Annotated in this window: 215 protein-coding genes and 1 pseudogene (2 of these 216 only partly in view); 75 read left to right on the forward strand and 141 right to left on the reverse strand. The window is 65.1% G+C overall.

Annotated elements, in window-relative coordinates; translation table 11 throughout:
• Window positions 1–36, reverse strand: partial view of a hypothetical protein gene (locus TQ98_RS21015; protein ID WP_044873801.1) — the start only. Its footprint begins 147 nt before the window's first position; only the first 36 of its 183 coding nucleotides appear in the window; it begins with the start codon at window positions 34–36; its stop codon lies beyond the left edge, outside the window.
• Window positions 37–263: 227 nt separating this feature from the next.
• Between TQ98_RS21015 and TQ98_RS21020 the strand changes: the two genes are divergently transcribed.
• A complete protein-coding gene (locus TQ98_RS21020) occupies window positions 264–1,343 on the forward strand; it encodes an LOG family protein (protein ID WP_044873800.1) in 1,080 nt (359 codons plus the stop codon).
• A gap of 74 nt (window positions 1,344–1,417) precedes the next feature.
• Here the strand turns inward: TQ98_RS21020 and recX are convergent, their stop codons facing one another.
• The 3 genes from recX to TQ98_RS21035 all read right to left on the reverse strand — a co-directional run bounded on the left by recX (window position 1,418) and on the right by TQ98_RS21035 (window position 3,533).
• Complete coding sequence (gene recX / locus TQ98_RS21025) at window positions 1,418–1,882, reverse strand: recombination regulator RecX (protein ID WP_044873799.1); 465 nt, start codon at window positions 1,880–1,882, stop codon at window positions 1,418–1,420.
• 7 nt (window positions 1,883–1,889) lie between these two features.
• A complete protein-coding gene (recA, locus tag TQ98_RS21030) occupies window positions 1,890–2,933 on the reverse strand; it encodes a recombinase RecA (protein WP_044873798.1) in 1,044 nt (347 codons plus the stop codon).
• 87 nt (window positions 2,934–3,020) lie between these two features.
• Window positions 3,021–3,533 carry a CinA family protein gene (locus tag TQ98_RS21035; protein ID WP_044873797.1) on the reverse strand — a complete coding sequence of 171 codons (513 nt, stop codon included), beginning with the start codon at window positions 3,531–3,533 and terminating at the stop codon, window positions 3,021–3,023.
• A 70-nt stretch (window positions 3,534–3,603) separates the two neighbouring features.
• On the opposite strand from TQ98_RS21035, the gene mutS reads away from it, so the two are divergent.
• Together mutS and fdxA are read left to right on the forward strand one after the other, a co-directional pair.
• Complete coding sequence (gene mutS, locus TQ98_RS21040; RefSeq protein ID WP_103103035.1) at window positions 3,604–6,171, forward strand: DNA mismatch repair protein MutS; 2,568 nt, start codon at window positions 3,604–3,606, stop codon at window positions 6,169–6,171.
• Window positions 6,172–6,311: 140 nt separating this feature from the next.
• Complete coding sequence (fdxA, locus tag TQ98_RS21045; protein ID WP_044873795.1) at window positions 6,312–6,635, forward strand: ferredoxin FdxA; 324 nt, start codon at window positions 6,312–6,314, stop codon at window positions 6,633–6,635.
• Between the two features lie 439 nt (window positions 6,636–7,074).
• On the opposite strand, the gene rpoS is transcribed toward fdxA, so the two are convergent.
• From rpoS to TQ98_RS21085, 8 genes are all read right to left on the reverse strand, one after another.
• The gene (rpoS, locus tag TQ98_RS21050; protein ID WP_044873794.1) at window positions 7,075–8,079 is read right to left on the reverse strand and encodes an RNA polymerase sigma factor RpoS; all 1,005 of its coding nucleotides are present in this window, start codon (window positions 8,077–8,079) and stop codon (window positions 7,075–7,077) included.
• 109 nt (window positions 8,080–8,188) lie between these two features.
• On the reverse strand, window positions 8,189–9,037 hold the full coding sequence (locus tag TQ98_RS21055; RefSeq protein ID WP_044874133.1) for a peptidoglycan DD-metalloendopeptidase family protein: 849 nt from the start codon (window positions 9,035–9,037) through the stop codon (window positions 8,189–8,191).
• Window positions 9,038–9,222: 185 nt separating this feature from the next.
• Window positions 9,223–9,858: a protein-L-isoaspartate(D-aspartate) O-methyltransferase gene (locus TQ98_RS21060; protein WP_177410189.1), complete on the reverse strand. Its 636-nt coding sequence runs from the start codon at window positions 9,856–9,858 to the stop codon at window positions 9,223–9,225.
• 41 nt (window positions 9,859–9,899) lie between these two features.
• Window positions 9,900–10,649 (reverse strand): 5'/3'-nucleotidase SurE, encoded by a 750-nt coding sequence (surE, locus tag TQ98_RS21065; protein WP_044873792.1) that lies wholly within the window; start codon window positions 10,647–10,649, stop codon window positions 9,900–9,902.
• The gene (gene truD / locus TQ98_RS21070) at window positions 10,637–11,695 is read right to left on the reverse strand and encodes a tRNA pseudouridine(13) synthase TruD (protein ID WP_044873791.1); all 1,059 of its coding nucleotides are present in this window, start codon (window positions 11,693–11,695) and stop codon (window positions 10,637–10,639) included. The genes surE and truD overlap by 13 nt, the downstream gene beginning before the upstream one ends.
• Window positions 11,692–12,165, reverse strand: coding sequence for a 2-C-methyl-D-erythritol 2,4-cyclodiphosphate synthase (ispF, locus tag TQ98_RS21075; protein WP_044873790.1), 474 nt, complete (start codon window positions 12,163–12,165; stop codon window positions 11,692–11,694). Before ispF ends, truD begins: the two co-directional genes overlap by 4 nt.
• A gap of 55 nt (window positions 12,166–12,220) precedes the next feature.
• Complete coding sequence (fghA, locus tag TQ98_RS21080; RefSeq protein ID WP_044873789.1) at window positions 12,221–13,066, reverse strand: S-formylglutathione hydrolase; 846 nt, start codon at window positions 13,064–13,066, stop codon at window positions 12,221–12,223.
• An 85-nt stretch (window positions 13,067–13,151) separates the two neighbouring features.
• Entirely contained in the window at window positions 13,152–14,264 is a 1,113-nt protein-coding gene (locus TQ98_RS21085; protein WP_044873788.1) for an S-(hydroxymethyl)glutathione dehydrogenase/class III alcohol dehydrogenase, read from the reverse strand.
• 103 nt (window positions 14,265–14,367) lie between these two features.
• Here TQ98_RS21085 and TQ98_RS21090 point away from each other — a divergent pair, with 103 nt between their 5' ends.
• On the forward strand, window positions 14,368–15,282 hold the full coding sequence (locus TQ98_RS21090; protein WP_044873787.1) for a LysR substrate-binding domain-containing protein: 915 nt from the start codon (window positions 14,368–14,370) through the stop codon (window positions 15,280–15,282).
• Here TQ98_RS21090 and ispD read toward each other — a convergent pair.
• The 24 genes from ispD to rpsB form a co-directional block, all read right to left on the reverse strand.
• The gene (gene ispD, locus TQ98_RS21095) at window positions 15,258–15,968 is read right to left on the reverse strand and encodes a 2-C-methyl-D-erythritol 4-phosphate cytidylyltransferase (RefSeq protein ID WP_044873786.1); all 711 of its coding nucleotides are present in this window, start codon (window positions 15,966–15,968) and stop codon (window positions 15,258–15,260) included. The two genes, TQ98_RS21090 and ispD, sit on opposite strands and share 25 nt — an antisense overlap.
• Entirely contained in the window at window positions 15,965–16,249 is a 285-nt protein-coding gene (gene ftsB / locus TQ98_RS21100; RefSeq protein WP_044873785.1) for a cell division protein FtsB, read from the reverse strand. The genes ispD and ftsB overlap by 4 nt, the downstream gene beginning before the upstream one ends.
• 218 nt (window positions 16,250–16,467) lie before the next feature.
• Entirely contained in the window at window positions 16,468–17,757 is a 1,290-nt protein-coding gene (eno, locus tag TQ98_RS21105; protein ID WP_044873784.1) for a phosphopyruvate hydratase, read from the reverse strand.
• A 144-nt stretch (window positions 17,758–17,901) separates the two neighbouring features.
• A complete protein-coding gene (kdsA, locus tag TQ98_RS21110; protein ID WP_044873783.1) occupies window positions 17,902–18,747 on the reverse strand; it encodes a 3-deoxy-8-phosphooctulonate synthase in 846 nt (281 codons plus the stop codon).
• Between the two features lie 3 nt (window positions 18,748–18,750).
• On the reverse strand, window positions 18,751–20,379 hold the full coding sequence (locus TQ98_RS21115; RefSeq protein ID WP_044873782.1) for a CTP synthase: 1,629 nt from the start codon (window positions 20,377–20,379) through the stop codon (window positions 18,751–18,753).
• 172 nt (window positions 20,380–20,551) lie between these two features.
• Entirely contained in the window at window positions 20,552–21,868 is a 1,317-nt protein-coding gene (tilS, locus tag TQ98_RS21120) for a tRNA lysidine(34) synthetase TilS (RefSeq protein WP_044873781.1), read from the reverse strand.
• A gap of 70 nt (window positions 21,869–21,938) precedes the next feature.
• Window positions 21,939–22,889, reverse strand: coding sequence for an acetyl-CoA carboxylase carboxyl transferase subunit alpha (gene accA, locus TQ98_RS21125; protein WP_044873780.1), 951 nt, complete (start codon window positions 22,887–22,889; stop codon window positions 21,939–21,941).
• A gap of 127 nt (window positions 22,890–23,016) precedes the next feature.
• A complete protein-coding gene (gene dnaE, locus TQ98_RS21130; protein ID WP_044873779.1) occupies window positions 23,017–26,541 on the reverse strand; it encodes a DNA polymerase III subunit alpha in 3,525 nt (1,174 codons plus the stop codon).
• Window positions 26,542–26,611: 70 nt separating this feature from the next.
• Window positions 26,612–28,072 (reverse strand): alanine/glycine:cation symporter family protein, encoded by a 1,461-nt coding sequence (locus TQ98_RS21135; RefSeq protein ID WP_044873778.1) that lies wholly within the window; start codon window positions 28,070–28,072, stop codon window positions 26,612–26,614.
• 216 nt (window positions 28,073–28,288) lie between these two features.
• On the reverse strand, window positions 28,289–28,891 hold the full coding sequence (rnhB, locus tag TQ98_RS21140; RefSeq protein ID WP_044873777.1) for a ribonuclease HII: 603 nt from the start codon (window positions 28,889–28,891) through the stop codon (window positions 28,289–28,291).
• Window positions 28,891–30,024, reverse strand: a complete 1,134-nt coding sequence (lpxB, locus tag TQ98_RS21145; RefSeq protein ID WP_044873776.1) for a lipid-A-disaccharide synthase — start codon at window positions 30,022–30,024, stop codon at window positions 28,891–28,893. The genes rnhB and lpxB overlap by 1 nt, the downstream gene beginning before the upstream one ends.
• 4 nt (window positions 30,025–30,028) lie before the next feature.
• Window positions 30,029–30,805 (reverse strand): acyl-ACP--UDP-N-acetylglucosamine O-acyltransferase, encoded by a 777-nt coding sequence (gene lpxA / locus TQ98_RS21150; protein ID WP_044874132.1) that lies wholly within the window; start codon window positions 30,803–30,805, stop codon window positions 30,029–30,031.
• A complete protein-coding gene (gene fabZ / locus TQ98_RS21155) occupies window positions 30,802–31,242 on the reverse strand; it encodes a 3-hydroxyacyl-ACP dehydratase FabZ (RefSeq protein ID WP_103103036.1) in 441 nt (146 codons plus the stop codon). The genes lpxA and fabZ overlap by 4 nt, the downstream gene beginning before the upstream one ends.
• A gap of 48 nt (window positions 31,243–31,290) precedes the next feature.
• Window positions 31,291–32,352 carry a UDP-3-O-(3-hydroxymyristoyl)glucosamine N-acyltransferase gene (lpxD, locus tag TQ98_RS21160; protein WP_103103037.1) on the reverse strand — a complete coding sequence of 354 codons (1,062 nt, stop codon included), beginning with the start codon at window positions 32,350–32,352 and terminating at the stop codon, window positions 31,291–31,293.
• Window positions 32,352–32,855 (reverse strand): OmpH family outer membrane protein, encoded by a 504-nt coding sequence (locus TQ98_RS21165; protein WP_044873775.1) that lies wholly within the window; start codon window positions 32,853–32,855, stop codon window positions 32,352–32,354. The genes lpxD and TQ98_RS21165 overlap by 1 nt, the downstream gene beginning before the upstream one ends.
• Window positions 32,856–32,897: 42 nt before the next feature.
• Window positions 32,898–35,249, reverse strand: coding sequence for an outer membrane protein assembly factor BamA (gene bamA / locus TQ98_RS21170; RefSeq protein WP_044873774.1), 2,352 nt, complete (start codon window positions 35,247–35,249; stop codon window positions 32,898–32,900).
• A 74-nt stretch (window positions 35,250–35,323) separates the two neighbouring features.
• Entirely contained in the window at window positions 35,324–36,676 is a 1,353-nt protein-coding gene (gene rseP / locus TQ98_RS21175) for a sigma E protease regulator RseP (protein WP_044873773.1), read from the reverse strand.
• A gap of 40 nt (window positions 36,677–36,716) precedes the next feature.
• Window positions 36,717–37,907, reverse strand: coding sequence for a 1-deoxy-D-xylulose-5-phosphate reductoisomerase (ispC, locus tag TQ98_RS21180; RefSeq protein ID WP_044873772.1), 1,191 nt, complete (start codon window positions 37,905–37,907; stop codon window positions 36,717–36,719).
• Entirely contained in the window at window positions 37,904–38,719 is an 816-nt protein-coding gene (locus TQ98_RS21185) for a phosphatidate cytidylyltransferase (RefSeq protein ID WP_044873771.1), read from the reverse strand. Before TQ98_RS21185 ends, ispC begins: the two co-directional genes overlap by 4 nt.
• Window positions 38,713–39,474: a polyprenyl diphosphate synthase gene (uppS, locus tag TQ98_RS21190; RefSeq protein ID WP_044873770.1), complete on the reverse strand. Its 762-nt coding sequence runs from the start codon at window positions 39,472–39,474 to the stop codon at window positions 38,713–38,715. Before uppS ends, TQ98_RS21185 begins: the two co-directional genes overlap by 7 nt.
• A gap of 14 nt (window positions 39,475–39,488) precedes the next feature.
• Window positions 39,489–40,046: a ribosome recycling factor gene (gene frr, locus TQ98_RS21195; RefSeq protein ID WP_044873769.1), complete on the reverse strand. Its 558-nt coding sequence runs from the start codon at window positions 40,044–40,046 to the stop codon at window positions 39,489–39,491.
• Entirely contained in the window at window positions 40,043–40,786 is a 744-nt protein-coding gene (pyrH, locus tag TQ98_RS21200; RefSeq protein WP_044873768.1) for a UMP kinase, read from the reverse strand. The genes frr and pyrH overlap by 4 nt, the downstream gene beginning before the upstream one ends.
• A gap of 201 nt (window positions 40,787–40,987) precedes the next feature.
• The gene (gene tsf / locus TQ98_RS21205) at window positions 40,988–41,857 is read right to left on the reverse strand and encodes a translation elongation factor Ts (RefSeq protein WP_044873767.1); all 870 of its coding nucleotides are present in this window, start codon (window positions 41,855–41,857) and stop codon (window positions 40,988–40,990) included.
• Between the two features lie 127 nt (window positions 41,858–41,984).
• Window positions 41,985–42,725 carry a 30S ribosomal protein S2 gene (gene rpsB, locus TQ98_RS21210; RefSeq protein WP_044873766.1) on the reverse strand — a complete coding sequence of 247 codons (741 nt, stop codon included), beginning with the start codon at window positions 42,723–42,725 and terminating at the stop codon, window positions 41,985–41,987.
• Window positions 42,726–42,990: 265 nt separating this feature from the next.
• Between rpsB and map the strand changes: the two genes are divergently transcribed.
• From map to TQ98_RS21245, 7 genes are all read left to right on the forward strand, one after another.
• Window positions 42,991–43,773 (forward strand): type I methionyl aminopeptidase, encoded by a 783-nt coding sequence (gene map / locus TQ98_RS21215; RefSeq protein ID WP_044873765.1) that lies wholly within the window; start codon window positions 42,991–42,993, stop codon window positions 43,771–43,773.
• A gap of 28 nt (window positions 43,774–43,801) precedes the next feature.
• Window positions 43,802–46,504 (forward strand): [protein-PII] uridylyltransferase, encoded by a 2,703-nt coding sequence (locus tag TQ98_RS21220; protein ID WP_044873764.1) that lies wholly within the window; start codon window positions 43,802–43,804, stop codon window positions 46,502–46,504.
• A 76-nt stretch (window positions 46,505–46,580) separates the two neighbouring features.
• On the forward strand, window positions 46,581–47,777 hold the full coding sequence (gene dapC, locus TQ98_RS21225) for a succinyldiaminopimelate transaminase (protein WP_103103038.1): 1,197 nt from the start codon (window positions 46,581–46,583) through the stop codon (window positions 47,775–47,777).
• A 20-nt stretch (window positions 47,778–47,797) separates the two neighbouring features.
• A complete protein-coding gene (locus TQ98_RS21230) occupies window positions 47,798–48,145 on the forward strand; it encodes an ArsC family reductase (RefSeq protein ID WP_044873761.1) in 348 nt (115 codons plus the stop codon).
• 71 nt (window positions 48,146–48,216) lie between these two features.
• The gene (gene dapD, locus TQ98_RS21235) at window positions 48,217–49,251 is read left to right on the forward strand and encodes a 2,3,4,5-tetrahydropyridine-2,6-dicarboxylate N-succinyltransferase (protein WP_044873760.1); all 1,035 of its coding nucleotides are present in this window, start codon (window positions 48,217–48,219) and stop codon (window positions 49,249–49,251) included.
• A gap of 76 nt (window positions 49,252–49,327) precedes the next feature.
• Complete coding sequence (locus tag TQ98_RS21240; RefSeq protein WP_044873759.1) at window positions 49,328–50,533, forward strand: cysteine desulfurase; 1,206 nt, start codon at window positions 49,328–49,330, stop codon at window positions 50,531–50,533.
• Window positions 50,530–50,934 (forward strand): SufE family protein, encoded by a 405-nt coding sequence (locus TQ98_RS21245; RefSeq protein ID WP_044873758.1) that lies wholly within the window; start codon window positions 50,530–50,532, stop codon window positions 50,932–50,934. Before TQ98_RS21240 ends, TQ98_RS21245 begins: the two co-directional genes overlap by 4 nt.
• Before the next feature lie 57 nt (window positions 50,935–50,991).
• On the opposite strand, the gene tcdA is transcribed toward TQ98_RS21245, so the two are convergent.
• Window positions 50,992–51,792, reverse strand: a complete 801-nt coding sequence (tcdA, locus tag TQ98_RS21250) for a tRNA cyclic N6-threonylcarbamoyladenosine(37) synthase TcdA (protein ID WP_044873757.1) — start codon at window positions 51,790–51,792, stop codon at window positions 50,992–50,994.
• A gap of 152 nt (window positions 51,793–51,944) precedes the next feature.
• Here tcdA and TQ98_RS21255 point away from each other — a divergent pair, with 152 nt between their 5' ends.
• From TQ98_RS21255 to TQ98_RS21275, 5 genes are all read left to right on the forward strand, one after another.
• Entirely contained in the window at window positions 51,945–53,096 is a 1,152-nt protein-coding gene (locus TQ98_RS21255) for an iron-containing alcohol dehydrogenase (RefSeq protein ID WP_044873756.1), read from the forward strand.
• 260 nt (window positions 53,097–53,356) lie between these two features.
• Window positions 53,357–55,951: a glycosyltransferase gene (locus TQ98_RS21260; protein ID WP_044873755.1), complete on the forward strand. Its 2,595-nt coding sequence runs from the start codon at window positions 53,357–53,359 to the stop codon at window positions 55,949–55,951.
• 110 nt (window positions 55,952–56,061) lie between these two features.
• A complete protein-coding gene (dapE, locus tag TQ98_RS21265) occupies window positions 56,062–57,204 on the forward strand; it encodes a succinyl-diaminopimelate desuccinylase (protein ID WP_044873754.1) in 1,143 nt (380 codons plus the stop codon).
• Window positions 57,201–58,007, forward strand: a complete 807-nt coding sequence (locus TQ98_RS21270; RefSeq protein ID WP_044873753.1) for a putative RNA methyltransferase — start codon at window positions 57,201–57,203, stop codon at window positions 58,005–58,007. Before dapE ends, TQ98_RS21270 begins: the two co-directional genes overlap by 4 nt.
• Window positions 58,008–58,019: 12 nt before the next feature.
• A complete protein-coding gene (locus TQ98_RS21275) occupies window positions 58,020–58,391 on the forward strand; it encodes a hypothetical protein (RefSeq protein WP_044873752.1) in 372 nt (123 codons plus the stop codon).
• Window positions 58,392–58,482: 91 nt separating this feature from the next.
• On the opposite strand, the gene TQ98_RS21280 is transcribed toward TQ98_RS21275, so the two are convergent.
• The 5 genes from TQ98_RS21280 to TQ98_RS21300 all read right to left on the reverse strand — a co-directional run bounded on the left by TQ98_RS21280 (window position 58,483) and on the right by TQ98_RS21300 (window position 63,521).
• Entirely contained in the window at window positions 58,483–58,692 is a 210-nt protein-coding gene (locus TQ98_RS21280; protein WP_016494409.1) for a cold-shock protein, read from the reverse strand.
• 330 nt (window positions 58,693–59,022) lie between these two features.
• The gene (locus tag TQ98_RS21285; protein WP_044873751.1) at window positions 59,023–60,018 is read right to left on the reverse strand and encodes a DUF4340 domain-containing protein; all 996 of its coding nucleotides are present in this window, start codon (window positions 60,016–60,018) and stop codon (window positions 59,023–59,025) included.
• A gap of 10 nt (window positions 60,019–60,028) precedes the next feature.
• Window positions 60,029–61,864: a Gldg family protein gene (locus TQ98_RS21290; protein WP_044873750.1), complete on the reverse strand. Its 1,836-nt coding sequence runs from the start codon at window positions 61,862–61,864 to the stop codon at window positions 60,029–60,031.
• A 2-nt stretch (window positions 61,865–61,866) separates the two neighbouring features.
• Window positions 61,867–62,601, reverse strand: coding sequence for an ABC transporter permease subunit (locus tag TQ98_RS21295; RefSeq protein ID WP_044873749.1), 735 nt, complete (start codon window positions 62,599–62,601; stop codon window positions 61,867–61,869).
• Entirely contained in the window at window positions 62,598–63,521 is a 924-nt protein-coding gene (locus TQ98_RS21300; RefSeq protein WP_044873748.1) for an ATP-binding cassette domain-containing protein, read from the reverse strand. Before TQ98_RS21300 ends, TQ98_RS21295 begins: the two co-directional genes overlap by 4 nt.
• A gap of 231 nt (window positions 63,522–63,752) precedes the next feature.
• Here TQ98_RS21300 and plsB point away from each other — a divergent pair, with 231 nt between their 5' ends.
• The 5 genes from plsB (at window position 63,753) to TQ98_RS21325 (ending at window position 69,277) form a co-directional block, all read left to right on the forward strand.
• The gene (gene plsB / locus TQ98_RS21305; RefSeq protein ID WP_103103039.1) at window positions 63,753–66,251 is read left to right on the forward strand and encodes a glycerol-3-phosphate 1-O-acyltransferase PlsB; all 2,499 of its coding nucleotides are present in this window, start codon (window positions 63,753–63,755) and stop codon (window positions 66,249–66,251) included.
• Between the two features lie 166 nt (window positions 66,252–66,417).
• Window positions 66,418–66,684, forward strand: coding sequence for a hypothetical protein (locus TQ98_RS21310; protein ID WP_044873745.1), 267 nt, complete (start codon window positions 66,418–66,420; stop codon window positions 66,682–66,684).
• The gene (locus TQ98_RS21315; protein ID WP_044873744.1) at window positions 66,681–67,991 is read left to right on the forward strand and encodes a hypothetical protein; all 1,311 of its coding nucleotides are present in this window, start codon (window positions 66,681–66,683) and stop codon (window positions 67,989–67,991) included. The genes TQ98_RS21310 and TQ98_RS21315 overlap by 4 nt, the downstream gene beginning before the upstream one ends.
• A gap of 134 nt (window positions 67,992–68,125) precedes the next feature.
• Window positions 68,126–68,524, forward strand: coding sequence for a YbaY family lipoprotein (locus TQ98_RS21320; RefSeq protein ID WP_044873743.1), 399 nt, complete (start codon window positions 68,126–68,128; stop codon window positions 68,522–68,524).
• A gap of 75 nt (window positions 68,525–68,599) precedes the next feature.
• A complete protein-coding gene (locus TQ98_RS21325) occupies window positions 68,600–69,277 on the forward strand; it encodes a DUF4197 domain-containing protein (protein WP_044873742.1) in 678 nt (225 codons plus the stop codon).
• 153 nt (window positions 69,278–69,430) lie between these two features.
• Here TQ98_RS21325 and TQ98_RS21330 read toward each other — a convergent pair whose 3' ends face one another.
• From TQ98_RS21330 to TQ98_RS21340, 3 genes are all read right to left on the reverse strand, one after another.
• Window positions 69,431–70,609, reverse strand: a complete 1,179-nt coding sequence (locus tag TQ98_RS21330) for an aromatic ring-hydroxylating dioxygenase subunit alpha (RefSeq protein WP_044873741.1) — start codon at window positions 70,607–70,609, stop codon at window positions 69,431–69,433.
• Window positions 70,610–70,760: 151 nt separating this feature from the next.
• A complete protein-coding gene (locus TQ98_RS21335) occupies window positions 70,761–73,877 on the reverse strand; it encodes an efflux RND transporter permease subunit (protein ID WP_044873740.1) in 3,117 nt (1,038 codons plus the stop codon).
• Window positions 73,878–73,883: 6 nt separating this feature from the next.
• Complete coding sequence (locus tag TQ98_RS21340; RefSeq protein WP_044873739.1) at window positions 73,884–74,987, reverse strand: efflux RND transporter periplasmic adaptor subunit; 1,104 nt, start codon at window positions 74,985–74,987, stop codon at window positions 73,884–73,886.
• A gap of 92 nt (window positions 74,988–75,079) precedes the next feature.
• Between TQ98_RS21340 and TQ98_RS21345 the strand changes: the two genes are divergently transcribed.
• A complete protein-coding gene (locus TQ98_RS21345) occupies window positions 75,080–75,715 on the forward strand; it encodes a TetR/AcrR family transcriptional regulator (protein ID WP_044873738.1) in 636 nt (211 codons plus the stop codon).
• 84 nt (window positions 75,716–75,799) lie between these two features.
• On the opposite strand, the gene TQ98_RS21350 is transcribed toward TQ98_RS21345, so the two are convergent.
• The 7 genes from TQ98_RS21350 to ppc form a co-directional block, all read right to left on the reverse strand.
• Complete coding sequence (locus TQ98_RS21350; RefSeq protein WP_044873737.1) at window positions 75,800–76,573, reverse strand: class I SAM-dependent methyltransferase; 774 nt, start codon at window positions 76,571–76,573, stop codon at window positions 75,800–75,802.
• Window positions 76,574–76,652: 79 nt separating this feature from the next.
• Window positions 76,653–77,480: an isocitrate lyase/phosphoenolpyruvate mutase family protein gene (locus tag TQ98_RS21355; protein ID WP_044873736.1), complete on the reverse strand. Its 828-nt coding sequence runs from the start codon at window positions 77,478–77,480 to the stop codon at window positions 76,653–76,655.
• Window positions 77,481–77,527: 47 nt separating this feature from the next.
• Window positions 77,528–78,382, reverse strand: coding sequence for a DUF72 domain-containing protein (locus TQ98_RS21360; protein ID WP_044873735.1), 855 nt, complete (start codon window positions 78,380–78,382; stop codon window positions 77,528–77,530).
• A complete protein-coding gene (locus TQ98_RS21365) occupies window positions 78,382–78,723 on the reverse strand; it encodes a hypothetical protein (RefSeq protein ID WP_044873734.1) in 342 nt (113 codons plus the stop codon). The genes TQ98_RS21360 and TQ98_RS21365 overlap by 1 nt, the downstream gene beginning before the upstream one ends.
• Before the next feature lie 104 nt (window positions 78,724–78,827).
• Window positions 78,828–79,508, reverse strand: coding sequence for a tRNA (adenosine(37)-N6)-threonylcarbamoyltransferase complex dimerization subunit type 1 TsaB (gene tsaB / locus TQ98_RS21370; protein WP_044873733.1), 681 nt, complete (start codon window positions 79,506–79,508; stop codon window positions 78,828–78,830).
• A gap of 85 nt (window positions 79,509–79,593) precedes the next feature.
• A complete protein-coding gene (gene adk, locus TQ98_RS21375; RefSeq protein WP_044873732.1) occupies window positions 79,594–80,241 on the reverse strand; it encodes an adenylate kinase in 648 nt (215 codons plus the stop codon).
• A 162-nt stretch (window positions 80,242–80,403) separates the two neighbouring features.
• On the reverse strand, window positions 80,404–83,040 hold the full coding sequence (gene ppc, locus TQ98_RS21380) for a phosphoenolpyruvate carboxylase (RefSeq protein ID WP_044873731.1): 2,637 nt from the start codon (window positions 83,038–83,040) through the stop codon (window positions 80,404–80,406).
• A gap of 202 nt (window positions 83,041–83,242) precedes the next feature.
• Between ppc and TQ98_RS21385 the strand changes: the two genes are divergently transcribed.
• Entirely contained in the window at window positions 83,243–83,587 is a 345-nt protein-coding gene (locus tag TQ98_RS21385; protein WP_044873730.1) for a hypothetical protein, read from the forward strand.
• A gap of 16 nt (window positions 83,588–83,603) precedes the next feature.
• Here TQ98_RS21385 and cadR read toward each other — a convergent pair whose 3' ends face one another.
• Window positions 83,604–84,071 (reverse strand): Cd(II)/Pb(II)-responsive transcriptional regulator, encoded by a 468-nt coding sequence (gene cadR, locus TQ98_RS21390; RefSeq protein WP_044873729.1) that lies wholly within the window; start codon window positions 84,069–84,071, stop codon window positions 83,604–83,606.
• A 75-nt stretch (window positions 84,072–84,146) separates the two neighbouring features.
• Here cadR and TQ98_RS21395 point away from each other — a divergent pair, with 75 nt between their 5' ends.
• The gene (locus tag TQ98_RS21395) at window positions 84,147–86,333 is read left to right on the forward strand and encodes a heavy metal translocating P-type ATPase (protein WP_044873728.1); all 2,187 of its coding nucleotides are present in this window, start codon (window positions 84,147–84,149) and stop codon (window positions 86,331–86,333) included.
• Between the two features lie 85 nt (window positions 86,334–86,418).
• On the opposite strand, the gene TQ98_RS21400 is transcribed toward TQ98_RS21395, so the two are convergent.
• From TQ98_RS21400 to TQ98_RS21480, 17 genes are all read right to left on the reverse strand, one after another.
• Window positions 86,419–86,919, reverse strand: coding sequence for an O-acetyl-ADP-ribose deacetylase (locus TQ98_RS21400; RefSeq protein WP_044873727.1), 501 nt, complete (start codon window positions 86,917–86,919; stop codon window positions 86,419–86,421).
• Between the two features lie 31 nt (window positions 86,920–86,950).
• Complete coding sequence (locus TQ98_RS21405) at window positions 86,951–87,274, reverse strand: hypothetical protein (protein WP_044873726.1); 324 nt, start codon at window positions 87,272–87,274, stop codon at window positions 86,951–86,953.
• A complete protein-coding gene (locus TQ98_RS21410) occupies window positions 87,271–88,164 on the reverse strand; it encodes an alpha/beta hydrolase (RefSeq protein WP_082073265.1) in 894 nt (297 codons plus the stop codon). Before TQ98_RS21410 ends, TQ98_RS21405 begins: the two co-directional genes overlap by 4 nt.
• Window positions 88,165–88,294: 130 nt before the next feature.
• Complete coding sequence (locus TQ98_RS21415; protein ID WP_044873724.1) at window positions 88,295–89,584, reverse strand: flavohemoglobin expression-modulating QEGLA motif protein; 1,290 nt, start codon at window positions 89,582–89,584, stop codon at window positions 88,295–88,297.
• 7 nt (window positions 89,585–89,591) lie between these two features.
• Window positions 89,592–90,146 carry a hypothetical protein gene (locus tag TQ98_RS21420; RefSeq protein WP_044873723.1) on the reverse strand — a complete coding sequence of 185 codons (555 nt, stop codon included), beginning with the start codon at window positions 90,144–90,146 and terminating at the stop codon, window positions 89,592–89,594.
• Window positions 90,147–90,202: 56 nt separating this feature from the next.
• On the reverse strand, window positions 90,203–90,916 hold the full coding sequence (locus TQ98_RS21425) for a TetR family transcriptional regulator (protein WP_044873722.1): 714 nt from the start codon (window positions 90,914–90,916) through the stop codon (window positions 90,203–90,205).
• Between the two features lie 197 nt (window positions 90,917–91,113).
• Window positions 91,114–92,616: a lysine--tRNA ligase gene (lysS, locus tag TQ98_RS21430; protein WP_044873721.1), complete on the reverse strand. Its 1,503-nt coding sequence runs from the start codon at window positions 92,614–92,616 to the stop codon at window positions 91,114–91,116.
• Between the two features lie 136 nt (window positions 92,617–92,752).
• Window positions 92,753–93,848 (reverse strand): peptide chain release factor 2 gene (gene prfB, locus TQ98_RS21435; protein ID WP_103103040.1). Its coding sequence is split into 2 segments (ribosomal slippage): window positions 92,753–93,775 and window positions 93,777–93,848, totalling 1,095 coding nucleotides; the frame shifts between segments, so codons are not numbered across the junction.
• 174 nt (window positions 93,849–94,022) lie between these two features.
• Entirely contained in the window at window positions 94,023–95,048 is a 1,026-nt protein-coding gene (locus tag TQ98_RS21440; RefSeq protein ID WP_044873719.1) for a PleD family two-component system response regulator, read from the reverse strand.
• 34 nt (window positions 95,049–95,082) lie between these two features.
• Window positions 95,083–96,087, reverse strand: a complete 1,005-nt coding sequence (locus tag TQ98_RS21445) for a chemotaxis response regulator protein-glutamate methylesterase (protein ID WP_044873718.1) — start codon at window positions 96,085–96,087, stop codon at window positions 95,083–95,085.
• The gene (locus TQ98_RS21450; RefSeq protein ID WP_044873717.1) at window positions 96,084–98,360 is read right to left on the reverse strand and encodes a hybrid sensor histidine kinase/response regulator; all 2,277 of its coding nucleotides are present in this window, start codon (window positions 98,358–98,360) and stop codon (window positions 96,084–96,086) included. The genes TQ98_RS21445 and TQ98_RS21450 overlap by 4 nt, the downstream gene beginning before the upstream one ends.
• Window positions 98,357–99,046: a chemotaxis protein CheW gene (locus tag TQ98_RS21455; RefSeq protein WP_044873716.1), complete on the reverse strand. Its 690-nt coding sequence runs from the start codon at window positions 99,044–99,046 to the stop codon at window positions 98,357–98,359. Before TQ98_RS21455 ends, TQ98_RS21450 begins: the two co-directional genes overlap by 4 nt.
• Entirely contained in the window at window positions 99,036–100,280 is a 1,245-nt protein-coding gene (locus tag TQ98_RS21460) for a CheR family methyltransferase (RefSeq protein ID WP_044873715.1), read from the reverse strand. The genes TQ98_RS21455 and TQ98_RS21460 overlap by 11 nt, the downstream gene beginning before the upstream one ends.
• Window positions 100,277–100,762 (reverse strand): chemotaxis protein CheW, encoded by a 486-nt coding sequence (locus tag TQ98_RS21465; protein WP_242443169.1) that lies wholly within the window; start codon window positions 100,760–100,762, stop codon window positions 100,277–100,279. The genes TQ98_RS21460 and TQ98_RS21465 overlap by 4 nt, the downstream gene beginning before the upstream one ends.
• Before the next feature lie 30 nt (window positions 100,763–100,792).
• Window positions 100,793–102,424, reverse strand: a complete 1,632-nt coding sequence (locus TQ98_RS21470; RefSeq protein ID WP_044873713.1) for a methyl-accepting chemotaxis protein — start codon at window positions 102,422–102,424, stop codon at window positions 100,793–100,795.
• 378 nt (window positions 102,425–102,802) lie between these two features.
• A complete protein-coding gene (locus tag TQ98_RS21475) occupies window positions 102,803–104,419 on the reverse strand; it encodes an MFS transporter (protein ID WP_044873712.1) in 1,617 nt (538 codons plus the stop codon).
• Between the two features lie 124 nt (window positions 104,420–104,543).
• Window positions 104,544–106,214 (reverse strand): GMC family oxidoreductase, encoded by a 1,671-nt coding sequence (locus TQ98_RS21480; protein WP_044873711.1) that lies wholly within the window; start codon window positions 106,212–106,214, stop codon window positions 104,544–104,546.
• 176 nt (window positions 106,215–106,390) lie between these two features.
• Here TQ98_RS21480 and TQ98_RS21485 point away from each other — a divergent pair, with 176 nt between their 5' ends.
• The 9 genes from TQ98_RS21485 (at window position 106,391) to TQ98_RS21525 (ending at window position 116,273) form a co-directional block, all read left to right on the forward strand.
• Window positions 106,391–107,302, forward strand: coding sequence for a LysR family transcriptional regulator (locus TQ98_RS21485; protein WP_044873710.1), 912 nt, complete (start codon window positions 106,391–106,393; stop codon window positions 107,300–107,302).
• 145 nt (window positions 107,303–107,447) lie between these two features.
• On the forward strand, window positions 107,448–108,359 hold the full coding sequence (locus TQ98_RS21490; protein WP_044873709.1) for a LysR family transcriptional regulator: 912 nt from the start codon (window positions 107,448–107,450) through the stop codon (window positions 108,357–108,359).
• Window positions 108,360–108,464: 105 nt separating this feature from the next.
• The gene (locus TQ98_RS21495; protein ID WP_044873708.1) at window positions 108,465–109,967 is read left to right on the forward strand and encodes a gamma-aminobutyraldehyde dehydrogenase; all 1,503 of its coding nucleotides are present in this window, start codon (window positions 108,465–108,467) and stop codon (window positions 109,965–109,967) included.
• 75 nt (window positions 109,968–110,042) lie between these two features.
• Entirely contained in the window at window positions 110,043–111,194 is a 1,152-nt protein-coding gene (gene ydcS / locus TQ98_RS21500) for a putative ABC transporter substrate-binding protein YdcS (protein ID WP_044873707.1), read from the forward strand.
• A 143-nt stretch (window positions 111,195–111,337) separates the two neighbouring features.
• Window positions 111,338–112,363, forward strand: a complete 1,026-nt coding sequence (locus TQ98_RS21505; RefSeq protein WP_044873706.1) for an ABC transporter ATP-binding protein — start codon at window positions 111,338–111,340, stop codon at window positions 112,361–112,363.
• A 1-nt stretch (window position 112,364) separates the two neighbouring features.
• Window positions 112,365–113,315, forward strand: coding sequence for an ABC transporter permease (locus TQ98_RS21510; RefSeq protein ID WP_044873705.1), 951 nt, complete (start codon window positions 112,365–112,367; stop codon window positions 113,313–113,315).
• On the forward strand, window positions 113,305–114,111 hold the full coding sequence (locus TQ98_RS21515) for an ABC transporter permease (protein ID WP_044873704.1): 807 nt from the start codon (window positions 113,305–113,307) through the stop codon (window positions 114,109–114,111). The genes TQ98_RS21510 and TQ98_RS21515 overlap by 11 nt, the downstream gene beginning before the upstream one ends.
• Window positions 114,112–114,196: 85 nt before the next feature.
• Window positions 114,197–115,621: a gamma-aminobutyraldehyde dehydrogenase gene (locus TQ98_RS21520; RefSeq protein WP_044873703.1), complete on the forward strand. Its 1,425-nt coding sequence runs from the start codon at window positions 114,197–114,199 to the stop codon at window positions 115,619–115,621.
• 175 nt (window positions 115,622–115,796) lie between these two features.
• A complete protein-coding gene (locus tag TQ98_RS21525; protein WP_044873702.1) occupies window positions 115,797–116,273 on the forward strand; it encodes an SgcJ/EcaC family oxidoreductase in 477 nt (158 codons plus the stop codon).
• Window positions 116,274–116,358: 85 nt separating this feature from the next.
• Here the strand turns inward: TQ98_RS21525 and TQ98_RS21530 are convergent, their stop codons facing one another.
• From TQ98_RS21530 to TQ98_RS21590, 13 genes are all read right to left on the reverse strand, one after another.
• Window positions 116,359–117,342 carry a cysteine synthase A gene (locus tag TQ98_RS21530; RefSeq protein WP_044873701.1) on the reverse strand — a complete coding sequence of 328 codons (984 nt, stop codon included), beginning with the start codon at window positions 117,340–117,342 and terminating at the stop codon, window positions 116,359–116,361.
• 55 nt (window positions 117,343–117,397) lie between these two features.
• Entirely contained in the window at window positions 117,398–117,838 is a 441-nt protein-coding gene (locus tag TQ98_RS21535) for an ion channel (protein ID WP_044873700.1), read from the reverse strand.
• A 10-nt stretch (window positions 117,839–117,848) separates the two neighbouring features.
• Window positions 117,849–118,874, reverse strand: a complete 1,026-nt coding sequence (locus tag TQ98_RS21540) for a DUF2955 domain-containing protein (RefSeq protein WP_044873699.1) — start codon at window positions 118,872–118,874, stop codon at window positions 117,849–117,851.
• Window positions 118,864–119,994, reverse strand: a complete 1,131-nt coding sequence (locus TQ98_RS21545; RefSeq protein WP_103103041.1) for an HlyD family secretion protein — start codon at window positions 119,992–119,994, stop codon at window positions 118,864–118,866. The genes TQ98_RS21540 and TQ98_RS21545 overlap by 11 nt, the downstream gene beginning before the upstream one ends.
• Window positions 119,991–121,532 (reverse strand): TolC family protein, encoded by a 1,542-nt coding sequence (locus tag TQ98_RS21550; RefSeq protein WP_103103042.1) that lies wholly within the window; start codon window positions 121,530–121,532, stop codon window positions 119,991–119,993. The genes TQ98_RS21545 and TQ98_RS21550 overlap by 4 nt, the downstream gene beginning before the upstream one ends.
• A 17-nt stretch (window positions 121,533–121,549) precedes the next feature.
• Window positions 121,550–122,656 (reverse strand): AI-2E family transporter, encoded by a 1,107-nt coding sequence (locus TQ98_RS21555; protein ID WP_044873694.1) that lies wholly within the window; start codon window positions 122,654–122,656, stop codon window positions 121,550–121,552.
• A 132-nt stretch (window positions 122,657–122,788) separates the two neighbouring features.
• Complete coding sequence (locus tag TQ98_RS21560) at window positions 122,789–123,226, reverse strand: nucleoside deaminase (RefSeq protein WP_044873693.1); 438 nt, start codon at window positions 123,224–123,226, stop codon at window positions 122,789–122,791.
• Window positions 123,227–123,273: 47 nt separating this feature from the next.
• Complete coding sequence (locus TQ98_RS21565) at window positions 123,274–124,989, reverse strand: SulP family inorganic anion transporter (protein ID WP_044873692.1); 1,716 nt, start codon at window positions 124,987–124,989, stop codon at window positions 123,274–123,276.
• Window positions 124,990–125,072: 83 nt separating this feature from the next.
• On the reverse strand, window positions 125,073–125,486 hold the full coding sequence (locus tag TQ98_RS21570) for a VOC family protein (RefSeq protein WP_044873691.1): 414 nt from the start codon (window positions 125,484–125,486) through the stop codon (window positions 125,073–125,075).
• Window positions 125,487–125,515: 29 nt separating this feature from the next.
• On the reverse strand, window positions 125,516–125,938 hold the full coding sequence (locus TQ98_RS21575) for a YciI family protein (RefSeq protein WP_044873690.1): 423 nt from the start codon (window positions 125,936–125,938) through the stop codon (window positions 125,516–125,518).
• Between the two features lie 279 nt (window positions 125,939–126,217).
• A complete protein-coding gene (gene recJ, locus TQ98_RS21580; protein WP_044873689.1) occupies window positions 126,218–127,933 on the reverse strand; it encodes a single-stranded-DNA-specific exonuclease RecJ in 1,716 nt (571 codons plus the stop codon).
• 99 nt (window positions 127,934–128,032) lie between these two features.
• Entirely contained in the window at window positions 128,033–128,572 is a 540-nt protein-coding gene (locus TQ98_RS21585; protein WP_044873688.1) for a YaeQ family protein, read from the reverse strand.
• Between the two features lie 72 nt (window positions 128,573–128,644).
• Entirely contained in the window at window positions 128,645–129,799 is a 1,155-nt protein-coding gene (locus TQ98_RS21590; protein WP_044873687.1) for a GGDEF domain-containing protein, read from the reverse strand.
• Between the two features lie 201 nt (window positions 129,800–130,000).
• Here TQ98_RS21590 and TQ98_RS21595 point away from each other — a divergent pair, with 201 nt between their 5' ends.
• Window positions 130,001–131,200 carry a CaiB/BaiF CoA-transferase family protein gene (locus tag TQ98_RS21595; RefSeq protein WP_103103043.1) on the forward strand — a complete coding sequence of 400 codons (1,200 nt, stop codon included), beginning with the start codon at window positions 130,001–130,003 and terminating at the stop codon, window positions 131,198–131,200.
• Between the two features lie 126 nt (window positions 131,201–131,326).
• Here TQ98_RS21595 and thrC read toward each other — a convergent pair whose 3' ends face one another.
• The 4 genes from thrC to xerD form a co-directional block, all read right to left on the reverse strand.
• Window positions 131,327–132,736: a threonine synthase gene (gene thrC / locus TQ98_RS21600; protein ID WP_044873684.1), complete on the reverse strand. Its 1,410-nt coding sequence runs from the start codon at window positions 132,734–132,736 to the stop codon at window positions 131,327–131,329.
• 88 nt (window positions 132,737–132,824) lie between these two features.
• Window positions 132,825–134,129 (reverse strand): homoserine dehydrogenase, encoded by a 1,305-nt coding sequence (locus tag TQ98_RS21605; RefSeq protein WP_044873683.1) that lies wholly within the window; start codon window positions 134,127–134,129, stop codon window positions 132,825–132,827.
• Between the two features lie 110 nt (window positions 134,130–134,239).
• On the reverse strand, window positions 134,240–134,968 hold the full coding sequence (locus TQ98_RS21610) for a thioredoxin fold domain-containing protein (RefSeq protein WP_044873682.1): 729 nt from the start codon (window positions 134,966–134,968) through the stop codon (window positions 134,240–134,242).
• Window positions 134,969–135,110: 142 nt separating this feature from the next.
• Window positions 135,111–136,007 carry a site-specific tyrosine recombinase XerD gene (gene xerD / locus TQ98_RS21615; protein ID WP_044873681.1) on the reverse strand — a complete coding sequence of 299 codons (897 nt, stop codon included), beginning with the start codon at window positions 136,005–136,007 and terminating at the stop codon, window positions 135,111–135,113.
• A gap of 343 nt (window positions 136,008–136,350) precedes the next feature.
• On the opposite strand from xerD, the gene TQ98_RS21620 reads away from it, so the two are divergent.
• Window positions 136,351–137,031, forward strand: coding sequence for a hypothetical protein (locus tag TQ98_RS21620; protein WP_044873680.1), 681 nt, complete (start codon window positions 136,351–136,353; stop codon window positions 137,029–137,031).
• Window positions 137,032–137,076: 45 nt separating this feature from the next.
• On the opposite strand, the gene TQ98_RS21625 is transcribed toward TQ98_RS21620, so the two are convergent.
• The 6 genes from TQ98_RS21625 to ffh all read right to left on the reverse strand — a co-directional run bounded on the left by TQ98_RS21625 (window position 137,077) and on the right by ffh (window position 141,127).
• Entirely contained in the window at window positions 137,077–137,505 is a 429-nt protein-coding gene (locus TQ98_RS21625) for an acyl-CoA thioesterase (RefSeq protein ID WP_044873679.1), read from the reverse strand.
• Between the two features lie 169 nt (window positions 137,506–137,674).
• Window positions 137,675–138,025, reverse strand: coding sequence for a 50S ribosomal protein L19 (gene rplS / locus TQ98_RS21630; protein WP_044873678.1), 351 nt, complete (start codon window positions 138,023–138,025; stop codon window positions 137,675–137,677).
• A gap of 44 nt (window positions 138,026–138,069) precedes the next feature.
• Window positions 138,070–138,822 (reverse strand): tRNA (guanosine(37)-N1)-methyltransferase TrmD, encoded by a 753-nt coding sequence (trmD, locus tag TQ98_RS21635; protein WP_044873677.1) that lies wholly within the window; start codon window positions 138,820–138,822, stop codon window positions 138,070–138,072.
• Between the two features lie 9 nt (window positions 138,823–138,831).
• On the reverse strand, window positions 138,832–139,368 hold the full coding sequence (gene rimM / locus TQ98_RS21640; RefSeq protein WP_044873676.1) for a ribosome maturation factor RimM: 537 nt from the start codon (window positions 139,366–139,368) through the stop codon (window positions 138,832–138,834).
• A 9-nt stretch (window positions 139,369–139,377) separates the two neighbouring features.
• Window positions 139,378–139,629, reverse strand: coding sequence for a 30S ribosomal protein S16 (gene rpsP, locus TQ98_RS21645; RefSeq protein ID WP_044873675.1), 252 nt, complete (start codon window positions 139,627–139,629; stop codon window positions 139,378–139,380).
• Between the two features lie 124 nt (window positions 139,630–139,753).
• The gene (ffh, locus tag TQ98_RS21650) at window positions 139,754–141,127 is read right to left on the reverse strand and encodes a signal recognition particle protein (protein WP_044873674.1); all 1,374 of its coding nucleotides are present in this window, start codon (window positions 141,125–141,127) and stop codon (window positions 139,754–139,756) included.
• A gap of 156 nt (window positions 141,128–141,283) precedes the next feature.
• Between ffh and ccsA the strand changes: the two genes are divergently transcribed.
• Together ccsA and TQ98_RS21660 are read left to right on the forward strand one after the other, a co-directional pair.
• Window positions 141,284–142,084: a cytochrome c biogenesis protein CcsA gene (gene ccsA / locus TQ98_RS21655; RefSeq protein WP_044873673.1), complete on the forward strand. Its 801-nt coding sequence runs from the start codon at window positions 141,284–141,286 to the stop codon at window positions 142,082–142,084.
• Window positions 142,085–142,235: 151 nt separating this feature from the next.
• Window positions 142,236–142,916, forward strand: a pseudogene (locus TQ98_RS21660) (transporter associated domain-containing protein); the annotation flags it as partial.
• Window positions 142,917–142,940: 24 nt separating this feature from the next.
• On the opposite strand, the gene TQ98_RS21665 reads toward TQ98_RS21660, so the two are convergent.
• The 5 genes from TQ98_RS21665 to TQ98_RS21685 are packed head-to-tail and all read right to left on the reverse strand — an operon-like array spanning window position 142,941 to window position 146,265.
• On the reverse strand, window positions 142,941–143,714 hold the full coding sequence (locus tag TQ98_RS21665; RefSeq protein WP_044873671.1) for an SGNH/GDSL hydrolase family protein: 774 nt from the start codon (window positions 143,712–143,714) through the stop codon (window positions 142,941–142,943).
• Window positions 143,711–144,892 carry a formate-dependent phosphoribosylglycinamide formyltransferase gene (gene purT, locus TQ98_RS21670; protein ID WP_044873670.1) on the reverse strand — a complete coding sequence of 394 codons (1,182 nt, stop codon included), beginning with the start codon at window positions 144,890–144,892 and terminating at the stop codon, window positions 143,711–143,713. The genes TQ98_RS21665 and purT overlap by 4 nt, the downstream gene beginning before the upstream one ends.
• 17 nt (window positions 144,893–144,909) lie before the next feature.
• Window positions 144,910–145,119, reverse strand: coding sequence for a DUF1289 domain-containing protein (locus TQ98_RS21675; protein ID WP_082073264.1), 210 nt, complete (start codon window positions 145,117–145,119; stop codon window positions 144,910–144,912).
• Window positions 145,119–145,643, reverse strand: a complete 525-nt coding sequence (locus TQ98_RS21680) for a gamma carbonic anhydrase family protein (RefSeq protein ID WP_044873668.1) — start codon at window positions 145,641–145,643, stop codon at window positions 145,119–145,121. The genes TQ98_RS21675 and TQ98_RS21680 overlap by 1 nt, the downstream gene beginning before the upstream one ends.
• Window positions 145,644–145,662: 19 nt before the next feature.
• On the reverse strand, window positions 145,663–146,265 hold the full coding sequence (locus TQ98_RS21685; protein WP_044873667.1) for a CoA pyrophosphatase: 603 nt from the start codon (window positions 146,263–146,265) through the stop codon (window positions 145,663–145,665).
• A gap of 170 nt (window positions 146,266–146,435) precedes the next feature.
• Between TQ98_RS21685 and TQ98_RS21690 the strand changes: the two genes are divergently transcribed.
• Entirely contained in the window at window positions 146,436–146,990 is a 555-nt protein-coding gene (locus tag TQ98_RS21690) for an NUDIX hydrolase (protein ID WP_044873666.1), read from the forward strand.
• 42 nt (window positions 146,991–147,032) lie between these two features.
• Window positions 147,033–147,536, forward strand: coding sequence for a L,D-transpeptidase family protein (locus tag TQ98_RS21695; RefSeq protein WP_044873665.1), 504 nt, complete (start codon window positions 147,033–147,035; stop codon window positions 147,534–147,536).
• Between the two features lie 93 nt (window positions 147,537–147,629).
• Here TQ98_RS21695 and TQ98_RS21700 read toward each other — a convergent pair whose 3' ends face one another.
• The 3 genes from TQ98_RS21700 to TQ98_RS21710 form a co-directional block, all read right to left on the reverse strand.
• Window positions 147,630–147,989, reverse strand: a complete 360-nt coding sequence (locus TQ98_RS21700; protein WP_044873664.1) for a PilZ domain-containing protein — start codon at window positions 147,987–147,989, stop codon at window positions 147,630–147,632.
• 60 nt (window positions 147,990–148,049) lie between these two features.
• Window positions 148,050–148,472: a DUF4124 domain-containing protein gene (locus tag TQ98_RS21705; protein ID WP_044873663.1), complete on the reverse strand. Its 423-nt coding sequence runs from the start codon at window positions 148,470–148,472 to the stop codon at window positions 148,050–148,052.
• An 83-nt stretch (window positions 148,473–148,555) separates the two neighbouring features.
• Window positions 148,556–148,930, reverse strand: a complete 375-nt coding sequence (locus TQ98_RS21710; protein WP_044873662.1) for a hypothetical protein — start codon at window positions 148,928–148,930, stop codon at window positions 148,556–148,558.
• Window positions 148,931–149,099: 169 nt separating this feature from the next.
• On the opposite strand from TQ98_RS21710, the gene TQ98_RS21715 reads away from it, so the two are divergent.
• Together TQ98_RS21715 and pyk are read left to right on the forward strand one after the other, a co-directional pair.
• Window positions 149,100–149,903, forward strand: coding sequence for a tetratricopeptide repeat protein (locus TQ98_RS21715; protein WP_044873661.1), 804 nt, complete (start codon window positions 149,100–149,102; stop codon window positions 149,901–149,903).
• A gap of 110 nt (window positions 149,904–150,013) precedes the next feature.
• The gene (pyk, locus tag TQ98_RS21720; protein ID WP_044873660.1) at window positions 150,014–151,465 is read left to right on the forward strand and encodes a pyruvate kinase; all 1,452 of its coding nucleotides are present in this window, start codon (window positions 150,014–150,016) and stop codon (window positions 151,463–151,465) included.
• Between the two features lie 76 nt (window positions 151,466–151,541).
• Here the strand turns inward: pyk and TQ98_RS21725 are convergent, their stop codons facing one another.
• The 3 genes from TQ98_RS21725 to TQ98_RS21735 are packed head-to-tail and all read right to left on the reverse strand — an operon-like array spanning window position 151,542 to window position 154,405.
• Window positions 151,542–152,315, reverse strand: coding sequence for an enoyl-CoA hydratase (locus TQ98_RS21725; protein ID WP_044873659.1), 774 nt, complete (start codon window positions 152,313–152,315; stop codon window positions 151,542–151,544).
• A gap of 28 nt (window positions 152,316–152,343) precedes the next feature.
• Window positions 152,344–153,285, reverse strand: coding sequence for an iron-sulfur-binding ferredoxin reductase (locus TQ98_RS21730; protein ID WP_044873658.1), 942 nt, complete (start codon window positions 153,283–153,285; stop codon window positions 152,344–152,346).
• Window positions 153,278–154,405, reverse strand: a complete 1,128-nt coding sequence (locus TQ98_RS21735) for a GGDEF domain-containing protein (RefSeq protein WP_044873657.1) — start codon at window positions 154,403–154,405, stop codon at window positions 153,278–153,280. Before TQ98_RS21735 ends, TQ98_RS21730 begins: the two co-directional genes overlap by 8 nt.
• 358 nt (window positions 154,406–154,763) lie before the next feature.
• Between TQ98_RS21735 and TQ98_RS21740 the strand changes: the two genes are divergently transcribed.
• Window positions 154,764–156,287 (forward strand): fumarate hydratase, encoded by a 1,524-nt coding sequence (locus TQ98_RS21740; protein WP_044873656.1) that lies wholly within the window; start codon window positions 154,764–154,766, stop codon window positions 156,285–156,287.
• A 171-nt stretch (window positions 156,288–156,458) separates the two neighbouring features.
• On the opposite strand, the gene TQ98_RS21745 is transcribed toward TQ98_RS21740, so the two are convergent.
• A complete protein-coding gene (locus TQ98_RS21745; protein WP_044873655.1) occupies window positions 156,459–157,337 on the reverse strand; it encodes a carbon-nitrogen hydrolase family protein in 879 nt (292 codons plus the stop codon).
• Window positions 157,334–157,924, reverse strand: coding sequence for a hypothetical protein (locus tag TQ98_RS21750; protein ID WP_044873654.1), 591 nt, complete (start codon window positions 157,922–157,924; stop codon window positions 157,334–157,336). Before TQ98_RS21750 ends, TQ98_RS21745 begins: the two co-directional genes overlap by 4 nt.
• A gap of 113 nt (window positions 157,925–158,037) precedes the next feature.
• Between TQ98_RS21750 and TQ98_RS21755 the strand changes: the two genes are divergently transcribed.
• Window positions 158,038–158,436: a nuclear transport factor 2 family protein gene (locus TQ98_RS21755; RefSeq protein WP_044873653.1), complete on the forward strand. Its 399-nt coding sequence runs from the start codon at window positions 158,038–158,040 to the stop codon at window positions 158,434–158,436.
• Window positions 158,437–158,549: 113 nt separating this feature from the next.
• On the opposite strand, the gene TQ98_RS21760 is transcribed toward TQ98_RS21755, so the two are convergent.
• The 7 genes from TQ98_RS21760 to TQ98_RS21790 form a co-directional block, all read right to left on the reverse strand.
• Window positions 158,550–159,131, reverse strand: a complete 582-nt coding sequence (locus TQ98_RS21760) for a DJ-1/PfpI family protein (protein ID WP_044873652.1) — start codon at window positions 159,129–159,131, stop codon at window positions 158,550–158,552.
• Window positions 159,132–159,242: 111 nt separating this feature from the next.
• Window positions 159,243–159,854, reverse strand: coding sequence for a DUF2846 domain-containing protein (locus TQ98_RS21765; RefSeq protein ID WP_044873651.1), 612 nt, complete (start codon window positions 159,852–159,854; stop codon window positions 159,243–159,245).
• Between the two features lie 102 nt (window positions 159,855–159,956).
• Entirely contained in the window at window positions 159,957–161,114 is a 1,158-nt protein-coding gene (locus TQ98_RS21770) for a phosphatidylserine/phosphatidylglycerophosphate/cardiolipin synthase family protein (protein ID WP_044873650.1), read from the reverse strand.
• Window positions 161,111–161,692 (reverse strand): YceI family protein, encoded by a 582-nt coding sequence (locus tag TQ98_RS21775; RefSeq protein ID WP_044873649.1) that lies wholly within the window; start codon window positions 161,690–161,692, stop codon window positions 161,111–161,113. Before TQ98_RS21775 ends, TQ98_RS21770 begins: the two co-directional genes overlap by 4 nt.
• Window positions 161,693–162,034: 342 nt before the next feature.
• Window positions 162,035–163,084 (reverse strand): alkene reductase, encoded by a 1,050-nt coding sequence (locus TQ98_RS21780; protein ID WP_044873648.1) that lies wholly within the window; start codon window positions 163,082–163,084, stop codon window positions 162,035–162,037.
• 15 nt (window positions 163,085–163,099) lie between these two features.
• Window positions 163,100–164,263, reverse strand: coding sequence for an MFS transporter (locus TQ98_RS21785; protein WP_044873647.1), 1,164 nt, complete (start codon window positions 164,261–164,263; stop codon window positions 163,100–163,102).
• Between the two features lie 43 nt (window positions 164,264–164,306).
• Complete coding sequence (locus TQ98_RS21790) at window positions 164,307–164,615, reverse strand: helix-turn-helix transcriptional regulator (protein WP_044873646.1); 309 nt, start codon at window positions 164,613–164,615, stop codon at window positions 164,307–164,309.
• Window positions 164,616–164,736: 121 nt separating this feature from the next.
• Here TQ98_RS21790 and TQ98_RS21795 point away from each other — a divergent pair, with 121 nt between their 5' ends.
• Both TQ98_RS21795 and TQ98_RS21800 read left to right on the forward strand, forming a co-directional pair.
• Complete coding sequence (locus TQ98_RS21795) at window positions 164,737–165,318, forward strand: ACP phosphodiesterase (RefSeq protein WP_044873645.1); 582 nt, start codon at window positions 164,737–164,739, stop codon at window positions 165,316–165,318.
• 70 nt (window positions 165,319–165,388) lie between these two features.
• Window positions 165,389–166,270, forward strand: a complete 882-nt coding sequence (locus tag TQ98_RS21800) for a universal stress protein (protein WP_044873644.1) — start codon at window positions 165,389–165,391, stop codon at window positions 166,268–166,270.
• Window positions 166,271–166,290: 20 nt separating this feature from the next.
• Here TQ98_RS21800 and TQ98_RS21805 read toward each other — a convergent pair whose 3' ends face one another.
• Both TQ98_RS21805 and olsB read right to left on the reverse strand, forming a co-directional pair.
• The gene (locus TQ98_RS21805) at window positions 166,291–167,061 is read right to left on the reverse strand and encodes a lysophospholipid acyltransferase family protein (protein ID WP_044873643.1); all 771 of its coding nucleotides are present in this window, start codon (window positions 167,059–167,061) and stop codon (window positions 166,291–166,293) included.
• Window positions 167,062–167,069: 8 nt separating this feature from the next.
• Window positions 167,070–167,840, reverse strand: a complete 771-nt coding sequence (gene olsB / locus TQ98_RS21810) for an L-ornithine N(alpha)-acyltransferase (protein WP_044873642.1) — start codon at window positions 167,838–167,840, stop codon at window positions 167,070–167,072.
• 134 nt (window positions 167,841–167,974) lie between these two features.
• Here olsB and TQ98_RS21815 point away from each other — a divergent pair, with 134 nt between their 5' ends.
• The 8 genes from TQ98_RS21815 to TQ98_RS21850 all read left to right on the forward strand — a co-directional run bounded on the left by TQ98_RS21815 (window position 167,975) and on the right by TQ98_RS21850 (window position 176,703).
• Complete coding sequence (locus tag TQ98_RS21815; protein WP_044873641.1) at window positions 167,975–168,859, forward strand: acyl-CoA dehydrogenase family protein; 885 nt, start codon at window positions 167,975–167,977, stop codon at window positions 168,857–168,859.
• A gap of 158 nt (window positions 168,860–169,017) precedes the next feature.
• The gene (locus TQ98_RS21820; protein ID WP_044873640.1) at window positions 169,018–169,803 is read left to right on the forward strand and encodes an MBL fold metallo-hydrolase; all 786 of its coding nucleotides are present in this window, start codon (window positions 169,018–169,020) and stop codon (window positions 169,801–169,803) included.
• A 108-nt stretch (window positions 169,804–169,911) separates the two neighbouring features.
• Window positions 169,912–171,024, forward strand: a complete 1,113-nt coding sequence (locus TQ98_RS21825) for a serine hydrolase (protein WP_044873639.1) — start codon at window positions 169,912–169,914, stop codon at window positions 171,022–171,024.
• A complete protein-coding gene (locus TQ98_RS21830; protein ID WP_044873638.1) occupies window positions 171,021–171,353 on the forward strand; it encodes a hypothetical protein in 333 nt (110 codons plus the stop codon). The genes TQ98_RS21825 and TQ98_RS21830 overlap by 4 nt, the downstream gene beginning before the upstream one ends.
• Window positions 171,354–171,628: 275 nt before the next feature.
• Window positions 171,629–172,840: a M20 aminoacylase family protein gene (locus TQ98_RS21835; protein ID WP_044873637.1), complete on the forward strand. Its 1,212-nt coding sequence runs from the start codon at window positions 171,629–171,631 to the stop codon at window positions 172,838–172,840.
• A 25-nt stretch (window positions 172,841–172,865) separates the two neighbouring features.
• On the forward strand, window positions 172,866–174,185 hold the full coding sequence (locus TQ98_RS21840; RefSeq protein WP_044873636.1) for a citrate-proton symporter: 1,320 nt from the start codon (window positions 172,866–172,868) through the stop codon (window positions 174,183–174,185).
• Between the two features lie 242 nt (window positions 174,186–174,427).
• Window positions 174,428–175,198, forward strand: coding sequence for a helix-turn-helix domain-containing protein (locus tag TQ98_RS21845; protein ID WP_044873635.1), 771 nt, complete (start codon window positions 174,428–174,430; stop codon window positions 175,196–175,198).
• 245 nt (window positions 175,199–175,443) lie between these two features.
• Window positions 175,444–176,703, forward strand: a complete 1,260-nt coding sequence (locus tag TQ98_RS21850) for an OprD family outer membrane porin (RefSeq protein ID WP_242443170.1) — start codon at window positions 175,444–175,446, stop codon at window positions 176,701–176,703.
• Window positions 176,704–176,787: 84 nt separating this feature from the next.
• On the opposite strand, the gene TQ98_RS21855 is transcribed toward TQ98_RS21850, so the two are convergent.
• Window positions 176,788–177,633, reverse strand: a complete 846-nt coding sequence (locus TQ98_RS21855; RefSeq protein ID WP_044873633.1) for an ATPase — start codon at window positions 177,631–177,633, stop codon at window positions 176,788–176,790.
• A gap of 266 nt (window positions 177,634–177,899) precedes the next feature.
• Here TQ98_RS21855 and TQ98_RS21860 point away from each other — a divergent pair, with 266 nt between their 5' ends.
• Window positions 177,900–178,160 (forward strand): hypothetical protein, encoded by a 261-nt coding sequence (locus tag TQ98_RS21860; RefSeq protein ID WP_044873632.1) that lies wholly within the window; start codon window positions 177,900–177,902, stop codon window positions 178,158–178,160.
• Window positions 178,161–178,179: 19 nt separating this feature from the next.
• Here the strand turns inward: TQ98_RS21860 and TQ98_RS21865 are convergent, their stop codons facing one another.
• Window positions 178,180–179,169, reverse strand: coding sequence for an NAD-dependent epimerase/dehydratase family protein (locus TQ98_RS21865; protein ID WP_044873631.1), 990 nt, complete (start codon window positions 179,167–179,169; stop codon window positions 178,180–178,182).
• Window positions 179,170–179,357: 188 nt separating this feature from the next.
• Between TQ98_RS21865 and TQ98_RS21870 the strand changes: the two genes are divergently transcribed.
• Window positions 179,358–180,398 carry a saccharopine dehydrogenase NADP-binding domain-containing protein gene (locus tag TQ98_RS21870; protein WP_044874130.1) on the forward strand — a complete coding sequence of 347 codons (1,041 nt, stop codon included), beginning with the start codon at window positions 179,358–179,360 and terminating at the stop codon, window positions 180,396–180,398.
• Between the two features lie 120 nt (window positions 180,399–180,518).
• Here TQ98_RS21870 and TQ98_RS21875 read toward each other — a convergent pair whose 3' ends face one another.
• A complete protein-coding gene (locus tag TQ98_RS21875; RefSeq protein WP_044873630.1) occupies window positions 180,519–181,418 on the reverse strand; it encodes a LysR family transcriptional regulator ArgP in 900 nt (299 codons plus the stop codon).
• A gap of 99 nt (window positions 181,419–181,517) precedes the next feature.
• Between TQ98_RS21875 and TQ98_RS21880 the strand changes: the two genes are divergently transcribed.
• From TQ98_RS21880 to TQ98_RS21895, 4 genes are all read left to right on the forward strand, one after another.
• Window positions 181,518–181,925: an ACT domain-containing protein gene (locus TQ98_RS21880; protein ID WP_044873629.1), complete on the forward strand. Its 408-nt coding sequence runs from the start codon at window positions 181,518–181,520 to the stop codon at window positions 181,923–181,925.
• Window positions 181,926–181,930: 5 nt separating this feature from the next.
• Window positions 181,931–182,533 carry a LysE/ArgO family amino acid transporter gene (locus TQ98_RS21885; protein ID WP_044873628.1) on the forward strand — a complete coding sequence of 201 codons (603 nt, stop codon included), beginning with the start codon at window positions 181,931–181,933 and terminating at the stop codon, window positions 182,531–182,533.
• Window positions 182,534–182,736: 203 nt separating this feature from the next.
• Window positions 182,737–183,318 (forward strand): Fe-Mn family superoxide dismutase, encoded by a 582-nt coding sequence (locus tag TQ98_RS21890; protein WP_103103044.1) that lies wholly within the window; start codon window positions 182,737–182,739, stop codon window positions 183,316–183,318.
• 286 nt (window positions 183,319–183,604) lie between these two features.
• Window positions 183,605–185,671, forward strand: a complete 2,067-nt coding sequence (locus TQ98_RS21895; RefSeq protein WP_044873625.1) for a GGDEF domain-containing phosphodiesterase — start codon at window positions 183,605–183,607, stop codon at window positions 185,669–185,671.
• 207 nt (window positions 185,672–185,878) lie between these two features.
• Here the strand turns inward: TQ98_RS21895 and TQ98_RS21900 are convergent, their stop codons facing one another.
• Complete coding sequence (locus TQ98_RS21900; protein ID WP_044873624.1) at window positions 185,879–186,784, reverse strand: GIDE domain-containing protein; 906 nt, start codon at window positions 186,782–186,784, stop codon at window positions 185,879–185,881.
• A gap of 1 nt (window position 186,785) precedes the next feature.
• Complete coding sequence (locus TQ98_RS21905) at window positions 186,786–187,358, reverse strand: LemA family protein (protein ID WP_044873623.1); 573 nt, start codon at window positions 187,356–187,358, stop codon at window positions 186,786–186,788.
• 201 nt (window positions 187,359–187,559) lie between these two features.
• Between TQ98_RS21905 and TQ98_RS21910 the strand changes: the two genes are divergently transcribed.
• The 7 genes from TQ98_RS21910 (at window position 187,560) to TQ98_RS21940 (ending at window position 199,133) form a co-directional block, all read left to right on the forward strand.
• Window positions 187,560–188,897, forward strand: coding sequence for an imelysin family protein (locus TQ98_RS21910; RefSeq protein WP_044873622.1), 1,338 nt, complete (start codon window positions 187,560–187,562; stop codon window positions 188,895–188,897).
• A 289-nt stretch (window positions 188,898–189,186) separates the two neighbouring features.
• Window positions 189,187–190,614: a di-heme oxidoredictase family protein gene (locus TQ98_RS21915; protein WP_044873621.1), complete on the forward strand. Its 1,428-nt coding sequence runs from the start codon at window positions 189,187–189,189 to the stop codon at window positions 190,612–190,614.
• A 10-nt stretch (window positions 190,615–190,624) separates the two neighbouring features.
• A complete protein-coding gene (locus tag TQ98_RS21920) occupies window positions 190,625–191,689 on the forward strand; it encodes an imelysin family protein (RefSeq protein ID WP_044873620.1) in 1,065 nt (354 codons plus the stop codon).
• A 1-nt stretch (window position 191,690) separates the two neighbouring features.
• Window positions 191,691–192,785, forward strand: a complete 1,095-nt coding sequence (locus tag TQ98_RS21925) for a DUF1513 domain-containing protein (protein WP_044873619.1) — start codon at window positions 191,691–191,693, stop codon at window positions 192,783–192,785.
• Window positions 192,786–193,041: 256 nt separating this feature from the next.
• Window positions 193,042–194,673 (forward strand): methyl-accepting chemotaxis protein, encoded by a 1,632-nt coding sequence (locus TQ98_RS21930; RefSeq protein ID WP_103103045.1) that lies wholly within the window; start codon window positions 193,042–193,044, stop codon window positions 194,671–194,673.
• Between the two features lie 243 nt (window positions 194,674–194,916).
• Window positions 194,917–196,053, forward strand: a complete 1,137-nt coding sequence (locus TQ98_RS21935; RefSeq protein WP_044873616.1) for an efflux RND transporter periplasmic adaptor subunit — start codon at window positions 194,917–194,919, stop codon at window positions 196,051–196,053.
• Window positions 196,054–196,079: 26 nt separating this feature from the next.
• Window positions 196,080–199,133: a multidrug efflux RND transporter permease subunit gene (locus TQ98_RS21940; protein WP_044873615.1), complete on the forward strand. Its 3,054-nt coding sequence runs from the start codon at window positions 196,080–196,082 to the stop codon at window positions 199,131–199,133.
• Between the two features lie 186 nt (window positions 199,134–199,319).
• Here TQ98_RS21940 and TQ98_RS21945 read toward each other — a convergent pair whose 3' ends face one another.
• The 9 genes from TQ98_RS21945 to TQ98_RS21985 form a co-directional block, all read right to left on the reverse strand.
• Entirely contained in the window at window positions 199,320–199,544 is a 225-nt protein-coding gene (locus TQ98_RS21945; protein ID WP_044873614.1) for a hypothetical protein, read from the reverse strand.
• The gene (locus tag TQ98_RS21950; protein ID WP_082073263.1) at window positions 199,541–199,918 is read right to left on the reverse strand and encodes a lipopolysaccharide kinase InaA family protein; all 378 of its coding nucleotides are present in this window, start codon (window positions 199,916–199,918) and stop codon (window positions 199,541–199,543) included. The genes TQ98_RS21945 and TQ98_RS21950 overlap by 4 nt, the downstream gene beginning before the upstream one ends.
• Window positions 199,908–200,603, reverse strand: coding sequence for a class I SAM-dependent methyltransferase (locus TQ98_RS21955; RefSeq protein ID WP_044873613.1), 696 nt, complete (start codon window positions 200,601–200,603; stop codon window positions 199,908–199,910). The genes TQ98_RS21950 and TQ98_RS21955 overlap by 11 nt, the downstream gene beginning before the upstream one ends.
• A gap of 80 nt (window positions 200,604–200,683) precedes the next feature.
• Window positions 200,684–201,973, reverse strand: coding sequence for a HAMP domain-containing sensor histidine kinase (locus TQ98_RS21960; RefSeq protein ID WP_044873612.1), 1,290 nt, complete (start codon window positions 201,971–201,973; stop codon window positions 200,684–200,686).
• Window positions 201,963–202,646, reverse strand: coding sequence for a response regulator transcription factor (locus TQ98_RS21965; RefSeq protein ID WP_044873611.1), 684 nt, complete (start codon window positions 202,644–202,646; stop codon window positions 201,963–201,965). The genes TQ98_RS21960 and TQ98_RS21965 overlap by 11 nt, the downstream gene beginning before the upstream one ends.
• A gap of 194 nt (window positions 202,647–202,840) precedes the next feature.
• The gene (gene groL, locus TQ98_RS21970; RefSeq protein ID WP_044873610.1) at window positions 202,841–204,481 is read right to left on the reverse strand and encodes a chaperonin GroEL; all 1,641 of its coding nucleotides are present in this window, start codon (window positions 204,479–204,481) and stop codon (window positions 202,841–202,843) included.
• Window positions 204,482–204,528: 47 nt separating this feature from the next.
• Entirely contained in the window at window positions 204,529–204,822 is a 294-nt protein-coding gene (locus TQ98_RS21975) for a co-chaperone GroES (protein WP_028628402.1), read from the reverse strand.
• A gap of 194 nt (window positions 204,823–205,016) precedes the next feature.
• Window positions 205,017–205,469 carry an FxsA family protein gene (locus TQ98_RS21980; RefSeq protein WP_044873609.1) on the reverse strand — a complete coding sequence of 151 codons (453 nt, stop codon included), beginning with the start codon at window positions 205,467–205,469 and terminating at the stop codon, window positions 205,017–205,019.
• A 66-nt stretch (window positions 205,470–205,535) separates the two neighbouring features.
• On the reverse strand, window positions 205,536–206,267 hold the full coding sequence (locus tag TQ98_RS21985) for a HugZ family protein (protein ID WP_044874128.1): 732 nt from the start codon (window positions 206,265–206,267) through the stop codon (window positions 205,536–205,538).
• A gap of 104 nt (window positions 206,268–206,371) precedes the next feature.
• On the opposite strand from TQ98_RS21985, the gene TQ98_RS21990 reads away from it, so the two are divergent.
• On the forward strand, window positions 206,372–207,130 hold the full coding sequence (locus TQ98_RS21990) for an SDR family oxidoreductase (RefSeq protein WP_044873608.1): 759 nt from the start codon (window positions 206,372–206,374) through the stop codon (window positions 207,128–207,130).
• Between the two features lie 119 nt (window positions 207,131–207,249).
• On the opposite strand, the gene TQ98_RS21995 is transcribed toward TQ98_RS21990, so the two are convergent.
• The 3 genes from TQ98_RS21995 to TQ98_RS22005 form a co-directional block, all read right to left on the reverse strand.
• The gene (locus TQ98_RS21995) at window positions 207,250–208,215 is read right to left on the reverse strand and encodes a PA2778 family cysteine peptidase (protein WP_177410190.1); all 966 of its coding nucleotides are present in this window, start codon (window positions 208,213–208,215) and stop codon (window positions 207,250–207,252) included.
• Complete coding sequence (locus TQ98_RS22000) at window positions 208,215–208,622, reverse strand: PA2779 family protein (protein ID WP_044873606.1); 408 nt, start codon at window positions 208,620–208,622, stop codon at window positions 208,215–208,217. The genes TQ98_RS21995 and TQ98_RS22000 overlap by 1 nt, the downstream gene beginning before the upstream one ends.
• Before the next feature lie 288 nt (window positions 208,623–208,910).
• Window positions 208,911–209,420 carry a DUF3016 domain-containing protein gene (locus TQ98_RS22005; RefSeq protein WP_044873605.1) on the reverse strand — a complete coding sequence of 170 codons (510 nt, stop codon included), beginning with the start codon at window positions 209,418–209,420 and terminating at the stop codon, window positions 208,911–208,913.
• Between the two features lie 201 nt (window positions 209,421–209,621).
• Here TQ98_RS22005 and TQ98_RS22010 point away from each other — a divergent pair, with 201 nt between their 5' ends.
• Window positions 209,622–209,933 (forward strand): DUF3509 domain-containing protein, encoded by a 312-nt coding sequence (locus tag TQ98_RS22010; protein ID WP_044873604.1) that lies wholly within the window; start codon window positions 209,622–209,624, stop codon window positions 209,931–209,933.
• Window positions 209,934–209,955: 22 nt separating this feature from the next.
• Here TQ98_RS22010 and TQ98_RS22015 read toward each other — a convergent pair whose 3' ends face one another.
• Both TQ98_RS22015 and TQ98_RS27695 read right to left on the reverse strand, forming a co-directional pair.
• Entirely contained in the window at window positions 209,956–210,447 is a 492-nt protein-coding gene (locus TQ98_RS22015; protein ID WP_044873603.1) for a phosphate-starvation-inducible PsiE family protein, read from the reverse strand.
• A complete protein-coding gene (locus TQ98_RS27695) occupies window positions 210,428–210,658 on the reverse strand; it encodes a hypothetical protein (RefSeq protein WP_146036033.1) in 231 nt (76 codons plus the stop codon). The genes TQ98_RS22015 and TQ98_RS27695 overlap by 20 nt, the downstream gene beginning before the upstream one ends.
• On the opposite strand from TQ98_RS27695, the gene TQ98_RS22020 reads away from it, so the two are divergent.
• The 3 genes from TQ98_RS22020 to TQ98_RS22030 all read left to right on the forward strand — a co-directional run bounded on the left by TQ98_RS22020 (window position 210,657) and on the right by TQ98_RS22030 (window position 213,050).
• The gene (locus TQ98_RS22020; RefSeq protein ID WP_044873602.1) at window positions 210,657–211,652 is read left to right on the forward strand and encodes an MBL fold metallo-hydrolase; all 996 of its coding nucleotides are present in this window, start codon (window positions 210,657–210,659) and stop codon (window positions 211,650–211,652) included. The genes TQ98_RS27695 and TQ98_RS22020 overlap by 2 nt on opposite strands.
• Window positions 211,653–211,759: 107 nt before the next feature.
• Window positions 211,760–212,017, forward strand: a complete 258-nt coding sequence (locus tag TQ98_RS22025) for a YebG family protein (RefSeq protein WP_103103046.1) — start codon at window positions 211,760–211,762, stop codon at window positions 212,015–212,017.
• Between the two features lie 151 nt (window positions 212,018–212,168).
• A complete protein-coding gene (locus TQ98_RS22030; RefSeq protein WP_044873599.1) occupies window positions 212,169–213,050 on the forward strand; it encodes a sterol desaturase family protein in 882 nt (293 codons plus the stop codon).
• Here TQ98_RS22030 and TQ98_RS22035 read toward each other — a convergent pair.
• From TQ98_RS22035 to TQ98_RS22055, 5 genes are all read right to left on the reverse strand, one after another.
• Window positions 213,047–213,724: an AraC family transcriptional regulator gene (locus tag TQ98_RS22035; RefSeq protein WP_044873598.1), complete on the reverse strand. Its 678-nt coding sequence runs from the start codon at window positions 213,722–213,724 to the stop codon at window positions 213,047–213,049. The genes TQ98_RS22030 and TQ98_RS22035 overlap by 4 nt on opposite strands.
• A gap of 126 nt (window positions 213,725–213,850) precedes the next feature.
• The gene (locus TQ98_RS22040) at window positions 213,851–214,957 is read right to left on the reverse strand and encodes a dihydrolipoamide acetyltransferase family protein (protein ID WP_044873597.1); all 1,107 of its coding nucleotides are present in this window, start codon (window positions 214,955–214,957) and stop codon (window positions 213,851–213,853) included.
• A gap of 10 nt (window positions 214,958–214,967) precedes the next feature.
• Window positions 214,968–215,969: an alpha-ketoacid dehydrogenase subunit beta gene (locus TQ98_RS22045; RefSeq protein ID WP_044873596.1), complete on the reverse strand. Its 1,002-nt coding sequence runs from the start codon at window positions 215,967–215,969 to the stop codon at window positions 214,968–214,970.
• Window positions 215,962–217,053: a pyruvate dehydrogenase (acetyl-transferring) E1 component subunit alpha gene (gene pdhA, locus TQ98_RS22050; protein ID WP_044873595.1), complete on the reverse strand. Its 1,092-nt coding sequence runs from the start codon at window positions 217,051–217,053 to the stop codon at window positions 215,962–215,964. Before pdhA ends, TQ98_RS22045 begins: the two co-directional genes overlap by 8 nt.
• A 92-nt stretch (window positions 217,054–217,145) precedes the next feature.
• Window positions 217,146–218,165 (reverse strand): Glu/Leu/Phe/Val dehydrogenase dimerization domain-containing protein, encoded by a 1,020-nt coding sequence (locus tag TQ98_RS22055; protein WP_044873594.1) that lies wholly within the window; start codon window positions 218,163–218,165, stop codon window positions 217,146–217,148.
• Window positions 218,166–218,328: 163 nt separating this feature from the next.
• Here TQ98_RS22055 and TQ98_RS22060 point away from each other — a divergent pair, with 163 nt between their 5' ends.
• The 4 genes from TQ98_RS22060 (at window position 218,329) to TQ98_RS22075 (ending at window position 221,970) form a co-directional block, all read left to right on the forward strand.
• A complete protein-coding gene (locus TQ98_RS22060; RefSeq protein WP_044874127.1) occupies window positions 218,329–219,132 on the forward strand; it encodes a transglutaminase family protein in 804 nt (267 codons plus the stop codon).
• 53 nt (window positions 219,133–219,185) lie between these two features.
• A complete protein-coding gene (locus TQ98_RS22065) occupies window positions 219,186–219,977 on the forward strand; it encodes a nuclear transport factor 2 family protein (RefSeq protein ID WP_044873593.1) in 792 nt (263 codons plus the stop codon).
• Between the two features lie 203 nt (window positions 219,978–220,180).
• Window positions 220,181–221,587 (forward strand): FAD-dependent oxidoreductase, encoded by a 1,407-nt coding sequence (locus TQ98_RS22070; RefSeq protein WP_044873592.1) that lies wholly within the window; start codon window positions 220,181–220,183, stop codon window positions 221,585–221,587.
• Window positions 221,588–221,625: 38 nt separating this feature from the next.
• Complete coding sequence (locus TQ98_RS22075) at window positions 221,626–221,970, forward strand: cupin domain-containing protein (RefSeq protein ID WP_044873591.1); 345 nt, start codon at window positions 221,626–221,628, stop codon at window positions 221,968–221,970.
• A gap of 169 nt (window positions 221,971–222,139) precedes the next feature.
• Here TQ98_RS22075 and TQ98_RS22080 read toward each other — a convergent pair whose 3' ends face one another.
• Together TQ98_RS22080 and TQ98_RS22085 are read right to left on the reverse strand one after the other, a co-directional pair.
• Entirely contained in the window at window positions 222,140–222,910 is a 771-nt protein-coding gene (locus TQ98_RS22080) for a crotonase/enoyl-CoA hydratase family protein (RefSeq protein WP_044873590.1), read from the reverse strand.
• 169 nt (window positions 222,911–223,079) lie between these two features.
• Window positions 223,080–223,973 carry the 3' portion of an SDR family oxidoreductase gene (locus tag TQ98_RS22085; protein ID WP_044873589.1) on the reverse strand. The gene runs 18 nt beyond the window's last position, so only the last 894 of its 912 coding nucleotides appear in the window; the start codon falls outside the window, past its right edge; it ends in the stop codon at window positions 223,080–223,082.

Raw genomic sequence — 223,973 nt, forward strand, 5'->3', positions numbered from 1 at the left:
TTGCTCCGTCTCAAGCTCCAGTTCAACCCGCGGCATGGCTGCACCTCCATCCTGGTTCGTTCCAGCCTCCGGCAGCATAGGCCAGCGCCCACGGGCCGGCAGCAATATTCCGGACACGTCGACACGCTTCATTTACCTGGAGGCGAACTGGAAAAGATCGGGTCGCTGCCGCAAGCTGTAGTTGAGCGGCTCGACTGGGTCGCCCGGATTACGGACCCGGCCAGCAGAGCTGCTCTGAGTAGTTGATGAGCAAGGAGAAAGCTATGCCCTATGATCCGGACGACTACCTTTCCCGGCACTTCCAGACCAGTGGGATCGACCTCACCCAGAAGGTCGACGAACTGATCAACCTGACCGTCCCCAGTGGCAGTCCGAACCTGGCGCTCTACCGCGAAATGCTGATCACCGTGGTGCGCATGGCCCAGGCCGACCGCAATCGCTGGGACGCCAAGATCATGTTGCAGACCCTGCGTGAGATGGAGCACGCCTTCAGCGTCCTGGAACAGTTCAAGCGGCGCCGCAAGGTCACGGTATTCGGCTCGGCCCGTACCCCGGAAGGCCACCCGATCTACACGCTGGCCCGCCAATTGGGCGCGGAACTGGCCAAGCGCGACCTGATGGTGATCACCGGCGCCGGCGGCGGCATCATGGCCGCGGCCCACGAAGGCGCGGGCCTCGAGAACAGCCTGGGCCTGAACATCACCCTGCCCTTCGAGCAACACGCCAACACCACAGTGGACGGCACCGAGCATCTCCTGTCGTTCCACTTTTTCTTCGTGCGCAAGCTGTTCTTCGTCAAGGAAGCCGACGCGCTGGTGCTCTGCCCCGGTGGTTTCGGCACCCTGGACGAAGCGCTGGAAGTGTTGACCCTGATCCAGACCGGCAAGAGCCCGGTGGTGCCTGTCGTGCTGCTGGACGAGCCGGACGGCAGCTACTGGGAAGACGCCATCGGCTTCCTTCACGAGCAACTGGAGCGCAATCGCTACATCCTGCCCAGCGACATGAACCTGATGCGTCTGGTCCGCAACGCCGATGAAGCGGCTGCCGAGATTGCCCAGTTCTATCGCAACTACCACTCCAGCCGCTGGCTGAAGAACAGCTTTGTGATTCGCATGAATCACTCACTCAGCGAACGGGCATTGGGCCAGATTCGGGAACAGTTTGCCGACCTCTGCCTGGAGGGCGACTTCAGCCAACAGGCCTATCACGAATCGGAAAAGGACGAACCGGAGTTCAGCGAACTGATCCGCCTGGCGTTCCGCTTCAACGGCCGTGACCATGGCCGTCTGCGCGAACTCATCGACTTCATCAACTTGCCGCAACACTGGGCCGACAAAGCCTGATCCGGAATTCCGGACATCCGCCAGCAATCAGCCATGCGCAGCCGCGCATGGCTCAAGGCTGCCTACCAGGATCGTCAGTCGTCGGGATTGCCGCGCAGGAGACGGCTGATCATCTCCATGGGATAGCCACGGTAGGCAAGGAATCGGCCCTGCTGGGCACGCTCACGGGCGTCCTGGGGTTGCCGGCCGCTGAACTTGCGGCGCCACACTTCGCGCAGCTGTTCGCTCCAGTCGATATCAGCCTCGCGCAGGGCCTGATCGATATCGCCACGTGGCAGCCCGCGCTGGGCCAACTCCTCACGGATACGCTGGGGACCGTAGCCACCACGGGCACGACTGGCGATGAAGCTTTCCAGATAACGGGATTCGGAGAGCAGGCCCTCTTCCGCCAAGCGGTCAAGGGCGCTGTCGATCAACTCGGGAGGAGCGCCGCGCTGACGCAGCTTGCGCGTCAGCTCGACTCGCCCGTGTTCGCGCTGCGCCAGCAGATCCATGGCGGCCCGCCGCACCGCAGCGGGGCTGTCGAGCACGACGGGCATGGGAGGATCAGAGGTCTACGTCGGCCAGGTCATCGACCGAGGCAGTCGACTTGCTGGCGGCGGAGTCGACCAGCAGCTTCTCGCGGATGATCTTCTCGATGGCGCTGCCGACTTCCGGATTGTCTTCCAGGTACTTGGCGGCATTCGCCTTGCCCTGGCCGATCTTGTTGCCCTGGTAGCTGTACCAGGCACCGGACTTCTCTACCAGGCCCAGCTGAACACCCAGGTCGATGATCTCGCCGGTACGGTAGATACCCTTGCCGTACATGATCTGGAACTCGGCCTGGCGGAAGGGCGGAGCCACCTTGTTCTTCACGACCTTGACGCGGGTTTCGCTGCCCACGACTTCCTCACCCTCTTTCACCGCGCCGGTACGGCGGATGTCGAGACGCACGGAGGCGTAGAACTTCAGAGCGTTACCACCAGTAGTGGTTTCGGGGTTGCCGAACATCACGCCAATCTTCATACGGATCTGGTTGATGAAGATGACCAGGCAGTTGGCGTTCTTGATGTTGCCGGTGATCTTGCGCAGAGCCTGGGACATCAGACGCGCTTGCAGGCCAACGTGGGAGTCGCCCATCTCACCTTCGATTTCAGCCTTGGGTACCAGAGCCGCCACGGAGTCGACGATGATCACGTCGACCGCATTGGAACGCACCAGCATGTCGGTGATTTCCAGGGCCTGTTCACCGGTGTCCGGCTGGGAGACCAGGAGGTCGTCCACATTGACACCGAGCTTGCCGGCGTAGTCCGGGTCCAGCGCGTGTTCAGCGTCGACGAAGGCGCAGGTGGCGCCCTGCTTCTGGGCTTCGGCGATGACAGAGAGGGTCAGTGTGGTCTTACCGGAGGATTCGGGACCGTAGATCTCGACGATACGGCCTTTCGGCAGACCGCCGATGCCGAGGGCGATGTCCAAACCCAGGGATCCGGTGGAGATAGCCGGAATGGCCTGGCGGTCGTGGTCGCCCATGCGCATGACCGCGCCCTTGCCGAACTGCTTCTCGATCTGGCCCAGGGCAGCAGCCAAGGCGCGCTTCTTGTTCTCGTCCATTGAAGTCCTCACTAAAATCAAGAGGGCCTGGCGGCCACCAACAACTGTATAAGTAGCCAGTATTATTCCATAGGGCAAGTCGCTCGCCTACCCCTGGCCGACTTTTTCTCCTGCAGCTAGTCGGATCAACCCTTCGAGCGCCTCCACCACCGTTTGCCGGCGCACGGCGAGCCGATCACCCGGAAACTGGCGGCGTACAGCTTCCACCAACTCTCCATCGCCCCAGGCCAGCCAGACAGTGCCGACCGGCTTCTCCGGCGAGCCGCCGTCAGGCCCTGCGACGCCACTCACGGCTACGGCGAAACGCGCCCCGCTGCGCTGCTGGGCACCACGCACCATGGCCTCCACCACCTCGCGACTCACCGCCCCCACCTGCGGGAACAGTTCGGCGGGCACAGCCAGCTGCGCGGTTTTCTGTTGGTTCGAATAGGTGACGTAGCCCGCCTCGAACCAAGCCGAGCTGCCGGGAATACGGGTGATGGCCTCCGCGATACCGCCCCCTGTGCAGGACTCCGCGGTACTCACCAACTCGCCGCGTACTTTCAATTCCTTACCCAGCCGGGCAGCCAGCAAAGTCAGCTCATCTTCGTTAACGGACATGTGCACTCCGGGGTTAAAGCGGGCCAGCGGGATACCGTACACTAGCGCCTTTTGCACGCAAGGCCAGGCAATGAGCGATCTCAGCGAACACACACCCATGATGGCGCAGTACTGGAGGCTGAAAAACCAGCATCCGGACCAACTGATGTTCTACCGCATGGGCGACTTCTACGAGATCTTCTACGAGGACGCCAAGAAGGCCGCCAAGCTTCTCGATATCACCCTCACCTCTCGCGGCCAGTCCGCAGGCAAGGCCATTCCCATGGCCGGCATCCCCTTCCACTCCGTGGAGGGTTACCTGGCCAAGTTGGTGAAGCTGGGTGAGTCGGTGGTGATCTGCGAACAGATCGGTGACCCGGCCACCAGCAAGGGCCCGGTGGAGCGCCAGGTGGTGCGAATCATCACCCCCGGCACCATTAGCGACGAAGCGCTGCTGGATGAACGCCGCGACAACCTGCTGGCCGCCGTGCTCGGCGATGAGCGACTGTTCGGCCTGGCGGTGCTGGATATCACCAGCGGCCGCTTCAGCGTGCAGGAGATCAAGGGCTGGGAGAACCTGCTGGCCGAACTGGAACGCCTGAACCCCGCCGAGCTGCTGATCCCTGATGACTGGCCCCAGGGCCTGCCCGCCGAGAAGCGTCGTGGCGCGCGCCGCCGTGCGCCCTGGGACTTCGACCGGGACTCGGCGAAGAAGAGTCTGTGCCAACAGTTCGGCGTGCAGGACCTCAAGGGCTTCGGCTGCGAAACTCTCACCCTGGCGATCGGCTCCGCCGGCTGCCTGCTGGCCTATGCCAAGGAAACTCAGCGCACCGCCCTGCCCCACTTGCGCAGCCTGCGCCATGAGCGCATCGACGACACCGTGATCCTTGATGCCGCCAGCCGCCGCAACCTGGAGCTGGACGTTAACCTCTCCGGCGGCCGCGACAATACCCTGCAGTCAGTGATCGACCGTTGCCAGACTGCAATGGGCAGCCGCCTGTTGAGCCGCTGGCTGAATCGCCCATTGCGGGACCGTGCGGTGCTGGAAGCCCGCCAGGACGCCATTGATTGCCTGCTGGATCGCTATCGCTTTGAAGGTCTGCAGCCACAGCTGAAAGAAATCGGCGATGTGGAGCGAATCCTCGCCCGTATCGGCCTGCGCAATGCGCGCCCGCGCGATCTGGCCCGCCTGCGCGACGCCCTCGCCGCACTGCCCCAGTTGCAAGGCGCTATGACGGAACTGGAAGCACCGCACCTGCAGACCCTTGCCGAGAACATCCGCACCTACCCGGAATTGGCGGACCTGCTGGCCCGCGCCATCATCGACAACCCGCCGGCGGTGATCCGCGACGGCGGTGTGATCAAGACCGGCTACGACGCCGAACTCGATGAGCTGCAGGCCCTGAGCGAAAACGCCGGCCAGTACCTGATGGACCTGGAGACCCGGGAAAAAGCCCGCACTGGCCTGCCCAACCTCAAAGTGGGCTACAACCGCATCCACGGCTATTACATCGAACTGCCCCGCGTACAGGCCGAGCAAGCCCCTGCGGACTACATCCGCCGCCAAACCCTGAAAGGTGCGGAGCGTTTCATCACGCCAGAGCTGAAGGCCTTCGAGGACAAGGCGCTGTCGGCCAAGAGCCGTGCGCTGGCGCGGGAGAAGATGCTCTACGACGAGTTGCTGGAGCTGCTGATCGAGCAGTTGGCGCCGCTGCAGGACACTGCCGCCGCCCTGGCCGAACTGGACGTGCTGAGCAACTTCTCCGAGCGCGCACTGAACCTGGACCTGAACCGTCCCCGCTTCGTCGACGAGCCCTGCATGCGTATCAACCAGGGCCGTCACCCGGTTGTCGAGCAGGTACTGGACACGCCTTTCGTGGCCAACGACCTGGACCTGGACGACGCCACGCGAATGCTGATCATCACCGGCCCGAACATGGGCGGTAAGTCCACCTACATGCGCCAGACCGCACTGATCGTGCTGCTCGCCCATATCGGCTGCTTCGTTCCGGCAGCCAGCTGCGAGCTGTCGCTGGTGGATCGGATCTTCACCCGCATCGGCTCCAGCGACGACCTGGCCGGCGGCCGCTCCACCTTCATGGTGGAAATGAGCGAAACCGCCAACATCCTGCACAACGCCAGCGCCAGCAGTCTGGTGCTGATGGATGAAGTGGGCCGTGGCACCAGCACCTTCGACGGCCTGTCGCTGGCCTGGGCTGCAGCCGAGCATCTGGCCCGCCTACGTGCTTTCACCCTGTTCGCCACCCACTATTTCGAGCTGACCGTTCTGCCGGAAAGCGAGCCGGTGGTCGCCAACGTTCACCTGAACGCCACCGAGCACAATGAGCGCATTGTCTTCCTGCACCACGTGCTGCCGGGCCCGGCCAGCCAGAGCTATGGCCTGGCGGTAGCCCAGCTTGCGGGCGTCCCGGGTGGCGTCATCCAGCGTGCCCGCGAGCACCTGGCACGACTGGAAACCACCAGCCTGCCCCATGAGGCTCCGCGCCAGGCCTCCGGCCAGCCGAGCGCCCCCATGCAGAGCGATCTTTTCGCCAGCCTGCCGCACCCGGTGCTGGATGAATTGGCGAAGATCAAACCGGATGATCTGACACCCCGGCAAGCGCTGGAGCTGTTATATACACTGAAGTCACGCATCTAACCCCTGAACCGCACAAGCTGCTAGAATCCCGCGCGCTCTGGAAAGCACCCGGGAATCAGCCTGCCCGGCGCCGTGAGTTTCCGAGCCGAGAAGCCAGACATAGAAGGCTTCCGAGCCGCCGCTTGAGGAGAAGAATAGAAATGACCTTCGTCGTCACCGACAACTGCATCAAATGCAAATACACCGACTGTGTGGAAGTCTGTCCGGTGGACTGCTTCTACGAAGGCCCGAACTTCCTGGTCATTCACCCAGACGAGTGCATCGACTGCGCGCTCTGCGAGCCTGAATGCCCGGCGCAAGCCATTTTCTCCGAGGATGAAGTGCCTGAGGACATGCAGGAGTTCATCGAGCTGAACCGTGATCTGGCCGAAGTCTGGCCGAACATCACCGAGAAGAAGGAAGCGCTGTCCGACGCCGAGGAATGGGATGGCGTCAAAGGCAAGCTGGAGCACCTGGAGCGCTGAGACCAGTTGCCCACACGCAAAAAGGCCCGCATCTGCGGGCCTTTTGCTTTCCTGTGGACGAAAAAAAGGGGCGGGGGATACCCGCCCACTCTTTTGTCCTTACTCCCTGTATTCCCTGCTCATCATCCTGATGGATCGCATCCGGCGATGTCCTGACCGAAGTCCTTTTCAGTCCGCGTACATCCTGTACGCAAGGGTGATATTAGCGATCCCGCGGAACTGGGCAAGCTGGCCAAACGACAGAACACAGAGAAGAATGCGGCGAGACCATAAAATAAAACCATTAACTATCAATAACTTACAAATAAACCTCAGCTGAATCTCGTCTTTCTCCAGCAGCATCTTCCAGCAATCACGTACACTCAATGTAAGCAATGACTTACACGGACTTGCATAAAAAAGCCCGGCCTAAGCCGGGCTCTTTCAGTTCGCCGATGAGCTACTGGAACAGCGCATCGCTGGACAGGCCGTTCTTCTCCAGGATCTCGCGAAGGCGCTTCAGCGCTTCGACCTGGATCTGGCGAACCCGCTCACGGGTCAGGCCGATTTCCTGGCCCACTTCCTCCAGCGTGCAGCTCTCGTGGCCCCGGAGACCAAAACGACGCACCACGACTTCGCGCTGCTTGTCGGTCAGTTCGGAAAGCCACTGGTCGATGCTCTGGGAAAGGTCGTCGTCCTGCAGCAGTTCGCAAGGGTCGGTGGGACGCTCGTCGGTCAGGGTATCCAGCAGGGTCTTGTCTGAGTCCGGCCCGAGGGAAACATCGACGGACGTCACCCGCTCGTTGAGCCCGAGCATGCGCTTGACCTCGTCAACCGGCTTTTCCAGCAGGTTGGCGATTTCTTCCGGCGAAGGCTCGTGATCCAGCTTGTGGGTCAACTCGCGCGCCGCCCGCAGGTAGACGTTGAGTTCCTTGACCACATGGATCGGCAGGCGGATTGTCCGGGTCTGGTTCATGATGGCCCGTTCGATGGTCTGACGGATCCACCAGGTCGCATAAGTGGAGAAACGGAAGCCCCGCTCCGGATCGAACTTCTCCACCGCCCGGATCAGGCCGAGGTTACCCTCTTCGATCAGGTCGAGCAGCGACAGGCCGCGATTGACGTAACGTCGCGCGATCTTCACCACGAGGCGGAGGTTGCTTTCGATCATGCGTTTGCGCCCGGCAGGATCTCCGCGCTGTGCGAGGCGCGCGAAGTGCACTTCTTCTTCCGGGGTCAGGAGGGGGGAAAAACCGATCTCGTTGAGATACAACTGGGTCGCATCTAGCGCGCGACTATAATCGATGTACTTGTGCTGCTTGGCTGAGGTTGAGTGACGGGATTTGGCGGTAGGCAGAGGCGCGTCGTTCTCCTCGCTCAACGCATCATCCAAAATGACGCCCGGCTCCAGAAGGAGCAGTTCATCATCGACGTCAAACTCCGGCGCTTCTTTATTGAGTGCCATTGTTGTTGTCCCTTGCTGAGTTCGACAACAAGCCCCGGCGATGCCTTGATTCCCTGGCGCCGCCTGAGCCCGTCCTTGTGCCTAGTGGCGGAACGGGCCGAATAACAGATCAACGACGTGGCAGGTATTGCAATGGATCTACAGGCTTACCTTGGCGGCGAATCTCAAAATGAAGCTTCACCCGGTCAGTTCCCGTTGAGCCCATCTCGGCAATTGTCTGTCCGACTTTGACCTGCTGTCCCTCCCGCACCAGCAGCCTGCGGTTATGACCATAGGCGCTCACGTAGGTATCGCTGTGTTTGATGATGACCAGTTCGCCGTAGCCCCGTAATCCACTTCCGGCATAAACAACTGAACCATCTGACGCAGCCAAGACAGGCTGGCCTAATTCCCCAGCGATATCAATCCCTTTATTCAAACTGCCGTTTGAGGAAAAACGCCCAATCAACGAGCCATTCGCCGGCCATACCCAACCGGCTGCAGAGCGCGTGCTAGACGCGCTCGCGGTAGATACGGGTGCCGCCGCCACAGGTTGTTGCGCCTGGGGCTGCGGACGGACAGCCGGTTGCTGGGACTGCGCAGGCGGGCGCATGGTGGCACTGTTTCCAGTCGTTGGTTTGGTAGTTGCAGGAGCGGCAGCAACGGTTGTTGGACGCGTCTGGCCAGGCTGGCCATCGAAACGGATGATCTGGCCAGGGCGGATCACATAAGGCGCGGGAATGTCATTGCGGGCGGCCAGGGCTTTCCAATCCCAGCCAAAGCGGAACGCAATGGAATAGAGGGTATCGCCACGCTGCACCCGGTACTGGCCGCTGGTAACGGGTTGCCGTTGGGTTGTGGCAGCCGCCCCCGCATGGTTGCGATCGACCACACTGACACCGTCCTTCGAGGTGCTGGAGCAGCCGGCCAGCAGGATACTGGCGGCGATTACGGGCAACCAGGTGAGCCCATTCCCCATGCTGATCCTATGCCGAATGGCCATCAGGCTCACTCTTGTCCCCTTTTTCCCAACAGTCCTAGGTAGTGGTTATTGTGCCGGAAATATTCGAACGGGCCAGCCGCCTGCCGCACAAAGTGCAGCGCAGCAGTAACCCGGCGATGCGTCAGAGATTTGCCCGCGACGCAGATTCCCTCGGTACGGGCTCAGGCCAGAGGGCCGCTGAGCAGCGGTACGAAGCGCACCGCATCGAGCACGTGGCGGGTGAATCCCTGCTCTTCGCGAATGATCAGCATCAGTTGCTGGACGTCACCGGCCCCCACCGGAATCACCAGGCGTCCGCCCGGAGCCAACTGGTCCAGCAGTGCCTGCGGAACGTCCGCAGCGGCCGCGGTGACGATGATGCCGTTATAGGGTGCCAATGCGGACCAACCTTCCCAGCCGTCGCCCCAGCGGAACACCACATTGCGGAGGTTGAGCTCCGCCAGGCGCTCCTTGGCTTTGTCCTGCAGCACCTGAATGCGCTCCACGGAGAACACCCGCTCCACTAGTTGAGCGAGGATCGCCGTCTGGTACCCGGAACCGGTGCCAATCTCCAGGACCTTGTCCAGCGGCCCGGCGGCCAGCAGCAGTTCGGTCATCCGCGCAACCATGTAGGGCTGGGAGATGGTCTGGTTGTGGCCGATTGGCAGAGCGGTGTCTTCGTAGGCTCGATGTGCCAGGGCCTCGTCGACGAACAAATGACGCGGTGTCCGGCGAATGGTCTCGAGCACACGGGCGTTGGACAGCCCTTCCTCGTATAACCGCTGGATCAGACGTTCACGGGTACGTTGGGACGTCATGCCAATCCCGCGGCGCGTCAGGTCGTCCTGTTCCCGAGCCATCAGAGCAGGCCCTCCAACCAGCTGTCGAGACCGCCGAAAGCCTCATTGAAAGTCCGGTCGAGCTGCAGGGGCGTGATGGAAACATAGCCCTGCAGCACCGCATGGAAATCCGTTCCCGGTCCGCCGTCCTCGGCATCGCCGGCGGCAGAAATCCAGTATCCCTCCTTGCCCCGTGGATTGACTACCTTCACCGGCGCCGCAGCGCGGGCTCGATGACCAAGCCGGGTCAGCTGGATGCCACGGATACGCTCCAGCGGCAGGTTGGGGATGTTCACGTTGAGGACGGTGCGCGGCGGCAGGTCGAGCCTGTCGTGGGCGGCCACCAGCCGACGGGCGATATGGGCGGCCGTGGGCAGGTTGTCCGGCTGGCGCGAAAGCAGCGAGAAGGCGAACGCCGGCACGGCGAGGAAACGCCCCTCAAGTGCAGCAGCCACGGTGCCGGAATAAAGCACATCGTCGCCGAGGTTGGCGCCCAGATTGATGCCCGACACCACCATGTCCGGTAGCTGTTCAAGCATGCCGTTGAGCCCCAGGTGTACGCAGTCGGTCGGCGTGCCATTGAGGCTGATGAAGCCGTTGTCCAGCGTGCTGGGGTGAAGCGGGCGGTCCAGGGTCAGGGAACTGCTGGCGCCGCTCTTGTCCTGATCAGGTGCGATGACCACGCAATCGGCGTAGTCCTTGAGCGCACCATGCAGAGCGGCGAGACCTGGGGCATTCACCCCATCGTCGTTGGAAATCAGAATGCGCATGGGTTTTCCGTCTGCCCTGCCGGCAGCAGATCGACAAGCTCACGCACCACTGCGGTGGCGAAGCATCCAGCCGGCAGGACGAATTCCAGTTGCAGAACGTCAGGCCCGGGATAATGCCACGTCAGGCCGCCGATGGGGAGGCGGAGGATGCGCCGTTCGTGCGCCATTCCCGCTTCTGCGAGCCAGTGGCAAAGTGCCGGCTCGGCCGCAGCCACCGTCGCTTCCAGCATTTGCGGCTCACCCAGCGCAGGCGACGGCCCCTCTCCCCAGAGCGCCCCGGTCGGATGCAGGTCGAGCTGGGCCAGGCGCGGATCATTGCATTCCGCCTCACCGGCGGCGAAGAAGCTACGGCTGTCGGTGAACGCCAGCAAGTCGCCGACCTGGGCCTGGTTCCAGGTTCCGGCGGCAACCCGCTCGGCCAGCACCTGGTTGAACAGGAAGCTGCGGCCCGCTGACAGCAGCCGTGAGCGCAGGTTGCGCTGGACCGGCAGTTCCTTGCGTTCGGCGAAGGCGCGGGCATCCACCACATTGCCCCCACCATGGCCGAAGCGCTGCAGGCCAAAATAGTTGGGTACACCGGCTTCGGCGAGGCTCTTCAGACGCTGGTCGAGAGCATCGTGATCCGCGTTCAGATGGGTCAGACGCAGGGTGAAGCCGTTGGCCGAGTGGGCGCCACGTTGCAGCTTGCGCTTGTGACGGGCGCTCTTGAGGATGCGCAGGTTGGCGTTTTCGGCGGCGGACAGGTCCGGATCCGCCTTGCCCGGCAGATGCAGGCTGAACCACTGGCGGGTCAGCGCCTGACGATCCTTGAGACCGGCATAGCTGATCATCTTCACCGGCACGCCCGCAGCCCGGGCGATGCGCCGCGCGGCCTCCTCGGTGTTCAGCTCCCGCTTCTCCACCCAGAGCCAGAGATGCTCACCCTCGCCGGCCAGCGGGATATCCAGCACTTCATCGACCTGGAAATCTTCGGCCACCGCCTTCAGCTGCGCCTGCCCCAGAGCCTCGCCATGGGCACGCGGGCCCAGCAGTTCGAACTCGGTCATGCCGGCAGCAACAGGGCAACCGCATGCACGGCGATGCCCTCCTCGCGGCCGGTGAAGCCCAGCTTTTCGGTGGTGGTAGCCTTGACGTTGACCTGGTCCAGTTCGACCTCCAGGTCAGCAGCGATGTTGGCGCGCATGGCTTCGATATGCGGCGCCATCTTGGGCGCCTGGGCGACGATGGTCCCGTCGACGTTGCCGACCTTCCAGCCCTTGGCCTTCACCTGCGCCAGCACATGGCGCAGCAGCACGCGGCTGTCGGCACCCTTGAACTGCGGATCGGTATCCGGGAAGTGCTTGCCGATGTCCCCCAGGGCAGCTGCGCCCAGCAGCGCATCGGAAAGCGCGTGGAGCAGCACGTCGCCATCGGAATGGGCGATCAGCCCGAACTTGTGGGGAATACGTACGCCGCCGAGGGTGATGAAATCGCCTTCGCCGAAGCGGTGTACGTCGTAGCCGTGGCCAATTCGCATAGTCAGTAAAACGCCCTGAAAAGTCAGGGCGTGATTCTACTCGCTTTGATGCTGCTTAGGCTTTCAGGGCCTCGGCATGGTGCTTCAGATGATCGCCAATGAAGCTGGAGATGAAGTAGTAGCTGTGGTCGTAGCCTGGCTGCAGGCGCAGGGTCAGCGGATGTCCCGCTGCCTTGGCCGCCGCTTGCAGGGCTTCGGGCTTGAGCTGGTTGGCGAGGAAGTCGTCGCGGTCACCCTGATCCACCAGGATCGGCAAGCGCTCGGACGCCTCTGCCAACAGCACGCTGGCATCCCACTCGCGCCAGCGCGAGCGGTCTTCGCCCAGGTAGCGGCTGAAAGCCTTCTCGCCCCAGGGACAGGCCATAGGGTTGCTGATGGGCGCGAAGGCCGACAACGACTGGTAGCGCCCCGGGTTACGCAGCGCGCAGACCAGCGCCCCATGGCCGCCCATGGAATGGCCGCTGATGCCGCGCTTCCCGGACACCGGGAAGTTGGCCTCGATCAGCGCCGGCAGCTCGTGCACCACATAGTCGTGCATGCGGTAATGCCGGGCGTAGGGTTCCTGGGTGGCGTTCAGGTAGAAGCCGGCGCCCAGGCCGAAGTCCCAAGCATTGTCCGGGTCACCCGGCACATCGGCACCGCGCGGGCTGGTGTCGGGCGCGACGATGATCAACCCCAGTTCAGCGGCCAGGCGTTGGGCGCCTGCCTTCTGCATGAAATTCTCGTCGGTGCAGGTCAACCCTGACAGCCAGTAAAGCACCGGCAGCTTCTCGCCCTGCTCCGCCTGGGGCGGCAGGTAGACGGCGAACACCATGTCGCAATTGAGGCTGGTGGAGCGGTGGCGGTAGCGCTTGTGCCAACCGCCAAAGCTCTTGTTGCTGGAGACGATTTCAAGGGTCATGGAACGCTCTCCGCTGGGTGCGCCACGCGCACCGATGGATTCATGGGGATGCCGGATGGTCGCCACGCAGCCATCCGGCTTCGCCTCAGAAGTGGACGACGGAGCGGATGCTCTTGCCTTCGTGCATCAGGTCGAAGGCTTCGTTGATCTTGTCCAGGCCCATGGTGTGGGTGATGAAGGTGTCCAGCGGGATCTCCCCCTTCTGCGCCTTCTCCACATAGCTCGGCAGTTCAGTGCGGCCTTTCACGCCGCCGAAGGCCGATCCGCGCCAGACGCGGCCGGTCACCAGCTGGAACGGACGGGTCTTGATCTCGGCGCCGGCCGGGGCCACGCCGATGATTACGGACTCGCCCCAACCCTTGTGGCAGCACTCCAGCGCCGCGCGCATCAGGTCGACGTTGCCGACGCATTCGAAGCTGTAGTCCACGCCGCCGTCGGTCATCTCGACGATCACGTCCTGAATCGGCTTGGCGTGATCCTTCGGGTTGACGAAATCGGTAGCGCCCAGCTCACGGGCGACATCGAACTTATCCGGATTGATGTCGATGGCGATGATGCGCGAGGCCTTGGCCATCTTCGCGCCGATGATCGCCGCCAGGCCGATACCGCCGAGACCGAAGATGGCGACGGTAGCGCGCTCTTCCACTTTGGCGGTGTTGAGTACGGCACCGATGCCGGTGGTCACGCCGCAACCCAGCAGGCAGACCTTCTCCAGGGGCGCTTCCTTCGGGATCTTCGCCAGGGAAATTTCCGGCAGCACGGTGTACTCGGAGAAGGTCGAGCAGCCCATGTAGTGGAAGATCGGCTGGCCGTTGTAGCTGAAGCGGGAGGTGCCATCCGGCATCAGGCCCTTGCCCTGGGTGGCGCGCACCTTCTGGCACAGGTTGGTCTTGCCGGATTTGCAGAACTTGCACTCGCGGCATTCGGCCGTGTACAGCGGGATCACATGGTCGCCCACAGCCAGGGAAGTAACGCCCTCGCCCACGGCTTCAACGATGCCGCCGCCTTCATGGCCGAGGATGCAGGGGAACACGCCTTCCGAATCCGCACCCGACAGGGTGTAGGCGTCGGTGTGGCAGACACCGGTGGCCACGATGCGCACCAGCACTTCGCCGGCCTTCGGCGGCGCCACATCCACTTCGACGATCTGCAGCGGCTGGTTGGGCGCGAAGGCCACGGCGGCGCGGGACTTGATCATGGTGACTCTCCAGCTGATTGAAATGGCCAAGGAGTGTAGTTGAGCCACCAATGGTAAATAATCCATCTCAAAGCAAAACATTATTGCCAACGAGGGATAATCAATGAGCCGCTGGGAAGGCCTGGACGAGTTCGTTGCCGTTGCCGAAACGGGACAGTTCACCGCCGCCGCCGATCGTCTGGGCGTCTCGTCCTCCCATGTCAGCCGACAGATCGCCCGACTGGAGGAGCGCCTGCAGTCGCGCCTGTTCTACCGCAGCACCCGCAAAGTAGCCCTCACCGAAGCCGGGCAGACCTTCCTCCAGCACTGCCAGCGCCTGCTGGACGCCCGCGAGGAAGCGCTGCGCGCGGTGAGCGACCTGACCAGTGAACCCAAAGGCCTGCTGCGCATGACCTGTGCGGTGGCCTACGGCGAGCGATTTATCGTGCCCCTGGTCAACGAATTCATGGCGCGCCATCCGCAGCTGCGGGTGGACATAGAACTGAGCAACCGCACGCTGGACCTGGTGCATGAAGGGCTGGACCTGGCGATCCGCCTGGGTCGCCTGCAGGATTCACGGCTGGTGGCGACCCGCCTGGCACCACGGGTCATGTACCTGTGCGCGGCACCCGCCTACCTGGAACGTTACGGCCGCCCTCACAGCCTTTCGGAACTGGCCCGGCACAACTGCCTGATCGGCAGCTCGGACCATTGGGACTTCCTCCAGCAGGGGCGCGAGCATTCCGTCCGGGTCCAGGGCAACTGGCGCTGCAACAGCGGCCAGGCCGTGCTGGACGCGGCACTTCGCGGCTTCGGCCTGTGCCAGTTGCCCGACTACTACGTACTGGAGCATTTGCGCAGCGGCGCCCTGGTGTCCCTGCTGGAACAGCACAGGCCGCCAAACACGGCGGTCTGGGCCCTTTATCCACAGCAACGGCACCTGTCGCCCAAGGTGCGGCAACTGGTGGATCTGCTGAAGGAAGGATTGGCCCGGCGGCCGGAATACGTCGAGGTTCAGCCGCGAGTGGACCAGCGCTGACGCAGCCAGTCGAGGTCTTCAGGGCGAGTGATCTTGAGGTTGTCGGCGCGGCCTTCCACCAGCTTGGGCGCATTGCCGGCCCACTCCATGGCAGAGGCCTCGTCGGTAATGGCGACGCCGGCCACCAAGGCATCGGCCAAGGCGCGGTGCAAGGCGCCGAAGCGGAACATCTGCGGGGTGTAGGCCTGCCAGATCAGGCTGCGGTCGACGGTTTCCGCCACCCGGCCGTCGGCGTCAGCGCGCTTCAGGGTATCCCGAGCCGGCACGGCGAGCAGGCCGCCCACCTCGTCATTGGCCAATTCAGCCAGCAGCAGATCAAGGTCGTAGCGCGACAGGTTCGGTCGCGCCGCATCGTGCACCAGCACCCAGTCGTTGGCACGGGCGCCATGTTCGGCCAGGCGCAACAGGGCACTGAGCACTGAGTCGGCGCGCTCCTTGCCCCCATCGGCGCGGATGATGCGCTCGTCACTGGCACAAGGCAGTGCGGGCCAGTAGGGATCGTCGACCGAAAGACTGACCACCAGTCCCTTCAGTTGGGGGTGATCGAGAAAACAGTCAAGGCTGTGCTCGAGGATGGTTCGTCCGGCAAGCTCAAGGTACTGCTTGGGACGGTCGGCGCGCATGCGGGCACCGACGCCGGCGGCAGGAATCACCGCCCAGAAGAAAGGAATGTCGGCCTGGTTCATTCGGCAATCTGATAGAGAGTTTCGCCTTCCTTGACCATGCCCAGTTCGTGACGGGCACGCTCTTCGACGGTTTCCATACCCTTCTTCAACTCAAGCACTTCCGCCTCAAGGATGCGATTGCGCTCCAGCAGACGCTCGTTCTCGCCTTTCTGATCGGCGATCTGCTGCTGCAGCTCCTTGACCTGCGCCAGGCTTCCGTCGCCCACCCAAAGACGATACTGCAGACCAGCCAGCAGCAGGGTCAGGACGACGAATAACCAATAAGTGTTAGGGCGAGTCATTTTGCCTGGGAGTATCCATGCGAAAAGGGCAGCTTGCGCTGCCCTTTTACCATTCCTGAACCGATTACGTCGCTGCCGTGCGGCGGGAGACGACCGGCCAGGTGAAATCAGGTGAAGCTGCGAAGTTTACATGAAGTAAAGATGCATTCAGCGCCTGATTTCAACATGGCTCCACGCAGACGTGCTCACGATCGAGCGAGCCGATCGTGGCCAGTCTCTTAGCCACGGAATTCCGCACGACCGCGATAGGGAGCCTTTTCGCCCAGTTGCTCTTCGATGCGCAGCAGCTGGTTGTACTTGGACACGCGGTCGGAACGGCACAGGGAGCCGGTCTTGATCTGGCCGGCAGCGGTGCCTACGGCCAGGTCGGCGATGGTGCTGTCCTCGGTTTCACCGGAACGGTGGGAGATCACCGCGGTGTAGCCGGCAGCCTTGGCCATCTGGATGGCTTCCAGGGTCTCGGTCAGGGAACCGATCTGGTTGAACTTGATCAGGATCGAGTTGGCGATGTTCTTCTCGATGCCTTCCTTGAGGATCTTGGTGTTGGTCACAAACAGGTCGTCACCTACCAGCTGTACCTTGGCGCCGATCTTGTCGGTCAGGTCTTTCCAGCCGGCCCAGTCGGATTCGTCCATGCCGTCTTCGATGGAGATGATCGGGTAGCGCTGGGTCAGGCCCGCCAGGTAGTCGGCGAAACCAGCAGCGTCGAACACCTTGCCTTCGCCGGACAGGTCGTACTTGCCGTCCTTGAAGAATTCGCTGGAAGCGCAGTCCAGGGCCAGGGTCACGTCGGTGCCCAGCTTGTAGCCGGCGTTGGCAACGGCTTCGGCGATAGCGGCCAGGGCGTCTTCGTTGGAGGCCAGGTTCGGGGCGAAGCCGCCTTCGTCACCCACGGCGGTGTTCAAGCCACGGGCCTTCAGCACGGCTTTCAGGTGATGGAAGATCTCGGCGCCCATGCGCAGGGCATCGGCGAAGTTCTTGGCGCCAACCGGCTGAACCATGAACTCCTGGATGTCGACGTTGTTATCGGCGTGCTCGCCGCCGTTGATGATGTTCATCATCGGAACCGGCATGGAGTACTGACCCGGGGTGCCGTTCAGATCGGCGATGTGGGCGTACAGCGGAATGCCCTTGGCCTGGGCAGCGGCCTTGGCGGCAGCCAGGGACACGGCGAGGATGGCATTGGCGCCCAGCTTGGCCTTGTTCTCGGTACCGTCCAGTTCGATCATGGCGCGGTCCAGGGCTTTCTGGTCGGCAGCATCTTTGCCCAGCAGCAGGTCGCGGATCGGGCCGTTGATGTTGGCGACGGCTTTCAGTACGCCCTTGCCCAGGTAACGGCTCTTGTCGCCATCACGCAGTTCCAGTGCCTCGCGGGAACCGGTGGAAGCACCGGACGGCGCGCAAGCGCTGCCGACGATGCCGTTCTCGAGGATCACATCGGCTTCCACGGTGGGGTTGCCACGGGAGTCCAGAACCTCGCGGCCCTTGATGTCGACGATCTTTGCCATTGTTGTTAGCACTCCAAAAGTTGACGAAAACGCTCAGCAGAAAGTGAGGCTGCTCGCCGGGCCTCAGGGTCGGCAGACCCGGCGAAAGTTCTGACCAATCGGTCAGATTGTGCCCACGCGGCACTTTACCGGAGAACGGCCCGTTCAGGCAGTCTCGATTGGCGGAAAACTCTTGACCAGGTCATCCAACTGCTTGAGCTGGGACAGGAAGGGCTCGAGTTTGTTCAGGCGCAGGGCGCAGGGACCGTCGCACTTGGCGTTGTCCGGATCCGGATGGGCTTCCAGGAACAGCCCGGCCAGGCCCTGGCTCATGCCGGCCTTGGCCAGGTCGGTAACCTGGGCGCGGCGACCGCCAGCGGAGTCGGCACGGCCGCCCGGCATCTGCAGGGCGTGGGTGACGTCGAAGAAAACCGGGTACTCGAACTGCTTCATGATGCCGAAGCCGAGCATGTCCACGACCAGGTTGTTGTAGCCGAAGGAGGAACCGCGCTCGCAGAGGATCAGGCGATCGTTACCGGCTTCCTCGCACTTGGTGAGGATGTGCTTCATCTCCTGGGGCGCGAGGAACTGGGCCTTCTTGATGTTGATCACGGCGCCGGTCTTCGCCATCGCCACCACCAGATCGGTCTGGCGGGAGAGGAAGGCCGGCAGCTGGATGATGTCGCAGACCTCGGCCACGGGAGCCGCCTGATACGGCTCGTGGACGTCGGTAATGACCGGCACGCCGAAGGTCTTCTTCACTTCCTCGAAGATCTTCATGCCCTCTTCCAGGCCCGGGCCGCGGAAGGAGTTGATCGAGGAGCGGTTGGCCTTGTCGAAGCTGGCCTTGAACACGTAGGGGATGCCTAGCTTCTCGGTCACCCGTACGTATTCTTCGCAGACCTTCAGGGCGAGGTCGCGGGACTCCAGCACGTTCATGCCGCCGAACAGCACGAACGGCTTGTCGTTGGCGATCTCGATGTTGCCGACGCGGACGATCTTCTGCGCCATGGATCAGGCCTTCCCGGCGAATTTCAGGGCGGCAGTGACGAAACCGCTGAACAGCGGGTGACCATCACGCGGCGTGGAGGTGAACTCCGGGTGGAACTGGCAGGCAACGAACCAGGGATGATCCGGTGCTTCCACCACTTCGACCAGGGCGCCATCGCCGGAGCGACCGGTGACCTTCAGGCCAGCTTCCTGCAGTTGCGGCAGCAGGTTGTTGTTCACTTCGTAGCGGTGACGGTGACGCTCGACGATCTCGTCCTTGCCGTAGCAGGCGCGGACCTGGGAGCCGGCTTCCAGCTGGCAGCCCTGAGCGCCGAGGCGCATGGTGCCGCCCAGGTCGGAGGCTTCGGTACGGATCTCGGTGGCGCCGGTGGCGTCCTGCCACTCGGTGATCAGGCCCACGACCGGGTGGCCGCTGGACTTGTCGAATTCGGTGGAGTTGGCGTCAGTCCAGCCCAGCACGTTGCGGGCGTACTCGATCACCGCCACCTGCATGCCGAGGCAGATGCCGAGATAGGGGATCTTGTTCTCGCGGGCGTAGCGCACGGTAGTGATCTTGCCTTCCACGCCGCGCAGACCGAAGCCGCCCGGTACCAGGATGGCATCGACACCTTCCAGCAGGCCGGTGCCCTGGGTCTCGATGTCTTCGGAGTCGATGTAACGCAGGTTGACCTTGGTGCGGTTCTGGATGCCAGCGTGGCTCATCGCTTCGATCAGCGACTTGTAGGCATCCAGCAGCTCCATGTACTTGCCGACCATGGCGATGGTGACTTCGCTCGTCGGGTTCAGCTTGGCGTCCACCACGCGGTCCCACTCGGAGAGGTCGGCGCCGTTGCATTGCAGGCCGAAGCGCTCGACGACGAAGTCATCCAGACCCTGGGCATGCAGCACGGACGGGATCTTGTAGATGGTGTCGACGTCCTGCAGGGAGATCACCGCACGCTCTTCCACGTTGGTGAAGAGGGCGATCTTGCGGCGGGAGGATAGGTCGACTTCATGGTCGGATCGGCAGACCAGCACATCGGGCTGCAGGCCGATGGAGCGCAGCTCCTTCACGGAATGCTGGGTCGGTTTGGTCTTGGTCTCGCCGGCGGTGGCGATGTAGGGCACCAGGGTCAGGTGCATCAGCATGGCGCGCTTGGCGCCCACTTCCACGCGCAGCTGGCGGATGGCTTCGAGGAAGGGCTGGGATTCGATGTCGCCGACGGTGCCGCCGATCTCAACCAGGGCCACGTCCGCGCCGGCGGCACCCTTGATGATGCGGTGCTTGATCTCGTCGGTGATGTGCGGGATCACCTGGATGGTGGCGCCCAGGTAGTCACCACGGCGCTCCTTGCGCAGCACGTCCGCGTAGACGCGGCCGGTGGTGAAGTTGTTGTTCTGGGTCATGGTGGTGCGCACGAAGCGCTCGTAGTGACCCAGGTCCAGGTCGGTCTCGGCGCCGTCCTCGGTGACGAAGACTTCACCGTGCTGGAAGGGGCTCATGGTACCCGGGTCCACGTTGATGTACGGGTCGAGCTTGAGCATGGTGACCTTCAGGCCCCGCGCTTCCAGAATGGCGGCCAAGGATGCCGAGGCGATGCCTTTCCCCAAAGAAGAAACAACACCACCCGTGACGAAGATGTAGCGCGTCATGAAAAACCCTAGAAGTCTGCGTTTAGGCGGAAGGCCGCCGGGGAAAGCGACGAAGGACCAAGACCTTCATCCATGGAGCGCCAATGGGCGCTGCTTCAAAAGCAACAACCGCCGACTCCGAAGGAATCAGCGGAAGCTATATAAGACGGGAGCGTAGTCTACCGGAAAGACCCTACCAGCTCAAACCTTGATCATTCGTCGGAGGCGTCCAGTGCAGGCGCCAACCGCCCTGCCGCGTGCCGTCGAGATCCGGGAGATTCGCCACAGCCAGCAGCTCGCCATCCACCACCAGCAGCGGCAATCGGCCGCGCACAAACGCGGGTAGGTGCGACTCGTTGAGCAAGCGCTTGAGGTCGCGCCGCCCCCGCCCGGAAACCTCCAGCACTTCCCCGCCCTGCCGGTAGCGGACCTCAAGCCTGCCAGCGGGCGGCGTGCCCAATATTTCAAGCCGGCCATTGCCGGGCAGGTCCAGGGGTTCGCCGGCATCTGCCCAGACGAGATTGGCGGCCGGCGTTTCGAGCCAGGCTCCGGATAACCACCACAACCGTCCGTCGGCGCGATGCACCTCTCCCCTGGCGAGGCGCCAGATCGGGATTGCGTCGGCAGCGGCGTCGCGAAGGTTCTCCCAGCCGGCCCAGTGATCACTGTCCGGCAGCGAAGTGAGGGCCGCCAGCCAGCATCGCAGTGCATTGCGTTGCCGGGCGGGTGTCAGGCATGCCAACAGCGCCAGTTCCAGCGATGGCAGAGACAGCCAGGGAAAGTCACAGTGGCCCCTCGCAGCGTCGAGATCGGCCCGAGCCAGCTCATTCAGGAGGGCGTCAGCCTCGGCCATATGCGCGGCACTGCGCGCCAGGCTTTCCGCCACTCGCGGCCAGCGCGCCTGCAGCGCCGGCAGGATGACGTGACGGAGAAAGTTGCGGGCCAGGTCCGTGTCGGCGTTGCTCGGATCCTCCACCCAGGCCAGCCCTTCGGCACGGGCAAAGGCTTCCAGCTCGGCGCGGGAGACCGTTAGCAGCGGCCGCACCAGACTGCCCTGCCCCAGCGGCCGGCTGGCCGGCATGCCCGCCAGCCCTCGCACGCCAGCACCCCGCAACAGGCGGAAGAGCAACGTCTCAGCCTGGTCATCACGATGCTGAGCGCTGAGCAGCACCTCTCCTCTCCCTAGCTCCCCCATGAACGCGGTGTAACGCGCTTCTCGGGCGGCCCTTTCCAGGCTGGGTCCGGCGTCGACGGTCACCCGCAGCACCTTGAGCGGAATCCCCAGCTCATCGCAGACCTTCTGGCAATGGGCAGGCCAGGCGTCAGCCGCGGGCTGGAGGCCGTGGTGCACGTGCAGGGCGCACAGCGGCGGCAAGGCCTCGCGACGGGCGAGGCGCGCCAGGAGATAAAGGAGGACGGTGGAATCGAGCCCGCCGGAGAATGCGACCTGCCAGGCCGGCGCATGACGCCAGGGAGCCAGGGCAGTCAGAAGGCGGGTCTCGAGGGACATGGATTGCTCAGAAACGAAATCGGGTCCCAAGCATAAAGCCGGGACCCGATCTTTACAGCCTGTAGAGGGATCAGGCTACGCCGTAGCTCATCAGGCGCTCGTAGCGACGCGCCAGCAGATCCTCGGTGCTGAGCTTCTGCAGGGTCTTCAGCTGCTCGGCCAGCTCCTTGCGGATGGACTCGGCAGCGACGGCCGGGTCGCGGTGAGCGCCACCCAGAGGCTCGGCGATGACCTTGTCGACAATGCCCAGACCTTTCAGGCGCTCGGCGGTAATGCCCATGGCCTCGGCAGCGTCCGGCGCTTTCTCGGCGGTCTTCCAGAGAATCGAGGCGCAGCCTTCCGGCGAGATCACCGAGTAGGTGGAGTACTGCAGCATGTTCAGGCGGTCGCAAACGCCGATAGCCAGCGCACCACCGGAACCACCCTCACCGATCACGGTGGCGATGATGGGGGTCTTCAGGCGTGCCATCACGCGCAGGTTCCAGGCGATGGCCTCACTCTGGCCACGCTCCTCGGCATCGATGCCCGGGTAGGCGCCGGGGGTGTCGATGAAAGTAAGGATCGGCATCTTGAAGCGCTCGGCCATTTCCATCAGGCGGCAGGCCTTGCGGTAGCCCTCGGGACGGGGCATGCCGAAATTGCGGCGGACCTTCTCGCGCACGTCACGGCCTTTCTGGTGGCCGATGACCATGACCGGCTGATCGTTCAGACGGGCAACACCGCCAACGATGGCGGCGTCATCGGAGAAGTGGCGGTCGCCGTGCAGCTCGTCGAACTCGGTGAAGAGGTGTTCGATGTAGTCGAGGGTATAGGGGCGGCGCGGATGGCGCGCCAACTGGGCGATCTGCCAGCTGGTCAGGTTGCCGAAGATGCTCTCGGTGAGCGCGCTGCTCTTTTCCTGCAGGCGAGAGATTTCGTCGGTGATGTTCAGGGCGTTGTCGTTACCGACCAGACGCAGCTCCTCGATCTTGGCTTGCAGATCGGCGATGGGCTGTTCGAAATCCAGAAAGTTCGGGTTCATAGGCTTCCGTCGTGCGCTTGGGGCCAGGCGGCTGGTTCCATTTGGCGCCCTACCTTAAGGGATCGGGCGCGTTCGGGTCGAGATCAAATCAAAATCGGGCCGGTGCGGGCGTGCTGTCACGCTCGCATCAGCGGTAGTGCAGGAAGACGTTGTCGCGCCCAAACTGGTCACGCAATGCCTGAATCAACGTGTCGGCCGGGGCGATTCGCCAGTCATCGCCGAACTGCAGCACGGCTTTCGCATCGTTGCCACTGTAGTCCAGGGTCAGCGGGCAAGAGCCGCGATGGCGACCGCAGAGATCCGCCAGCCAGCGCAGGCGATCGCCCTGCAGGGCGCTGAAGTCCACCTTCATGCGCAGGCTTTCCGCGAGGCCGGTACGGGCCTCCTCCAGGCTCAGCACGCGCTTGGCGCGCAGGCGCAGGCCGCCGGAAAAATCGTCGTGGCTCACCTCACCTTCCACCACCACCAGGGCGTCGGTCTGCAGCAGGCCGCTGGCGGCATTGAAGGCATCGGCGAACAGCGAGGCCTCGATACGCCCTGAACGGTCGTCCAGGGTGATGAAGCCCATTTTGTCGCCCTTCTTGTTCTTCATCACCCGCAGGTTGACGATCAGGCCGGCGATGATCTGGGTATCCCGCGCCGGCTTGAGCTCGACGATGCGCTGACGGGCGAAGCGGCGGACCTCCCCTTCGTACTCGTCGATGGGGTGGCCGGTCAGGTACAGGCCCAGGGTGTCCTTCTCGCCCTTGAGGCGCTCCTTGAGGGACAGTTCCTTGGCCTTGCGGTGGTTGGCGTACATGTCCGCCTCGGGTTCAGCGAACAGGCCGCCGAACAGGTCCATGTGGCCACTGTCATGACTGCGGGCAGTCTGCTCGGCCGCCTGGATGGCTTCTTCCATCGCCGCCAGCAGCACCGCACGGTTACGGTCGACGCCCGCCTGGTAGGCCTTGGGCTCGTTGCTGAAGAAGGGACCCAGACGATCCAGGGCACCGCCGCGGATCAGGGCTTCCAGGGTGCGCTTATTGATGCGCTTGAGGTCGACGCGGTTGCAGAAGTCGAACAGGTCCTTGAAGGGGCCGCCCTCGGCGCGACATTCGGTGATGGCTTCCACCGGGCCCTCGCCCACGCCCTTGATGGCGCCCAGACCGTAGACGATCTGACCGTCCTCGTCGACGGTGAAGCGGAACTCGGAATTGTTCACATCGGGGGCGACGATGCGCAGCTTCATGTGCCGGCATTCTTCGATCAGCGTCACCACCTTGTCGGTGTTGTGCATATCCGCGGTGAGCACCGCAGCCATGAACGGCGCCGGGAAGTGCGCCTTGAGCCAGGCGGTCTGGTAGGACACCCAACCGTAGGCGGCGGAGTGGGATTTGTTGAAGCCGTAACCGGCGAACTTCTCCACCAGGTCGAAGATGTTACCCGAGAGTTCCGGATCGATGCCGTTGCTGGAGCAGCCTTCGATGAAGCCGCCGCGCTGCTTGGCCATTTCCTCAGGTTTCTTCTTGCCCATGGCGCGACGCAGCATGTCCGCGCCGCCGAGGGTATAGCCCGCCATCACCTGGGCGATCTGCATCACCTGCTCCTGGTACAGGATGATGCCGTAGGTGGGCTTGAGCACCGGCTCCAGGCCGGCGTACTGGTAGTCGGGGTGCGGGTAGGAAAGCTCGGCGCGACCGTGCTTGCGGTTGATGAAGTCGTCCACCATGCCCGATTGCAGGGGGCCTGGTCGGAACAGGGCCACCAGGGCGATCATGTCTTCCAGGCAGTCGGGCTTGAGCTTCTTGATCAGTTCCTTCATGCCGCGGGATTCAAGCTGGAAGACCGCAGTGGTCTCCGCCTTCTGCAGCATGTCGTAGGTCTTCTTGTCGTCCAGCGGAATGCGGTCGATATCCACCAGAGGCTTGCCCTGCTTCTCCTGCTCCCGGTTGATCATCTCCATGGCCCACTTGATGATCGTCAGGGTCCGCAGGCCAAGGAAATCGAACTTCACCAGGCCGGCGGCTTCCACATCGTCCTTGTCGAACTGGGTCACCAGGCCGTTGCCCTCTTCGTCACAGGCGATGGGAGAAAAGTCGGTGAGTTTGGTTGGGGCGATTACCACACCACCCGCATGCTTGCCGGTGCCCCGCGTGATGCCCTCCAGCTTCAGCGCCATGTCCCAGATTTCCTGGGCTTCTTCATCCGCCTTGAGGAAGTCTCGCAGCACTTCCTCCTGGTTGTAGGCGGCCTCCAGGGTCATCCCCACTTCGAAGGGGATCATCTTCGACAGGCGATCGGCCAGGCCGTAGGACTTGCCCTGTACCCTCGCCACGTCGCGCACCACCGCCTTGGCCGCCATGGAACCGAAAGTGATGATCTGGCTCACCGCGTTGCGGCCGTACTTGTCAGCCACGTAGTCGATCACGCGGTCGCGGCCATCCATGCAGAAGTCGACGTCGAAGTCGGGCATGGAGACCCGCTCGGGGTTGAGGAAACGTTCGAACAGCAGGTCGTAGGCCAAGGGGTCCAGGTCGGTGATCTTCAGCACATAGGCCACCAGGGAGCCGGCGCCCGAGCCCCGGCCGGGGCCCACGGGCACACCGTTGTTCTTCGCCCACTGGATGAAGTCGGCAACGATGAGGAAGTAGCCGGGAAAGCCCATCTGGATAATGGTGCCCAGCTCGAACTCCAGACGGTCGATGTAGAGCTGGCGCTTCTCTTCGTAGTCCGGCGTGGTCTCCTTCGGCCAGAGCACAGCCAGGCGCTCCTCCAAGCCCTCGAAGGAGGCGTGGCGCAGGTAGTCGTCGATGCTCATGCCGTTGGGCGTGGGGAAGTCGGGCAGGAAGTGCTTGCCCAGCTGCACCTCGATATTGCAGCGCTTGGCGATTTCGACGGTGTTTTCCAGGGCCTCGGGGATGTCGCTGAACAGCTCCGCCATCTCCTCGGGGGACTTCAGGTATTGCTGGTCGGAGAAATTGCGTGGCCGGCGCGGATCGTCGAGGACGCGGCCCTCACCGATGCATACACGGGTCTCGTGGGCCTCGAAGTCACCCGGCTTGATGAAGCGCACGTCGTTGGTGGCCACCAGCGGCGCCCCGCAACGTTCGGCCAGGGCAACGGCAGCATGGACATGCTCTTCGTCATTGACCCGCGCAGTGCGCTGCAGCTCCAGGTAGAAACGATCGGGGAACACCGTCTGCCACTCGGCCAACAGGGCCTCGGCACCGGCCGGGTCGCCATTGAGCAGGGCCATGCCGATCTCGCCTTCCTTGGCGCCGGACAGGGCGATCAGACCCTCGGCGGCTTCCTTCACCCACTCGCGCTGGATGATCACCAGGCCATTGCTCTGGCCCTCGGACCAGCCACGAGAAACCAGTTCGGTGAGGTTGCGGTAGCCCTTGGCATTCATCACCAGGAGGGTCATGCGGCTCAGAGGGCCATCCTCGTCCAGGCTGGCCAGCCAGATATCGGCGCCACAGATGGGCTTGATGCCCGCGCCCATCGCCGTCTTGTAGAACTTCACCAGGGAGCACATGTTGCTCTGGTCGGTGATCGCCACCGCCGGCATACCCGCGCCTGCCGCAGCCTTGACCAGCGGCTTGACCCGCACCAGGCCGTCTACCAGGGAATATTCGGAGTGCAGACGCAGATGGACGAAGGAAGCGGTCATGGAAGTCCTATGCAAAACGCGAAAACGACAGGGCCCGGATTGTACCGGGCCCTCGGGCAAAGCTACAGGTTTAGGCCAGCGAGTTGGGCGACTGCTCCCCACTCACCTGCGCGGCGGGTCGGTCGGACTTGTCCCAGATGCCCGGCTCCAGCTTGCTCTGGATTTCGGGGTACTGGCTGGCGTCGAAGGTCGGCAGCTTGCCGGCCTTGCGCTGGGCGTTGTAATCGCGGGCCAGCTTGATCGCCAGGTTGGACAGCAGCAGGATGGCGATCAGATTGGTAATCGCCATCAGCCCCATGGAAACGTCCGCAAGGTTCCAGACGAAAGGCATCGAAGCCACCGCGCCGAACATCACCATGCCAAGCACCACGAAGCGGAATACCACCAGGCCAGCCGGATGATTGTGTTCGAGGAAAACCAGACAGTTCTCGGCGTAGAAGTAGTTGGCGACGATGGAGGTGAAGGCGAAGAACAGGATGATGATTCCCAGGAAGTACTTGCCCCAACCGCCCACCTGACTGGTCAAGGCGTTTTGCACCAACATGATTCCCTCACCTTCCTGCGGGCCGGCAAGCAGGATGATGGCCGCCGAAGCGGTGCAGATCAGCAGGGTGTCGATGAACACTCCGGCCATCTGGACGTAGCCCTGGGACGCGGGGTGCGGTGGATAGGGAGAGGCGGAGGCCGCGGCATTAGGCGCTGACCCCATGCCCGCTTCGTTGGAGAACAGGCCACGCTTGAAGCCGTTCATCACCGCGGCTGCGATGCCGCCAGCGGCCGCTTCGTGCAGACCGAAAGCGCTCTTCACGATAAGCGCCAGGACGCCGGGAATCTCATTGATCTGCGTGATGATCAGCACGACCGCAACCAGCAGATAAGCCACTGCCATGAATGGCACGGCCAGCTCGGAGAAACGTGCAATCGAGCGCAGGCCACCGAAGATGATCAGTGCGGTGACGATCACCAGCGCCACGCCACTTAGCCACAGCGGTACATCGAAGGCCCCCTGCAGGGCGCCGCTGATGGTATTGGCCTGCACCGAATTGAACACGAAGCCAAAGGCAATGATCAGGAAGACCGAGAAGAGGATGCCCATCCAGCGCGCGCCCAGCCCCTTCTCCATGTAATAAGCCGGACCGCCACGGAACTGGCCGTTGTCGTCGCGCACCTTGAACAACTGCGCCAGCGTGGCTTCAACGAAGCCGGTGGCCATGCCGACCATGGCAATCACCCACATCCAGAACACCGCGCCAGGACCACCCAAGGTGATGGCCACGGCCACGCCCGCAACGTTGCCGGTGCCGACGCGTGCGGCCAGCGAGGTGCACAGTGCCTGGAAGGAGGAAATCCCGGACTCGTCAGCCTGGCGGCTGCCCTTGAGTACGCTGAAGGTATGACCGAAATGAAGGAACTGGATCAGCCCAAGACGCACGGTGAAATACAGACCGCTGATGACCAGTAGCCAGATCAGCACTTTGCCCCAGATGAGGCCATTGAGAAAGTCGACCACCAGATTGGCAATCTCTTGCATGGGACGCTCCCTTGACCGCTTGCAGCGGCTTGTTGGTGGAGATCCGGTACGAACCGAATCTACGGGACCACCGCGAAGCGATTGCTCGTCAAGCGGCGGCCTAGAGCCCTCTGCCCAAAAAAGGCGGCAAAAAAGGGGGGCGAAACTGTCCGATAATCGGACAGTTCTTTCTTAGGGGGACGCGACCTAACAAGTCAGTGAGGCGACAGAATTGTTTCAGTTCGATTCGTCGATCAGGGCCCTGACCGGCCCGAAGGAGCGACGATGGATGGGGGTGGGGCCCAGGCGGCGCAGGGCCTCCAGGTGCACGGGGGTGGGATAGCCCTTGTGCCCGGCGATACCGTAGCCGGGATAGCTCGCATCCAGCTCGGCCATTTCCCGGTCACGGCTGACCTTGGCCAGGATGGACGCGGCAGCGATAGCCGGAACCTGGCTGTCGCCCTTGACCACGGGGGCACAGGGCACCTTGAGCTTGGGGCAGCGGTTGCCGTCGATCAGGGCCAGTTTCGGGGTGACGCTGAGTCCTTCCACCGCGCGCTGCATGGCCAGCATGGTGGCGTGGAGGATGTTCAGCTGGTCGATCTCTTCCACTTCGGCGCGGGCTATGCACCAAGCCAGCGCCTTTTCGCGAATCTCATCGAATAGCGCTTCCCGGCGCGCTTCAGTGAGCTTCTTGGAATCGTTGAGCCCGAGGATCGGCCGCGCCGGATCGAGGATCACCGCCGCAGTGACCACCGGGCCGCAGAGGGGACCGCGACCGACTTCGTCGACGCCGGCCACCAGTTCTTCCACCAGGCTGAAATCCAGGCCGAGCTGCATCAGGGTGCTCCAATCAGTTGCAGGATGGCATCGGCCGCCTGGCGCGAGGCATCCTGGCGCAAGGCGCGGTGAATGGTGTCGAACCCGTCGGTCTGCACCTCGCCGTCATCAATCAGCGGCGCCACAGCGTGGGCCAGGGCGTCGGACGTAGCGGCATCCTGCAGCAACTCGGGCACCAGCAGCCGCTGGGCCAACAGGTTTGGCAGGGACACGTAGGGGCTCTTCACCAAACGCTTGAGAATTCGGTAGGTGAGCGGCGCCACCTTGTAGGCCACCACCATGGGGCGCTTGTAGAGCAGCGCTTCAAGGGTGGCGGTACCGGAGGCGATCAGCACCGCATCGCAGGCGGCCAACGCCTCGTGGGACCGGCCATCAAGCAGTTTCAGGGGCAGTTCCCGGCCGGCCAGCATGGCCTCCAACTGCTCGCGCCGCTCGGGGCTGGCGCAGGGCAGGACGAAGCGGACACCGGGACGAATCGACCGCAGGCGCTCGGCAGCGTCGAGGAACAGTGCCCCCAGCTTGCCCACCTCGCCGCCTCGGCTGCCGGGCATCAGCGCTACCAGGGGCGCGTCGACCGGCAGATCGAGCCCCGTGCGCGCAGCCGCACGGTCGGCCTCGAGAGGAATGGCATCAGCCAGCGGGTGGCCAATGAAACGAACCGGCACGCCATGCTCTTCGTAGAAACGCGCTTCGAAGGGGAAGAGCGTGAGCATCAGGTCACAGCCTTCGCGAATCTTCAGCACCCGCTTCTGCCGCCAGGCCCAGACCGAAGGACTGACGTAGTGCACGGTCTTGATCCCGGCGCGGCGCAGCTTGAGCTCGACGCCCAGGTTGAAGTCCGGTGCATCGATGCCGATGAAGACGTCAGGACGCGCGTCGATCAGGGTCTGGATCAGCAACTTGCGACGGCGCAGCAGCTCGGGAAGGCGCCCCAGCACCTCCACCAGGCCCATGACCGCCAGGCGTTCCATCGGGAAATAGGATTCCAACCCTTCCGCCTGCATACGGGGGCCGCCAACACCGATGAACTCGGCTTCGGGATGGCGGGCCTTGAGCGCCTGCATCAGGGTGGAGCCGAGGATGTCGCCGGACGCCTCGCCGGCAACCAGCGCGATGCGCAAAGGACGATTCATGGGCTCAGCGGGTGATGCCGCGGGTCGAGGACTGGATGGAATCGCGGAATACGGCCACTTCCGGGAACTGGGCGGAGGGCTCGGCCAGCTCGGCCAGAGCCTGCTCCACAGTCAGCCCCTGGCGGTAGACCACCTTGTAGGCGCGACGAAGCGCAGAAATGGCCTCGGCACTGAAGCCACGACGGCGCATGCCTTCGAAGTTCATGCTGCGGGCTTCGGCCGGATTACCGAAAACGGTGACGTAGGCCGGTACGTCCTTGCCGATGGCCGTGCCCATGCCGGAGAAGCTGTGGGCGCCAATGCGGCAGAACTGATGCACCAGGGTGTAGCCAGACAGGATCGCCCAGTCGTCCACGTGTACGTGGCCCGCCAGGGCGGTGTTGTTCACCAGGATGCAATGATTGCCGATCACACTGTCATGACCGATATGCACATAAGCCATCAGCAAGTTGTGGTCGCCGATAGTGGTTTCCGAACGGTCCTGCACCGTGCCGCGGTGGATGGTGACACCCTCGCGGATCACGTTGTGGTCGCCGATCACCAGTCGGGTGGGCTCACCCTTGTACTTCAGATCGGGCGTATCCTCACCGACCGAAGAGAACTGATAGATGCGATTGTGCTTACCGATACGGGTCGGGCCCTTGATAACCACATGAGGTCCGACCACGGTCCCCTCGCCGATTTCCACATCGGGTCCAACGATCGACCAGGGGCCGACCTGAACGCCCTCGGCCAGCTTGGCCGAAGGATCGATAATGGCGCGAGGGTCAACCAAACTCATAGTTTGCGTTCCGCACAGATGATCTCGGCCGAGCAGACTTCCTTGCCATCGACGGTGGCCTGGCAGTCGAACTTCCAGATGCCGCGTTTGACGCTGACAAACTTCGCCTCAAGGATCAGCTGGTCGCCCGGCAGGACCGGCTGGCGGAAGCGCAGCTTATCCGAACCCACGAAGTAGTACAGGGTGCCATCGGCCGGCTTCACATCGAGCATCTTGAAACCGAGGATGCCGGCCGCCTGGGCCATGGCCTCGATGATCAGCACGCCCGGCATGATCGGATGCTGCGGGAAGTGGCCGTTGAAGAAGGGCTCGTTGATGCTGACATTCTTGTAGGCGCGAATGCGCTTGCCTTCAATATCCAGGTCCACCACCCGATCCACCAGGAGGAAGGGGTAGCGGTGCGGCAGATATTCGCGAATCTCGTTGATGTCCATCATGTTCCTGGAGCCTTTAGAGAGAATTTGGGATGCACGGCGCTGCGTGGATCACGCTTCTGATGAAGCATCCCCACCCGGGGTCACTGCCGCCAGGCGCTTTTCCAGTTGCTGCAGACGACGCGCCATGTCGTCCAACTGGCGAATTCGGGCAGCGCTCTTCTTCCATTCCGCTGCGGTCTGCATCGCGGTACCGGAAGAATAGGCGCCCGGTTCGGTGATATTGCGGGTCACCATGGTCATGCCGGTGACGAACACGTTGTCGCACACTTCGATATGGCCAACCATGCCCACGCCGCCAGCGATCATGCAGTTGCGGCCGATCTTGGTGCTGCCGGAAATCCCGACGCAGCCAGCCATGGCGGTGTTGTCACCCACCTGAACGTTGTGGGCGATCATGATCTGGTTATCCAGCTTCACACCGTTGCCGATCAGGGTGTCGGACAGGGCGCCACGGTCGATGGTGGTATTGGCACCGACTTCCACGTCGTCACCCAGGGTCACGCCGCCGATTTGGGCGATCTTCTGCCACACACCCTTCTCGTTGGCGAAGCCGAAGCCCTCGCCGCCGATCACGGCGCCGGACTGGATCACCACCCGCTTGCCGATCTTCACGTCGTGATAGAGGGTCACGCGAGGCGCGAGCCAACCACCGTCACCGATGACGGTGCGAGCACCGACCACGCAATGCGCCCCGATGGTCACGCCGGCACCGATCTGCGCGCCGGATTCGATCACCGCATAGGCACCAACGCTGGCGCTCGGATCGACCTTGGCGTCATCCGCGACCACGGCGGTCGGGTGGATACCCGGCTGCGCCTTGGGCTTGGGATCGAACAGATGGGAAAGCTCGGCGTAAGCCAGATAGGGGTTGGCCACCACCAGCGCGTCACCGGGGTAGCCCTCGGCATCGGCCGCAGTCAGCAGCACGGCAGCGGCATGGGTGTCGCCAAGGTATTTGCGGTACTGCGGGTTGGCCAGGAAGGTGAGCTGGCCCGGGCCGGCCTCCTGCAGGGTAGCCAGGCCGCTGACCGCCTTGTCGGCGGAGCCACGCAGAGTGGCTCCAAGACGCTCGGCCAGCTGGCCGAGGGTGAAAACCGGGGTCGCCATCATCAGCGCTGCTGGTTCATGCGCTCGATGACCTGGCGGGTGATGTCGTACTGCGGCTTGACGTCCACCACGGCACCACGCTCCAGCACCAGGTCGTAGCTGCCCTTCTTCAGGACTTCTTCGACCGCCTTGTCCAGCTTCGGCTTGAGCTGCTTGAGCATGTCGCGATCAGCAACGGCCTTGGCTTCGTTCAGTTCCTTGGACTGGAACTGGAAGTCACGGGCCTTCTGCTTGAACTCAAGCTCCAGGCGCTCACGCTCGGCCTGTTGCATCTTCTCGCCTTCTTTCACCAGACGATCCTGGATGCGCTTGGCGTCGCTTTCGAGGGTCTTCAGCTTGCTCAGTTGGGGACCGAACTTCTTCTCGGCATCGACGGCGTACTTCTTGGCGGCGTCGGATTCCAGCAGGGCCATTTGATAGTTCAGTACCGCGATTTTCATTTCCGCGAACGCCGGAGTAGCCATCATGGCAGCGGCAACCAGAACGAATTGAGTCAACTTACGCACGATGCAACTCCTGCAACAAATTCTGTTGTCTTGTTGAAACAGTTAGAAAGTCTGGCCCAGGGAGAACTGGAACACCTGGGTGTCGGCATTGTCCGGCTTCTTGACTGGCATGCCCAGGCTGAAACTCAGCGGGCCCAGTGCAGTGATCCAGGTCAGGCCCACACCCACCGAACTGGCCAGGTCGCCCGCGTTGATGCTGCTGCAGTTGGAAGCAGTGGACGAGCAGCTGGTGTCGAACACGTTACCCACGTCCCAGAACAGCACGGTACGCAATTGGCGCTGGTCCTTCACGAAGGGCATCGGGAACAGGTACTCGACACCGCCCTGGATCAACACGTTACCACCGAAGGGCAGCGGATCCTGGTCCGGGTCGACGGCAGTACCCGGATTCTTGCCGGTACTCGGGGTACTGCGCGGGCCGAGGCTGCTGTCCTCGAAGCCACGCACCGAGTTGAAACCACCTGCGAAGTAGTGCTCGTAGAACGGCAGCTCGGAGGTGGAGCCATAGCTGTCGCCATAACCCAGCTCGGTATGCCAGCGCAGCGCGGTGTTCTGGGTCACCGGGGTGAACAACTGGCCACGGTAATCAAGCTTGAAGAACGACAGGTCGCTGCCCGGAATGGTGCTTTCCAGAACCAGGCTCTGGGAATGGCCTCGGGTCGCCAGCACGCCCTTGTTCAGGGTCGACTCGGACCAGCCGACGGAACCCTTGAAGTTCAGGTAGCTGTCGCCTTCTTCCTGGAGGAAGTCGAAGATCTCATCGACGGTAAAGACGCCGGTGTTGATCTTGTCCTGTTGCACGGTCAGGCCGTAGGTCAGGCGAGAAGTCTCGCTGATCGGGTAGCCGATGCTGACGCCGGCACCATAGCTGTCGACCGCGTAGCTGGACACGTCAGTGTCGAGTTCGTCGTAGTCGGTGGAGCGGTAGAAGGCGTTGTAGCCCAGGCTCACGCCGTCGACCGTCCAGTAGGGATCAACGAAACCGAAGTTGTAGCGGGTCTGGTACTCGGAACGGGTCAGGCCGATGCTGACCTTGTTACCCGTACCCAGGAAGTTGTTCTGGCTGATGGAGCCGCCGAGGATCAGGCCTGCGCTCTGGGCAAAGCCCACGCTGGCGGTGATGGAGCCGGACGGCTGCTCTTCCACGGTGTAGTTCACGTCCACCTGGTCATCGGTGCCGGGCACCTGCGGGGTTTCGACGTTGACTTCCTTGAAGAAACCGAGGCGTTCCAGACGGGTCTTGGACTGGTCGATCAGATAGGTCGAAGCCCAGCCACCTTCCATCTGGCGCATCTCGCGGCGCAGTACTTCGTCTTCGGTCTTGGTGTTGCCGCGGAAGTTGATGCGGTTGACGTAGGCGCGTTTGCCCGGGTCCACCACGAAGGTGATGGAAACGGTGTTGTCCTCGTCATGGGCTTCCGGCACGCCGTTGACGTTGGCGAAGGTATAACCCTCGTTACCCAGACGGCGGGTGATCAGCTCGGAGGTGGTGGTCATCACCTTGCGGGAGAAGACCTGGCCCTTCTGCACCAGCAGCAGGGACTTCACTTCTTCCTCGGGCACCTTGAGGTCACCGGAGAGTTTCACTTCGCGGACAGTGTATTTCTGACCTTCGTCCACGTTCACGGTGATGTAGACGTGCTTCTTGTCCGGCGTGATGGATACCTGGGTAGAGGAGATATCCATGTTGATGTAGCCGCGGTCCAAGTAGTAGGAACGCAGACGTTCCAGGTCACCGGACAGCTTTTCGCGAGCGTACTTGTCGTCGTTCTTGAAGAAGGACAGCCAGTTGGTGGTCTTCAGCTCGAACAGATCCATCAGGTCTTCGTCGGGGAAGACAGTATTGCCGACGATGTTGATGTGCTGGATGGCGGCGACCGAGCCTTCGTTGATCTTGATCTTCAGCGCTACGCGGTTGCGCGGCTGGGGGTTGACCTCGGCTTCGATCTCGGCGGAGTAGCGGCCCTGGGCAACGTACTGACGCTGCAGCTCGTTACGTACGCCTTCGAGGGTGGCACGCTGGAAGATCTCGCCTTCGGCGAGGCCGGACTGTTTCAGGCCCTTGAGCAGGTCTTCGGTGCTGATGGCCTTGTTGCCCTCGATCTCGATGCTGGAGATCGACGGACGTTCAACTACTGTGATCACCAGGACGTCGCCGTCGCGACCAAGCTGGATGTCCTGGAAGAAACCGGTTTTGAACAGTGCGCGAGTGGCCTCGACCAGGCGGCGGTCATCCGCTGCATCACCAACGTTAAGCGGCAGTGCACCGAATACGCTGCCGGCGGAAACCCGCTGCAGGCCGTTGACGCGGATGTCGGAGATTGTGAAGGACTCGGCGTGAACCTCGGCGATCATGATTGCGGCAAGCACCGCAGTTAGCAGCAGGCGTTTCATGAAGTCCTTTTTTATTCCAACCGGTAATAAAGAATCTGCCGCACAAGGCGGCAGACTCGGCATTCAGTGACTTGTTACAGACGGCTCAGGTCATTTACCAGGGCGAGCAACATCACGCCCACTACCAGACTGATACCGATCTGCACCCCCCAAGCCTGCACCCGCTCTGACAATGGGCGTCCCCGCGCCATTTCGATCAGATAGAACAGCAGGTGCCCCCCATCAAGGACAGGGATAGGCAACAGATTGAGAACCCCCAGGCTTATGCTCAGATAGGCGAGGAAATTAAGGAAGTCCCCCACCCCGGACTGGACCGAAGCGCCCGCCACTTTAGCAATGGTTATCGGCCCGCTCAAGTTTTTTACCGAGAGCTCCCCGAGCAACATTTTCTTTAGGGAATCCAGAGTTAGCAGGCTCATGGACCAGGTCCGAGCCGCTGCCTCGGCCACTGCATCGAGGGGGCCGAAGCTCACTTCTCGAAGCATTTCCGCCGGCCATTCAACAGCTTTCACGCCTGCGCCGAGATAGCCAGTGCGCGCCTTGCCCTCGCCCCGCACGGCCAGGGTCAGCTGGACGTCGCGCGCTTGCCCCTGGCTTTCCACGCGGAGGGTGACCTGCTCGGCCGGACGCTTGCGCACCCGGTCCACCACCTGCTGCCAGTCATCCAGGGCCTGGCCATCAAGTGCCAGCAGGCGGTCGCCCAGCTTGAGGCCAGCGGCCTGGGCCGGGCCGTCCGGATCCAGCTCGCCAAGCACCGGCGGAATGGACGGACGCCAGGGCGTGATGCCCAGGGCATTGATCGGATCAGGTTCCTCGACGCCCTTCAGCCAGGCATTCAGGTGCAACTGGCGGGATTGCTCGGTGCTGGCGCCCTCATCACGCACGCCCACCTGCAAGGTTCCGCTCTCGCCGAGACGCCGCACCAACTGCAGGTTGACCTGGGACCAGCCGCTGACGGCCTCCCCGTCCACCGAAACAATCTCCTGGCCAGCAGCGAGACCCGCCTGGGCGGCAATGCTGTCCGGCGCGACGCTACCGATGACCGGACGCACCTGCTGGCTGCCAAGCATCGCCAGGACCCAGAAAAACAGGAGGGCCAATAGGAAGTTGGCGATGGGACCTGCCGCCACGATGGCGATGCGCTGGCCCACCGGCTTGCGATTAAAGGATTGCCCAAGCAGCGCTGCCGGCACCTCGGCCTCACGCTCGTCGAGCATTTTGACGTAGCCGCCCAGTGGAATGGCGGCAACGACGAATTCGGTACCATGGCGGTCATGCCAGCGGAACAGCGGTGTGCCGAAGCCCACCGAGAAGCGCAGGACCTTGACCCCGCAGCGTCTGGCCACCCAGAAGTGACCGAATTCATGGAAGGTCACCAGCACCCCGAGTGCAATCAGGGTGCCGAGAATCATGTAGAGCGCACTCATTGGTTTCCTCCGGAACAGGCAGGCCGCTGAAAGCGACCTGCTACCGCCCTTGTCGGACCAGCCATTGCTGTGCAGCCGCCCTGGCACGGGCATCGGCGCCCAGTACGACGTCCAGCGTTTCGACTGCTGTGGCGGCTTCGCGGTTCAGCACTTCATCGATGATACTCGCGATCTCGGTGAAGCGGATGCGGCGATCGAGGAAGGCCGCCACAGCCACTTCGTTCGCCGCATTGAGCATGGCCGGGGCGCTGCCGCCCTCCTCCGCCGCCTGGCGCGCGAGACGCAGACAGGGGAATCGCCCTTCGTCCGGGGCCTGAAAATCCAGGCGCGCGACGGTAAACAGGTCCAGGGGCGAGACGCCGGAATCGATGCGCTCCGGCCACGCCAGCGCATGGGCGATGGGGGTGCGCATGTCCGGATTGCCAAGTTGAGCCAGCACCGAGCCGTCCACGTAGTCCACCAGCGAATGGATTACGCTTTGCGGGTGAATCACCACCTCCACCTGCGCCGGACGTGCATCGAACAGCCAGCAGGCCTCGATCAGTTCCAGCCCCTTGTTCATCATGCTGGCCGAGTCCACGGAGATCTTGCGGCCCATGGACCAGTTGGGATGGGCGCAGGCCTGCTCGGGTGAAACGTCCGGCAGCTGATGCAGCGGCATTTCGCGGAATGGCCCGCCGGAAGCGGTCAGCAGGATGCGTCGCACGCCCACCGCTCCGAGGCCCCGGGCGTAATCCTGGGGCAGGCACTGGAAAATGGCATTGTGCTCGCTGTCGATGGGCAACAGCACGGCGCCACTTCTGCGTACAGCCTGCATGAACAGGGCGCCGGACATCACCAGCGCTTCCTTGTTTGCCAGCAGGACACGCTTGCCCGCTTCCACAGCCGCCAGAGTCGGCTTGAGGCCGGCGGCGCCTACGATGGCAGCCATCACGGCATCGACGTCCGGGTGGGCCGCCACCTCGCAGAGTCCTTCCTCACCCACCAGCACACGCGTCCGCAGGCCAGCGGCCTGCAGTCCGCCCTGCAGGTGGCGTGCAGCTTCGGCGTCCGGCACCACCGCGTACTCCGGGCGATGAAGAAGACACAGGGCCTCCAGCTCGCCCAGACGCGTGAAACCGCTCAGGGCGAATGCCCTGTAGCGATCCGGATGACGGGCGATGACATCCAGGGTACTGAGGCCAATGGATCCGGTGGCCCCCAGTACGGTAATGCGTTGCAACTGACTCACAGGGCACCCCAGCCGGCAGCCCAGAGCAACGCTGCGAAGAGCGGGATTGCCGCCGTCAGGCTGTCGATGCGATCCAGCACGCCGCCGTGGCCCGGCAGCAGATTACTGCTGTCCTTGATGCCCGATTGACGCTTGAACATGCTTTCGGTCAGGTCGCCAACAACGGAAACCAGCACCACAAGCGCAGCACCGGCCAGGGCCAGGACCAACTCGGAACCGATCCAGCCGCGATAGAAGCCGACACCCGCTGTAATCAGGAGACTGGCCAACAGCCCGCCCACCAGGCCTTCCCAGCTCTTGCCGGGGCTCACCTGTGGCGCCAGCTTGCGCTTGCCAAAGGCCTTGCCGGAGAAATAGGCGCCGATATCAGCAGCCCAGACCAGCACCATGACCGACAGGATCAGCCAGTTGGCGAGCGGCCACTGCTTGAACAGCACGAGCCCTTGCCAGGCCGGCAGGAGGATCAGCAGGCCAATTACCAATTTTCCCGGCGTGCCGCCCCAGTAACGGCTGGTCTCGGGATAACCCAGCACCAGGACGGTAGCCGCCCCCCACCAGAGCACCCCCAATACCAGCACCAGAGGCGCCAGCGCCGGCACGAGATACAGTCCGTAGAGCAGCGCCGCCACGAGCAGGCCGTAGGCGATGCGCAGCGACTGGGAGGAAAAACCCGCCAGGCGCGCCCACTCCCAACCACCGAGGCTCACCACGGCACCGATGAACAGGGCGAAAGCGCCCCCATCCAGCAGGAAGAAGCCCGCAAGGGCAATGGGCAACAACACCAGAGCGGTGATGACGCGTTGTTTCAGCATTTGGCTCGTGCCTCGGCTTCTAGCTGCTCGCTGGTCTTGCCAAAGCGACGCTGTCGCTTGGCGAAGTCCGCCAGCGCCTTGCGCATGGCTTCGTGCTTGAAGTCAGGCCAGAAGAGATCAGAGAAATACAGCTCGGCATAGGCGAGCTGCCAGAGCAGGAAGTTGCTGATGCGATGCTCGCCACCGGTGCGGATGCACAGATCGGGCAACGGCAGGTCGCCCGTGACAAGGCAGCTCTGCAGCAACTGAGGGGAAATATCGTCAGGTTGCAGGTGACCGGCCTGCACTTCGCGCGCCAGGCGCTGCGCAGCCTGGGTGATATCCCACTGGCCGCCGTAGTTGGCAGCGACCTGGAGGATGAACTTCTTGTGGCCGGAGGTCAGCTGTTCGGCCTCGCGCATGGCGGCCTGCAGCTCCGGATGGAAGCGCGAACGGTCACCGATGATGCGCAGGCGGATATCGTTGTCGTCCAGGCGCCGGGCCTCACGGCGAAGCGCCCCCAGGAACAGTTCCATCAGCGCGCTGACCTCGTCGGCCGGGCGCTGCCAGTTTTCACTGGAGAAGGCGAACAGGGTGAGTACCTCGACACCGGCCTCGGCACACACCTCGATCACCGCGCGGACTGCGTCGACGCCGGCCTTGTGGCCGGCGACGCCAGGCAGCAGGCGCTTCTTCGCCCAACGGTTGTTACCGTCCATGATGATTGCCACATGCCGTGGCACCGCCGGGTTCACGCCTTGCTGGGATTTGTCCATGACGATTCCGGACGTCAGACGGCCATCAGGTCTTTTTCTTTGGCTTCCAGAGCCTTGTCGACTTCGCCGACGAACTTGTCGGTCAGCTTCTGCACGTCGTCAGCCGCACGACGCTCGTCGTCTTCGCTGATTTCCTTTTCCTTGACCAGGTCTTTCAGCTGGGCCAGGGCATCACGACGGATGTTGCGCACAGCGACACGAGCGTTCTCTGCCTCGGCGCGCGCCTGCTTGGTGAAGCCCTTGCGGGTTTCCTCGGTCAGGGCGGGCATCGGCACACGAATGGTGGTGCCGGCAGTGGCCGGGTTCAGACCCAGGTCGGAGGTCATGATGGCCTTCTCCACAGCCTGGATCATGCTCTTGTCGAACACGGTCAGAGCCAGGGTGCGGGAGTCTTCGGCAATCACGTTGGCCACCTGGCGCAGGGGGGTATCAGCGCCGTAGTAGGACACCATCACGCTGTCCAGGATGCTCGGGTGCGCACGCCCGGTGCGGATCTTGGCGAAAGCATGATCCAGCGATTCCAGGGTTTTCTTCATGCGCTCCTGCGCTTCTTGCTTGATCTCGTTGATCACTGTTCGCCCTCCTCGATCAGGGTTCCTTCGGCGCCGCCGACCACGATGTTCAGCAGGGCACCCGGTTTATTCATATTGAAGACCCGCAGCGGCATCTTCTGGTCACGGCACAGACAGATGGCCGTGAGGTCCATGACCCCCAGCTTGCGATCCAGCACCTCGTCGTAGGTCAGGCGCTCGAACTTCTCGGCATTGGGATCCTTGAACGGGTCGGCAGTGTACACGCCATCGACCTTGGTGGCTTTCAGGACTACATCCGCATCCACTTCGATGGCACGCAGGCAGGCGGCCGAGTCAGTGGTGAAGAAGGGGTTGCCGGTACCGGCGGAGAAGATCACCACTTCGCCGGAACTCAGGTGGCGCATGGCCTTGCGACGGTCGTAGTGATCGGTCACGCCGACCATGGAGATGGCGGACATGACAATGGCAGGAATGTTCGAGCGCTCAAGCGCGTCGCGCATGGCCAGGGCGTTCATCACAGTGGCCAGCATACCCATGTGGTCGCCGGTCACCCGATCCATGCCGGCGGCGCTCAGGGCCGCACCACGGAAGAGGTTGCCGCCGCCGATCACCAGACCGACCTGAACGCCGATACCGACCAATTGGCCGATTTCCAGCGCCATCCGATCGAGGACTTTCGGATCAATGCCGAACTCCTCGGAGCCCATCAGGGCCTCACCGCTGAGTTTGAGCAGAATGCGTTTGTAGCGAGGTTGGCGGCCACTCACCTGCTGAGCCATTGCGTATCTCTCCTGCGGCGCTATGTGAATTCGTGGGCCTCTCGGCCCGATGTACTGGCGACTCTTGAGACGTCGCAAACGGCATTTGGTGCCCGGCGACCGGTCCTGCCGCGGAAACCGCCCCGAATCGGTTCCCCAGTTTGACAAAGAGGCCGCACGCGTGAGCGGGCAGCCTCTTGCGGGGCGACAGCCGAGGCCGTCTTATTGCTTGGTAGCAGCGACCTGGGCAGCTACTTCGGCAGCGAAGTCGACTTCGACCTTTTCGATGCCTTCGCCTACTTCGTAGCGAACGAAGGAAACGATCTCGGCGCCGGCTTTCTTGGCCAGATCACCGACCTTGACTTCCGGATCCTTGACGAAAGGCTGCTCTACCAGGCTGGCCTCAGCCAGGAACTTGGCGATACGGCCCTTGACCATGTTCTCGACGATGTTTTCCGGCTTGCCGGCGATCTTGTCGGCGTTCAGGGCCAGGAAGATTTCCTTTTCCTTGGCGATGGCTTCTTCGGAAACCTGGGTCGGGCTCAGGAACTGCGGGTTGCTGGCAGCCACGTGCATGGCGATGTCCTTGGCCAGTTCCGGGTTGCCGCCTTTCAGGTTCACGACTACGCCGATGCGGTGGCCGTGCAGGTAGGCACCAACCACGTCACCCTCAACACGGGTCAGACGACGGATGTTGACGTTCTCACCGGTCTTGGAAACCAGAGCCAGACGAGCTTCTTCGCGGGCTTCAACCAGCGGAGCGGCGTCGGTCAGCTTCTCGTTGAAAGCCTGATCCAGGGAAGCGGCAACGAAGCCCTTGAAGTCGTCCTGCAGAGCCAGGAAGTCGGTCTGGGAGTTGACTTCGATGATGACGGCAACCTTGTTGTCATCAGCAACCTTGACGGCGATGGCACCTTCGGCGGCGATGTTGCCAGCCTTTTTGGCAGCCTTGATGGCGCCAGCGGCGCGCATATCGTCGATGGCCTTCTCGATGTCGCCCTCAGCGGCGGTCAGGGCCTTCTTGCAATCCATCATGCCCAGGCCGGTACGCTCGCGCAGTTCTTTAACCAGGGCTGCAGTAATCTCTGCCATGTCGCAATCCTCTTGAATAGGTTTTCAACCATTCAGCCCGGAGATCCGGGCATTCACAATTCGGAGGTGGCAAAAAGGGGGCCTAGCCCCCTTCTTGCGCACCGGGTAACGCTAGACGGCTGTCAACTCAGCCTTCTGCGGCCTCGGAGGCGGCTTCTTCGACGAACTCGTCAGGACCGCCAACGGCATTCTGACGGCCGCGGATTACAGCATCAGCAACGCTGGCGAGATACAGCTGAACGGCGCGGATGGCGTCGTCGTTACCCGGGATGACGTAGTCAACGCCTTCCGGGCTGCTGTTGGTATCGACAACGCCGATAACCGGGATGCCCAGCTTGTTGGCTTCGCTGATGGCGATGCGCTCGTGGTCAACGTCGATCACGAACAGAGCGTCCGGCAGGCCGCCCATGTCCTTGATGCCGCCCAGGCTGCGCTCGAGCTTCTCGAGGTCGCGGGTACGCATCAGGGCTTCTTTCTTGGTCAGCTTGGCGAAGGTGCCGTCCTGGGACTGGGTTTCCAGCTCGCGCAGACGCTTGATGGACTGACGGATGGTCTTGTAGTTGGTCAGCATGCCGCCCAGCCAGCGGTGGTCGACGTACGGGGAGCCGCAACGAGCAGCTTCTTCACGAACGATCTTGCCAGCGGAACGCTTGGTGCCGACGAACAGAACCTTGTTCTTGCCTGCAGCCAGTTTCTCAACGAAGGACAGAGCCTCGTTGAACATCGGCAGGGTTTTTTCCAGGTTGATGATGTGGATCTTGTTACGCGCGCCGAAAATGTACTTGCCCATTTTCGGGTTCCAGTAACGGGTCTGGTGGCCGAAGTGCACACCGGCCTTCAGCATATCGCGCATGTTGACTTGGGACATTTCTATTCCTCGATAAGTCGGGTTAGGCCTCCACGCACCCCAATATCCAACCCTTTCGGGCACCCAGGATATCGTGTCGATACGTGTGTGGGTTTGGGCTTGACGGACACCATGCCCGTAAAGCGGCGCGTTTTATAGCACAAAAAGCAGGCTCAAGCTACTGCAACGATACGCCACAAACCAGCTCGCCTTCGCCTTGTGGCTTATGGCTTGCGGCTTGAAGCTGTTAATATCAATCCCTTTCCGCTTGCGCCAGAGACCTTTTATGACCGTCACCATCAAGACGCCCGCAGAAATCGAGAAAATGCGCGTTGCTGGCCGCCTGGCCGCCGAAGTGCTGGAGATGATCGGCGAGCATGTCAAACCCGGCGTGACCACCGAAGAACTGGACCGCATCTGCCATGACTACATCGTCAATGTGCAGCAGGCCATTCCCGCTCCGCTCAACTACAAGGGCTTCCCGAAGTCGATCTGCACCTCGGTCAACCACGTGGTGTGCCACGGCATTCCCAACGAGAAGCCGCTGAAGGATGGCGACATCCTCAATATCGACATCACCGTCATCAAGGACGGCTACCACGGCGACACCAGCAAGATGTTCCTGGTGGGCAAGGTGCCGGAATGGGCCGACAAGCTCTGCCGCGTAACCCAGGAGTGCATGTACAAGGGCATCCAGCTGGTCAAGCCGGGCGCTCGTCTGGGCGATATCGGCGAAGTGATCCAGAAGCATGCCGAGAAACTGGGCTACTCGGTGGTCCGCGAGTACTGCGGCCACGGCATCGGTGCCGTGTTCCACGAAGAACCGCAGGTCCTGCACTACGGCCGCGCCGGCACCGGCATGGAGCTCAAGGAAGGCATGACCTTCACCATCGAGCCGATGATCAACCAGGGCCGCCCGGAAACTCGCCTGCTGGGCGACGGTTGGACCGCCATTACCAAGGACCGCAAGCTTTCCGCCCAGTGGGAGCACACTGTCCTGGTGACGGCCGATGGCTACGAGATTCTCACCCTGCGCGGCGACGACACCCTGCCGCGCACCTCGTCCTGATCTGACACTCATATAAGGAAGGCCGCCCATGCCGCAGGTGGATCCCGAGTTGTTCGACCGCGGGCAGTTCCAGGCGGAACTGGCCTTGAAGTCCAGCCCTATCGCTGCCTTCAAGAAAGCCATTCGCCAGGCCCGCGAGGTGCTCGACAACCGGTTCGCCAGCGGCCGCGACATCCGTCGCCTGGTGGAAGACCGCGCCTGGTTCGTCGACCAGCTCCTGCGGGCGGCCTGGGAACGCTTCGACTGGAGCGAGGACGCCGATATCGCCCTGCTGGCGGTGGGCGGCTACGGGCGTGGCGAACTGCACCCGTACTCCGACATCGACCTGCTGATCCTGCTGGGCAGCGCCGATCACGAAGTTTTCCGTGAGCCCATCGAAGGCTTCCTCACCCTGCTCTGGGATATCGGCCTGGAAGTGGGCCAGAGCGTGCGCTCGGTAGCCGAGTGCGCCGAAGAGGCGCAGGCCGACCTGACTGTGGTCACCAACCTGATGGAAAGCCGCACCGTCTGCGGCCCCGAGCACCTGCGCCAGCACATGCTGCAAGTCACCAGCCCCGAGCAGATGTGGCCCAGCAAGCACTTCTTCCTCGCCAAGCGCGAGGAACAGCGCGGCCGTCACGCCAAGTACAACGACACCGAATACAACCTGGAGCCCAATGTGAAGGGCTCCCCCGGCGGCCTGCGGGATATCCAGACCATCCTTTGGGTCGCTCGCCGCCAGTTTGGCAGCCTCAACCTCCATGGCCTGGTACAGCAAGGCTTCCTGGTGGAAAGCGAGTGCAGCATGCTGGCCTCCAGCCAGGAATTCCTCTGGAAGGTGCGCTACGCCCTGCACATGCTGGCCGGCCGTGCCGAAGACCGCCTGCTGTTCGACCACCAACGCAAGATTGCCGCCCTCCTCGGCTTCGAGGATGGCGACGGCAAGCTCGGTATCGAGCGTTTCATGCAGAAGTACTACCGGGTGGTGATGGGGGTTTCCGAGCTCAGCGACCTGATCAACCAGCATTTCGAGGAAGTCATCCTGCGCGCCGGTGAAACCGGCCAGGCGAAGCCGCTGAACAGCCGCTTCCAGCTGCGCGACGGCTACATCGAGGTGACGCACCCCAACGTCTTCAAGCGCACCCCGTTCGCCATGCTGGAAATCTTCGTCCTGATGGCCCAGCACCCGGAGATCAAGGGCGTGCGCGCAGACACCATCCGCCTGCTGCGGGACAGCCGCCACCTGATCGACGACGACTTCCGCAAGGACATCCGCAACACCAGCCTGTTCATCGAGCTGTTCAAATCCAGCCAGGGCATCCACCGCAACCTGCGGCGGATGAACCGCTACGGCATCCTCGGCCTCTACCTGCCGGAGTTCGGCCAGATCATCGGCCAGATGCAGCACGACCTGTTCCACATCTATACGGTGGACGCCCACACCCTCAACCTGATCAAGCACCTGCGCAAGCTGAAGTGGCCGGAACTGTCGGAGAAATTCCCGCTGGCCAGCAAGCTCATCGACAAGCTGCCCAAGCCGGAGCTGATCTACCTCGCCGGCCTCTACCACGACATCGGCAAGGGCCGCGGCGGCGACCACTCCGAGCTCGGCGCAGTGGATGCCGAAGCGTTCTGCGCCCGTCACCAGTTGCCCGTGTGGGATTCGCGCCTGGTGGCCTGGCTGGTCCAGCACCACCTGGTGATGTCCACCACCGCCCAGCGCAAGGACCTCTCCGACCCGCAGGTGATCTACGACTTCGCGCGCCTGGTGGGTGACCAGACCCGCCTGGACTACCTCTATGTGCTCACCGTGGCCGACATCAACGCCACCAACCCGAGCCTGTGGAACTCCTGGCGCGCCAGCCTGCTGCGCCAGCTCTACACCGAGACCAAGCGCGCCCTGCGCCGGGGCCTGGAAAACCCGCTGGACCGCGAAGAACAGATTCGCCAGACCCAGTCCGCCGCCATCGACATCCTGGTGCGCAATGGCATTGACCAGGACGAGGCCGAGCAGCTCTGGTCGCAGCTGGGCGACGACTACTTCCTGCGCCACACCGCCAGCGACGTGGCCTGGCACGCCGAAGCCATCCTCCAGCATCCGGCCGGCAACGATCCGCTGGTGCTGATCAAGGAAACCGCCCAGCGCGAGTTCGAGGGCGCCACCCAGATCTTCATCTACGCCCCGGACCAGCACGACTTCTTCGCCGTGACCGTGGCCGCCATGTCGCAGCTGAACCTGAACATCCACGACGCACGGATCATCACCTCCACCAGCCAGTTCACCCTCGACACCTACATCGTGCTCGATGCGGACGGCGGCCGGATCGGTGAAAACCCCGCACGCATCCGCGAGATCCGCGAAGGCCTGATCGACGCCCTGAAGAATCCGGACGAGTACCCCGCCATCATCCAGCGCCGGGTACCGCGCCAGCTCAAGCACTTCGCCTTCCCGCCCCAGGTGACCATCTCCAACGACGCCCAGCGCCCGGTAACCATCCTGGAGCTGATCGCCCCCGACCGCCCCGGCCTGCTGGCGCGCATCGGCCGCATCTTCCTGGAGTTCGACCTGTCGTTGCAGAACGCCAAGATCGCCACCCTGGGCGAGCGCGTGGAAGACGTCTTCTTCGTCACCGACGCCAACAACCAGCCCCTCTCCGACCCCGAGCTCTGCCAGCGCCTGCAGGAGGCCATCGTCTCCCAGCTGTCCGAGGCCAACGGTCAGAGCCGGGACCCGGCACGGATAAGTATCTGAACCCGTAGGGTGCAATAAGGCCGCAGGCCGGATTGCACCGCACCACCCACGACCTCCCTGTTGACGCCCTACAGCCATGAATGAAGCTCTGAACCACCTGCAGCCCTACCCCTTCGAGAAGCTCCGCGCCCTGCTGGCCGGCGCCCAGCCGCCGGCGGAGAAGAAGGCGATCGCCCTGTCCATCGGCGAGCCCAAGCACCGCTCCCCGGCCTTCGTCGCCGAAGCCCTGGCGGCCAGCCTCGAACAACTGGCGGTCTATCCCACCACCTTGGGTATTCCCGCGCTGCGCGAAGCCATCGCCCAGTGGTGCGAGCGTCGCTTCAAGGTGCCCGCCGGCTGGCTCGACGCCGCCCGCCACGTGCTGCCGGTGAACGGCACCCGCGAGGCCCTGTTCGCCTTCACCCAGGCCGTGGTCAACCGTGCCGACAACGGCCTGGTGGTCAGCCCGAACCCCTTTTATCAAATCTACGAAGGCGCAGCCCTGCTGGCCGGCGCCGAGCCGCACTACCTGCCCTGCCTGGCGGAGAACGGTTTCAACCCGGACTTCGACGCCGTACCGGCCGACGTCTGGCAGCGTTGCCAGCTCCTCTTCCTCTGCTCCCCGGGCAACCCCACCGGCGCGCTGATTCCGGTGGAGCCCCTGAAGAAGCTGATCGCCCTGGCCGACGAGCACGACTTCGTGATCGCCGCCGACGAGTGCTACAGCGAGCTCTACTTTGACGAGCAGAATCCGCCGGCCGGCCTGCTCACCGCCTGCGCCGAGCTGGGTCGCTCGGATTTCAAGCGCTGCGTGGTCTTCCACAGCCTGTCCAAGCGCTCCAACCTGCCGGGCCTGCGCTCCGGCTTCGTCGCCGGCGACGCCAGCATCCTCAAATCCTTCCTGCTGTACCGCACCTACCACGGCTGTGCCATGCCGGTGCAGACCCAGTTGGCCAGCGTCGCCGCCTGGAACGACGAAGTGCACGTGCGCGCCAACCGCGCCCTGTACCGCGAGAAATTCGACGCCATGCTGGATATCCTTGGCCCGGTACTGGACGTGCAGCGCCCTGACGGCGGCTTCTACCTCTGGCCGAAGACCCCGGTGGACGACGAGACCTTCACCCGCGAGCTGTTCGCCCGCGAACACGTCACCGTGGTGCCCGGCTCCTACCTGTCCCGCTCCGTCGACGGTTTCAACCCCGGTGCCGGCCGCGTGCGCATGGCCCTGGTGGCCCCGCTGGCCGAATGCGTCGAAGCCGCTGAGCGCATCCGCGATTTCGTCAAAGGACTGTGAGTTTCAAAGGACAAGCGAACATGAGCATCACCCTTTACGGCATCAAGGCCTGCGACACCATGAAGAAGGCTCGCACCTGGCTCGAAGAGCAGGGCGTGGCGTACAGCTTCCATGACTACAAGGCCTCGGCCATCGACCGCGCCAGCCTTGAGAAATGGTGCGCCGAGCACGGTTGGGAAACCGTCCTGAACCGCGCCGGCACCACCTTCCGCAAGCTGGAAGATGCGCAGAAAGCCGACCTGGACCAGGACAAGGCCATCGCGCTGATGCTGGCCCAGCCCTCGATGATCAAGCGTCCGGTGCTGGACCTGGGTAGCCGCACCCTGGTCGGTTTCAAGCCGGATGCCTACGCCGCAGCGTTCAAATAACCGTGATCGACGACCAGGCGCCCGCATCGGCCGCGGCGCCTGACCAACACCCTTCAGCAAGAGGAATCCCCATGTCTAACGCTCTCTTCAGCATCGCCTTCGGCGTCGGTACCCAGAACCGCCAGGGCAACTGGCTGGAAGTCTTCTACGCCCTGCCGCTGCTCAAGCCCGCCGAGCAACTGGTGGCCGCCGTCGCCCCGGTGGTCGGCTACACCGCTGGCAACCAGGCCATCGCCATCAGCACTGCCCAGGCCGCCCAACTGGCCGTCGCCCTGAAAGACATCGACTCCGCCCAGGCCGCCCTGCTGACCCGCCTGGCCGAGAGCCACAAGCCGCTGGTCGTCACCCTGCTGGCCGAAGACGCCGCCCTGACCTCCACCCCCGAGGCCTACCTCAAGCTGCACCTGCTGTCCCACCGCCTGGCCAAGCCCCACGGCCTGAACCTGACCGGCATCTTCCCGCTGCTGCCGAACGTGGCCTGGACCAGCCAGGGCGCCATCGACCTGGCCGAGCTGCCCGAGCGCCAGCTGGAAGCCCGCCTGAAGGGCGAACTGCTGGAAGTCATCTCCGTGGACAAATTCCCGAAGATGACCGACTACGTGGTACCGGCCGGCGTGCGTATCGCCGATACCGCCCGCGTGCGCCTGGGCGCCTATGTGGGTGAAGGCACCACCGTGATGCACGAAGGCTTCATCAACTTCAACGGCGGCACCGAAGGCCCGGGCATGATCGAAGGCCGCGTTTCCGCTGGCGTCTTCGTCCGCAAGGGCTCCGACCTGGGCGGTGGCTGCTCCACCATGGGCACCCTGTCCGGTGGCGGCAACATCGTCATCTCCGTGGGCGAAGGCTGCCTGATCGGTGCCAACGCCGGCATCGGCATCCCGCTGGGCGACCGCAACATCGTTGAAGCCGGCCTGTACATCACCGCCGGCACCAAGGTGGCCCTGCTGGACGACCAGAACCAGCTGGTGAAAGTGGTCAAGGCCCGCGACCTGGCCGGTCAGCCGGACCTGCTGTTCCGCCGCAACTCGCAGAACGGCGCGGTCGAGTGCAAGACCAACAAGACCGCGATCGAGCTGAACGAAGCGCTCCACGCTCACAACTGAAACTAAGCTTGAAGCTGGAGGCCCGAAGCAGGTTGGCTTCCAGCTTCCCGTCCTGTCTCCAGCTTCCAAGCTTGCCATGTCCCTGAATTCTCCCTGGCGCTCCGACTTCCCTGCCCTCTCGGCCCTCTCCGCCGAGGGACAGACCTACCTGGACAGCGCCGCCACTTCACAGAAACCCCAGGTAGTTCTGGACGCTCTGATGGGCTACTACGCCAGCGGGGCGGCCAATGTGCACCGGGCCCAACACCTGCCCGGCGAGCGCGCCACCCGCGCTTTCGAAGGCACCCGCATCCGGGCGACCCACTGGCTGAATGCTGCCAGCCCGGCGGAAATCCTCTTCACCCGTGGCACCACCGAAGCGATCAACCTGCTGGCCTACGGCCTGGAGCACCTGTTCCAACCCGGTGACGAGATCGTCATCAGCGCCCTGGAACACCACGCCAACCTGCTGCCCTGGCAACAACTGGCCATCCGCAGGCAGCTCAAGCTGGTGGTACTGCCGCTGGACCGCAGCGGCCTGATCGACCTGGAACAGGCGCGGCAGCTCATTGGCGCCCGCACCCGCCTGCTGGCTGTCAGCCAATTGTCCAACGTGCTCGGCCGCTGGCAGCCACTGACCGAGTTGCTACCCCTTGCCCGGGCCCAGGGTGCGCTGACCGTGGTCGACGGTGCCCAGGGCGTGGTCCATGGCCGCCATGACGTGCAGGCCTTGGGCTGCGATTTCTATGCCTTCTCCAGCCACAAGCTCTACGGCCCGGACGGCATCGGCGTGCTGTACGGCCGCGGTGACGCCCTCGCACGCCTGAAGCACTGGCAATTCGGCGGAGAGATGGTCCATTCCGCCACCTACCAGAGCGCCGATTTCCACGGCGCCCCCCTGGGCTTCGAAGCCGGCACCCCGGCCATCGCCTCGGTGATCGGCCTGGGCGCCGCGCTGGACTACCTGGGCAGCCTGGACGCCGCTGCCATCGCCGGCCACGAGGCCGTCCTCCACACCAAGCTGTTGGCCGGGCTCGCCGCACGGGACGGCGTGCGCCTGCTGGGGGAACCCGAGCTGGCCCTTGCGAGCTTCAGTATCGAAGGTGTGCACAACGCCGATCTGGCCCACCTGCTCACCGAGCAGGGCATCGCCGTGCGCGCCGGCCATCACTGCGCCATGCCGTTGATGCAGACCCTGGGTGTGCAGGGTGCCATTCGTGTCTCCCTGGCCCTCTACAACAACGGCGACGATCTGGAGCGCTTCTTCAGCGCCCTGGACAAAACCCTGGAGCTGCTGCGATGAGCCTGCCCGACAAGGCCCGGGAAGCCTTGGATGCCTTCACCGCAGCAAGCAGCTGGGAGCAACGCGCGCGCCTGCTGATGCAGTGGGGGGAACGGCTGGAAGCCCTGAGCGACGCCGAACGCAACGACGCCAACCGGGTACACGGATGCGAAAGCCAGGTCTGGCTGGTGAGCGAATGCCAGGGCGAGCACTGGCACTTCCGCGCCGCCAGCGATGCCCGGTTGATCCGGGGCCTGCTGGCCGTGTTGCTGGCACGAGTCGACGGCCTGAATGGCGGGGAACTGGCCGCAATCGACCTGGCGGACTGGTTCAATCAGTTGGGTCTGGGCCGACAACTGTCGCCGTCACGCAGCAACGGCCTGAATGCCGTCCTCAAGAAAATGCGCGAGATGGCCGCGTAGGTTGGCGCCGAGGAACGAGGCCCAACGACACGATGTTGGGCTCCGCTCTGCCACAATCTACGGCTTGCGCTCCGATGGCCGACGCGCCCCCGCCACCAACTTGTCCACAGCCTTGGCTGCTGCTGCCATACCGAAGGTGGCGGTCACCATCATCACCGCACCAAAACCACCGGCGCAGTCCAGCTTCACGCCCTCGCCGACGAAGCTCTTCTGTTGGCACACGGAGCCGTCCGGTTTGGGATAACGCAGCTGCTCGGTGGAGAACACACAGGGCACGCTGTAGGTGCGCCCCGGGGTGCGGGAGAAGTTGTAGTCGCGGCGCAGCGTGGAGCGCACCTTGGCCGCCAGGGGGTCATTGAAGGTCTTGTTCAGGTCGGTGACCTGGATCTGCGTCGGGTCCACCTGGCCACCCGCACCACCGGTGGTGACGATCTGGATCTTGCGCCGCTTGCACCAGGCGATCAGCGCCGCCTTGGCCGCCACTCTGTCGATGCAGTCGATCACCGCATCCAGTTCAGGGGTGATGTAGTCGGCCATGGTTTCGCGAGTGACGAAGTCGGCCACGGCATGGACCACGCAAGCCGGATTGATGGCGCGAATGCGCTCGGCCATGACATCGACCTTGGCCTTGCCCACGGCACCCTCCAGGGCGTGCACCTGGCGGTTGGTATTGGTGATGCAGACATCGTCCAGGTCGAACAGCGAGATTTCCCCCACCCCGGAACGCGCCAGGGCCTCGGCCGCCCAGGAGCCCACGCCGCCAATGCCGACTACCGCCACATGGGCCGCCTGCAACCGGGCCAGGCCGTCCAGGCCGTAAAGCCGGGCGATGCCGCCGAAACGCTCGTCTGTACTCATGCCAATCACTCCCATCGCCAACCTTCGGGCGGGCGCGCATTATAGGAAGCGCCATCCCGTGGCCCAAGTCCATCACCGCTGAATGGCAGCCCATAGATTCGGGAACGGTCCGCCAGGGCTATAGTCGGCCGATAACAACAACGGAGCCGGTCATGCGCAATTTCACCTTCTACAACCCCACCCGCATCCATTTCGGCGAAGGCCAGATCGCCAAGCTGGCACGGGACGTACCTGAAGGCAGCCGGGTACTGGTGACCCATGGTGGCGGCAGCATCTTCCAGAATGGTGTCTGGCAGCAGGTGGAACAGGCCCTGGCCGGCCATCAGCTGACCCGCTTCGGCGGCATCGAGGCCAACCCGCAGTTCGACACCCTGGTCAAGGCCGCCCAGCTGGCCAAGGCCGAGCAGTGCGACTTCATCGTCGCAGTGGGTGGCGGCTCGGTGATCGACGGCAGCAAGTTCATCGCCGCGGCCGCCCGCTACGAAGGCGATCCACTGGACCTGCTCAGCGGCAAGCGCATCACCGCCGCCCTGCCGATGGGCTGCGTGCTGACCCTGGCCGCCACCGGCTCCGAGAGCAATCCCCATGGCGTGGTCACCCATGTCGCCCGCCAGGAAAAGCTGCCCTTCTCCAGCGCCCTGCTCTATCCGCGCTTTGCCATTCTCGACCCGTCCACCACCTTCAGCCTGCCGCAGCGGCAGATCGGCAATGGCGTGGTGGACGCCTTCGTCCACACCATCGAGCAATACCTGACCTATCCGGCCGACGCGCCGCTGCAGGATCGCTACGCCGAAGGCCTGCTGCTGACCCTGATCGAGGAAGGCCCGAAGGCGCTGGCAGACCCCGAGGACTACGCCGTGCGCGCCAACCTGATGTGGTGCGCCACCCAGGCCCTGAACGGCCTGCTGGGCTGCGGCGTGCCCCAGGACTGGTCGACCCACATGATCGGCCACGAACTGACCGCCCTCTACCATATCGACCACGCCCAGACCCTGGCGGTGGTGCTGCCGGCGCTGCTGGCCGAACGCCGCGAGGCCAAGCGTGAGAAGCTGCTGCAGTACGCGGCCCGCGTCTGGGGCCTGAAGGATGGCGACGAGGAAACGCGTATCGACGGCGCCATTCGCGCAACCCGCGACTTCTTCAAGCGCATGGGCGTGCCCACGCGCCTGTCCGAACATGGGCTGGACGCTGATGTCATCCCCCAGGTGCTGGCCCAGCTGGAACGCCACGGCATGACCGCCCTGGGCGAACGTCGCGACCTCGATCTGGAAGCCAGCGAACGCATCCTGCTGCGGGCGCTTTGAGTCTTCGCCCCGGCGCGATCCGGGGCGGCATTTCGCCACACAGACAGAACTTCTGCCTTCCTTGGCGAACAAACCCTCTGTCGGGGATGTCATCCGGCTTCCCCGGCTGGTCGCAATCTATACAGCTGTTGGGCGCCGGGGTAGGATTCGCGCCGACCAGCAAACCGCTGGCCCTACCCCAGGTTTTGTACGAATAATGATCAATCGCAGGTCATTCTCGTATGGAACCCAGTTCCACGATTCGGAACCCTTGGACTTCTATGCCATCGCGTAAATTTGGACTCAACCTGGTGATCTTCGTGGCGGTCGCCGCGTTGTTCACCGGCATCTGGGCGCTTTACAACCGCCCGGTCACCGCGCCGGACTGGCCGGAGCAGATTTCCGGTTACTCCTTCTCGCCCTTCCGCGCGGACCAGAACCCCCAGCAGAATCGCTACCCGAGCGACGAGCAGATCCGCCAGGACCTCGAACTGCTGAGCAAGCAGACCGACAACATCCGGACCTACTCGGTTGACGGCACCCTGGCCGACATTCCGCGCCTGGCCGAGGAATTCGGCCTGCGGGTGACCCTGGGTGTCTGGATCAGCCCGGACGAAGAGCGCAACGAGCGGGAGATCGCCAAGGCCATCGAGATCGCCAACGCGTCCCGCAGCGTAGTCCGCGTGGTGGTGGGCAACGAAGCCCTGTTCCGTCGCGAGATCAGTCGCAAGGACCTGATGGGCTACCTCGACCGCGTACGAGCCGCCGTGAAGGTTCCGGTGACCACCTCCGAGCAGTGGCACATCTGGCTGAAGTACCCCGAACTGGCCAAGCACGTCGACCTGGTAGCCGCCCACGTACTGCCCTACTGGGAATTCGTGCCGATGGAGGACTCCACCGAGTTCGTCCTGGAGCGCGCCAAGGACCTGAAGAAGGCCTTCCCGAAGAAGCCCCTGCTGCTCTCTGAAGTGGGCTGGCCGAGCAACGGCCGCATGCGCGGCGGTGCCGACGCCTCCCAGGCCGACCAGGCGATCTACCTGCGTACCCTGGTCAACGCCCTCAACGCCAAGGGCTACAACTACTTCGTGATCGAGGCCTTCGACCAGCCGTGGAAGGCCAGTGACGAAGGTTCGGTGGGTGCTTACTGGGGCGTCTACAACCTCGATCGCCAGCCCAAGTTCGCCTTCGAAGGCCCGGTGATCGCCATCCCGCAATGGCGCATGCTGGCCGTGGCCTCCGTGGTCATGGCCCTGCTGGCCCTGGCCATGATGCTGATCGACGGCAGTGCCCTGCGCCAGCGCGGCCGCACCTTCCTGACCTTCGTCGCCTTCGCCGGCGGCTCCGCGCTGGTCTGGATCGCCTACGACTACAGCCAGCAATACAGCACCTGGTTCAGCCTGACCGTGGGACTGCTGCTGGGTGTCGGCGCCCTGGGCGTGTTCATCGTGTTGCTGACCGAGGCCCACGAACTGGCCGAGGCGGTCTGGGTGCGCAAGCGCCGCCGCCCCTTCCTGCCGGTGCTGGCCGACGCTGCCTACCGCCCGAAGGTATCGGTACACGTGCCCTGCTACAACGAGCCGCCGGAGATGGTCAAACAGACCCTCGACGCCTTGGCCAACCTCGACTATCCGGACTACGAAGTCCTGATCATCGACAACAACACCAAGGACCCGGCCGTCTGGGAACCGGTGCGCGACTACTGCGAACAACTGGGCCCGCGCTTCAAGTTCTTCCACGTCGCCCCGCTGGAAGGCTTCAAGGGCGGCGCGCTGAACTACATCCTGCCGTACACCGCGCCGGATGCCGAAGTGGTGGCGGTGATCGACTCCGACTACTGCGTCGACCGCAACTGGCTGAAGCACATGGTGCCGCACTTCGCCGACCCGGAAATCGCGGTGGTGCAGTCGCCCCAGGATTACCGCGACGGCGACGAGAACGCCTTCAAGCGCCTCTGCTACGCCGAGTACAAGGGCTTCTTCCATATCGGCATGGTCACCCGTAACGACCGCAACGCCATCATTCAGCACGGCACCATGACCATGATCCGCCGTTCCGTGATGGACGAGCTGAAGTGGGCCGACTGGACCATCTGCGAAGACGCCGAGCTGGGCCTGCGCGTGTTCAAGAGCGGCTACGCCGCTGCCTACGCGCACCAGAGCTTCGGCCAGGGCCTGATGCCCGACACCTTCATCGACTACAAGAAGCAGCGCTTCCGCTGGGCCTATGGCGCCATCCAGATCATGAAGGGGCACGCCCGCAGCCTGTTCCTGGGCAAGGAGTCCAAGCTCAAGCGCGGCCAGCGTTACCACTTCATCGCCGGCTGGCTGCCTTGGGTCGCTGACGGCCTGAACATCTTCTTCACCATCGGTGCCCTGCTCTGGTCCGCGGCCATGATCATCGTGCCGCAGCGGGTCGACCCGCCGCTGCTGATCTTCGCCATCCCGCCGCTGGCGCTGTTCTTCTTCAAGGTGGGCAAGATCGTGTTCCTCTACCAACGCGCGGTAGGTGTGAACCTGAAGGACGCCTTCTGTGCGGCGGTGGCGGGGCTTGCACTCTCCCACACGATCGCCAAGGCGGTGCTCTACGGCTTCTTTACCAAGAGCATCCCGTTCTTCCGCACCCCGAAGATGCGCACCAACCATGGCCTGCTGATGGCCCTGGCCGAAGCCCGCGAAGAAGTCTTCGTCATGCTCCTGCTCTGGGGCGCGGCCATCGGCATCGCTGTCGTCCAGGGCCTGCCCAGCGCGGACGTGAAGTTCTGGGTGGCCATGCTGCTGGTCCAGTCGCTGCCTTACCTGGCGGCGCTGATCATGGCCATGCTCTCCTCCCTGCCCAAGGGCCAGGAAGCCGAGGAGAAGGAAGTCGCCACCGCCTGACGGTGGCAGCTTTCCCATGCAGTTCCAAACGGCGGCCATTGGCCGCCGTTCTGCTTTAAGATATCGGCCTTTTCATCCCGTCCGTTTCCGCGCTGCCCTCGGAGCCCTCAATGTCTGCCCTCTCCCCCACCCTCGAACTCGCCTGCGAGCTTATCCGTCGTCCCTCGGTCACACCGGTCGACGAAGGCTGCCAGGACCTGATGATGCGCCGGCTGGAAGCCGTGGGTTTCCGCATTGAGCGCATGCGCATCGAGGATGTAGAGAACTTCTGGGCCATCCGCGGCGGCCAAGGTCCGGTGCTCTGCTTCGCCGGCCACACCGACGTGGTCCCCACCGGGCCGGTGCAGGCCTGGCAGCACCAGCCCTTCGAGGCGCTGATCGACGAACAGGGCATGCTCTGCGGTCGTGGGGCGGCGGACATGAAGGGTAGCCTGGCGGCCATGGTGGTGGCGGTGGAGCGCTTCGTCGCCGAACACCCGAACCACAAGGGCGCCATCGCATTCCTCATCACCAGCGACGAAGAAGGCCCCGCCCATCACGGCACCAAGGCCGTCGTCGAGCGCCTGGCGGCCCGTGGCGAGCGTCTGGACTGGTGCATCGTCGGTGAACCCTCCAGCACTTCGCTGGTGGGCGATGTCGTGAAGAACGGCCGGCGCGGCTCCCTCGGCTGCAAGCTGACCGTGCGTGGCGTGCAGGGCCACGTCGCCTACCCGCACCTGGCGAAGAACCCCATCCACCTGGCCGCACCGGCCCTGGCCGAACTGGCTGCGGAGCACTGGGACAACGGCAACGCCTTCTTCCCGCCCACCAGCTTCCAGGTCTCCAACCTCAACTCCGGCACCGGCGCCACCAACGTGATCCCCGGTGAGCTCGTGGCCGTGTTCAACTTCCGCTTCTCCACTGAGTCCACGGTGGAAGGCCTGCAGCGCCGGGTCGAGGCCATCCTGGACAAGCACGGCCTGGATTACCACCTGGAGTGGGCCCTGTCCGGCCTGCCCTTCCTCACCCAGCCGGGCGAGCTGCTGGGCGCGGTTTCCGCCAGCATCAAGGCCATCACCGGCCGCGACACCACCCCGTCCACCAGCGGCGGCACTTCCGATGGCCGCTTCATCGCCACCATGGGCACCCAGGTGGTGGAGTTGGGTCCGGTGAACGCCACCATCCACCAGGTGAACGAGCGGGTGCTGGCCAGCGACCTCGATCTGCTGACCGACATCTACCAGCAGACCCTGGTCCGCCTGCTCGCCCAATGAAACTCATCTGCCCCCTCTGCCAGGCCCCGTTGAACGCCAGCGACAAGGGCGTCGCGTGCCCGGCCAACCACAGCTTCGATCGCGCCCGCCAGGGCTACTACAACCTGCTGCCGGTACAGCACAAGAAGAGCCGCGACCCGGGCGACAACGCCTCCATGGTGGAAGCCCGTCGACGCTTCCTCGACGGCGGCCACTATGCGCCACTCGCGAACCGCCTGGCGGCGCTCGCCGCCGAACGCGACCCGGAGCGCTGGCTGGATATCGGCTGCGGCGAGGGCTACTACACCAGCCAGTTGGCCATGGCCCTTCCGGCAACCGACGGCTACGCCCTGGACATCTCCCGCGAGGCGGTGAAACGCGCCTGCCGCCGAGCCGCTCAGCTGCACTGGCTGGTGGCGAGCATGGCCCGCGTGCCCCTGGAGGACGCCAGCTGCGATCTGCTGGCCAGCGTCTTCAGCCCACTGGACTGGCAGGAGGCCTTGCGCCTGCTGGCCCCCGGTGGCGGTCTGCTGCGCATGGGGCCGACCCGCACGCACCTGCTGGAGCTGCGCGAGAAGCTGTACGACGAGGTCCGCGACTACGACGACCAGAAGCACCTGGCGCAGATTCCGGCCGGCATGCGCCTGGCTCACAGCGAGACGCTGGAGTACCGGCTGCTACTGGATGACGCCGAAGCCCGCGCTGACCTGCTGGCGATGACACCCCACGGCTGGCGCGCCAACGCCGAGCGCCGCGCAGCAGTCATCGCTGCACCGTTCGAGGTCACGGTTTCCATTCGCTACGATTGGATCGAGAAAATCTAGGGAGTTCTCTCCATGCGCCAACCCGATATCGAGATCTACCTCAAGGACGCCGACCAGGAAGCCGTCACCGCCTGGCTCAATGTGGCGCTGGGGCCATGCAGCGCCTGGCAGCAGAAGGGCCAGACCTTCAAGTGCCTGGCCGGGGACATCCCCGTCACCTGGCTGCCCAAGGCCGTGGGCAAGTGGCACAGCCTCTACCTGGAAAGCGACGCCACGCCGTGGGAGGACGATCTGGGTTGCGCCCGCGCGGCCTTCGCGGCCCTCGGCGTGGAAATCCGCTGCGCGCCGGGTGGCTGGCAGGAAGCACAAGGAGAAGAGGACGCCGACCGCTGGGTCAAGGTGAACGCGGAAGGCGAACAGGAAATCATCTGGCGCACTGACTGAAGGAGCCAACGCTCTTCACGGCGAATCGCCTGGATGCAGGAATCGCAGAAAGCAAAAGGCCCGTCACTGACGGGCCTCTTGTTTTTGAGTCTTAGACTTTGGCGACGTCTTCCGCCTGCAGGCCTTTCTGACCCTGGATCACGGAAAACTCTACCTTCTGGCCTTCCAGCAGAGAGCGGTGCCCTTCGCCACGGATAGCGCGGTAGTGAACGAACACATCAGGGCCGCTTTCGCGCTGAATGAAACCATAGCCCTTGGCGTCATTGAACCACTTGACGGTTCCGACCTCACGATCAGCCATTACTACTCTCTCCAACTCGCAATTTTTTTGTTTGCCCCCCTTTAATCCAGGGGGTTCGACGGTGCGGTAAAGACGTTCTTCTTGTTATATCCAACCCCGGCCGAATCAAGCTTGGAGCGGGTATTCGAATGGCGTTCTTTTTCTGACCGCGACCGGAGTATACGACAAGAGTTCGCGCTGAAAAGCACTTTTTTATGACAGTGCAAAATGGCCGTACGACGCGGGCTGCACGCCCTTTTTTAATACTTTCGGGCTACAAAACGGGGCGCTGGAGGAGGCGAAAACTGCACCGCTTTCGGCCAAATTTCCGCCTCCCGACAATGACTTGCACTACTTCGCAGCAAGTACGTCTTCGAGCTTCTTGGCAAGGGCCTGATACTGGAACGGCTCCAATCTATAGGCCCAATCCAGCTTGCCCGGCACCTTCGCGTCGTCCAGTTTTTCCTTGCCCTTGAGCACCAGCCAGGGTTGTTCACCCTGCCCGTAGATCACCCCGCGCAATTCGCCGCCGTCAAAGGTGGAAAGGCTGAACTCCAGCATCGGCTTGCCCTTGAACTGCACCTGGGAAAGGGGCGCGTTGTCGGCGAACTCCAGCCCGGAAAACAGCGTCGCCATGCCATTGGCCGCCGCCTCATAGGCCAGGCGCCGCCCCTTGGGCAATTGCTTGAGCTTGAGGTTGGGCTCCTCGGCCGAATCGCGGTAGACGGTGAGAAGGCTGCCATTCGGATAGACCACCTCCACCTGCCGGACGCTGGCGAAGGGAATCTCCGCCACGCGGCGATCCAGCCAGTTCAGCTCGGTAGCAGGCAACGGGAGCGCCTGATCCACCAGCCAGACCTGGTTATCACCGTAGAGGCGGACCAACTGTCCCTTGCCCTGCTGGGCCGGCTTGCCCAGCAGCAGCTCCAGGGGCGCCTCGGTGCCACGTTCCAGCTTGATGCGGATCGCCTGTTCCTCGGCATTGCCCTTGTCAGCCAGACCGACACGAGCGTGCAACTCGGGATTGGTGGTCTTGGCTTCCACCTTGCGGGCCTCGGCCAGCGCCCGCAGCAGGGCCGCCACGGACTGGCCGGTGGCCGGGTAGTCGCCCTTGGCCGGCAGCACCCAGAGCTCGCCCCTGCGCTCCAGGCGCAGTTCGGGCTGCTCGGGGCGCCATACGTCGAGGGCGGTAACCGTAGCCAGCTTGCCCTGCAGGTCGGGCAGCAGCAGCTCACGGCTGACGCTGGTCGGCTGTGGCTGTGGCCGCGAACTGCCGTGCTGGATGAAGTAGGCCGCGCCGAGCCCAATGGCGAGCAGGGCGAGGATCAACAGGCCTTTGCGTCCCATGCTGTTCTCCTCAGGCCTGGCGTCGACGGCGCCAGAACCACAGCGCCAGCACGCCGATGGTCAGCACCAGTGGCACCAGGACGATATTGATGAATTTCAGGGTGCGGCCCAGGTCCTCGATCTTGGCGTTGAGCTGGAAACGCACGTCGCGCAGTTCCTTGCGGATGCGCACCTTTTCCTGGATGAACTGCTGCAACGCCGCTTGCTGTTCCGGGGTCAGCTCCAGGGCCTTGGCCGGGTCCTGGCTCTGCTGCAGGGAAGCCATCTTCTGCTCGGTTTCGGTGAGGCGCTGCTGGAGCTCCTGCTCCTGCTCGCGGAACTTCACCTCGGCGTCGCGCTGGAGCTTCTCCACCACCTCGAACGGACGGCTGAAGCGGCCACGGGAACGCACGCTGATCAGCGCATCGGAACCTGCCAGGTTGTCCAGGGCGTTGATGGCGAAGCCGGAGTTGTCCGCCCAGGGCTGCGGCACGCGCTGGCCGAAGAAGTCCTGCACCTGTACCCACATGCGATCGCTGAGCATGTCGGTGTCGGCCACGGCGATCACATTGATGTTCTCCGCCGACTTCAGACCGTCCTTGTGGCCTTCGATGCCGTTGGGGAAGGCGGACTTTGCCGGGCCGCTGACGCGCGCGGCCACGGTATAGCGCTCCCCGGTGGGTTTGAGCTCGCGGATCAGCTCCTCGGGGTCGGTCAGCATGCCGAAGCGCTGCACGTCGAAGGGCATGGCGTACTCGGAGCTTTGGATCAGCGGCGCGAAGTGCGTTTTGGCACCTTCCAGCGGCTTGAGGATGCCGGCGGTGGCCACGGTGATGTTCTCCAGGCCAGCGGTGCTGACGTCGCCCTGGTCCAGGCTGCGTTGCGGCAGATTGAGCCAGGCGGCGTGGCGTGCCGGCGACTTGCCTTCACCCATGCTCACCGACATGGCGTTGGCGCCGTCGCCCAGCACCTTGCCCGGCACCATCTGCAGGCCCCAGGCCTTGAACAGAGTGTCGAGGTCGGAGGACTTGTCAGCGCCCGGCTCGCCGGGCGTCTCCATGCCGCTGTCAGCCTCGCTCCAGGGATCGACGAAGGCCAGCAGCTTGCCACCGCGCAGGACGAACTGATCGATGGCGTACTGGGTCTGCTGCGGCAGGTTCTTCGGATGCACCAGCAACAGCACCGAGACCTTCTCGGGGATCTGGTCGATATCGCGCTTGAGGCTCTCGATCTGGAACAGCTGGCGGATTTCCTCCATGACCATCCAGGGCGGGCTCGGCTGGCGGCTCATCATGTCGAAACCGCCGTTGAGCTGCAGCCCGGTCAGCACGCCCACCACAGGACGCTCCGGCTTGGCCAGGCTCTGCACCAGCCGGCTGATCTCGTACTCGAGGAACTCCTCCTGGTCCAGCGGGAAGAACGGGATGATCTGGGTGTCATCGACGCTGTTGGTGCCGGCCAGGCCGAAGTAGATCTGGTCGCCGCCCTGCTGCAGCGGTACCGCCTGCAGGCCGAACTCGGCGGCCTTGTCCTCATCCTCCGAGAACGGCTCCGGGTCGATGATGTGCAGCTTGATCTTGCCACCAGCGGAACGCTCGTAGCCCTTGAGCATTTCTTCTACGCGGCGCGCGTAGTTGCGCAGCACCACCAGGTCCTTGGCGGTCTTGTCAGAGTAGAAGAAGTAGAGGTTGATGGGTTCGTCGATCTCGCCAAGGATCTTCTTCGTCCCGTCGGAGATGGTGTAGAGCTTCTGGTCGGTGAGGTCGACCCGCGCATTGGTCAGGGTCAGCCCGGCGAGCATGTTGAACGCCAGGAAGGCCAGGGCGATGAGCAGCAGCCCGGCGCTGGAATACATCAGTCTTTTCATATTCAGTCGGCCTTCTTCAGATCGACCACCACGGCGGTGGCGGCCAGCCAGGCGGCGATCAGGGAGACGAAGTAGAGCAGGTCACGCAGGTCGATCACGCCCTTGCTGATGGCATCGAAGCGAGTCAGGAAGCTCAGCGAGGCCACCGCGTCCAGCAGCCACTGGGGGGCCCAGGAACTGAAGGCGTCCAGCACCAGCGGGAAGCCGCTGACGATGAACAGGAAGCACACACTCACCGCCAGGATGAAGGCGATCACCTGGTTCTTCGCCAGCGCCGACATGCAGGAGCCGATGGCGAGGAAGCCGCCGGCCAGCAGCCAGCTGCCGATATAGCCGGTGATGATGGCGCCGTTGTCCGGGTCACCCAGGTAGTTGACCGTGATCACCATGGGGAAGGTCAGCAGTAGCGCTAGCCCGGCGAATGCCCAGGCCGCGAGGAACTTGCCGGTAACCGCCTCGAAACGGGTGATCGGCAGGGTCATCAGCAGCTCGATGGAACCGGACTTGCGCTCCTCGGCCCAGAGGCGCATGGCAATGGCCGGCACCAGGAACAGGTAGAGCCAGGGGTGGAAGTTGAAGAACGGCGCCAGGGTCGCCTGGCCGCTTTCGTAGAAGCCGCCCAGGTAGAACGTGAAGACACCTGACAGCACCAGGAAGATCACGATGAACACGTAGGCCAGCGGGGTGGCGAAATAACTGGCCAGCTCGCGTTTGAAAATCACCGGCAACTGCATCATGCCGCTTCTCCCCGGGTCAGTCGGCGGAATACTTCATCCAGTCGGCCACGCTCCACGTCCAGTTCCTTCACCTTCCAGCCGCGCTGGTGAATCAGTTGGTTCACCTGCGGGAAGATCACCTCACCCGGCTTGGCGAGGATGGTCACGCCGCCCTGGAGGGTGTTTTCCTCGATGCCCGCGACGCCCGGCAGTACCGCCAGCGCCACCAGATCAAGCGGCTCGTCGGCGACCAGGGTGACCGCCTGGTGATAGCGGGAGCGGTTTTCCAGCTCGAACGGCGTGCCATCGGCCACCACCTTGCCAGAGGCGATCACCAGGGCGCGGGTGCAGAGCGCGGTGACCTCTTCGAGGATATGCGTGGAGATGATCACGATCTTGTCGTGGGCCAGACTCTGGATCAGTTGGCGCACCTGATGTTTCTGGTTCGGATCGAGGCCGTCAGTCGGTTCGTCGAGAATCAGCACCCGCGGATCGTGGAGGATCGCCTGCGCCAGGCCGACGCGGCGCTTGAAGCCCTTCGACAGGGTTTCGATGGACTGGCCAAGCACGTTCTGCAGCTCCACCTGCTCCACCGCGCGGGTCACCCGCTCCTTCTTCGCGGCGCCACGGAAGCCACGGACCTCGGCGATGAACTCGAGGAAACCGCGCACCGTCATGTCGCCGTAGCAGGGCGCGCCTTCCGGCAGATAGCCGATCTCGCGCTGGGCCTTGAGGGTTTGGGTCTGGATATCGAAGCCGAAGATGCTGGCCGTGCCGGAGGTCGGTGCGAGAAAGCCGGTGAGCATCTTCATGGTGGTGGACTTGCCCGCGCCATTGGGGCCAAGGAACCCCAGCACCTCCCCGGGTGCGACGCTGAAGGACAGATTGTCCACGGCGGTGTGCTGCGCAAAGCGCTTGGTCAGACTGGTTATCTCGATCATGGCCTCTAATCCCGAAGGGAGCAGCCCCTGGCCATGCTGGCCACCGGGGCCCTGCAAAAAAGCTGGGGGACTATAAGGAGTCCTCCGTAAGCATTGCAAGACGGGCATTTGTGCGGAAGTTTGCAGGAATAGTCGGACGAAAATGACAGCCTGGGCCTTTTTGCGACCCGGCAGCGAATGGGGCAAACTAGCCGCCCCGAGCAATCGCTCGTTTCACAGCCTCGCCGCACCATGACCCGCTCCCCCTTCCGCCGACTCGCCTTCGGCATCCTGCGCCGCCTGCTATTCCTCTGGGTGCGCTCGGAAACCATCAACCAGTCCGCCTTCACCCTGAAGCTCGACCGCAGCAAGCCGGTGCTCTATGTGCTGCAGCAGCCTTCAGCCAGCGACCTGGCAGTGGTGGACAGGGAATGCACCAAGGCCGGATTGCCACGCCCGGTGCTGCCGGTGGCGGTCGGGGACCTGATCGAGCCGACGGCCTTCTTCTACCTGACGCCCGAGCCCGGTTGGCTGGGCGGCCAGGACAAGCGTGGCGCCTCCCCCACCCTGGTGCGAGTGCTGGGCGCCATCCAGCAGCACGCCGTGGAAGACGCACAGATCATTCCGGTCACGGTGTTCTGGGGCCAGTCGCCGGACCGCGAGACCAGCCCCTGGAAGCTGCTGTTCGCCGACAGCTGGGCGGTGACCGGGCGCCTGCGCAAGCTGGTCAGCATCCTCATCCTCGGCCGCAAGACCCGCGTGCAGTTCTCCGCCCCCATCCACCTGCGCGAGCTGGTGGCGCAGGACAAAGGACCGGAGCGCACCCTGCGCATGGTCAATCGCATCCTGCGGGTGCACTTCCGTAACCAGAAGGCCGCGGTCATCGGCCCCGACCTGTCCCACCGCCGCAACCTGGTGAAAGGCCTGGTACGCGGACCGCTGGTGCGCCAGGCGATTGCCGAGGAAGCCGAGCGCGAGAAGATCAGCCTGGCCTCCGCCGAGGCCCAGGCGCTGAAATATGGCAACGAGATCGCCTCCGACTTCGCCTACACCGCCATTCGCTTCCTCGAAGTGGTGCTGTCCTGGTTCTGGAACAAGCTCTACGAGGGCATCAAGGTCAACCATATCGAGGGCGTGCAGGAAATCGCCCATGGCCACGAGGTGATCTACGTCCCCTGCCACCGCAGCCATATCGACTACCTGCTGCTGTCCTACCTGCTGTTCCGCAACGGCCTGACCCCGCCGCACATCGCCGCCGGTATCAACCTCAACATGCCCGTGATCGGCGGCCTGCTGCGCCGTGGCGGCGCCTTCTTCATGCGCCGCACCTTCAAAGGCAACCCGCTCTACACGGCGGTGTTCAACGAGTACCTGCACACCCTGTTCAGCCGTGGTTTCCCGGTGGAGTACTTCGTCGAGGGCGGCCGCTCTCGCACCGGCCGCATGCTGCATCCGAAGACCGGCATGCTCGCCATCACCCTGCGCAGCTTCCTGCGCTCCTCGCGCCTGCCCATCGTCTTCGTGCCGGTGTACATCGGCTACGAGCGCGTGCTGGAAGGCCGTACCTACCTCGGTGAGCTGCGCGGCGCGAGCAAGAAGAAGGAATCCATCTTCGACCTGTTCAAGGTCATCGGTGCCCTTAAGCTGCGCTTCGGCTCGGTGGCGGTGAACTTCGGCGAACCCATCAAGCTGGCCGAGTTCCTCGACCAGCAGCAGCCGGACTGGCGCGCCCAGGAATTGGGGCCGCAGTTCCGTCCGGCCTGGCTCAACGACACCACTAACCAACTGGCCGTGCGCATCGCCCGTCACCTCAACGACGCTGCGGCGATCAACCCGGTCAACCTGGTGGCCCTGGCACTGCTTTCCACCAGCCGCCTGGCCCTGGACGAACGCGCCCTGACTCGTGTGCTCGACCTCTACCTGGCCCTGTTGCGCGCCGTGCCCTACTCGCCTCACGCCACCCTGCCGGAAAGCGACGGCCAGGCGCTGACCCAGTACGTGCAAAGCATGGGCCTGCTGGCCGAGCAGAAGGACGCCCTGGGCAAGATCCTCTATCTGGACGAGCAGAACGCCGTCCTCATGACCTATTACCGCAACAACGTGCTCCACGTGTTCGCGCTACCAGCGCTGCTCGCCTGCTTCTTCCAGAGCAGCTCGCGCATGAGCCGTGAGCAGATCCTGCGCTACACCCGCGCCCTCTACCCCTATCTGCAAGCCGAGTTGTTCATTCGCTGGGATGCCAGCGAACTGGAAGGGGTGGTGGACCAGTGGCTGGCGGCCTTCGTCGAACAGGGCCTGCTCAAGGTGGAAGGCGACGTCTACGTGCGTCCGGCTCCCAGCTCGCGGCAGTTCGTCTTGCTGACGCTGCTGGCCCGCGCCATCGTGCAGACCCTGCAGCGCTTCTACATGGCCATCGCCCTGCTGCTGAATGCCGGGCAGAACCAGTTGAGCGCCGAGGAACTGGAGGACCTCTGCACCGTCATGGCCCAGCGCCTGTCGATCCTCCACGGCCTGAACGCCCCGGAATTTTTCGACAAGACCCTGTTCCGCCACTTCATTCAGACGATGCTGGACCAGCGCGTGCTGCGCCGGGACGACGCCGGCAAGCTGAGCTACCACGAACTGCTCGGCGAACTGGCCGAAGGCGCAGCCAAGCGCGTGCTGCCGGCGGAGATTCGCCTGTCTATCCGCCAGGTGGCCTTCGACCGCCAGGCAGAGTCCGAACCGACAGCCCCGGTGGAAGCCGACTGAGCCTCGCACCAGGCCCCGACGGGCCTGGCCTTCCCTTTCAGGACAGTTCTCACAGCACAACCGGACAGTTGCCGACAGGCTTGCTCCGGGCCGCTCCGTACCATTCGGCGCTGCACTGCTCTCGGTCACCCGAACGCATCTCCGCCCTGAACACGGAAGCCCACCCATGCTGCTGAGAACCATCACCGTCGAGAACGAAGCCCGGGAAGCGGTAAACGCCGCCATCCTGTGCAGCTTCGCCATCCCCCAGATCGACCGCAACATCCTCGTCTACACCCTCAACGAAGAGGGGCGCCAGGGCACCTCCAGGGTGTACGTCGCCAGCGCCGTTCCCCAGGAAAATGGCTACCGGCTGGAAAAGCTGGGCTCCCGACAGGAATGGCAATACGCGGTGCAGGTGCTGAAGCAGATCACCAAGGGGGACGACCAGTGAGCGGATCGGAAGAACTGAAGTTCCACTTCGTTGACCTTCGAGGCGACATCTCCGGCCCGGACGAAAACCCCGCCTCAGCAACTGACCACCACAGCCTGTCGATCAACAGGACCTCGGTGCACAAGCTGATCGCCACCCGCGAGAGCAGCAATACCGGCGAGCCGCTGCCCGCCACTACGCCATCGCCGCGAGAGGAGTCCGTCGCCAAGGAACGTATCTCCAGCCTGGCCGACGCGAAGCCCGCTCCGACGGCGCCCGTCGAGGGGGTCGTGGCACCCGCGGTTGCAGAGCTGGCCCGCGAGCAGGAGGGGGCCCTGGACACACAGCCACAGGCCATCAGGCTGCCGACCGAACCGGCTGAAGCCTCGCCCGAGGCCGCGGTCCGGGCGGAGCCCTGGCAAGGTTCGCGTGCCTCGATCAATGGCCTGGTCCTGGGCGCAGATTTCAGCCTGCCGTCTCCCGTACACGAAGACACCGAGGCGCCCGACGTCGCTCCCCATGTTCCGGAAGCTCCCGCCGAAGCAACAGCGGACCGACCGGACGACGCCGCTGCGGTGAACAAAGCCGAGGTACCGCTGGAGCCACAGGACATGCTCGACCTGAACGCCGAGATCAAGGCGGAAATGCAACCTGCCACCCAGGACGACGAACCCGAGCCGACATTCGAAGCGGCCGTCGAAGAGCGCCCGCAAGAGCAGCCGCTGCACGCCCCACAGCCAACCCTCACGCCATCCCTCGGCAGCGATACCGACAATGTCCTCAGCGACGTGCAGAGCACCCTCAACTCCCTGGCGGACATGGCCAAGGGGCTGACCCAGCAGAAGCAGGATGCGGCGCGGCAGCAGGAAAGCCTGGAGCAGCGCAAGGCGCAGCTCCACGAGCGGGAGCGTCAGTTGGCGGATAAGGAAGAGCAATTGCGGTTGCTGGAGACCCGCCTGGCGCAGGAAGTCGCCACCCTGGAGCTCAATGCCCAGGACAACGCACGCGCCCTGGCCGAACGCAGCGCCGCCCTCAAGGCCCTGGCGGAAAACGTCGAGGCGCGTGATCGCGCTACAGCCAAGATGGCGGACAACCTGCGTCTGGAGAAACAGCGCTACGACGAATTGGCCGAGGCGTTGCATCGCCGTCTGGATGCCCTGGACGAGCGCGAGGCTGCGCTGAACAGGAGGGACGACGAACTGGCCGAAAACCTCAAGCAACTGGTCGGCGCCAAGGACAGGTTCCGCAATCTGGTGCGAACCTTCAACGAAACGGTGCAGTTCAACAACGCCCTCAATGCCATTTCCGGCAAGGCACTGGAAGACTGACTCGCCAGCGCATCCATGTATCGCCCCCGAGCCGGGGGCGATGTCGTTTCAAGGGATCGATCAGCCAGCATGGCCTGGCGCACTGCGTCTTCTATAGTGGGTCCTGCCTGCTTCTCCCCTTTCCAGAGGTACCCATGAAAGCCCTGCCCCTGATCCTCGCCAGCAGCCTGCTGGCTGCCTGCGCCGGCCAGCAGGCCAGCGAAACCCGCTATCTGGAAGGCGAAGTCTTCTACTTGCAGCGCATCGCCCTGCCGCCGAGCGCCATCCTCAGCGTCAGCCTGCAGGATGTCTCCCTGGCCGATGCCCCTGCCATCGAGCTTGCCCGCCAGCAAGGGCAGGTACAGGGCCAGGTGCCCCTGGCGTTCCGCCTCGACTACGCCCCCACCAAGATCCAGGCCAACCACCGCTATGCGGTCAGCGCTCGGATCGAGCTGGATGGCAAGCTGATGTTCGTCAGTACCGAGCAGCACTCGGTTAGACTCGACGGTACCGACCCGCAGCCATTGCGCATAAAGGTCGACCCGATCCGTTGAAAGCTGATCACGATCCGCCGCGCGCGGAACCGCGAACAGACGCTCTGTCCCACCAACAGCCACAAGGATGCTGTCATGATCAGAATTACCGCTCTTTGCGCCGGGCTTGCCCTGTCCGCCAGCGCCTTTGCCCTGTCCCTCGCCGACCTCAGCCAGCAGGATGCCAGCGGCGGCCTGAAGGACGCCCTGACCCAGGGCGCCAAGGTGGCCGTGCAGCAATTGGGCAAGCCTGGCGGCTTTTCGAACAACCCCGAAGTGCGCATCGAACTGCCGGGCAACCTCGGCAAGGCCGCCAAGACCATGAAGATGATGGGCATGGGCGCCCAGGTGGAACAGCTGGAAGCCAGCATGAACAAAGCTGCCGAGGCCGCCGTACCGGAAGCCCAGGCGCTGCTGGTGGATGCGGTGAAGAAGATGACCGTACAGGACGCCAAGAGCATCCTCGGTGGCCCGGACGATGCCGCCACCCAGTATCTGAACAAGACCAGCCGCGATCAGTTGCGCGCCAAGTTCCTGCCCATCGTCAAGCAGGCCACCGACAAGGTCGGTCTGGCCCAGCAATACAACAGCTTCGCCGGCCAGGCCGCGAGCTTCGGCGTGCTGGACGCCAAGAGCGCCAATGTCGAGAACTACGTGACCGAAGAAGCGCTGGATGGGCTGTTCAAGATGATCGCCGAGCAGGAGGCCAGCATCCGTCAGAACCCGGCGGGCGCGGCCACCAGCCTGGCGAAGAAGGTATTCGGGGCGCTTTGACAATTTGCCCGATAAACGAAAAGCCCGGTTTGATGCCGGGCTTTTTTGTAGGAATTCGGTGCAGCCTCTGCCTCGGCACAAGCCCCGTGGGGGCGAATTCATTCGCCAAGCAGAACGCAGTTCTGCCATAGGTTGGAGTCAAGGAACACCGCCTCACCCAACCTGGGGCGTACTCTTCGGCTTCATCACCTCCACCCGCGCGTCCCCCAGCGCCTCATCAAGCCCCTGGTGGAACCATCTCAGCGCCTGCTCGAAACGTCCGTGCCACAGCTGCCCGGCCGCACCGGCCTGGATTCCTTTCTGCACCCTCGCAGCCAAGGCGAAGTCCTCCTCCAGCGCCGAATAGAGAATGGCGTTGTTCTTCTGGAAGTAACGCAGCGCCTTCTCCGTGGCCGGCTCCTCCGGCAGCAGCGTATGGCCCAATACCCGCGTCGCCTGCGGGCCATCAGGGAATACGGTGGAGAAGGCGATATGGTCCGGCTCCACCAGCACCAGGGTATTGGGCCAGAGGAAATACAGCAGGTTGCCGTGACGACGCAGGTCCCAGTCCCGCTCGGGCTGGTCGAGGATCTCCCGCAGATTCCGCTTCACGTAGTAGTTGCGAATATGCCGGCCAAAGCGATCGAACAGCCCCAGGTTGGGCCAGAACAGGTGATCGATGGTGGCCTGATGCGCCTTGGCAACGTGGTAGTTCTCCAGGAAGGTGTCGATGGTCAGCTTCCAGTTCACCGGGCGGCGGATGTCCTGCGGATCGAACAGCACATGACTGTCCAGGGCGAAGCTGTCGAAGTCGGCGAGAATCTGCTCGCCAAAGAAGGTATCCAGATCCAGCGCCGGCCCCTCCGAATGGCGCGCCCAGACGGCGCCGAAGCGTTCGGCCACTGGCACTTCGGTGAGGTTGAGGCAGGCCCGGTCAATGCCCTCGAAGCCATAGCCGTGGGGGATTCCCCTCAACTGGCCATCAGGGTTGTAGGCCCAGGCGTGGTACGGGCAGACGAATACCCGGTTGCGCCCGGCGACTTCACCCACCAGTTGGGTGCCCCGGTGTTTGCAGACGTTGAGGAATCCCCGGAGTCGCCCCTGTTCATCGCGGGTCAGCAGCAGCGGTGCCAGCAGGTCACGGGTGATGAAGTGGCCGGGGGCGATCTCGCTGGAGCGAGCCACCAGCAGGGGTTCACAACGCAGCACTTCGTCCCGCTCACGACGGTAGCGTTCCTCGTTGAGATAGACGTCTACCGGCAGCGCCGAAGGCGCCTCCACGCAATCGGAAACGCCCTGCTCCACCAAAGCCAGGGTTCGCTTGAGCAACTCCACCTGCGTCACGTGCTGCATGGGCACCTCGTCCTGTTCGGGTTGGCGGTGACAAGCCCGGCCAGTCTCTGCCTGGACATCGGCGACGCCAAGGGTGAGGGACGAAGAGGCCTAGTGATTGGCGGAAACAGCCGAGCGCCCATGAAAAAGGCCCCCGAAGGGGCCTTTGTCGTCAATGGCTCGGCTGGGCGTCTGGCGCCAGGACCGGACGGCTTTCCTTGGCCTCCGCCGGTTTGACCCGGAACCAGGCTGCATAGAGCGCCGGCAGGAACAACAGCGTCAGGGCGGTGGCGACGATCAGGCCACCCATGATGGCCACCGCCATGGGGCCGAAGAACACACTGCGGGACAGCGGGATCATCGCCAGCACGGCTGCCAGGGCAGTCAGCACGATGGGCCGGAAACGCCGCACCGTGGCCTCGACAATGGCGTTCCAGCGGTCCATGCCATGGGCGATGTCCTGTTCGATCTGGTCCACGAGGATCACCGAGTTGCGCATGATCATCCCCGCCAGGGCGATGGTGCCGAGCATGGCGACAAAGCCGAACGGCTGGCGGAATACCAGGAGGAATAGCGTCACGCCAATCAGCCCCAGAGGTGCAGTGAGGAACACCATGGCCGAGCGCGAGAAGCTCTTCAGCTGCAGCATCAGCAGGGTCAGCACCACCACGACGAAGAGCGGCATGCCGGCGTTCACCGACTTCTGTCCGCGGGACGAATCCTCCACCGTGCCCCCCACTTCCAACAGGTAGCCATCCGGCAATTCGGCGCGGACCGGGTCCAGGGTCGGCAGGATTTCCTTCACCAGGCTGGCCGGCAGTGACTTGTCGTAGATGTCGGCGCGCACGGTGACGGTGGGCAGGCGGTTGCGGTGCCAGATGATGCCTTCCTCGAAGCCGTACTCCAGCGTGGCGATCTGCGACAGCGGGACGCTGCGACCGTTGTCCGTGGGCACCGCCAGGCTCGGCAGCAGGGCCAGCTCCTGACGCTCGCGCACGGTACCGCGCAGGAGAATCTCGATCAGCTCGTTGTCCTCACGGTACTGGCTCACCGGCGACCCCGTCAGGGCGCTCTGCAGGAAGCGCGACAAGTCGGCAGTGCTCACGCCCATGGCGCGGGCTCGGTCCTGGTCGATGTTCAGCCGCACTACCTTGCTCGGTTCCTCCCAGTCCAGGTGCACGTTCACCACGTGGGGGTTCTCGCGCACCTTGTCGGCCACCTTGCGAGCCAGGGCGCGGACTTCGTCGATGTGCTCGCCGGAGACGCGGAACTGCACCGGGTAGCCCACTGGCGGGCCGTTCTCCAGACGCGAGATGCGGCTGCGCAGGGTGGGGAATTCGTCGTTCAACGTCTGGATCAGCCAGGTGCGGATCTCCTCCCGCTCCTCGATGGATTTCGCCTGGACCACGAACTGGGCAAAGCTGGCCGCCGGCAGTTGCTGGTCCAGGGGCAGGTAGAAGCGCGGCGAGCCAGTACCGACGTAGGCCACGTAGTTATCCACACCCGGTTGTTCCCGCAGAAGCTGCTCCAGGCGCTTCACTTCGGCCTCGGTATTGGCCAGGGAGGAGCCTTCGCCGAGCTTGAGATCCACCATCAGTTCCAGGCGCCCGGACGGCGGGAAGAATTGTTGTGGAACCAGGCGGAACAGGCCGATGGACGCAATGAAGGCGACCAGGGTCAGCAGGATCACCGTCTTGCGCCGCCGCACGCACCACTCCACCACGCGGCGGAAGCGCTGATAGAAAGGCGTGGAGTAAGGATCGTGGCCCTTGGTGCTACCGCCATGCTTCTTCGCGTGGAGCTTGGCCAGGTCCGGCAACAGGCGGTCGCCCAGGTAGGGAACGAACACCACCGCGGCGATCCAGGACACCAGCAGGGCGATGGCCACCACCTGGAAGATCGAGCGGGTGTATTCACCGGTACCGGATTGAGCGGTGGCGATGGGCAGGAAGCCGGCGGCGGTGATCAGGGTGCCGGTGAGCATGGGGAACGCCGTGCTGGTCCAGGCGTAGCTGGCGGCCTTGAGACGGTCGTAACCCTGCTCCATCTTGATGGCCATCATCTCCACCGCGATGATCGCGTCGTCCACCAACAGGCCCAGCGCGAGCACCAGGGCGCCGAGTGAAATCTTGTGCAAGCCGATGCCGAGGTAGTACATCACGGCAAAGGTCATGGCCAGCACCAGCGGGATGGACAGGGCCACCACCAGGCCTGTGCGCAGACCGAGGGAGAAGAAGCTCACCAGCAGCACAATCACCAGCGCTTCGGTGAGCACGCGGACGAACTCCCCTACCCCGGCTTTCACGGCTGCGGGCTGGTCGGACACCTTGCGCAGCTGCATGCCGGCCGGAAGGTTCTGCTGCAGGCGGGCGAACTCGGTTTCCAGTGCCTGTCCAAGCACCAGGATGTCGCCGCCGGGCTTCATGGAAACGGCGAGGCCGATGGCGTTCTCGCCCATGAAGCGCATGCGCGGCGCCGGCGGGTCGTTGAAGCCACGGCGCACGTCCGCCACGTCGCCGATGCGGAATGTGCGATCCCCCACACGGATGGGGAAGTCGCGGATTTCCTTCACCGAGTCGAAACGGCCGGACACCCGCAACTGCACGCGATCACTGGGGGTCTCGAAGAAGCCGGCAGCGGCCACGGCGTTCTGTTCCTCCAGGGCCTGCTGCACGGCGGCCAGGGGTAAGCCGAGGGTGGCTGCCTTCACGTTCGACAGCTCGATCCAGATCTTCTCGTCCTGCAGGCCAAGCAGCTCCACCTTGCCCACATCCTTGACCCGCTGCAGTTGCAGTTGGATGCGGTCGGCATAGTCCTTGAGCACGGCGTAGTCGAAGCCTTCGCCAGTCAGTGCATAGATATTGCCGAAGGTGGTGCCGAACTCGTCATTGAAGAAGGGGCCCTGGATACCCGGCGGCAAGGTGTGGCGGATATCGCTGATCTTCTTGCGGACCTGATACCAGAGCTCGGGGATCTCACTGGAATGCATCGAGTCGCGGGCGATGAAGGTCACCTGGGACTCACCGGGGCGAGAGAACGAGATGATCTTGTCGTACTCGCCGGTCTCCATCAGCTTCTTCTCGATGCGTTCGGTGACCTGGCGGGACACTTCCTCGGCGCTGGCGCCCGGCCAGTTGGTGCGTACCACCATGGCCTTGAAGGTGAAGGGCGGGTCTTCGCTCTGCCCCAGCTTGGTGTAGGAAATGGCCCCGACAATGCCGAGCAGCAGCATGATGTAGAGGACGATCTGGCGATTCTGCAGCGCCCAGGCGGAAAGGTTGAAGTTCACGGCCGCTTACTCCTTGGCCACCAGCTTCACCGAGCGATTGGCGCGGTCCACCGGCCGAACCTGCTGACCTTCGCGCAGCACCTGCACGCCGGCGGCCACGACCCAGTCCTCGGGTTTCAGACCTTCGAGCACCGGCACGCGGTCTTCACCATAGGGTCCGACGCGTACCAAGCGGCGCTTCAACGTGGAGTCCATGGGATCGACCACCCAGACATAGGGCTGGCCGGCCTCGGCGGTCAGTGCCGAGAGGGGCACGGAGAGCGGCACCGAGCCATTGTTGCGAATGAAGACGCGGGCGCTCTGGCCCAGTTCCGCCGGCACCTTGCCGTTGGCGAAGGCAACCCTCGCGGCGAAGGTGCGGGATTGCGGGTCAGCGGCTGGGGCCAGCTCACGGATGCGCGCCGGGAAGCGCTGGCCAGGCACCGACCAGAGTTCCACCGCCACGTCCTGACCCACCTTGAAGCGATCGATAGCGTGTTCCGGCAGGCTGATCAGGACCTCACGCTCGCCGTCGGCGGCCAGCGTGAAGACCGTCTGCCCGGCAGACACCACCTGACCCACCTCCGCGCGGCGGCTGGCGATCACGCCATCCTGGGAAGCACGCAGCACGGTGTAGGCGGCCTGGTTGCTGGCGACGTTGAATTCGGCCTTGATCTGCTTCACCCGCGCCTCGCCAGCGCGGTACTGGTTCTCCACGTTGTCGTATTGGGAGCGGCTGATCATCTGGCGGTCCAGCAGCGTGCGATAGCGATCACGCTCGGCCTTCACCAGCTTGAGGTTGGCCTCGGCCGCCGCCACCTGGGCCCGGCTGGCCTCCAGTTGCAGGCGTACGTCCTCGGGGTCCAGCTCGGCCAGGGGCTGATCCTTCTTCACCCGCTGCCCTACCTCCACCACGCGCTTGGCCACCTTGCCGCCGATGCGGAAGGCCAGCTCCGGCTCGTAGCGCGCCCGCACCTCGCCCGGGAAGGTATCCACCGCGTCCGCCGCCGGCTCCGGCTGCACCACCATGGCCGGACGCACCACCTGCTGCACGGGCTCGCCATTGCCGCAGGCCGTGATCAGAAGTGAAAGGGACAGGGGCAGAGCGAGGGGCAAGGCATGGCGAAACATGATGAATGACCTTTCGCGAAGAGCAGCTGGAATATTTATACTGATGGGTATAGTAAAAATAGCAAACTCACCAGTCCAGTATTTAGAAAGAAATGTCAGACAATTCTTTTCCGACCAGCGGCCCCGGCCGCCCGAAAGATCCAGCGAAAAGGAAGGCGATTCTGGAAGCCGCCAAGAACCTTTTCCTGAGGAACGGCTACGACGGCAGCAGCATGGATGCCATTGCCGCCGAGGCCGGAGTATCCAAACTGACGGTGTACAGCCACTTCACCGACAAGGAGACCCTGTTCTCCGCTGCGGTGAAGGCCAAATGCGAGGAGCAACTGCCCGAGCTGCTGTTCGAACTGCCGCCTGACGCCAGCATCGAGAGTGTGCTGCTGAACATCGGTCGCAGCTTCCATGAGTTGATCAACAGCCGCGAGTCGGTGGAACTGCACCGGGTGATGGTGGCGGCAGCCAGCCAGAACCCGAAACTGGCGCGGATGTTCTACGAGGCGGGCCCACAGCAGGTGCTGCAGGAAATGACCGGGCTGCTGACCCAGGCGAAGCACGCCGGCAAGCTACGCATCGAAGAGCCGCTGAACGCCGCCGAGCACTTCTTCTGCCTGATCAAGGGCGGACACAACTTCCGCCTGCTGATCGGCTATACCCCAGCCCTGGAAGGTGACGAAGCCGAGCGGCATGTGCGTGAGGTGGTGGAGCTGTTCGTCCGGGCCTACCACCCCTGATCCGTTCGTAGGATGTTGAGCGTGCGAAACCCATCAGTCGCGGTCCGTATGGGTTTCGTGCCTCAATCCATCCTGCGGCCCTGATCAGGCGCCGAGCTTCTTCTTTGGATAGATGTCGTACCGGCTGGATTTCCCTTCCAGCGCAAAACTCGGCTTGGCGCCCTCGATGATCGGTGCCTTGCGCGGGCGCTTCACCACCACCCGGTGGCTGGCCAGGGCCATGGCAGCTTCCAGCAAGGCCGGAGCGTCCTGATCGTCACCCACCAGGGGACGGAACAGGCGCATCTCCTTCTTCACCAGGGCGCTCTTGTCCCGATGCGGGAACATGGGGTCCAGGTAGATCACCTGAGGCGCTTCCCCCTGCCAGTTGCGCATCAGTTCGATGGCGTTGCCCTGCAGCAAGCGCATACGCGCCACGATGGCAGCGGTTTCCAGGTCGTGACCGGCGCGGGCCAGACCATCTTCCAGCAGTGCCGCGATCAGGGGCTGGCGTTCGATCAGGGTCATCTCGCAGCCCAGGGTGGCCAGCACAAAGGCATCCCGCCCCAGGCCGGCAGTGGCATCCAGCACCCGGGGACGAATTCCCGACTGGACGCCCACCGCCTTGGCGATCATCTGCCCGCTGCCACCGCCGAACTTGCGCCGGTGAGCGGCCGCGCCCTCGACGAAGTCCACCCGCACCGGGCCCGGCGAGTCCGGCCCGAGTTGCAGCAACTGCAAGCCGTCGGCGCCCAGTTGCAGGGCGAAGTCCGCGTCCCCTTCGCACGTCAGCCCCAGGCGCGCAGCCCAGGCGTCCAGCGCCTCGGAAAAGGCCGGTTCCAGGGCTTCTGCCCGGACCCTGACTTGCTCTTGACTCATCGATTCAACAACCCCTGGGAAAAACCCGCGCATTCTGCCAGAGCCGGCGGCCAGCGTCCCGCACGCATGTGCGGGGCACTCAGGGGGTGAACAGGTCGTTGATGCGATCGAAGGGGATGGCCTGCCCCATGGCCGCCAGATTGCCCTGGCGAAGTTCCCCGGCCGCATGGAAGAAGGCGCCATAGGCCACTCGCGCCAGGTTCGAGCCAACGCTGACCCGCTTCACCCCGAGCTCGGCCAGCTCTTCCAACCCCAGCTTCAGGCTGGGCGACCCCACCAGCACATTCACCGGGCGCGGCGCCACGGCCCGCACCACTTCGCCAATTTGCTCGCGGGTCATCAGACCCGGTGCATAAAGCACATCCGCCCCAGCCTCGGCATAGGCCACCAGTCGACGTAACGTGTCGTCCAGATCAGGCCGGCCGTGGAGGAAGTTCTCCGCCCGAGCCGCCAGAGTGAACGGGAAGCCGAGGTCCTTGGCCGCCGCCACGGCGGCGCGGATGCGTTCCGTCGCCATCTCCAGCGAATAGATAGGATCGCTGGCACGGCCACTGGCGTCTTCGATGGAACCACCCACCAAGCCGACTCCCGCCGCGGCACGAATGGTGGCGGCGCAGTCCTCGGGGGCATCGCCGTAGCCATTCTCCAGGTCTGCCGCCACCGGCAGGGGCGTAGCCTCGACAATGGCACGGGCATTGGCCAGAGCCTCGTCACGGCTGACGTTGCCTTCCGCGTCCCGCCGGCCAAGGGCGAAGGCCAGGCCGGCGCTGGTTGTGGCCAGGGCGGCGAACCCGAGGTGGGCGAGCATTTTCGCTGATCCGGCATCCCAGGGGTTGGGCAGGACGAACAGGCCGGGGGCGCGATGCAGGGCGGCGAAGGCTTCGCCGCGTTGGGCTTGGGTGGTCATGGCGGACTCCGGAATCATTCGGCAGAGCCCGATAGCCTAGCGCAGGTTTACAGCAGACCGAGTTGCTCGACTGGCGGCTCAGGCAACACCAGTTCCGGCAGTCCCGGCAGCCGCTCCCGCAGATGGGCGTGAAAGCGCAGCGCCTGGGCGGCGGCCAAGTGGTTATCCGGGGTGTGCAGGAAGACGTTGGGCGTCAGGCCCTGCTCGATCCAGCCAGCCACCTTGTCCAGCCAGGGGTCGAGGAAAGGCTGATTGGCGTCCAGGTCGGGTCCACCAATGAAGCGCACCTGCGGGCTGGCACTGAAGGCCGTGGGCCTCACTGGCACACGGGGTTTCTTCGATTGTGCGTGGAGCACCGCCGGGTCCTGGGAACGAACGCTGAACAGCGCCCGCGAATCCAGGCAGATGCGTTCCACGCCACGCTCATGGAGCAGGCGGTTGAGGGCCCGTTCGGCATCGCCCTTGTCGAAGAAGGCCGCGTTGCGCACCTCCACCGCGATGCTCCGGTGACGGAACTCATCCAGCCAGTTGGCCAGTTCCCCCAGCCGTGCGGGGCCGAAGGCCGCCGGCAGTTGCAGCCAGAGCGGCGCCAGGCGAGGCCCCAGCGGCGCCAACAGTTGGAGGAAGGCATCGGTGGCGACGAACTGGTCCCGCAGATCGCCTTCGTGACTGATGTCCCGAGGCACCTTGGCGCAGAAGCGGAAGCCCTCCGGCATGGTCTGGGCCCAGCGCTGCAAGGTGTCGGCGGAGGGACGCGCATAGAAGGTGGTGTTGCCTTCCACCGCGTTGAATACGTGGCAGTAATGGCCAAGGGTGTCGGCAGGACGCAGGTCGGCGGGGTAGAAACTGCCTCGCCAGGCCGGCTCGTTCCAGGACGGGCAGCCCAGGTAGTAAGGCAGCATCAGGCGTAGAGGTCGAGGCCGAGGACTTCGGGAGCGTCGGTTTCGACGGCGAAGCGGGCGGTGGTGCTGTAGCTGGCGATGGCCTGGGCGGCGCGGTTGCTGATGCCGCGCTGCTGGATCAGGTCCTGCGGACGGCTCGGCAGGCTCTCCCCTGGCGCATTGCCGGCCTGGACACGACGGGCTTGAGCAATCTGTTCGTAGCCCTGGGTCGAGGAGGGGGTGGACGGCTGATCGCGACGAGCCTCCTCTTCGCGCTGGACCTCACGGAAAGGCGTGACCGCGCCACCCTGACGAGAGCTGCGTTCCAGCGGATAGGAAGAGGTGAAGCCATCGATGCGCATCAGTTACTGCTCGGCAATGCTGGCGTTTCGAAATGAATGCCGGTGGACTCTAGCCGCCCTCCCCCGCCTTGGCAATCAGGGGTGCAGGGGCAGCTGAAAGCATTCTACTGCGGCGCCTTGGGCGTGGCGACATTGTCCCGCAGGTAGACCGGCTGCGCCTGATCAGCGGGGACGCACTCGCCTCGCGCCCAGGCGAAGCGGGCCAGGGTCAACAGGTCCTCGGCATGGGGCAGCAGCGCCGGAGACTGGCCGCTGACCTGCACCGGAATCCGCGCCGCGAAGGTGCCCCAGCCTGTACCAGCACCGTACCAATCGCCACTGGCATCGCGCGGCAACTGCGCCCGCTCGGGCGGCAGCACGGCTTCCACGCCAGCCAGGCGCATCTCGCCGGCGTCCAGGCGGTAGCAGCCCCAGTAGACCTCGTCCATGCGCGCATCGATGGCAGACGCTACCTGGGCAACGCCCTGCTCGCGGTGGGCACGCTGGGCCAGCACGGCCAGATCGGAAATCGGCAGAACCGGACGATCCAGAGCGAAAGCCAGTCCCTGGACGACACCAATGGCGATCCGAACGCCGGTGAAGGCGCCCGGCCCGCGACCGAAGGCAATGGCATCCACCGCGGCCAGGGGCAGCCCGGCTTCGCCCAGCAGGTTCTGGATCATCGGCAGCAAGCGCTGGGCGTGCAGACGCGGGATCACCTCGTAGTGGCTGAGCACCTTGCCGTCATGCAACAGGGCAACGGAGCAAGCTTCGGTGGCGGTATCCAGGGCCAGCAGAGTGGTCATCGATCAGTCCAAGCGCAGAAAAAAGGCGGGCATTATAAACGCCAACGGCCCGCAAGCGGGCCGTTGGTCAGATACGGGCTTCAACTCAGCTGAGGGCAGCCAGCACCTTGGCGGTGATCTCGTCTACCGAACCCACGCCAGCAACTGCGCTGTACTTCGGGGTGCCTTCGGCAGCGGAGAGCTGCTGGTAGAAGTCCACCAGCGGCTTGGTCTGGGAGTGGTAGACCGCCAGACGCTTGCGCACGGTCTCTTCCTTGTCGTCATCGCGCTGGATCAGGTCTTCACCGGTCTCGTCGTCCTTGCCGGCGACCTTCGGCGGATTGTGCTCGACGTGGTAGACGCGGCCGGAAGCCGGATGCACACGGCGGCCAGCGATGCGGCCGACGATTTCCTCGTCGTCCACGGCAATTTCAACCACGTGATCGATGGTCACGCCGGCTTCCTTCATGGCTTCAGCCTGAGGAATGGTGCGCGGGAAACCGTCGAAGAGGAAACCATTGGCGCAATCCGGCTGGGCAATGCGCTCCTTGACCAGGTTGATGATCAGGTCGTCGGAAACCAGGCCACCGGCATCCATCACGCTCTTGGCCTGCAGGCCCAGTTCAGTGCCGGCCTTGACCGCTGCGCGCAGCATGTCACCGGTGGAGATTTGCGGAATGCCGAATTTCTTGGTGATGAAGCCAGCTTGAGTACCTTTGCCGGCACCGGGGGCCCCCAGCAGAATCACGCGCATCGATGTGCTCCTCAAAGATTTTGTTTTCAGATCGGTCGGATTCGCCTCATGGGGCCAATCTCAGAATAGGTTTTTCGGCGTCGCTGTCGGGCCAAAAGGACGTTCAAGATACACAGCGCCCCCATAGCGCACAAGACGCCGGAAGTTGGAGGGAAACGGGCCTCAACCGGTGTTCCGGAGGCCCGCTGCGATGCCCGCCACGCTCACCAGAAGGGCCTGTTCCAGCGGCCCTTCGGCGTGCTGTTCGCAACGTCTGGAACGGGCCAGGAGCTCCGTCTGGAGCAGGTGAAGCGGGTCCAGGTAGGTATTGCGCACACTGATCGCCTCCCGGGTCTCCGGGCTCATCGCCAACAGCTCCGACTGGCCGGTCAGAGCCAGTACCGAAGTACCGGCCTGCGACAATAGGTCGCGTAACTGCGCACCCAGGGGTTTCAGCTCGTCCGGCACCAGCCGCTCGTCGTAGAGCGCCGCGATATTGGCGTCAGCCTTGGCCAGGACCATCTCCAGCATGTCGATGCGGGTGGCGAAGAATGGCCAGCGCTCGCGCATCCGTACCAGCAAGGGTCCTTCACCCCGCTGCTGGGCGCTGGCCAGAGCGGTTTCCCAGCCCAGCCAGGCCGGCAGCATAAGGCGCGTCTGGGTCCAGGCGAAGATCCACGGGATCGCCCGCAAACTCTCCACACCACCAGCGCGGCGCTTCGCCGGACGGCTGCCCAGGGGCAGACGGCCCAGCTCCTGCTCCGGGGTCGCCTGGTGGAAGTAGTCGACGAACTGCGGGTGCTCGCGCACCACCGCCCGATAAGCGGTGACGCCATCGGCAGCCAGTCGGTCCATGGCCGCCCGCCAGGCAGGCTCAGGCTCCGGTGGCGGCAGCAGGGTCGCCTCCAGCACGGCAGCCAGGTAGGTGTTGAGGTTCTGTTCGGCGATGCCGGGAAGGCCGAACTTGAAGCGGATCATTTCCCCCTGCTCGGTGGTGCGGAAACGCCCCGCTACCGACCCCGGGGGTTGCGACAGGATGGCCGCGTGGGCCGGACCACCGCCGCGCCCCACGGTGCCACCGCGACCGTGGAACAGCAGCAGTTCGACCTGGTGCCCACGGCAGACTTCCACCAATTGCTCCTGGGCGCGGTACTGCGCCCAGGCGGCCGCCACGGTGCCGGCATCCTTGGCCGAGTCGGAGTAGCCAATCATCACCTCCTGAGGGCCGTGCAGCCGTGCGCGGTAGCCCGGCAGGCCCAGCAGGCGGTCGATGGCCGGTGCGGCGTTATCCAGGTCAGCCAGGGTTTCGAAAAGTGGCACCACGCGAATCGGCCGTTGCAACCCGGCTTCCTTGAGCAGCAGTTGCACCGCCAGCACGTCGGAGGGTTCGCCGGCCATGGAGATCACGTAGGAACCAAGGGAGACCGCCGGCGCATTGGCGACCACGCGGCAGGTGGCCAGCACCTCGGCGGTGTCTGCCGAGGGGTGGTAGTGCGGCGGCAGCAGCGGACGACGGTTGTCCAGCTCACGCTGGAGGAAGGCCAATCGGTCCTCCTCCTCCCATTCGGCGTAGTTGCCCAGCCCCAGATAGTCGGTGATTTCGCCCAGCGCCGCGGCGTGCCGGCCAGCATCCTGGCGGATGTCCAGGCGCACCAGGAACAGCCCGAAGGCAGCGGCGCGACGCAGACAATCCAGCAGCGCACCGTCCGCGATCACACCCATGCCGCAGGCATGCAGCGAGTGATAGCAGAGCTCCAGGGGTTCCAGCAGTTGGGCGTTCTCATGGAGCACCTCGGGCCCTGGCGGAATCTCCCGCTCCAGCGCCGCTTCGGCCCAGGCGCGGGTGGCACGCAGGCGCTCGCGCAGTTGCTTGAGCACGGCGCGGTAGGGCTCGGGATGGACGCCCACGCTCACCCGCAGCTCGTCGCTGGCCTGCTGCATGGACAACTCGGCGGCCAGTTGGTCGACATCGCGCAGATAGAGGTCGGCGGCCATCCAGCGCGCCAGCAACAGGACCCGCCGGCTGACCGTGGCGGTGACATTGGGATTGCCATCGCGGTCGCCCCCCATCCACGAGGCGAATCGCAGGGGCGCGGCCGTCAACGGCAGGTGCAGGCCGGTGGCGGCGTGCAGCACCTGGTCCACGTGGCGCAACACATTGGGCAGCGCCTGCCAGAGGGAATGCTCGATCACCGCGAAGCCCCATTTCGCCTCGTCCACCGGTGTCGGCCGGCTGCGGCGGATTTCTTCCGTGTGCCAGGCCTCGGCAATCAACCGCAGCAGGCGTTGCCGCACCCGCTGGCGCTCCGCATCGCTGAGGTCGCCGTGGTCCTGGGCGGCCAGTTGGGCGGCCATGGCGTCGTACTTCTGGATCAGGGTACGGCGGGAGACTTCGGTGGGGTGGGCGGTCAGCACCAGCTCGATATCCAGCCGCCCCAATTGCCGGGCCAGTTGCTCAGGACCGTGGCCCGCAGCCAGCAGGCGCTGCAGCAGGTCGCCCAGCACGCGATCCTCGAAGGGCTGGGGCTCGCCCGGTGCACGGCGGCGGATGCGGTGGTACTGCTCGGCGATATTGGCCAGGTTGAGGAACTGGTTGAAGGCGCGGGCCACGGGCAGCAACTCGTCCTCGCTGAGCCCATCGAGGGTTTCGTAGAGCTGGCGCTCCCCCTGGGCCGAGCCCTTGCGCCCAGCCTTGGCACCCTTGCGGATGCGCTCGATCTTGTCGAGGAAGGCCTCGCCCAGTTGGGCGCGGATCGTGTCGCCGAGCAACTCCCCGAGCAGGTGGACGTCTTCCCTCAGGCGTGCGTCGATTTCGGCCATAAGCGTCTCTCCATCCTGAATGCGGCTTCCAGATTGCCGAGCGCGCCATGCTGCGACAAGGGCGCGACGAACGGCAATTCCAGACGCTTCCGCGAGCTAGTCTGAAGATTAGCCGCCATCACGAATGACGACTCCCGGGCGGCAGAGATCGCCTGGTGCTTCGCAGCCACCCACCACCACGTGGGAAGAGGATGAGGTGTCTATGAAGATCCGAGAACTGGTCAGCCATTGGGAGCAGAACGCCAAGGGTCGCCTGACCCGCAGCCAATACAGCATTCACCTGGACCTGGAGTCCGCCGCCCGCCTTGCCGCCTTGTCCGAGATGTACCCCAAGCGCAGCGTCGAGGAACTGATCGGCGAGCTGATAGGCGCCGCCCTGGAGGAGCTGGAAACCAGCTTCCCCTACGTCAGGGGCAGCCAGGTGGTCGCCACGGATGAACAGGGCGACCCGCTTTACGAGGACATAGGGCCGACGCCCCGTTTCCTGGCGCTTTCGCGCCGCTACCTTCAGCAGTTGAGTGAGCAGCGGGAAAGCACCAACCACTAAAAGCCCGCCGCCGGACTTAGCCCCGCCGATGCACGCCCGGTACGTGCAGATGACCTGCGTGCGCGCATTCTTCGCTGGTCACCGGCGGCGGCCCCGGCTGCTCCAGTTCACGGAGGATGGCGCAGGCCTCGCTGGCGCCGTCACCGTTGCAACGCGCCTGCAGGTCTCGCAGCTGGCTGCGCAGGGACTGGAGTTCCGCGATGCGTACCTCCACATGGTGCAGGTGCTCCTCGATCAGCCGGTTGGCGGTACCGCAATCAGCTTCGGGACGGTCGCGCAGGGCCAGCAGGGCGCGGATTTCTTCCTGGGTCATGTCCAGCGAGCGGCAGTGGCGGATGAAGGACAGCCGCTCCACATGGGCCACATCGTATTGCCGGTAGTTGCCTGCGCTGCGCGAGGGCTCTGGCAGCAGGCCTTCACGCTCGTAATAACGGATGGTCTCCACCGGGCAGCCGGTGAGGGTGGCCAGTTCGCCGATTTTCATTGCCCGTCTCCGCTTGACTCTGTAGTTGCTACAGGGTGTGCAATGGCAGCCGAATCGTCAAACAGGAATTGACCCATGAGCCAACACTGCTGCCACGACCACGATCACGCGCCCCGCTCCGCCGCACCAGAGCTGGCGGGTGTCGCCGCCAGCGCCGAGCCGCGCTGGAGCAGCCTGCGCATCGACGCCATGGACTGCCCCACGGAGGAACGCCTGATCCGCGACGCCCTCGGCAAGGTCCCGGCCATCGAGGCACTGGAATTCAACCTGATGCAGCGCCTACTGCGGGTGCGCCACCGGTTCGAGGGCGTGGAGCCCCTGCAACGCCTGATCGAAAGCCTGGGCATGCAGGCCGTGCCCCTGGCCGAAGGCGCGCCCGCCACGGCCCCGACACAAGAGAAGAAGCCCTGGTGGCCCCTGGCCCTGGCCGGCCTCGCCGCCCTGGCGGCGGAAGTCTGTGAATGGTTCGCCCTGGCGCCGGAATGGCTGGTCGCCGGCCTCGCCATTCTCGCCATCCTCGGCGCTGGCCTGCCCACCTATCGCAAGGGCTGGATCGCCCTGAAGAACCGCAACCTGAATATCAACGCCCTGATGAGCATCGCCGTCACCGGCGCCCTGCTGATCGGCCACTGGCCGGAAGCGGCCATGGTCAGCGTGCTCTTCGCCATCGCCGAACTGATCGAGGCACGCTCCCTGGAGCGGGCACGGGATGCCATTCGCGGTCTGCTGCAACTGGCCCCCGAACAGGCCACGGTGTTCGAGGGCGGCCAGTGGCGTGAGCGCCCGGCCCGCGACGTGCTGCCCGGCACCCGTCTGCGGGTGCGTCCGGGCGAGCGCATCGCCCTGGATGGCGAGGTACTGAGCGGCCGCTCCAGCGTCAACCAGGCACCCATCACCGGCGAGAGCCTGCCGGTGGAGAAGGACGTGGGCGACCCACTGTTCGCCGGCACCATCAACGGCGAGGGCGAGCTGGAATACCGCGCCACCCGCGCTGCGGACGACAGCACCCTGGCACGCATCATCCACGCCGTGGAAGCGGCCCAGGGCTCGCGGGCGCCGACCCAGCGCTTCGTCGACCAGTTCTCCCGCATCTATACGCCGGTGGTGATCCTGATCGCCGTGTTCACGGCGCTGCTGCCTCCCCTGCTGCTGGGCGGAGCCTGGCTGGAGTGGCTCTACCGCGCCCTTGTGATGCTGGTGATCGCCTGCCCCTGCGCCCTGGTCATCTCCACCCCGGTGACCATCGTCAGCGGTCTGGCGGCGGCGGCCCGTGGCGGCATCCTGGTCAAGGGCGGGGTCTTCCTCGAAACCGGCCGCAAGCTGGCCTGGGTGGCCCTGGACAAGACCGGAACCCTGACCGAAGGCCGACCACGGCAGACCGATGTCGAACTGCTTGAGGCCGATGAACGTGATCCCCGTGCCCTGGCCGCCAGCCTGGCTGCGCGCTCGGACCACCCGGTATCCCAGGCCGTGGCCCGTGCCGCCGAGGAGGATGGCATTGCCCTTTACGCCGTGGACCAACTGGCCGCCCTGCCCGGCCGTGGTGTCAGCGGCCTGATCGAGGGCCGTCGCTACCACCTGGGCAATCACCGCCTGGTGGAAGAACTGGGTCTCTGCTCGAAGGAACTGGAAGCCCGCCTGGACGCTTTGGAATCTCAGGGCAAGACCGTCGTGGCGCTGTGCGGGGAGTCCGCCGTTCTGGCCTTGTTCGCCGTGGCCGACACCGTGCGCGACAACAGCCGTGAAGCCATCCGCCAGCTTCACGACCTGGGGGTGAAGACCCTGATGCTCTCCGGCGACAACCCGCACACCGTGCAGACCATCGCCCGCCAGGTGGGCATGGACGACGCCCGGGGCAACCTGCTGCCGGAGGACAAGCTGGCGGAGATCGGCCTGCGTCAAGCGGGCGGCGTGCCCGTCGGCATGGTGGGCGATGGCATCAACGACGCCCCGGCCCTGGCCCGCGCCGATATCGGCTTCGCCATGGGCGCCGCAGGCACCGACACCGCCATCGAGACCGCCGGAGTGGCGCTGATGGACGATGACTTGCGCAAGCTGCCGCAGTTCATCCGCCTGTCCCGCCGCACCCACGCAGTGCTGATGCAGAACATCAGCCTGGCCCTGGGCATCAAGGCGGTGTTCCTGGTGCTCACCCTGATGGGCCAGGGCACCCTGTGGATGGCGGTGTTCGCCGATATGGGGGCCAGCCTGCTGGTGGTGTTCAACGGGATGAGGTTGTTGTCGGCGAAGTCGTTGCAATAACGCTATGTAGGTTGGGCTGAGGGAAGTTCAAAGCTGCGGCGCCAGGCCCGGACTCCGTCGTTGGGCTTCGTTCCTCAGCACTAACCTACGAAAGCACGTCCTGGTAGAGCTGCGCCATTCGTGCGTCGAAGGCCACCAACAGCGCCTCCTTCAGGCTGCTGCCCGCCGGCCTTGGTCGCTTCAGCTCTTCCACGGCGATGCGCGCCGCCTCTTCCAGCGGATAGCCATACACCCCACAGCTGATGGCGGGAAAGGCAATGCTGGCCAGTCCTTCGGCTTCCGCCAGGGCCAGGCTGTTGCGGTAGCAACTGGCGAGCAGTTCGGGTTCACGGTGGTTGCCTCCGTGCCAGACCGGCCCGACGGTGTGGATCACGAAGCGCGCCGACAGGCGGAAGCCGGGGGTGATGCGGGCCTCGCCCGTGGGGCAGCCGCCGAGGGTGCGGCAGAAGGCGAGGAGTTCGGGGCCGGCGGCGCGGTGGATGGCACCATCCACGCCACCGCCGCCGAGTAGCGAGCTGTTGGCAGCATTGACGATGGCGCCCACGTTCAGCGTGGTGATATCGCCCTGCCAGATTCGAATGTCCATGACGGATACCTCCTTACCGGAGGCTAGCCCGTCAGCGGGTTTCCTGCGGGGTCTCCTGACCCATGCAACGCACGGCCTGCTTCTTGTTGTTCACCAGCACGCCGGTCAGGCCCTTCTGCTGCATATCGAACAGCACCAGCACGCCGTCGATGCACTGGGCCACCTGGGGCGCCGGGTCCAGGGACACCTTGTAGTCCTGGCCGGGGATGGTCTTGAGCATGGTGAAGTCGTTCAGCAGCAGGGCATCCTCGGGCTTGGCGAAGTGCAGGTAGCCGTAATACCAGAGCACGGCCACGGTGCCGACGATGGTGCCAATGCCGGTGAGGATCAGCGGAAGGGGGTTGCGTTCACTCATTGGGGACTCTCTGTATCCGGGACTTCTGCCAGCCGACGCAGCCCGACATATCCGGTCGGGTCTTCGAGGTAAAGCAGCATCACCTTGCGCCAGGTCTTGTCGGCGAAGGTCTGCACGTGGCCGCCACGGACCGGCTGGAACGCCCGCGGCGGGGGCGCAGCTTGATACAAGCGAACGCCGTTGGAAAGGGGCACCACCGGATCGTCGATGCTGTGATAGATCAGCTTGGGCAGGCCTTTCAGTTCACCGATGGCGCGGATGGCGCTGTCGCCATCCGGCACCAGCCAGGACAGCGGCACCTGCAGCGGCCAGGTTATCCAGGCGTTGGAGAGGCTGTACTGCGCCACGTCACGATAACTGGCGGGCACACCATCGAGCACCAGGGCCTTCAAGCCGGCGCGCCGCTCGGGGTGTTCGGCGAGATAGTGCACCGCCAGGGCACCGCCAATGCTCTGGCCCAGCACCACCACCGGCTTGCCTTTGACCTCCGGCGCCAGGTCCAGCCAGGCGAAGGCGGCGTCGATGTCCTGGTACAGCTCCGGCAGGCTGGGAGATCCCTCCGAGCGACCGTAGCCCCGGTAATCCAGCAGCAGCACCTGGTAACCCTGGGCCGGCAGCCACCAGCTTCCGCCCAGATGGGACGCCACATTGCCGCCATTGCCGTGCAGGTGCAGCACCGTGCCCTTCACCTCGACCCCCGGTTTGGCCGGCAGCCACCAGGCGTGCAGGCGGGTGCCATCGGCGGCGGTGAGCTGGATGTCGCGGTACTCCAGCTTGGCCCGCTCCGGCGTGAAGGGTACGTGCTTGTCTGGGTAGAACAGCAGCGAGCTGCAGCCTTGCAGCAGGAGTACGAAGAGGACCAGCAGGAAGCGGGAACCGGGCATGTGCATTTCCTTCCTGGAACATCACTGGCCAGCCCTGCGGGCTGGATGGCGAATGAATTCGCCCCTACAGGGTGTGTGCCGGCATGCAGGGCGAAATCATTCGCCAGGCGCCCCCAAAGGGGCGCCCTACCGGGCATCAAAGGATATTGGCGTAATCCGCCTCGATGCGCTCCAGGCTCAGGTGGTTGAGGAAGTTGGAGAAGCACATCCATGCCGACAGCGCGTTGAGGTCGCGGAACTGCGGCGGCAGGTACTTGGGCGGCACCACCAGCCCTTCATCCACCAGCTGGCGCAGGGTGCGGGTGTCTTCCAGGGTGGTCTTGCCGCAGAACAGCAGCGGGATCTGTTCCAGCTTGCCCTTGCGCACGGCGAGTTGGATGTAGTTGTAGATCAGGATGAAACCCTTCAGGTAGGACAGGTCCTTGGTGAAGGGCAGCCCGCTCGGCAACGAGCCACGGAAGGCGCGGCTGGCACTGCCGTAGCTCTCCTCCATGCTGTAACCCTGCTCGCGATAGAAGTGATAGACCTCGAGGAAGTCCGCCCCCTCCTCCGCCATATGGATGGCACGGGTGCGGTTGGTCAGCCTGCGCAAGCGGGTCGGATAGGAGGCGAAGGCGATCACCTCCATCAGGATCGCCAGGCCTTCCTGGGTCACGGTGGAGGACGGCGGGCCCTTGGAGAGGAAGGTGCAGATCGGCTGGTTCTGGCCGTTCAGGGTGGTGCCCACGTGCACCAGGCCCTCGTGGACTTCCAGGGCGCGCACGTCACGCTCGTTGAACAGGGCATCGGCGCGGATCTTGATGTAGTCGGCGCCGGCGGCGGCGTCGGCGACGATGCCGTCGGACTCGATCACGCGAATGGTGTCATCCCCGAACACCGCCCCCAGGCGGCCCTGCAGCAGCTCCACGGCGTCCTTGGCGGTGAGGGTCTTGGGTTCGTCCTTGAGGTCGCCGCGATGGGCGATGTTGTTCAGGTAGTCGGAAAGCATCAGGCCGAGGTCGGCCAGGGTCGGGTCGCCGGCGTGGAAGGCGTCGGAGGCCGCGCCGTAGAGCTCCTGGGAGATCAGGCCGAAGTCCGAAGTGCCGCGCGCTTCCAGCATGCGGATCACCATGCGGTATTCCTTGCACATGCGGCGCATGATCTGGCCCACCGGGTTGAACTGGCCCAGGTGGCGAGTGATGTCGCGCTCGATGTTCTGGAATTCCAGCTTCTTCTCCGCCGCGTCGAAGGCCAGCGGGCGGCTCTCGTAATAGGCACGGTCCACCGGGGGCATGACCTTGCCCTTGTGCTTGAGAAAGCCCTGGCGAACGCTGTCGTCCCACTTCACGGCGTCCAGCACGCGGATCGGCGTCTGCGCCTGGACGATACGGTCGGACAGCGCGCGAATGGTCTTCTGGTAGTCGTCGGGCAGCTTACGGCGGGTCATCGACGACTTACTCCTCGACAGAGCGCTGGTAGCGCGCCACTTCGACGAAGACGTCGGAGTTGGCCGGGTCATCCAGCCAGGCGAACACGACGTCCAGCGGGCTGGTGATGAGCACGCCGTCGCCTTCCGGCGTATCCACCATCTGTCCCCTGAACTTGCCGTTCTGCATTTCCTGTTCGATGCGTTCGATGTCCAGGTTGTAGACCACCAGTTCGTTGTCGGTGGTCAGCTCGAAACCGGCGATGGCGAAATGGTTACCGAGCCTCTTCGGTACGCCGGCAGACAGGTACCAGCGGCGGCCATGGTGGGCGACGGTGAAGCCGAACTCCTGCATGCCTTCCAGGTTGTCCTTGCCGCCTTCGAAGCTGCGTGCCTTGTACAGGTTGGAGCCGGCGCGACTGATCTCCAGATACTGTCGCTCGCCCCACTCGTCTTTGCGGGTCCAGTCCCCGAGAAGGGGCATGGGTGCCGGCTCATTCGCCGGAATCGGATCCTTGAAGGTGACCAGGCAGCCGCCCAACAACAGAAAAGACAGGGCAACCACGGCACGCCAGACGTTCATCTCGCTCTCCTTGTGATAAAGAAAAACCCCGCCACGGCGGGGTTCGATCGACGCGCTTACAATCCCATGACCAGGTACAGGTAGCGTTTCAGGACGGCTCGCATCTCGTCGATGTCGAGGTTTTCCACCCCGTCGAGAAGGCCCTGATATTCCATCCGCAGAATAACGGCCGTCAACACCTTGGCGTCCTCGCCCGGCTCGGCCGAACCCAATACCTGGAAGAAATGCTCCGCGCCCTGCGAGAGTATCTTGCGATGTGCGTCAGCAAGATTACGAAGACTTGAATTTAATAGCGCCTCCTGGCGGAAGGCGTGTTCGGCCAGGAGCTGGTCGCGATTCTCCAGCAGTTGGCTGCGCACGTACTGGATGGCCAGCTCGACGATCTGGTCGGTCATTTCCCGGCGCGAGGTGCCATCGCGGCTGAGAACGGCCGCCATGGCCTGCAGGTCGTCTTCCACGCTGGCCCAGAAGGCCGCCATCACCGCCGAACTGCGCTCCACGAACTGGGCGAAGGTGTCGGTGATGAGGTCGTTGATGTCCTTGAAATAGTAGGTAGTGGCCGATAGCGGCACTTCGGCTTCGGCGGCCACCGCGCGGTGGCGCACGGCGCGCACGCCGTCGCGGATGATGATGCGCATGGCGGCATCGAGGATCGCCTGGCGGCGCTGTTCGCTGCCCTGGCGGCTGGCCTTGCGGCCCTGGTACTTCACGCTTTCGGCAACCGCGCTGGCCACGCGGGCGGCACTGTCACTGCGGGACGACTGGTTCAAGACAGGTAACCCTCCGAACTCACTCAAGGTGAAAGTGTTGACCATTTATCCGGCTATTCAATGCAGGACCTGGCAAGAAAGACGCTCTGTCGGCCATGAAGAGCAATTTTCAGGACTGGCCGCATGCTCGAATGGTTCCGTCACCGGGCGGCGGCCAAGAAAAAACCGCCCGAGGGCGGTTTCTTCTCACTCCTGCGTCAAACCTCGGGCCGCATGTGCGGGAAGAGGATGACGTCACGAATAGACGGCGAATTGGTGAGCAACATCACAAGACGATCGATACCGATGCCTTCGCCGGCGGTCGGGGGCATGCCGTACTCCAGGGCGCGGACGAAGTCGGCGTCGAAGTGCATGGCCTCGTCGTCGCCGGCGTCCTTGTCCTTGACCTGCTGCATGAAGCGCTCGGCCTGGTCTTCGGCGTCATTGAGCTCGGAGTAGGCGTTGGCGATTTCGCGGCCGCCAATGAACAGCTCGAAACGGTCGGTGACGCTCGGGTCTTCGTCGTTGCGGCGGGCCAGCGGCGAGACTTCGAAGGGGTACTTGGTGATGAAGGTCGGCTGTTCCAGCTTGTGCTCCACCAGCTCCTCGAAAATCATCACCTGCAGCTTGCCCAGGCCTTCGAAGCCGAGCACTTTGGCGCCGGCCTTCTTGGCGATCTCACGGGCCTTGTCGATGTCCTTGAGGTCGGCTTCGGTGATGTCCGGGTTGTACTTGAGGATGGAGTCGAACACCGACAGGCGCGCGAAGGGCTCGCCGAAGTGGAACAGCTTGTCGCCGTACGGCACGTCGGTAGTGCCCAGGACCATTTGAGCCAGTTCGCGGAACAGCTCCTCGGTCAGGTCCATGTTGTCTTCGTAGTCGGCGTAGGCCTGGTAGAACTCGAGCATGGTGAACTCGGGGTTGTGCCGGGTCGAAACGCCTTCGTTACGGAAGTTGCGGTTGATCTCGAAGACCTTCTCGAAGCCACCGACCACCAGGCGCTTGAGGTACAACTCCGGCGCGATGCGCAGGAACATGGCCATGTCCAGGGCGTTGTGGTGGGTCTGGAAGGGTTTGGCCGCGGCGCCACCGGGGATGGTCTGCAGCATCGGCGTTTCCACTTCGAGGAAGTCGCGATCGGCCAGGAACTTGCGGATGTGGGCAATGACCTGGGTGCGCACACGGAAGGTGTGGCGGGTTTCCTCGTTGACGATCAGGTCGACGTAGCGCTGGCGGTAGCGCTGCTCGGTGTCGGTCAGGCCGTGGTGCTTGTCCGGCAGCGGGCGCAGGGACTTGGTCAGCAGGCGGACATTGGTCATCTCGACGTACAGGTCGCCCTTGCCGGAACGGGCCAGGGTGCCCTCGGCGGCAATGATGTCGCCCAGGTCGTAGTGCTTGACGGATTCCAGGGTCTCGGCAGACAGGGTCTTGCGGTTGACGTAGACCTGGATGCGGCCGCTCATGTCCTGGATCACCATGAAGGCGCCACGGTTGAGCATGATGCGACCGGCAACCTTGACCGGAATGGCTGCGGCTTCCAGCTCTTCCTTGGTCGCGGCTTCGTACTGCTTCTGCAGGTCTGCGCAGTAGTTCTCGCGGCGGAAGTCATTGGGGAAGGCATTGCCCTGCTCACGCACGGCGGCAAGCTTTTCCTTGCGCTGGGCGATCAGCTTGTTTTCTTCCTGTTGCAGTTCGTGCTGGTCGAGTTGTTGGTCGCTCATGGCCGTTTCTTTCCATTCCGCGAATGCGCTGCGGGCATTCTGTCTGATTCGCTGATCGAGCCCCGTCAGGGGCGATTCCGGGGGTGAGGCTTCCCTCACGCCCTGCCCCTCTCCCGGGGGAGAGGGGGTGGCAGGGTCACAGACCCTGCTTGAGGCTGGCTTCGAGGTATTCGTCCAGATCGCCGTCCAGCACCTTGTCGCAGTCACTGCGCTCGACGCCGGTACGCAGGTCCTTGATCCGCGACTGGTCGAGGACGTAGGAGCGGATCTGGTGACCCCAGCCGATGTCGGACTTGGTGTCTTCCAGCGCCTGCGAGGCGGCGGTGCGTTTCTGCATCTCCTGCTCGTACAACTTGGCCCGCAGCATCTTCATGGCGGTGTCCTTGTTGGCGTGCTGGGAGCGTTCGTTCTGGCACGCCACCACGGTGTTGGTCGGCACATGGGTGATACGCACCGCGGAGTCGGTGGTGTTCACGTGCTGACCGCCCGCGCCGGAGGAGCGGTAGGTGTCGATGCGCAGGTCGGCCGGGTTGATCTCGATCTCGATGTTGTCATCGATTTCCGGCGAGGCGAATACCGCGGTAAACGAGGTGTGGCGACGGTTGCCCGAGTCGAAGGGGCTCTTGCGCACCAGGCGATGCACGCCGATCTCGGTGCGCAGCCAGCCGAAGGCGTACTCGCCCTTCACATGGACAGTGGCGCCCTTGATGCCGGCGACTTCGCCTTCGGACAGTTCGATGATGGTGGCGTCGAAGCCGCGCTTGTCGGCCCAGCGCAGGTACATGCGCAGCAGCATGTTGGCCCAGTCCTGGGCCTCGGTGCCGCCGGAGCCGGCCTGGATGTCCAGGTAGGCGTTGTTCATGTCCATCTCACCGCTGAACATGCGGCGGAATTCCAGCTTCTCGAGGATTTCGCGCAGGCGTTCGACTTCGGCGGCGACATCGTTCACGGCGCCTTCGTCGTTTTCCTCGACCGCCATGTCCAGCAGGTCACGGGAGTCGGCCAGACCGCCGGTGAGTTCGTCCAGCGTCTCGACGATCTGCGCCAGCTGCGCGCGTTCGCGGCCGAGGTTCTGGGCGTACTCCGGGTTGTTCCAGACGTTGGAGTCTTCGAGTTCGCGGTTTACTTCGACGAGACGATCATGCTTCTGATCGTAGTCAAAGATACCCCCGAATAGACAGGGTGCGATCGGAGAGGTCCTTGATGCTGTTCAGGATCGGGTTGATTTCCATGGCTGGAAGCGCTCGCTGGCAAAACTTTCGGAAAAGCCCGCGAGTATACCCGACTCATCCGATGCCGGCAGCATGCCAGCCGTGATTTGCTGCGATCCGGCGACGCACGGGCGCGCACCGCCGGTCCCTCTCCAACCTGATCGTTCCAGCCCGCAGCAGCGCCCGGGCCGACGCTCAGGCGCGAGGGTCGGCCACCACCATGGCCACCTGATTGCGGCCGTTGTTCTTGGCCTGATAGAGCCCCTGGTCGGCCATGTCCACCAGCACCAGGGACGCCTGGCCCACCTTCGGCGTGAGGGTGGCGACGCCGATGCTGACGCTCAGCACCGAACCCGGCGCCGGCAAGTCGTGGGGAATTCCCAGGGCTTCCACCGAGCGCCGCACCTTTTCCGCCAGCAGTCGCGCGCCGCCGGCGGCAGTGCCCGGCAACACCATGGCGAACTCTTCGCCGCCATAGCGTGCGGCGAGGTCGGTGGAACGGCTGCACGAGGAACGAATGGCTTCGGCTACCCGGCGCAGGGCGTCATCCCCGGCGACATGGCCGAAGCTGTCGTTGAAGCCCTTGAAGTGGTCCACGTCGATCATCAGCATCGACAGTTCGCTCTGTTCGCGCAGGGCGCGGCGCCATTCCATGTCCATGTATTCGTCGAAATGGCGGCGGTTGGACAGGCCGGTCAGGCCGTCGGAGTTCATCAGACGCTGCAGCACCAGGTTGGTTTCCAGCAGCTGCTGCTGGCTTTCCCGCAGGGCACGGTAAGCCTCGTCCCGCTGCAGCAAGGCAGTGTAGGAACGCGAGTGGTAGCGAACACGCGCCACCAGCTCGATGGCGTCCGGCAGCTTGACCAGATAGTCGTTGGCCCCGGCGGCGAAGGCCGCGCTCTTGATCGTGGGCTCTTCCTTGGTCGACAGCACGATGATCGGCACGTCCCGCAGGGCGGGCACGGAGCGGTACTCGGCCAGCAAGCTGAGACCGTCGACGCCGGGCATCACCAGGTCCTGGAGGATGACCGTGGGCTTGATCTGCAGGGCGACCGCGACAGCCTCCATGGGGTCGGCGCAGAAATGGAAGTCGATGCCCGGCTCGGCCACCAGTGCGCGACGCACCGTTTCACCGATCATGGCCTGGTCATCCACCAACAGGACCATGGCGGAAGGCTCCACCTGAGTCATGTCCACTGGGCTGCGATAGGGGTATTGCATAACGCTCTCCGGGTCCTTGGACCTGAGGTGAATTTCATCCAAATGCTTCGACCAATCTGGACGCGATACGCTCCAGGGCGAGTATTTCCACCGCCGCGCCAATGGCGGCGGCGGCCTTGGGCATGCCATACACGGCACAGCTGGCCCGGTCCTGGGCAATGGTCAGGAAACCACGGTCCCGCATGTGCTTGAGTCCCTCGGCGCCGTCCCGCCCCATGCCGGTGAGCAACACCCCGATGGCGTCGCCCTTCCAGTGCGCCACGAGGCTATCGAAAAAGACATCGATCGAGGGTCGGTATACATGGCTGATGGGCTCGGCGGTATACGCCAATTCGCCACTCGGCAACAGCCGCAGGTGATTGTTGGTGCCGGCAAGGAGCACCGTTCCCGGCTGCGGCCGCTCGCCTTCACGGGCCAGGCGCACCGGCAGTTGGGATTCACTGGCCAGCCAGTCGGCCATGCCGGCGGCAAACACCTCGTCCACGTGTTGCACCAGCACCACGGCGGCGGGGAAGTTCGCTGGCAACTGACTGAGCAACTGCGCCAGCGAGGCCGGCCCGCCGGCGGAAGCACCGATGGCCACGATGTGCTGGCCGCTGCTGCGTCGTGTTTCCGGCTCGGCGGCGCCGCGTCCACGGTTGTCGTGCTGGCCTATCAGCCAGCCGATGTTCTGGATCTTGCGCAGCAGCAAGGCGGCGTCCTGGGCCTGGCCGCTGCCGAGGGAAGGGGTGTTCACCGCGTCCAGGGCGCCGTGGCCCATGGCCTCGAATACCCGGTGCACATTCTGTTCGATGTCCACGGTGACGATCAGGATGGCGCAGGGGCAGCGGGCCATGATCTGGCGGGTGGCCTCGACGCCATCCATCACCGGCATCACCAGGTCCATCAGCACCACATCCGGGACATCCCGCTGGCAAGCCTCGACCGCCTCGGCGCCATTGCCCGCCACCCAGGCGATCCGGTGGGCCGGCTCCAGGGCCAGGGCCCGGCGCAGCGCCTCCACCGCCAGCGGCATGTCGTTGACTATCCCTATCCTCATCCTTGCGACTCCCCGATCAGCATGACCACCGCATCCAGCAACGCCTCGTCGTGGAAACTGGCCTTCGCCAGATAATAGTCCGCGCCAGCATCCAGGCCGCGCCGACGGTCCTCTTCACGATCCTTGTAGGAGACCACCATCACCGGCAGGGACTGCAGGCGGTTGTCGCGACGCACCAGGGTGACCAGCTCGATGCCGTCCATGCGCGGCATGTCGATATCGGTGATAAGCAGATCGAATTGCTCGGAGCGCAAGGCGTTCCAGCCATCCATGCCGTCCACCGCCACCGCGACCTCATAGCCGCGACTGGTCAGCAGCTTGCGCTCCAGTTCGCGCACGGTGAGGGAGTCGTCCACCACCAGCACGCGCTTGCGCTGGGCACCGGCGCCTTGCCGGCTGCTGCGGTCCACCCGTTCCAGGCGGCCACTGCCCAGCAGTTTGCCGACGGACCTCAGCAAGTCTTCGACATCAAGGATCAGCACCGGCCGGCCATCGTCCAGCAGCGCCCCGGCAGACAGGTCCTGGACCTTGCCCAGGCGCGGGTCCAGGGGCATCACCACCAGGGTGCGCTCACCGATGAAGCGCTCCACGGCCACGCCGTAGCTGGTATCGCGTTCGCTGATCAGCACCACCGGGATGCCGGTTTCATCGCGCTTGCCCTCGGCGCACTGCAGGAGCTGGCTGGCGGAAACCAGGCCCACGTGCCGTCCTTCGTGCCAGAAGTGCTGGCGCCCTTCGAGCTGGACGATGTCCTCGTGCTGCACACGGGTCATGCGCTCGATATGGGCCAGGGGGAAGGCATAGGCCTCGCCACCCACCTCCACCACCAGGCTGCGCACCACCGACAGGGTCAGCGGCACTTCGAGATGGAAGGTGGCGCCCTGGCCGCAGCGCTGTTCCATGCGTACGCCGCCACGCAGCTGGCGCATCATGTGCTGCACCGCGTCCAGTCCGACACCGCGCCCGGACACCTCGGTGACCTTGTCGCGCATGCTGAAGCCGGGCAGGAAGAGGAAAGCCAACAGCTCGTCCTCGGTCATCCGCTGCGCGGTATCGGGGCCCGCGAACCCACGCGCCACCACGGCATCGCGCAGGCGCTCCAGATCAACGCCGGCACCGTCGTCGGCCAGCTCCAGCAGCAGCATCCCCGCATGATGGCGGACGTGCAGGCGGATCACGCCCTCCTCCGGCTTGCCCAGGCGCTGTCGCACCTGGGGGCTTTCGATGCCGTGGTCCACCGCATTGCGCAGCAGGTGGGTCAGGGGCGCCTCCAGGCGCTCCAGCACGTCGCGGTCCACCTGGGTGTTTTCGCCGCTCACATCCAGCCGTACCGGCTTGCCAAGGGAGCGACCGAGATCACGGACCATCCGCGCCTGGCCCGCCAGCACATCGGCAAAGGGCCGCATGCGCGAGGCCAGGGCAGCGTCATAGAGCAACTGGGCGCGCTGGCCGCCCTGCCAGCCGAATTCGTCGAAGTCCGCCATGTAGCCGGCGAGCATCTGCTGGCACTCGCCAAGCAGTTGCCGGGCCTCGCCCAGCATCGCCTGGGCCTGCGGATCGAGCGAGCCGTCCAGCACCGACTCGCGTGCCACGTCCAGGGCGCGGCTGGCGCTGGCCTGGACGCGCTTGAGGCGGTGCAGGGCGGCGTTCAGGGGCTTGATGCGCTGGAACTCCACCAAGGACTTGCTGGAGATATCCAGCAAGTGGTCCAGGCGTTCGGCGCTGACTCGCAGCACCCGGTCGCGGGCCTCGGCGCCGTTTTCCCCGGGGCTGGCTTCCGGCTCCCGGGGCACCGGCTCGTGCCTGGGCGGCTCGGCGACCGGTGCAGTCGGCGCCACCGGCACACTGGATTGCGGTGCCAACACCGGCGGCGGGACGGCGGCGGGGCCACCCTGCAGGCGAGCGATCAGCGCCTCGATGGCCTCGCGCCCGTCGTTGTCCGCCCAGTTCCCATCGCTGCCGACGCGCAGCAGCAGGTCAGAGCCCTGCAGCAGCGCATCGATGTTGTCGGGTTGCAGGAGCACGCGGCCTTGGCGAGCGGCTTCCAGCAGGTCCTCCATCACGTGGGCGACCCGCACGCCCGCTTCCAGGTCGACGATGCGCGCCGCCCCCTTCAGGGAATGGGCCGCGCGCATGCAGGCCTCCAGCTGGTCGGCCTGGGTCGGGTTGCGCTCCAGCACCAGCAGGCCGGCATTGAGCACCTGGGTCTGGGCCTCGGCTTCCAGGCGGAACAGCTCCAGCAGTGACGCGTCACGCATCTGGTCCGGGGTCATGCCAGGCTCCTTGCCATGGCCTGAATCAACAGGCTTTCGTCCAGCAGCGTGATGCTGCGCCCACGCCACTGCACCACGCCCGAGGCGAACTGGCGCGCGGCCAGGTCAGGCGCACGGCCGGGGTCCACTACCGCGTCCAGGGGAATCCCATGGATGCCGTCCACTTCATCCACGGGCGCCACCAGGGGGCCGCCCTGGCTGGCGAGAATCACCATCCGCGGCACCACGCGGCGTTCACCGGAAACCTCACCGCCCCGCTCCAGCCCAAGCAGCTCGGTCAGGGACAGGCAGGCGACCAGCGCGCCGCGCACGTTGGTCACCCCCAGCAGGGCGAGGGAGCGCTGGTGCGGCAGGGAATGAATCGGAGTCGTGGCTGCCACTTCCACCAGGCTGCGGGTGGCCAGGCCCAGCCACTCTTCGCCCAGGCGGAAGACCAGGGTGGACCGGCATTCGCGGCCGTCATTCCCGGACAGGTCCTCCTGGACGTCGGTGACGTCATCGCGCACCAGGGCATAACGGTCCAGCAACAGGGTGGCCGCCGCCGCATGCACCTCGCAGTTGCGGCAATGGACGTGGGCGGCCAGGCGTTCGCAGGACTTGTCACCATGGACACCGATACGGTTCCAGCAGTCGTCCACGGCGGGCAGTTGGTCGTCAGCGATCAACGGCAGGCGGTTATCGGCCATGGTTGTTCACTCCCCGGCTGGCGCGCTGTTGCAGACGCTGGGCGCCGGCTCGATCACCCCGGGCGGCCAGCAGCGCCGCCAGGTGGGCCAGCGCCTCGGCATGCTGCGGCTGCAGGTACAGGGCCTTGCGGTAATAGTCCTGGGCCTCGTCGGTCTTGCCCGCCACATCGCTGAGCAGGCCAAGCCAATAGAAGACATCCGCTGACGGCCCCTGGCGGATGAGCAGAGCCTCGCAGGCCACCTGCGCTTCGTTGCTGCGGCCGCTGTTGGCCAGGCTGGCGATCTCCGCCAGGGCGGCCTCGCGGTCCGTGCCTTCGACCGCCGCTTTCGGCTGTTCCGGCCTGGGCAGCGGTTGACGCTGGCGGACCGGGGCTGCCGCTCGCGGGGCGCTGGCGGTCACCGGCACAGGAACCGGAACCTGGACCGGCTTGGCAGCGGCCGGGGGTGGCGCATGGCGGAACACGAATGCCTGTGGATAAGCCAGCGCCTGCATGCCGTGCTGGCTGAGCAGGCTGGCTTCCGCCGGGCCGATGAACATGGCGCCGTCCTTCTGCATCAGGCGTTTGAGTATGTCCAGCACGATCCGCTGGGTCGGTCGGTCGAAATAGATCAACAGGTTGCGACAGAAGACGAAGTCGTAGGGCGCCTCCCCCGCCAGCAGGCCGGGGTCCAGCAGGTTGCCACGCAGGAAACGCACCTTGGACGCCACCTGCCGGGCCAGGGCGTACCCCTCGCCCGAGGGGATGAAATAACGGTCGCGAAAGGCCAGTTCTTCGCCACGGAACGAGTTGCGCCCGTAGAGCCCCTGGCGCGCCCGCTCCAGCACCCGCTCGCTGACATCCACCGCATCTACCTGGAACAACCCGGGCGCCAGGCCGGCGTCCAGCAGCGCCATGACAATGGAAAAGGGTTCCTCCCCGGTGGAACAGGGCAGGCTGAGGATGCGCAACTGGCGCCCGCCGGCCAGCGCCGGCAGCCGCTCGAAAGCCAGACGCCCGAGCGCGGCGAAGGATTCGGGATAACGGAAGAACCAGGTCTCGGGCACAACCACGGCTTCCACCAGCGCCTGCTGTTCGATTGGCGAAGCGCTGAGGGTGGTCCAGTAGGCCTCTTCGTCACGGCAGCCGGCGGCGGTCATGCGCTGGCGTACAGCGCGCTCGACCACCACCCGGCCGATGGACTCGGCTTCCAGGCCGATGAGGTTTTTAAGCAGTGTCTCGACGCGCTCGATCATGCCGCGCCCTCCGTGGCCGGAAACAGCAGCGCGCGCACGTCATTGGGCAGCAGATCGACAACGCGGATGAGCTGCACCAGCCCATCCGCCGCCTGATACACAGGCCCCAGGTAGCGCGCCCCGCCCTGCTCCAGTCCGTAGTCGCGGAACGCCTCCGGACTGCAGCGCAGGGTGTCGGTGGCCTGTTCGAGGATCAGCCCCAGCCAGCGCGATTCATCCGCCAGCGGATAGTGCACCAGCACCAGACGGGTACTGGTGCGCACCTGGGCGGGCTGCCCAAAGGCGAGCACGGCCAGGTCCAGCACCGGCACCAGCGCGCCGCGATGGGAGAAGACCCCGGCGACCCAGCCTGGGGCCTCCGGCACCTGTTTCAAGCGTTGCAGCGGCAGCACTTCCACCACGTCCTGGACATCCAGCGCGTAGCGGTCACCGCCCATGCGGAATTGCAGGTACAGCCTGCCCCTGGCGGTTCGGGCCGGCATACGGGTTCGGCTCGAGCACATGGTGCCGGCTCAGACCTTGAAGCGGCTGACGCCGGTGCGCAGGCCGTTGGCTACCAGGTTCAGTTCATCGATGGCGGAGCTGGCCTGACGCAGGGATTCCACGGTCTGCCCGGTGGCCTCGCCCAGCTGGACCAGGGCCTGGTTGATCTGTTCGGCGCCGGTGGCCTGGGCCTGCATGCCCTCATTGACCATTTGCACCCGCGGCGCCAGGGCCTGTACCTGCTGGATGATCTGCGACAGCTGCTCGCCCACCTGCCCCACTTCACCGATGCCGCGGCGCACTTCCTCGGAGAACTTGTCCATGCCCATGACCCCGGCGGACACCGCCGACTGGATCTCGCGCACCATCTGCTCGATGTCGTAGGTGGCCACGGCGGTCTGGTCGGCCAGGCGGCGCACTTCCGTGGCGACCACGGCGAAGCCACGGCCGTACTCGCCAGCCTTTTCCGCCTCGATGGCGGCATTGAGGGACAGCAGGTTGGTCTGGTCGGCCACCTTCACGATGGTGGTGACCACCTGATTGATGTTGCCGGCCTTCTCGTTGAGGATCGCCAGCTTCGCGTTCACCAGCTCGGCGGCCCCCATCACCTGGTGCATGGTGTCCTCCATGCGAGCCAGGCCCAACTGGCCGGAGCCGGCGAGGACGGAGGTCTGCTCGGCGGTGCCGGACACCTCGGCCATGGTGCGCACCAGGTCCCGCGAGGTGGCGGCGATCTCCCGCGAAGTGGCGCCGATCTCCGTGGTGGTGGCGGCGGTCTCGGTGGCGGTGGCCTGCTGCTGGCGGGAGGTGGCGGCGATCTCGGTGACCGAGGTGGTCACCTGCACCGCCGAGCGCTGGGCCTGGGCCACCAACGCCTTGAGCTCCTCGGCCATGCTGTTGAAGCCGGTCTCGATGGCGTTGAATTCGTCCCGGCGCTGGAGGTCCAGCCGTGTGGACAAGTCGCCACTGCCCATGACCTTCAGGGTCTCGACGATGCCGCCAACCGGGCGGGTGATGGCACGCAACAGAAGCAGGCCGCAAACGGCCGCGGCAGCCACCGCCAGCACCAGGGCGAAGAGCATGCTGCGCTCGGAATTGCGCACCGAGCCGACGATCTCGTTCACCGACTCCTCACCCGAGGCGCGGTTGCTCTCGATCAGGTCGTTGAGCATCTGGCGCCCTTGACCCCACTGTTCAACCAGAGGCCCTTCGAAGGTGGCTTCGGCCGCACCGTGGTGCCCTTCCTGGAGCTGGGCCAGCAGTTCCTTCTGGCGGTCCACGTATTCCTTGCGCACGCCCTTGAAAATCTCGAACTGCTTGTTGTCCTCGACTTGGGTGATCGTGCCCTCGTAGTCCTTGATCAGCTCCTCCAGCTGGGCATTGCTCTCATCCAGTTCCTTGCGGCCGGAATGGTAGATGGAGCCGACGGCCGAAGCCTGGCCATCGTCCAGCATGGCCTGGGTGCGCAGGAGGTTGTCGGTCCAGGAGCTGCGGATCTTGCTGATGAAGTGCATACCGGGCACGGAGTCGCTGAGTACCAGAACCCCTTCGCGCTCGATGTTCCTCAGCTGCACGTAGGACATGCCGGCCATCAACAGCATGATGGCGATGATCACCGCGAAACTCGCCTGGATACGCAAGCGAACAGTCCAGTTCTTCACATTCTTCCCCAGTTACCAATGCCCGGTTTCAAAGCGGCCCGCGGCCGATGGCGGCGACTCTAGAGACAAGCTCGACGACTCGCAATCGCCGCAAAGCATGGAATTTCGTCGCCAGAATGTCGGCGGCACGAAACCATTGGGGAGTTTGGCAGAAAGTGGCCGATTTGCAGGAAAAGGAACAGCCAGGGGGACCCAGTGGGGAAGCTCGCACCGGTTCCCCTAACGGCACAACGTGCGCCCCGGACTCGTTGTAGAGGGCGCTTTCAATCGCGAATGAATTCGCTCCTACAGAAATGCCTCGCTGCCCGTGGATGTACGCAGGGCCTCGAAGGGTGGACCGATGAAGCGTGATCCACCCTACGACTACGGGTGATCGTCCTATTGGTGGATATCCACGTGGCGGGTCTCGCGCAGGAAGAACAAGGCGCAAACCAGGCTGCCCCCGGTGATCAGCACCGGGTACCAGAGGCCATAGAAGATGTCGCCGGTGTACACCACCAGGGCGAAGGACACCGTGGGCAGGAAACCGCCGAACCAGCCGTTGCCGATGTGGTACGGCAGGGACAGCGAGGTATAGCGGATGCGGGTAGGGAACAGCTCCACCATCAGCGCGGCCAGCGGGCCGTAGCAAAGGGTGGAGATCAGCACCAGGGCGAAGAGGATGGCGATCACCATCGGCTTGTCGATCTGCCCGCTATCGGCCTGCTGTGGATAACCCGCCGCCTTCACCGCCTCGCCCATCGCTGCGGCGTCGAAGCCGCGAATCTCGGTCTCGCCGATCTTCACCAGCACCTCGCTGCCGGCCGGCGCCGCGACGCTGGAGTACGGCAGGCCGCTCTTGACCAGGAAGGTCTTGGCCTTGTCGCAGGGACTGTCGAATTTCGCCTTGCCCACCGGATCGAACTGGAAGGTGCAGGTGGCCGGGTCGGCAATCACGCTGATGGGCGCCTGCCGGCTGGCCTGGTCGATGGCCGGGTTGGCGTAGTGGGTCAGCGCCTTGAATAGCGGGAAGTAGCAGAGCGTGGCCAGCAGCAGGCCGGCCAGCAGCACCGGCTTGCGGCCGATGCGATCCGACAGCCAGCCGGCCACCAGGAAGAACGGCGCGCCGAGCACCAGGGCGGCGATCAGCAGGCCGTTGGCGGTGCTGGCGTCCACCTTGAGCACCTGCGTGAGGAAGAACAGCACGTAGAACTGCGCGGTGTAGAAGGTCACGGCCTGGCCGGCGTTGATGCTGAACAGCGCGGTGAGCACCACCTTGAGGTTGCTCCAGTTGGTGAACGACTCGCGCAACGGCGCTTTGCTGCACTTGCCCTCGGCCTTCATCTTCAGGAAAGCCGGCGACTCGTGCATGGACAGGCGAATCCAGGTGGAGATGCCCAGCAGCACGATGGACAGCAGGAACGGCAGGCGCCAGCCCCAGGTCTCGAATTCGTCGCCGGTCAGTTGCCGGCAGGCCAGGATCACCAGCAGCGACAGAAGCAGGCCGAGGGTGGCGGTGGACTGGATCCAGCTGGTGTAGCCGCCGCGCTTGTTGGCCGGCGCGTGCTCGGCGACGTAGATCGCCGCCCCGCCATACTCGCCGCCCAGGGCCAGGCCCTGAAGCATGCGCAGGCAGACCAGGATGATCGGCGCGGCAACGCCGATGGACGCGTAGGTGGGCAGCAGGCCCACGGCGAAGGTGGACAGGCCCATCAGCAGGATGGTGACGAGAAAGGTGTACTTGCGCCCGATCATGTCCCCCAGGCGGCCGAACACCAGGGCGCCGAAGGGCCGCACCAGGAAGCCGGCGGCGAAGGCCATGAGGGCGAAGATGAAGGCCGTGGTCTCGTTCACCCCGGCGAAGAACTGCTTGCTGATCACCGCAGCCAGGGCGCCGTAGAGGAAGAAGTCGTACCACTCGAACACGGTGCCCAGGGAGGAGGCGAAGATCACCTTGCGCTCTTCCCTGGGCGTGGTGGCGGGCACGGCATAGGTGGACGTTGCGTACTCGGTCATTGCGGCTCTCCTGCCCCTCGTGAGGGCTCTTGTTGTTGTGGATGCCTCTGCTGATCAGCCTCGACCACCACGACGCAAGGCGCCGCGCGATGCTGGATGTTCCGGGCGGGCGAAGGTCCCTCGCTCAAGCCCCGATCTTTTCCTCCGCTTTGCCAACCGCCGTACCCAGTTCCTGGGGACGCGCCTGCCGCTTCTGGTCGGCCAGCATCATCTGCGCGGCCTTCTCGGCGATCACCAGCACCGGCGAGCAGGTGTTGCCGGAGGTCAGGCTGGGCATGATCGAAGCGTCGGCGATGCGCAGGCCGGGAATGCCGTGCACCCTCAGCTCGGCGTCCACCACCGACTCGCGATCCTGGCCCATCCGGCACGTGCCGGCGGGGTGGAAGATGGTGGTGCCGATGGCGGCGGCGGCGCGGTGCAGGTCTTCCTCGCTGCGATAGTCCGGGCCGGGCTTGTATTCCTCCGGCTGGAAAGGCGCCAGCGCCGGCTGGGCGACGATGCGCCGGGTCAGGCGGATGGCGTCCGCCGCCACCTTGAGGTCGCGCGGGTCGCCCAGGTAGTTGGGCTGGATCGACGGCGCCAGGCCCGGGTCGGCCGAGCGGATCTGCACCGTGCCGCGGCTGTGCGGGCGCAGGTCGCAGACCGAGGCGGTGAAGGCCGGGAAGGCGTGCAGCGGCTCGCCGAAGCGGTCAAGGGACAGCGGCTGCACGTGGTATTCGAGGTTGGCCGAGGGCTGCTGCGGGTCGGAACGGGCGAAGGCCCCCAGCTGGCTCGGCGCCATGGACAAGGGTCCACTACGGTCGAACAGATAGCGCAGGCCCATGCCCAGCTTGCCCCAGAGGCTGCCGGCGATCTGGTTCAGCGTCGGCACCCCGCTGACCTTGTAGATCAGGCGCAATTGCAGGTGATCCTGCAGGTTGCCGCCCACCCCGGGCAACTCATGGGCGACGCCTATCCCCAGACGTTCCAGCAAGGCCCGCGAACCGATGCCGGAGCGCTGCAGCAGGCAGGGCGAGCCGATGGCGCCGGCACTGAGGACGATCTCGCGGCGCGCCTCGAAGCGCCGCACCTGGCCGTCCACGCGCACCAGCAGCGCCCTGGCCCGGCCCTGTTCGAGGAGCACCCGCTGCGCCTCGGCGCCGGTCAGCACGGTGAGGTTGGGCCGCTGCAGGACGCCCCGGAGGAACCCCTTGGAGGCATTCCAGCGCACCCCACCGCGCTGGTTGACCTGGAAGTAGCCGCAGCCCTCGTTGTCGCCGCCGTTGAAGTCCTCGACGCTGGCGATTCCGGTCTGCGCCGCCGCCTCGCGGAATGAATCCAGCAAGGCCCAGGACAGGCGCTGGCGCTCCACCCGCCATTCGCCGCCAGCACCGTGCAGCGCGCTGGCGCCGGCGAAATGGTCCTCCATACCACGGAACAGCGGCAGCAGTTCCTGCCAGCTCCAGCCGAGGTTGCCGGCCGCCGCCCACTGGTCGTAGTCACGGGCCTGGCCACGCATGTAGATCATGCCGTTGATCGAGGAGCAGCCGCCCAGCACTTTGCCGCGGGGGTATTTGAGGGCGCGACCGTCGAGGCCGGGCACGGCATCGGTGTCGAAGCACCAGTCGGTGCGCGGGTTGCCGATGCAGTAGAGGTAACCGACCGGGATGTGGATCCAGGGGTAGTTGTCGCGACCGCCGGCTTCCAGCAGCAACACCTGGTTGGCGGGGTCGGCGGAAAGCCGGTTGGCCAGCAGGCAACCGGCGGGACCGGCGCCGACGATGAGGTAGTCGAAGGTATCCCTTGCCGCGGACATGGCGAGCCTCGTCTTGTCGTTATTGTCGTGGCCTTGGCGTCCTGACCAGGGGCGGCGGGCGCCGGCGGCGACTTCGAGTGGTTCGAGGCTAGTCGTTCGTTCGCGATAAAAAAACAAACGTTTCGTATCAGCTATTGTTCGTTTTCTAACAACGACCGATTCCCGAGGCTCCCTGCATGTTCGACTGGAATGACCTGCGTTACTTTCTCGAACTGCACCGCAGCGGCCGCCTGCTGACCGCCGCCAAGCGCCTCAACACCACCCACGCCACGGTGGCGCGGCACATCGAGAACATCGAGCGCGATCTCGGCACGCAGCTCTTCGTCCAGCACACCGACGGCTATCAGCTGACCCCGGCCGGCCAGGCCCTGCTCAAGCATGCCGAGGCCATGGAGAACACCGCCATGCTGGCCCAGGAGGACATGAGCCAGGGCATTTCCCCACTCGGCCGAATCCGTATCGGCGTCACCGAAGGCCTGGGCAGCGTGTTCCTCGCCCCGCGCCTGGCCGAGCTGATGCGCCGCTACCCGGGGCTGGAGGTGGAACTGGTGTCGGTGCCGCGCTTCGTCAGCATCACCAACCGCGAGGCGGACATCGCCATCTCCCTCGACCGCCCCGGTGCCGACCTGGTGATCACCCGCTCACTGACCCGCTACCGCCTGAGCCTGTACGCCAGCCCGTCCTATCTGGAACAAGCGCCGCCGCTTAACAAGCGCGACGATCTGGGCAAGCACCAATGGATCGGCTACGTCGACGACCTGCTGTTCAGCCAGGAACTGATGTTCCACCACAGCTTCTGCCGCCACCCCCACGTGGTGTTCCGCAGCACCAGCGTGGTCGCCCAGCAGCAGGCGGCCCAGGCCGGCGTCGGCCTGGCCATCCTCCCGCACTTCATGGGCAGCCGCGATCCGCTGCTGGTGCCGGTGCTGCCGGAGGAACGCATCGAACGCGAATACTGGATGAGCGCCCGCCGCGAACTGCACCGCTCGGTGCGCCTGCGGGTGGTGTGGGATTTCCTGCTGGAACTCTGCGCGCGGGAGCGGGCCTTGCTGCTTGGCGAGGAAGGCGGTAAGGGCACTTCCTCGTAGGGTGGGTGGAGCGGAGCGATACCCACGCGGTCGTGTCGGATGACAGGTATCGCTGCGGACCCGCAAGGTGGCGGAATCACGCGTAACCCTCTAAAAAAGCGAAACCTACGTTCAGATTTCGATAATCAAGGGACACCACCCGCCCATGATGACCCTCCGCCAGATCCGCCATTTCATCGCCGTGGCCGAGACCGGCTCCATCTCCGCCGCCGCCCAGGCGGTGTTCATCTCCCAGTCCACCCTGACCCTGGCCATCCAGCAACTGGAAGAGGAGATCGGTGTCAGCCTGTTCAACCGCCACGCCAAGGGCATGTCCCTGACCCACCAGGGCCACCAGTTCCTGCGCCAGGCGCACCTGATCCTGGCGACGGTGGAGAATGCCAAGCGCAGCCTGCAGCAGAGCACCGACCAGGTGGCCGGCAGCCTCACCATCGGCGTGACCAGCCTGGTGGCCGGCTACTACCTGGCCGACCTCATCACCCGTTTCCAGCGCGCCTACCCCAATGTGAAGACCCGCGTGGTAGAGGACGAACGCCCCTACATCGAGCACCTGCTGGTGAGCGGCGAAATCGACGTCGGCGTGCTGATCCTCTCCAACCTGGAAGACCGCCACGCCCTGCAGACCGAAGTGCTGACGCACTCGCCGCACCGGCTCTGGCTGCCGGCGCAGCACCCCCTGCTGGAGCGCGACAGCATCAGCCTGGCGGACGTGGCCGGGGAGCCGCTGATCCAACTCAACGCCGATGAGATGGGCCTGCACACCCAGCGCATCTGGTCCCGCGCCGGGCTGACGCCCCAGGTCACCCTGCGCACCGCCTCGGTGGAAGCCGTGCGAAGCCTGGTGGCGGCGGGTCTCGGGCTATCCATCCAGCCAGACATGACCTACCGCCCCTGGTCCCTGGAAGGCGACATCATCGAAGCCCGCCCGCTGGTGGACCTGGGCGAGCCCCTGGACGTGGGCCTGGCCTGGCGCCGGGGCACCGCGCGCCCGGCGCTGGTCGACCCCTTCCTCACCGTGGCGCGGGAACAGCCGAACAACCGCAGGCTTTCGATTTAATCGAACGCTGCTTTCAAAATTACGAATTTGTAGACCTCAGTTCCGGCCTCTAGGCTCTCATCCCCATAAGCAGAGCCATGCCGGGCCCTCCCAAGGAGCACCGGGATGACCACAGAACAACAAGAGAAGAAACGAGCCAGCAAGATGACCGGCGCCACCAGCACCCCGACCCTGCACACCGAACTGCTGATCGACGGCAAGCTCGTCATCGGCGAAGGACTGGTCGAACCGATCATCAACCCCGCCAGCGGCGAGACCCTGGCGGCCATCGCCGAAGCCTCCATCGAGCAGGTGGAAACCGCCGTCACCGCCGCCCATCGCGCCTTCACCGGCTGGTCCCGCACCACCCCCGCGCAACGCTCCACCGCCCTGCTGGCCATCGCCGACGCCATCGAAAAGCGCGCTGAACAACTCTCCCGCCTGGAAGCCCTGAACTGCGGCAAGCCACTGCACCTGGCGCGCCAGGACGACATCCCCGCCACGGCCGATGTGTTCCGTTTCTTCGCCGGCGCGGTGCGCTGCCAACAGGGCCAACTGGCGGGCGAATACGTGCCCGGCCACACCAGCCTGGTGCGCCGCGACCCGGTGGGCGTGGTGGCCTCCATCGCACCCTGGAACTACCCGCTGATGATGGCGGCCTGGAAGATCGCCCCGGCGCTGGCCGCCGGCAATACCCTGATCTTCAAGCCCTCGGAACACACCCCGCTGTCCATCCTGGCCCTGGCGCCGGCGCTGGCCGACATCCTCCCGCCCGGCGTGATCAACATCCTCTGCGGCGGCGGCGATAGCGTCGGCAGCCAACTGGTGGGCCACCCGAAGGTGCGCATGGTGTCGCTCACCGGCGATATCGTCACCGGCCAGAAGATTCTCCAGACCGCCGCCCGCACCTTGAAGCGCACCCACCTGGAACTGGGCGGCAAGGCGCCGGTGATCGTCTGCAACGACGCCGACCTCGACGCCGTGGTCCAGGGCGTGCGCACCCACGGCTACTACAACGCCGGGCAGGACTGCACCGCCGCCTGCCGCATCTACGCCCAGGCCGGCATCCACGATCGCCTGGTCGCCGAGCTGGGCGAGGCCGTGGCGAGCCTGCGCTTCGCCCGCAAGCGCGACCAGGACAACGAAATAGGCCCGCTGATCAGCTCGCGCCAGCGCGACCGCGTGGCCAGCTTCGTCGAACGCGCCCTGGGCCAGCCCCATATCGAGCGGGTCACCGGCGCCGCCGTGCACTCCGGCGCGGGCTTCTACTACCAGCCCACCCTGCTGGCCGGCTGCAAGCAGCAGGACGAGATCGTCCAGCGCGAGGTCTTCGGCCCGGTGGTCACCGTCACCCGCTTCGACGACCTGGCCCAAGCCGTGGACTGGGCCAACGACTCCGAGTACGGCCTGGCCTCTTCGGTGTGGACGCAGAACCTGGACAAGGCCATGCAGGTGGCCGCACGGCTGCAATATGGCTGCACCTGGATCAACACCCATTTCATGCTGGCCAGCGAGATGCCCCACGGCGGGCTCAAGCGCTCCGGCTACGGCAAGGACCTGTCCAGCGATTCGCTGCAGGACTACAGCGTGGTGCGCCACATCATGGCGCGCCACGGGAGCGACTTCTAAGAAAACGATGAGGCCCGCCGGGCCGGCTGTACCTGCTTCAACTGCCCCGACCAATAACGACAAAGAGGGAACATCATGTCCGTACGCAAAACCGCCCTGCTCAGCGCAGTGGCCACCGCCATCCTTGCCAGTGGCAGCCTGCAGGCCGCCGAAACCCTGAAACAGGTTGGCGCCGGCGAAGGCCAGCTCGACATCATCGCCTGGCCCGGCTACATCGAGCGCGGCGAGTCGGACAAGAACTACGACTGGGTGAGCCAGTTCGAGCAGGACACCGGCTGCAAGGTGAACGTGAAGACCGCCGCCACCTCCGACGAGATGGTCAGCCTGATGGCCAAGGGCGGCTACGACCTGGTGACCGCTTCCGGTGACGCCTCCCTGCGCCTGATCTACGGCAAGCGCGTGCAGCCCATCAACCCGGACCTGATCCCCAACCTGAAGAACCTCGACCCGCGCCTGAAGGACGCCCCCTGGTTCACCGTCGACGGCAAGTCCTACGGCACCCCCTACCAGTGGGGGCCGAACCTGCTGATGTACAACACCAAGGCCTTCGCCAAGGCGCCGGACAGCTGGAGCGCGGTGTTCGAGCCGCAGCAACTGGCCGACGGCAAGGCCAACAAGGGCCGCGTGCAGGCCTACGACGGCCCGATCTACATCGCCGACGCCGCGCTCTACCTGAAGACCGCCAAGCCGGAACTGGGCATCCAGGACCCCTACCAGCTCACCGAGGAGCAGTACGCCGCCGTGCTGGACCTCCTGCGCAAGCAGCACAGCCTGGTGCACCGCTACTGGCACGACGCGACCGTGCAGATGAGCGACTTCAAGAACGAAGGCGTAGCCGCATCCAGCACCTGGGGCTACATGGCCAACACCCTGAAAGCCGAAGGCCAACCGGTTGCCACCGTGGTGCCGAAAGAAGGCGTCACCGGCTGGGCCGACACCACCATGCTGCACGTGGACGCCAAGCACCCGAGCTGCGCCTACAAATGGATGAACTGGTCGCTGGAGCCCAAGGTCCAGGGCGACGTCGCCGCCTGGTTCGGCTCCCTGCCCGCCGCCCCGGAAGGCTGCAAGGCCAGCGCCCTGCTCGGCGCCGAGGGCTGCGCCACCAACGGCTTCGACCAGTTCGACAAGATCGCCTTCTGGAAAACCCCGCAGGCCGAGGGCGGCAAGTACGTTCCGTATAGCCGCTGGACGCAGGACTACATCGCGATCATGGGTGGTCGCTAACTCGCGCCGATCGCTCCCCAGAAGTCACCCCTCTCCCTTCGGGAGAGGGGGCCAGTTCGTGCCCTATGCAATTCCCGCAGGGTCTCCAATTTCGAGGCCCCGCCCAAGTCATGCCTTTTTTCGCGTTACCGGAGCACCGCACTATGACACTTGCTGTCCAGTTCACCCAGGTTTCCCGCCAGTTCGGCGAGGTCAAGGCCGTCGACCGGGTATCCATCGATATCAAGGACGGCGAGTTCTTCTCCATGCTCGGCCCCTCGGGCTCCGGCAAGACCACCTGCCTGCGCCTGATCGCCGGCTTCGAGCAGCCCACGGCGGGTTCCATCCGCATCCATGGCGAGGAGGCCGCTGGCCTGCCGCCCTACGAGCGCGACGTGAACACCGTGTTCCAGGACTACGCCCTGTTCCCCCACATGAACGTACGCGACAACGTCGCCTACGGCCTCAAGGTGAAAGGCGTGGCCAAAGCCGAGCGCCTGGCCCGCGCCGAGGAAGCCTTGGGCATGGTCGCCCTGGCCGGCTACGGCGACCGCAAGCCGGCGCAGCTCTCCGGCGGCCAGCGCCAGCGCGTGGCCCTGGCCCGTGCCCTGGTCAACCGGCCGCGCGTGCTGCTGCTGGACGAACCCCTGGGCGCCCTCGACCTCAAGCTGCGCGAGCAGATGCAGAGCGAGCTGAAGAAGCTCCAGCGCCAGCTCGGCATCACCTTCATCTTCGTCACCCACGACCAGGGCGAAGCACTGTCCATGTCCGACCGCGTAGCCGTGTTCAACAAAGGCCGCATCGAACAGGTGGACACCCCGCGCAACCTCTACATGAAGCCGGCCACCCCCTTCGTCGCCGAGTTCGTCGGCACCTCCAACGTGCTGCGTGGCGACCTGGCGCGCCAGCTCACCGGCACCGGGCAGCCCTTCTCCATCCGCCCCGAGCACATCCGCTTCGCCCAGGGCGAGATCGGCGGCCACGAGGTGGAAATCCGTGGCCTGCTCCACGACATCCAGTACCAGGGCGCCGCCACCCGCTACGAGATCCGCCTGGATAACGGCCAGAACCTCTGCGTCAGCCTGGCCAACAGCCAGTGGCAGGACGCCGCGCCGCTGCACCAGCAGGGCCAGGTGGTCACCGCTCGCTGGGCACGCGACGCCATGGTCCAACTGGCCGAGGGTGTGTGACATGGAACTGACCCTCAACGCCGAGCGGCCCCGCGCCGCCAACGGCCCGATGCGCAGGCTGTCAGGCCTGCTCTACCGCCGCCCGAGCCTGTACCTCTCGCTGCTGCTGGTGCCGCCGCTGCTGTGGTTCGGCGCCATCTACCTGGGCTCGCTGCTGACGCTGCTCTGGCAAGGCTTCTACACCTTCGACGACTTCACCATGTCGGTGTCGACGGACCTGACCCTGGCCAACTTCGCCGCGCTGTTCCAGGCCGCCAACTTCGACATCATCCTGCGCACCCTGAGCATGGCGGTGGTCGTGTCCATCGCCAGCGCCGCCGTGGCCTTCCCCATCGCCTACTACATGGCGCGCTACACCACGGGCAAGACCAAGGCGTTCTTCTACATCGCGGTGATGATGCCCATGTGGGCCAGCTACATCGTCAAGGCCTACGCCTGGACCCTGCTGCTGGCCAAGGGCGGCGTGGTGATGTGGTTCGTCCAGGCCCTGCACCTCGAGCCGGTGCTGGAACTGCTGCTGGGCGTTCCCGGTGTGGGTGGCAGCACCCTGTCCACCTCCCACTTCGGCCGCTTCCTGGTGTTCGTGTACATCTGGCTGCCGTTCATGATCCTGCCGATCCAGGCTTCCCTGGAGCGCCTGCCGCCGTCCCTGCTGCAAGCCTCGGCGGACCTCGGTGCGCACCCGCGCCAGACCTTCATGCAGGTGATCCTGCCGCTGTCGGTGCCAGGCATCGCCGCCGGTTCGATCTTCACCTTCAGCCTCACCCTGGGCGACTTCATCGTGCCGCAGCTGGTGGGCCCGCCCGGCTACTTCGTCGGCAGCATGGTCTACGCCCAGCAGGGCGCCATCGGCAACATGCCCATGGCCGCCGCCTTCACCCTGGTGCCGATCGTGCTGATCGCCATCTACCTGTCCATCGTCAAACGTCTGGGGGCCTTCGATGCACTCTGAAAAAGCCTCCTGGGGCCTGAAAGCGGCTGCCTGGGGCGGGCTGGCATTCCTGCACATCCCGATCCTCATCATCTTCATGTACGCCTTCAACACCGAAGACGCCGCCTTCAGCTTCCCGCCGCAGGGCTTCACCCTGCACTGGTTCAGCGTCGCCTTCGGCCGCGCCGACGTGGTGGAAGCGATCAAGCTGTCGCTGCAGGTGGCGGTCATCGCCACCCTGATCGCCCTGGTGCTGGGCACCCTGGCCGCAGCCGCGCTGTACCGCCGCGACTTCTTCGGCAAGGAAGGCATCTCGCTGATGCTGATCCTGCCCATCGCCCTGCCCGGCATCATCACCGGCATCGCCCTGCTCTCGGCGTTCAAGGGGCTGGGTATCGAACCGGGCTTGCTGACCATCGTCATCGGCCACGCCACCTTCTGCGTGGTGATCGTCCACAACAACGTGATCGCGCGCTTCCGCCGCACCTCCCACAGCCTCATCGAAGCCTCGATGGACCTGGGCGCGGACGGCTGGCAGACCTTCCGCCACATCATCCTGCCGAACCTGGGCTCGGCCCTGCTGGCGGGCGGCATGCTGGCGTTCGCGCTGTCCTTCGACGAAATCATCGTCACCACCTTCACCGCCGGCCATGAACGCACCCTGCCGATCTGGCTGCTCAACCAGCTCAGCCGCCCGCGCGACGTCCCGGTGACCAACGTGGTGGCCATGCTGGTGATGCTGGTGACCATGCTGCCCATCCTTGCCGCCTACTACCTGACCAAGGGTGGCGAGAGCGTGGCGGGCAGCGGGAAGTAAAACAGTTCCAGGCCCGAACACACCGAATTTCCCTCACGCCCTTCTCCACGATGGAGAGGGGCTAGACCGAACGAGGACTCTGCCCATGCAAACCAAACTCCTGATCAACGGCCAGCTCATTGCCGGTGAAGGCCCCAGCCTCGCCGTGCTCAACCCGTCCCTGGGCACCGCCCTGGTGGAAATCGCCGAGGCCAGCCCGGCCCAGGTGGACGCCGCTGTGCGCGCCGCCGATGCCGCCTTCCCGGCCTGGTCCCAGACGTCGCCGAAGGACCGCGCCACCCTGCTGCTGAAGCTGGCCGAGCGCATCGACGCCCATGCCGAAGAACTGGCCCGCCTGGAATCCCAGAACTGCGGCAAGCCCTACGCCGCCGCCCTCAACGACGAGCTGCCGGCCATCGCCGACGTGTTCCGCTTCTTTGCCGGCGCCAGCCGCTGCATGAGTGGCTCCGCAGCGGGCGAGTACCTGCCCGGCCACACCTCGATGATCCGCCGCGACCCGGTGGGCGTGGTGGCCTCGATCGCGCCCTGGAACTACCCGCTGATGATGGCGGCCTGGAAGCTGGGCCCGGCCCTGGCTGCCGGCAACACCGTGGTCCTGAAGCCCTCCGAGCAGACCCCGCTGACCGCCCTCAAGCTGGCCGAGTTCATCGCCGAGATCTTCCCCGCCGGCGTGGTGAACCTGGTGTTCGGGCGCGGCCCGAGCGTCGGTGAACCCCTGGTGACCCACCCGAAAGTACGCATGGTCTCCCTCACCGGTTCCGTCGCCACCGGTTCGCGGATCATCGCCGGCACCGCCGACACCGTGAAACGCATGCACATGGAGCTGGGCGGCAAGGCCCCGGTGATCATCTTCGACGACGCCGACATCGACGCCGCCGTGGAAGGCATCCGCACCTTCGGCTTCTACAACGCCGGCCAGGACTGCACCGCCGCCTGCCGCATCTACGCGCAGAAAGGCATCTACGAGCAGTTCGTGGCCAAGCTGGGCGAAGCCGTGGGCAGCATCAAGACCGGCCTGCAGGACGACCCATCCACCGAGCTCGGCCCGCTGATCACCGAGCAGCACCTGCAGCGCGTCGAGGGCTTCGTCCAGCGCGCCAGCGCCGTGCCGCACATCCAGGTGGTCACCGGCGGTGCGCGCGTCGAAGGTCCGGGTTTCTTCTTCCAGCCCACGGTGCTCGCCGGTGCGCGCCAGGACGACGAAATCGTTCGCCGCGAAGTGTTCGGCCCGGTGGTCTCGGTCACCCAGTTCGACAGCGAAGAACAGGTTCTGGAATGGGCCAACGACTCCGACTACGGCCTGGCCTCCTCCCTGTGGACCGCTGATGTCGGTCGCGCCCACCGCCTGTCCGCACGCCTGCAGTACGGCTGCACCTGGGTCAACACTCATTTCATGCTGGTCAGCGAAATGCCCCACGGCGGCGTCAAGCACTCCGGCTACGGCAAGGACATGTCCATGTACGGGCTGGAGGACTACACCGCCATTCGCCATGTGATGTTCAAGCACTGACGGCCCAGCACCAGCGCACCGTTGTAGGGGCGATTTCAATCGCCAAGCAGGCCGCAGGGCTGCCCTGCGGCATTGCCGGGGGCGACTGCGTTGCCCTTGGCGAATGAATTCGCCCCTACAGGAAGAAATGCCCCACAGGAAGTAACCCCCGCTGCAACCACCAGGAGAACGAGCAATGCGTAACACCTTGCGTAATTTCAGCTTCATCCTGCTTTGCGCCATGGCCGGGATGGCCCAGGCGGCCGACAGCGCCAAAGCCGTGGTCGACGGCTACATGGCAGCCTGGAACGCCCACGATCCGGACAAGGCCGCCAGCTTCTTCGCCGAAGACGGGGTGTACTTCGACGCCACCGTCGGCACCCCGCAGAAAGGTCGTGCGGCGGCCCGCGACAATGTGATCAAGGTCTTCGTCGGTGCCGTGCCGGACCTGAAGTGGAAGATGACCAGCGAACCCATCGTCAGCGCCGACGGCATTGCTTTCCAGTGGGAATTCTCCGGCACCAACAGCGGCCCCTGGAGCGCCGAGACCCCGGCCACCAACAAGCCGCTGAAATTCGAAGGCGTGAGCTTCGTGCGCATCAAGAACGGCAAGATCGTCTACCAGGGCGACTACTACGACGCGCTGGGCTTCAACAAGCAGCTCGGCTGGTAATCCGGACGCTCCTGCCCGTAGCGCACCGAAGTCTCCGCACGGGGTTTCGGTGCGCATGGCGCACCCTACGATCGAGGGCGACGGACTACACCCCTGCCGCCTCCGCCAACCCTTTCTCTTTCAACCACTCCGGATTGAACAACCGCCCGGCGTACAACCCTCCGCGATCGCAGAGCAAGGTCACGATCCGATGCCCCGGCCCCAACTGGTGGGCCACCTGCACGGCGGCCGCGAGGTTGATGCCGGAGGAGCCGCCGACGAACAGTCCCTCCTCCCGCAGCAGGCGATAGACCATGGCCACGCAGGCCAGGTCGTCCACCTGCACGGCGTCGTCGATGGGCGTGCCTTCGAGGTTGGCGGTGACCCGCGTGGTGCCGATGCCCTCGGTGATGGAACTGCCCTCGGCCACCAGTTCCCCGCGTTTCACCCAGTTGTAGAGGGCGCTGCCCATGGGGTCGGCGAGGACGATGCGCACCTTCGGATCGCGCTCCTTGAGGAAGCGCGCCACCCCGGCCAGGGTGCCGCCGGTGCCGGTGGCGCAGACGAAGGCGTCCAGGCGGCCTTCGGTGTCGGCCCAGATTTCCGGGCCGGTGGTTTCGTAGTGGGCCTGGCGGTTGGCGATGTTGTCGAACTGGTTGGCCCAGACGGCGCCGGGCAGTTCGTCCGCCAGGCGACCGGCGATCTTCTGGTAGTTGTCCGGGTCCTTGTAGGGTTTGGGTGGCACCGGGCGCACCTCGGCGCCCAGGGTGCGCAGCAGGTCGAGCTTTTCCGGGGACTGGTTGTCGGGGATCACGATAATGCAGCGATAGCCCTGGGCGGCGCAGATATGCGCCAGGCCGATACCGGTGTTGCCGGCGGTGCCCTCCACCACGGTGCCGCCCGGCAGCAATCGGCCCTGGCGTTCGGCGTCGTCGATGATGAAGCGGGCGGCGCGGTCCTTCACCGAGCCACCGGGGTTGAGGAATTCGGCCTTGGCCAGGATGTCACAGCCGGTTTCGGCGCTGAGGCCGATGAGACGCAGCAGGGGTGTATTGCCGACGCTGCCGATGAAACCTTCGCGGATCACCATGCTGCACCTCCCGGAGTCGCTGCATGGGAACGAACAGTTTCAGTCTAGCCGTGCGCTAGTTCGCCTTGCCCTTCTCGAACTGGTACTTGATGACATCCGACAGCGTCGCCGTCAGGGCCGCCGTGGAAACCCCGAACATCAGCACACCGTTGGCGGCCTCCAGCGGGCCCAGCAACCGCCACCGCTCGTTCATGACGATGTCACCGTAGCCCAGCGTGACGAAGTTCACCGCCGAGTGGTAAAGCGCCTTGGCAAGGCTGTCGAACTCCCCGAGCGCCATGAACAGCCCACCCCAGATCGCCATCTGCACGAAGTTGCCCAGCAGCATTACCAGCATCACCGCCGACAGCAGCATGGTGGTGTGCCACGGCGATGCGCTGACCCGCCCTCCCCGCACGTAGCGGACGTACGGCCTCAGGCTGAAGGCCACGAACACGGCCTGCAGCACCAGGCAGAGCACCATCACGGGAATTCCGACCAGCAGATTGAGCAACATGGACAACCTCTCAGGGGGCTTCGCGGCGTTGCCGGAGGAAACGCCGGCGATCGATCAGGTAGACCGCCCCGCAGGCGTACAGGGTGACCGCGATGAACAGCCCCATGCGCACCGCAAAGGCGGTGTAGACGTCCTTGCCTGCCTCGCTGTCCTGTACCGACTGGCCGAGCAGGATGATCAGGGTCACCAGGGTGTTGATCCAGAACGCGGGAGTCTGGCGGCTCGCCGCCAGGGCGTAGAGCCGGCGGGCCAGCACCAGGCCGAACAGCAGCATCCAGAGAAAGAACATCCACAGGTGCGGGAACAGGCTCAGCGCGCTCCAGAACAGCATGGCCAGCAGGCCGCCAAGCAGGGTCGAGCCCAGCAGCTCACGGCCCGCGGTGCGGGCGGAGGCGCCGCAGACCTGCTGACCGAGGCTGACCGCCTTCATGATCAGCGGCATGTAGCTGGACGGGTCGATCAGCGCCAGGAGAAATGCCGGTAGCACCACCAGGGCCGCGCGCAGGGCGATCCAGGCGGACTCGGTGGCGTCCGGCGCGGGACGGGGCGGCGGCGTCGGGGCATTGGCCGGTTCCGGGAACAGCATGTGGCTGACCAGCACCACCAGCACGGCGAGGACGATGCCCTTGGCCAGGGCCTCGATGACCGTAACCGCCAGGCCGAAGTCGAAGGTGCCCGCCGCCGAGATCATGGTCAGGCCAATCACCAGGAACTGGGCCACCAGCGGATTGCCCCCACGCAGCCCATAGCGGAAGCAGAGAAACAGGCACAGCCCCACCAGCAATACGCCACTGGGGGGCGCGTGGCGCAGCAACGGAATCATCAGCAACCCGATGCCGGTGGTGAGCATGATGACCAATGCCAGGGCCGGGGCGGCCTTCAGGGGTAGCGGGCTGTTTTTCGTGACCAGCAGCAGGAGGGCGAAGATCGGCGACAGGAAGGGAATCGGCAAGGCGAGGCCGAAGCTCGCCGCCAGGCACAGCGCGACACCGCTGGCCAGGCGCAACGCGCGCCGGCCACGCGGATCAGTAGGCATAGGACAGCCAGCTCATCAGGTAGATGTACAGGCGGCCCAGGGGGTTGAGCGGATTGCCCTCGGAAGGAAACGCCATCACCTCCGCCTGGCCACCGACACGCAAGCCCTGCAGCTTGTCCACTTCACCCGGAGCGAATTCCACGATCACCGGGAAGCGCTGTGCCGGACGCAGCCAGTCGCGGCTGTTCTCCACCGTCGGCAAGGTACCGGGCGCCGGGGTCTGCCCCACGCTGACGCCATAGCCAACGCTGCGCACCCGCCCTTCGAAGACCTGCCCCGGCAGGGCGTCCAGCACGATGGCCACGGGCGTGCCGACCTGGACGTGGCCCAGGTTGTTCTCGGTCATTTCGGCGCTCAGCCAGAGGTCGTGGATGGCGATCAGGGTCATCACCGGGCTGCCGGCGCCGACGAACTGGCCGACGTCCGTGCGCAGGTCGGTGATCAACCCGGCGGAACGGGCTCGCACGCGCGTATTGGCGAGGTCCAGTTCGGCCTTCTCCAGTGCGGTGGCGGCGCTGCGCAACTGGGCGTTTTCCTCTTCGCTGCCGCCCTGCTGTTCCCGCGCCCGCTGCACTTCGGCCCGCGCCGCGGATACCTGGCTGACGGACTGTTCGAGGGTGGCCCGTGCCACTTCCAGGCGGCGCACGGAGATGGTGCCCGGGTCTTCGCGGTAAAGCCGTTCGAGACGGTCGCTGTCCTGCCGGGCCTTCAGTTCGTTGGCCTGGGCCGCCCGCAGGGACGCCAGCGCCGAATCGATGGCGGCGGTACTGGCGCCGATCTGGCGGCGCATGGTCTCCAGGTCGGCGCGGGCACGGTCGGCAGCGATCTGGTACTGCTCGGTGTCCACTTCGAAGAGCACTTCGCCCGCTTTCACATCCTGGTTATTGCGCACATGCACCCGCGTGACCCGCCCCGCCACTTCGGCCGCCACCGGCACCACGAAGGCCTGCACCCGCGCCTGCTGGGTGTAGGGCGTGAAGCGATCCGCCAGGAGGTACCAGGCCAGGGTCAGGATGATCACCAGCGCCACCCATTTCGTCCCCTTCGCGGCCGCGTCGGGCGCAGGGGCTGGCTCGGGCTTGGCCGGTTGCTCGACCGGGACCTGCGGTTGCTCGCTCATTCTCTTTCACCTTGCTCGCTATCGGCGTCCGGCCGGTCCTGGGGCTGCGGTTCGTCCAGCAGGTCACCCCAGTCGGTGCGTTGTTTCATCTGGTCGCGCGTGCTGTCGTCGATCATCGGCCCATCCCGGAACCAGCCACCACCGAGGGCCTTGTACAGGGCGATGAGGTTGCTCACGGCGTCGCTGCGGCTGAGCAGGTAGCTGTCCTGCTGCTGGAACAGCTCGCGCTGGGCGTCCAGGACCCGCTGGAAGTCGGCGAAGCCCTCACGGTACTGGGCGTTGGCCAGGTCCAGGGAACGCAGGGCGGCCTGGGTGCTCTCGCGGCGGATGCGCTCGCTTTCCAGGGCCTTGGCCAACCCGGTGGCGGCATCGTCGGCTTCCCGCGCGGCCTGGCGCACCCGGTCGCGGTAGGCCTCGATCAGTTGCTGCAGCCGCGCGTCCTGCACCCGCACGTCGTTCTTGATGCGGCCGTGATCGAACAGGTTCCAGGCCAGGCTGGGGCCGGCAACCAGATCCAGGTTGTTGGGGGTGTTATCGAGCGTCGAAGCGCTCCAGACGATGCTGCCCAGCAGGGTCACCGAGGGGTAGAGATCGGCCTCGGCGACGCCGATCAGGGCTGACTGGGCGGCCACCGCCAGTTCCGCGGCGCGCACATCCGGCCGGCGCAGGAGCAGGTTGGCGGGCACGTCCTGCAGGACCGCGTGGTCGGGCAGCGGAATCAGCCCTTCCCCCTCCCGCAGTTCCGGCAGGGGGCCCGGCGGGCGGCCGATCAGCACGGAGAGGGCGTTACGGGTGCGCACGACCTGGCCTTCCAGGTCCGGAATGGTGCCGAGTGTGGCCAGGTACTGGGCCTTGGCCTGCTGGAAGTCCAGTTCGGAGCTGTCGCCGCTGCGGAACAGGCGCTCGGTGATCTCGAAGCTGCGCTTCTGCCGTTCGGCGTTTTCCTGGGCGATGCGCAGGCGGGCCTCGAAGGTCCGCAGGATGAAATAGGTGTCCGCCACCTGGGCGCGCAACAGCACCAGGGCGTCCTCGTAATTGGCCTGGGCGGCGAAGTAGGCGGCGTCGGCCGACTCGATGGCGCGACTGAAGCGGCCCCAGAAGTCCAGCTCCCAGGCGACGTCGAAGCCGGTGCTGTATTGCCAGAACTGGTTGTCCTGGGGATTGCGGCCGCCGGACTGGTGGCGATCCACATAGAGGCCGTCGGCGCTGGCCTGCTGGAACTGCGGGTAGCGGCCGCTCAGGGCGATGCCCAACTGCGCGCGAGACTCCATCACCCGCAGGCCGGCGATCTCCAGGGTGGAGTTGTAGGCGTCCGCCTCGGCGATCAGGGCATCGAGGGTCGGGTCCTCGAACACCTGCCACCACATCAGCAGATCGGGCTGCGGCCGGTTGAGGCTCATCTGCTCCAGCGCCGGGCTGTTCCAGTGTTCCACCCAGGGCTCGCGGGGCGACTGGAAGTCGGGGCCGACCCGAACGCAGCCGGCCAGCCCGACGATTCCGGCCAGGAGACCCCACAGGGGCGCACGCAGGTCTGGCATAGCGCCTGGTCTGCGATTCAGGACGCGGCCTTATCCTCGATGGCGGGAGCCTGCGGCGGGTCCTCGACCCATTGCCAGAACAGCTTGTAGCCCACCGCCAGGAGCACCGGGCCGATGAACAGGCCGATGATGCCGCCGGTGACCATGCCCCCCAGCGCGCCGATCAGCACCACCGGCATCGGCACGTTGACGCCCCGCCCCAGCAGCAGCGGCTTGAGCACGTTGTCCGCCAGGCCGGCGACGATGCTGTACACGGAGAAGATGATGACCCCGAGGGTTGCGCCCTCGGTCGAGAAGACGAAGACGATCACCGGCAGGGTGATCAGCGTGGCCGGCAACTGCATGATGCCCAGCAGCAGCACTGCCAGCGCCAGCACGCCGGCCCCCGGAACGCCCATGACCACGAAGCCGATGCCCACCAGCAGCATCTGGATGAAGGCGATGCCCACCACGCCCTGAGCCACGGCGCGGATCGTCGCGGTGCACAGCTCGGCGATCTGCGGCCCGCGCACGGGGCCGGACAGGCGCGAGGCGATGGACACCGTGGCGCGGTGGCCGGTTTCGCCAAACGCCATGATGATGCCGCCGATGATCAGGGCGCCGAGGAACATCAGGAACCCTGCGCCGACCCCGGCCAGCTTGCCCATCACCATCAAGCCCGCCCCCTTGAGGTGCGGCAGGGCCTTTTTCACCAGGCTGCCCTGGTCGGCGCTGGCGACCTGCGCCCAGGCATCGTGGAGGCTCTGGCCGATGAGGGGCCAACTGGCGATCGAATCCGGCGGCGCCGGAATGTGCAGTTCGCCCCCCTTGAGCAGCGCCAGGGTGCTGTCCACCGATTCGCCGATGGAGGAGCCCAGGAGAATCACCGGCACCATCAGGATCGCCACCGAGACCAGGGTGATCAGTGTCGCCACATGACCTTCACGCAGGCCCAGGGCCTTCACCAGCCGGCGGTGCAGCGGGTAGAAGGTCACGGCCAGGATCAGCGACCAGAGCATCAGGTCGAGGAACGGCCGGAACACCTGGTAGCAGGACAGCGCCAGGACCAGGACGAGGCCGGCGCGAATGAACACGTCGAGCAGGCCTCGGGAGAGGAAATACTCCGTAAGGGAGGATGGGGTCATCGGGATCTCCTAGAAACCTTTGACGGATGAGCCGGAGAGGCTCGGGACAGACCTCGGGAACACCCTTTCACAGGGCGCCCCGGGCTCACAGGTGAGCATAGACGGCACCAGGCTTCGCGCCCGGTGTATGTGTCATTCGCCGATATCTTCGTTCCACAGCTCCGGACGGGCGCGGATGAAATCCTCCATCAGCTTCATGCACTCGGCGTTCTGCAGGACATCCAGCTCCACGCCTCGCGAGCGCAGCAGCTCCTCTTCGCCCATGAAGGTGCGGTTCTCGCCGATCACCACCTTGGGAATGCCGTAGAGCAGGATGGCGCCGCTGCACATGGAGCACGGCGACAGGGTGGTGTAGAGCACCGCCTCGCGGTAGACGCTGGCGGGCTGGCGGCCGGCGTTCTCGAACGCATCCATCTCGCCGTGCTTGATGGCGCTGCCTTCCTGGACACGGCGGTTGTGGCCTCGGCCAATGATGCGCCCCTTGTGGACGATCACCGAGCCGATGGGGATTCCGCCCTTGGCCAGGCCTTGGCGGGCTTCGTCGATGGCAGCTTGCATGAAGGGGTCCATGTTCATTCCTTGTATGGATGTGGGTGCCGAATGGTCGAATGCAGGATTCAGTCGACCGGTTCCTTCTCGGGTGCGGCCTGTTCGTTCTGCTTTGCGAGCCAGATCTGGTAGGCATTGATCCCCGCGCGCACGGTGCTGAACACCATGGGCGGTTTCAACTCACCCAGCTCGCCGGAGCGCTGCATCAGCTCCTGGGCCGGACCGATAAGACGGGAGAAACCGAAGAAGATGCCTCGGGCAGCCAGCGCCTGCTGCACTTCGCGCAGGGTCGCCAGGCCCGTGACATCGAGGTTGATCATGGTCTCGGCGTTGAGCAACACCGCGCGCGGGTGGTCCATCTGCTCCACCTGCTGCAGCAGACGTTGCTTGAAGTAGTCGGCATTGAAGAACAGCAGCGGCGCGTCGAAGCGATAGACCAACAGACCCGGCAAGGTGGTGGCCTGTGGATAACGGCTCACTTCAACCTGCCCGTCCACGCCTTCCACCCAGCCGAGCACGGCGTCACTGGGCCGGTAGGTGTAGTAGAGCAAGCGAAGCAGGGCCAGCGCGACGGCGACGAAGATGCCCGGCAGTACACCGACGCCCAGCACGCCCACCGTGGTCAGCAGGCACAAGGCGCATTCGAAGCGGCTGAGACGCCAGAACCCTTTGAGCGCGCGGATGTCGATCAACCCCCAGCCCGCCAGCATCAACACGGCACCGAGGGCGGTGATGGGCACCCAGGCCAGGGGGCCGTGGAGGAAAACCAGTACGGCGACTATCACCAGAGCCACCACCACGCTGACCATCTGGGTCTTGCCGCCCACCAGGTCGTTGACCGCCGTGCGCGAGTCCGCGCCGCTGATGACGAAGGCCTGGGACACCCCGGCACCGACGTTGGACAGGCCGAGCGCGATGAACTCGCGGTTGGCGTCGATGCTGTAGCCACGGCGAGCCGCGAAGCTGCGGGCGGTGAGCATGGCGCTGCAGAAGCTGACGATGGTGATACCGGTGGCGTCCCGCAGCAGGGAGAGCAGCTCGTTGTAGCTGGCCTTCGGCCAACTCAGTTCAGGCAAGCCCGCCGGGACGGCGCCCAGCAGGGCCACGCCGTGGCGGTCCAGTTGAAAGATGGCGGCGACGGCGGACGCCAGCACGATGCCCACCAGGGCCGCCGGTATCCGCGGAAAACGACGCGGCAGCAGGACCAGCAGCAACAGTGTCGCGGCCCCCAGCGCCAGGGTGAGCAGGTGGGTATCGGCCAGGTTGCGGACCATCGCCAACAGGCCGGCGATGAAGCCGCTGGTCTCGCTCTGGTAGCCCAGCACCTTGCCCAGTTGCCCGGCCAGCAGGCTGAGGCCGATGCCATTGAGGTAGCCCACGAGGATCGGCCGGGAAAGGAAGCTGGCGATGAAGCCCGCGCGGATCAGTCCGCCGATGATCGACAGCAGGCCGACCATCACGGCAATGATCATCGACAGGTGGATCAGCCGCTGCGGATCACCGGCAGCCAGCGGCGTGATGGCGGCAGCCACCATGGCCGCGGTGGCGGCATCGGGCCCGACCATGAGCTGCCGGGAGCCGCCCACGAGGGCGTAGATCAGCATCGGCAGGATGCAGGCGTAGAGACCGACCTGGGCGGGAAAGCCGATGATCTGCGCGTAGGCGATGGCGGTGGGAATCTGCACGGCGGCGACGGACAGGCCGGCAGTGAGGTCGGCACGCATCCATTCGCGACGGTACTGAAAATGGCTGACGCGGTTACGCAGCTGTTGGACCAAGTCCATCGAGTCGGTCCTTGAGAGGGTCGATCCTGCAAAGCTTATCAACGGCGCCGGAATTTTCCCGGCGCCGCGGTCATTTTTGAGAATTAATGATTCTTCTCACAGTTGATCATCCAGGGCACACCGAAGCGGTCCACCAGCATGCCGAAGCGCTCGGCCCAGAAGGTCTGCGCCAGCGGCATCTGTACCTGGCCACCCTCGGCCAGGGCGTTGAACACCCGCTCGGCCTCGACAATGCGGTCGATGTTGAGCGCGATGCTGATGCCGCTGATGCCGTTAAACGGCGCCTGGGGCGGGCAGTCCGAGCCCATGATCACCTGGTCGCCCACCGCCAGGCGGGCATGCATGATCTTGTCGCGGAAGTTTTCCGGCACATCACCGCAAGCCGGGCTCTCGGCGAAAGTCAGGAAGGCTTCCAGGGTGCCGTTCAGCACCTTGGCGTAGAACTGGAAGGCCGGGCCGCACTGGCCATCGAACGTCAGGTAAGGATCGATTTTCATGAGGGTCTCCTTTAGGTGAACTTCAGCGGTCACTGCTGTTTGGCTTTCTCGAAGACGCGCTGTTCCTGCTCACGCAGCTCGGGAGTGAATTCCTCGCCGAAGTCTTCGGCTTCGAACACCTGGCGGATCTCGATCTCGGATTCGGTGGGCATGGGATTGGGGCAACGCTTGACCCATTCGATGCACTCTTCCAGGGAGTTGACCTTGAACAGCCAGAAGCCGGCGATCAGTTCCTTGGTTTCGGCGAATGGACCGTCGACGACGGTACGGTCCTTGCCCTTGAACACCACCCGCTTCCCCCTGGAACTGGGGTGCAGGCCTTCACCAGCGAGCAGGACGCCTGCATTCACCAGCTCTTCGTTGTACTGGCCCATGGCCGTGAGCAGTTCAGTGCTGGGCATGATGCCCGCTTCCGATTCCTTGGTTGCTTTGACTATCACCATGAAGCGCATTGTCTTTCTCCTGTTGTAATGCCCGCGGCCTTTGCCTGCTGGCTTGCCTATTGGTCGAAGGGGAAACGACGGGATCGACAGCAGACTGAAATTTTTTTTTCAGAAGCGCGGGACTGGATCAGCGTAGACCCGGATGGAGGACTTGCGAGTTTGGAGTGACGGGTGAACGGAATGCGGTCGTAGGTTGGCGCTGAGCGAAGCGAAGCCCAACAAGGCGCGCATAGCGTGCCCGGTTCGTTGGGCCTCGCAGGCTCGGCACCCACCTACAGGGAAGGCGCCTCAGCGTGGGGCTATGTGCGCGACCATCAGTTGCACACTTTCCTGCCCACGGTATTCGTTGACGTCCAACTTGTAGGCCAGCTCGGCCCAGCGGACGCTGGCGTTGGGCCACTGTTCGCGGTCGATGTTGAAGGCGATGCCGTCCAGTTGCAGCGAGCCGCATTCGCTCTTCAGCACCAGCTTGAGATGGCGTTCCCCCACCAGACGCTGCTGGACGATCTGGAACACACCGTGGAACAGCGGCTCGGGGAAATGCTGACCCCAGGGGCCGGCCAGGCGCAGGGCGCGGGCCAGTTCCAAGTGGAATTCCTCGATGCTCAGCTGGCCATCGGAGAGCAGGCGGCCGGTGAGGTCGTCCTCGGACAGCTGACGGCGGGTCTCGGCGTCGAAGGCTGCTGCGAAGGCGCCGAAGTTTTCCACAGGCAGCGACAGGCCAGCCGCCATGGCGTGGCCACCGAACTTGCTGATCAGCCCGGGGTGCCGAGCGGCCACGGCGTCCAGGGCATCACGGATATGGAAGCCCGGCACCGAGCGCGCCGAGCCCTTGAGCAGGCCATCGCCCGCATCGGCGAACGCGATGGTCGGGCGGTGGTAACGCTCCTTGAGCCGCGAGGCGAGGATACCGATCACCCCCTGGTGCCATTCGGGCTCGAACAGGCAGAGGCCGAAGGGCATGTCCTCGATGGGCAGGTTCTTCAGCTGGGCCAGGGCCTCGCGCTGCATGCCCTGCTCGATGGCCTTGCGGTCCTGGTTGAGCTGGTCCAGCTGCACGGCCATGTCCCGAGCCAGGGCGTCGTCCTCGCAGAGCAGGCATTCGATGCCCAGGCTCATGTCGTCCAGGCGGCCGGCGGCGTTCAGGCGCGGGCCGAGGATGAAGCCGAGATCAGTGGACGTGATGCGCCCGGCCTGGCGCCCGGCGACTTCGAGGATCGCCTTGAGGCCGGGCCGCGCGCGGCCGGCACGAATGCGCGCCAGGCCCTGGTGGACCAGGATGCGGTTGTTGGCGTCCAGCGGCACCACGTCGGCCACGCTGCCCAGGGCCACCAGGTCCAGCAGGTCGCCCAGGTTGGGCTCCTTGAGACCGGCGCGCGCGAACCAGTCCAGCTCCCGCAGGCGGGCGCGCAGGGCGAGCAGTACGTAGAAGATCACGCCCACACCGGCCAGGGATTTGCTGGGGAAGTCGCAGCCCGGCTGGTTGGGGTTGACGATGGCGTCCGCTGCCGGGAGCTCGGGCCCCGGCAGGTGGTGGTCGGTGACCAGTACCTTGAGCCCGGCGGCCTTGGCGGCGGCCACGCCCTCGACGCTGGAGATACCGTTATCCACAGTCACCAGCAGGTCGGGATGGCGCTGCAGGGCGACCGCGACGATCTCGGGGGTCAGGCCGTAGCCGTACTCGAAGCGGTTGGGAACCAGGTAATCCACATGAAAGGCGCCGAGCATGCGCAGACCGAGCACGCCCACGCTGCTGGCCGTGGCGCCGTCGGCATCGAAGTCGCCCACGTAGAGGATACGCTGGCGCTTTTCCAGGGCCTCCACCAGCAGTTCCACGGCGGCGTCGATGCCCTTGAGCTGCTGGTAGGGGATCAGCCGCGCCAGGCCCTTGTCCAGCTCCGTCGCGGACTGCACGCCACGGGCGGCGTAGAGGCGGGTGAGGAGCGGCGGCAGGTCGCCCAGGTCGGGCAGCACGTCAGGCAGGGCGCGGTGTTCGATACGCATGGAAGGTCCAACCTTTGAATCGACTTCCCCTCTCCCTCCCGGGAAAGGGCCGTGGGGCAGGCGTCAGCGCCCTGCCCCGGAAATCCTCCGGATTTCCGTTCAGCGTTCCCCGGTCAGCCACTCCAGGGGGATTTCATGCTGGCCGCGCTCATCGGTGATGAACAGCGTGCCGTCGCTGATCATCACGCTCCAGCTGACCGAACGCGGCAGGTCGCGGGCCAGTTCTTCCAGGGCTTCCTGCTGCACAGCGACGACGTTGATGTTCTTCAGGCTGCGCACGGCGTCCAGGACCTTGGTCTGCCAGACCCGCAGGTTGCCATAGGCCACCAGGCTGAAGCGCTCGGTGCGACGCGAGCACCAGGTGATGCGCTCGGCGTCGGGCTGGCCCACTTCGATCCAGTGCAGGACGCGGTCGTCCAGGCTTTTCTCCCACAGGGCCGGTTCGTCCACATCCGACAGGCCACGGCCAAACGCCAGCTGCTCGTGGTACCAGAGGGCGTAGGCGATCAGGCGCACGGCCAGGCGCTCCTCGGTTTCCGAGGGGTGCTTGGCGACGGTGAAACGCAGGTTCTCGTAGACGCTGCGGTCCAGGTCGGTGAGGTTGAGTTCGACTTTGTAGGGGGTCGCTTGGAGGGCCATGACGGGCTTCTTGATGATTCGCGGAGGGCGGCAAGTCTACCCTGATTCCACGGCCTTGGCTGGGCCTTCCGGCTAATCGGCGGGATAGCGCTGGATGCGGTTGCGCCCCTTGTCCTTGGCGGCGTAGAGGGCGTCATCGGCCAGGGAAAGCAGGCGGAACAGGTCGTAGCCGCCTTCGCTGGAGCTGACGATGCCAATGCTGACGCTGAGTTGGCCCGCCTCCTGGAACGGCAGCTCGGCGAACTCCCGGCGGATGCGTTCAGCCACCTGGGCGCCGGCTTCGTCGTTGGCATCGGCCAACAGGCAGGCGAACTCCTCGCCTCCGATACGACCGAACACGTCCTGCTTGCGCATGCTGCCCACGGCGATGCGGGTGAAGGCCACCAGGGCTTCGTCGCCAGTGGCGTGGCCGTAGTTGTCGTTGAGGCGCTTGAAGTGGTCGAGGTCGCAGAGCAGCAAGGCCACCGGCTCGCCCCGGTGCTCGCAGCTTTCCAGCAGGTACTCGCCGGAGGTCATGAAGGCGCGACGGTTGCCGACGCCGGTGAGGGGGTCGCAGTAGGCGGCGGCGCGGAACTTGAGTTCGGCACGCTCCTTGACCATCGCCAGGGTCACGAACGCGATGCCGATGGCGTAGAGCAGGGTCTCGAACACCAGCAGGGAAAAGAAGTTGGTGCCCTGGCCGCTGCTGGCGACAGCCGCGTCGAAGGGCATGCCCCGGTCGACGATGATGCGCACGCAATAGAACCCCATATGGAAGAGCGTCAGGACCAGGGCCGGCAGGTAGGCCACCTCCAGGCTCTTGCGGCTCCGCCAGAGCTCGTAGGCGCTCAGCCCGGTGTAGCAGACCGTGATCAGCGAACTGGCCGCGATCCGCACGGTGAGCGAATCGTAGAAGGCCGGATTGAGGCAGAACAGCGCCCAGATCGCGGCGCCGGCGCAGATGCCCGCCAGGTGCGGCTGGCGCCCGGCGAACACGCGCATGGCGGTCCAGATCATCGCCGCGCTGAAATGCAGGACGACATTGCCCAGCACCAGGGGTACGACATCCATGCCCATGCCCCGCAGGCTACCCAGCACGGTGCCCAGGACGCCCAGCAGCAGCGCGGCGGAGAGGTAGCCGAGGGTCGGCTCCCGGCGGCCGCGACGCCAGGCATGCAGCATCAGCAGCCCCACCAGGGCGAGGACATAGATATCCACAAGCACCAGGGTGGGGATGTTCAGTTCCATGGGCCCTCCTCCCGGCGCGGTTCATGCGACGGGCGGCAAGGGAACGCAGTGCGGTTTGGCATGGTGGTTCGCGCGCGTGATCGAAGGTCCTGCCAAGCACTTTAAGTCCCCCCGGAAGGAGGCGCCAGCGGCAATCCGGGCTGTTCGCTCCGGGCCCCACGGAGTAGAGTCGCCGCCATCGTCTGGCCCATGGAAAACCCGATGAACGCTCCTGCCAAACCCCTTGCCGGCCTCAAAGTGATCGAGCTCGGCACCCTGATCGCCGGTCCCTTCGCGTCGCGCCTGTGCGCCGAATTCGGCGCCGAGGTGATCAAGATCGAATCCCCTGATGGCGGCGACCCGCTGCGCAAGTGGCGCAAGCTCTACGAGGGCACGTCCCTCTGGTGGTTCGTGCAGGCGCGCAACAAGAAGTCGCTGACGCTGAACCTCAAGCACGCCGAGGGCCAGGCAATTCTCAAGAAACTGCTGGCCGAGGCAGACATCCTGATCGAGAACTTCCGCCCCGGCGTGCTGGAGAAGCTGGGCCTGGGCTGGGACGTGATCCATGCGCTGAACCCGAAACTGGTGATGGTGCGCCTGTCGGGCTTCGGCCAGAGCGGCCCGCTGAAAGACCAGCCGGGCTTCGGCGCGGTCGGTGAGTCCATGGGCGGGCTGCGCTACATCACCGGCTTCGAGGACCGTCCGCCGGTGCGCACCGGCATTTCCATCGGGGACTCCATCGCCGCCCTCTGGGGTGTGATCGGCGCGCTGATGGCCCTGCGCCACCGGGAAGTGAACGGCGGCCAGGGCCAGGTGGTGGACGTGGCGCTCTACGAGGCGGTGTTCGCCATGATGGAAAGCATGGTTCCGGAGTTCGACGTGTTCGGCTTCATCCGCGAGCGCACCGGCAACATCATGCCGGGCATCACGCCCTCCTCCATCCACACCGCCGCGGATGGCCGCCATGTGCAGATCGGCGCCAATGGCGACGCCATCTTCAAGCGCTTCATGCAGGCCATCGGCCGTGACGACCTGGCCAACGACCCGACGCTGGCCAGCAACGACGGCCGCGACGCCCGTCGGGACGAGCTCTATGGGGTGATCGACCGCTGGGTGGGGTCGCTGCCCCTGGACGACGTACTGGCGGTGCTGAACCGCGCCGAGGTGCCGGCCAGCCGCATCTATTCAGCAGAGGACATGTTCACCGACCCGCAATTCCTCGCCCGAGAGATGTTCCTCTCGGCGAAGCTGCCGGACGGCAAGCCGTTCAAGATGCCGGGTATCGTCCCCAAGCTTTCCGAGACGCCCGGCTCCAGCGAATGGATCGGCCCGGAACTGGGCGAACACAATGCCGAGGTGCTGACGGCCCTGGGCTACAGCGCCGAGCAGGTGGCGGCGCTGAAGGCCGGTGGGGCGATCTGAGGCCGAACGGGGCGGCTTTTCTGTAGGGGCGAATTCATTCGCCCCTACAAGCTTCGCGATCAATCGCCAGAAGAAAAAAGGCCGGCCCCTTTCGGGAGCCGGCCTTCTCGTTTCTAACGCTCTGGATTACAGCGGCTTGCCGCGGTTGCCATGCTGGCTGACGAAGGCCTGGATCTGCTTGAGGTCGTTCGGCAGCACCGTGCAACGCTCCTCGCGCTGGAACAGGTCCGCCAGGTGCGCCGGCAGCGCCGGGGCCTGGCCGACGCCAGCCTTTTCCACCGCTTCGGGGAATTTGACCGGGTGAGCAGTGCCCAGGGTGACCATCGGGGTGGCCAGGCTGCGGCGGCACTCGCGGGCGGCGCGCACGCCAATGGCGGTGTGCGGGTCCAGCAGCTCGCCGCAATCCTTGAAGACTTCGGCGATGGTTTCGCAGGTCTGCTCGTCGTTGACAGCCAGGGAGTCGAACAGCTTGCGCGCTTCGGTCCAGCGGTCTTCCTCGACGCTGAAGCCGCCGCCCTGCTTGAAGGTGTCCATCAGGTTGGCGATGGCGGCGCCATTGCGACCGTGCAGGTCGAACAGCAGGCGCTCGAAGTTGGACGAAACCATGATGTCCATGGACGGCGACAGGGTCGGGTGCAGGGTGTCCTTGACGTACTGATTACCGCTCATGAAGCGGTGCAGGATGTCGTTGCGGTTGGTGGCGACGATCAGTTGGCTGATCGGCAGGCCCATGTTGCGCGCCAGGTAGCCGGCGAAGATGTCGCCGAAGTTGCCGGTGGGCACGGAGAAGGCCACGGAACGCGCCGGGCCGCCCAGCTGGATGGCTGCGTGGAAGTAGTAAACGATCTGGGCCATGATCCGCGCCCAGTTGATCGAGTTCACTGCCACCAGGCGGGTGCCCTTGAGGAAGCCCTGGTCGGCGAAGCTGGCCTTCACCATTTCCTGGCAGTCGTCGAAGTTACCTTCAACGGCAATGTTGTGGATGTTTTCACCGAGGATGGTGGTCATCTGGCGACGCTGCACTTCGGACACGCGGTTGTGCGGGTGCAGGATGAAGATGTCCACGTTCTCGCAGCGACGGCAGCCTTCGATGGCGGCCGAGCCGGTGTCGCCGGAAGTCGCGCCCATGATCACCACGCGCTCGCCACGCTTGACCAGCACGTGGTCCAGCAGGCGGCCCAGCAGTTGCAGGGCGAAGTCCTTGAAGGCCAGGGTCGGGCCGTGGAACAGCTCCAGGACCCACTCGTTGCCGTTCAGCTGGCGCAGAGGCGCCACGGCGTTGTGGGCGAAGGCGCCGTAGGTTTCCTCGAGGATCTTCTTGAAGTCGGCGTCAGCGATGCTGCCGGTGACGAAGGGGCGCATCACACGGAAGGCCAGTTCGTGGTACGGCAGGCCGGCCCAGGAGGCGATTTCTTCCTGGGTGAAGCGCGGCAGGTTTTCCGGTACGTAGAGGCCGCCGTCGCTGGCCAGGCCAGCCAGCAGCACGTCTTCGAAGTTCAGGGCCGGTGCCTGGCCGCGGGTACTGATATAGCGCATGTCTTAAAACCTTGGTTTCGAGCTGCCGGGCCCGGTGCGCCGCTCCGGGGGATCGCCCCTCCGCGGTCGCACCGGCCCCGGCGGCTGCTTAGTTCAGTTGCTCGACGCGGATGCGCACTACGCTGCCTACCACGTCTTCCAGAGCTTCCAGCGCGGCGATGGCGTCGTTGACGCGCGCCTCGACGACCCGGTGGGTAACCAGGATCATCGGCACCAGGCCGTCCTGCTCTTCGACTTCTTTCTGCATGATGGATTCGATGTTGATGCCGCGCTCCGACAGGATGGTCGCGACCTGCGCCAGCACGCCCGGATGATCCTTGGCCTGGATGCGCAGGTAATAGGCGCTTTCGCAGGCTTCGATCGGCAGGATCGGGTGGTCGGACAGGGAATGCGGCTGGAAGGCCAGGTGCGGCACGTGGTTTTCCGGGTCGGTGGTCAGGGCACGGACCACGTCCACCACGTCGGCGACCACGGCAGAAGCGGTGGCTTCCATGCCGGCACCGGCGCCGTAGTAAAGGGTGCTGCCAGCGGCGTCGCCATTGACCATCACGGCGTTCATCACGCCATTGACGTTGGCGATCAGGCGGTCGGCCGGGATCAGGGTCGGGTGCACGCGCAGTTCGAAGCCGCTGTCGGTGCGACGGGCCACGCCCAGGTGCTTGATGCGGTAGCCCAGCGCCTCGGCATAGTTGACGTCGGCACTGGTGAGCTTCGAGATGCCTTCGGTGTAGGCCTTGTCGAACTGCAGCGGGATGCCGAAGGCGATGGACGCCAGGATGGTCAGCTTGTGGGCGGCGTCGATGCCTTCGACGTCGAAGGTCGGATCGGCTTCGGCATAGCCCAGGGCCTGGGCTTCCTTCAGCACGTCCTCGAAGGCGCGGCCTTTCTCACGCATCTCGGTGAGGATGAAGTTGCCGGTGCCGTTGATGATGCCGGCCAGCCAGTTGATGCGGTTGGCCGAGAGGCCTTCGCGGATCGCCTTGATCACCGGGATGCCGCCAGCGACGGCAGCCTCGAAGGCGACCATGACGCCCTTCTCGCGGGCCTTGGCGAAGATCTCGTTGCCGTGCACGGCGATCAGCGCCTTGTTCGCGGTGACCACGTGCTTGCCGTTCTCGATGGCCTTCAGCACCAGTTCACGGGCCTGGGTGTAGCCACCGATCAGCTCGATGACGATGTCGATTTCCGGGTTGTTGGCCACGTCGAAGATGTCGGCGGTGATGGGGGTGGCGCCGGTTTCACACTTCGGGTTGGGACGACGAGCAGCAATCTGGGCAACCTCGATTCCACGCCCGGCACGGCGGGCAATCTCCTCGGCGTTGCGTTTGAGTACGTTGAAGGTGCCGCCACCGACGGTCCCCAGGCCACAGATGCCTACTTTTACCGGCTTCACGCTGAACTCCCCATCATCACTGCGAAAACGGCCGGGAGTGTCCCGGCCGAGGAAAAGAGCCGCACTTTACGAAGCGGCCGAATATTGGTCAATCGAGGCAGGTGCCCGGATTACTTGGCCTCCAGGGCAAGTTTCGCCAGCTGCGGGGCCGGCTGGTAGCCCGGAATCATCTGGCCATTGCCCAGCACGATCGCCGGAGTGCCGTTAACGCCGATCAACTGGCCCAGTTCGAACTGCTTGGCCACCGGGTTATCACAGGTCGCCTGCGGCAGTTCCTGGCGGGACTTGGCCTTGTTCATGGCTGCCTGACGGTCCTTGCTGCACCAGACGCTGACCAGGCTGTTGTAACCGTGGCTACCAATGCCCTGGCGCGGGAAGGCGACGTAGCGCACTTCAATGCCGCGGCGGTTCAGCTCGGGCACTTCGCTGTGCAGCTTCTGGCAGTAACCGCAATCGGTGTCGGTGAAGACAGTGATATGGGCCTTGGCCGGCTCCTTGGGCGAGAACACCACCATGTCCTTCACGGGAATGGCGTTGATTTCCTTGGCGATGGAGCGGCTTTCAGCCTGCTCGGTGAGGTTCACCGGCTTGCCGTTCTGCACGTGATAGAGGTAGCCCTGCATCAGATACTGGCCGTCGGCGCTGGTGTAGAGCATACGGCCGCCCTTGAGCTGGACCTGGTAGACGCCGGTGATCGGGCTTTCACCGATGGACTCGACGGGCAGGCCGAGCTGCAGGGTGTCGAGGGTCTTGCGGATAGCCTGGTCCGGGTCGTCTGCGAAGCTGAGGGTGCTGGCGAGGCCGATGGCCAGGCCGGCGATAACACGGGTCGCGCGCATGGGTACTCCTGTCGAGCGGCGGACGTACGGGAAACCGTTCAAGCCTAACACAGAAGCCTGGGCCCGCAGACGCCGTGCGCCAGGCGGATTGTGTCGGTGGCTGAACGATTGCGAAGCGGGCCGCGAAGTGACCCGCTCCAGCTCAACCCCGGGGATGGTGGCGGGCATGGAGCTCCTGCAGACGGGCCCGGGCGATGTGGGTGTAGATCTGGGTGGTGGACAGGTCGCTGTGGCCCAGCAGCATCTGCACCACCCGCAGGTCGGCGCCGTGGTTGAGCAGGTGGGTGGCGAAGGCGTGGCGCAGGGTGTGGGGGGAGAGGGCTTTGCTGATCCCGGCCACCTGCGCCTGGTGCTTGATGCGATGCCAGAAGGTCTGGCGCGTCATCTGCTCGCCGCGCAGGCTGGGGAAGAGCACATCGCTGGGCTTGCCGTCGAGGAGGAACGGGCGCGCTTCCCGCTGATAGCGCTCCAGCCAGGCGATGGCTTCCTCGCCAAGCGGCACCAGACGCTCCTTGCTGCCCTTGCCGAAGACCTTGATCACGCCCTGACGAAGGTTGACCTGCTCGAGGGTCAGGCTCACCAGCTCGGTTACCCGCAGGCCGCAGGCGTAGAGGACTTCGAGCATCGCGCGGTCGCGCAGGCCGATGGGGTCGTCCAGCTCCGGGGCTTCCAGCAGGGCCTCCACATCGGCCTCAGACAGTGACTTGGGCAGCGGCCGGCCGATCTGCGGCAGGTCCACTTGCAGGGTCGGGTCTTCAGTGATCAGGTTCTCCCGCAGCAGGAAGCGATAGAAACCGCGCAGACCGGAGAGGAAACGCGCGGTGGAGCGGGCCTTGTAGCCCTGCTCCAGGCGCCAGGCCAGATGGTCGAGGATCAGGTCGCGCCCTGCCCTGTCCAGGGCCAGCCCACGTTCGTCGAGCCAGCCGTTGAAATGCGCGAGGTCGCTGCGGTAGGCGGAGCGGGTATGGGCGGAAAGGCCCTTCTCCAGCCAGAGGCTGTCGAGGAAGCGGTCGATAAGGGGATGGTCTAGCGCGGGCATGAGTAACGGCCTTGTCTGTGCAGGGCGCTAGTCTTTCATAGCGCTGTAGCCGATTCACCCATGACAAGGACTTCCGATGAGCGAACACCCCATCCTGCTGAGCCTGGGGGTATCGGTGCGGCTGGGTGCATCTCGCCGGGCAGCCCCTGGACTTCACACCGGAGAATGACTGGCCCCTGGTGTCCCTGATCGAAACACGGGCCCAGACCGGTGCTACCGCTGATCGCACACTGGCCCAATCACACTGACGGGCGGCATGGCCAGCCTATCCTTAGTCTGGTGACAGGATCGGGCTGGCCGTGGATGATTTCACCTTGATATCACCCAATGCCGGTACCGGAACATGGCCAACCAAATGAATTCCCGCCTGGGGCAGATCCTTATCATCAAGGGTCTGATCACGCCCCAGCAGTTGGATGCCGCGATCACGATGCAGCTCACCAGCAAGATGCGGCTGGGTGAAGTACTGATAGCGCAAGGCCTGCTGACCCAGAAGCAACTGACCCGGGCCCTGAAGAAACAGAGCAATCTGCGTCTGGCGGCTACGCTCGTGGCCGCGTTGATGAGCCCCTTTCAGATGGCCAGTGCCGATATCCAGCGTCTGCAGCCACCCGCCAGCATCAGCCGCCAGGAGACGCCGAAGGGGTTGCGCCCCCTGTCCGACCAGGAAATGAGCACTGTCAGCGCCCAGGGGCTGGACGACGTGCTGCAGGGCCTGTTCCTCCAGGCGGAGAGCGGCGACGGGCTGGGGGCGGTCAAGCAACTGGCGCGACTGGTGATGCCGGTGCTGGACAGCCTCGATGCAGAAACCTCGATGAAGGACGTGACCTACGACACCAGCCGGCTGACCTCGGTGGTCAACCCGGACGGTTCAGTGAACCTGCGCCTGCCCAGCTCCATCGGCGAGCTGCGCTTCGAGAACATTCGCGTCGCCGGGGCGCCGCAAGATCAGAGCTTCGGCAGTCTGACGCTGAGCAACATCGACCTGTCCCAGGCGTCGCTGAAGATCAGCCTGCGCCAATGATCCAGCGCGGAAATGAACAAGGCACCCAACGGGTGCCTTTTTCATTCATGCGGCGTCGGTCGCCTGGGGAAACTCCGGCAGCACCTGCACCGGGCGCTTGTCCGCATCGATAGCGACGAAACTGAACAGGCCGGTAATGGCCTTCTCGCGGGTGGCGCTGTACATGTCCTCGACGAACACCTCCACTTCCACTTTGAGGCTGGTGTTGCCCACCTTCACCACGCGACCCACCAGTTCAACGATGGAACCCGCGGGGATCGAGTGTTTGAAGTCGATGCGGTCGCTGGAGACAGTTACCAGCGGCAGGCGGCAGAAGCGCGTGGCTGCAATGAAGGACACCTCATCCATCCAGGCTAGCGCGGTGCCGCCGAACAGGGTGTTGTGATGGTTGGTGTTGGGCGGAAACACCGCCTTGGTCACCCGGCTTTCGGACAGCTCGGTCCGCCGGGCGATTTCTTGCTCTCTCGGGGTCATGCCACTACTACCTGAAGAAAACCATGTGGCTGCCACGGGCGCGGCGAATCTTGTGGTTCTTGTGCGCTGCCGGGACGGGCAGGAAAAGGACGCGGACTATCCACCGCGTACAGGCAAGAAAAAACCCGCCGAGGCGAACCTGGGCGGGTTTTTCGGGAAAGCTGGGCGATTAAACCAGCTTTTCCTTGATACGAGCTGCCTTGCCGGACAGGTCGCGGAGGTAGTACAGCTTGGCCTTGCGCACGTCGCCGCGGCGCTTGACGCTCAGGCTGTCAACCAGCGGGGAGTAGGTCTGGAAGGTACGCTCTACACCAACGCCGTTGGAGATCTTGCGAACGGTGAAGGCGCTGTTCAGGCCGCGGTTACGCTTAGCGATGACCACACCTTCGAAAGCCTGCAGACGGGAACGGTCGCCTTCCTTCACTTTCACTTGAACGATTACGGTGTCGCCTGGGGCGAACGCCGGAATCTCTTTGTTCATTTGTTCAGCTTCGAGTTGCTGAATGATCTTGTTGGTCATCGCTGTGCTCCTAAGGCAGGCCTTCTGGGCGTGCCATCGATACGTTAACTATCGTTCCGCTGGCGGATGTATTCCTCCAGCAGCTTTTTCTCTTCTCCAGAAAGCGAGCGGCAATCCAGAAGATCAGCCCGACGTTCCCAGGTGCGCCCAAGCGCCTGCTGCAAACGCCATCGCCGGATGTGTTCGTGGTTGCCACTGAGCAGCACCTCAGGAACACGCTTGCCTGCATACAACTCCGGACGAGTGTAGTGCGGGCAATCGAGCAGGCCGTCCGTAAAGGAGTCCTCCTCGGCGGAGTCCGCGTGGCCCAGCGCGCCGGGCAACAACCGCGTCACCGCATCGATCAGCACCATGGCCGGCAGCTCACCGCCGGACAGGACGTAGTCGCCAATCGACCATTCCTCATCGACGTGCTCCTCAATGAAGCGTTCGTCGATGCCTTCGTAGCGCCCGGCGATGAGGATCAATGCTTCCTCGTTCGCCAGCTCGCGCACGGCCGCCTGTTTCAACTGGCGCCCCTGCGGCGAGAGGTAGATCACCTTCGCCTTCTCCCCCGTCGCTGCCTTGGCTGCCGCCAGGGCCCGTTCCAGGGGCTGGATCTTCATCACCATGCCGGGGCCACCGCCGAAGGGCCGGTCATCCACCGTCTGGTGGCGGTCCTCGGTGAAGCTCCGCGGATTCCAGCAGTTGAGCTTGAGCAGCCCCTGCTTCACCGCACGGCTGGTGATGCCGTACTCACTGATGGCGGCGAACATCTCGGGAAAGATGCTGATGACTTCGACCTGCATGCTTTTCATGTCAGGCCCTCAGAAATCAACGTCCCAATCCACCCGTATCTCGCCGGCTTCCAGGTCGATCGACTGCACGCACTGCTCCGTGTAGGGCAACAGGCGTTCGCGATCATCCAGGCTTCCAGCGCAGGGCTTGACCACCATCACATCGTTGGCGCCGGTCTCCAGCAGGTGATCGATGCGGCCGAGCAATTGCCCGTCCTGGTTGATCACATTGAGACCTTCCAACTGGTGCCAGTAGAACTCGTCATCGTCGAGTTCCGGCAGCTCGCTGGCGGGGACACAGATTTCAAAACCTGCGTAGGTTCGCGCGATTTCGCGATCGACCAACCCCTTCAGCTTCACCACCAGGACCTTGCCGTGCACACGTCCGCTGGCGACTTCGACCTGCTTTACCTCGTCGTCACGCTTGAGCGTCCAACGGCGGTAATCGAGCACGTTATCCAGCGGATCGGTGAAGGAGTAGACCTTCACCTCGCCACGTACGCCGTGCACCGAGAAAATCTTGCCGAGAACGATGAGTTCGTCGGCGGCGGCCGGCGTCGTGCTCATAAAAGATGCTTAGGCAGCAGCCTTGGCAGCTTCCTTCAGCAGCTGAGCAACACGCTCAGACGGCTGGGCGCCCTGGCTCAGCCAGTAGCTGACGCGCTCCTGGTTTACGGAGAGCTTCACTTCAGCACCCTGGGCAACCGGGTTGAAGAAACCGATGCGCTCTACGAAGCGACCGTCGCGCGCGTTGCGGCTGTTGGTCACGGTCAGGTGGTAGAAGGGGCGCTTCTTGGAGCCGCCACGGGCAAGACGGATGGTTACCATTGAACTTCGTTCCTATAGTCGGTGCTTTTCAAGCATGGGCCATGGGCCCGAAAGGCCGCATATTCTAAGGATTATCCGGCCGATTGCAAATCTCTTTTTAGAGGCCGCCGGTCGGCGGCCCAGCTCACATCTTCGGCATGCCGCCGGGGAACATGCTGCCCATGCCGCGCATCATCTTGGCCATGCCGCCCTTGGCGGTGACCTTCTTCATCATCTTCTGCATCTGTTTATGCTGCTTGATGAGACGGCCGACGTCCTGCACCTGGGTGCCGGAGCCCAGCGCGATACGGCGTTTGCGCGAGCCGCTGATCATTTCCGGATCGCGGCGTTCGGCAGGGGTCATGGAGTTGATGATCGCCTCCATCTGCTTGAACTGCTTCTCCGCCGCGTTCTGTGCGTTGCCCATCTGCGCCAGGTTGACGCCGCCAAGCATGGGCAGCTTGTCCATCAGGCTGCCGAGGCCGCCCATGCTCTTCATCTGCTGCAGCTGGTCGCGGAAGTCTTCCAGGTCGAAACCCTTGCCCTTCTTGATCTTCTTGGCGAGCTTCTCGGCCTTCTCCCGGTCCATGTTCTGCTCGGCCTGTTCGATCAGGCTGAGCACGTCACCCATACCGAGGATGCGCGAGGCGACGCGGTCCGGGTGGAAGGGGTCGAGGGCTTCGGTCTTCTCGCCCATGCCGAGGAATTTGATCGGCTTGCCGGTGATGGCGCGGACCGAGAGAGCGGCACCGCCACGGGCGTCGCCGTCGACCTTGGTCAGCACCACGCCGGTCAGCGGCAGGGCGTCATTGAAGGCCTTGGCGGTGTTGGCGGCGTCCTGACCGGTCATGGCGTCGACCACGAACAGCGTTTCCACCGGCTTGATGGCGGCGTGGACGTGCTTGATCTCGTCCATCATCTCGGCGTCGACGTGCAGGCGACCGGCGGTGTCGACGATGACGACATCAATGAACTTCAGCTTGGCTTCGCGGATCGCCGACTGGGCGATGTCCACCGGCTTCTGGCTGGTGTCGGAGGGGAAGAAGGTGACGCCGATGTCATTGGCCAGGGTTTCCAGCTGCTTGATCGCAGCGGGGCGGTAAACGTCCGCCGATACCACCAGCACGGTTTTCTTCTTGCGCTCCTTGAGGAAGCGCGCCAGCTTGCCCACGGTGGTGGTCTTGCCCGCACCCTGCAGGCCAGCCATCAGGATCACCGCCGGCGGAGCGGCATTCAGCGCCAGGTCCTCGTTGGCGGCGCCCATCAGCTCCACCAGCTCGGCCTGGACGATCTTCACGAAAGCCTGGCCGGGGGTCAGGCTCTTGGAAACCTCGGTACCGACCGCACGGTCCTTGATCTTGTTGACGAAGTCCTTCACCACCGGCAGGGCGACGTCGGCCTCGAGCAGGGCCATGCGCACTTCACGCAGGGTGTCCTTGATGTTGTCCTCGGTCAGCTTGGCCTTGCCGGTGACATGGCGCAGCGTCTGTGAGAGGCGGTCGGTTAGGTTTTCAAACATGCACGTTCCTTTCGGGCTCTCTTGAGCCCCGGCTGAGCTTGCTGCAGGCGGCGGAGTATAACGAAGTGTCGGCGCCACCGACACCGCCAGCGGTCTTTCACCGGCAGGGCATGTATGCCACACTCACTGCCTTTCGGGCTTGCCTTACAAGGACTTATGCACCCTCTGCTGCCCAGCCTCCTGGCTGCATTCCTCTATGCGGGCACCACTGGTTACCAGGGCCTTCGCCTCAGCCAGCGCATCACGCCGGACAAGCGCCTGCTGATCCTCGGCAGCGGCCTGGCCCTGCTCGCCCATTGCGCCGCACTCGTCCTCCAGTTGCTGACCCCCGCCGGGCTCTATCTGGACTTCTTCAATGCGGCCAGCCTGATCGCCGCCGCGGTGATCCTGCTGACCATCGTGGCCAGCGCTCGGATTCCCATCGAGAACCTTCTGCTCCTGCTGCTCCCACTCGGCGCCCTGACGGTGCTGGCGGCGGCGCTGGTGCCCGGCGGCACCTCCCAGGCCATCGATGAAGAGCCAGGCATCCTCGCGCACATCCTGCTGTCGATCCTGGCCTACGGCCTGCTCACGATGGCCGTGTTCCAGGCCTTGTTGCTGCTCCTGCAGGACCACCAGCTCAAACACAAGCACCCGTCCGGCCTGATCAAGAACTTCCCTGCCCTGCAGACCATGGAAAGCCTGCTGTTCAGCTTCCTCTGGGCGGGCTGGGGCCTGCTCTCGCTGTCGCTGATTTCCGGCTGGCTGTTCGTCGATAACCTGTTCGCCCAGCACCTGGCGCACAAGACCATCCTGTCCTGCATTGCCTGGGTCGTGTTCGGTGTCCTGCTCTGGGGCCGCCATCAGCTCGGCTGGCGCGGGCACAAGGCCATCCGCTGGACCCTGGCGGGTTTCTGCCTGTTGATGCTGGCGTATTTCGGCAGCAAGCTGGTCCGCGAATTCATCCTTCACGTCTGACGACCCCATGCACGGACTGCTCGCCGGCCTCCTCCTCGGAATCACCCTCTCCCTGGTAGCCGGCGCGCTGGTCGCGTGGCTCGCAACCCGGCGCCGCAATGGCGTGGAAATCCAGCCACAGTCCCGACTACCGGTGGCGGTGAGCGACTCCCTGCAGCGGGTCACCGTCAGCGCCATCATGATTCCCCGCAGCGAGATCCAGGGCATCGACCTGGATGCCTCGCCGGACGAACTCCTCGCCCAGCTGCAGAACGCCACCCACACACGCCTGCCGCTCTATCGCGAAGACATCAACCAGATCGAAGGCATCCTCCACCTGCGCCAGCTGGCTCGCCTGCTGGCCGAAGGGACGCCCACTGCCGAGATGCTGATGGCGGTGAGCCGGGAAACCTACTTCGTGCCGGAAAGCACGCCCCTGCTGACGCAACTGGTGAACTTCCAGAAGCAGAAGCGCCGCCTCGGCATCGTGGTCGACGAATACGGTGACGTGGTCGGCCTGGTCAGCCTGGAGGACATCTTCCAGGAACTGGTGGGCGAATTCGGCAGCCTGGAAGACTTCGCCCCCAATCCGGGCATCCAGTCCCGCGACGACGGCCGCTACGAACTGGACGGCGCGCTGCACCTTCGGGAGCTGAACCGGGTGTTGGGCTGGCACCTGCCCTGCGACGGCCCCAAGACGCTCAACGGCCTGATCACCGAGGCCCTGGAGCAGATTCCCGACTGCAGCGTCTGTCTCAAGGTCGGCCCCTACCGCCTGGAAATCCTCCAGTCCGGCGAAAACCGTGTGCAGCGCGTGCTTGCCTGGCGCGCAGGCCTTACGCCAAAGGCCTAGCGGCGGGTCTGGCGGACCTCAACCTCACGCGCCAAGACCGATCGCCAGCCCCTTTGCCTTCCGAGGCGGCAACGCCACAGCGGCGAACCGCTCTGCCAGCGCCTCGCCCCAGACCCGATAGCCAAGCGTCGAAGGGTGATAGCCATCCAGCGCCAGGAACTCCGGGCGCATGTCCAGACGGGTGGCGTGACAATCCCACCCCTCTTTCCGGGCCAGTTCGTGCAGTTGGCGATCCAACAGACGTGCGCGCCAGCCGAGCAAGCGACGCAGCAACCAGGGCAAGGCGCTGAAATGCTCCAGCGGCGGCACGCCGGAGAAGGCGACCCGCACACCCCGACCGGCGAAATGCCGGGCCAGGCCCGCCAGAGAAGCCCGCCAGCGCCGGCTGGAGCTGAAATGCGTGGTGTCGTTGACGCCGAAGACCAGCAGCACCCAGTCAGCGGGCTCGTCTGCCACCTGGGGCAGCAGGCGCTCCAAGGCTTCGCCGGCGGTGATGCCGTTCTCGCCGCACGCACGCCAGGCCACCGGCCGCTTCAAGCGAGCCGCAAGGGAAGAGGCCAGTTGGCCGGCGAGGGCGTAGTCCAGGCAGGAAGCCCCAACGCCGGCGACGGTGGATTCACCGATCAGAAGAAGACGCAGGGGCTCGCCATCGAACCCGCCCCCTGCCACACCGCGCTCAGGGCCGGCGGCGGGCGCCAGGCGCAGGGCGGTGCGACGGGTATGTACGGCCATGGGCAATGCCAGGGGCAGCAGCGGCAACGCCGCTACCCACCAGCACAGCGTGGCCAGGTGGCTCACAGCTGGACGTCGACCGCCTGGGCCGAACGGGCTGCCTTGGCCCGCGCCAGGTCAGTGGACTCATCCCGCGCCAGGGCCACGCCCATGCGGCGCTGGCCGTCCACTTCCGGCTTGCCGAACAGGCGCAGCGCGGTATCGGGCTCGCTGAGGGCGGCGCCCAGGTTGCCGAAGCTGACCTGGCTGGACTTGCCCTCCACCAGGATCACCGCCGAAGCCGACGGGCCCGTCTGGCGGATTGCCGGGATCGGCAGACCGAGGATGGCCCGGGCGTGCAGGGCGAATTCGGACAGGTCCTGGGAGATCAGGGTCACGAGGCCGGTGTCGTGGGGGCGCGGCGAGACTTCGCTGAACCACACCTGGTCGCCCTTGATGAACAGTTCGACGCCAAACAGACCGCGGCCACCCAGGGCCTCGGTGACCGCCTGGGCGACACGTTCGGACTCGGCCAGGGCCTTCGGGCTCATGGCCTGGGGCTGCCAGGATTCGTGGTAGTCACCCTTCACCTGACGATGGCCGATGGGGGCGCAGAAGCTGGTGCCGCCGATATGGCGCACGGTGAGCAGGGTGATCTCGTAGTCGAAGTCGATGAAGCCTTCGACGATGACCCGGCCCTTGCCAGCGCGACCGCCCTCCTGGGCGTAATCCCAGGCGGCCTTGAGGTCGGCGTCGGACTTGAGCACCGACTGGCCCTTGCCCGAGGAACTCATGATCGGCTTGACCACACAGGGGTAACCCACGCTGGCCACGGCGGCGCTGTAGTCTTCGAACGTGTCGGCGAAGTGGAAGGGCGAAGTGGGCAGGCCCAGCTCCTCGGCGGCGAGGCGGCGGATGCCTTCGCGATTCATGGTCAGCTGCGCGGCACGGGCGGTGGGCACCACGGTGAAACCTTCAGCCTCCAGCTCCACAAGCGTCGCGGTGGCAATGGCCTCGATCTCCGGCACGATGTAGTGCGGCTTCTCCTGCTCGATCACGGCGCGCAGGGCGGCACCGTCCAGCATGCTGATCACGTGGCTGCGATGGGCCACTTGCATGGCCGGAGCATCAGCGTAACGGTCGACGGCAATCACTTCGCAGCCGAGGCGCTGCAGTTCGATCGCCACCTCCTTGCCGAGCTCGCCGGAGCCGCACAGCAGTACGCGGGTCGCGCTGGGCGACAAGGGGGTTCCAATACGGGGCATGTCATTTCCTCGGGGATTCAAGAAGCCTGGGTCGGGGGCGTGATGAACAAGCCGCTGGCCTTGGCGCGCTCGAAACAGCGTGCCAGGACTTCGCGGCGCTCGGCATTATCCATCCGGCCCCAACGGGTGATTTCATCAGCGGTGCGCTGGCAGCCGCTGCAAATGTCATGGTCGTCCAGCACGCAGACCTGCACGCAGGGGGAGCGGACGGGGCGCTCAACATCCATCAGTCGTCCTGCTCCGCCAGGTCGCGGGCGTAGCGCTGGGCGTTGTGCACATAGTGGGCGGCGCTGGCCTCGAGCATCTTCTTTTGCTGCTCGGTCAGCTCACGCACCACCTTGCCGGGCGAGCCCATGACCAGCGAACCGTCGGGAATTTCCTTGCCTTCTGGGATCAGCGCATTGGCGCCGATGATGCAGTACTTGCCAATCTTCGCGCCGTTGAGCACCACCGCGTTGATGCCAATCAGGCTGAAGTCGCCCACCGAGCAGCCGTGGAGCATGGCGTTGTGGCCGATGGTGACGGAGCGGCCGATATTCAGCGGATAGCCCATGTCGGTGTGCATCACGGTGCCGTCCTGGACATTGCTGTTCTCGCCAATGTGGATCAGCTCATTGTCCCCGCGCAGTACGGCGCCGAACCAGACACTGGCGCCGGCGTCCAGGCGCACCTTGCCCACCAGGGTGGCGGTGGGGGCAGTCCAGCTATCAGGGTGGGCGTCGACCTGGGCGGTTCCAAGGCGGTATTTCATCAGGCGCTCCTAACGGGGCTTATTTGAGTTTTACAAAGCTCTCGGGCGCGCGGGACATCTCGATCCCGGCGTCGTAGACCAGGTTGACCAGTTCCACGACCATGATCGCGGTCAGGCCCCAGATCTTGTATTCGCCGAACTGGTAGCAGGGCACGTACCAACTGCGGCCGAGGTAGTCGATGCGGTGGGTCATCTGGCGCGGGTCGTCGCGGAAGAACTCCAGCGGCACGCTGAAAACGGAGTCGATCTCACCATGATTGGCCCGGTACTGGACGAAGTCCGGAACCAGTCCCACAAAGGGGGTGACCTTGATGCCATGGCGGGACACCAAGGGGCTGAGGGGGCCGATGATTTCCACCAGACCGGGGGGCAGCCCCACCTCCTCTTCCGCCTCGCGCAGGGCCGTGCGAATCAGGTCCGCATCCTCGGGATCGCGGCGGCCGCCCGGGAAGGCAACTTCGCCGCCGTGGGTGGACAGCCCGCTGGCACGCAGGGTCAGGATCAGCTCCGGTTCGTCGCTGCGAGTGATGGGCACCAGCACCGCGGCTTCGGGGAAATCGCGATCAGCCTCCAAGGTTCTCGGGGAGTAGCTCTGCACGCGACGGAGCAGGTCATCCAGCATGGACATTCTCGTTGTTCTCGACTGCCGGGCATCATGGCATGAACCACTGGACCGCCCAACCCCCGGACCGACAGGTCGCATCATTCACCGCCTTTGGTTGGGTCCCGGTCGCTGCTTGCCGTGCGACACCGTGCCGCGCCAAGATGGTCGCCTGACCCCGAGGAACCACGATGAAATTCTGCAGCCAGTGCGGCGGACCGGTCGTCCAGCGCATCCCCGACGGCGACAGCCGCCTGCGCTACGTGTGTGACAACTGCCACACCATCCATTATCAGAACCCGCGCATCGTCGCCGGTTGCCTGCCGGTGTGGGGCGAGCAGGTGCTGCTCTGCCGCCGCGCCATCGACCCGCGCAAGGGCTACTGGACCCTGCCGGCCGGTTTCATGGAGAACGGCGAGACCATGGAGCAGGCCGCCACCCGTGAAACCCTCGAGGAAGCCTGCGCCCGGGTGCGCAACCTCAGCCTCTATACCCTCTTCGACCTGCCCCACATCAGCCAGGTCTACACCTTCTTCCGTGCCGAACTGGTGGACCTGGACTTCGCCGCCGGCGACGAAAGCCTGGAAGTCCGACTGTTCCACGAACGGGATATTCCCTGGTCGGAGCTGGCTTTTCCGACTGTCGGCCGTACCTTAGAATGCTACTTCGCCGACCGCGCCGGGCAGGTCTTCCCGGTGCGCAACGAGCCGCTGGCGCCGTTGCTGGCCTACTACAAAAAAGCCTGACCGCTATTCTGCTTAATTGAACACTGTGGGGATGCTGTTCCGATGCGCTGGTTGCTAGTTGTCCTTTCCATGAGCCTTGCCGCTTTCGCCCAGGCAAGCGCGGCGCCGTCCCTGGGTGGAAAGTCCATCGACAAGGTCCTGGTGGTGAAGTCAGAGCGCAAGCTGCTCCTGATGAACCGTGGCGACATCCTCAAGTCCTATCGCATTTCCCTGGGCAAGCAACCCAGCGGCCCCAAGCTGCGCGAAGGCGACCAGCGCACCCCGGAAGGCTTCTACTGGATCGACTGGCGCAAGACCAGCGACAAGTTCAACCTCGCCATGCACATCTCCTATCCCAACGCCCGCGACGCCGCCAAGGCCCAGGAGAAGGGCGTGTCGCCCGGCGGCATGATCATGATCCACGGCACCCCGCTGGATGATGAATACCCGGAGTGGTACTTCCACACCCTGGACTGGACCGAGGGCTGTATCGCCATGAAAAACTCGGACATGCGCGAGATCTGGAGCCTGGTGAAGGACGGCACCCTGATCGAAATCCGCCCCTGAGGGGAACTGCTGCGAAAAAGGCGCCATCTGGCGCCTTTTTCTTTGATCTGCGGAAATAGGTGAGACCGACTCCCGGCTTTTTTTCAGGCAGACTCAGGCCGAGGCGGCCAAAGGGCGAAAGCTGAAATAGAAACGCAGTGCATCGATGAGGTCGGCGTACTCCGCTGGCGGGGCGATCAGGGAGAAGCCGGAATCGTAGTGCCCGGGCGTAACGTCCTCGTGGCACCAGTGGCAGGTCGCATAGAAGTCGATGAAATGCAACTGCCCATCCTTGCCCGGTATCTTCAGGCGCATGTCGAAGCGCGCATCCACCAGCATGGGCAGCTGGCTGATCAGCATCAGGCCGTCCATGGAGACATTGCCCAGATACCCCATGGGCTTGTCGGTGATGCGATTGAACACCTTCAGGTAATAAGGAAGCTGATGGCGTTCGATACGGCGCTTGCTGGGCATGATATCAAATCGCTATTGATGGCACTTTAGTATGGACGTATTGCCGTCCCAGACCAACCTTCACTTGCATTCACGAGCCACGCGCTCAGCGAGTTGGCGACGGAAGGCCTCGACCTGCTCATCAGTGTAGTACTGACGCTCACCGCGTTGATCCAGATGGTAGAACGATCCGCTGTGGTTCAACTGTTCCTGCTGCTCGCGGTACTCGCTACAGCGCTTCTGCTGCTCCGCTCGTGCCTGCGCTGCCTCGCTTGCGGCGACTTTATGCTCTTCCCGACGCGCGTCGAATACCTTGGCCGTGCGCGCTTCGCGGTCCCGGGTTGCCTGATCCCGCTCAATGACCTGGGGTTTCACGATGACCTGTTCGGCGCCCTGTCGGGGTGTTTCGCTGAAATGCACCTGACCCTGGGCATCAGTCCAACGGTAAATCTCGGCTCCGGCGAGCGCCGGCACCAATAGCAGGCACCAGATCAGAAGGCGCATTCCATGGCTCCTCGGGTAGATGGTCAGCTTAGTCCCGCTCCGACACGGCTCAAGCCGGCCGCGACCGACGGCCTGATCGGACGTCACAGCGGCGCCGGGTTCGTCCTCGCGCCGCTGCCACTCAGATGACCAAGCTGCTGCAGCGTCTCCAGCCGCGCCTTGGCGCGATAGGCGTATTCGCTGGTGGGGTAGCGGGTAATGATGAACTGATACGTCTGGGCCGCGTCAACGAACAGGCTCTGGCGCTCCAGGCACTGGCCACGCAGCAGCGAAATTTCCGGCTGCATGTACTGGCGGGAGCGACTCTCGCGCTCGGCCTTGGACAGCGAGAGCATCGCGTCCGCGCAATCGCCCCGATCATAGGCGCGGTAGGCGCTGTTCAGGTGGGTGTCGAGCGCCCAGCGGCTGGTGCAACCGGTGGTCGCTGCCAGCAGGCTGAGGATGATCAGGGTTCGCATGGGTAATTCCTCCGTCCATTGGGATATCGGCCGGCCGCGCTACTTCTTCAGGCCGCCAGGCGGTGGCAAGGTGCCAAGCATAACCTCCGATTGGTCGTGAAGGTGCCCGCCCCGAATCGAGGACCGCCGCTGCTAGACTCCCGGCAACGCCCACGGCCCCGGTCCCACCATGCACGTCCAGCGCAGCGCCCTCCTCGCCCTCTGCCTCCTGCTGGGCGCCTGCTCGCCCACCACCCCGCTGTTCATCACCCAGCTCACCACCAACGAAGTCGTGGAATACAAGACCATGAAGAGCCAGCGCATGGCTGCCGCGGTGGAAGAGGAAGGCGACCTGCTGACCTACAGCGCCATGGCCATCCGCGACGCCAAGAGCCCGGAGGCCGAGGAGCTGTACCTGGTGGGTTACCGCGACGACAGGTTCAGCGACGACGTACGCGCCATCGCCCTCTACCAGATCGGCCTCATCTATATGAGCCGCTACAACGACCAGCGCGACGACGCCAAGGCCCTCGCCTACCTGCAGCGCGTGCTGGACGAATTCCCCGCCAGCCGCGCCGCCGAGCGGGCCGAGGCACGCATCCTGGTCATCCGCCAGCGCGCCAGGGAGCCGGTGCAGAAAACATCCCGTGAACTCCTCGCCAGTTGGAAGCCCAGCAGCAACCTCGACCTCTACAAGCCCGGCCTGGACCCGGACATGACCCTGTTGTCGCGCCGCGCCGTGCTCAAGGACCGCGTCGCCGAAGCCGAGGAGCTCTACCGGCTGGCGCTGTCGGACGATCATGTGCAGCCCGACATCAAGCAGAAGGCGCTCTATCAGTTGGCCCTGATGTACATGGCACCGGACAATCCCCACGCCAGTCGCGACAAGGCCATCGGCTACCTGCGCCGGTTGCTGGTGCAATTCCCCGACAGCGACCTGGCCCCGAAGGCGTCCCACCACCTGGACCAGATCCTCAATCGGAACGACACCTGAAACCGTCCGGCGGGCCACCTGAAACAATTCAGCGGGTAGTGAAAAGGAACAATGACTACAGTTTTCCCGCGTAGTAGCCTCGGGCTCAGCTTGAAAAATGGAGTCTTCGCATGCCCTTCCGCCGCACCAAAATCGTCGCCACCCTCGGCCCGGCCAGCAACTCCCCGGAGGTCCTGGAGCAACTGATCGTCGCCGGGCTCAACGTCGCCCGCCTGAACTTCTCCCATGGCACCCCCGAGGAACACAAGGCACGCGCCCGCCTGGTGCGTGAACTGGCCGCCAAGCACGGTCGCTTCGTCGCCCTGCTCGGCGACCTGCAAGGTCCGAAGATCCGTATCGCCAAGTTCGCCAACAAGCGCATCGAGCTGAAAGAAGGCGACAGCTTCCGCTTCTCCGTCACCCATCCGCGCGACGCCGGTAACCAGGAAGTGGTCGGCATCGACTACCCGGACCTGGTGAAGGACTGCGGCGTGGGCGACGAACTGCTGCTGGACGACGGCCGCGTGGTGATGCGCGTGGAAGCCACCACCGCCGACGAACTGCAGTGCCGCGTGACCATCGGCGGCCCGCTGTCCGACCACAAGGGCATCAACCGCCGTGGCGGTGGCCTGACCGCGCCGGCCCTGACTGCCAAGGACAAGGCCGATATCAAACTGGCCGCGGAAATGGAGCTGGACTACCTGGCCGTCTCCTTCCCCCGTGACGCCGCCGACATGGAACTGGCCCGCCGCCTGCGCGACGAGGCCGGCGGCAAGGCCTGGCTGGTGGCCAAGATCGAACGCGCCGAAGCCGTGGCCGACGACGAGGCCCTGGACGGCCTGATCCGTGCCAGCGACGCGGTGATGGTGGCCCGTGGCGACCTGGGCGTTGAAATCGGTGACGCCGAACTGGTGGGCATCCAGAAGAAAATCATCCTGCACGCCCGCCGCTACAACAAAGCCGTGATCACCGCGACCCAGATGATGGAGTCGATGATCCACAGCCCGATGCCGACCCGCGCGGAAGTCTCCGACGTAGCCAACGCCGTGCTCGACTACACCGACGCCGTGATGCTTTCGGCCGAGAGCGCCGCCGGCGAATACCCGGTGGAAGCCGTGCAGGCCATGGCACGCATCTGCCAGGGTGCCGAGAAGCACCCGGACAGCCGCCGCTCCCACCACCGCGTCGGCCAGACCTTCGATCGCTGCGACGAGAGCATCGCCCTGGCGTCGATGTACACCGCCAACCACTTCCCCGGCATCAAGGCCATCATCTGCCTGACCGAGAGTGGCTACACCCCACTGATCATGTCGCGCATCCGCTCCTCGGTGCCGATCTTCGCCTACTCCCCGCACCGCGAAACCCAGGCTCGCGTGGCGCTGTTCCGTGGCGTAGAGACCATTCCCTTCGACGCCGCCGCGCTGCCGCCGGAGAAGGTCAGCCAGATGGCCGTGGACGAGCTGCTGCAACGCGGCGTGGTGACCAAGGGTGACTGGGTCATCCTGACCAAGGGCGACAGCTACACCACCCAGGGCGGCACCAACACCATGAAGATCCTCCACGTGGGCGATCTGCTGGTCTGATCCGGCCAGGAACGAAAAAGCCGCCCTTCGGGGCGGCTTTTTTCATGGTGTGGCCTGAAACCTTGTACGCGCGAACTCACCCGAACTTCGAGAAATCCGGTTTGCGGCGCTGGGTGAAGGCCGACAGCGCCTCCACGGCTTCCGGTGAGCGCAGGCGCTGGCCGAACAGCTCGCCTTCTTCGGTGATCACCCGGCGCAGCTCTTCGCGGCCCGGCGCCTGCATCAGGCGCTTGCTGACCTCAAGGGCCGAGGGTGCCAGGTCGAGGAAACGCAGCGCAGCTTCCTTGGCCCGGGCGAAGGCCGCAGCACCGTTTTCCACGGCAGCATTGGCAATGCCCCAGCTGGCCGCCTGCTCACCGGTGAAGCCCTCGCCCAGCAGCAGCAATTCCGCCGCCTTGGCGTGGCCGAGCAGGCGCGGCAGGATCAGGCTGGAACCGAACTCCGGGCACAGGCCGAGATTGACGAAGGGCATCTTCAGCTTGGCGTCGGCGCTGACGTAGACCAGGTCGCAATGCAGCAGCAGCGTGGTGCCGATGCCCACCGCCGGGCCGCTCACCGCAGCCACTACCGGTTTGGGGAAATCGAACAGCGCGCGCATGAACTGGAACACCGGGCTGTCCATGCTGGTCGGCGGCTCCTGGAGGAAATCGACGATATCGTTGCCGCTGGTGAAGCAGTCCTCGTCACCGGTAATCAGCACCACGCGCACCTCACGGTCTTCGCGGGCCGCATCCAGCACCTCGGCCATACGGCTGTACATGGCGCGGGTCAGGGCATTCTTCTTGTCCGGGCGGTTCATGCGCAGCGTCAGCAGGCCCTGCTCGCGTTCGACCAGAATATGCTCGCTCATGGAAATTCCTCGATGTGCTTGGACCCGCTCACTTCTCGCGGGTCAGGAAGGTATCGGCCAACAGCTGATTACGGGGCAGGCCGGCCAGATAAAGCCGGCGCGCGAACTCATCGACGCTGGCGGGGTGGCCGCAGAGTAAGGCGATGGTTTGCCGCGAAACAAGGCGGAATTGCGCCAAAATCTCTGGCAGCTCGGCCGGTGTGATCAGCTGGACGACCAGTCCCGAATGGCTGGAAGCCAGCTCGGCGAGGGATTTGGCCAGATAATGGCCGCTGGCGTCATGGGCCAGATGAATGATGCGGATGGGGCCCTGATGATGATGCCGCAGGGCCTCCCGCAGCAGCCCCCACAGCGGCGCGAGTCCGGTACCCGAGGCCAGGAACAGCAGCGGCCGGCCGTCCCACGAAGGATCGTAGTGGAGCGCACCGCCATGCAGTTCCCCCAGGCGCAGCTTGTCCCCCGGCACCAGGCGGCGGGCGCGGTCGCTGAACAAGCCGGGATGGCGGCAATCCAGGTGAAACTCCAGGAACTCATCGGCACCGGGCAGGCTGGCCAGGGAATACGGGCGGGCGACACCCTCGTCATTCCACAGCAGCAGGTGCTGGCCGGCGCGGTAACGCAGCGCTCGCTCGGGAGAGAGATAGAGGCGCAGTACGTCCGGTGCGGGCCAGTCGATGGCGGCCACCTCGGCCTCCATGCCGTCGCGGGCGGGATCGAAGACCTCCACCACCAGGTCCTGCACCACCAGGCACTGGCAGGACAGACGCCAGCCCTCGGCGCGCTGGACCGGGTCCAGGGCCTCGGGGTTGGCGTCTGCCGGTTCACCTTCCAGGCAACGCACCAGGCACGCGTGGCAGCTGCCGGCCCGGCAGCTGTAGGGCACTTTGCAGCCCCCGGCGTTGAGGGCGTCCAGCAGATTGCTGGCAGGCGAGACGGTCCAACGTTTTCCGGCTACTTCGAGTTCAGGCACCCTGCCCCTCCCAGGCGGCATCGCAACGGTTACGCCCGCTGCGCTTTGCCCGATAGAGTGCCTGATCCGCCCGCTGCAGCGCATCATCCAGGTCGTCCCCGGCGACCAGCAGCGTCATGCCCGCGGACAGGCTCAGCCGCTCCATCTGCACGCCCACCGGATCAGCAGCGGCGAAGGCTTCCCGCAACCGCTCGCAACAGGCGGTGAGGCGGTCCGCGTCGCAATTGGGGATCAGCAGGACGAACTCCTCGCCGCCGTAGCGCGCCAACACATCACCGTCGCGCAGGCAGGCCAGTGCCACTGCCGCAAAGGTCTGCAGCACCCGGTCGCCGGCGGCGTGGCCATGGAGGTCGTTGATGCGCTTGAAATGGTCGAGGTCGATCAGCGCCAGGCCGTGCTGGCGGTGGGCGACAAGGTTCTCCAGCTCGCGACCGGCCAGGCGCAGGAAATGGCGGCGGTTGAACAGCCCGGTCAGCTCGTCGGTGGCCACCAGGTCTTCCAGCTGGCGCATCATCCCGCGCAAGGTGTCCTGGTGCGCCTGGAGGGCGAAGCGGCGCTGGCGCATGCGCTGCCGCAGGGCCTGGAGGTAACTGGCGAACAGGCTCATCCACACCATCAGCACGAAAAGCACGCAGACCTGCACCAGCGCCAGTGCGGGGTCCGCCAGCTGCATATGGTAGGCCTCGATCAGGTTGAGGCCGGCGAAGGCGAAGAAACCAATGGCAGCGCAGCGGACGAAAACCCGCGGCTTCAACTGAAACACACCGAACAGCATGATGAGCACGTAGACCGCCAGCAAGGTGCCCCGCGCGCTGTCGACCATGGTCATCAGCCAGGTGTGCCAACCCAGGGCAAGGAGCACCTGGAGCTCGGTGAGGCTGGGGTCGCTGAACCTGAGGTTGTGCCCGCTGGTGAAGATCCACAACAGCACGAGCTGGGAAAGGACGACGACGCCGGTGCCCACCAGGGCGGTGCGCGAATCGACCCGGAAAAGCCCTCCGAGCAGAGCGATCCAGCACAGCAGCAGGATCATCGCGTAGGTGGCCACGGCCATACCGAAGCGCTTCAGCAGCAGACTTTGCAGGGCTCTATGGCTGACGCGCTGGCTGGTTGGGCTCATGGGCTCCTTCCCGTAATGGCACCGTGCAATCAATTTACGCTTGTGATCACAGATTGCCTAGGTTCTCTACGAAAAGTCGACGAGCGAAGATCAGGCAAGGCGGAATCGACCGAAGCCGCGGAGTTCAGGCGTTGAAAATGAACGCGTTGAGGTCGGTCTCTACGCAGCATTACCGGATGCCGGGAGTTTTCGTGGAGAGCCGGGTGCTCCGGCGGCGTCCGACAACCGACCGAGGTCGACTACTGGCGACTGTGCCCGACTGGCCCCACGCGCTATACTGCCGCGCCTTTTCAGCCTGCAAGCGCGCCGGGTCGTGGTCCGGCGCTTCCCCGATGTTCCCTCCAAGAGGAGCGCCTACATGACCGTGATCAAGCAAGATGATCTGATCCAGAGTGTCGCCGACGCCCTGCAATTCATCTCCTATTACCACCCCGTCGACTTCATCCAGGCCATGCACGAGGCCTACCTGCGTGAAGAGTCGCCCGCCGCGCGCGACTCCATGGCGCAGATCCTGATCAACTCCCGCATGTGCGCCACCGGCCACCGCCCGATCTGCCAGGACACCGGTATCGTCACCGTGTTCGTCCGCGTCGGCATGGATGTTCGCTGGGACGGCGCCACCATGAGCGTGGACGACATGATCAACGAAGGCGTACGTCGCGCCTACAACCTGCCGGAAAACGTCCTGCGCGCCTCCATCCTGGCCGACCCGGCCGGCGCCCGTAAGAACACCAAGGACAACACCCCGGCGGTCATCCACTACTCCATCGTTCCCGGCAACACCGTGGAAGTGGACGTCGCGGCCAAGGGCGGCGGCTCCGAGAACAAGTCGAAGATGGCCATGCTCAACCCGTCCGACTCCATCGTCGACTGGGTGCTGAAGACCGTTCCGACCATGGGCGCCGGCTGGTGCCCGCCGGGCATGCTTGGCATCGGCATCGGCGGTACCGCCGAGAAGGCCGCTGTGATGGCGAAGGAAGTCCTGATGGACGAGATCGACATCCACGAGCTGAAGGCCCGCGGTCCGCAGAACAAGATCGAGGAAATGCGCCTCGAGCTGTTCGAGAAGGTCAACCAGCTGGGCATCGGCGCCCAGGGCCTGGGCGGCCTGACCACCGTGCTCGACGTGAAGATCATGGACTACCCGACCCACGCCGCGTCCCTGCCGGTGTGCATGATCCCCAACTGCGCCGCCACCCGTCACGCCCACTTCGTGCTCGACGGTTCCGGCCCGGCCGAACTGGAAGCTCCGCCGCTGGACGCCTACCCGGAAATCGTCTGGGAAGCCGGCCCCTCAGCGCGCCGCGTCGACCTGGACAAGATCACCCCGGAAGAAGTGCAGAGCTGGAAGCCGGGCGAAACCCTGCTGCTCAACGGCAAGATGCTCACCGGCCGCGACGCTGCGCACAAGCGCATGGTCGACATGCTGAACAAGGGCGAAGAGCTGCCGGTGGACCTGAAAGGCCGCTTCATCTATTACGTCGGCCCGGTTGATCCGGTGCGTGACGAAGTGGTTGGCCCGGCTGGCCCCACCACCGCCACCCGTATGGACAAGTTCACCCGCCAGATCCTGGAAAGCACCGGCCTGCTGGGCATGATCGGCAAGTCCGAGCGTGGCCCCATCGCCATCGAAGCGATCAAGGACAACAAGGCCGTCTACCTGATGGCCGTCGGCGGCGCCGCCTACCTGGTGGCCCAGGCGATCAAGAAGTCCAAGGTCCTGGCCTTTGCCGAACTCGGTATGGAAGCCATCTACGAGTTCGACGTGAAGGACATGCCGGTCACCGTCGCCGTCGACACCAACGGCGAGTCGGTACACATCACCGGCCCGGCGATCTGGCAACAGAAGATCGCCGAAAACCTGGCGGTGGAAGTGAAGTAAGCCTTCATCGCTGCATGAAAAAGCCCGGCCAAGTGCCGGGCTTTTTCGTTTCCGCAATCGTTGGATGGGGCAGGCGGCGGTCCGCGAGTGGAGCGATACCCATTGAGCCCGCCGGGAACATCGTTGATGGGTATCGCAGGCTCCACCCATCCTACGAATCACCGCGCCGACCTACAGTAGCGTCGCCTGCTCGAACTGCTCCGGCCAGTCGCGCCGGGTGAATACCTGCCCCTCATTACGCACCCGACGCACTTCGTCCAGGTCCAGGTCGCAGATCAGCCACTGGCTGGAATCCGGGCAGAGTTCGGGGCTTTGCGCGATCACGCCATTGCTGGGCATGCCGTAATCCGGTGGGACGTAGAGCCCGGCACGGCCGATGTTCTCGTCCAGCGCAGGGGACCAGGGGGCGAGGCCCACGGTGGGTGACTGCAACACGGCGATCTGGTTTTCCAGCGCGCGGGCCTGTGCGCCGATGCGCACCCGGTGGTAGCCCGCCTCGGTATCGGTGCAACTGGGCGCGAGGATCAGGTCGACGCCCCCTTCGGCCAGCGTGTGGGCCAGCAGCGGAAATTCGTTGTCGTAGCAGATCAGGATGCCCAGCCGTCCCAGGGTCGTATCGAACACCCGGAGCCCCTGCCCCGCCTCAATCCCCCACTGCTCGCGCTCAAAGCGGGTCATGATCAGCTTGTCCTGATACCCCAACTCACCGCCTGGGCCGAACAGCCAGGCACGGTTGCGATACCGCCCATCGGCGTCGCGCACCGGCAGGCTGCCCGGCTGCAAGTAGACGCCGAGCTTCGCCGCAATGCCGGCACAGAGCGCTCGCCAGTCCTGCAGCAGTGGCTGGATGCCGGCGATGGAGGCCTGCAGGTCGCCCCGCTCGGCCGGCGGCAGCTGGCCGGCCAGCACCAGGCCGGCGTATTCCGGCAGCACCAGCAGCTTCGCGCCCTGCCCCGCCGCTTCGGCGCAGAGGCCCTCAAGATGGCGGGCGTAGGCGCCCCAGCTTTCATGGAGCTCGATGGCGTACTGACAGGCAGCGATCCTGATCATGGGTTGAGTTCCTTGAGCCAGAAGGACATGGGCTTGGCCGACTCGGTGTCTTCGTCCAGGTCACGCCAGTGGTATTCGGTGCGCAGCTCCGGATGATGGCGGTAGCCGCGCCTTGCCCAGAACGCATTGAGCGGTTGATAACCAATTGGCCGGCGTGGGTGGTCGTCTGGCCGCTCCACCGCACAGAAGGCGCAATGATCGAAGCGTCCCAGGCGCCGGGCATAGGCCTCGCGCTCGGCGAAGAACAGCACACCGAGGCCGGCGCCACGGTATTCGGCCTGCAGCACCGACTCACCGAAATAGAAAATTCGCTCAGGGTCCCAGCCACGCTCACGGAAGGGCCGCTGGAATTCCTCGGTTTCATCCGCCATGGGCAGGCCGGTGGAGGCGCCCACCACCCGCTCGCCGTCCAGGGCCAGCACGAACAGGCTTTCCGGGGATTCGGCATAGGTCGTCAGGTAGCGCGCTTCGTACTCCAGCGTACCGTCGTAGAGGTAGGGAAATTCGCGAAACACCGTCAGGCGCAGGCGCGCGAGGTCATCGATATGCGGCGCGATCGCGGCGCCCTGAAGCAGGCGGATGTGCATGGGAGCGGTCGTTCTGGCGATGTGGATGACGCCCCTGGCTAAGCCGGGTCTGGGCCAAGAACCTATCATGCCCGGCACTGACCGAATGACCCCATTGCGACAGGAATCCAACCATGACCGCTATCGAACTGGTGCAAGCCTATTACGACGCCTTCAACGCCGGGGACATGCCGACCTTCCTCGGCCTGCTGAGCGAAGACGTGGTGCACGACATCAACCAGGGGGAACGCCAGCAAGGCAAGGCCGCCTTCGCCGCCTTCATGGACAAGATGAACCGCTGCTACAAGGAGCGCCTGTCCGACATCGTCGTCATGCAGAGCGCCGACGGCAGCCGCGCCGCCGCCGAGTTCGTGGTGCATGGCCAGTACCTGGCCGACGACGAGGGCCTGCCGCCCGCCCGGGGCCAGACCTACGTGCTGCCGGCTGGCGCCTTCTTCCACATCCACTGCGGCAAGATCGCCCGCGTGACCAACTACTACAACCTCAACGACTGGGTCGAACAGGTCGTTTAAGCCGCTCAGCCCTGCGCCCGCGCCGTAGGGTGGATCACGTTCCATCGCTCCACCATCGGAGTCCGGCAAGACCTCGACGGTGGAAACAAAGAGCGGTTTCCACCCTACGCGCTCTACAGCTCGATCTTCGTCCCCAGCACCTTGAGGAAGGCCGCCAGCCACGCCGGATGAGCCGGCCAGGCCGGGGCGGTGACCAGGTTGCCCTGCACATGGGCGGCATCGACCGGAATATCCACGTACCGGCCACCCGCCAACCGCACTTCCGGGCCGCACGCCGGGTAGGCGCTGCATTCGCGGCCTTCCAGCACACCGGCAGCGGCCAGCAACTGGGCGCCGTGGCAGACGGCGGCGATGGGCTTTCCGGCCTGGTCGAAGGCCTTCACCAGCTCCAGCACCCCGGCATTCAACCGCAAGTACTCGGGCGCCCGACCGCCCGGAATCAACAGCGCGTCATAGTCCTCGGCCTTCACCCTGGCGAAATCGAAATTAAGGGCGAAGTTGTGGCCCGGTTTTTCGCTGTAGGTCTGGTCGCCTTCGAAGTCATGGATGGCGGTGCGCACGGTCTGCCCGGCGGTCTTGTCCGGGCACACGGCATGCACCGAGTGCCCCACCATCAGCAGGGCCTGGAAAGGCACCATGGTTTCGTAGTCTTCGGCGTAGTCGCCAACCAGCATCAGAATCTTCTTCGCGGCCATGTCGCACCCTCCTCCTGGAATGAACGTTCTGGGATTCAAAGGTTAGACAATTATCCCCAGCCCCTTCGGTCCGGAGTAATGGGCCCCGACTACAGGGGCTGACGGCGCGACTCAGATACCGATCTTGTCCAGGGCCCGGCCGACGCCACGCCAGAAGCCCGCCTGAGGCCGCACCCGCTCGCCGCTGGCGGCGATGCGCTCGCGGGGCTGAACCTGGCGGGTGGCAATGATTTCCTGGCTGCCCAGCGATGCCTCCACTAACTGCAATGGACCGCTGCCGGCGCTGGGCTGCTCGCTGTTCTTCGGTGGCGGGTCCAGTTCGTCGTAGCGCAGGTAGTAGGTACGCCCGGCGCTGGCATCCAGGGCGAAGGAGGTGATGAGGGTGAAATCCAGCGGGCCGTCGGCGAACAGGGTCCAGTAGCTGCCGAACAGTGGCCGGCGCATCTCCAGCCGGTAACTGGCGGCATCGAATTCCAGCGCCAGGTAGCCATTGCTGGGCAGGCTGCCGATCAGTTCGTTGTTGAGGAACAGCCCCGGCGCTTCCAGTTCCTGGTCGGCCCATTCGCTCTGGGGGCGGTAGAGGTAGACCAGCGCATGTTCGCCATCGCTCGGTGCGGACGCCTGAAACGCCGGCCCGTCAGTGGCGCCAAAGAAGGCGCCGGGGGTAGAGCAGCCACCCAGCACAGCGGCCAGCAGCAGGATCGGCAAGTAGCAGCGGCCCATGCAGGCACTCCCTCTTGATGTTGTGGCGCAAGCCTAGCCGGGCGCCGGGCCGGGCACACCTGACGAAAGTGCGGCCTCGCTGAGGTACTGCGCCTTGCCGGTTCAGCGACGGCGATCGAGGAGGTTCACCACCAATCGGTCCAGCCAGCCCCAGAGCCGCTGACGCAGGCGCTTGAGCAACGGTCGGGCGTGCCAGTCGTCCATGGTGATCTCGCGGCTATCGGCGAAGTCCTGGCGCATGCAGGCGTCCACGGCCTCTGTGAAGTGGGGATCCACGGCCTCCAGGTTGGCTTCCAGATTGAAGCGCAGGTTCCAGTGGTCGAAGTTGCAGGAACCCACGCTGACCCAGTCATCCGCCAGCACCATTTTCAGGTGCAGGAAACGCTGCTGGTACTCGAAGATCCGCACCCCGGCGCGCAGCAGGCGTGGGTAGTAGCGCTGTCCGGCGAAGCGCACGGGCGGGTGGTCGGTGTGCCGGCTGGTCAACAGTAGACGCACTTCGACACCACGCCGGGCTGCCTTGATCAGAGCGCGGCGAACCTTCCAGCTGGGCAGGAAATAGGGCGTCGCCAGCCAGATGCGGTTGCGCGCCGTGCGGACGCTGCGCACCAGGGACTGGACGATGTCGCGGTGCTGACTGGCATCGGCGTAGGCCAGCCTGCCGAGCCCCACGCCCACCGCCGGATAAGGCGGGAGATGCGCGAGTCCCGGCGCCTCCCCCGGCTTCCAGGGATGGCGGCCGAGGCTGGCCAGCCACTGATAGTCGAAGATCAGTTGCCAGTGCGCCACCAGCGGCCCTTCGATGGCCACCATCACCTCGTGCCAGCGGCTGTTTTCCCGGGTCGGGTCCCAGAATTCGTCGGTGGCACCGGTGCCGCCGATGAACGCCTGGCGGTCGTCCACCACCAGAATCTTGCGATGGTCGCGGTACAGGTTGCGAAAGCCGTGGCGCCAGCGCAGCGGGTTGTAGAACTGCAGCAGCACCCCGGCCCCGGTCAGCCGCTGGCGCTGCGCCGTGCCCAGCTTCAGGCACCCGAAGTCGTCGAACAGGCAACGCACTCGCACACCGCGCACGGCGGCCACGCAGAGGGCGTCCACCAGCGCTTGGCTGCACTGGCCGTCTTCCACCAGGTAGAGCTCCAGCGCGACCTGATACTCGGCCCGGGCGATGGCGGTGAGCATGGTCGGAAAGAACTGCGGTCCGTCGATCAACAGCTCGAAGCGGTTGCCGGATTTCCAGGGGAAGATCTGCCCCATCAGCGCTCCGTGAAGATCAGTACGGCGCCCACCGGCACCGACAGGCTGATGCCCGGCAGGCCGGCGACCCTGCGCAGCCCATCCAGCGCTCCGGTCAGGCCGAAGTCCTCCACCTGCAATACCAGGGGTGCCAGGGTCACCACCTGGAAGCGGTGGTCATCCAGGCGGGTGGCCAGGAGTTCGGCGCGGTATGGCTGCGACTTGTCGCGAATCTTCACCGTCAGCGGAAGGCCCAGCTCCAGCTGGGCACCGGGGGCAAGGTCGGTGATGGGGCGCAGGTCGAGCTGCGCGGTGATATCGGCTTCGGGGTATTTGGCGATCTCGAAGAACTGCTCCCGCAGGCGCTGGTCCCGCAGGGGCACACCGGTGCTCACCGACTCCAGGTCGACACGCAGTCGCGCCTTGCCGTCCTTGCCGATCGTGCCGTGCAGGGTGAGGAAACGATGCACCTCGGAAACGCTGCCGGACTTGGTGGAAATGAAGGAGATGCGCGACGACTCGTTGTCCAGGTACCAGCTCGCCTGTACCGGCAAAGCCAGGGCGCCGAGCAGGGCAATGAGGGGGCGTATCGATGTGTGCATGCAGGATTCCTTTGGCATGTCGCTGACGGCGGAAAGACTCGAGCCGGGGTCCATTGGTCACTCGGAACCCGTCCGGGTTCCGCCGCGGGCCGGCAAAAAATCTGGCCGGTTAAGCGGGCAATGGGTGCAAAGCTACCAGAGGAGAAGGATTTTTGGGCGCCGCAACGCCTGTAGGGGCCAATTCATTCGCCAGGCAGGCCGAAGGTCTGCGCCGTTTCAGAAATATCCAGGGCCGCTACACGGTCCCTCGCGAATGAATTCGCTCCTACAGGTGCCGCGATTTCCCCACGAACGAAAAAGCCCCGGGCCGTGCGGCGCGGGGCTTTTCCAAGGACAGCGATATTACAGGCGGGGGTAATCGATATAGCCCACCGGCCCCTTGGCATAGAACAGCTCCGGGCGCGGTTCGTTCAGCGGCGCGTCCAGGCGCAGGCGCTCGGGCAGATCAGGGTTGGCGATGAAGGGAACGCCGAAGGCCACGGCGTCCGCCTTGCCGCTTTCCAGCCAGGCACTGGCACTCGCCTTGGTGAAACGCTCGTTGGCGATGAACACACCCCCGAAGGCTTCCTTCAGCTCGGGCGTCAGGCTGTCGTCACCTTCCTTCTCGCGAGCGCAGAGGAAGGCCACGCCTCGCTTGCCCAGTTCGCGGGCCACGTAGCCGAAGGTGGCCGCCAGGTCGGAATCGCCCATGTCATGCAGGTCGGCGCGCGGCGACAGGTGAACGCCTACGCGGCCAGCGCCCCACACCTTGATCGCCGCATCGGTGACTTCCAGCAGCAGGCGGGCGCGATTCTCGATGGAGCCGCCGTACTGGTCGGTGCGCTTGTTGGTGCCGTCCTGGAGGAACTGGTCCAGCAGGTAGCCGTTGGCGGCATGGATCTCCACCCCGTCGAAACCGGCGGCCTGGGCGTTTTCGGCGCCCACGCGGTATGCCTCGACGATGTCGGCGATCTCCTCGGTCTCCAGGGCTCGCGGCACCGGGAAGTCACGCATCGGGCGCAGCAGGCTCACGTGGCCCTTGGCCGCGATGGCGCTGGGGGCCACCGGGGCTTCACCGTCCAGATAGCTCGGGTCGGAAATACGGCCCACGTGCCACAGCTGCAGAACGATCTTGCCGCCGTTGGCATGCACGGCCTTGGTGATATTGCTCCAACCTTTCACCTGCTCGTCGGACCAGATGCCGGGGGTATCCGGGTAGCCGACGCCCAGCGGCGTGACGGAGGTAGCTTCACTGATGATCAGCCCGGCGGACGCGCGCTGGGTGTAGTACTCGGCCATCAGAGCGTTGGGCACGCGGCCCTCGTCGGCGCGGCAACGGGTCAGGGGAGCCATGATGATGCGGTTGGCGAGTTCCAGGTCGCCGATCTTGATCGGGTCGAAGAGCGTGGGCATGTCGTTTACCTCGGGTCAGTCGAGAGCCGCTTGCAGCTCGGGATTACGGTTGCTGAAGGTGAGAAGGGTCGCGACCAGGGCGAGGATCGCCAGCACGGCTGCGGCCAGGGGAACAGTGGTGAGGCCGAAGCCGTGGTCGATGACCAGGCCGCCGACCCAGGCGCCGAGGGCGTTGCCCATGTTGAAGGCGCCGATATTCAGGGTTGAAACCAGGTTCGGTGCGGCGCTGCCGAAATTCACCACGTTGACCTGCAGGGCCGGCACCGCGGCGAAGGCAGCCGTGGCCCAGAGGAACAGGGTGATCTCGGTGGGGATCAGAGTGGCGCTGGTCCAGGTCAGGACACTGGAGGCCACGGCCAGGGCAACGAACACGCCCATCAGGGTCTGCGCCAGCTTCCAGTCCGCCAGGCGGCCACCAATCACGTTGCCCAGGGTCAGGCCCAGGCCGATCAGCAGCAGGCTCCAGGTCACGCCACGGGGCGAGACGCCGGTCACCTCGCCCAGCAGCGGAGCGACGTAAGTGAAGATGCAGAACACCGCAGCGGAGAACAGCACGGTGGTGGACAGCGCCAGCCAGAGCCCGGCACCGCGCAGGGCGGCGAATTCGGCGCGGATATCGGTGGCTTCTTCGTCATCCTGACGAGGCAGCACGCGCCACAGGCCGATGAGCGCAGCGACGCCGATCAGGGTCACAGCCCAGAAGGTGGAGCGCCAGCCGGCGGCCTGGCCAAGGGCGGTGCCCAGGGGCACACCGAGCACGTTGGCCAGGGTCAGGCCGGTGAACATCAGGGCCACGGCAGACGCCTTGCGGTTGGCCGGCACCAGGCTGGCGGCCACTACCGAACCGATACCGAAGAAAGCGCCGTGGCAGAGGGCGGTGACCACCCGCGCCAGCATCAGCAGGCCGTAGTTGGCGGCGATGGCGCAGAGCAGGTTGCCGAGAATGAACACCCCCATCAGCACCAGCAGGGCGCCCTTGCGCGGCAGCTTGGCGGTGGCCATGGCCATGAAGGGGGCGCCAACGGCCACACCCAGGGCGTAACCGGTGACCAGCCAGCCCGCGCCGGGGATGGAGACGCCGAGGTCAGCGGCCACATCGGGCAGCAGGCCCATGATGACGAATTCCGTGGTGCCTATGGCAAACGCGGACATGGCGAGGACGAGAAGCGCAGTCGGCATGAGCCTGCTCCTTGAAGAGTTCGGGTTGTGGCAGGTGCTGCAGTTACAGCTCGTCGCTCATCTGGCGAAGAAATTCAGCGATAACGGCTTCATTGCGCTTGAAGAAGTTCCATTGGCCCACCTTGCGGCTGGTCACCAGCCCGGCGCGCTGCAAGGTCGCCAGGTGCGCCGAGACGGTGGACTGGGACAGCCCGCAGCGCTGGTCGAACTTGCCGGCGCAGACGCCGATTTCGAAGGGGTGGTCCTGCTCGACGAAATACTTCTCCGGGTCCTTGAGCCACTGCAGCATCTCCCGCCGCACCGGGTGGGCGAGCGCCTTGATGATTTCGTCGAGGTCGATGGGTGTGCTCATGGTCGGATTCGCATATCGATGTGGAACGAACTTTATATCGAGAAAGGACGATATGGGATCGTTTGCACCGATAGTCATCATCGACCGTCATGATGGGACGCCCTTGGGTTAAGCTCGGCCCATGAACTACCTCGCCCACCTCCACCTCGGCGGCTCGCAACCCGCGCAACTGCTCGGCAGCCTCTATGGCGACTTCGTCAAAGGACCGCTGGACGGGCGCTGGCCGGCTGACATCGAAGCCGCCATTCGCCTGCACCGGCGCATCGACGCCTTCACTGACAGCCATCCTCTGATCGCCCTTGCCAAACAGCGATTCCCCGCCGAGCGTCGACGCTTCGCCGGCATTCTGCTGGACGTCTTCTTCGACCACTGCCTGGCCCGCGACTGGGGGCAATACGCAGCCGAGCCGCTGGACGCCTTCACCCGCCACGTCTACCAGGTGCTCGGGGCCGAACCGCAGCTTCCCGGCCGCCTTGCCTTGATCGCTCCGCGCATGGCCGCCCAGGACTGGCTCGGCAGCTACCGCGAATTCGAGACCCTGGAGCTGGTCATCGCCGGCATGGCCCGGCGCATCTCCCGGCCCGAGGCGCTGGCCGGTGCCATGGCCGAGCTGGAAAGTCTCTACCAGCCCCTCTCTGACGACTTCCGCCTCTTCTATCCCCAGCTCCAGCAATTCGCAGGCAACCCGCCAATCATCGTTTGACCTGCATCAAAGGCGGCACCCGGCTCCTGCTGTGCAATGGAAACAGAACCCTTTCCATGGAGGTGCCCTGATGAACGCGATAATGCTGGCGACCGACCTGTCCAACCGTTCCGACCGCGCGCTGCGTCGCGCCGCCCGGCTGGTCCGGCAATTCGACTGTCCCTGGATCGTTCTTCACGTAGTGGATGAGGACCAGCCGCAACTGCGGGTGGAACTGGAAGTCGAGCAGGTGCGCCGCTACCTCCAGGAGCAGATGGGCTTCTTCACCGAACTGGCCGGCCGACAGCCGGAAATCTGGGTGGAAGTGGGCGATCCGGCCAGGCACATCGCCGACTGTACCCGCTGGGGCGACGTGGACCTGCTGATCGTGGGCAGCCATCGCAAGAATCCCCTGCGGGACATCTTCGTCGGCACCACCCTGGAACGCCTGGTGCGCACCATCCATATGCCGGTGCTGTTGGTGAACAGGGCGGCTGAAGATGACTACCGGGCGCCCTTGCTGGCCCTGGACTGCTCCCTCGCCTCCGCCCAGGCCGTGCGCACGGCTCATGAGCTGGGCCTGCTGCCGAAGACAGGCGCCATGGCGCTGCATGCGTTCGACCCGCTGGGCGGCGCCATGCTGCTGGCGGCAAGCGCCGGGGGCGGGTCGATGACGGGCGACTATGCCGCCGCCGAACGCCGCCGGGCCACGGCAGCGCTGGACGAATTCCTGCAGCAGGAGGAGCTGGCTCCCCTGGTCGACCAGCGTCTGATCGAGGAAGGCCAACCCACTACCGCCCTGCGGCGGGTGCTGGAGCGTGAACCCATCGACCTGCTGGTGATGGGCACACGCGGCCTCACGGGGATGAAGCGGGTCCTGATCGGTAGCGTGGCGGATGCCGCCATGCGCGAACTGGACTGCGACATCCTAACGGTGCCGCCGATTCGCTGGCCACAGAAGGGCGAAGTGTGATGCGGAGCGCTGGGGCCCGTTCAGGCTGCCAGCGCTTCGTCTTCCTCGCCGAAGAGTGCCGCGTGTACGGCGCTCTTCGCTTGTTGGCTCAGCACGGTGCGGCTCAGGCCGTGGCTGGCGATGGGCTCCAGCAAGTGAATTTCCACCTCGGCCAGGTCGCTGCGCAGCAGACGGACCAGATGCGAGAGCAGGTCATCTTCGCCGATGAAGGGCGCAATCTCGTCCCGCTGGCCGTCTCGCAGGTAGCGGATGGCCACAGGCTGCACCGGTACTTCGGTTTCCACCGCGCTGGTGAGCAGGCGGCTGTGGAAGGTCTTCAGCAGGCTGCCGTCGGTGGTGGTGCCTTCCGGGAAGATCAGCAGGTGACGGCCATCGCCCAGATGACGGGCGAGCTGCTGGCCCACCAGACCGCTATCCCCCGAACCCCGACGGATGAACAGCGTGCCGGCCTTGTGAGCCAGCCAGCCGGCCACCGGCCAGGCACGCACCTCGGACTTGGACAGGAAGGACAGCGGCGCCACGGCGCCCAGCAGCGGGATATCGGTCCAGGACACATGGTTGCTGACCCACAGCATCGGCCGCTCGGGCACACGCCCGGTCAGGCTGACGCGGAATGGCAGTGCAGCGGCCAGACGCGCGAGGAACCAGCGGGTCAGGCGCTGACGGGTCGCCATCAGCTCACCCCGTCCCATGCGCTCCAGCAGACCGACCCACACGGCGAGCAGCAGGCCGAGGCTGATCACCGCCAGCAGGCGGGCAACACGAAAGTAGAAGCGTGTGGACTTCGCCATGCGCTGCCTCAGACCGCAGCCTTGAAGTGGCGGGCGTAACGCGGGCAGAGTTCGTCGCGCTTGAGCAGGATGAACACGTCGGCCACCTGGAAATCCGGGTCCCAGCAGGGCTCACCGCAAATCTTCGCGCCCAGGCGCATGTAGGCCTTGAGCAGCGGCGGCATCTCGGCGATCACGTTGCCCGGAACTTCCATGGCAGGCAGCGGGTTCTTCGGTTCGGCGCGCAGGTGCTCGGTGCACAGGTAACGCTCACGCAGGCGCTGCATGATGGCCTGGGCCTGGACGCCACCGTCCTGCATGGGGATGCTGGCGCAGCCCATCAGGTAGCGGTAGCCGCCCTGGTTCAACACTTCGGCCAGCTCGCCCCAGAGCACGGCGATGGTGGCGCCATTGCGGTAGGCGGGATCGACGCAGGTGCGGCCGATTTCCAGCACCGGGCCCTGCAGGTCGCCGAGGCCGTGGAGGCTGAATTCCTCTTCGCTGTAGAAGCGGCCCAGGTCACGAGCGGCCTGGTGGTCCAGCAGGCGAGTGGTGGCTACCAGTTCGCCGCTGTCCAGATCACGCACACCGATGTGCTGGCAGTGCGGATCGTAGTCATCCATATCGAGGCCGAACTCGGCGCCTTGCAGCTTGGCATCGAACTCGGCGCTGAATACGCGAAAACGCAAAGCCTGCGCTTCACGCAGGGCAGCAATGCCTTCCAGGCGCTCGGCCTGCAGGCGGCGAGGGCTTTTCCCGTTGGGTGCGACACTGTCGCGGGTCATGGCGATCTGGGTCATGTAAGCCTCCGTAGGCCGGCTAGATCCCGGTTGCAGCCGGACGATCTTGTTGTGCAAGCTCAGGCTAGGTAGACCCGGTGTCACCACCATGACCATCCCATGATGCTTGTATGACAGCCCCTTAGGAGCCCCAGATGCCCTGGCAACGCGTGTTCGAAGCCTCCACTCACCTGCCTTCCAGCCAATCACTGGATGACTGGTACGGGGCCCTGCTGAACCGTCTGGGGGACGTCACGCCCTTCGAGCTCGCGGTGCTCGGCGGCAAGCTGTCCCCCACGCCGGGGCTGGCCTTCCTCGCCGGCTACCAGGGCGCCCTGCGCCTGCTTTGGCCCTCGGCGCCGCTGAGCCTCGGAGCGCTGTGCGTCACCGAAAACCGCAGTGTGCGGCCGGCGGACATGCAGACCCGGCTCACCGGCCTGAGCCTCAGTGGACGCAAGGATTTCGTCACCGCCGGCAATGCCGCCGACTGGCTGCTGGTGGCCGCCCGTGAGGAGCCTGAAGGACAGTCGCCGCGCCTGGCCCTGACCGTGGTGCGCAATGGCGACCCGGGCGTGCGCGTCGAAAACCTCAAGCCGCTGCCGCTGATGCCCGACGTTCCCCACGCCCGCCTGCATCTGGAAGGCGCCCATTGCGAGCGCCTGGCCGGCGATGGCTGGGATGCCTATGTGAAACCCTTCCGCAGCATCGAGGACCTTCATGTCCTCGCCGCCCTGGGCGCCTGGCTCTACGGCGTGGGTCGTGACTGCGCCTGGCCACAGGCCCTGCAACTGCGCCTGCTGGGCCTGCTCACCGGTGCCGCCGAAGTCTCCCGGCAGTGCGCCACGGCGCCGGCCATGCACCTGCTGCTGGCAGCGCTCTTCGCCGAGTTCAAGGCCCTCAAACCGGAACTGGACGCGGCCTTCGCCGCCGGTCCGGCGCAATGGGCCGGTCTCTGGCAGCGCGACCAGGGCGTGCTGGAAATCGCCGGCGGCCCCCGCGCCAAGCGACTGGAAAAGGCCCGGGCCGCCTTCGGCCTGTGAAGCCGGCCGGTGAGGCACCCGGTTTAGTGCAAGGCCTGTGATGGGTATCGCAGGCTCGCGCAATCTTACGGCGACATCCTGCGAGTCTTGATCCAGGTCAGTCCTCGTCCTTCAGAAAACCCTTACAACGTCGCGCCGCTTTTCTTCTCGAGGTTCCCATGCGTCGCGATCCCATCGTGCTGTTCGACAACGGCACCCACCAATGCCTGATGTTCGACGACCTGGTGAGCGGCGACGGCGTCCAGTCCAACCAGTTCCTCATCACCGACAACGAGCAGTACCTGCTGCTGGACCCGGGCGGCGACCTCACCTACACGCCGCTGTCCCTGGAACTGTCCAAGCACATTCCGGTGCAGGACCTGACCTACATCTTCGCCTCCCACCAGGACCCGGACATCATCGCCTCCCTGGACAAATGGCTGCTGCACACCCGCGCCAAGGTGATCTGCTCCAAGCTCTGGGCACGCTTCCTGCCGCACCTGACCGCCAACTACCTGGCCATCAGCCACGGCATCTCCACCTACGACCGCATCATCGCCCTGCCCGACCGTGGCGACTCCATCACCCTCGGCCGCTGCAAACTGAAAGCGGTGCCGGCGCACTTCCTCCATTCGGTGGGCAACTTCCAGATCTACGACCCGGTGAGCCGCATCCTCTTCTCCGGCGACATGGGCGCCTCCCTGGTGGAAGACGCCACGCCTGTGCGCGACTTCGTCAACCACGTGCCGAACATGGAAGGCTTCCACCGCCGCTACATGGCCAGCAACAAGATCTGCCGCCTGTGGGCCAACATGGTTCGGGGCATGGACGTGGAAATGATCGTGCCGCAGCATGGCCGCCCCTTCGTCGGCAAGGAAATGATCAGCGCCTTCCTCTACTGGATCGAGAACCTGGAATGCGGCATCGACCTGCTCGGCGCGGACGACTACCGGCTGCCTCGCTGAACTGACCTATCGCGCCGAATCACCCCACCAGGCGGCGCGTTCGGCGCTTTTTACCGTCACAAAGGCCGTGCTAGGTTGCGCCCTTCGATAACCAGAAGAGGCCTTCCGATGCCCACCCCCCTGCTCCGCCCGCTGGGCCTGGCGCTATGCCTCGCCGCCGGCCTGGCCCGCGCAGAAACCTGGCCCGCCGCTGACTGGCAGCAGGGCACCGCCCCCAGCGGCGGCGCCGTCCAGGCCTTCGAGTCCTACGCCTTTCCCCAGCGCGACGATGCCAGCCGCACGGGTGTTCGCAGCGACGCAGTGGTGGTGATCCGCGATGGCGAGCTCATCTACGAACGTTACGCCGGCCCCACCCGCGCCGAGACGCCGCACCTCACCTGGTCGGTGAGCAAGAGCCTGCTGGCCACCGTCCTCGGCGTTGCCTACGGCGAAGGCCGCTTCAAGCTGGACGAGCCGGTGGCGCGCTACTACCCGGCCTTCGCGGGTCATCCCAATGTCCACCTGGACCACCTGATGCACTGGGCATCGGGCCTCGCCTGGCAGGAAGACTACGAATACGCGCCGCTGAAATCCTCGGTGGTGGCCATGCTCTACACCCGTGGCCGTGGCGACATGGCCGCCTTCGCCGCCGAACACCCGCTGGATGCCGTGCCCGGCAAGCGCTTCCGCTACTCCAGCGGCGACAGCAACGTGCTCTCCGCCGCCCTGCGCGGCATGGTGGGCGAAGAGGCCTACGGGAATTACCCCTGGAGCGCCTTGTTCGAGCCCCTGGGTATTCACTCGGCGGTCTGGGAAACCGACGCCGCCGGCACCTATGTCGGCTCCTCCTACAGCTACCTCACCGCCCGCGACCTGGCCCGCGTCGGCCTGCTGATGCAGCGGGGCGGCCGCTGGGGCGAGCGCCATCTGGTCCCGTCGGATTGGGTGGCGTTCAACCGCAAGCCCTTCGCCGACTACCAACCCGACCCGGCCAAGCCGGGTGACGCCGTACCCGGTGGCCACTGGTGGCTGAACACCCAGCTGCAAGGCGCCGCCAGACCCTGGCCGGACGCCCCGGAAGATGCCTTTGCCGCGCTCGGCCACTGGGGCCAGGCCCTTTATGTACTGCCCAGCCAGAAACTGGTCATCGTGCGCTACGCCGATGACCGCGACGGCAGCTACCACCACAACGACTTCCTCAAACTGGCCCTGGCCGCCTTCGCCCCGGAGGTAAAGCCATGATCGCCCGCCGCCCCGTGCTCTCCCTGCTGGTGCTGGCCCTGGTGCTGCTGGCCGCCACCGCCTGGACGAACCGCGCACACCTCGCCGCCTTCCCCAGCATCATCAGCGCCTACACCGCCAAGGAGTACTGCTCCTGCCGCTACGTGATGGGCAATGCGGCTGACTACTGCCAGGGCTATGTGAAGCAGTACGTGCCCACCAGCGGTTTTCTCGACGATGCCGAGCACAAGCGCGTAACCGCCAGCGGCCTCGGCCGCACCAGCACCGCCGTATGGGTGAGCCCGCACCAGGGTTGCAGGTTGATGCCGGAGGCGGATTCGCTGCACTGAAGGCTGAAGAGACTGCGTTCGGGCGGGTGTCCGGCGAAGCGTTTTCGTTCAGCCTCCAGCCCCTTGCCGTTCTTTTTGTTGGGTTTCGTTCCTCTACCCAACCTACGGGGCGCCGCGCCGGGCTTTTTCGTTCGGCCGTCAGCCTCCAGCGCTCTTGCCGGCGCCCTCGGGTTCCACCCTGCGGAACCACCTTCGATTGTCCTCCTCTCGCCCGCGCGGTTAGCTGATGCCCAGCCGCGCAAGCGGCCGCCGACCCAACGAGGAGAACAACAACAATGGCCCGTTACGCACACATCCAGGCCTGGCTCGACGACATCGCCACTGATCTAAGGGCGCTGCGCCAGGACATCCACGCCCACCCCGAACTCGGCTTCGAAGAACAGCGCACTGCCGCCCTGGTGGCCCGCCTGCTCAGCGAATGGGGTTACGAGGTCCACACCGGCATCGGCCAGACCGGCGTGGTCGGCGTGCTGCGCAACGGCCACGCCGAGCGCACCCTGGGCCTGCGCGCCGACATGGACGCGCTGCCCATCATCGAAACCACGGGCCTCACCTACAGCAGCTGCCACTCAGGGCGCATGCATGCCTGCGGCCACGACGGCCATACCGCGATGCTGCTGGGAGCGGCGCGCTACCTGGCGGCCACCCGCAACTTCCAGGGCACCCTCAACCTGATCTTCCAACCGGCCGAAGAGGGCCAGGGCGGCGCAGAAGCCATGCTGGCCGACGGATTGCTGGAGCGCTTCCCCTGCGAAGCCCTGTACGCCATGCACAACATGCCCGGCCTGGAGGCTGGCCACCTGAGCTTCCGCGAAGGTGCCCTGATGGCCTCCCAGGACCTGCTGGAAGTCGTGATCGAAGGCGTCGGCGGCCACGGCTCCATGCCGCACCTGGCCGTCGCCCCACTGGTGGCCGCCTCCAGCGCCGTAATGGCGCTGCAGACCGTGGTCGGGCGCAACGTCGACCCGCAGCAGGCGGCGGTGGTCACCGTCGGTGCCCTGCAGGCCGGCGAGGCAGCCAACGTGATCCCCCAGAGCGCGCTGCTGCGCCTCAGCCTGCGCGCCCTCGACGCCCAGGTGCGCGAGCAGGTGCTGGAACGGGTGCAGGCGATCATCCACAGCCAGGCCGAGAGCTACGGCTGCCGCGCCAGCATCGACCACCGCCCGGCCTACCCGGTGCTGGTCAACAGCCCCGCCGAAACCGCCTTCGCCCGCAGTGTGGCCGAAGTGCTGGCCGGCGCCGACCAGGTGCTGGACGCCACTAAGGTAATGGGCAGCGAAGACTTCGCCTGGATGCTCCAGCGCTGCCCCGGCAGCTACCTCTTCATCGGCAACGGCAGCGGTGCCAATCGACCGATGGTCCACAACCCCGCATACGACTTCAACGACGACATCCTGGTGCGCGGCGCCGCGTACTGGGCCGCGCTGACGGAGGCCTGGCTCCAGGCGCCGCCGGCCGATTCCCTGGCTCGTACCACTGCCGCCTGACTTCCACGTTTCCGGAGAATTCCCCATGCACGCTACCCAGAGCGGAACCTCGCGCGCCCGTCAGGTGACCGCCGCTGTCATCGGCAATGCCCTCGAGTGGTACGACTTCATCGTCTACGGATTCCTGTCGAGCATCATCGCCCGACTATTCTTCCCCGCCGACAGCGAGTACGCCTCGCTGCTGATGTCCCTGGCCACCTTCGGCGTCGGCTTCTTCATGCGCCCGGTGGGCGGCGTGCTGCTCGGTCTGTACGCCGATCGCAAGGGCCGCAAGGCAGCCATGCAACTGATCATCCTGCTGATGACCCTGTCCATCGCCCTGATCGCCTTCGCCCCCGACTACGCCGCCATCGGCATCGGCGCACCGGTGCTGATCGTGGTCGCACGCATGCTCCAGGGCTTCGCCACCGGTGGCGAATACGCCAGCGCCACCGCCTTCCTGGTGGAAAGCGCACCGGCCGACCACCGTGGCCTCTACGGCGCCTGGCAGTTGTTCGGCCAGTGCCTGGCGGTATTCGCCGGTGCCGGCATGGGCGCCCTGGTGACCTCCACGCTGTCCTCGGAAGCGCTGGACAGCTGGGGCTGGCGCCTGCCCTTCATCCTCGGCCTGCTGATCGGTCCGGTAGGCCTGTGGATGCGCCGCCACATGGAAGAGACGGAAGCCTTCCTCGACGCCCGCCAGGAGCACCAGGGCGAGTCGTTCAGCCTGTTGCAGGTGCTGCGCCAGCACCGCCGCGCCGTGCTGGTGACCATGGGCAGCTCCATCAGCGGCACCGTGGCCTTCTACGTGGTGCTGGTGAACATGCCGACCTTCGCCCACAAGCAACTCGGCCTGCCGCTCGACCAGGTGTTCATGGTGCAGATGCTGGCGGTGGCGCTGATGACCCTGATCATCCCCCTGGCGGGCGCCCTGTCCGACCGCATCGGCCGGCGCCCGGTGCTGTTCGGTGGCACCCTGGCCTTCTTCCTGCTGATCTACCCGCTGTTCTCCTGGGTCGCCCAAGCCCCCAGCGTGGAGCGGCTTCTGGCGATGCAACTGCTGCTCTGCGCCGCGATTGGCGTGTCCTACGGCCCGGTGCCCACCGCTGTCGCCGAGCAGTTCCCCACCCGCGTGCGCTCCACCGGCCTGGCCCTGGCCTACAACGTGGCGGTGATGCTGTTCGGCGGCTTCGCCCCCTTCATCGTGACCTGGCTCACCCAGGTAGGCGGTACACCGGTGGCCCCGGCCTGGTACGTACTCGTGGCCTCGCTGATCGGCCTGGTCGCCACCTGCTTCCTGCGCGAAGGCGCGCCCGCCGCCCTGGAACGCCGCCCCCTTCTCGCCCCCTCTGCGCGGAGCCTGTGAATAACCCGAGTCGAATTCCCGCAGAACACCCCAGCCACCCTGCGGCAGGCAATCGTCGCACTGGACGCCCTGCCCCTGTCGGAGGGCATCCGCACGCGCCAGCCGTCTGGCCGCGAGGTGATGCTGGCCGGCATCTCGGTCATCAACGTGCCGGTGGGATTCAGCCCCGCTGGGCTTGCCGTGGGCTTGCATCTTGCAGCCGTCTCGCGGTGAGCCCACAAGGGACACGAAAGGAAACGGACATGCACCGCAGAGATGAAGGCGGCACCGTGCGGTCGGTGAAGCGCGCACTGGCGATCGTCGAACTGCTCGGCGAACACCGGGAACTGGGGCTGGAGGAACTGCATTACCTCACCGGCCTGCCCAAGGCCACTGTCTCGCGCCTGCTGCATACGCTGTTGGAACAGGGCTGGCTCTACCGTGGCCTGTGCGACCGGCGCTACCGCCTCAGCTCCCGGAGACTGTTCGGCGATCCGCGTCAGCGCTTCAGCCGCCACCTGGTGGAACAGGCCGCACCGCTGATGCAGCAGCTCAGCGAACGTACTGGCCTGGTGGCGGACCTGTCGTTCTTCGACGGCGACGACCTGCATGTGATGGAAAGCGCGATTCCCGAAGTACTGCGCAAGCGCTACCCGTCCAACCGCCTGGTGATCGGGCTGCAGGCCAGCCTGTTTCACTCGGCCATGGGCAAGGCCTGCCTGGGCGAGCTGGACAGTTCGGAAGTGCTGCGCCTGGCCCTGCACCACCGGCTCAGCGGCGACGAGCTGCTGCGCATTCACGAGCAGGCCAACACCCAGGGCTTCGGCGAACGCACCGAGGGCAGCTGGGAGTACGCGGTGCGCCTGCCGTTCCTGATCCGCGCCGTGGCGCTGCCGGTGCGCAGCCAGGACCGCCTGGTGGGCAGCATCGCGCTGCACTGGCCACGGGACACCTACAGCGTGGCAAGCGTGCAGCAACGCCACCTGGGCAGCCTGGCGGAAACCATCAGCCAGTTGCAGCTCAGCCTCGGCTGACCGAACAACCTGTAGATACGCCAAGTTCCCTCGACAACAGCCGGGAACAACTTCGCTCGCCGTCCTTTTATTGATGACGAGCGGCGAATCCATAGTGTGGAACACAGTTCAATTGCCCTTTATTCCGGTCTTTCGACAATAGAGCCAAGCCCGCACATCGGCCCTGTCGTCGGAACACAAGAATAAAAGGTGAAGAGATGCGAAAAGTTCGCTGCAACCATCTGGTCGGGATTGCCGGATATTTATTGACCGGAATTAGCAACGCCGACGGCTTCATCGATAACAGCACCACATCATTGCGTTACAGCCAGTTCTACTGGAAGGAAAACAATGGCGACGGCGTGGGGCCCACCCGTGACGAATGGGTCCAAGGTACCCAGTTCAGTTTCAACTCCGGCTGGTATCGCAACGTGCTAGGCCTGGACTACAGCTACGGACTGGCCGACGACCTGAACGTCGGCGACGTCGCCACCAGCATCAGCAACCTGGAGCCGGACGGTTCGGTGCAGTCGCCCCACGGCCTGGCCAAGCCCATCGAAGCCTACCTGCGCGGTCGTCTGAAGGGCGACGCAGGCGAACTGGTGCTGGGCGGTGGCAAGAAGATTCGCCGCTATGCCCAGTACTACGACGACACCAGCCGCATCCTTCCCGCCGCCACCCTGGGCCTGGACCTGGACTACCGCGTGGACGGCCTCAACCTGCGCTACAGCCGCATCCAAGGCTTCAGCCCACGCAACGAGAACGGTTGGAGCGACGACCTGACCAACTTCCGTGGCGAGAAGATCGACAAGCTGCAGCTCTTCGCCCTGGGCTACCAACTGCCCTCGAACACTCGCCTGTTGGTCGAATACGCCGAGTCCGACCAGTACCTGCGCGCCGCCTCCGTCAAGCTGGAGCAGGGCATCGACCTGGGTGCCGGCCGCTCCATCGAGCTCTACGCCACCCACGGCATCCAACAGGATGCCGGCGACCTTTTCGAACACAATGGCGTACCCGGACTTTATGCTGCGGAAAGTTCCCACGATGCACGTTATATGGATCTTTCAGCCAAATACAGGACGGCCGACTATTACGCAGGCATGACCTATAACAAGGTCCGCGGCGACGACTTCGACAGGCTATTCTTCAGCAAGGATCACGGCGCCTGGAACAGTAGCGCAAAGTTGTTCTACTTCTTCGGCCTCGAAGATGAAGAGATGTTCAAGCTGGTGGGCGGCAGCAACTTCTCCACCATCGGACTTCCGCAATTGCGATTGGATGTCCATTACGCCTTTTCCAACCATGCTGCCGGATATGACGGCTTCTCCCGCCGGGAATTCCAGAGCCTGCTCCAGTACAACTTCACCGGGCCGCTGAAAGGCCTGAGCCTGATCTGGCTACACAACGAATTCCACACCAAGGGCCAGCCCGACGGCATCGAACGCACCACCACCTCCCGGGGGCCGGCGGGCATCATCACCCACAACGCCGAGCGGCTTTACCTGAACTACCTCTACACCTTCTGAGCCCGCCCCCGAGCACGCTGATCGGGAAAACAAAAAGCCCCCAGGCCACTACAGCCTGAGGGCTTTTTATCGAACCGCCAGCGATCAGCGCGTGTTGATCTGCTGCTGCAGGTTCTGCACCTGGCTCTGCAGGGTGCTGATATTGCGGGTCATCTGTGCCCGGAAGGCGTCGAACTCGGCGGTGCTGGCGCCCTGGGACGCTGCCGGACGATTGTCCAGTTCGCTGCGCAGCACCAGCATGTCCTGCTCCAGGCTCTTGATCGCCTGGTTCGGATTGCCCTGGCGCTTCAGTGCCTCGATATCGCTGCCCAGCCCCTTCAGGCGGGTGTCGAACTGGGCGATCTCGCCCTGGGATGCCTTCAGTTTGCTCTGCTCAGCGGCGAGGCTGTCCAGCTTGCTGCCCAACTGGGTGCCGACCTGGCTGGCGGCGCCCTGGGCGGTCTTGACGTCGGCGGCGAGCTGATCGACGCGCTTGCCCTGGCTGCCCACCTGGGTATTGGTGTTCTGCTGCTGCTTGGCCAGTTCGGCCACCCGTGCCTGCAGCTGCTTGATCTGCAGTTTCAGGGATTCGCTGCCGCTGGTGACATTGGACTCAGTGGCCACCACCTTGCCGGAGATGTCCTGGATGCGGCCGGCCGCTTCTTCGCTGATGCGGGCAAAGCTTTCCTGGGTTGCCACCAGTTGCTGCTCCATCAGGCTGATCTGCTGGAAGCTCCACCAGCCCAGGCCGCACAAGGCGACCACCAGGGCCACCACCAGTGCCCAGAGCGGGCCGGTGCTGGCGCCGCGGGTCTGGGGCGCAGCCGTGGTGTAGCCACTGTGGCGATGCAGGGGTTCAGCGGCCGGGTGATGGCCGAATTCGTCGCGATCACGGGAATCGGTAGTCAGGCTGGGGACATCATCCACTTCGTCGAGAGCGTCATTGCGCATGGGGGGACCTTTGGAGAGAAAAGCAAGAACCGCGAATGGACGGGAGTATACCGGTTCGCACGGCGGTCTTCAGCGTCGCGCCATGGCGGTGCGGGTTGCACCTGGCAGGGGCGCTCCCCTCGATTGACCACGCCAAACCCCAGCAGTTCCGGGGCTTTGGGCCTGGTACGAGCCTTGCTAGCCAGTCGCTATCCGTCGCCCCGGAAAGGGCGCGGAAAACGTCCGACGGACGTGCAGGAACATTCTTCGATCAGGGGGAAGACGCGGTGGAACTGACCAAGGCTGTGCTGGATTGCATGCAGACCCTGCGGCGCCAGCTTCGTGAAGAACTGGCTGTGGATATCCGCCTGAGCCAGCCCGACGCCATCCTGTCCATGCTCAGCGCCTGCGCCGAGTCCCGACGCGACGCCACCCGCGAGCTGGGCGAACACCTCAGCGCCCTCACCGGCGTGCACCTGAAACCAGTGCTGAACGAGGAAGAGCTGGTGCGCAAATACACCCAGTACGCGGGCCCGCTGCGCGGTTAGCAGACCCGCGCGCTGAAACTCAGGGTTGCTGTGCACCCCACCAGGCACAGAACTCATCCAGCGCCGACCACAGGCTCACCCGCGGGTCGTAGTCCAGGTACTGTTGCGCCCGGCTGATGTCCAGGGAGAAATCCTTGGCCATCACCGCCACGGCCAGGCGATAGAGCGACGGTTCTGGCCGGCCTGGCCACACGCGGCAGGCCGACTCGTTCAACAGCGCGGCGGTATAGGCCACGCCATAGGGGACGTGGCGGGTCACCTGGGGCATGCCGAGTTTGCGGAACACGTAGTTGACCACGTCCCAGAGCGGCACCGGCTTACCGTTGCTGATGTTGTAGACCTGCCCCAGCGCCGGCCCGGTGGCCAGCAGGCCGCTGAACAAGGCGTCGTTGAGGTTCTGCATGCTGGTGAAGTCCACCTTGTTCAGACCGTTGCCGATGATCTTCAGGCGCCCCTTGCGCTGCATGGCGATCAGCCGGGGGAAGATGCTGGTATCGCCGGCACCGGTGACGAAGCGCGGCCGGAAGGCCATGACTTCCAGGCCGAATTCCTCGGCGGCGAAGACCTTCTGCTCGGCCAGGTACTTGGTAGCGCCGTAGTGATCGGAAAAGCGCTTGGGCACTTGCTCCTCGTTGATCCCCACGTGGGGCCGGCCATCGAAGTAGACCGAGGGCGACGACAGGTGCACCAGGCGTCGCACCCGCTGTTTCAGGCAGGCTTCCACCACATGCTCGGTGACCTGCACGTTGGCCTGATGGAAGTGCTCGTACTTGCCCCAGACGCCCACGGCGCCGGCGCAGTGCACCACGGCGTCGACGTCATGGCAGAGGCGCATCACCAGGTCAGGGTCGGACAGGTCGCCCTGGACGAACTCGGCGCCGCGCTTCACCAGATGCTCCACACCCTCGGCACGACGACCGTTGACCCGAACATCGAGGCCCTGCTCCAGGGCGAAGCGGGCAAACCGTCCCCCGATGAACCCGCTTGCCCCTGTCACCAGAATCTTCATCTATCGCCCCCAGGCACGCCTCGTGATGCCCGCGACTCTAGCAGCCCCGGGCACTGGCCGGGTGTGGCGTCGCGAGCCAATTGAACGACTCTGAACGCTATCCCCCGCCATCGTTCCCGCTCCGCTGTGGTCTACCTTTGTCAGCGAACCCACAGCCAAGGAACTGCGCAGTGAGCACGAACACCTGGATGATCTACGGCGCCTACGGCTACACCGGCCAACTGATAGCCGAGGAAGCTTTGCGGCAAGGCATGCTGCCCATCCTCGCCGGACGCGACCCGGCCCGGCTGGAAGCCCTGGGCAGCCGGCTCGGCCTGCCGACGCGGGTCTTCGACCTGGACGATCCCGCCCACGTCGCTGAACGCCTGGACGGCGTCCCGGTGATCGCCCACTGCGCCGGCCCCTTCTCCGCCACCAGCACGCCGATGATCCAGGCCTGCCTCGCCAACGGCACCCACTACCTGGACATCACCGGCGAAATCGCTGTCTTCGCCTACGCCCATGCCCAGGACGCGGCGGCCCGCAAGGCTGGAATCGTGATCTGCCCCGGCGCGGGCTTCGACGTCATCCCCACCGATTGCGTGGCCGCCTGCCTGAAATCCGCCCTGCCGGATGCCACGCACCTGGCGCTGGGCTTCGATAGCGACGGCGGGCTTTCGCCGGGCACCGCCAAAACCAGCATCGAAGCCCTGGCGATGGGCGGACAGGTGCGCGAGAACGGCCGCCTGCGCCCAGTCCCCCTCGGCTACCGTCGCCGCGAGATCGACTTCGGGCGCGGAGCGAAATCCGCCGTGACCATTCCCTGGGGAGATGTGGCCACTGCTTTCTATTCCACCGGCATTCCCAATATCGAGGTCTACCTGCCGGCGCCGGCCGCCCTCGCGCTGGGCATGCGTCTCGCCGACCCGCTGCGCGGCCTGCTGGCCGGCGACTGGGTGCAGGACAAGTTGAAAGGACTGGCGGCGCGGCATCTCACCGGCCCCGATGGGGCGACCCGCGCGCACCGCCCCACCTGGGTCTGGGGCGAGGTCCGCAACGCGGCCGGGGAGCGCCGCATCGCCCATCTGGAAACCGCCAATGGTTACCAGGTGACCGTGCATGGCGTGCTGCACGCGGTGCGCCACCTGCTCGACCATCAGCGCGACGGCGGCTATTTCACCCCTTCACGGCTGATGGGCGAGCGCTGCGTGGAGGCGTTGCCAGGCTCGGGGCAGATCCGTATCAGCTAGATGACGAAGGCGTAGGGTGGACCACGCTTCACCGGTCCACCCTGGGAGCGGGGCGGGACGTCGGACGGTGGAAATGGAAAGCGATTTCCAGCCTGCGTATTCCCGTTTCCATCGCCGCCTTTACTGCGAGGAAAACGGCACCAGCCACCGGTTCGCCGTCCGCGCCAGGTGGTCGGTCAGCAGGCCCAGCAACTCACCACCGTGGCGCCAATGGTGCCAGTAGAGCGGCACATCGATGGGGCGGTCGGGAATCAGCTCCTGAAGCTCCCCCCGCTCCAGTTGGGCGCTCACCTGCCGTTCCGGCACCAGACCCCAGCCCAGGCCACCTTCAGTCAGACGCACGAAGCCTTCCGAGGACGGGCAGAGGTGGTGGATGAAACCACCTTCGACGCCAAGCGACGCCAGGTAACGGTGCTGCAGCTGGTCATCCGGACCGAAGACGATGGCGGGCGAGCGGGCCAGGGCTTCCACCGTCACGCCTCGCGGAAAATGCCGTGCGATGAAAGCCGGGCTGGCCAGGGCGCGGTAGCGCATCGCACCCAGCGGCAGGCTGCGGGCGCCGGCCACTGGTCGTTCAGCGCCACAGACGCAGGCCGCCACCTCACCGGCGCGCATGCGCTTCAGGCCCACTTCCTGGTCCTCCACCACCAGCTCCATCAGCACCTGCTGTTCGGCGCAGAAATCCCCCACGGCGGCGGCCCACCAGGTGGCCAGGCTGTCTGCGTTCAGGGCGATCCGCAGGCGCTCCGGCATCCCGCCCTCCTCCAGGGCCGGCACCTGGCGCTGCAGGTCCCGCTCCAGCAAGCGCACTTGCTGCACATGGTTGAGCAACCGGGTGCCCACCTCGGTGGGGGCCGGCGGCGTGGCACGCACCAGCACGGGCTGGCCGACCCGCGCTTCCAGCAGCTTGATCCGCTGTGACACGGCGGATTGCGACAGGCCAAGCAACTGGGCCGCCCGCTCGAAACCACCCTGCTCCACCACGGCCGCCAGGGCGGAGAGCAATTTGTAGTCGAACAAATCAGTTTTCCTAATGAGTGATCAGCAAGATTCGTTTCTCTTATACAGGGTCGCGCCCCAGACTCGCCACATCCCAACCGTCGTCTCGAAGGAAGCACCATGGCCGGCGAAACCGCTCTCTCCACCCTGATCCGCAACATGTCGCCGCAACTCAACCCCGGCCAGTACGTGTTCTGCACCCTGGCCGATGCCACCCGGCTGGCGGGCTGCACGCCACTGGGCAGTTTCCGCGAACGGGAAGGGCTGACGGTGATCCTCGAACGCGGCGAGGCGGACCGCCTGGAACTTCCCTATGACTACACCGCCGCCTGGATCACCCTGGAGGTGCATTCCTCCCTCAGCGCCGTGGGCCTGACTGCCGCTTTCGCCGGTGCCCTGGCCCAGGCCGGCGTGAGCTGCAACGTGGTGGCCGGGTATTTCCACGATCACCTTTTCGTCGCGAGCCAGGACGCCGAGCGCGCCCTTTCCACCCTGCGGGCCCTGGCGGCCAACGCCCAGACGGAGTGAGTGCCATGTGGCAGAGCTACCTCAACGGCCTGCTGATGGCCGCCGGCCTGATCATTGCCATCGGCGCCCAGAACGCCTTCGTCCTCGCCCAGAGCCTGCGCCGCGAGCATCACCTGCCGGTGGCCGCGCTCTGCGTGCTGTGTGATGCGCTCCTGGTCAGCGCCGGGGTCTTCGGGCTGGCCACCCTGCTCGCGCAGAACCCGCTGCTGCTGGCGGTCGCCCGCTGGGGCGGCGTGGCCTTCCTGCTCTGGTACGGCGTGCAGGCGCTGCGCCGTGCGGTGAAACCCGGCATCCTCGACCAGTCTGCCGAAGCCGGCCCGCGCTCACGCCGCGCGGTGCTGCTGGCGGCCCTGGCGGTGACCCTGCTCAACCCCCACGTCTACCTCGACACGGTGCTGCTGATCGGCTCCCTCGGTGCGCAGCAAACCGTCCCCGGCGCGTACGCCCTGGGGGCGGCCAGTGCCTCGCTGGTGTGGTTCTTCGCCCTCGCCCTGGGCGCCGCCTGGCTCGCCCCCTGGCTGGCCCGACCGGCCACCTGGCGTCTGCTGGACCTGGCGGTGGCACTGATGATGTTTGCCATGGCGGCACAATTGGTGAACGGAATCTGACCCCGGACGGTCCACATCCTTCGGTGCGCCAAGGCCCATGGCACCGGCATTTCCACACAGTTGCTGCGTGGTTATGCCCCATGCCCGGTGCTATGATCCGGACTTCGCGGCCAAAAAGAGTACAAACTCGCAGCCGCATTCTCGGCCGACCGTGAACGGCCCCGCGCCTTGCGCAAAAATCCCGACCTGATGAGGAGATAGACATGGCTTTCGAATTGCCGCCGCTGCCTTACGAGAAGAATGCCCTCGAGCCGCACCTGTCCGCCGAAACCCTGGAATTCCACCACGGCAAGCACCACAACGCCTACGTGGTGAACCTGAACAACCTGGTTCCGGGCACCGAATTCGAAGGCAAGACCCTGGAAGAGATCATCAAGACCTCCTCCGGCGGCATCTTCAACAACGCGGCCCAGATCTGGAACCACACCTTCTACTGGAACGGCCTGAAGCCCAACGGCGGTGGCCAGCCCACCGGCGCCCTGGCTGACGCCATCAACGCCGCCTTCGGTTCCTTCGACAAGTTCAAGGAAGAGTTCACCAAGACCGCCATCGGCACCTTCGGCTCCGGCTGGGCCTGGCTGGTGAAGAAGGCTGACGGCTCCCTGGCCCTGGCCAGCACCATCGGCGCCGGCTGCCCGCTGACCAGCGGCGACACCCCGCTGCTGACCTGCGACGTCTGGGAACACGCCTACTACATCGACTACCGCAACCTGCGTCCGAAGTACGTAGAAGCCTTCTGGAACCTGGTCAACTGGGACTTCGTAGCCAAGAACTACGCTGCCTGAGACCCGCTCCAGCGGTAAGAGAAACCCGGCCATTGGCCGGGTTTCTTCATTTTTGTGCGTCGTTCGTCGCCTTGTTGAGGTACAAGGGAAAAATTGTCGGACATCCCCTCAAGCTCGGACCGGTTCGCACCGACATAACATGAGGGTGAAGGCGAATAGGGCGGGGCCCACAACGGCCCACGTGGTGAATGGTGGCACTCGCATGATGGCCCTTTGACGGCCACGGTCAGTTTGCCAATACTCACACCCGTCTGACGCCTGGCGGCATCGAACAAGGAATCGTCATTTGAAGCTGGATCTCAAGCACAGCTTGTCGCTGAAGCTGCTACGCGTGGTGTTGCTGTCCGCACTGGTGGTCGGTGTGGTGCTGAGCTGCGCGCAGATCGTGTTCGACATCTACAAGACGCGACAGGCGGTCTCCAACGACGCCACCCGGATCCTCGGCATGTTCCGCGATCCCTCGACACAGGCCGTCTACAGCCTGGACCGCGAGATGGGCATGCAGGTGATCGAGGGCCTGTTCCAGCACGAATCGGTACGCCACGCGTCCATCGGCCACCCCAACGAACCCATGCTGGCGGAGAAGGACAGGCCGCTGATGGAACTGTCGACCCGCTGGCTCACAGACCCCATCCTCGGCAAGGAACAAACCTTCACCACCCAGCTCCTCGGCCGCAGCCCCTACAGCGAATACTACGGCGACCTCAGCATCACCCTCGATACCGCCCCCTACGGCGAGGACTTCGTCACCAGCTCGGTGATCATCTTCATCTCCGGCGTGCTGCGCGCCCTGGCCATGGGCCTCGTGCTCTACCTCGTCTACCACTGGCTGCTGACCAAGCCGCTGTCGAAAATCATCGAGCACCTCTCCAGCATCAACCCCGACCGCCCCAGCGAACACAAGCTGCCCATGCTCAAGGGCAACGAGAAGAACGAGCTGGGCCTGTGGATAACCACCGCCAACGACCTGCTGGCCTCCATCGAACGCAACACCCACCTGCGCCGCGAAGCCGAGAACAGCCTGCTGCGCATGGCCCAGTACGACTTCCTCACCGGCCTGCCCAACCGCCAGCAACTGCAGCAGCAACTGGACCAGATCCTCGAGGACGCCGGCCGCCTGCAACGCCGCGTAGCGGTGCTCTGCGTGGGGCTGGATGACTTCAAGGGCGTCAACGAACAGTTCAGTTACCAGACCGGCGACCAATTGCTGATCGCCCTTGCCGACCGCCTGCGCAGCCACAGCGGCCGCCTCGGCGCCCTGGCGCGGCTCGGCGGTGACCAGTTCGCCCTGGTCCAGGCCGATATCGAGCAGCCCTATGAGGCAGCCGAACTGGCGCAAAGCGTGCTGGATGACCTGGAAGTGGCCTTCTCCCTGGAACAACAGGAAGTACGCCTGCGGGCCACCATCGGCATCACCCTCTTCCCCGAAGACGGCGACAGCACCGAGAAGCTGCTGCAGAAGGCCGAGCAGACCATGACGCTCGCCAAGAGCCGTTCGCGCAACCGCTACCAGTTCTACATCGCCAGCGTCGACAGCGAGATGCGCCGCCGCCGCGAGCTGGAGAAAGACCTGCGGGAAGCCCTCAACCGGGGCGAGATGCACCTGGTCTACCAGCCCCAGGTGGATTACCGCGACCACCGCATCGTCGGCGTCGAGGCCCTGCTGCGCTGGCAGCATCCGCAGCACGGCTTCGTGCCGCCGGACCTGTTCATCCCCCTGGCCGAACAGAACGGCTCCATCATCCCCATCGGCGAATGGGTGCTGGACCAGGCGTGCCGCCAGCTGCGGGAATGGCACGACCAGGGCTTCTCCGAACTGCGCATGGCCATCAACCTGTCCACCGTGCAGCTGCACCACTCGGAGCTGCCACGGGTGGTGAACAACCTGTTGCAGGTCTATCGCCTGCCCCCACGCAGCCTGGAGTTGGAAGTCACCGAAACCGGCCTGATGGAAGACATATCCACCGCCGCCCAGCACCTGCTGAGCCTGCGCCGCTCCGGTGCGCTGATCGCGATCGACGACTTCGGTACCGGCTACTCGTCCCTGAGCTACCTGAAGAGCCTGCCGCTGGACAAGATCAAGATCGACAAGAGCTTCGTGCAGGACGTGCTGGAAGACGAGGACGACGCCACCATCGTCCGCGCCATCATCCAGCTGGCACGCAACCTGGGCATGCAGGTGATCGCCGAAGGCGTGGAAACCGCCGAGCAGGAGGCTTACATCATCGCCCAGGGTTGCAACGAGGGGCAGGGTTACCTCTACAGCAAACCCCTGCCCGCCCGCGAAATCACCCTCTACCTCAAGCAGGCCCGTCGGCTGTCCAACGCGGCGTCCAACCCAGCCACGCTCTGAAAGGGTTGGGCTGAGCTGGATTCGCCAGCTGAAAGCGCAGAATCGATGGGTTTTGCTTCCCTCTCGCGGAACGCCGCCCAACCCATCCTGCAAATGTGCCGTAGGGTGGATAACGGTTCATCGACCCATCTTCGGAGTCCTACGGGACGCTGACTGCCCCTGTAGGATGCGGTAGAGCGAAGCGAAACCCATCGACCGGGCCGCACCTCACATCAGCCCGGTCACCCTCAACAGGTAAACCGTCGCCACCGCCCCGCCCACGCAGAGCACGGCACCGAACAGCGCCTGCCAGCGAAACTGCCGGGCCAGCACATCTTCGCCATGGCTGGACAACAGGAACGGCTGGGACTCGGCCGGGCGGCGCATTTGGTTCATCGCCGGTGCCGCGCTGGTGTGCCGGTGGCGGTCCTCGGCTTCCAGTTGGGCGGCCAGGCGCACGCGGTTCCATTCGGCTTCGTCGAGCTGGCCGTCGCCGTTGCTGTCGAAACGCGTCAGCAGGCCGGCGAAATCGCCTTTCCACTCACGGATCACGGCCCCCTGGGCAGACGCCAGGTCCAGCCCCTGGCGACCACCACCGCTGGTGCGAAAATCGCCAATGGCATAGAGCGGCTCATCGGCGTGCAGGCGCTCCTCCGTGTAGCGATACTCGCCGCCGGATAGCATGCCACTCAGCCCGCCGGCAATCAGGCCTCCACGCGGATGGCGCTGGATGCCCTTCCAGACCTCCCGGGTGGCCGGACGCACCTCGGCACCGCGAGGGTCGATCAGGCACTCCCCGGTAGCATCGGCGAGGCGCAGCCAGGCGTCGCTGACGCCGCTGTCCACCACGCGCCAGGTCTTGTTCTTGCCGCTCTCGCTGTACTCCTCGATGCGATAGCGCCACCAGAGGCAGGGCTTGCCGGTCAGGGGTGCGGTCAGGGGCGCCTCTCCATAGAGGTGGAGCAGGCCGTACAGTTCCACATAGCCCTGGGCGGCGGAGCGAATTTTCGAGGTCGGGGTATCCAGCAGCAGGCGGGCCTGGGCCAAACGGTGCAGGCACCACCAGCCGCCACCGGCAAAGGCACCAAGGCTGAACCCCAGGCTGATGGCCAGCCCGGCGAAATCCGTCGCCATGTCAGCCGAACAGGGTCTTGAGGTCGACGTCGGCCTTCTCGGCGTCGCTGAACTCCAGCAACTCGGCAGCCTTGAAACCGAACAGGCCGGCGATGATGACGTCCGGGAACTGCTCGATGCGCACGTTGTTCAGGTTCACCGCCTCGTTGTACAGCTCACGGCGGTCGGCGATGCCGTTCTCCAGGCCGCTGATGCGCTGCTGGAGGAACTGGAAGCTCTCGTTGGCCTTCAGTTGCGGGTAGTTCTCCGCCAGGGCGAAAAGCTGTCCGAGGCCGGCGCGCAGGCCGCTCTCGGCCTGGCCGAGGGCGCCGACATCGCCCTTCTCGCGAGCGCTGGCCACGGCGTTGCGGGCGGCGATCACCCGCTCCAGGGTGGTCCGTTCGTGCTGCATGTACTGCTTGCAGGTCTCCACCAGCTTGGGCAATTCGTCATGGCGCTGCTTGAGCAGGATCTCGATGTTCGACCAGGCCTTGCCCACCCCGTGCTTGAGGCGCACCAGCGCGTTGTAGAGGATCACCGCGTAGGCGGCAGCGAGCAGCAGGACCACGATCAGGGCAACACTGGTCAGACTCATGCGGGCTTCTCCTTAAGACTGTGGGGCATGGGACTTCGCGGATTCTAATGGCATTTCAATGGCGGCACGGAGACCTTGCACACAGCGGTTGCAAAACGCCCGAAATCAGTCTTTCCAAAAATGAAAATCTTTCGCATTATGTTGCGGTTTTTCATTGCGCAAATTCAGATTGCCATCCCCCAGAAGCAAAGGACCTCGCACATGATTCGTATGCCCCTGGCAACCGCCAGCCTGCTCGCCATCGCCATCTCCCTCGCTGGCTGCGGTGACGACAAGAAAGAAGCCGCGCAACAAGCCGCCGCTCCGGCCGCAACCAGCACTGCCGCGGCTCCGGCTGCAACCGCCAAGGTCGACGAGGCCGAGGCCAAGAAGGTCGTTGCCCACTACGCCGACCTCGCCCTGGCTGTCTTCACCGACGCCTACAACACCGGCGTGAACCTGCAGAAGGCCGTCGACGCCTTCCTCGCCAAGCCCGACGCCGACACCCTGAAGGCCGCCCGCGAAGCCTGGCTGGCCGCCCGCGCGCCCTACATGCAGAGCGAAGTGTTCCGCTTCGGCAACCCGGTGGTCGACGACTGGGAAGGCCAGCTGAACGCCTGGCCGCTGGACGAAGGCCTGATCGACTACGTCGCCGGCGACTACCAACACGCCCTGGGCAACCCCGGCGCCACCGCCAACATCATCGCCAACACCACCATCCAGGTGGGCGAAGACAAGATCGACGTCACCGAGATCACCGGTGAGAAGCTGGCCAGCCTGAACGAGCTGGGCGGTTCCGAAGCCAACGTCGCCACCGGCTACCACGCCATCGAATTCCTCCTCTGGGGCCAGGACCTGAATGGCACCGGTCCGGGCGCCGGCAACCGTCCCGCCACCGACTTCGTGGTCGGCAAAGGCGCCACCGGCGGCAACACCGAGCGCCGTCGTGCCTACCTGAAGGCCGCCACCGACCTGCTGGTTTCCGACCTGGAATACATGGTCGGCCAGTGGAAGTCGGGCGTTGCCGACAACTACCGCGCCAAGCTGGAAGCCGAACCGGCAGACTCCGGCCTGCGCAAGATGCTCTTCGGCATGGGCAGCCTGTCCCTGGGTGAACTGGCCGGCGAACGCATGAAGGTCGCCCTGGAAGCCAACTCCACCGAAGACGAGCACGACTGCTTCAGCGACAACACCCACAACTCGCACTTCTTCAACGGCAAGGGCATCCGCAACGTCTACCTGGGCGAGTACAAGAAGGTCGACGGCACCACCCTGACCGGCCCGAGCCTGTCCTCCCTGGTCGCCAAGGTCGACGCTCAGACCGACACCACCGTGAAGGCCGACCTGGAAGCCACCGAAGGCAAGCTGCAGGCCCTAGTGGACAGCGCCAACAAGGGTGTTCACTTCGACCAGCTGATCGCCGCCGACAACACCGCCGGCCAGCAACTGGTACGCGACGCGATCGCCTCCCTGGTCAAGCAGACCGGCGCCATCGAAGAAGCCGCCACCAAGCTCGGCATCACCGACCTGAAGCCGGACAACGCCGATCACCAGTTCTGATCGACGCAGCGGTAAGCAAGAAGCGGATGCGGCCTAGTGCCGCATCCGCTTTTTTGTGCCTGCAGCTTGTTCATGAGGGCACATTCCCTGTAGGGGCGAATTTATTCGCCAAAGGCGGCGCAATTGCCCCTGCGGCAGGACTTCGTCCTGCTTGGCGATTGAAATCGCCCCTACAGTAATCACCCGCCGAGTCAGTTGCGACCCGCAAGCCAAACGCAAATCCCTCTTATTCAAACACCCCAGTCCTGATAAGCTTTCCGCCCTGTTTCCAGCCGTCCGGAACCCGCCAATGCTCGCTTCACCGGCCGTTCGCCGCCTGTCGCCCCTGCTGCTGGCCCTGGCCCTCAGTGCCTGTGACGACGCCCCGCGGTTCACCCAGGCCGAGCCCGGCGAACACCTGTCCGGCGGTGCCGCCACAGTTCGCCAGTTCGACCAGAACGCCTTCTCCATGCCCTCGGCCAACCTCACGCCGATGCGCCGGCTGGACTTCAGCGTCGGCAACAGCTTTTTCCGCAACCCCTGGGTGATCGCCCCCTCCACCACCACCGCGCGAGATGGCCTGGGGCCGTTGTTCAACACCAATGGTTGCCAGAACTGTCACGTGAAGGACGGTCGCGGCCATCCGCCAGCCCCCGGCGCGAACAATGCGGTGTCCATGCTGGTGCGCCTGTCGATCCCGGCGGACGCCTCTGCCGAGCACGCACGACAGCTGGAGCGCCTCGGCGTGGTGCCAGAGCCGGTGTACGGCGGCCAGCTGCAGGACGTGTCGATTCCCGGCGTGGCCCCCGAAGGCAAGGTGCGGGTGAGCTACGCACCGGTCCCCGTGACCTTCGCCGACGGCACAGTGGTCGAACTGCGCAAGCCGAAGCTGGAGATCAGCCAGCTCGGCTACGGCCCGATGCGCCCGGACACCCTGTTCTCCGCACGCGTCGCGCCGCCCATGATCGGCCTGGGCCTGCTGGAAGCCATTCCCGAGTCCGCCCTCCTCGCCAACGCCGACCCGGACGACGCCGATGGCAACGGCATCCGTGGCCGTGCCAACCAGGTCTGGGACGACGTCGCGGGCAAGACGGTATACGGCCGCTTCGGCTGGAAGGCCGGGCAGCCCAACCTGAATCAACAGAATTTTCACGCCTTCTCTGGTGATATGGGCCTGACCACCAGTCCCCTGCCGAAGGATGACTGCACGGCGGCGCAGACCGCCTGCCAGGCAGCGGTGAATGGCGGCGAGCCGGAAGTCAGCGACAACATCCTCTCCCTCGTGCTGTTCTACACCCGCAACCTGGCCGTACCGGCCCGGCGCCAGGTGGACGACCCGCACGTGCTGGAAGGCAAGGGCCTGTTCCACCAGGCCGGCTGCCAGGCATGCCATACCCCCAGCTTCACCACCGCGGCCGATGCCGCCGAACCCGAGTTGGCCAACCAGGTGATCCGCCCCTACAGCGATCTGCTGCTCCACGACATGGGCGAAGGCCTGGCCGACGGCCGCACCGAATTCCAGGCCGGTGGCCGCGACTGGCGTACCCCGCCGCTGTGGGGCATCGGCCTGACCGAACAAGTGACCGGCCACACGCAGTTCCTGCACGATGGCCGCGCCCGCAACCTGCTGGAAGCCATCCTCTGGCACGGCGGTGAAGCGGAGCCGGCGAAGCAGAAAGTCCTCGAATACGACGCCCAGCAGCGCGCCGCGCTGCTGGCCTTCCTGAATTCCTTGTAAGGAGCCCCGAATGTTCCGACCCAAACTGCTGTTCACCAGCCTCGCCGCCCTGGCCCTGGGCGCCTGCGCCCCGCAGGACCAGCAGGCGCAGACCGCCGCTGCCCTGGCCAAGGAAGTGATCCTGCCGACCTACAGCCGCTGGGTCGAAGCGGACCGCCAGCTCGCCACCAGCGCCCTGGCCTTCTGCTCCGGCAAGGAAGACCTGGCCAAGGCCCGCGCCGACTTCCTCTCCGCGCAGAAAGCCTGGGCCGAGCTGCAGCCGCTGATGGTCGGACCGCTGGCCGAAGGCAACCGCGCCTGGCAGGTGCAGTTCTGGCCGGACAAGAAGAACCTGGTCGGCCGCCAGGTGGAACAACTGATCAAGGCGCAGCCCCAGGTCGACGCCGCCGCCCTGGCCAAGGCCAGCGTGGTGGTCCAGGGCCTGTCCGCCTACGAATACATCCTCTTCGACAGCAACTTGGACATGGCCGACACCGCCCAGAAGGCTCGCTACTGCCCGCTGCTGGAAGCCATCGGCGAACGCCAGAAGAGCCTGGCCGAGGAAATCCTCGCACGCTGGAACGACAAGGACGGCATGCTCGACCAACTGAGCAAGTTCCCCAACCAGCGCTACGCAGACTCCCACGAAGCCATTTCCGAACTGCTGCGGGTCCAGGTCACCGCCCTGGATACCCTGAAGAAGAAACTCGGCACCCCGCTGGGCCGCCAGACCAAGGGCCTGCCCCAGCCGATGCAGGCCGAGTCCTGGCGCAGCGAAAGCTCCCTCGACAACATCGGCGCCAGCCTGGCCAGCGCCGAAAGCCTCTGGCAGGGCACCGACAAGCACGGCATCCGCAGCCTGCTGGGCGACGACCAGAAGGCCTTGGCGGAGAAGATCGACGCCGGCTACGCCGAAGCCCGTAGCAAGCTCGACGCCCTCAGCCAACCGCTTAGCCAACTGCTGGCCAGCGAAGACGGCATCAAGCGCCTGAACGACTTCTACGACAGCCTGGACCGCGTCCAGCGCCTGCACTCCGGCGACCTGGCCAAGGCCCTGGGCATCCAGCTCGGCTTCAACGCCAACGACGGTGACTGACATGCTGCGCCGCCAGGTTCTCACCCTCGCCAGCCTGCTGCTCGGCGCCGTCGGCCTGGGCGGCTGGACCCTGAGCCGCAAGGGCGATTCGCCCCTGCTGCTCTCCGCCCGCGACGATGCCGACGGCAATCACTACGCGGTGGGCTATCGCCTGGACGGCACCCAGGCCTTCGCCACTCGGGTCGCCCAGCGCTGCCATGACATCGTCGAGCACCCCAGCGAGCCGGTGGCGCTGTTCGTCGCGCGCCGGCCGGGCACCGAGAGCTACCTGGTGGACCTGCGCGATGGCCGCCTGCTGCAGACCCTGGTCTCGCAGAAGGACCGCCATTTCTACGGCCACGGTGTTTTCCACAAGAGCGGCGAATGGCTGTACACCACCGAGAACGACACCACTGATCCCGGTCGTGGCGTGCTCGGCCGCTATCGCTACGAAGCCGGCCGGCTGATCCACGACGGGGAGATTTCCAGCCACGGCCTGGGCCCGCACCAGGTGTCCTGGATGCCTGACGGCGAGACCCTCGTGGTGGCCAATGGCGGCATCCGTACCGAGGCGGAAAGCCGGGTGGAAATGAACCTGAACGCCATGGAGCCGAGCCTGGTGCTGATGCATCGCGACGGCAGCCTGCTGTCCAAGGAAACCCTGCCCCAGCAGATGAACAGCATCCGCCACCTGGCCATCGGCGCCGACGGCACCATCATTGCCGGCCAGCAGTACATGGGCGATGCCGCCGACCACGCCGACCTGCTCGCCATCAAGCGTCCTGGCCAAACCTTCCAGCCCTTCCCGCTGGAGGACGAGCAACGCCTGGCCATGGTCCAGTACACCGCCAGCGTCGCCATCCACAACGAGTTGCGCCTGGTCGCCCTGACCGCGCCGCGCGGCAACCGCTTCTTCATCTGGGACCTGGACAGCGGCGCCGTGCGCCTGGACGCGCCCCTGCCTGACTGCGCCGGCGTCGGCGCGGTGGAGGACGGTTTCGTGGTCACTTCCGGCCAGGGCCGCTGCCGCCTCTACGACTGCCGTGGCGAGCAGTTCACCGCCACCCCGCTGCAATTGCCAGCGAGCTTCTGGGACAACCACCTGCACCTCGCCTGAGCGCCAACGACCGCCTATGGGAGCGCATTCGTTCGCGAATGAATTCGCTCCCATAGCCGCCATCACCGCCTTTCTGGCACGTCTGTACCGCCAACTTTCCGACCTACGGACTTCAGCGGCGAGCTGAAATGCCGACTTACTGATCGCTCACCCGACAGTTCCCGTCGCCGGCGCCAGCGCAGTGCCCGACATCAACTTGCAACATTCGTCTGGTAGAGAGCCGACATCCCACCCCTTCTTCGAGAGGCGCAATACCATGTCTCTGCGACGCTCCCTGCGTGGCCAGATCCTCACCCTCCTGGGCGGCAGCCTGATCCTGCTCCTGCTGATCGCGCTGGCGTGTTTCCACTTCCTTTCCAGCGGCATCCAGTCCTATCGCGGGCTGGTGGACGGCACGCTGGAAGCATCAGGCCTGGTGGACGAGGCCAACCTGGAGTTCAAAGTGCAGGTCCAGGAGTGGAAAAACGTGCTCCTGCGCGGCAAGGACCAGGAGAACCTCGCCAAGTACTGGAGCCAGTTCGAGACCCAGGAAGCCAAGGTCCAGGCCGTGCTCGGCAAGCTGCTGGACAAGGCAGGCCAGCTCAATGACGGCGTCCTGAGGGCCAAGGTGGAAAGCCTGCGCAACGAGCACCGCAACCTGGGTGTCGCCTATCGCAAAGGCCGCGAAGTCTTCATCGCCGCCGGTGGCGATCCGGTGGCCGGGGACACCGCGGTCAAGGGCATCGATCGCGCAGCCAGCGAGCAGATGAGCGCCCTGGTGGCCGAACTCCACGCCCGAGGCCTTCAGCAGTCCGAGACCATCAGTGCCAGTGCCGACAGCACCGTGAATATCGGCCTCCTGGTGATGCTGCTGTCGAGTCTCGGCATCGGCCTGTTCAGCCTGTGGCTGATCAACCGCAACCTGATCACCCCCATCGGCAGCCTGATCGAGTACATCGCCCAGCTTAGCCAGGGCAACTTCGGCCAGCGCGTGGACGTCAGCCGCGAGGACGAACTGGGACGCCTTGCCGTGGCGGCCAACACCCTGCGCGACTTCCTCGCCGACACCTTCCACCGCCTGCGCCAGAGCACCACCCAGTTGGACAACGCCAGCGGCGAGCTCAGTGCCATCGCCAGCCTCATGGCCCAGGGGACCCGCGAACAGTTCTCCCGCACCGACCAGGTGGCCACGGCCATGCACGAGATGTCCGCCACCGCCCAGGAAGTGGCGCGCCACGCCGCCGAGGCCGCCGGTGCTGCCGACCAGGCCGATCACTCGGCCCAGCAGGGCGGCGAAGTGATGCAGGCCACCATCCACAGCATCACCGGCATGCGCAGCGAGATCGCCAACACCGCCGAAGTGATCCGCCGCCTGGAAAGCGACAGCGGCCGTATCGGCAAGGTGCTGGAAGTGATCCGCGGCATAGCCGAGCAGACCAACCTGCTGGCCCTGAACGCCGCCATCGAGGCCGCCCGTGCCGGTGACCAGGGCCGCGGCTTCGCCGTGGTGGCCGACGAGGTGCGCACCCTGGCCCAGCGCACCGCCGAATCCACCGCCGAGATCCACCAGATCATCGACACCGTGCAGACCGGCGCCCTCAATGCCGTACGCGCCATCGAGAGCGGCCAGACCCGCAGCGAACAGAGCGTCGCCCAGGTCACCGAAGCCGGCGCCATGCTCCAGCGCATCACCGACGCGGTGGAGGCCATCCGTGACATGAACCGGCAGATCGCCACCGCCGCGGAAGAGCAGACCTCGGTGGCCGAAGACATCTCGCGCAACCTCACCGAGATCACCGCCATCGCCACCACCAATGACGAAAACGTGCAGCGCACCCAGGGCGCCAGCCAGCACCTGCACGGCCTCTCCGGCGACCTCAACCAACTGACGTCGCGCCTCCACGCCTGATGGGCGCAAGGCACAGGGATGTGCCTCCCGTAACCGGGTCCGCCGATCGGAAAGGGTCAGGTGCCGGCCAAGGGAACTGTCACGAACTGCCGCGATCTACACTGATCAATAGCCCTCCAAAAGCGCTCTCTGCTCGAACGCAACGTTCTGCAATTTCTTGTCTTTGACTTGGATCAGGCTCTGGTACTAAGGTGCATCCCTCGCCTATTCCCAGGCTTATTTCCCCCGCCAAGGAACCGGAATATGTTGCTCCGCCGCATGCTCATCATGCTGGGCGCGGTTGCCGTCGTGGTGCTCGCCCTGGCCACCTACAAAGGCTTGCAGGTCCAGCAGTTCTCTGCGCCCCAGCCTCCCATCAGTGTCTCGGCCGTCAGGTCGGTCGAAGTCCCCTGGCAAAGCCGCCTGCCGGCCATCGGCTCGCTGAAGGCCTTCCAGGGCGTCGATCTCACCGTCGAAGCCAGCGGCACCGTCGAGGACGTGCTGTTTCTCTCCGGCGAGAAGGTCAAGCAGGGCCAGCCGCTGATCCAGATGGACAGCGATGTGGAGAGCGCCAGCCTGGCCACCGCCGAGGCCGAACTGGCCCTGGCCCAGGTGGAATTCCAGCGCGGCCGCAGCCTGGTGATCCGGCAGAGCATCTCCAAGAGCGAGTTCGACCGCCTGTCCTCCGAACTCCAGGCCGCCACCGGCAAGGTCGCCCAGCTGAGAGCGCTGCTGGCCAAGAAGCGCATCGCCGCCCCCTTCTCCGGCACCATCGGTATCCGTCAGGTGGACGTGGGTGACTTCCTCTCCTCCGGCACCACCATCGCCACCCTGCAGGACCTGAATACCCTGTTCGTCGACTTCTTCCTGCCGGAACAGTCCGCACCGCTGCTGGCCGTCGGCCAGAAGGTGCGAGTCAGTGTGGCCGCCTTCCCGGGCGAATACTTCGAGGGCGATATCGCCGCCCTGAACCCCAAGGTGGAGGAAACCACCCGCAACCTGCAGGTCCGCGCCGTGCTGCCGAACCCCGATGGCAAGCTGCTGCCGGGCATGTTCGCCAACCTCGAAGTGCTGCTGCCGGGTGACCAGGAGCGCGTAGTGGTGCCGGAAAGCGCCATCACCTACACCCTCTACGGCAACTCGGTGTACGTGATCAGCGAGTGGAAGGACGCCGAAGGCCAGCCCTCGAAGAACGAGGACGGCAAGCCGCGACTGGTGGTGGAGCGCCGCTTCGTCGAGACCGGCGAACGCCGCGACGGCCAGGTGGTGGTGCTCAAGGGCCTGCAGGCCAACGAGCAGGTGGTGACGTCCGGCCAGCTCAAGCTGGATAACGGCTCCCATGTCGCCATCGTCCCGGACCAGACGATGAACAAGACGGACAACCAGGCCCGCCTTCAGTAACACGCGCTGGAGCGAAGGAACGGAACATGGCTTTTACAGATCCTTTCATCCGTCGCCCGGTACTGGCGACCGTGGTCAGCCTGCTGATCGTGCTGCTGGGCATGCAGGCCTTCAGCAAGCTGGTGATCCGCCAGTACCCGCAGATGGAAAACGCCCTGATCACGGTGACCACCGCCTACCCGGGCGCTAACGCCGAGACCATCCAGGGCTACATCACCCAGCCGCTGCAGCAGAGCCTGGCGAGCGCCGAAGGCATCGACTATATGACGTCGTCGAGCCAGCAGAACATGTCGGTGATCCAGATCTACGCGCGCATCGGCGCCAACTCCGACCGCCTCTTCACCGAGCTGCTGGCCAAGGCCAACGAGGTGAAGAACCAGCTGCCCCAGGACGCCGAAGACCCGGTGCTGTCCAAGGAAGCGGCGGACTCCACGGCGCTGATGTACATCAGCTTCTACAGCGATGTGCTGTCCAACCCGCAGATCACCGACTACCTGTCACGGGTGATCCAGCCCAAGCTCGCCACCCTGCCCGGCATGGCGGAAGCGGAAATCCTCGGCAACCAGGTCTTCGCCATGCGCCTGTGGATGGACCCTGTGCGGATGGCGGCCTACGGGATCACCGCCAACGACCTGAGCGAAGCGGTGCGCAAGTACAACTTCCTCTCCGCCGCCGGTCAGGTGAAGGGCCAGTACGTGGTGACCAGCATCAACGCCACCACCGACCTCAAGTCCCCCGAGGCCTTCGGCGCGATTCCGGTGAAGACCGTGGGCGACAGCCGCGTGCTGGTGCGTGATATCGCGCGGGTGGAAATGGGCGCGGAGAACTACGACTCCATCAGCTCCTTCGACGGCATTCCCTCCGTCTACATCGGCATCAAGGGTACCCCCAGCGCCAACCCGCTGGACGTGATCAAGCACGTGCGCGCCATCATGCCGGAGCTGGAATCCCAGCTGCCGCCGAACCTCAAGGTATCCATCGCCTACGACGCCACTCGTTTCATCCAGGCCTCCATCGACGAAGTGGTGAAGACCCTGGGCGAGGCGGTGCTGATCGTCATCGTAGTGGTGTTCCTGTTCCTCGGCGCCTTCCGCTCGGTGCTGATCCCGGTGATCACCATCCCGCTGTCGATGATCGGCGTGCTTTTCTTCATGCAGCTGATGGGCTACTCCATCAACCTGCTGACGCTGCTGGCCATGGTGCTCGCCATCGGCCTGGTGGTGGACGACGCCATCGTGGTCGTGGAGAACATCCACCGGCACATCGAGGAAGGCAAGACACCGCTCGACGCGTCCATCGAGGGCGCCCGCGAGATCGCGGTGCCCGTGGTCTCCATGACCATCACCCTGGCGGCGGTCTATGCGCCCATCGGTTTCCTCGAAGGCCTGACCGGCGCACTGTTCCGCGAGTTCGCCCTGACCCTCGCCGGCGCGGTGATCATCTCCGGCATCGTCGCCCTGACCCTGTCGCCGATGATGTGTTCCCGCCTGCTGCGCCACGACGAGAACCCCACGGGCCTCGCCCACCGCCTGGACGTGATCTTCGAGCACCTCAAGCAGCGCTACCAGCGCGCCCTGCACGGCACCCTGAACACCCGCCCGGTGGTGGTGGTGTTCGCCCTCATCGTGCTCTGCCTGATCCCGGTGCTGCTGAAGTTCACCAAAGCCGAGCTGGCCCCGGACGAGGACCAGGGCATCGTCTTCATCATGGCCAAGGCGCCGCAGCCCACCAACCTGGACTACCTGAACGCCTACACCGAGAAGTTCGTCGACATCTTCAGGGCGTTCCCCGAGTACTACTCGTCGTTCCAGATCAACGGCTTCGACGGCGTGCAATCGGGTATCGGCGGCTTCCTGCTGAAACCCTGGAACGAACGCGAAACCACCCAGATGGAGTTGCTCCACCAGGTCCAGGGCAAGCTCAACGAAATCCCCGGCCTGCAGATCTTCGGCTTCAACCTGCCGTCGCTACCGGGTACGGGTGAGGGCCTGCCCTTCCAGTTCGTGGTCAACACCCCCAACGACTACGAGTCGCTGCTGCAGGTGGCCGAGCGCATCAAGCAGCGCGGCATGGAGTCGGGCAAGTTCGCCTTCCTCAACGTCGACCTGGCCTTCGACAAGCCGGAAGTGGTGGTGGACATCGACCGCGCCAAGGCAGCGCAGATGGGCGTTTCCATGGAAGACCTCGGCTCCACCCTGGCGATCCTGCTGGGCGAAGGCGAGATCAACCGTTTCACCATCGACGGTCGCAGCTACAAGGTGATCGCCCAGGTGGAGCGCGCCTACAGGGACAATCCGGGCTGGCTGAGCAACTACTACGTGAAGAGCGAGAGCGGCGCCATGGTGCCCCTGTCGACCCTCATCAGCGTGCATGACAGCGCCCGGCCGACCCGCCTGAAGCAGTTCCAGCAGTTGAACTCGGCGATCATCGAAGGCTTCCCGCTGGTGAGCATGGGCGAGGCCATCGACACTGTGTCCCAGATCGCCCGCGAGGAAGCCCCGCGCGGCTACGGCTTCGACTACGCCGGGGCCTCGCGCCAGTACGTGCAGGAAGGCACGGCGCTCTACGTCACCTTCGGCCTGGCCCTGGCCATCATCTTCCTGGTACTGGCGGCGCAGTTCGAGAGCTTCCGCGACCCGCTGGTGATCCTGGTGACGGTACCGCTGTCCATCTGTGGTGCGCTGATCCCGCTGTTCCTCGGCTGGTCGAGCATGAACATCTATACCCAGGTAGGCCTGGTGACCCTGATCGGCCTGATCAGCAAGCACGGCATCCTGATCGTGGAGTTCGCCAACCATTTGCGCCGGGAGAAAGGCCTGTCCGCCCGCGAAGCGGTGGAAGAGGCTGCCGCCATCCGCCTGCGCCCCGTGCTGATGACCACCGCGGCCATGGTGTTCGGCATGGTGCCGCTGATCATCGCCACGGGCGCGGGCGCGGTCAGCCGGTTCGACATCGGCACGGTGATCGCCACCGGCATGTCCATCGGCACGCTGTTCACCCTCTTCGTTCTGCCCTGCATCTACACCCTGCTGGCGAAGAAGGAACTGCATCCTGAAGGGCAGCCAGTGGCCAGCCACTGAGCCCCGAACTGGTGAAGAAAGCCCCGCACGTGCGGGGCTTTTCTTTGGTTTACCGGGAGCGCGAGGCGCTGCCTTCGCGCCTCCGTCTCCGCGTCGGAACGAGGCCGCCGGTGCGCGGCGTAACCCCGCAGTTTCATCCGTGCACAAAAAACCCCGCTTTCGCGGGGTTTCCTGTGAATCCGGTTCTCACTGCTCGCCGCGCAGGCCCTGGGACAAACCGAACATGAACAGCAGCAGATTCTGGTCGGGGCTGACCTGAGTCTTCAGCCGAGCCTTGGGCGGCAGGGGGCAGTAACCCAGACCGTTGGCACTGACCACAGTGGGCGACGGCTCATGCCAGGCAGCCACCGCCAGGGAGGCCACTCCCAAGGCGCCGACGAGGAATAAAGCTCGCGTGACTTCTAACTTCATGATCGCAACCCCTTGATAGCGCTGCCAAACGCTGTTTCATAACCGTAGATCAGCAGCTGCCAATCCGCCTCGCCCAACGACGAATGGCGCTTAAACTGCCACAGATCGCATTCCGTCGCCCGTTTGCTCGACAACCGGTGCCTGGCCTTTTCGAGCTCCAGCAGCGCCACTTCGGGCACACCGCCCTCCCCTGCCGGACACCCGGACAGGTGCCTGACATCGGTGCAATCGGTCTGCCACACGCCCTGATGCAGGCGGCAGAGGCTAGCAGCCAAATATTGCAAAACGACGCGCCTGCTCCCTTCGCCCGCCCGTTCTGTGTAACGCTGTCCAACGGACATGGACGGCCCCACACCGATGGTTTCAACGACCATGGTCAGGCACCTTACGCAGCACGTAGACCCGCCACATGGCGTAGAAGGGCAGCAGGTCCAGATGCTCCTGGATCGCGAAGCCTGCCTCGCGGAATTCCGCCTCGGCGGTGGCCGCCGGGATCACGAAACGGTGCGGGTAGCCCTGCTCGCCCCGCCGGAGCTGCCGCTGACTCTCAAGCCGGCGGCGCCTCCAGGCCTTGTAGTTGCCGTCGACCCAGAGCGAAATGATCAGGCTGTCACGGGTGACCCGGCGACACTCGCGCAGCAGGGTCATGCGGCGGGCCGGATCGCCGATGCGATGCAGCAGGCGCATGCAGAAAATGCTGTCCACCGCGTTTTCCGGCAGTTGGATGGAGAAGGCCGAGGTCTGCAGCAAACGCACCCGCCGGACCACGTCCGGCGGCTGGAACTCAGTGGCCACCCGCAGCATCTGCTCGGAATTGTCGGCACCGATGATCACCCGGTTCGGCTTTTCAGCCAGCAGCGGCCAGAAGCGCCCGGTGCCGCAAGGCAGGTCCAGTACCAGGCCCGGTTCATCGGCCAGGGACAGGGCCCGACGCGCCAGCTGGTGATTACGCCAGTTGGACAGACGCCGCCCCATCCCGTCCTGATGCTTGCGCAGGCGCGCTTCCGCGCGCTTGCGGTCGCAATTGTCGGAGAACTCGAGGTCAATCGGGCGGGTCATGGACCACCTCCGGGTGGAAGATGGTCGCCAAGTTAGCCGTCAGCCAGTCAAGGAGAGGTCAAGCGCAGGTGAAAAAAGCGTCAAGGCGCGGCGTTGGCACTGCCCTTGAGGTTCACCTCGAAGCGGCAACCGGTGGGTTCGACCGCACTCAGGCTGACGCTCCAGCCCTGGTTGTCGCAGATTCGCTGCACCAGCGAGAGCCCCAGCCCCAGCCCATCGCCGCGCCGCGCCGGCCCCCGGACGAAGGGGCGGAACATGGCTTCGCGGTCTTCCTCGGGAATGCCGACGCCGCTGTCCTCCACCACGAATCCGCCGTCCTTGAGCACCAGGCGGATACTGCCGCTGTCGGTGTAGTGGAGTGCATTGCGCAGCAGGTTGCCGAGCACCGAACGCAGAAGGGAGGCGTTGTAGCGCTCCTCCTGATGCTTGCCCGGCTGGTACTCGAAGCGTAGGCCCTTGCTCTCGATGGGCCCGCGCCACTGGCTGACCAGTTCGTCAGCCACGTTGCTGAGACTCGCCCGCGGCGCCACGCTGGCTTCGTCCCGCTGGGCGCGCGCCAGCATCAGGAAGGTCTGCACCAGGTCGCGCATTTCCTCGGTCGCGCGGGCTATCCGCTGCACCTGGGCGCGGCCACGGGCATCGAGGCTGCCGTTTTCCACCAGCAGTTCGCAGGAGCTGGCCAGCACCATCAGCGGTGTGCGCAGTTCATGGCTGACGTCACTGGTGAACAGGCGCTCGCGATTGAGCACCTCATGCAGGCGACCCAGGGTGTCGTCGAAGGCCTGGGCCAATTGCCCCACCTCATCGCGGGCGTAGTCCGGCGCCAGCGGCGGCGCCATGCCCAGCAGTTGGTCCCGGTGACGCACCTGTCCGGCCAGGCGGACCACGGGTTCGATGACCTTGCGCGACAGCAACCAGCCAAGGAACAGGGCCAGCACGACACTGAGGGCGAAGCCGACCATCACCACCTGATAGAGCACCTGCTCGCGGGATTCGAAATCGCTCTGGTCCTGCAGCATCACGTAGCGGCGACCATCGATCTCACGCACCAGCGCGTGATAGGAATTCTCGCCCTGAAACACTTCCTGAAAGCCGAGCTTCAGGCCAGACATGCTTTCAGGAATGGCATAGGGACCCCGCCCATCACTGCTGTAGAAGCGGGTGTCACTGTCCAGGCTCGGCGTCCGGCCCTGGGCGATGTTCTGGTTGAGCACCCTCTGCAATTCGCTGTTCAAGTCCCGGGAGATCAACTGCTCTTCGATGACATGCACAACCTGGATGATCCCCACGGAAAAGGTACCGCCCACCAGGGTCGTCATCAGCACGAAGGCGATGAGAATCCGCCGGGCCAGGCTCTGCTTAAACTCCATCAACAGACTCCGCCAGGCGGTAACCAAGGCCATGCAGGGTATGCAGCAGGGGTTTGCCGAAGGGTTTGTCGATCACCTGGCGCAGCTGGTGGATATGGCTGCGCAGGCTGTCGCTGTCAGGGCAGTCGTCTCCCCAGAGGGCTTCTTCCAGGGCTTCCCGGCGCACCAGGTGCGGGCTCTTCTGCATCAGCACCGCCAGCAGCTTGAGGCCAATGGGGTTGAGCTTCAGCTGCTTGCCGGCACGGCTGACTTCCAGGGTGTCCAGGTCGTAGCTCAGGTCAGCCACCTGCAGGCTGCGCTTGCCGCCACCCTGGGAACGACGCAGGACCGCCTCGATGCGGGCAGCCAGTTCGGAGAGGGCGAAGGGCTTGAGCAGGTAGTCATCGGCCCCGGCCTTGAAGCCCTTCAGGCGGTCGTCCAGGGCGTCGCGAGCGGTGAGCATGATCACCGGGGTATCGCGCCGGGCTTCTTCACGCAGCCGGCGGCACAGGTCATAGCCGTCCAGGCCGGGCAACATGATGTCCAGGACGATCAGGTCGTAATGCTCGTTGCTGGCCAGGTGCAGGCCAGACAGGCCGTCCCGGGCACAGTCGACGCTGTAGCCCTTGAGTTCAAGAAAATCGACCATGTTGGCCAGGATGTCGTTGTTGTCTTCGACTAGAAGGATGCGCATCGGCTCAACTCCATATTCATCGATCCGCTGATGGCCAGATGCCGGCCAGCGTCCCTTCGACAGGGATTCCAGCGAGAGTTCCAACCGGTTCACAGGCTCAGATCATACCGGTGCCGAGGCCAGGTGGGCATTTCCACGGGCAAGAAAAAGCCCCGCACGGGGCGGGGCTTCTTCGGACCGGATGGCCGGGTGGCTTACATCATGCCGCCCATGCCGCCCATGCCGCCCATGTCCGGCATTGCCGGGCCGGCCTTGTCGTCAGCCACTTCGGCAACCATGGCCTCGGTGGTGATCATCAGGCCGCCGATGGAGGCAGCAGCCTGCAGCGCGGAACGGGTGACCTTGGCCGGGTCCAGGATGCCCATTTCGATCATGTCGCCGTACACGCCGGTAGCAGCGTTGAAGCCGTAGTTGCCGGCACCTTGCTTGACCTTGTCGACCACCACGCTCGGCTCGTCACCGGCGTTGGCCACGATCTGGCGCAGCGGGGCTTCTACGGCACGACGCAGCAGGGCGATACCGACGTTCTGGTCTTCGTTGTCGCCTTTCAGGCCTTCGATGGCCAGCAGGGCGCGAACCAGGGCAACACCACCGCCAGGCACCACGCCTTCTTCGACGGCAGCACGGGTAGCGTGCAGGGCGTCTTCAACGCGGGCCTTCTTCTCTTTCATCTCGACTTCGGTAGCCGCACCGACTTTGATCACGGCAACACCGCCGGCCAGCTTGGCCAGGCGCTCTTGCAGCTTCTCTTTGTCGTAGTCGGAAGTGGTTTCTTCGACTTGCTTGCGGATCTGGGCAACGCGGGCTTCGATGTCAGCCTGGGCGCCAGCGCCGTCGATGATGGTGGTGTTTTCCTTGCTCAGGACAACGCGCTTGGCGTTACCCAGGTGCTCCAGGGAGGCGCTTTCCAGGGACAGGCCAACTTCCTCGGAGATCACGGTGCCGCCGGTCAGGATGGCGATGTCCTGCAGCATGGCCTTGCGACGGTCGCCGAAGCCCGGAGCCTTGACGGCTGCGACTTTGACGATGCCACGCATGTTGTTCACAACCAGGGTAGCCAGGGCTTCGCCTTCAACGTCTTCAGCGACGATCAGCAGCGGGCGGCCAGCTTTGGCGACTGCTTCCAGAACCGGCAGCATTTCGCGGATGTTGGAGATCTTCTTGTCAACCAGGAGGATCAGCGGGCCGTCGAGTTCGGCGACCATGGTGTCCGGCTTGTTGATGAAGTAGGGGGACAGGTAGCCGCGGTCGAACTGCATGCCTTCAACGACGGACAGTTCGTTTTCCAGGCCCGAGCCTTCTTCAACGGTGATCACGCCTTCCTTGCCAACTTTTTCCATGGCTTCGGCAATGATGTTGCCGATGGAGTCGTCGGAGTTGGCGGAGATGGTGCCTACCTGGGCGATGGCCTTGGTGTCAGTGCAGGGTTTGGCCTGCTCTTTCAGCTGGGCGACGATGGCGTTGGTGGCCTTGTCGATGCCGCGCTTGAGGTCCATCGGGTTCATGCCGGCGGCAACGGCCTTCAGGCCTTCGTTGACGATGGCCTGAGCCAGAACGGTAGCGGTGGTGGTGCCGTCACCGGCAGCGTCGTTGGCCTTGGAGGCAACGTCTTTCACCAGCTGGGCGCCCATGTTTTCGAACTTGTCTTTCAGTTCGATTTCCTTGGCTACGGAAACGCCGTCCTTGGTGATGGTCGGAGCACCGAAGCTCTTGTCCAGAACCACGTTGCGGCCTTTCGGGCCGAGGGTGGCTTTAACGGCGTCGGCCAGTACGTTCACGCCGACCAGCATTTTCTTGCGAGCGGAATCGCCGAATTTGACTTCTTTAGCAGCCATTTAATTGATCCTCAATTCTTTGGTGTTTAAACGGAGATTCGCGGAACTCAGGCTTCGACGACGGCGAGGATTTCGCTCTCGCCCATCACCAGCAGTTCTTCGCCATCGACCTTGATGGTGTTGCTGCCGGAGTACGGGCCAAACACCACCTGATCACCGACCTTGACGGCCAGCGGACGAACTTCGCCGTTGTCCAGCAGGCGACCGGTGCCTACAGCGACGACTTCGCCACGGTTCGGCTTCTCGGCAGCCGAGCCCGGCAGCACGATGCCGCCAGCGGTTTTGGTCTCTTCTTCGCTGCGACGAATGACAACGCGGTCATGCAGAGGACGAAGCTTCATTGTCGATCTCTCCCAATAGTGTTGTTGCTCGACCGGTGCGAACACCGGTGGGTTGGTAATGTCCGGCGGGGCCGGTTGCGGCGCATCAGGCGCGCCGCTGGAGTCTGACCTGCCGTCGGGCAGGAACCTTGCGGTGACGGATACATAGGGGCGCCCGGAGGCATTTCAAGGGGCACCCTCAAAAAAAATGAACTTTATTGGTCGCGGCGCTCGAATTCGCCTTCGATCACGTGCGGACGGACCGGGCCGCTGCGTGCTGCCAGGTCATCGGCGAAGGCACGCTGGCGGATGGCCTGGGCCTCGGCGCGCTGGCGCAGGTTGCGGATGAACAGGCGGCGGGTGAACGGAATCAGGCAGAGCAGGCCGAAGATGTCGCTGATGAAGCCCGGCAGCAGCAGCAGGCCACCGCCGACTGCGATCAGCAGGCCTTCGAGCATTTCCTGCTCAGGCACCTCGCCCCGGGCCAGGCGCTCCCGGGCGCGCCATGCAGTGGCGACGCCGGCCACCCGCAGCAGCACGCTACCCAGCACAGCGGTACCGATGACCAGGAGCAGGGTGGGCAGGATGCCGATCACGCTGCCGACCTGGATCAGGACGGCCAGCTCGATCAGCGGGAAAAGCAGGAACAGAAAGAGAAAGGCGCGCATCAGGGGTTTCCTTGGTGGAAGAACGGCTTCCGATAACCTGTTAGATGAAGCCGCCCTCCCCTCAATTCAAGCCACCGCCTCTCCACTGGTCGGCCAGGATTCGGCGCGAGCCAGCAGTACCAAGGCCTGACGGACTGCGCCTGGGTTGTTACAGGATGTTGGGAAGGGCAGCCAGTGAAGCGTCTGACCGATGCGTAGGTGGAATCCTTCAGTGTCGATCCCGACCATCTCCGCCGCCGGAGAGCCGGGCAGCCCGGCCAGCTCCACGTAATGGGCGATGGCATTGGCATGGTCGCTGTTCATGTGCTCCAGCATGCCGATCTCCACATCCCCGGCGAAGCCATTGGCGAGCACCAGATGGTCCACCCAGTGGATGGCGCCGAAACCGCCGATGAAGCGTGCCCGCACCGGCTCCAGGCACCAGAAGTCGAAATCGTGGGTGCGGTGATAGTCCACCGCCTGGGGGAAATAGCGGTAATAGCGCGTGGCGGCCGCCTCGATCTCGGCCGCGTCGGTGATCTGCCGCGCTTCGGCCAGCAGGGTCAGGCGCCCGGCGGCCTGCACGTCCTCGGCACCACGTTCGCCCACCAGCAGCGAACATTTCGCGTCCTTCTGCAAGTTGTGAGTGTGCTGGGCAATGCGGCTGATCAGGATCAAAGGCCGGCCTTCGGCGTCCAGGCAATAGGGCACCACTGATCCGAAAGGGAAGCCCGGCATGGCTTTGGAATGGGTGGACAGCACCCCCCGGTATTCCTTGAGCAGCATTTCTCGTGCATGCTTTGCGGCTTTCACGCTCACCATATGACTCCTCGCAGAGAATCCGTCGAAAACGGACGAGCGCCCAGAATAGCGGGTTACCGGCGCCAGCGGGGACACAGCGACACTTATTCGAGGGGATTCACATGCAACTGAAAGACAAGGTCATCATCATCACTGGCGGATGCCAGGGCCTCGGCCGCGCCATGGGTGAGTATCTGGCGGCCAAGGGCGCGAAGCTGGCCCTGGTGGACCTGAACCAGGAGAAGCTCGATGAGGCCGTGGCTGCATGCAAGGCTGCCGGTGGTGACGCCCGCGCCTACATTTGCAACGTGGCCAACGAAGAGCAGGTCACCCACATGGTCGCCCAGGTAGCCGAGGACTTCGGCGCCATCAACGGCCTGGTGAACAACGCCGGCATCCTGCGCGACGGCCTGACCATCAAGGTCAAGGACGGCGAAATGACCAAGATGAGCCTGGCCCAGTGGCAGGCGGTGATCGACGTCAACCTGACCGGCGTGTTCCTCTGCACCCGCGAAGTCGCCGCCAAGATGATCGAACTGAACAACGAAGGCGCGATCGTCAACATCTCCTCCATCTCCCGCGCCGGCAACATGGGCCAGGCCAACTACTCCGCCGCCAAGGCCGGTGTTGCCGCTGACACCGTGGTCTGGGCGAAGGAACTGGCTCGTTACGGCATCCGCGTGGCCGGCGTGGCCCCGGGCTTCATCGAGACCGACATGGTCGCCAGCATGAAGCCGGAAGCCCTGGAGAAGATGACCTCCGGCATCCCGCTGAAACGCCTGGGCAAGCCGATGGAAATCGCCCACTCCGTGGCGTACATCCTGGAAAACGACTACTACACCGGTCGTGTCCTGGAGCTGGACGGCGGCCTGCGCATGTAACAGCCCCGCCGCATGAAAAAGCCCCGCTATCGCGGGGCTTTTTTGTTTCTGGCGACACAAGCTTCGCCACCCTACCGGTCGTTGCGCAAGCCCCAGCCCGTAATGCAGACCTCGCCAGTTCATTGGCGAATCGCCGCACCGTCTCCACACACCGGCAACACCTCGCACTGGCCGTTTCGGGCAGTTGCAGCGCCCAGAGGCGCGGCCAGGCGCGGGTCATTCGGCGCCAGTTTCCGCGCGCACACCCGAGCCTGGCCGGCCTGTGCGGCACAGCCCTTCTCGTTGAGCACCTCGGACAGGTTGAACCAGCCCAGGGCGTAATCCGGTTTGCGTCGGATGCTCTCGCGCAAGGCCTGCTCGGCCCCGTCACGATCACCCTCGGCATAGCGGGCGTTGGCCAGGGCGAAGAGCGGCAGGGGCTCCTTGGGCCAGTGTTCGGCGGCGGTCCGATAGGCCCGCTCGGCCACCGGCCGTTGGGCGGTCTGCTCCAGGTCGCTGGCGGCCTTGATCCAGGGTTCCAGGCGTGCCTCAGCTGGCAACTGGTCCGGCGGCAGGGTCACGACGGCCCAACGCTCAGCCCGTTCCCAGGTGCGGTCGAAACTGCGAAGGTCGGTAACCCAGCGCTTCGTGGTGCCAGAGCGCAGCACCAGTTCATCCCGGCTCCGGTCGTAACCCACCACCACCGCGAAGTGCCAGCGGGGCAGCCAGTCGAGGCCGAGGTTCTGCATCACCAACACCGGGTTGCCCGCCGCCACCTGGGCCAGTAGCGCGTCCAGGTTCGGCTCCAGCGAGTAGACCAGCATCCCGCTCTGGCGCGCCGCCGCCACCAACTCCAGCTTCAGGCTGCCCTGCCGGGCCGGCAGGTAGACCTTGGGCGCCAACGCCTCGGGCGACGTCTTCACCCCGCGCTGGACCAGCACGGTAGCCAGCGCGGCAGGGCCGCACTGGTAGATCTCCTGGGGATAGAACGGCGTCTGCGCCAGCTCCACCCGTGGCGGCAGCCGGTCGCTCTGCGGGGGCAGCATGGGCTGCTGCCCGGCACAGCCGGCCAAGGCCAGCGCCAGCACGGCGAGCCATAGCCGCATCAGCGGATGCACTTGATGAAGCTGAAGATGTCGGTGGCGCAGAGCATGTCAGTGATGATGAAGATCACCAGGAACAGAATGATGATGCCCACCCAGCCACCGGCCGGTTCCTGCTCCAGGCGCTGGTTGAACTGCTGCAACTCCGCAGGCGTCAGGCTGGCGATACGCGCCTCCACCTGCTCACGGGGTACACCGAGGGATTCGAGCTTTTGCTGGACCTGCTTGTCGTCGAGCATGGCGCGCAGTTGGGCCTTGTCCACGGGCTGGTGCTGCGGCAATTGCTGCTCCTGCATGGCTTGGGGCGTGCCGATCATGGCCGCCTGGGCCAGGGGCATCTGGGCGAGGAAAACAAACTGACTGGCGATCAGGAGCGAAGCCAGGCGGCGGTTGCAGGGACGCGAAAGCATATTGGGTTCTCCGAGAATTGTTTCCAATTGACCACATGTCGGTTTTGGCAGTTCCAGCGTTCTTACAACCAGAGTGTCGATTTCATCGCGATTTTCAGATTATTGCTGAACATCGGCAGAAGGCGAGCCACTCGGATCCACTTGCGAATCCGGCCCTTGAATCGTCGCCGAACGGTCCAATCGCCACACTCGCTGGCGGGCGTGGTGCGTGAAGCACAGACGCTGGGTTGCTCTTGTAGGGGCGAATTCACTCGCCAAGCAGGCCGAACGGCTGCCCGACTATCCCGATCAATACGAAATCGTCCGGTCCTTCGGGGCGATGTTCCAGCGGAACCAGTCATCCAGCATGGCCTTCTCGTAACGCAGCCGGTCGCTGCTGAAGTAGTAGTTGCCATGCTCCAGGTAGGTCTGGTCGCTTACCGTGGCATCGCGGCTGACGAGGACCTTGCCGTCCTGCTCGAGGCGGTAGTGCAGCTTGATCCGGGGCCAGGTGACGCTACGCATGATGCGCACATCGTGGAGTTCCACCCGCCAGGGTTCGAAACGACCAGCGAGGTCGATATCGCGGATATCCACCTTGAGGCTTTGCCCAGCTTGCAGGTAGCGCTCGCCCAGTTTCTCGATGTGGGCCTTGAGGTCCTTCAGCACGGAGTCGTCCGCGCCACGCCCGTAGTCACGGTTCAGGCGCGCATCGCTGAATTTGTCAGGGTTGGTGAAACTGACTTCGGTGGTGGCTGCCAACACGGTTGGGGAAAGGATCAGCACGGCCAGCACGATGAGCGGCAGCGTAGGTCGCATGGAACACCTCCTGGCGGTGATACGGGGCTCGCCGCCAGCATCAGTGTACGCCCGCCAATGCGAACCAGACGCAGCGTCAGTCAGACGGTTCAGAACGTCACCATCCGGCCGCCCACCAGATGCCGCCGGTCATAGCGGTTCGAACTTTGCAACGCCCCTGGCGTCCATCGACTCATCGCTCGATCAACCAGGTGACAGGCCATGTACAACCCCTTCCAGATCCTGACCGACGCCTTCCAGGCCGAATACCGGGTCAACCTCAGCCTCGTGAGCCCGGACGGCAGCATCATGCTGACCCTGACCAACGAACACGGCGTGGCGGCGCGACGCCTGATCAGCGCGGCTCAGCGCAATGACCCGGAGCGCCTGCAGCGGGTGGTCGAAAGCGTTCGCCTGGGCATCGCAATTGAAAGCGGGAGCAAGGTGGGCGAGCTGCTCACCAGCATGACCGGCGGTCATGTAGCGCCAGCACGCACGGGGCGGGTGAACGTCGCACAGATAGCGCGCATCTGATGCACGCTATCTGTGCACGGGTTCAGGCTTCCTCTTCCGCCTCGATCGCGCGCGCCAGGCTGCGACGACGAGGCGGGGCGTCAGTCTGCACCGAGGGAAAACGCGACGAGGCATAACGCACCACGAGGATCGCCAGTGCCAACAGCAGGATGGCGCCGGAGACGAACACCGCGCCCAGGTCCGGACGGTGGTGATGCGAGACATCGGAGATCAGCAGGCGCGTCAGGGCCGTGATGGCCACGTAGATCAGGAAGCGCACCGGCATGTGGTTGGTCTTGAAGTAGATGCCGACCATGGCGCCCAGTTCGAGGTAGATGAACAGCAGGAGGATGTCATCCACCGTGGCATGCCCCTTGTCCACCATCCCCAGGAAGGCCACCACCGCAGCCCAGGCGGTGATCCCGCCGATGGCGAACAGTGCCAGGTAATGGAAGCTCTCCACGAGGAGGTTTCCCAGCGACTCGGCCAGGCCATGCACGTTCTCGCGCAACTCTTCAGCCCAGTTGATCTTCACGATGCATCTCCTTGGTACGACGGCCCCGATGGTGACGGGGGGAAGTGACAGTGGGGTGATGCAGGATGGAGGCCGCACCGGGCGTCGCGCCACGAGGCAGGATGTCGCAGCCCTTACCGCCAGGTGCGTCACGCAGGAAAAGCTGCGTACTGGACAACGTCAGGGTGCAGCCCGCATAAACGCCGTTCACCCCGAAATGGAGCTTCGTCATGGCCCGCCTGCTGCATCCCCGCCACGCCCTTATCGCCGCCCTTTCCCTGGCACTGCCGTTCGCCGCCCCCATCGCAGCCCAGGCCGCGCCCGTGGCCAAGCAGCAGACCCAGGTCCCCGGCTTCTACCGCATGGCGGTGGGCGAACTGGAAGTCACCGCCCTCTACGACGGTTACGTCGACCTCGACACCAAGCTGCTCAAGGGCGCCCGCGCCGAAGACATCCAGAGCCTGCTGGCACGCATGTTCATCGAGTCCGGCAAGGGCGTGCAGACGGCGGTCAATGCCTACCTGGTCAACACCGGCAAGCACCTGGTGCTGGTGGACACCGGCTCGGCCAAGTGCTTCGGGCCCACCCTCGGCGGCATCCTCGGCAACCTCAAGGCGGCCGGCTATCAGCCGGAACAGGTGGACAGCGTGTTGCTCACCCATCTGCACCCGGACCACGCCTGCGGCCTGCTGGATGCCGAAGGCAAACCCGCCTTCGCCAACGCCACTGTGTTCGTCGCCCAGGATGAAGCCGCGTTCTGGTTGAGCCCCGAGGCGGCGGCCAAGGCCCCGGCAGATTCGAAAGCCTTCTTCGAGATGGCGCAGAAGGCCGTGGCACCCTACAAAACCGCCGGCAAGCTGAAGACGTACACACCGGGTGATGCCCTGGTGGAAGGCGTCAGCGCCGCGCCCTCCCCCGGTCATACGCCCGGCCACACCGGCTACCTGTTCAGCTCCAAAGGCCAGGCGTTGCTGGTCTGGGGCGACGTGGTGCACAACCACGCCGCCCAGTTCGCCCACCCGGATATCGCCATCGAGTTCGATGTGGATAACGCCAAGGCCATCGCCAGCCGCAAGCAGGTCTTCGCCGCCGCGGCCAAGGACAAGCTCTGGGTCGCTGGCGCCCACCTGCCCTTCCCCGGCCTGGGCCATGTGCGCAGCGAAGGTGAAGGCAAGGGCTATGCTTGGGTTCCAGCGGAATTCGGCCCGATCCGCAGCGACCGTTGAGATCGGCCGGCAAATGGAAATTTCCTACGGGCTATTTCCATTTGCCATCATTCCGAATACTGTACGCACATCCAGTATTTTTAACCGATATAGGTGAGGGGTGATGAATGGCCGTCGAAGTGGTGTACCGCAGCAGCCGCGATCCGGAGCGCCTGTTCATGGATAAGGCCGAAGCGGATCGTTACGACAAGATGCTCGAACTGGCCGAGTCCCTGGCCGAAGTCCTGCAGAAGGCGGTGCCGTCCCTGAGCGAACAGCAGGTGGAAGACATCGGCATCTTCATGGCCAAGCACCGCGACACCTTCGCCCGCGCCTTCAAGAACCAGCCCGACGCCCTGGCCGAGCTGGAACTGCCCAGCGAGTGATCCTCCCTACCCTCCCCCATTTCGCGGGGAGGGTGCCTGCTCCCCGATTGACGACGTTCCGGGGGAATCGCCCAGCCCAGCTTGCGCGGTTTCTTCAATCCCCTTCGCTCGCCCAGCCCCACGCTGGAGGCCCTGATCAAGGAGCCTTCCCATGCGTTCACTCTTCGCCTGCCTCTACGCGCCGCTGTTCCTCGCCGGTTTTCTTGCCCTCGCGCTGTGGACAACCGCTCATTACCCGCCCTACTGGCTGGTGGCCCTGCTGCTGCCGGCCATTGCCCTGTCCTTCCTCGCCGAAGCCTGGCTGCCTTATGAGCCGCAGTGGAATCGGCCACGGGGTGATCGGCTGCGGGACGGGTTACACGCGCTGTTCAACGAGAGCCTGAACCTCGCCGGCGTGGCGGCCATCCCGCTGGTGGCCGCCTGGCTGCCGAACCTTGGCGCCTGGCCAGAGCACTGGCCACTGGTGCTGCAATTGCTGCTGGCCATCCTGATCGCCGACCTCGGCCTCACCCTGGTGCACTACCTCAGCCACCGGGTGGACCCGCTCTGGCGCCTGCACGCCGTGCACCACAGTGTCCAACGCCTGTATGGCTTCAACGGCTTGATGAAGCATCCGCTGCACCAGACCATCGAGGCGCTGGCCGGCACCGCGCCGTTGCTGGTGTTGGGCATGCCGGAACGGGTCGCCGCATTGCTCGCCTTCACCGTCGCCCTGCAACTGCTGCTGCAGCACAGCAACGTGGACATGCGCATCGGCCCCCTGCGCCACCTGTTCGCCTGGGCACCGGTACACCGTTTCCATCACATGAAGTACGGCCGCGCCGGGGACGTGAACTTCGCCCTGTTCTTCACCTTCTGGGATCGCCTGCTGGGCACCGCCTTCCACAGTGACTACCGCATGGGCGGCGATGACCTGGGTATCGGCAGCCGCCCGGACTATCCCCGGGATTACCTGGCGCAACTGGCCGAGCCCTTCAAGGCCCAGCCCCATGGGACGAGCCCGGAAGCGCCGACCGGCTTGCATCGCGCCTAGCCGATCAGCTTGAGCGTCAGCTGCGCCAGGTTGCGGTCGGCGCGGATGCCGAAGGTGGCGCGCATGGTGCGCGAAAAGTGCGCGGCATCGGCGAACCCGGCGTCCAGCGCGGCACGGGTCAGCGATTGACCTTCGAGCGCCAGACGCAGCGCCAGGCGCAGGCGGCGCCAGAGCACCAGGCGCCGTACCGAGAGCCCCACCTGGTCGCCGAACAGCCGCTCCAGCTGGCTCAGTGACAGACAGGCCCGTTGCGCCAGGGCCGCCGCGCTGATCTTCTCCTCCAGCAAGGCATCCACCGCCTTCAGGGCGTTGGCGATGCGCGGGTCCAGCCGCTGGCGGGGTGCCGCCAACAGCACCCCGGCCAGGGTTTCGAGGTCCGCTGGCGCATCGCTGAGCACCTCGCGCAAGGTCGCCGGGTTGAAGGCCAGGGGTTCGGCATAAACCGCAAGCATGTCCTGGCTGGGGTCCTCGATGGCATGGGCGCGCCTCGACTCGACCAGCAGGAAGCGACCGCCACACGGCTCCCCCTCCAGGGTCAGGCGCAGCGGCGCGGCCTTGGCCAACAAGGCCTGGTGGGCGTAGTGGGCATGGGTTCGCGCACTGCCGGCGACCCCGTCGAGCAGGCAGAAGTCGTGGGCCATCCACAGTGCGCCCTGCCAGGGTGATTCGATCATCAAGGGCCTCCTGCCGGTTCCGGGGCAGACAGCAATAGCTGCCTGGTGCCGGCTCGGCAAGGGGCGTGCATGGGGCGCATCCACTGTGGGGGCTAATTCATTCGCCAAGCAGGGCGCAGCCCTGCCCTACGGCTGCTCCAGCGCTTGCACCAATGCCTTGAGGAACCGCGCCGCTTCACCCCCGGTCACCGCTCGGTGATCGAAGGTCAGCGACAGCGGCAGCACCGGGTGAATCTCCACCTTGCCCTGCCAGGCCACCACTTCATCGCGGATGCCGCCCGCACCGATGATCGCCACCTGCGGCGGCACCACCACCGGGTTGGCATAGCGACCGAACAACGTGCCGAAGTTGGACAGGGTAATGGTCGCCCCCATCATTTCCTGCGGCGGAATGGAGCGGGCCTTCACGTCCGCCCGCAACCGCGACATGCCTTCCTTCAGGTCCTCGGCGCTGCGCCCACCGACATTGCGCAACACCGGCACGAAGAGGCCGTCCGGGGTATCGACGGCAATCCCCAGGTCGAGCTTGTCGTGCTGGCGGATGGACAGGGCGCGGCCGTCGAACCAGCTGTTGAGGATTGGTTCCACCTCGCAGGCGGCGGCGATGGCCTTGCCGAGGCGGATCAGCGGATCGCGGGCTTCCGGCCAGCGGTGCAGGTCGGCGTCGCCAAAGATGGTCACCGGCACCACTTCCGCGTGGGAGCGCGCCATGTTGATCGCCATGCTGCGGCGCACGCCCCGAAGCCGCTCGCCACCAAAGCTGTCGCGGGCGGTCTGGGCGGCCTGTTCCACATCGGCACGGGTCACCAGGCCATCCGGACCGCTGCCGGCCAGCGCGGCCAGTTCCACGCCGAGCTGGCGGGCGAGCTGGCGCACCGCAGGCGTTGCGCGGGGTGCCAGGTGTTCGCGGGTGGAGGGTGCCGCACCGACGAAGAAGCTGTCGGCCTGAGCGGAGCCGCCGCCTTCCAGGCGACCGACCACGGTGCCGGCGTCGGCATCGTCGCCCTCATAGCCCAGCAGCGGTTCGCCGACGTGGAGGATGTCGCCCTCCTTACCGAACGTCCTGGCCACCACGCCATCGTAGGGGGCGGGAATGTCCACCAGGGCCTTGGCGGTTTCCACCGAGACCAGGAGTTGGTCGGCCTTGACGCTTTCCCCCACCTTCACGTGCCACTCCACGATCTCGGCTTCCTGCAGGCCCTCCCCCAGGTCGGGCAGTTTGAAATATTTCATCGTGCTCTCCTCAGGCGTAGTTCAGCACCAGGTCGCAGGCCGCGAGGATGTCCTCGGGGGCGGGTATGTAGAGCTGTTCCAGGCGGTACAAGGGCGGCGGAATGTCCGGCGCGGTGACCCGCTGGATGGGCGCATGCAGGTCGAGCAGTGCCCGCTCGTAGAGACTCGCGGCGATCTCCGCCCCCACACCGCAGCTGCGCGGTGCCTCGTGGACGATGACGCAGCGTCCGGTCTTGCGCACCGAGGCTTCCAGGGTGTCCAGGTCCAGCGGCTTGATGCTGGCGACGTCGATCACCTCGGCGGAGATGCCCTGCTCTTCCAGCTTCGCGGCGGCCTGCAGGGTTTCGTGGACGCTGGCGCCCCAGCTCACCAGGGTGAGGTCCGAGCCCTCGCGCAGGGTGAAGCAGCTGTCCAGCGGCAGGCGCTTGCCGTCGTCGATGATCGGCTGCGGGTTCATCCGGTAGAGCCGCGTGGGCTCGAGGAAGATCACCGGGTCCGGGTCGTCGATGGCCGCCAGCAGCAGTCCGTAGGCCCGCGCCGGGGAGGACGGGATCACCACGCGCAGCCCGGGGATGTGGGCGAACAGCGCTTCGGTGCTTTCGCTGTGGTGTTCTGGCGCGCGGATGCCGGCACCCATGGGGCTGCGCAGCACCATCGGGCAGCTCAGCCGGCCACGGGTACGGCAGCGGAGGCGGCTGGCGTGGGACACCAGGTGTTCCATGGCGGCGTAGATGAAGCCGAGGAACTGGATTTCCATCACCGGCTTGAGGCCCTGGGCGGCCATGCCCACGGCGAGGCCGGCGATCATGGTTTCCGCCAGCGGCGTGTCGATCACCCGCTTGAAGCCGAAGCGGTCCCGCAGGCCGAGGGTGGCGCGGAACACGCCGCCGTTGACGCCCACGTCCTCACCCAGGACCACGACGTTCTCGTCTTCCTGCATGGCGCGGTGCAGGGCCAGGTTGACGGCTTCCAGCAGGGCGCGTTTTTCGATGGAGGTATTGAGGTTAGTCATGATGGCTGTCCTCCCGACGGGAGACCCGTTCCATCAGCATTTCGCGTTGTTCACCCAGGGCCGCCGGCCAGCGTGCGTAGACGTGGTCGAGCACCGCCTCCACCGGCTGGGTGCCGGCGCTTTCGAACCTGTCCACGGCGGCCTGCACCTGGCGCTGGCAATCGGCAATGAGCGCCTGTTCGCGGCCTTCGTCCCAGACCTTGTGGGAGGCGAGGAAGGCCTGCAGACGCTTGATGGGCTCTTCCTGCCAGGCCGCCTTCACTTCCTCGGCGCTGCGGTAGCGGGTGGCGTCGTCGGCGGTGGTGTGGTCGCCCAGGCGGTAGCTGATGCATTCCAGCAGGATCGGCCCCTTGCCGTGGCGGGCGCGGTCCAGCGACCACTGCACGCGGTCGTAGACCGCCAGCACATCGTTGCCGTCCACCTGCTCGCCGTGGAAACCGGCGCCAATGGCCTTCTGCGCCAAGGTGGGCGCGCCGCTCTGGATGCGCCGGGGCACCGAGATGGCCCACTGGTTGTTGTTCACCACGAAGACCACCGGCAGTTGCCAGGCGCCCGCCACGTTCAGGGCTTCGAGGAAGTCGCCCTTGCTGGTGGCGCCGTCGCCGCAGGTGGTGACCACGGCCCGGTGCTGGCCACGGATCTTGATCGCCGTGGCGACACCGCAGGCATGCAGGGCCTGGGTGGCGATGGGCACGCAAATGGGGAAGTCCTCTTTCGAGCGCGGGTCCTGGAAATCGCTGCCGCGTTCGTCACCGCCCCAGTAGAGGAGGATTTCCTCCATGCCGACGCCGCGCATCAGTTGCACGGCGGTGTCGCGGTAGTAGGGCACCAGCACGTCCTCGGCGCGCAACAGGCTGCCGATGGCGACGCCGATGGCTTCCTGGCCCAGGGTCGGGGCGTAGGTGCCGATGCGCCCGGTGCGTTGCAGGGCCACCGCCTTCTGGTCGAAGAGGCGGGTCAGCACCATGCGGCGGTAGAGGTCGGTGAGCAGGTTGAAATCGTCGGCCCAGGCCGGCAGTTCGCCGACCAGCCGCCCCTCGGGGTCGAGGAAGCGCGTATAGGGCAGTTCGATCCGGTTGGACATGGCGGTTCTCCTAACACCTTTTGGGTGCATTCACAGGGCCCGGGGCTTGTGGCTCCGGGAGCTCGCGGGCCGGGCCGCTGGTTGGCGGCCGTTCAGCCGAACAGCAGGCGCTCGGCCAGGGCGTCGGCGACCCGTGCGGGGGATCGCTTGTCGGCCTGGGCGTGCGCGTAGATCTCGGTGAGTCGCTGGCTGATCCGCGACAAGTGCGCGGTGATCGCCGACAACCCTTCGCCCTTGTGCTTGAGGGCGACGTAAATGAGCCCGCCGGAATTGATCACGTAGTCCGGCGCATACAGGATTCCCCGAGCTTCCATCTCGTCAGCGATCTCGGACCCGGCCAGTTGGTTGTTCGCTGCGCCAGCCACGGCTGCGCAACGCAACTGACCCACGGTCTGGGCATTGAGCACGCCACCGAGGCCGCAGGGGGCGAGGATGTCGCACGGGGTGGTGAGGAACGCATCGGCGGCCACCGGCTGGGCGCCGAGTTGCTCGATGGCCAGTTGCACACGGCCGGCGTCGAGGTCGCTGACCAGAAGCTCCGCCCCCACCGCATGGAGCTGTTCGGCCAGGGCGTAACCGACGTGGCCGAGGCCCTGCACAGCAACGCGCAGGCCTTCCAGGTCATCACTGCCGAGGCGCGCATGGGCGGTGGCGCGGATGCCGGCGAAGACGCCAAGGGCGGTGTGCGGCGAGGGGTCGCCGGCGGCGGTGGTGCTGGTGACGTGGCGGGTCTGCTGGGCGATGCAGTCCATGTCGGCGCTGGAGGTGCCGCTGTCCACCGCGGTGATGTAGCGGCCGTTGAGGGATTCGATCATCCGCCCGAAGGCTTCGAACAGCGCCCCACGGTTTTCCACATGCCCTGGGCGGATGATGACCGCCTTGCCGCCGCCCTGGTCGAGGCCGGCCAGCGCCGCCTTGTAGCTCATGCCCTGGGCGAGGCGAATGGCGTCGCGGATAGCGCTTTCATCATCGGGGTAGGCGAGGTAGCGGCACCCGCCCAAGGCAGGTCCGAGGCGGGTGTTGTGGATGGCGATGATGGCCTTGAGTCCGGTAGCGGGATCGTTGGCGAGGTGCAACGCCTCCAGCCGGGCGGCTTCCATCATGGCAAACATGGCGGTCTCCCTTCCTGACTTTAGGGCCAGTATAGGACGAGCTGCGCGGTCCGCCCCCTCGCATCCGGACATAAGCTGGAAGGCCGAGATAACCAAGGCCCGGATGCCTACTGGACGAAAATCAACCCGTTCGCTACAAGGAAACATCCCCTCGGAGATGTCCATGGAACCGCGCCAACGCTGTCTGGAATGCCTCGAACGCGACCCGCCCGCCCTGCTGGAGGCAGCCCTGTGGATCGCCGCCGAGCATGATCCGAGGCTGAACCCCGAACAGGTCCTGCGGGACTTCGGCGGGCTGCTCCAATTGGTGGCCGCGGGCCTGCCGAACCTGCCACCGGCGGAACTGGCGCAGCCGCTGCTGCGGCGCATGAACGAGCTGGACTTCCACGAAGACGACGACACACCCCTCAGGCCACGCGCGGCGCTGCTGCCGCAGGTGCTGGCGCGGCGCCGGGGCCAGCCGCTGTCCTTGGCGCTGATCGCCCTGGCGCTGGCCGCACGGCTGGGGATTCCCCTGGACGGGGTGAACTTCCCGGGGCACTTCCTGTTGCGGGTGCCGGGGGCCGACCACCTGCTCGACCCCAGCAGTGGCCGCCGCCTCTACACCCGCGACTGCCGTGACCTGCTGGTGCGGATGCAGGGGCCCCAGGCCGAGCTCCAGGCCGTGCACCTGCAGACCGCCAGCCCGAAGGAGATGATCCAGCGCCTGTCGCGCAACCTGCGCATGCTGCATCTGGACGCGGGCGAATCCCTGGCCGCCCTGAAGGACGCCGAGCGCGTGCTGCAACTCGGCCCGCCGACCATGCACGACCACCTGGCCCGCGCCGACATTTACCAGCGGCTGGATTGCCCCCAGGCCGAGCGCTACGACCTGGAACGCGCCCTGCTGCTCTGCGACAACCCTGCCCAACACCTCCAGCTCGCCCAACGGTTGCGCCGGCTGGGGCATGTTCAGGCGCTGCATTGAAGGCCCTCGGCGGCTCGGGCATGCTTTGAGCGTCTCGTCACCGTAACCGCCCCATGAGTTCGCCCGACCAAGTCCCCGATCCGCAGACCACCGCCACCCGCGACGTGGTGATGCGCTACCACCTGAGCTGGAAGGCTCGCGACATCGACGCCGTGCTCGCGCTCTACCACCCCGACGTGGAATACAACGACTTCTTCCAGAACCGCTGCATGCACCGCGAGGAGCTGGCGGACTATGTCCGCGCCACCATGCCCAGCGGCCCCGTGGACTTCCTCGAACACAACGACCGCATCCGCGTCGACGGCGATACCGCCTTCATCCAGTACGCCATCAGCGTTGCGGGCGGCGGCACCTTCCGCGCCAGCGAGGCCATCACAGTGCGCGACGGCCTGATCTGGCGGATCAACGAGTACGCCCTGCTGGTCAAGCCCGCCGCCAGGCCCGGCCAGGATTCGACGCAACGGCCCGCCGCCAGCCGCCTGGGCCTGTCCGCTCGCCAGCTGAGCCTGCTGGCGCGGGACCTGGAGGACTACTTCCAGCGCTCCCAGCCCTACCTCGACCCGGCCCTGGACCTGCACCAGGTGGCCAGTGCCACGGGCTACACCCGCAACCAGATTTCCTACCTGCTGAACCAGATGCTCGGCCAAAGCTTCTACCAGTACGTCAACCAGGCGCGCCTGGCGCACCTGCTCAACCTGCTGCAGACCGCCGTGCCACCCGTGCGCATCGACGAACTGGCCTTCAGCGCCGGCTTCAACTCCCTCTCCGCCTTCTACCGCTGCTTCCGCCAGCACACCGGGCTGTCGCCCAAGGCGTATCTCAAACAGCTGCACAAAAGCCTGTAGCGGCGATTTCAATCGCCAAGCAGGCCGAAGGCCTGCCCTGCCGGGCCAATGGGGTAGCTGCGCTGCCCTTGGCGAATGAATTCGCCCCTACCATCCATCTCCCACCCAAACCATCGCATTCCCAGCGTGCCCGCGCACACGACAGGCGCCCCGCCAGTCTCTAGCCTTGTTCCCGACAACAACCTGTTAACGGGAACCCGCCTATGCAGAACTGGCGCTCGATCAGCCTGTGGATGGACACACTCGATGAAGACCTCAAGCCGCGACCGGCACTGGCCAGCTCGCTCGAGGTGGATGTGGCCATCATCGGTGCCGGCTACACCGGGCTGTGGACGGCCTACTACCTGAAGCGCCAGGCCCCCGAACTGAAGATCGCCATTGTCGAAGCCCGCTTCGCAGGCTTCGGCGCCAGCGGTCGTAATGGCGGCTGGCTGATGGGCAACCTGCTGGGCGAGGATCGCGCCCTGGCGCCGCTGCCTTCCGATGTCCGCAAGGCCTCCTTCGACCTGCTCCACGGCATTCCCGATGAGGTGGCCGAGGTGCTCCAGCGCGAAGGCATCGACTGCCATTACCGCAAAGCCGGCATCCTCTACTGCGCCGCCCGCTACCCGGAACAGGAGAAGCGCCTGCGCGACCAGTTGGACGCTCTTCACGCCGAGGGCCTGACCGACGCCGACTACCGCTGGCTCAGCCCCGACGAGTTGAACGGCCAGCTTCGGGTGGCCAACCCGTTCGGCGGCATCCACACGCCCCACTGCGCCACCATTCAGCCGGCCAAGCTGGTGCGTGGCCTGGCCCGCGCGGTGGAGCGCATGGGCGTGCAACTGTTCGAGGAAAGCCCCGCCACCCACTGGCAGCCCGGCCTGGTCCAGACCGCCCAGGGCGAGCTCAAGGCCCACTGGGTGGTGCCGGCGGTCGAGGGCTACGCCGCCAGCCTGCCGCCACTGGGCAAGTACCAGTTGCCGGTGCAGAGCCTGCTGATCGCCACCGAGCCGTTGAGCGACGCGCAATGGCAGGAGATCGGCCTGGAACATGGCCAGGCCTTCAGCGAGAGCAGCCGCCAGGTCACTTATGCACAGCGCACCGCCGACAACCGCCTGGCCTTCGGTGCCCGTGGCGGCTACCGCTTCGGCGGTCGGTTGCGGGAGGACTTCCAGCTCAGCGACGACGAAGTCGGCCTGCGCCGCTACCTGCTGGGCGAGCTGTTCCCCCAGCTGCGCAACGTACGCGTCACCCACAGCTGGGGCGGCAACCTCGGCATGGCCCGACGCTTCCGCCCGCACATGCTGGTGGACCGCAAGAACGGCATCGCCCTCTCCGGTGGCTACGGCGGTGAAGGGGTGGGCGCCAGCAACCTGGGCGGTCGCACCCTGGCCGACCTGATCCTCGGCAAGGAAAGCCTGCTCACCCGCCAGCCCTGGGTGCTGGGCGACGGTCCACTGAACCGCCTCAATGCCTGGGAGCCGGAACCCTGCCGCTGGCTCGGCTACAACGCCATCATCCGCAGCTTCGTACACGAGGACCGGGTGCTGGCGAACCCTCTCAGCGCGCCCTGGCGCCGTGCCATGGCGCTGAAACTGGCCGACCTGATGGAAGGCCTGATGCACTGATCCCCGCATAACCCCCAATGACTTCGGGAGCCCTAGACATGAAAGCCACCCTGCTGAAGAACACCCATGAACATCCGCTGTCCGAGCCGACCCCGGTAGCGGTGCCTATTGGCGAACCGGTGCCGCATACCCGCGTGCATTCGGTGGAACGCACCGACAACGTGGAAACCGGCGTCTGGGAATGCAGCCCCGGCCGCTTCCGCCGGCAGATCCGCGAACAGGAGTTCTGCCACTTCACCCACGGCCGCTGCACCTTCACCCCGGATGGCGGCGAGCCCATCGAGATCAACGCGGGCGATGCGCTGCTGCTGCCGGCCAATAGCCTGGGCGTGTGGGATGTGAAGGAAACCCTGCGCAAGACGTACGTGATCATTTCTCGCTGATTGGGATTATCGTCCGATGCCCGGCGCATTGACGCATGGGTGTCAGGACTGTTCGTCCCCGCCGACGCGAGTCACCCCTCTACCTCTGGGAGAGGGGCCGGGGGTGAGGGCAGGATCAGACCGCGCGATGCGGAGCATGGGCACGTTGGGTTTCGTTCCTCTACCCAACCTACTCGAAGCTGCCGTGCCGCCCCTGCCCCGCCTTGAAAGACCTGGCGCCCGCCAGGGTCTCGCCGCTGTGGATAACCTTCATCCCGCCCTTGAACTCATTGGCCAGTGCCGCCTCGAACGGCAGCTCCCACTGGGCATAGGCACTGGCGCGGTCGGCCAGCATGCAACGCTGGGGGAAGGCGGCGATGGCGTGGGCCAGTTCCTCGGCGGCGGCGCGGGCTTCACCCTTGGGCACCACCCGGTTGGCAAGCCCCATCGCCAGGGCCTCCTGGGCCTTCACCGGACGTCCGGTGAGGATCAGGTCCAGCGCCCGACCCTGGCCGATGATGCGCGGCAGGCGCACGGTGCCGCCGTCGATCAGCGGCACGCCGAAGCGCCGGCAGAACACGCCGAAGATCGCGTCTTCGGCCATTACCCGCATATCTGCCAGCAGCGCCAGCTCCAGACCGCCGGCTACGGCGTGGCCTTCGATGGCGGCGATCAGCGGTTTTGCCAGCTGCATCCGGCTCGGTCCCATGGGGCCATCGCCTTCGGGGTCCAGGCGATTACGTCGCGCACCGTCTTCGGCCACCGCCCCCAGGTCGGCCCCCGCGCAGAAGGTGCCGCCGGCCCCGGTGAGCACCGCCACCCGCGCCTCCTCGTCCACCTCGAACGCCCGCAATGCCGCCGCCAGCGCATCGGCGGTGGGCCGGTCCACGGCGTTGCGCACCTCGGGACGGTCGATGATCAGGGTGGTGACGGGGCCGCTCTTCTCGACTCGGATGTTCATGGGGGGCTCCTGTTGACCGTGGATGACAAACGTTCTTGTAGGGGCGATTTCGCCCCAATGACGCCAAATCGCCAATGAAAAAGGCCGGCAACAAGGCCGGCCTTCAACATAGTGCTTCCCCAAAGGATTGTTCAGCCCGCTGGCGGAACTGCCCCGCGGAAAGGCGCGATCAGAGGGCGTACTTCTGCAGGTGGGCCATCATCTCGCGCAGGGCCTCGACGTTGTCCGCCGGGTGGACGGCATTGCCGAAGTCGCAGATGCGCTGCCAGTTCGCGGCCACGTCTTCGGCGTCGAAGCCGACCTTGGGATCGAAGCCAACCCCCAGGCTGCGCTCCCAGCGCACCTTGCCGATCCAGCCGCCACCGACCTCGAACAGGCCGGAGGTTTCCTGGCACCGCTGGCTGCCGAGGTACACCACCAGCGGGCTGACCAGCTCAGGCTTGAGCTGCTCGAACACCTGCGGCGGGATCAGACCTTCGGTCATGCGGGTGCCGCCCGTGGGGGCGATGGCGTTGACCAGGATGTTGTTCTTGCGGCCTTCGATGGCCAGGTTGCGGGTCAGGCCGTAGAGGCCGAGCTTGGCCATGCCGTAGTTGGACTGGCCGAAATTGCCGTAGATGCCCGAGGTGGACGAGGTGAAGATCACCCGGCCGTAGTTCTGCTCGCGCATGTGCGGCCAGGCGGCGCGGGTGACCTTGTAGGCGCCTTCGACGTGGACCTTGTAGACCAGCTCCCAGTCGGCGTCTTCCATCTTGTGGAAGGTCTTGTCGCGCAGGATGCCGGCGTTGTTCACCACCACGTCGACACGGCCGAAGTGGTCGAGGGCAGCCTGCACGATCTTCTCGCCGTCGGTCACCGAATCATGGCTGGCCACGGCGGTGCCGCCGGCCTCGCGAATCTCCGCCACCACCCGGTCGGCGGCCGAGGCGTTGGCGCCTTCACCATGGGTGCTGCCGCCCAGGTCGTTGACCACCACCTTCGCGCCATGGCGGGCAAACAGCAGCGCGTGGGCGCGGCCAAGGCCACCACCGGCACCGGTGACGATTACGACTTTGTCTTCGAA

Origin of the sequence: Pseudomonas sp. LFM046 (assembly GCF_000949385.2) — a bacterium.
Classification (GTDB): Bacteria; Pseudomonadota; Gammaproteobacteria; order Pseudomonadales; family Pseudomonadaceae; genus Metapseudomonas.

Excerpts from the sequence above, each read along its gene's own strand:
- TQ98_RS21020 (WP_044873800.1), top strand. The coding sequence starts at position 264 with ATGCCCTATGATCCGGACGACTACCTTTCCCGGCACTTCCAGACCAGT.
- recX (WP_044873799.1), bottom strand. The coding sequence starts at position 1,882 with ATGCCCGTCGTGCTCGACAGCCCCGCTGCGGTGCGGCGGGCCGCCATG.
- recA (WP_044873798.1), bottom strand. The coding sequence starts at position 2,933 with ATGGACGAGAACAAGAAGCGCGCCTTGGCTGCTGCCCTGGGCCAGATC.
- TQ98_RS21035 (WP_044873797.1), bottom strand. The coding sequence starts at position 3,533 with ATGTCCGTTAACGAAGATGAGCTGACTTTGCTGGCTGCCCGGCTGGGT.
- mutS (WP_103103035.1), top strand. The coding sequence starts at position 3,604 with ATGAGCGATCTCAGCGAACACACACCCATGATGGCGCAGTACTGGAGG.
- fdxA (WP_044873795.1), top strand. The coding sequence starts at position 6,312 with ATGACCTTCGTCGTCACCGACAACTGCATCAAATGCAAATACACCGAC.
- rpoS (WP_044873794.1), bottom strand. The coding sequence starts at position 8,079 with ATGGCACTCAATAAAGAAGCGCCGGAGTTTGACGTCGATGATGAACTG.
- TQ98_RS21055 (WP_044874133.1), bottom strand. The coding sequence starts at position 9,037 with ATGGGGAATGGGCTCACCTGGTTGCCCGTAATCGCCGCCAGTATCCTG.
- TQ98_RS21060 (WP_177410189.1), bottom strand. The coding sequence starts at position 9,858 with ATGACGTCCCAACGTACCCGTGAACGTCTGATCCAGCGGTTATACGAG.
- surE (WP_044873792.1), bottom strand. The coding sequence starts at position 10,649 with ATGCGCATTCTGATTTCCAACGACGATGGGGTGAATGCCCCAGGTCTC.
- truD (WP_044873791.1), bottom strand. The coding sequence starts at position 11,695 with ATGACCGAGTTCGAACTGCTGGGCCCGCGTGCCCATGGCGAGGCTCTG.
- ispF (WP_044873790.1), bottom strand. The coding sequence starts at position 12,165 with ATGCGAATTGGCCACGGCTACGACGTACACCGCTTCGGCGAAGGCGAT.
- fghA (WP_044873789.1), bottom strand. The coding sequence starts at position 13,066 with ATGACCCTTGAAATCGTCTCCAGCAACAAGAGCTTTGGCGGTTGGCAC.
- TQ98_RS21085 (WP_044873788.1), bottom strand. The coding sequence starts at position 14,264 with ATGATCAAGTCCCGCGCCGCCGTGGCCTTCGCGCCCAACCAGCCGCTG.
- TQ98_RS21090 (WP_044873787.1), top strand. The coding sequence starts at position 14,368 with ATGAGCCGCTGGGAAGGCCTGGACGAGTTCGTTGCCGTTGCCGAAACG.
- ispD (WP_044873786.1), bottom strand. The coding sequence starts at position 15,968 with ATGAACCAGGCCGACATTCCTTTCTTCTGGGCGGTGATTCCTGCCGCC.
- ftsB (WP_044873785.1), bottom strand. The coding sequence starts at position 16,249 with ATGACTCGCCCTAACACTTATTGGTTATTCGTCGTCCTGACCCTGCTG.
- eno (WP_044873784.1), bottom strand. The coding sequence starts at position 17,757 with ATGGCAAAGATCGTCGACATCAAGGGCCGCGAGGTTCTGGACTCCCGT.
- kdsA (WP_044873783.1), bottom strand. The coding sequence starts at position 18,747 with ATGGCGCAGAAGATCGTCCGCGTCGGCAACATCGAGATCGCCAACGAC.
- TQ98_RS21115 (WP_044873782.1), bottom strand. The coding sequence starts at position 20,379 with ATGACGCGCTACATCTTCGTCACGGGTGGTGTTGTTTCTTCTTTGGGG.
- tilS (WP_044873781.1), bottom strand. The coding sequence starts at position 21,868 with ATGTCCCTCGAGACCCGCCTTCTGACTGCCCTGGCTCCCTGGCGTCAT.
- accA (WP_044873780.1), bottom strand. The coding sequence starts at position 22,889 with ATGAACCCGAACTTTCTGGATTTCGAACAGCCCATCGCCGATCTGCAA.
- dnaE (WP_044873779.1), bottom strand. The coding sequence starts at position 26,541 with ATGACCGCTTCCTTCGTCCATCTGCGTCTGCACTCCGAATATTCCCTG.
- TQ98_RS21135 (WP_044873778.1), bottom strand. The coding sequence starts at position 28,072 with ATGCAAGAGATTGCCAATCTGGTGGTCGACTTTCTCAATGGCCTCATC.
- rnhB (WP_044873777.1), bottom strand. The coding sequence starts at position 28,891 with ATGCAGCTCGGCCTGGATTTCAGCCTGGTGGAAGAACTGGTGGCCGGC.
- lpxB (WP_044873776.1), bottom strand. The coding sequence starts at position 30,024 with ATGAATCGTCCTTTGCGCATCGCGCTGGTTGCCGGCGAGGCGTCCGGC.
- lpxA (WP_044874132.1), bottom strand. The coding sequence starts at position 30,805 with ATGAGTTTGGTTGACCCTCGCGCCATTATCGATCCTTCGGCCAAGCTG.
- fabZ (WP_103103036.1), bottom strand. The coding sequence starts at position 31,242 with ATGATGGACATCAACGAGATTCGCGAATATCTGCCGCACCGCTACCCC.
- lpxD (WP_103103037.1), bottom strand. The coding sequence starts at position 32,352 with ATGATGGCGACCCCGGTTTTCACCCTCGGCCAGCTGGCCGAGCGTCTT.
- bamA (WP_044873774.1), bottom strand. The coding sequence starts at position 35,249 with ATGAAACGCCTGCTGCTAACTGCGGTGCTTGCCGCAATCATGATCGCC.
- rseP (WP_044873773.1), bottom strand. The coding sequence starts at position 36,676 with ATGAGTGCGCTCTACATGATTCTCGGCACCCTGATTGCACTCGGGGTG.
- TQ98_RS21185 (WP_044873771.1), bottom strand. The coding sequence starts at position 38,719 with ATGCTGAAACAACGCGTCATCACCGCTCTGGTGTTGTTGCCCATTGCC.
- uppS (WP_044873770.1), bottom strand. The coding sequence starts at position 39,474 with ATGGACAAATCCCAGCAAGGCGTGAACCCGGCGGTGCCACGGCATGTG.
- pyrH (WP_044873768.1), bottom strand. The coding sequence starts at position 40,786 with ATGGCTCAGCAGGTGAGTGGCCGCCAACCTCGCTACAAACGCATTCTG.
- tsf (WP_044873767.1), bottom strand. The coding sequence starts at position 41,857 with ATGGCAGAGATTACTGCAGCCCTGGTTAAAGAACTGCGCGAGCGTACC.
- rpsB (WP_044873766.1), bottom strand. The coding sequence starts at position 42,725 with ATGTCCCAAGTCAACATGCGCGATATGCTGAAGGCCGGTGTGCACTTC.
- map (WP_044873765.1), top strand. The coding sequence starts at position 42,991 with ATGACCGTCACCATCAAGACGCCCGCAGAAATCGAGAAAATGCGCGTT.
- TQ98_RS21220 (WP_044873764.1), top strand. The coding sequence starts at position 43,802 with ATGCCGCAGGTGGATCCCGAGTTGTTCGACCGCGGGCAGTTCCAGGCG.
- dapC (WP_103103038.1), top strand. The coding sequence starts at position 46,581 with ATGAATGAAGCTCTGAACCACCTGCAGCCCTACCCCTTCGAGAAGCTC.
- TQ98_RS21230 (WP_044873761.1), top strand. The coding sequence starts at position 47,798 with ATGAGCATCACCCTTTACGGCATCAAGGCCTGCGACACCATGAAGAAG.
- dapD (WP_044873760.1), top strand. The coding sequence starts at position 48,217 with ATGTCTAACGCTCTCTTCAGCATCGCCTTCGGCGTCGGTACCCAGAAC.
- TQ98_RS21240 (WP_044873759.1), top strand. The coding sequence starts at position 49,328 with ATGTCCCTGAATTCTCCCTGGCGCTCCGACTTCCCTGCCCTCTCGGCC.
- TQ98_RS21245 (WP_044873758.1), top strand. The coding sequence starts at position 50,530 with ATGAGCCTGCCCGACAAGGCCCGGGAAGCCTTGGATGCCTTCACCGCA.
- tcdA (WP_044873757.1), bottom strand. The coding sequence starts at position 51,792 with ATGAGTACAGACGAGCGTTTCGGCGGCATCGCCCGGCTTTACGGCCTG.
- TQ98_RS21255 (WP_044873756.1), top strand. The coding sequence starts at position 51,945 with ATGCGCAATTTCACCTTCTACAACCCCACCCGCATCCATTTCGGCGAA.
- TQ98_RS21260 (WP_044873755.1), top strand. The coding sequence starts at position 53,357 with ATGCCATCGCGTAAATTTGGACTCAACCTGGTGATCTTCGTGGCGGTC.
- dapE (WP_044873754.1), top strand. The coding sequence starts at position 56,062 with ATGTCTGCCCTCTCCCCCACCCTCGAACTCGCCTGCGAGCTTATCCGT.
- TQ98_RS21270 (WP_044873753.1), top strand. The coding sequence starts at position 57,201 with ATGAAACTCATCTGCCCCCTCTGCCAGGCCCCGTTGAACGCCAGCGAC.
- TQ98_RS21275 (WP_044873752.1), top strand. The coding sequence starts at position 58,020 with ATGCGCCAACCCGATATCGAGATCTACCTCAAGGACGCCGACCAGGAA.
- TQ98_RS21280 (WP_016494409.1), bottom strand. The coding sequence starts at position 58,692 with ATGGCTGATCGTGAGGTCGGAACCGTCAAGTGGTTCAATGACGCCAAG.
- TQ98_RS21285 (WP_044873751.1), bottom strand. The coding sequence starts at position 60,018 with ATGGGACGCAAAGGCCTGTTGATCCTCGCCCTGCTCGCCATTGGGCTC.
- TQ98_RS21290 (WP_044873750.1), bottom strand. The coding sequence starts at position 61,864 with ATGAAAAGACTGATGTATTCCAGCGCCGGGCTGCTGCTCATCGCCCTG.
- TQ98_RS21295 (WP_044873749.1), bottom strand. The coding sequence starts at position 62,601 with ATGATGCAGTTGCCGGTGATTTTCAAACGCGAGCTGGCCAGTTATTTC.
- TQ98_RS21300 (WP_044873748.1), bottom strand. The coding sequence starts at position 63,521 with ATGATCGAGATAACCAGTCTGACCAAGCGCTTTGCGCAGCACACCGCC.
- plsB (WP_103103039.1), top strand. The coding sequence starts at position 63,753 with ATGACCCGCTCCCCCTTCCGCCGACTCGCCTTCGGCATCCTGCGCCGC.
- TQ98_RS21310 (WP_044873745.1), top strand. The coding sequence starts at position 66,418 with ATGCTGCTGAGAACCATCACCGTCGAGAACGAAGCCCGGGAAGCGGTA.
- TQ98_RS21320 (WP_044873743.1), top strand. The coding sequence starts at position 68,126 with ATGAAAGCCCTGCCCCTGATCCTCGCCAGCAGCCTGCTGGCTGCCTGC.
- TQ98_RS21325 (WP_044873742.1), top strand. The coding sequence starts at position 68,600 with ATGATCAGAATTACCGCTCTTTGCGCCGGGCTTGCCCTGTCCGCCAGC.
- TQ98_RS21330 (WP_044873741.1), bottom strand. The coding sequence starts at position 70,609 with ATGCAGCACGTGACGCAGGTGGAGTTGCTCAAGCGAACCCTGGCTTTG.
- TQ98_RS21340 (WP_044873739.1), bottom strand. The coding sequence starts at position 74,987 with ATGTTTCGCCATGCCTTGCCCCTCGCTCTGCCCCTGTCCCTTTCACTT.
- TQ98_RS21345 (WP_044873738.1), top strand. The coding sequence starts at position 75,080 with ATGTCAGACAATTCTTTTCCGACCAGCGGCCCCGGCCGCCCGAAAGAT.
- TQ98_RS21350 (WP_044873737.1), bottom strand. The coding sequence starts at position 76,573 with ATGAGTCAAGAGCAAGTCAGGGTCCGGGCAGAAGCCCTGGAACCGGCC.
- TQ98_RS21355 (WP_044873736.1), bottom strand. The coding sequence starts at position 77,480 with ATGACCACCCAAGCCCAACGCGGCGAAGCCTTCGCCGCCCTGCATCGC.
- TQ98_RS21360 (WP_044873735.1), bottom strand. The coding sequence starts at position 78,382 with ATGCTGCCTTACTACCTGGGCTGCCCGTCCTGGAACGAGCCGGCCTGG.
- TQ98_RS21365 (WP_044873734.1), bottom strand. The coding sequence starts at position 78,723 with ATGCGCATCGATGGCTTCACCTCTTCCTATCCGCTGGAACGCAGCTCT.
- tsaB (WP_044873733.1), bottom strand. The coding sequence starts at position 79,508 with ATGACCACTCTGCTGGCCCTGGATACCGCCACCGAAGCTTGCTCCGTT.
- adk (WP_044873732.1), bottom strand. The coding sequence starts at position 80,241 with ATGCGCGTGATTCTGCTGGGGGCCCCCGGTGCCGGCAAAGGTACTCAA.
- ppc (WP_044873731.1), bottom strand. The coding sequence starts at position 83,040 with ATGGCCGAAATCGACGCACGCCTGAGGGAAGACGTCCACCTGCTCGGG.
- TQ98_RS21385 (WP_044873730.1), top strand. The coding sequence starts at position 83,243 with ATGAAGATCCGAGAACTGGTCAGCCATTGGGAGCAGAACGCCAAGGGT.
- cadR (WP_044873729.1), bottom strand. The coding sequence starts at position 84,071 with ATGAAAATCGGCGAACTGGCCACCCTCACCGGCTGCCCGGTGGAGACC.
- TQ98_RS21395 (WP_044873728.1), top strand. The coding sequence starts at position 84,147 with ATGAGCCAACACTGCTGCCACGACCACGATCACGCGCCCCGCTCCGCC.
- TQ98_RS21400 (WP_044873727.1), bottom strand. The coding sequence starts at position 86,919 with ATGGACATTCGAATCTGGCAGGGCGATATCACCACGCTGAACGTGGGC.
- TQ98_RS21405 (WP_044873726.1), bottom strand. The coding sequence starts at position 87,274 with ATGAGTGAACGCAACCCCCTTCCGCTGATCCTCACCGGCATTGGCACC.
- TQ98_RS21410 (WP_082073265.1), bottom strand. The coding sequence starts at position 88,164 with ATGCACATGCCCGGTTCCCGCTTCCTGCTGGTCCTCTTCGTACTCCTG.
- TQ98_RS21415 (WP_044873724.1), bottom strand. The coding sequence starts at position 89,584 with ATGACCCGCCGTAAGCTGCCCGACGACTACCAGAAGACCATTCGCGCG.
- TQ98_RS21420 (WP_044873723.1), bottom strand. The coding sequence starts at position 90,146 with ATGAACGTCTGGCGTGCCGTGGTTGCCCTGTCTTTTCTGTTGTTGGGC.
- lysS (WP_044873721.1), bottom strand. The coding sequence starts at position 92,616 with ATGAGCGACCAACAACTCGACCAGCACGAACTGCAACAGGAAGAAAAC.
- TQ98_RS21440 (WP_044873719.1), bottom strand. The coding sequence starts at position 95,048 with ATGCAATACCCCTATCGCAGCCCAGTGGACATGACTCAGGTGGAGCCT.
- TQ98_RS21445 (WP_044873718.1), bottom strand. The coding sequence starts at position 96,087 with ATGAGGATAGGGATAGTCAACGACATGCCGCTGGCGGTGGAGGCGCTG.
- TQ98_RS21450 (WP_044873717.1), bottom strand. The coding sequence starts at position 98,360 with ATGACCCCGGACCAGATGCGTGACGCGTCACTGCTGGAGCTGTTCCGC.
- TQ98_RS21455 (WP_044873716.1), bottom strand. The coding sequence starts at position 99,046 with ATGGCCGATAACCGCCTGCCGTTGATCGCTGACGACCAACTGCCCGCC.
- TQ98_RS21460 (WP_044873715.1), bottom strand. The coding sequence starts at position 100,280 with ATGATCGAGCGCGTCGAGACACTGCTTAAAAACCTCATCGGCCTGGAA.
- TQ98_RS21465 (WP_242443169.1), bottom strand. The coding sequence starts at position 100,762 with ATGCCGGCCCGAACCGCCAGGGGCAGGCTGTACCTGCAATTCCGCATG.
- TQ98_RS21475 (WP_044873712.1), bottom strand. The coding sequence starts at position 104,419 with ATGACCGAGTACGCAACGTCCACCTATGCCGTGCCCGCCACCACGCCC.
- TQ98_RS21480 (WP_044873711.1), bottom strand. The coding sequence starts at position 106,214 with ATGTCCGCGGCAAGGGATACCTTCGACTACCTCATCGTCGGCGCCGGT.
- TQ98_RS21485 (WP_044873710.1), top strand. The coding sequence starts at position 106,391 with ATGTTCGACTGGAATGACCTGCGTTACTTTCTCGAACTGCACCGCAGC.
- TQ98_RS21490 (WP_044873709.1), top strand. The coding sequence starts at position 107,448 with ATGATGACCCTCCGCCAGATCCGCCATTTCATCGCCGTGGCCGAGACC.
- TQ98_RS21495 (WP_044873708.1), top strand. The coding sequence starts at position 108,465 with ATGACCACAGAACAACAAGAGAAGAAACGAGCCAGCAAGATGACCGGC.
- ydcS (WP_044873707.1), top strand. The coding sequence starts at position 110,043 with ATGTCCGTACGCAAAACCGCCCTGCTCAGCGCAGTGGCCACCGCCATC.
- TQ98_RS21505 (WP_044873706.1), top strand. The coding sequence starts at position 111,338 with ATGACACTTGCTGTCCAGTTCACCCAGGTTTCCCGCCAGTTCGGCGAG.
- TQ98_RS21510 (WP_044873705.1), top strand. The coding sequence starts at position 112,365 with ATGGAACTGACCCTCAACGCCGAGCGGCCCCGCGCCGCCAACGGCCCG.
- TQ98_RS21515 (WP_044873704.1), top strand. The coding sequence starts at position 113,305 with ATGCACTCTGAAAAAGCCTCCTGGGGCCTGAAAGCGGCTGCCTGGGGC.
- TQ98_RS21520 (WP_044873703.1), top strand. The coding sequence starts at position 114,197 with ATGCAAACCAAACTCCTGATCAACGGCCAGCTCATTGCCGGTGAAGGC.
- TQ98_RS21525 (WP_044873702.1), top strand. The coding sequence starts at position 115,797 with ATGCGTAACACCTTGCGTAATTTCAGCTTCATCCTGCTTTGCGCCATG.
- TQ98_RS21530 (WP_044873701.1), bottom strand. The coding sequence starts at position 117,342 with ATGGTGATCCGCGAAGGTTTCATCGGCAGCGTCGGCAATACACCCCTG.
- TQ98_RS21535 (WP_044873700.1), bottom strand. The coding sequence starts at position 117,838 with ATGTTGCTCAATCTGCTGGTCGGAATTCCCGTGATGGTGCTCTGCCTG.
- TQ98_RS21540 (WP_044873699.1), bottom strand. The coding sequence starts at position 118,874 with ATGCCTACTGATCCGCGTGGCCGGCGCGCGTTGCGCCTGGCCAGCGGT.
- TQ98_RS21545 (WP_103103041.1), bottom strand. The coding sequence starts at position 119,994 with ATGAGCGAGCAACCGCAGGTCCCGGTCGAGCAACCGGCCAAGCCCGAG.
- TQ98_RS21550 (WP_103103042.1), bottom strand. The coding sequence starts at position 121,532 with ATGCCAGACCTGCGTGCGCCCCTGTGGGGTCTCCTGGCCGGAATCGTC.
- TQ98_RS21555 (WP_044873694.1), bottom strand. The coding sequence starts at position 122,656 with ATGACCCCATCCTCCCTTACGGAGTATTTCCTCTCCCGAGGCCTGCTC.
- TQ98_RS21560 (WP_044873693.1), bottom strand. The coding sequence starts at position 123,226 with ATGGACCCCTTCATGCAAGCTGCCATCGACGAAGCCCGCCAAGGCCTG.
- TQ98_RS21565 (WP_044873692.1), bottom strand. The coding sequence starts at position 124,989 with ATGGACTTGGTCCAACAGCTGCGTAACCGCGTCAGCCATTTTCAGTAC.
- TQ98_RS21570 (WP_044873691.1), bottom strand. The coding sequence starts at position 125,486 with ATGAAAATCGATCCTTACCTGACGTTCGATGGCCAGTGCGGCCCGGCC.
- TQ98_RS21575 (WP_044873690.1), bottom strand. The coding sequence starts at position 125,938 with ATGCGCTTCATGGTGATAGTCAAAGCAACCAAGGAATCGGAAGCGGGC.
- recJ (WP_044873689.1), bottom strand. The coding sequence starts at position 127,933 with ATGCGTATCGAACACCGCGCCCTGCCTGACGTGCTGCCCGACCTGGGC.
- TQ98_RS21585 (WP_044873688.1), bottom strand. The coding sequence starts at position 128,572 with ATGGCCCTCCAAGCGACCCCCTACAAAGTCGAACTCAACCTCACCGAC.
- TQ98_RS21590 (WP_044873687.1), bottom strand. The coding sequence starts at position 129,799 with ATGGAACTGAACATCCCCACCCTGGTGCTTGTGGATATCTATGTCCTC.
- TQ98_RS21595 (WP_103103043.1), top strand. The coding sequence starts at position 130,001 with ATGAACGCTCCTGCCAAACCCCTTGCCGGCCTCAAAGTGATCGAGCTC.
- thrC (WP_044873684.1), bottom strand. The coding sequence starts at position 132,736 with ATGCGCTATATCAGTACCCGCGGCCAGGCACCGGCCCTGAACTTCGAA.
- TQ98_RS21610 (WP_044873682.1), bottom strand. The coding sequence starts at position 134,968 with ATGCGCGCGACCCGTGTTATCGCCGGCCTGGCCATCGGCCTCGCCAGC.
- xerD (WP_044873681.1), bottom strand. The coding sequence starts at position 136,007 with ATGCCCGCGCTAGACCATCCCCTTATCGACCGCTTCCTCGACAGCCTC.
- TQ98_RS21620 (WP_044873680.1), top strand. The coding sequence starts at position 136,351 with ATGGCCAACCAAATGAATTCCCGCCTGGGGCAGATCCTTATCATCAAG.
- TQ98_RS21625 (WP_044873679.1), bottom strand. The coding sequence starts at position 137,505 with ATGACCCCGAGAGAGCAAGAAATCGCCCGGCGGACCGAGCTGTCCGAA.
- rplS (WP_044873678.1), bottom strand. The coding sequence starts at position 138,025 with ATGACCAACAAGATCATTCAGCAACTCGAAGCTGAACAAATGAACAAA.
- trmD (WP_044873677.1), bottom strand. The coding sequence starts at position 138,822 with ATGAAAAGCATGCAGGTCGAAGTCATCAGCATCTTTCCCGAGATGTTC.
- rimM (WP_044873676.1), bottom strand. The coding sequence starts at position 139,368 with ATGAGCACGACGCCGGCCGCCGCCGACGAACTCATCGTTCTCGGCAAG.
- rpsP (WP_044873675.1), bottom strand. The coding sequence starts at position 139,629 with ATGGTAACCATCCGTCTTGCCCGTGGCGGCTCCAAGAAGCGCCCCTTC.
- ffh (WP_044873674.1), bottom strand. The coding sequence starts at position 141,127 with ATGTTTGAAAACCTAACCGACCGCCTCTCACAGACGCTGCGCCATGTC.
- ccsA (WP_044873673.1), top strand. The coding sequence starts at position 141,284 with ATGCACCCTCTGCTGCCCAGCCTCCTGGCTGCATTCCTCTATGCGGGC.
- purT (WP_044873670.1), bottom strand. The coding sequence starts at position 144,892 with ATGCCCCGTATTGGAACCCCCTTGTCGCCCAGCGCGACCCGCGTACTG.
- TQ98_RS21675 (WP_082073264.1), bottom strand. The coding sequence starts at position 145,119 with ATGGATGTTGAGCGCCCCGTCCGCTCCCCCTGCGTGCAGGTCTGCGTG.
- TQ98_RS21680 (WP_044873668.1), bottom strand. The coding sequence starts at position 145,643 with ATGAAATACCGCCTTGGAACCGCCCAGGTCGACGCCCACCCTGATAGC.
- TQ98_RS21685 (WP_044873667.1), bottom strand. The coding sequence starts at position 146,265 with ATGCTGGATGACCTGCTCCGTCGCGTGCAGAGCTACTCCCCGAGAACC.
- TQ98_RS21690 (WP_044873666.1), top strand. The coding sequence starts at position 146,436 with ATGAAATTCTGCAGCCAGTGCGGCGGACCGGTCGTCCAGCGCATCCCC.
- TQ98_RS21695 (WP_044873665.1), top strand. The coding sequence starts at position 147,033 with ATGCGCTGGTTGCTAGTTGTCCTTTCCATGAGCCTTGCCGCTTTCGCC.
- TQ98_RS21700 (WP_044873664.1), bottom strand. The coding sequence starts at position 147,989 with ATGCCCAGCAAGCGCCGTATCGAACGCCATCAGCTTCCTTATTACCTG.
- TQ98_RS21705 (WP_044873663.1), bottom strand. The coding sequence starts at position 148,472 with ATGCGCCTTCTGATCTGGTGCCTGCTATTGGTGCCGGCGCTCGCCGGA.
- TQ98_RS21710 (WP_044873662.1), bottom strand. The coding sequence starts at position 148,930 with ATGCGAACCCTGATCATCCTCAGCCTGCTGGCAGCGACCACCGGTTGC.
- TQ98_RS21715 (WP_044873661.1), top strand. The coding sequence starts at position 149,100 with ATGCACGTCCAGCGCAGCGCCCTCCTCGCCCTCTGCCTCCTGCTGGGC.
- pyk (WP_044873660.1), top strand. The coding sequence starts at position 150,014 with ATGCCCTTCCGCCGCACCAAAATCGTCGCCACCCTCGGCCCGGCCAGC.
- TQ98_RS21725 (WP_044873659.1), bottom strand. The coding sequence starts at position 152,315 with ATGAGCGAGCATATTCTGGTCGAACGCGAGCAGGGCCTGCTGACGCTG.
- TQ98_RS21735 (WP_044873657.1), bottom strand. The coding sequence starts at position 154,405 with ATGAGCCCAACCAGCCAGCGCGTCAGCCATAGAGCCCTGCAAAGTCTG.
- TQ98_RS21740 (WP_044873656.1), top strand. The coding sequence starts at position 154,764 with ATGACCGTGATCAAGCAAGATGATCTGATCCAGAGTGTCGCCGACGCC.
- TQ98_RS21745 (WP_044873655.1), bottom strand. The coding sequence starts at position 157,337 with ATGATCAGGATCGCTGCCTGTCAGTACGCCATCGAGCTCCATGAAAGC.
- TQ98_RS21750 (WP_044873654.1), bottom strand. The coding sequence starts at position 157,924 with ATGCACATCCGCCTGCTTCAGGGCGCCGCGATCGCGCCGCATATCGAT.
- TQ98_RS21755 (WP_044873653.1), top strand. The coding sequence starts at position 158,038 with ATGACCGCTATCGAACTGGTGCAAGCCTATTACGACGCCTTCAACGCC.
- TQ98_RS21760 (WP_044873652.1), bottom strand. The coding sequence starts at position 159,131 with ATGGCCGCGAAGAAGATTCTGATGCTGGTTGGCGACTACGCCGAAGAC.
- TQ98_RS21765 (WP_044873651.1), bottom strand. The coding sequence starts at position 159,854 with ATGGGCCGCTGCTACTTGCCGATCCTGCTGCTGGCCGCTGTGCTGGGT.
- TQ98_RS21775 (WP_044873649.1), bottom strand. The coding sequence starts at position 161,692 with ATGCACACATCGATACGCCCCCTCATTGCCCTGCTCGGCGCCCTGGCT.
- TQ98_RS21780 (WP_044873648.1), bottom strand. The coding sequence starts at position 163,084 with ATGCCCACGCTCTTCGACCCGATCAAGATCGGCGACCTGGAACTCGCC.
- TQ98_RS21785 (WP_044873647.1), bottom strand. The coding sequence starts at position 164,263 with ATGCCGACTGCGCTTCTCGTCCTCGCCATGTCCGCGTTTGCCATAGGC.
- TQ98_RS21790 (WP_044873646.1), bottom strand. The coding sequence starts at position 164,615 with ATGAGCACACCCATCGACCTCGACGAAATCATCAAGGCGCTCGCCCAC.
- TQ98_RS21795 (WP_044873645.1), top strand. The coding sequence starts at position 164,737 with ATGAACTACCTCGCCCACCTCCACCTCGGCGGCTCGCAACCCGCGCAA.
- TQ98_RS21800 (WP_044873644.1), top strand. The coding sequence starts at position 165,389 with ATGAACGCGATAATGCTGGCGACCGACCTGTCCAACCGTTCCGACCGC.
- TQ98_RS21805 (WP_044873643.1), bottom strand. The coding sequence starts at position 167,061 with ATGGCGAAGTCCACACGCTTCTACTTTCGTGTTGCCCGCCTGCTGGCG.
- olsB (WP_044873642.1), bottom strand. The coding sequence starts at position 167,840 with ATGACCCAGATCGCCATGACCCGCGACAGTGTCGCACCCAACGGGAAA.
- TQ98_RS21815 (WP_044873641.1), top strand. The coding sequence starts at position 167,975 with ATGCCCTGGCAACGCGTGTTCGAAGCCTCCACTCACCTGCCTTCCAGC.
- TQ98_RS21820 (WP_044873640.1), top strand. The coding sequence starts at position 169,018 with ATGCGTCGCGATCCCATCGTGCTGTTCGACAACGGCACCCACCAATGC.
- TQ98_RS21825 (WP_044873639.1), top strand. The coding sequence starts at position 169,912 with ATGCCCACCCCCCTGCTCCGCCCGCTGGGCCTGGCGCTATGCCTCGCC.
- TQ98_RS21830 (WP_044873638.1), top strand. The coding sequence starts at position 171,021 with ATGATCGCCCGCCGCCCCGTGCTCTCCCTGCTGGTGCTGGCCCTGGTG.
- TQ98_RS21835 (WP_044873637.1), top strand. The coding sequence starts at position 171,629 with ATGGCCCGTTACGCACACATCCAGGCCTGGCTCGACGACATCGCCACT.
- TQ98_RS21840 (WP_044873636.1), top strand. The coding sequence starts at position 172,866 with ATGCACGCTACCCAGAGCGGAACCTCGCGCGCCCGTCAGGTGACCGCC.
- TQ98_RS21845 (WP_044873635.1), top strand. The coding sequence starts at position 174,428 with ATGCACCGCAGAGATGAAGGCGGCACCGTGCGGTCGGTGAAGCGCGCA.
- TQ98_RS21855 (WP_044873633.1), bottom strand. The coding sequence starts at position 177,633 with ATGCGCAATGACGCTCTCGACGAAGTGGATGATGTCCCCAGCCTGACT.
- TQ98_RS21865 (WP_044873631.1), bottom strand. The coding sequence starts at position 179,169 with ATGAAGATTCTGGTGACAGGGGCAAGCGGGTTCATCGGGGGACGGTTT.
- TQ98_RS21870 (WP_044874130.1), top strand. The coding sequence starts at position 179,358 with ATGATCTACGGCGCCTACGGCTACACCGGCCAACTGATAGCCGAGGAA.
- TQ98_RS21880 (WP_044873629.1), top strand. The coding sequence starts at position 181,518 with ATGGCCGGCGAAACCGCTCTCTCCACCCTGATCCGCAACATGTCGCCG.
- TQ98_RS21885 (WP_044873628.1), top strand. The coding sequence starts at position 181,931 with ATGTGGCAGAGCTACCTCAACGGCCTGCTGATGGCCGCCGGCCTGATC.
- TQ98_RS21890 (WP_103103044.1), top strand. The coding sequence starts at position 182,737 with ATGGCTTTCGAATTGCCGCCGCTGCCTTACGAGAAGAATGCCCTCGAG.
- TQ98_RS21900 (WP_044873624.1), bottom strand. The coding sequence starts at position 186,784 with ATGGCGACGGATTTCGCCGGGCTGGCCATCAGCCTGGGGTTCAGCCTT.
- TQ98_RS21905 (WP_044873623.1), bottom strand. The coding sequence starts at position 187,358 with ATGAGTCTGACCAGTGTTGCCCTGATCGTGGTCCTGCTGCTCGCTGCC.
- TQ98_RS21910 (WP_044873622.1), top strand. The coding sequence starts at position 187,560 with ATGATTCGTATGCCCCTGGCAACCGCCAGCCTGCTCGCCATCGCCATC.
- TQ98_RS21915 (WP_044873621.1), top strand. The coding sequence starts at position 189,187 with ATGCTCGCTTCACCGGCCGTTCGCCGCCTGTCGCCCCTGCTGCTGGCC.
- TQ98_RS21920 (WP_044873620.1), top strand. The coding sequence starts at position 190,625 with ATGTTCCGACCCAAACTGCTGTTCACCAGCCTCGCCGCCCTGGCCCTG.
- TQ98_RS21925 (WP_044873619.1), top strand. The coding sequence starts at position 191,691 with ATGCTGCGCCGCCAGGTTCTCACCCTCGCCAGCCTGCTGCTCGGCGCC.
- TQ98_RS21930 (WP_103103045.1), top strand. The coding sequence starts at position 193,042 with ATGTCTCTGCGACGCTCCCTGCGTGGCCAGATCCTCACCCTCCTGGGC.
- TQ98_RS21935 (WP_044873616.1), top strand. The coding sequence starts at position 194,917 with ATGTTGCTCCGCCGCATGCTCATCATGCTGGGCGCGGTTGCCGTCGTG.
- TQ98_RS21940 (WP_044873615.1), top strand. The coding sequence starts at position 196,080 with ATGGCTTTTACAGATCCTTTCATCCGTCGCCCGGTACTGGCGACCGTG.
- TQ98_RS21945 (WP_044873614.1), bottom strand. The coding sequence starts at position 199,544 with ATGAAGTTAGAAGTCACGCGAGCTTTATTCCTCGTCGGCGCCTTGGGA.
- TQ98_RS21950 (WP_082073263.1), bottom strand. The coding sequence starts at position 199,918 with ATGGTCGTTGAAACCATCGGTGTGGGGCCGTCCATGTCCGTTGGACAG.
- TQ98_RS21955 (WP_044873613.1), bottom strand. The coding sequence starts at position 200,603 with ATGACCCGCCCGATTGACCTCGAGTTCTCCGACAATTGCGACCGCAAG.
- TQ98_RS21960 (WP_044873612.1), bottom strand. The coding sequence starts at position 201,973 with ATGGAGTTTAAGCAGAGCCTGGCCCGGCGGATTCTCATCGCCTTCGTG.
- TQ98_RS21965 (WP_044873611.1), bottom strand. The coding sequence starts at position 202,646 with ATGCGCATCCTTCTAGTCGAAGACAACAACGACATCCTGGCCAACATG.
- groL (WP_044873610.1), bottom strand. The coding sequence starts at position 204,481 with ATGGCTGCTAAAGAAGTCAAATTCGGCGATTCCGCTCGCAAGAAAATG.
- TQ98_RS21975 (WP_028628402.1), bottom strand. The coding sequence starts at position 204,822 with ATGAAGCTTCGTCCTCTGCATGACCGCGTTGTCATTCGTCGCAGCGAA.
- TQ98_RS21980 (WP_044873609.1), bottom strand. The coding sequence starts at position 205,469 with ATGCGCGCCTTTCTCTTTCTGTTCCTGCTTTTCCCGCTGATCGAGCTG.
- TQ98_RS21990 (WP_044873608.1), top strand. The coding sequence starts at position 206,372 with ATGCAACTGAAAGACAAGGTCATCATCATCACTGGCGGATGCCAGGGC.
- TQ98_RS21995 (WP_177410190.1), bottom strand. The coding sequence starts at position 208,215 with ATGCGGCTATGGCTCGCCGTGCTGGCGCTGGCCTTGGCCGGCTGTGCC.
- TQ98_RS22000 (WP_044873606.1), bottom strand. The coding sequence starts at position 208,622 with ATGCTTTCGCGTCCCTGCAACCGCCGCCTGGCTTCGCTCCTGATCGCC.
- TQ98_RS22005 (WP_044873605.1), bottom strand. The coding sequence starts at position 209,420 with ATGCGACCTACGCTGCCGCTCATCGTGCTGGCCGTGCTGATCCTTTCC.
- TQ98_RS22010 (WP_044873604.1), top strand. The coding sequence starts at position 209,622 with ATGTACAACCCCTTCCAGATCCTGACCGACGCCTTCCAGGCCGAATAC.
- TQ98_RS22020 (WP_044873602.1), top strand. The coding sequence starts at position 210,657 with ATGGCCCGCCTGCTGCATCCCCGCCACGCCCTTATCGCCGCCCTTTCC.
- TQ98_RS27695 (WP_146036033.1), bottom strand. The coding sequence starts at position 210,658 with ATGACGAAGCTCCATTTCGGGGTGAACGGCGTTTATGCGGGCTGCACC.
- TQ98_RS22025 (WP_103103046.1), top strand. The coding sequence starts at position 211,760 with ATGGCCGTCGAAGTGGTGTACCGCAGCAGCCGCGATCCGGAGCGCCTG.
- TQ98_RS22030 (WP_044873599.1), top strand. The coding sequence starts at position 212,169 with ATGCGTTCACTCTTCGCCTGCCTCTACGCGCCGCTGTTCCTCGCCGGT.
- TQ98_RS22035 (WP_044873598.1), bottom strand. The coding sequence starts at position 213,724 with ATGATCGAATCACCCTGGCAGGGCGCACTGTGGATGGCCCACGACTTC.
- TQ98_RS22040 (WP_044873597.1), bottom strand. The coding sequence starts at position 214,957 with ATGAAATATTTCAAACTGCCCGACCTGGGGGAGGGCCTGCAGGAAGCC.
- TQ98_RS22045 (WP_044873596.1), bottom strand. The coding sequence starts at position 215,969 with ATGACTAACCTCAATACCTCCATCGAAAAACGCGCCCTGCTGGAAGCC.
- pdhA (WP_044873595.1), bottom strand. The coding sequence starts at position 217,053 with ATGTCCAACCGGATCGAACTGCCCTATACGCGCTTCCTCGACCCCGAG.
- TQ98_RS22055 (WP_044873594.1), bottom strand. The coding sequence starts at position 218,165 with ATGTTTGCCATGATGGAAGCCGCCCGGCTGGAGGCGTTGCACCTCGCC.
- TQ98_RS22060 (WP_044874127.1), top strand. The coding sequence starts at position 218,329 with ATGGAACCGCGCCAACGCTGTCTGGAATGCCTCGAACGCGACCCGCCC.
- TQ98_RS22065 (WP_044873593.1), top strand. The coding sequence starts at position 219,186 with ATGAGTTCGCCCGACCAAGTCCCCGATCCGCAGACCACCGCCACCCGC.
- TQ98_RS22070 (WP_044873592.1), top strand. The coding sequence starts at position 220,181 with ATGCAGAACTGGCGCTCGATCAGCCTGTGGATGGACACACTCGATGAA.
- TQ98_RS22075 (WP_044873591.1), top strand. The coding sequence starts at position 221,626 with ATGAAAGCCACCCTGCTGAAGAACACCCATGAACATCCGCTGTCCGAG.
- TQ98_RS22080 (WP_044873590.1), bottom strand. The coding sequence starts at position 222,910 with ATGAACATCCGAGTCGAGAAGAGCGGCCCCGTCACCACCCTGATCATC.